Origin of the sequence: Sphingopyxis sp. BE235 (assembly GCF_031457175.1) — a bacterium.
Lineage (GTDB): Bacteria > Pseudomonadota > Alphaproteobacteria > Sphingomonadales > Sphingomonadaceae > Sphingopyxis.
In genome coordinates this window covers 338576-564008 of record NZ_JAVDWC010000002.1, presented here as the reverse complement: position 1 = coordinate 564008, position 225433 = coordinate 338576, and the positions used below count along the sequence as shown (strand labels likewise).

The following is a 225433-nucleotide window of genomic DNA, read 5'->3' as shown; positions in this document are numbered from 1 at the left end:
CGGATCGCGCGAGGCCGCCGAAAACGGCCGCATCGAATGCGCGCTCGAGGGCGCCAAATTGTTCGACCGCACCTGCACCGTCGAGGAGATGAGCGGCGAGGGCGGGGCGGTTCTCGTCGTCGGGCGCAGCAACGTCGGCTATCGCCGCCTGCAGATCACGACCGACGGACGCGGCGTCGTGTCCGCCGACGGCGCCGAGCCGGCGAAGGTGAGCATCGTCGGTGACAATGTCATCGAGGTCGCGATCGGCAACGACCGCTATCGCCTGCCTGCCAATACGGACGGCACGAAGTAGGCGCTTTCGCGCGATCGTGATAGGGCACGCCTCATGTCCGTTCCCGCCGATGCCCCGATCCTGACCGCCAAGGCGATGCGCGAGGCTGAGGCAGCGTGCGCGATCCAGGGCACATCGCTCTCCGAACTGATGGAGCTTGCGGGCGCGGCAGTCGCGGATACCGCATGGCGAATGGCGGCGGGGGCCCCTATCCTGATCCTGTGCGGCCCCGGCAATAATGGCGGCGACGGTTATGTCGCGGCGCGCCTGCTCGCGGCGCGCGGTGCCGCCGTGCGGGTCGCGGCGCTGGCCGAGCCGGCAACCGATCTGGCGAAGGCTGCGCGGGCAGGGTGGAGCGGGCCGGTCGAGCCGCTGAACGGCCGTCTTGCGTCTGCGCCTTTGATCGTCGACGCGCTGTTCGGCGTCGGGCTGTCGCGGCCGATCCCGGACGGGCTGGCCATAATCCTCCGTCATTTTTCCGACCGGCGCATATTGGCGGTCGACCTTCCGAGCGGGGTGGAGAGCGATGGCGCCGAAGACTGGACACCGCCGCTCGCCGCCGATGTGACGCTGGCGCTGGGCGCGCTCAAGCCCGCGCATGTCCTGCTGCCGACCGCGCCGGGGTGCGGACGCGTCTTGCTCGCACCCATCGGCATATCGGCGAGCAAGGCGATGCGCAGCTTGCCCGCGCCGCAGACGGCCAAGCCCGATGTGACGGCGCACAAATTCACGCGCGGCATGGTGCTTGTCTTCGCCGGGCCGATGCGCGGCGCCGCCGGACTGACCGCGGCGGCCGCGCTGCGCGCGGGCGCAGGCTATGTCGTGCTCGACGGCGCCCAGCGCGCGCCGTTGTCGGCGATCATTACCGAAAGCGATGAAAAATTCGGCGAGCGGCTCGACGATCCACGCGTCGGCGCGGTCGTGATCGGACCCGGCTTTCCGGCGGGCGACGAATTGCTGTTCGATGTCGAGGCGGCGCTCGATTCGGGCAAGCCGCTCGTGCTCGACGCGGCCGCGATCGATGCCGCACTGCCGCGCCTGTCCGAAACGCCGCGCAAGGCGATCCTGACTCCGCATGAGGGCGAGTTCACGCGCGCTTTTCCACAGCTCTACGGCAGCAAGATCGACCGCGCGAAGGCGGCCGCGGTGCGGACGCAGGCGGTGGTGATCTACAAGGGCGCCGACACCATCGTCGCCGCGCCCGATGGTCGCGTCGCCGCCGCCTGGCCGGGCAGCCCCTGGCTCGCGACGGCGGGGACGGGCGATGTGCTCGCGGGCGCGTGCGGCGCGATGCTCGCGCGCGGCGGCGATGCGTTCGATGCGGCGGTCGCGGCGGTGGGCTGGCATATCGCGCAGGCGGCGCGTATAGGCCCCGGCCTTGTCGCCGACGATCTGGTTAGGGAATGAAATGACTGAAGCTGCGCTGATCGAGCGCATTGCCGCGCGCGGCGATGGCGTGACGGGCGACGGCCGCCATGTGGCGGGCGGCGTGCCGGGCGACCGCGTTCGCGACGACGGGATCATCATTCCGGGACCGAACCGCACCGATCCCATGTGCCGTCATTTCGGCAAATGCGGCGGCTGCCAGTTGCAGCACGTGGCCGAACCCGCGCTCGCCGACTTCGTTCGCGACCGCGTGGTAGGCGGGCTGGAAGGGCAGGAAGTGATGGGCATTCAGGTCTTGCCCGCCGTGCTATCATCCGAGCAAAGCCGCCGCCGCGCTGTCCTGACTGCGCTTCGTACCGGCAAGCAGGTCGCGATCGGCTTCAACGCCGCGCAGAGCAACCAGATCGTCGATATGCGGATGTGCCCGCTGCTGCTCCCCGAACTCTTTGCGCTGATCGCGCCGGTGCGCGACCTGCTGGTGATGATCGCGCAGCCGCGGCGCCCGGTGAAGGTCAAGCTGCAGATGCTCGATCAGGGCGTCGAGCTGATACTCGAAGGCGTGAAAGCCGAAGGGCTCGATGCCGCGATGGCGCTGCAGGATTTTGCCGGCGCGCATAAATTGGCGCGCTTCGCGATCGATCAGGGCGACGGGCTAGAAATCCTGTGGCAGCCGGAGCCGCCGACGATGCGCTTTGGCGACATCCTCGTCGAAGTGCCGCCCTTTGCCTTTCTGCAGCCGACGAGCGCGGGACAGGCCGCCCTGATCGAAGCGGTGACCAAGGCAATCGGCGATGCCGGCGCGGTCGCCGACCTATTCGCCGGTGTCGGTACCTTTGCGCTGTCGGTGCAGGCGGGACGCAAAGTCTATGCCGCCGAAGGTGCGCGCGATGCGATCGCGGCGCTGACGGGCGCGGCGAACCGCGCGCGCGCGCTCGTCGCGACCGAGCATCGCGACCTGTTCCGCCGCCCGCTCGTCCCCGCCGAACTGAACCGCTTCGGCGCGATCATCCTCGACCCGCCGCGCGCCGGGGCGGAGGAGCAGGTGAAGCAATTGGCGGCGTCAGCGGCGCCCGTGATCGCCTATGTCAGTTGCAATCCCGCAAGCTTCGCACGCGACGCAAAGACGTTGATCGAGGGCGGCTACACGCTCGATTGGGTGCAGCCCGTCGGCCAGTTCCGTTGGTCAACCCATGTGGAACTGGCGGCAAAGTTTTCGAAATAATCGTCGTCCCCGCGAAGGCGGGGACCGCTATCGGCCTTGGGCCATGCTGCCAGCGGCCCCCGCCTTCGCGGGGGCGACGGATTTTTCAGTGCAGCACGAAGCCGATGAAGGCGTGCAGGCACAGCGCGAGCAGCGCAAGGCTCGCCAGCGCGAACACGCCAAAGCGCCACAGCACCCGATTGACCGTCACCTGGATCAGGCTATGCACGATGCGCAACGCCACATAGGCCCACGCGATCTGCGCGTTGATTCCACCGCCCATACCGCCGATCGCGAGTGCCAGCGCGACGGCGTAGAAGACCGTGGGCTGCTCCATCAGATGATTATAGTTGTGCGCCTTCCACTGCACTTCCTGCGGCAGCACATCGTCGAGCCCCTTGCCGGTGCCGCCGACCATCTTTGCGGCGTCGATCTTGGCGCGGCTCATCGCGGGGATGCGCGTCGCGTACATCCAAACCCACATCACCATCGACCAGAGTGCGAGCACCGCGACCGGCCCCAATATTGCGTTATTTTCCATCGTCTCTTCCCCTTCAACCCAAAGTGGCAATCACCGCCAGCAACGCCAGTGCGAGCAGGCAGAAAGTCGACAGTCCGAAGATCGCGAAGCGAATGGGTACACGGTTCACGCGCGCCTGCCACAGGCTGTGAACGATCCGCAGAACGACATAGGCCCATGCAAGGCCGCGCGTCAGATCGGTGCTTCCGCCCGACAGGTGCAGGAAGATGATCACCGCATAAAAGAGCGTCGGCTGTTCCAGCAGATGCGTGTAATTATGCGATTTCCAGTTCACCTGCGGCGGCAGGATATTCTCGAGGTCGGCCCCGCGGCCGCCCGGCGGCGCCGCTTTCAGATCGATGCCCGACTTGGCGAGCGCCGGAAACCGCGTCGCGGCGACCCAGCCGAGCATGATGAGCGTCCACAGCGCAAGGACCGCGCCGGGCGCGAGCAGGCTTTCAGGCATATATATATTCCCCCTTATTTTGTGGGCCGGGATGCTAGAGCGCATCGCCGACAATGCAACGGCAGACGTTCAGGCCTTGTCGCTCGCCAGTTCCGCCCGGATCGCCGTCCCGTCGCCGTCGACGCGCGGGGCGAAGCCCAGATCGTGCGGCGGCATCGCACCATATCGAACCGGCGGCTGCATTTCGTGGAAAGCGCCCACATCGGGATGCGTACGGTGGCGGAAGAAACCCGTCGCTGCGAAATGCGGATCCTCCCTGATGTCCTGAAGATCACGCGCGGCCATCGCCGGAATGTCGTTGGCGGCGAAGAGCGCCAGCCACTCGGTGCTGGACTTCGCCGGGGTCTTGCGCGCGATTTCGCTGTAGATGATCTGCATATGCCGTCCCTCCGCTTTCGCGGCCGCATATTCGGGCGTTTCGAGCAGGTCGGCGCTCCCGAGCAGCGCCATCAGCCGCGCCGTCGATTCGGGCGTATAGGGGACGATCGCGAGATGTCCGTCGCTGGTCGGGAAGGGCTGGCGCGTCGGGTCGAGCTGGCGCGGATAACCCGCGGGCCCGATCGGCGGGTCGAGCGCCGCGTCGCGCAGATGCTCGGTGAGCATGAACGATGCGAAGCATTCGAACATCGGCACCTCGACTTCCTGCCCCTCGCCGGTGCGCAATTTGTGGACGAGCGCGGCGAGGATCGCCTGCGCGCCGAACTGGCCGGCGATCTTGTCGGCGATCAGCGAGGGGAAATAACGCGGGCTGGGGTTCCCGTCGACGCGCGGGAGAAGGCTGGTCGTCCCGGTCGCGGCCTGGATGACGTCGTCATACGCCTGAAGATCGGCATACGGACCGTCCTGCCCGAAGCCGGTGCCATGGACATAGATGATATCGGGCTTGATCGCCCTGCAGCCCTCATAGTCGAAGCCGAGGCGCGCGATCGCTCGCCCACGGACATTATGAAAGAAAACATCGGCGGTCGCGATCAGTTCGCGCAGCGTGTCGGCATCCTCGGGCTTTTTGAGGTCGAGCGCGATCGAGCGTTTGCCGCGGTTCACCGTCAAGTGGATCGACCCCATCGTCGGGTCGGGAACCCCGCTGCCAAGGTAGCGCGAAATATCGCCCGTCCCCGGCGTTTCGACCTTGATCACCTCGGCGCCAAGGTCGGCGAGCATCTGCGTCGCATAGGGTCCGAAGATGACCGTGGTGAGGTCGATGATCCGGATCCCCGACAGCATAGGCATAACTCCTCCTCTTCCGGCGCGCAGGATAGAATGATTGCAAAGTAAAACGGAAGAGGCTTCCGCGATTTTCCTTACGCCGTAACCGGCGCCGTTTCGCTACTGCCATTTCCGGCAGCATAGGCTGCCGAAATCCGCCGATAGGATCGCGAAGCGAACGCGACCAGCGTCAGCGCTACCCCTAGGACGCCGGCGATCGTGAAAACGAGCGCGATCCCGCGTTCGGGGCCGCGGCCGTACCAGTCGCCGACCGCGTCGGCGCCCGCGCCGTCGGTCATGAACGGCACGAAGACGAATTGGGTGAGCGGCGCGATGAGGAAGGCGGTGAGCGGCGAGGCGGCCTGCTCGACCGACTGGGCAAAGCCGAACACACGCCCCTGCCGCTCGAAAGGCACGACCTTCTGCAGCGCCGTCTGTTCGGCCGCTTCGGCATAGGGGCCGAGGAACATCCAGATGAAACAGCCGACGGCGAGCAGCGGGATCGACGACTGGATTGTAAACACCGCGGCGACGATCCATTCGACGAGGCACACGAAGAGCAATGTGCGGATTGGGTTTGCGCCGAGGCCGGTGCGTGAAATCACGATACCGCTGAGGATGAAGGCGCAGGACAGGACCGCCCAGAGCAAACCCCACTGCTCGACCTTCATCAACGACAGGCCATAGGCGTCCATCAGCGCCATATACACGCCGCCAAGAAAATTGTTGAAGCAGGAGAAGAGGATCAGCGCAAACAGACCGGGGATGCCGAGCACGACGCGCAGCGTCCCCGCAAGGTCGATACGACGTGGCGCATCCTCGGCTTCGGAATCGCGGGGCTCGTCGACGCGAATGAACAGGAGGTGGACTATCGCAATCAGCGAAAGGCCGACCGCAAATCCGAGCGTCGCGACCATCCCGCCCCATGCGACGAGAAAGCCGCTGATCGCCGAGGTGGTGAGAAAGCCGATCCCGCTGACCATCCCCACCAGCCCGTTCGCCTTGTCGCGCCGGTCCTCGGGCACCAGCAGCGTCACCAGCGTCGGCAGCGCGATCATGCGGATATTGCCGGCGATCACGGCGAACATCGAGACGAGAATGAAGAGCCACAGAGAGACGCTCGCGACCTCAGCGCCGCGGATGTCGGGGTCGAGCATATAGCCCGCGAGCGCGAGCGCGTAGAGGGTCAGCGAGGCGAGGCTCGACACCAGCATCATGTTGCGCTTGCCATGATGGTCGACAAGGCTGCCGAACCAGATGCCGAGCGCGGATGTCAGGACGAGATAGATGCCCGCGATCATCCCCGTCGCGAACACCGACTGGGTTTCGAGGAAGGTCCAGAAGGTCAGCGCGAACCACACCGTGAAATTGGTGATGTTGGCGACCAGATTATTGGCGAGGAGGTGATGGAAGGGCTGCATGGGCCGCGCAATCTAGCGCCTTGGTCCAAAAGGAAAAGGGCCGGTCACATCGCTGCGCCGGCCCTCGGTTTTTTCGTGTGGCTGTCCGTCAGAACAGCTTGGTCACCGTCGCGCTGCGGCGTTCCTGCTCGACTTCGCCGGTGTAGAGGCTGACCATCGGTTCGTCGCTGACGACATGGGTTTCATCGGCGCCGAAGCCGTTGAACTTGGTCCGCATCGCGCAGCCATAGGCGCCGAGCATGCCGATCTCGATGAAATCGCCCGCCTTGATGTCGGCGGGCAGGAAGAACGGCCCAGCCATATGGTCGAGATCGTCGCACGTCGGGCCATAGAAGCTGAACGGCACCATCTCGGCGTCGCTCTCCGCGTCGCGCTGCAGCGTGACGGGAAAGCGCCAGCCGACATGCGCGGCGTCGAACAGCGCGCCATAGGCGCCATCGTTGATATATAGCTCGTCGCCGCGGCGCTTTTCGACGCGCACGATCAGCGAGCTGTACTCGGCCGACAGCGCACGGCCCGGTTCGCACCACAGTTCCGCCGAATAGCTGATCGGCAGGCTTTCGAAGCTGCGGTGGATCGTGTCGAAATAGGCGTCGAGCGGCGGGGGTTCCATGCCCGGATAAGACGACGGGAAACCGCCGCCGACATCGATGATGTCGACGGTAACCGACGCCGCGACGATCGCCGCGCGGACGCGTTCCATCGCCTGCGCATAAGCGTGCGGGGTCATCGCCTGGCTGCCGACATGGAAGCAGATGCCGAGCGCATCGGCCGCCTGGCGGGTCGCCATCAGCAGTTCGACGACCTCGTCGGCCTCGGCGCCGAACTTGGCGGCGAGGCTGAGCTTCGAATGGTCGGACGAAACGCGGAGGCGAACGAGCAGGTTCAGGTCGGCCGCGCCTTCGGTCGCACGGACGATCTTTTCGAGTTCGTCGAGCGTGTCGAGCGAAAAGGTGCGCACGCCATGCTTCCAATAGGCTTCGGAAATCGCTTCCTCGGCCTTCACCGGATGCATGAAGCAGAGCGTCGCTTGCGGCAGCGTACGCGCGACGAGCCGGACCTCGGCGATCGAGGCGACGTCATAATGCGTGACACCCGAATCCCACAGCACGCGCAGCAGGTCGGGCGACGGATTCGCCTTGACCGCATACATGGTCGTGCCGGGAAATCGCTCGATGAAGAAACGCGCTGCGCGCCGCGCGGCGTGCGGGCGGACAAGCGTAACAGGTTCGATCGGCGAAAGTGCCTGAATCAGCCCGTGGGCGCTATGATGCTGGTGCAACTCAAGGGACCCCCAAAAATAACGTTCAACACAAAGGCTGCCTTGCGGTTATTGGAAGTCCCCCTGGGGCAGCGGAGGGCGATATATGCAGGGGGGTCCCCCCTGTAAAGACCCTATCGCGCAATTTTGTAATAGCGCGGTAACATGAAGGGCGAACCGGGGCGGGCGTGCGCCAAACCGCGCGAATGCGAGACAAAGCCAAGCGACGCGGCTAAGGCTTTCCGTCATCCCGGCGAAGGCCGGGATCTCAACATCGCGTAATGTCGCATCGTCGAGACCCCGGCCTTCGCCGGGGTGACGGGTCAGAAAAGTAGAGGATTCGCTAGCATGGTCTCCCGCGCCGACGTCAATCATAACTTCACCGACGCGGAACTTGAGGAACTGGCGGCATTCGGCACGGTCGAATCGCACAAAGCGGGCGATCTGATTGTCGAGGAAGGCGCGATGGCGCCCGATTGCATCATCACCCTGTCGGGACACACCGACATCTTTGCGTCGACCGACGAAGGCCGCAAGCGTGTCGGCTGGATGGAGCATGGGCAATTCGCGGGCGACCTGTCGGTGCTGACCGGCCAGCGGCACCTATCGCGCGTCGAGATGGGCGCCGACGGCGAGATCATCCGCATCGCCCACGCCGATTTCCAGCGCCTGATCGGGGGCAACAGCCATTATTCGGACATTTTCGTTCGCGTCCTGTCGGCGCGGCGCGAGTTCAGCAAGCATCGCGGCTTTGCAGTGACGATTGTGATCGGCGCGGCGATGGACCGCAGCGTCTATGCGCTGCGCGACCTGCTGATGAAGCATGGCGTCGCGCATCGCTGGTTCGATCCCGCCGACGGCCCCGTCGCCGCGCATCTGCTGGCCGAGCGCGGGTTGAGCGAAGACCAGCTTCCGGTAGCGATCCTCGGCGCTGCCGACGTGCTGATCCAGCCGACACCCGAACAGCTCGCGGCGGGGCTCGGGCTCGACCTGCTGCCCGACGGCGCGACCGCCGATGTGCTCGTGGTGGGTAGCGGTCCCGGCGGGCTCGCGGCGGCGGTCTATGCCGCGTCCGAAGGGCTGACCGTGATCGCGCTCGATTCGCTCGCGCCCGGCGGACAGGCGGGAACCTCGTCGAAGATCGAGAATTATCTGGGTTTCCCGACCGGAATTTCGGGGAACGAGCTGGCGCGACGCGCGACCGTCCAGGCGCAGAAATTCGGTGCGCGGCTGGTGTCGCCGGTGCGCGCGGCATCGATCAATCGTGACGGCGACGCCTATTGCCTGCACCTCGCCGACGGGCGGAAGCTGCGCAGCCGCGCGGTGGTCGTCGCGAGCGGCGCGAAATATCAGAGCCTGCCGATCGACGGCATCGAATCTTATGAAGGCCGCGGCATCTATTACGGCGCGACGCCGATGGAAGCGCAGCTGTGCAGCGACGCCGAAGTGACGATCGTCGGGTCGGGCAATTCGGCGGGGCAGGGCGCGATCTATCTCGCGAGCGTCGCGAAGAAGGTCCATGTCATTTTCCGCCGCGGGAGCCTGCGCGAGACGATGTCCGAATATCTCGTCAAGCGGCTCGAAGAGCATCCGAATATCGAGATCATCCCGTCGACCGACGTCGTCGCGCTGCATGGCGAGGACCGGCTCGCCGGCCTGACCTATCGCTGCCGCGAAACGGGCGACGAGGGGCATTGCGATTGCGGCTTCCTGTTCCTCTTCCTCGGCGCGAGCCCGAACACGACCTGGCTGCCCAAGGAAATGGTGTGCGACGAGCGCGGCTTCGTAAAGACGGGCACCGACATCGCGCCGCTCGAACTCGTCAAGGCGGGCTGGTCGCTCGACCGCATGCCGAGCCGGTTCGAAACGAGCTGGCCGCGCATCTATGCCGTCGGCGACGTGCGCAAGGGATCGGTGAAGCGCGTCGCGTCATCGGTCGGCGAGGGGTCGGTGGTGGTCAGCGACATCCATCAGGCGCTGGCGGAGATCGACCCCGCCGGAACGTGAGAGTTCGTGCGGTCAGGCTTTCGGTTGTTGCTGCGTGGCGCAATGAATGCCGCCACCCGATTCGCCGATCGCATCGATTTCGATCATCTCGATCGTGCGCCCGGGATAGAGCGATTGCAGCATTTCGCGCGCGTGGCCGTCGGCGGCGGTGTCGCCGAACTGTGCCGCGATGACGGCGCCGTTGCAGACGTAATAATTGACATAGCTGGCGACAAAATCGGGCTCGGCCGACCGGATGTCGACCGGATCGGGCAGGCGAAGGATTTCGAGTCTTTTCCCTCGCGCGTCGGTTGACCGCCGCAGGATTTCCAGCGTTTCGTGCCCCGACACCGACCATGGGTCATCGGGGTCGATTTCGTCGCCGAGCTGGATCAGCAGCTTGCCTGGCCCGACGAACCGCGCCAGCGCGTCGATATGATAGTCGGTGATGTCCTTGCCCGCGATGCCGGGCGCCCAGATCATTTTCTCGCCGCCGAGCGCCTTGAGCAGCTTTTCGCCGACCTCATCCTGGCTCATCGGGTTGCGGTTGGGATTCACCCAGCAGCTTGCATGCGCGAGCAGCGTTCCCGCGCCATCATGTTCGACCCCGCCCTGCTCGCCGACAAGGCCCGTTTCGATCAGCGGCATTCCGAGCCGCTGGGCCACGCGCCCTGCTATCCGGGCATCATTGGCATGCGGCTGTTTGTTGCCCCAGCCATTGAACCGGATATGCGCGACCGCGAGCTTGCCGGAAGCGTCGCGAACAAAGGTCGGTCCCGAATCGCGGCACCAAAGGTCGTCGGTCGGGATGTCCCAAAGCTCGACCTCGCCGGCCAGCAGGGCGCGTGCGCTCGCCGCATCGGCGTTCGCCACCAGCATCGCGACGGGCTCATGGCGAACGATCGTGTTGGCGATCCGTGCGATGGCACGCTGTACGCGCCTTAACGACGCGCGGTCATAGACGTCCAGATTGACCGGCCATTGCATCAGCGTCCGCTCGTGCGGTTCCGCTTCCAGCGGCATTTCGTAACGGGTGCCGGCCTGGACCATATTGTCGTTCACCTCGCCGCAGGCCCATATCGCGGGTGCCAATGCCGCGCCCGCGCCGGCGCACAGAAAATGCCGTCGATCCAACGCTCCACTCCCGCCGTCGCGCGGCTCGTCGCTAACCCAGCCGCGTCTTGAAATCCTCGTAACCGAATTCGCGGATCAGCCGGAGCTTATCGCTTTCGCTGTCCCAAAGCCAGATCGACGGCAGCGGGACGCCATTGAAGGTGTTGGTCTTCACCATCGAATAATGCGCCTGGTCGAGGAAGGCGAAGCGCTGGCCGATGCGCGCGCCGCCGGGCAGACGATAGTCGCCGATGACGTCGCCCGCGAGGCACGACGGGCCGCCGATGCGTGTCGGCATGCCTTCGCTGCCTTCGCTCAGCATCGCGGGGCGATAGGGAGCCTCGATCACGTCGGGCATGTGACAGGTGGCAGAAATATCGGTGATGCCGATCGGCATGCCATTGTCGAACAGGTCGAGTATTTCGCCCACGAGAATGCCGGCGTCGAGCGCGATCGCCTCGCCGGGTTCGATCATCACGTCGCAGTCGGTCGATGCGCGAACCTGTTTCAGGAAGGCGATCAAATCGTCGACCTGATAGTCGGCGCGCGTGACATGGTGCCCGCCGCCGAAGTTGATCCATTTGAGCTGGTTGAAAAAGGGGCGCAGCATCGGCTGCACCGCTTCCCACGTCCGCTGGAGCGGCGGAAAATCCTGCTCGCACAGGCTGTGCATATGCACGCCGTCGATGCCCTCCATATGCTCGGGGAGCAGCTGGGTCACCGGGAAGCCGAGGCGGCTGCACGGCGCGGCGGGGTCGTATTTGGCAACCTCGCCCTCGCTGTGCATCGGATTGATGCGCAGGCCAATGTCGAAGGTCACACCCTTGGCGCGAAGCTCGTCGAGCAGCGGGCGGAAACGCGCGATCTGACCGGGCGAGTTGAAGATGAGGTGATCCGACAGCGCCGCGATCTCGGGCAGGTCGGCTTCCTTGTATCCGGCGCAATAAGTCGCGACTTCACCGCCATATTCGCCGCGGCCGAGCCGGGCTTCGTAGAGGCCCGACGCGCAGACGCCGTCGAGATATTCGGCGACCACCGGCCCAAGCGACCACATCGAAAACGCCTTGAGCGCCGCGAGCACGCGCGCGCCCGACGCATCGCCGATATGGCGGAGCACCGCCAGGTTCGCGCGCACTTTCGCGGCATCGACGACGAAGGCGGGAGAGGGCACGCTGGTCAGGTCGAAGCGGGCAAAGGCTCCGGAGTCGCCGGCACGGGTTTCCATGTCGCTGTATATTCCTGTCAGACCGCAATCGGTCCCTTGAAGATGAAGAACGCCCCCGCCGCAATCAAACCGAAGCCGACGAGGTGGTTCGAGGTCAGCTTCTCACCGAGCCAGAAGACCGCGAACCCGGCGAATATGACCAGTGTGATCACTTCCTGCAAGGTCTTGAGTTCGGCGGCCGTGTAAACGCCGTAACCGATGCGGTTCGCCGGCACGACGAGGCAATATTCGAAAAAGGCAATTCCCCATGCGATCAGCACCGCGAGCCAGATCGGCCGCGACACGGCGCCGAGCTGTCCATACCAGGCGAAGGTCATGAAGATGTTCGATACGAACAACAGGCCGATCGGCGCGAGATAGGCGGTCATTTCTTTTCTTTCGTCAGCGGCAGCACATCGCGAAGCAGCGCGGCGAAGAAATGCCCCGGCTCCTCGACCATCGGCATATGCGCCGAATGTTCGAGCCAGACGAGCTTCTTCGAGGGTGCCTTGACCTGTCCGAACCACTGGGCCGCCACCGGCGAAGGGACCGTATAGTCGTGCCGTCCGAGCAGGAAGACGAGCGGAACCTCGACCTTCTTCACCTTCGTGAAGCTGACATCGGCGAGGCGCGGCCAGAGCGTCGTCACCGAAAATTCGCTGCCCTTGCCCCACGCCTGCCGGTCGGCTTCGGTGTATTCGGGCGAGAGGCGCGGCGTCTGGAAATAATATTTGAGGTCGGGCTTGTTGTAGATCAGCGAGCCATAGGGGATCGCATATTTGCGCCAGCCATCGGCCTTGGCGATGGTGAACTCGCCCTGCGGATAGGGCGCGAGCGCGTCGATCGCCGTGACGGCTTCCTTGTCGCCCGCGGCAAGCGCCTTGGTGCGCGTCCACGCCATGCCGGCTTTCTCGCCTTCGCGAAAATCGATGCCCTGGCCGACGCCAACATAGGCGTGAAGCAGGTCGGGGCGTTTGACCGCGACCGACAGGCCAACGATCGAGCCCCAGCTGTGACCCATCAGCACGACCTTGCGCTTCGCGTAGCGCTTCTTGAGCAGTTCGATAAGCTCGATGGCATCGTCGCGATAACGCTCGACCGTCATCGTCGGCGCGAGCGTCGCGGGATCGTTGAGCGGATAGCTGCGCCCCGCACCGCGTTGGTCATATTGCACGACCGTGAAGACATCTTCCCACGGACGCTGAAACGCCCACGCAAAAGGCATTTCGACCGCGCCGGGGCCGCCATGGACGAAAATCAGGATCGGATTGTCGCGGTCCGATCCGCGCACGTTCACAACCTGCCGCGCGCCGCCCAGCGTGACCTCGAAGGTTTCCTGTACCCCGTTCGGCGTGACGATCTTGCCGATGTCGGCGACGATCGCGCGGGCGGGGGCATAGGCGTCGTCGGGTTGGGCCGCCGCAGGCGCGGCGAAAGCAGCAAGCAACGCGAACGCCGCAATTCGCAATTTCATATCAACCACCTCTCGTCATTCCCGCGAAAGCGGGAACCCAGTTCCGCCGTGGCTACTGGGTTCCCGCTTTCGCGGGAATGACGAAAATGGAAGATCGGTCAGAAATCCAGCGGGCCGTCGAGTTCCTTCACCTGCCACGGCAGGCCATGCTGGTTCAGCATCTCCATAAAGGGATCGGGATCCATCTGCTCCATGTTGAACACGCCGTCGCCGCTCCACGTCCCGGTGACCATCATCGCCGCCCCGATCATCGCGGGCACGCCGGTGGTATAGCTCACCGCCTGGTTGCCCGTTTCGGCATAGGCGTCCTCATGGTCGCAGATATTATAGAGATAGAGCGTCTTTTCCTTGCCGTCCTTGCCAATGCCGGTCGCGATGACGCCGATATTGGTCTTGCCCTTGGTTGTCTCACCGAGGCTCGACGGTTCGGGCAGGACGGCCTTCAGGAACTGCAGCGGGACGATCTCGCGGCCTTCGTAGATCACCGGATCGATGCGCGTCATGCCGACATTCTGCAGCACGGTGAGGTGGGTGATATACGCCTCGCCAAAGGTCATCCAGAACCGGATGCGCTTGATTTCGGGCAGGTGGGTTTTGAGGCTTTCGATCTCCTCATGATACATGAGGTACATCGTCTTTTCGCCCACGGCCTCGAAGTCGAATTTCTGCTTCACCGACATCGGCGGGGTTTCGACCCAGTCGCCATTTTCCCAGTGACGCGCGACCGCGGTGACTTCGCGGATATTGATCTCGGGATTGAAGTTGGTCGCGAAATGCTGGCCGTGATCGCCGCCGTTGCAGTCGAGGATGTCGAGCGTGTCGATGCGGTCGAAATGATGCTTCTTGAGCCAGGTCGTGAACACGCTCGTCACCCCGGGATCGAAGCCCGAGCCGAGCAGCGCCATCAGTCCCGCGTCCTTGAAGCGGTCCTGATACGCCCACTGCCAGTGATATTCGAACTTCGCCTCGTCGCGCGGCTCGTAGTTCGCGGTGTCCATATAATGCGCGCCGGTCGACAGGCACGCCTCCATGATCGTGAGGTCCTGATAGGGGAGCGCGAGGTTCACGACATGCGTCGCGCCGATCGAGCGGATCAGCGCCGCGGTCGCGTCGATATGGTCGGCGTCGACCTCGGCGGTCTTGATCGTGACGCCGGTGCGTTCCTTCACCGAGTCGGCGATCGCGTCGCACTTGAACTTGCGGCGGCTCGCCAGCGTGATGTCGGGAAAAATGTCGGGGTTCATCGCCATCTTGTGCACCGCGACCGAACCGACGCCGCCTGCGCCGATCACCAGAACCTTGCTCATCGAAAAATCTCCTGCGCCTAGCTATGTGGCTTGTCTTGTATGGCCGGCCCTATAGGACGAAGCCATGACACAGCAAAGCCCCGATCCCCTGCTCGATCCGAACCGCGCACCCACGCTTGCAGGGGTCGAACGCGCCGCGGCGAAAGTCGCTGCATTGCTCCCGCAAACGCCGCTGCTGCCGCTCGAAGTCGACGGCAAGACCATCTGGTGCAAGGCCGAATGCCTGCAGCCCGTCGGCGCGTTCAAGATCCGCGGCGCGTGGCACCGATTGTCCGACCTGACGCCCGAACAGGCGGCGGCGGGGGTCGTCGGCGTGTCGAGCGGCAATCACGCGCAGGGCGTCGCCTGGGCCGCCAAGCGGCTGGGGATCAAGGCGACGATCGTGATGCCGAGCAATGCGCCGGCAATGAAGCTCGCCGCGACGCGCCAATTGGGCGCCGAGGTCGTGCTTTACGACCGCGTCACCGAATCGCGCGATGCGGTCGCGGCGAAATTGCTCGAACAGCGCGGCGGGACGCTTGTCCATGCCTATGGCGACCCGTGGATCATCGAGGGGCAGGGCAGCACCGGGACCGAAGCGAAGGCGCAGATGGCCGCGCGCGGGATTGGCGGTCCCGACAAGGTCGTTGCGTGCTGCGGTGGCGGCGGCCTGTCGGCGGGGCTCGCGCTTGCGCTTCCCGATGCCGAGATCGTCGCGGTCGAGCCCGAGGGCTGGGACGATGTCACGCGCAGCCTTGCCGCCGGCGAAATCCTGTCGGTCGAGGATATGGCCTATCCGACCGAGTGCGACGCGCTCCAGACCCCCGAGACCTGGCCGATCAACTTCGCGGTGCTGCAGGCGCGCGGCGTGCGCGGTGTCGTCGTGACGCGGAGCGAAGTGCGCCATGCGATGCGGACGGTGTTCGAGAAACTGCACCTCGTCGTCGAGCCTGGCGGCGCCGCCGCGCTCGCCGCGGTACTCGCGGGCAAGGTGCCACTGACCGACGCGACGCTCGTCACGCTGTCGGGCGGCAATGTCGACCCGTTGAAGTTCGCGGAGATCATCACCGAATAGGCTCGCGGATACTTATCCGCGCCCGAGCGTTTGAACGGGGAAGGAGAAGCATGATGCAGAAGAGTGTAATTTTGGCGAGCGCCGCGGCGCTGGTCCTGTTGGCCGGTTGCGAAAAGGCCGAGGCGCCCGCGCCTGCGCCGACCGATGCCACGACCACCGAGGTTCCGGTCGAAACCATGCCGCCCGAAGGCGCCGAGGCGACCGATCCCGCGACCGCGCCGCATCGCTTCGCGAGCTGGGCGGGCAAATGGACCGGGGTCGAGGGCATGTACGCCACGATCACCCCCGCCGCACCGGGCAAGTATAAGCTGGAGATGCAGTCGGACCTCGACACAAAGGGGACCTATGACGGCGAGGACAGCGAGCATGGCATCAAGTTCAAGCGCGGCGCCGAGGAACTGAGTCTGCATCGCGGCAGCGGCGACGAAACCGGCCTCAAATATCTCGCTGGCAAGAAGGAATGCCTGATCGTGAAGTCGGGCGAGGGCTATTGCCGGGACTAGCAAATAACTTCGTCATTCCCGCGAAGGCGGGAATCCCGCTAATGCGGCAAAAGCGGGATTCCCGCCTTCGCGGGAATGACGAGGAAAGAATTTCACCCATGTCGCCGGATTGTCATCGAACCGGCACGGAAATCGCATGAAAGCCTGCCATGCGCGGCCCCGGATCAACATTGTCCGGGGAACCCATTCGAATGGCCAGCCAACCCAATCGCAAGATCGCCGCCGCCGTCGTTCGCGAGGATGGCGAACAGAAACAACGCCTGCTCGACCGCGCTTTTGCGCTGGCCTTCAAGGGTCTCGTCTATGCCCAGATCTGGGAAGACCCGGTCGTCGACATGGAGGCGCTGGCGATCGCGCCGGGCAACCGGATCGCGACGATCGCGAGCGGAGGCTGCAACGTCTTCTCCTATTTGACGGCCGACCCGGCGGAGATCGTCGCGGTCGACCTCAACACCGCGCATGTCGCTCTCAACAATCTGAAACGCGTGGCGATCCAGCGGCTTCCCGATCACGCCAGCCTTCGCCGCTTTTTCGCCGACGCCGATAGCAGCGGCAATATTGCCGATTATCGCGCTTTTGTCCGCCCGCACCTCGACGAGACGAGCCGGCGCTATTGGGAAGGCCGCGACCTCGTCGGGCGGCGCCGGATCAACGGCTTCGCGCACGGGCTCTACAAGCGTGGGCTGCTCGGCAGCTTTATCGGGCTGGCCCACCTTGTCGCGCGGATGCACCGCGTCGATCCGCGCCAGTTCCTCGAAGCCAGGACGATCGAAGAACAGCGCGCGATCTTCGAGACGAAATTCGCGCCCTTCTTCGACCGCAAGTTCATCCGCTGGGTCACCGACCAGCGATCGTCGCTGTTCGGGCTCGGCATCCCGCCGGCCCAATATGACACGCTGGCCGACGGAAAGCCGATGGCCGATGTTCTGCGCGGACGCCTCGAAAAACTAACCTGCGATTTCCCGCTCGAGGACAATTACTTCGCCTGGCAGGCCTTTGGCCGCAGCTATGGAAAGGGTGCGGGGGCGTCATTGCCGCCCTATTTGCAGGCAGTCCATTATGCCGCCGTCCGCGCGCGCGCCGAGCGGGTCACGATGCTGCACGCGAACATGACCGACATGCTGGCCGCCGCCGACGCCGCGAGCTTCGACCGCTATATCTTCCTCGACGCGCAGGACTGGATGAGCGACGCGCAATTGACCGCGCTGTGGAGCGAGGTCGCGCGCACCGCGCGTCCCGGCGCGCGCGTTCTCTTCCGTACCGCTGCCGAACCGACGTTGCTCCCCGGGCGGCTCCCCGACGACCTGCTGCGGCGGTGGGATTATCGCGCGGCTGAATCGCTTGCATTTACGCGGCGCGATCGTTCGGCCATTTATGGCGGGGTCCATCTCTATATCCTGAAAGACTGATGCCATGACCGGGGGGGAGGGGCACGCCGCGCGCATGGACGGCGTCTATCGCGGTCAGCGGCATATCTATGACCTGACGCGCAAATATTATCTGTTGGGGCGCGACCGGTTGATCGACGAGCTGACGCCGCCGGTCGGCGGGCATGTGCTGGAAATCGGCTGCGGCACCGGGCGCAACCTGATCGCGGCGGCGCGCTGCTGGCCCGGCTCGAAATTCCATGGCATCGATATTTCGGAAGAAATGCTGAAGACCGCGCGCGCCGCGATCGCCCACGCGGGGCTGACCCGAAGGGTGAGCGTAGCGCAGGCCGACGCGACGGGTTTCGATCCGAACGCGCTGTTCCGCACCGCCAGTTTCGACCGCATCTTTCAAAGCTATACCTTGTCGATGATCCCCGACTGGCAGGGCGCGATCCGCGAAGCGATGTGCCATCTGTCGACCTATGGATCGCTGCACATTGTCGATTTCGGGCAACAGGAGGAAATGCCCGACTGGTTCCGCGCTGCGCTGTTCGCCTGGCTCGCGCGCTTTCACGTCGAACCGCGCGCGCTGTTGATCGAAGCCGCGCGCGAGGCTGCGAACGACGCCGGCGCGCGGCTCGCGGTGACGCGCCTTTATCGCGGCTATGCGTGGGCGCTGCGGCTGGACAAACGCCCGCGCTAGTCTTGCCAAGCGGCGCAACAGCTGCTCCACTCATTTGGGGGAGGCGCAATGACCGATATGATCTTGCCGGCGGGGGTCGCCGAACTGCCGTCGATTGCCGAAACGCTGGCGCAGGCCTTTCAGACCGACCCCGCGCTATCGTGGATCTTGCCCGATCCCGATCATCGCGCCCGCGCGCTCCGCAGCCTGTTTCGGACCCTCGTTCCTGTCGACGCCCGTGCCGGGATCGCGCTGCGTTCGCCGGGCGACGAGGCGGCGGCGCTCTGGCGCACACCGGGACAGGCGCATAGCGGTCCAGTCGAATTCCTGCGCACCGTGATCCCGCTCGTTGCGACCTTCGGCACCGCTCTGCCGCGCGGGCTGAAGGTGCAGGGCAGCATCGATGCCCACCGGCCCAAGGGGCGCTTCTGGTATCTCCATTATGTCGGCGTCCGCCCCGGGCATCAGGGCAAGGGGCATGGCGGGCGGATCATCCGCGCGCAGACGGCCGTCGCGGATGCCGAAGGTCTGCCCTGTTGGCTGGAGACCGCGACGCCCGAAAATGTACCTCTCTACGAGCGGCTGGGCTTCATCACGCAAGTGGAGTGGGACGTCCCCGACGGCCCGCATTTCTGGGGCATGATGCGCCCGTCATCCTGATCGATCAGGACGCCGGGCGCGTCGCGTTGAAGAAAAAGGCGATATCCACCGCGGCGGCGATCGCGTCGGTTGCTGCCCATTCGCCCTGGCCGACACCAAAGGCGGTGCGATCGATCCGCGCGGTTCCGGAAACGCGCGCGCGGTCACCGTCGATACGCAGCGTGAAGCGCAGCGTCGCGGGCTTGCTGGCGCCGCGCAGGTCGAGCGTGCCGCGCGCTTCATATTTATCCCCGCCAAGGTGGCGGATGTCGCGCGCGGCAAAGACCGCGCTCGGGTGCGCGCCGACATCGAAGAAATCGCTGCTCTTCAGCGAATCGTCGCGCTGGCCGTCGCCGGTGTCGGCCGAAGCGAGGTCGACCGTGACGCGAATGGTCGATTTGGCGAGCTCGTCGGGGCTGAAACGGATCGCGGCGCGCCAGCGATCGAAACGGCCATCGACCGCCTCGCCGTTCCAACGCGCCGTAAAGCCGAGCCGTCCGCCGGGCGCGACTGTCCAGTCGGCGAGCGGCTGGGCTGTATCCTCCGGCACTTCCTCCGCCGCCTCGATCGCCGTCGTTTCGTCATCCTTCGCTACGGGAACGATAGCCGATGTGGTTGGCGTGGCGACCGGAGGCGGCGCCGCTTTTTCGGCAGCGGGCCGGGGCCGTTCGGGATAGACCGTCTGGCCCGCGACAAAAGCAGCACCGACGAGCGCCAGCGCGCCGATGGCGACCCCCGCGGCCTTGCCGCGCGCAAAGGGAAGCATTCGCTGGAGTTCGGGCTTGCCGAGCAGCCACTGGTGACGCAGCGCACCCGCGATATGGAGCGCGAACAGTCCGATCGCGAGCCAAGCCATCGCGCCGTGGATCGATTCCGCGGGCTCATGCCAGCTCCGGGCAACGGGCAGGTGGGGCCAGGGGATGAGGCCGTAGAGCAAGGTCGGCACCTGAACCCGCGCGGTTGAGACGAGCAGCCACCCCGTGAGGGGGCCGAGGATCATCACCAGGTAGAAAAGCCCGTGGACCGTGCTGGCGAGCGCGCGCGTCCATACCGGGCCGTCGGATGCGGGCGGGCGCGGTGTGAACAGGCGCGCCGCAAGGCGCGCAAGGCTGAGCAGCAGGATCGTGATGCCGATCGATTTGTGCAGCTGGTAGCGCGCGAACAATTCGGGGCTGTTATTCCCCTCGAGCGCCCAGCCGAGCGCGATCTGGAATGCCAGCAGCAATGCGATGAGCCAGTGAAGCGTGATGGCGGTATAGCTATAACGCTGTGTCGGCATGATAATCTTTCGCGAGCAGGGAGGGATTCGCCCCACACCCTATCGAGTCATGCCGATCTTGTCGAAGGGGCGCTAATCGTCGAAACCGACGAAGCGCACCGCGTCATCGACGCCCTTGCGGTTCGATACCACCGCATTGGCCGGGAAATCGGCATCGGGCCAACCCATTGCGACGCAGATCATGATGACCTGATCGTCGGGGATGCGCGCATGCTCGCGCACGACGGGGCTTTGCATGATGCCCTGGCTGTTGATCACGCAGCCGAGCCCGCGCGACCAGGCGGCGTTGACCAGCGCGTTGGTGACGGCACCGCAATCGAACGGTGCGATGTCGCTACCGAGCAGGACGCGGTCATAGGTCACGACGACGCTCACCGGCGCGTCGAACTGGCGGAAACCGCGGAGCACCCAGTCCTGCCGCCCATCCTTGTCGTCGCGCTGAATGCCCATGGCGCCGAAAAGCTGTTTGGCGATCTCGATCTGGCGGGCACGATGATCGTCGGCGATGCCGTCGAAGCGGCGGAATTCGCGGCTGTCGGGCTTGCCCGCGAGGATGCCGTCGGTGTTGCCCCGCCGGATCGCCGCGAGCGGTGCGCCGGTGACGACCGAGAAATTCCAGCACTGGTTGTTGAACGACGAGGGGGCGCGCATCGCGACCCCGAGGATTTCGGTAATCAATGCCTTCGGAACGGGCTTGTCGAGGAAGCCGCGGATCGAGCGGCGTCCGACGACGACGTCATCGAAACCGGGTGCCGTCGTCACGCGGCCTTCTGAAGCTGCAGTTCGAGCCGGTCCCAGATCTCGACCAGCGCGCTCGTCAGCTCGCGCATCATCGCCTCGTCATGCGCCGGACCCGGCGTGAAGCGCAGGCGTTCGGTGCCGCGCGGCACGGTCGGGAAATTGATCGGCTGCACATAGACGCCATATTCGGCGAGCAGGATGTCGCTGATCTTCTTCGCGCGCACCGGGTCGCCGACCATCAGCGGGACGATGTGCGTCGTCGAATCCATCACCGGCAGGCCCGCGTCGCGGAAGCATTGCTTGAGGTAAGCCGCGGCTTCCTGCTGCGCGTCGCGCTCGACGCTCGACGCCTTCAGGTGGCGCACGCTCGCGAGCACACCCGCGACGAGCACCGGCGACAGGCTGGTCGTGAAGATGAAGCCCGGCGCATAGCTGCGGATCACGTCGATGATATTCTTGTCGGCGGCGATATAGCCGCCCATCACGCCGAACGCCTTGCCGAGCGTGCCCTCGATGATGGTGATGCGATCGGCCGCTTCATCGCGGTCCGAAATGCCGCCGCCGCGCGGGCCGTACATGCCGACGGCATGGACTTCGTCGCAATAGGTCAGCGCATTATATTTGTCGGCGAGGTCACAGATTGCGTGGATCGGGGCGACGTCGCCGTCCATCGAATAGACGCTTTCGAACGCGATCAGCTTCGCCGCCTCGGGATCGTCGGACGCGAGCAGTTCTTCCAGATGCGCAAGGTCGTTGTGGCGCCACACGCGCTTTTCGCAGCCCGAGTTGCGGATGCCCGCGATCATCGACGCGTGGTTGAGCTCGTCCGAATAGATGATGCAGTTCGGGAGCAGCTTGCCGAGCGTACCGAGCGTCGCTTCGTTCGAGATATAGCCCGAGGTAAACAGCAACGCGCCGTCCTTGCCGTGCAGGTCGGCGAGTTCGTGCTCGAGATCGATATGATAATGCGTGTTGCCGCCAATATTGCGTGTTCCGCCCGAACCCGCGCCGACGTCGTGCAGCGCGCCTTCCATCGCTTCGATGACCTTGGGATGCTGGCCCATCGCGAGATAGTCGTTCGAGCACCACACGGTGATCGGCTTCGGCCCGTTGTGGCCGGCAAAGCAGCGTGCGTTCGGAAAAGCACCGCGATTGCGCAATATGTCGATAAAGACGCGGTAGCGTCCTTCTTCATGCAGCCGGTCGATGGCCCGAGCGAAGATGTCGTTATAGTTCACGTTTCAGCCCCGCAGTCAGGTGCCAATCAGGCTCTTGGGCCGCTCCCTCCGGCGGCGATTAACAGGCGGGCCAATAACGCCGAATCTGGCTGAAATCCAGTGCGAACGATTCGCAACTTATGGGACAAATTGTCCTATCAGATCGTCTCGATCGAGCCGATGCCATAGGGAGCCAGCGCGGCGAGCGGCGGTGGTGGACGGTCGTCGCTGCGCGTGAAGACCGCGACACCGGGGGCGGCCGCGGCGGGCCACGGCTGGCCTTCGGTCAGATAGGCGATGCGCCGTGCGATGCCCGCGGCGCCATCAATCAGGGTCACCCCGGGCCCCGCCGCAGCCTGCAATTCGTCCTGCAACAACGGAAAATGCGTGCAGGCAAGGACGATCACGTCGATCCGGTCGCCGCCGGGCTGGTCGCGCAGGCCCGCAATCGCGCGCGCGATCGTGTCGGGATCTACCGCCTCGCCACGCAGCTTCGCCTCGGCGCCGGTAACCAGACCCGGGCTGCCGTGGCGCAGCACGGTCTTGCCGGCGGCGAATTTTGCGCTGAGATCGTCGACATAGGGCTGGCGTACTGTCGCCTCGGTGCCGAGCACACCGATGACGCCGCTCTTGGTCAGCTCGGCGGCGGGCTTGATCGCGGGCACCGTACCGACGATCGGCAGGTCGAGTGCGGCGCGGACATGGGCGAGCGCGATCGTCGAGGCGGTGTTGCACGCGATGACCGCAAGCCGCGGTTGGTAGCGTTCGACGAGGCGGCCGAGCAGCGCGGGAACCCGTGCGGCGAGTTCGTCGTTGCTCTTCTTGCCATAGGGCAGCCCGGCATAATCGGCGGCGTAGACGAACGGCGCGGTCGGAAGCAGCGCGCGCGTCGGCCCCAGCACGGTGAGCCCGCCAAGGCCACTGTCGAAGAAGAGAATGGGCGCATCGGGCGCGGGAGCGTTCATGGGCTTTCGCCTAGCAGCGCAAAGAGCGGTGCTCAATTGCTTCCCGTCGCCCCCGCGAAGGCGGGGGCCGCTGGAGATGTTGAGCAAGGCCAACAGCGGCCCCCGCCTTCGCGGGGGCGACGGGTTAATCCGTTTTGGCGGCCAAGCCATCCTAATCCGTTGATTGCATCGTCCAACATCGCCACACTGGCGCCGAACGGAGCGGGGAGCGTCATGACTTTATATTTGCTGATTGCCGCGGGGTATCTGTTGGGGTCGATCCCGTTCGGCGTGATCCTGACGCGCCTGTTCGGTGCGGGCGACCTGCGCCAGATCGGGTCGGGCAATATCGGCGCGACCAATGTGCTGCGTACCGGACGCAAGGGGCTGGCGGCGGCGACGCTGATCCTCGACGGCGCAAAGGGCGCTGTCGCGGTGCTGCTCGCGCGCCATTTCGTCCCCGAACTCGGCGACCATGCCGCGATGATCGCGGGCGCCGCGGCGATGATCGGCCATTGCTATCCCGTGTGGCTGAAATTCCGCGGCGGAAAGGGTGTTGCGACATTGCTGGGCCTTGCGCTCGCGCTCGCCTGGCCGATCGGGCTGGTGTTCGCCATCGTGTGGCTCGGCACCGTCCTGTTGCTGCGTATCTCGTCGCTCGGCGGGATGCTCGGCGCGGTGTCGGCACCGCTCGCCGCGCTTGCCTTCGGCCATCAGATCTATGCCATCGGCCTTGCCGGCCTCGCAGTAATCGTGCTGTGGCGCCACCGCGAAAATATCGCACGGCTGCGCGCCGGGACCGAGCCGCGGGTTGGCGGAAAGAAGGACGCCCCCAAAGGAGCAGGCGGAGCGTGACCCACGCCGAGCGGCTGGCGCGGCTGCGGCTGACCCGCACGCCGCACGTCGGGCCGGTCAGCTGGCATCAGCTGATGCAGCGCTTCGGATCGGGCGAGGCCGCGCTCGATGCGCTGCCCGATCTCGTCCTGCGCGGCGGGGCAGGGAAGGCGCGCATCGCACCGGTCGAGGCCGCCGAGCGTGAGATCGAGCGCGTGGCGGCGCTCGGCGCACGCCATATTTTCAGCGACGAGGACGGCTATTCGCCGATGCTGCGCGAGGTCGAGGGCGCGCCGCCCGTCGTCGTCGTGCGCGGCGATACCGCGATGCTACGCCGCCCATGCGTCGCGATCGTCGGTGCGCGCAATGCGTCGGCGATCGCATGCCGCTTCGCGCGCCAGCTCGCGGCCGATCTGGCGGCGCGCGACGTGACGGTGATTAGCGGGCTGGCGCGCGGGGTCGACACCGCCGCGCATATCGGCGCGCTCGGCGGATCGACCGTTGGCGTCATCGCGAGCGGAATCGACATCGCCTTTCCGCCCGAAAACGCCGCGCTGCAGGAAAAGATCGCGAGCGACCAGTTGCTTATCGCCGAACAGCCGCCGGGCACCGAGCCGCTTGCACGTCACTTCCCGTCGCGCAACCGCATCATCGCCGGGATCGCGCACGGGACGGTGGTGATCGAGGCGGCGCCCAAATCGGGATCGCTGATCACCGCGCGCCGCGCCGGCGACTATGGACGCGAGGTGATGGCGGTGCCGGGCTCGCCGCTCGATCCGCGCGCGCAGGGCTGCAACCTGCTGATCCGCGAGGGCGCGACGCTGATCCAGACGGTCGACGATGTGCTCGAAGCGGTCGGGCCGATCGACGCGCGCATGGTCCGCGAACCGGTGCAGAGTTACGCCGCCGCGCCCGCGCCGGTCGATGCCGGCGAGGGCGAACGCCGGTCGCTGATCGACCTGCTCGGCCCGACGCCCGTCGCGGTCGATGAGCTGGTGCGGCAGTCGGGGCAGGCGGCGGCGACCGTCCAGCTCGTCCTGCTCGAACTCGAACTGGCGGGGCGCGTCGAGCGCCATGCCGGAGCGAAGATTTCGCTCGTATGACCCGACGGCCGGGAAATCATCCGCAGCGTCGGCAAATATGACGCGGGCAAATGCCTCCTGCCCACCGATTTCAAATAGCAGGCAGTTGATGCAAAATCCGGCTTGACGGAATCAAACGATCCCCGCCACCCTCGCGCGCAGTCGGGCGAAGGGGGAACGTCGGTAAATGCAATATGATGCGAGTTTGCTCGTCCCCACTTTGCGGCGGACATGGGATATGGCGGTCGCCATGCCGGGCACCGTTTTGGTTGCCTGGCTGGCAACCGCGACAGCGGGGGTTGCGTCGGATGTTGCCATCGAACGGACGGGCGGCTACGGCAGCGGAATCCTGATTGTCTATGGCATTGCCATCACCTTCGTTCAGGTCTGGATCACCCGCGAAGCCCTTGCGCAGGCTGGAATTGCCGCCGCCATGTCCGCCGCTAATTCGCTGAGCGTCTATTTGCAGGGCCTGTTGGTCGGGCTCGGCGTGTTGTTGGGGCTCGTCCTCCTGATATTGCCCGGGCTCTATGTCTTTGCGCGCTGGTATCTCGCCGGCGCGTTGCTCGTGCGCGACGAGGGCGGCCGCCGCGCGGCGATGCAGCGAAGCTGGGATATGCTTGCGGTGCATTGGCCCGCCGCGCTTGGCGTCGGGTTGATCCTGTTCGCGCTATCGGTGGCGCCGTTGGCGGTCGAGATCGCGGCGCCGGCTCTGGCGTTTGAATATGGGTTCGGGTGGCTGGTGGCGACGAACCTGGCCGCGGCGATCGGTGTTGTGGGGAGCTATCTGGCCGCGGTGGCGCTGCTCTTGAACATCGAGCAACCGGCATCGACGTTACAGGAAATTTTCGGTTGACGCGGCGCCCGTCGGCGCCACCCTCACGCGTACGTACGTAAGGGACAGCTAGGACTAAAGGTTTTTCATGCAATTGGTAATTGTGGAATCGCCCGCAAAGGCGAAGACGATCGAGAAATATCTGGGGCGCGATTTCAAAGTGCTGGCGTCCTACGGCCATGTTCGCGACCTGCCGCCCAAGGACGGATCGGTCGATCCCGACGACGGCTTCGCGATGCAGTGGCAGCTGTATCCCGACAAGACGAAGCGGATGAAGGAAATCCAGGACGCGGCAAAGACCGCTGATCGATTGATTCTCGCGACCGACCCTGATCGCGAGGGAGAGGCGATCAGCTGGCATGTGCAGGAATTGCTGCGCAGCAAAAAGGCGCTGCCCGCCGAGGTCGACCGCGTCACCTTCAACGCGATCACCAAGGATGCGGTGCTCACCGCGATGGCGCAGCCGCGTGCGCTCGACGACGACCTGATCGACGCCTATCGCGCCCGCCGCGCGCTCGATTATCTCGTCGGCTTTACGCTGTCGCCGGTGCTGTGGCGCAAGCTGCCCGGCGCCAAATCGGCGGGCCGCGTCCAGTCGGTTACGCTCCGCATGATCGTCGAACGCGAGCGCGAAATCGAAGCCTTTGTTGCGCAGCAATATTGGTCGATCACCGGCCTGTTCGAAATGTCGGGCACGCCGTTCAAGGCGCGCCTTGCGCAATGGCGCGGCGACAAGATCGAGCGGCTGTCGATCACCAGCGAAGCCGATGCGCGCGCTGCCGAAGCCGATGTGAAGGCGGGGCATTTCACCGTCGATGCGGTTGAAACCAAGCCGCTCACGCGCAACCCGCCGCCGCCCTTCACGACATCGACGCTGCAACAGGAGGCCGCGCGCAAGCTGGGTTTTTCCGCCAGCCACACGATGCGGGTCGCGCAAGGACTCTATGAGGACGGCGCGATCACTTACATGCGAACCGACGGCGTCCAGATGGACGGTGCCGCGATCAGCGCGGCGCGTGCCGCGATCGCGAACCGCTATGACGGCGGCTATGTCCCCGACAAGCCGCGTCTCTATCAGACCAAGGCAAAAAATGCCCAGGAGGCCCACGAAGCGATCCGTCCGACCGACTTTTCAAAAGACAAGGCGGGCAGCGGCGATCATGCGCGGCTGTACGAGCTGATCTGGAAGCGCGCGATGGCGAGCCAGATGGCCTCGGCGCGGTTGGAGCGGACCAGCATCGACCTGACCGACGGCACCGGAAAAACGATGATGCGCGCCACCGGACAGGTCATCAAATTTCCCGGCTTTCTGGCGCTGTATGACGAAGGCCGCGACGACAGCAATGACGATGACGACGCACGCCTGCTGCCCGCAATGGCCAAGGGCGATGCCCCCGCGAAGACGGGGGTCGAGGTCGAAAGCCACGAAACCCAGCCGCCGCCGCGCTATTCCGAAGCCAGCATGGTCAAGAAGATGGAAGAGCTGGGGATTGGGCGTCCATCGACCTGGGCGGCGATCCTGCAGGTTCTGAAGGATCGCGCCTATGTGACGGTCGAAAAGAATCGCTTCATTCCGGAAGAAAGCGGGCGGTTGCTGACGGCGTTCCTCGAACGCTTTTTTGCGCGCTATGTCGAATATGATTACACCGCCGGGCTCGAGGAAGAGCTCGACGACGTCTCGGGCGGCCGCGCGCAGTGGCAGGCGGTGCTCGAACGCTTCTGGCGCGACTTCAAGCCGCGCACCGGCGAGGTGATGGAGCAGAAGCCGTCGGAGATTACCGCGGCGCTCGACGAATTCCTCGGCCCCTATCTCTTCCCCGACAAGGGCGACGGCAGCGACCCGCGCATCTGCCCCAATTGCGGCACCGGCAAGCTGGCGCTGCGCGGCGGCAAGTTCGGGCCGTTCATCGCGTGCAGCAATTACCCCGACTGCAAATATACGCGGAAATTTGCGCAGCCGGGCGGCAGTGACGGTGCCGATACCGGCCCCGAGGCGATGGGCACCGACCCCGAGTCCGGGCTGGAGGTTACCAAGCGCAGCGGGCGCTTCGGTCCCTATATCCAGCTCGGCGACGGCAAGGAGGCAAAGCGCTCGTCGATCCCGAAGGATATCCCGGGCGAGGATTTCGATCTCGATTATGCGATCCGGCTCTTGAACCTGCCGCGCGAGGTCGGGGTGCACCCCGAAAGCGGCAAGCCGATCATGGCGGGGCTGGGGCGCTATGGCCCCTATCTGCTCCACGACGGCAAATATGCGAAGCTGACCGGCACCGCCGAAATCTTCGACATCGGCATGAACACCGCGGTCGTCCGCATCGCCGAAGCGGCAGCCGGCGGCGGGCGCGGGCGCACCAAGGCCGAACCGCTCAACACCTTCGGCCCGCATCCGACGAGCGGCGGCGAGATGAAGCTGATGGAAGGACGCTTCGGTCCCTATGTCACCGACGGCACGACCAACGCGACGCTGCCCAAGAGCGCCGACCCCGCGACGCTGACGCTCGAAGAGGCGATCGCGCTGATCGACGCACGCGCGGCAAAGGGGCCGGCGAAGGGCAAGAAGAAAGCAGCGCCAAAGAAGGCTGCGGCGAAGAAGGCCCCAGCCAAGAAAGCGCCTGCAAAGAAGGCTCCGGCGAAGAAGAAGGCGGCCGAATAACGCCGGCGGAAAGGCGTTCGCCCCTTTATCTCGTCATTCCCGCGAAAGCGGGAACCCAGCTGCATCGGTTGCTCGCTGGGTTCCCGCTTTCGCGGGAATGACGAATTTTTGGGGGACGTTACAGTCCGCGTTCCCGTCGCCGCCAAGCCGTGTTACGGTGATCATCCGGGAGACTGTCCATGCGCCACCTGCTTGCCGCCGCCCTGCTTACCATATTCTCGGTATTTTCGTTGCCCGCCGCGGCGCAGTCTTCCCGATATTTGATCTCCGCCCAGCCCATGACCGACGCGCCGCCGGGCGTGCAGGCGTGGCGCGTGCAATATTGGACCACCAACGGCAATGGCCAACGCTTCGCCGTCACCGGCATCGTTGCCGCCCCGATGGAGGCGATTCCGCCGCGTCCGCGCCGCGTGATCGCCTGGACCCACGGCGCCTGGGGCGTCGCCGAGAAATGCGCGCCCTCGCTCAGCCCGAATTTCTTCGCCGCCACCGCGGGGATCGATGCGGTGCGCAGCGGTTATGTCGTCGTCGCGCCCGATTATATCGGCCTTGCCAACCCGACGATGCATCCGTTCCTCGTCGGCCCGGACACAGCGCAGTCGGTCCTCGACGGCGTGCGTGCGGCGCGCGAAATCCCCGGCGCTGCTGCCGGCGCCGATTTTGCGGTCTGGGGTGAATCGCAGGGAGGCCATGCAGCGCTCTGGACCGCAATCGCCGCGCGTTCCTATGCCCCCGATTTGCGGCTCATCGCGACCGCAGCGGCCGCCCCGCCAACCGATCTCGCCGCCAATCTCCGCGAAGGCAGCGACAAGAATGCGCGTGCGCTGCTTTTGTCCTTCACGCTGCACAGCTGGTCGACGCTCTATGGCTTTTCGCTCGATTCCATCGCCAACCGCACGAACCAGGGCATCATTCATCGGCTCGCCGAGAATAATTGCGTGAGCTTCGACAAGAAGCCGAAGCTTGGCACCATCCTCGGCATCCTCACCATCGTCCGCGCAACGAAGAACAAGGATATCGCGCAGATCGAGCCCTTCGGCTCCTTCGCGCGCACCAACAGCGCCGATCCCGCGCGCGTGCCGGGACCGCTGCTGATCGCGCAGAGCCGCAACGACACGATCGTCGCGCCGGCGGTCACGCGCAAGTTCGCCAAATCGGTCTGCCGGCGCGGAACGCCGCTGCGCTGGATCGACATGACGGGCGATCACGGGGCCAGCGCGCGCGAAAGTTCGCAGGAAACGATCGGCTGGATCACCTCGCGCTTCGATGGCAACCCGCCGCCGAACGACTGCCGGCGGATTTAACTCCTCTGTCGTCATCCTCGCTGAGGCGGGGATCAAGTTTCGGCGACCGCGAGGAAAAAGCGGGATTCCCGCATTTGCGGGAATGACGAGAAAAGGGTCAATCGACCCAATCAAGCCCCATGTCGCGATAGACGCCGCGGTCCTCGTCCCAGTTCGCCTTGACCTTCACATGCAGGAACAGATGGACCTTGCGGCCGAGCAGCTCAGTCAGCTCGGCGCGCGACTTGCTGCCGATCTCCTTGATCCGCTCGCCCTTGTGGCCGAGGATGATCGCGCGCTGGTTGTCACGCGCGACCAGGATTTGCTGGTGGATTTCGGCGCTGCCGTCGGGGCGCGTCGTGAACTTCTCGGTCTCGACGGTCGACTGGTACGGCAGTTCCTCGTGGAGCTGGCGATAGAGCTGCTCGCGCGTGATTTCGGCCGCGAGCATACGCTCAGGCGCGTCGCTGACCTCGTCCTCGGGAAAATGCCAGTGGCCTTCGGGCATCAGCGCCGCCAGCGTCGCCTTGAGTTCGGGAACGCCGTCGCCGGTGCTCGCCGAGATGAAGAAGGTTTCGTCGAATTTGACGCGCTCGTTGAGCTGCGTCGCGATCGTCAGCAATTTGTCCTTCTTGGTCAGGTCGACCTTGTTGAGGACGAGGAACTTCTTCTCGGGCCGCCCCTCGATCCCCTGCAGCACGCGCTCGGCGCGCTCGCCGAGCTTTGCCGCGGCGTCGATCATCACGAGGATCGCTTCGGCCTGGTCGAGGCTGTTCCACGCCGCCGCGACCATCGCGCGGTCGAGCCGGCGCGTCGGGGCGAAGATGCCCGGCGTGTCGATCAGCACGATCTGCGTTTCGCCGTCCATCGCAACGCCCATCAACCGCGTGCGCGTCGTCTGCGCCTTCGGGCTGACGATCGCGACCTTCTGGCCGACGAGCGCGTTGACGATCGTCGATTTGCCCGCGTTGGGCGCGCCGACGACGGCGACAAATCCGCAACGGTGGGTCATAACTTCATTCCTTCGAGTTCGGCGAGCAGGGCCGCCGCTGCGGCTTTTTCGGCCGCCTGTTTTGATGCGCCTTCGGCTTCGGCGCGCGCGAGCTTGCCGATACTGACCGCGATGCGGAAGCGCGGGGCGTGGTCGGGGCCTTCGCGCGCGATGATTTCATATTCGGGCGGGCGGCGTTTGCGCGCCAGCGCCCATTCCTGCAGCGCGGCCTTGGGATGCTTGGGTGCTTCCTGCTGCCCGTCTATCATATCATCCCAGTGGGTGAGGATGAAGCGGCGCGCGGCATCGGCGCCTTGGTCGAGATAGATCGCGCCGATCAGCGCCTCGATCGCGTCAGCGGCGATATTGTCGCTATACCGCCCGCCATCGCTCCGCGCCTGCGCGCCGAAGCGAACGAGGTCGGTGAGCTTCAGCCGCTGCGCGATCGCGGCGCAGGTCGCGCCCGATGCCAGCACATGCAGGCGCGACGACATCTCGCCCTCGCTCGCCGAGGGAAAGCGCGTGTAGAGCTCGGAGGCGATGACGAGCCCGAGCACGCGGTCGCCGAGGAATTCGAGCCGCTGGTAATCGGCGCGCCCTGTGCTGCCGTGCGTCAGCGCCAGATCGTAGAGCGCCGGATCGTCCGGGGTGCAGCCGATGATCTCGGCGAGCGCCCCGGTGTTAAGCGGATCGTTCAAAAACCGTCCCCGATGCGGCCCCAGCGCGCGGCGGTGAACCAGCTGATCGGGTTGATCCAGCTCGCCGATCCGTCGGTCGAGAACATGCCGACCAGTGCGTGGCCGACCAGGTTTTCCTCGGGAACGAGGCCGATGCCCTGATTTTCCATCGCGGGGAAACGGCTGTCGGCGCTGCGGTCGCGGTTGTCGCCCATCAGGAACAGATGGCCCGCAGGCACGACGACAAGCGGGGTATTGTCCTCGGGGATCGTCGTGATGTCGAGGATGTTATAGCTTTTGCCGCTCGGCAGCGTTTCCTTGAACTGCTTGTAGCGGCACTGGCGCTGGCCGTCGGCGGCGACTTCCTCGAACTCGGGCGAATAGCAGGGCAGGGTGCCCGTCATGCGCGAGGCTTCGACCATGTTCGGCGTCACCGGAATGACGAAATCGGCGATGGCTTCGCGCTTCAGCGGCTTGCCGTTCAGCCAGACGATGCCTTCTTTCACCTGCACGCTGTCGCCGGGCAGGCCGATCACGCGCTTGATATAATCATTGTCGGCAACCGGCGGCGCCTTGAACACGACGACGTCGCCGCGTTCGGGCGTGCGCGCGAAAATTCGGCCCGGGATCAGCGGCGCGCTGAACGGCAGGCTGTATTTCGAATAGCCATAGGCCATCTTGTTGACGAGCAGATAGTCGCCGATCAGCAGCCGCGGCTGCATCGATTCCGACGGGATATTGAACGGCGACAGGAAAAAGCTACGGAAAATCAGCACCGCGATCGCGAGCAGCGCGAGGAAGCGGACGGTGTCGACCGCCTCTTCCTTGGCGGACACCGGTGCCGGGGTCGGGGACGACGGCGCGGGTCCGGTCGGGGGCGTGACATCGGCGGTAAAGCTGGCTTGGGTCATGCCGCGCATTGGCGATGAATAGGTTGCCACGTCAAGCAAATATCGGTGGACGACACTGGCGCGCGGGTGGCCGTGGGCTTAGAGAAAGTCCGCGATTCACTCCCCCTTCGAGGACAATAGACGATGACAACCGCATCCGACGCCTGGCAGGCCCTTTCGAACTGGCAGCCGCAGAAGCTGACCGATCTGGTCGCCACCGACCCCGAAACGCGCCTGCAGGCGCTGGTGCGGAGCGTCGCCGACATCCGTTTCGACTTTGCCAAGACGCATCTCGATGCGGCGGCTGTCGATATTCTCTCGGGCCTCGCCGACGCACAGGATTTCGGGGGCCGGCGCAAGACGCTCTTCTCGGGCGGCATCGCCAATCCGACCGAAGACCGCGCCGCCGAGCATAGCGCCGAACGCGGCGACGGTGCGCCGGAGTCGGTCCACGCCGCGCAGGCATTGCACCAGCGGATGCGGATGATGATCGACGCGATCGAGGCCGGCGCGTTCGGCGAGATCCGCCACCTGCTCCACATCGGCATCGGCGGATCGGCGCTCGGCCCCGATCTGCTCATCGACGCGCTCGGCCGCCACAGCGACCGTTATGACGTCGCGGTGGTGTCGAACGTCGACGGCGCTGCGCTCGACGAAGCCTTCGCCCGGTTCAGCCCCGAACATACTTTGGTCGCGGTCGCTTCGAAAACCTTCACGACGACCGAAACCCTGCTCAACGCGAATTCGGCGCTGCTCTGGCTCGAAGAAGCCGGGGTTACCGACCCCCTCGGCCGCTTCATCGCGCTGACCGCAAAGCCCGAACGCGCGATCGAGTGGGGCATCGACGAAACGCGCATCCTGCCGTTCAACGAAAGCGTCGGCGGGCGCTATTCGCTCTGGTCGTCGATCGGCTTTCCCGCCGCGCTCGCGCTCGGCTGGGACGCTTTTGCCGACCTGCTCGAGGGCGCTGCCGAGATGGACCGCCATTTCCGCCTTGCCGACGGCGCCGACAATATCTGCCTGCTCGCCGCCTTCGCCGACCAGATTTATGCGAACCGCCTCGGCTGCCAGACGCGCGCGGTCTTTGCCTATGACGAACGGCTGCGTCTGCTTCCCGACTATCTGCAACAGCTCGAAATGGAATCGAACGGCAAGTCGGTTACATTGGACGGCCAGCCCGTCGGCCGCGAAAGCGCGCCGATCACCTGGGGCGGGGTCGGCACCGACGCGCAGCATGCGGTGTTCCAGCTGCTGCATCAGGGCACGCACTTGACCCCGGTCGAGTTCGTCGTTGCGCGCGAGCCCGACCATCTGCTCGACGATGCGCATCACGAAACGCTCGTCGCGAACTGCATCGCACAGGGCGCGGCGTTGATGACGGGGCGCGCCAGCGAGGATGGCGCGCGCAACTATCCGGGCGACCGTCCGTCGACCACGATCCTGCTCGACCAGGTCACGCCGCGCAGCCTCGGCGCGCTGATCGCCTTCTACGAACATCGGGTGTTCGCCAATGCCGTGCTGCTCGGCATCAACCCGTTCGACCAGTTCGGGGTCGAACTGGGCAAGGAAATGGCCAAGGGTCTTGCCGAAGGAACGGTCGAATTCGACGCCGCGACTCAGGCACTGATGAAGGCCGCGCGCGGCGAATAGCCCTCCGCTCCATCACTGTGACCGCAAAATTCGATTGGCATCGCATGCCGGGGTAACCACATAGGCCGCCGACGCGAATTACACGCGACCATAAGGATCAGGGGTTTTGAATGAGCGAGTTTGATTTCGACCTGTTTGTCATCGGCGCCGGGTCGGGCGGGGTTCGCGCCTCGCGCATCGCCGCGTCGCACGGCGCGCGCGTCGCGCTGGCGGAGGAGTATCGCGTCGGCGGCACCTGCGTCATCCGCGGCTGCGTGCCGAAGAAGCTGCTCGTTTACGGCGCGCATTTCGCCGAGGATCTGAAGGACGCGCGCCAATTCGGCTGGGACGTCCCCGACTGCAAGTTCGACTGGAATCGCCTCCGCGACAATGTGCTCGCCGAGGTCGACCGGCTCGAAGGCCTCTACGGCCAGACGCTCGACAATCACAAGGTCACGCTGTTCAAGACGCGCGCGACCGTGATCGGCCCGCAGAAGGTCCGCCTCGCCGACGGGCAGGAAATCAGCGCCGAGCGGATATTGATCGCGACCGGCGGCTGGCCGCACGTCCCCGAATTCCCGGGCAGCGAACATGCGATCACCTCGAACGAGGTCTTCCACCTCGAAACGCTGCCGAAGCGCGTCGTGATCGCGGGCGGCGGCTATATCGCCAACGAATTCGCCGGCATCTTCAACGAATTCGGCAGCAAGGTGACGATCGTCAACCGCGGCGACACGATCCTGCGCGGCTATGACGAGCAGATCCGCGACCGCTTGCTTCAGATCTCGATGACCAAGGGCATCGAGTTCAAGTTCAACGCGCCCTTCCAGTCGATCGAAAAGAATGACGACGGTTCGCTGACCGTCCATCTGGGGAATAGCGATCCGATCCAGGCCGACGCGGTGCTTGTCGCCGCGGGGCGCGTTCCGAACAGCAAGGGGCTCGGCCTCGAAGACATCGGCGTCGAACTCGACAAGGATGGCGCGATCAAGGTCGACGAGACGAACCAGTCGTCGGTGCCAAGCATCTTCGCCGTCGGCGACGTCACCAACCGCATCCAGCTCACGCCCGTCGCGATCCGCGAGGGGCAGGCGTTTGCGGACTCGGTGTTCGGCGGCAAGCCCACCGTCGTCGACTATGCCAATGTCCCGAGCGCGGTGTTCAGCCATCCGCCGATCGGCGCGGTCGGGATGACCGAGGCCGAGGCGCGCAACAAGCTCGGCTCGATCCGCGTCTACACCAGCGATTTTCGCGCGATGAAGAATGTCCTCGCGGGCCGCAACGAGCGCGCGCTGTACAAGATGATCGTCAACGCCGCGACCGACCAGGTCGTCGGCCTGCACATGATCGGCCCCGACGCGCCGGAAATCCTGCAGGCGGCGGCAATCGCCGTGAAAGCAGGCCTGACCAAGGCCGATTTCGACGCGACGGTCGCGCTGCACCCGAGCATGGCCGAGGAACTGGTGCTGCTGAAATAAGGTTTCGGCCCGCAACCCGCATGCGCTATCTTCCCCGCATAAGGAGCGAGGGGAGGCGCGCATGACGGGCACGGCATTGGTCACCGGGGGCAGCGGCTATATCGCGGGCTTCCTGATCCGGCAGCTGATCGAAAACGGCTGGACCGTCCACACGACCGTCCGCAACCTGAAACGCGAAGCCGAGGTGCGCGGCTGGCTCGGCGTCGACAACGGGAGGCTACGCTTCTTCGCCGCCGATCTCGAAAACGACGCTGGCTGGGCCGAGGCGATGGCGGGGTGCAGCCATGTCGCGCATGTCGCATCGCCCTTTCCGCTCGACGTGCCGAAACATGCCGACGAGCTAATTGTTCCGGCGCGCGAGGGCGCGCTCCGCGCATTGCGCTTCGCCAAAGCGGCAGGGGTCAAGCGGTTCGTCCTGACCTCATCGATGGCGGCGATCGCTTATGGTCATGGCAAAGGCCGCGACATCTATAGCGAAGCCGACTGGACCAATCTCGATAATCCCGAGGTCATGCCCTATCCGCGCTCGAAGACCGTCGCCGAACGCGCGGCGCGCGACTGGGCGAGGGCGGAGGGCGGCGGCATGGAGTTCGCCTCGGTCAACCCCGCCGCGGTGTTCGGGCCGTTGCTGTCGGACGACCTTTCGACCTCGATCGAGCTGGTGAAGCAATTGCTCGAGGGCAAGGTGCCGATGTGCCCCGACATCGGCTTCGGGATCATCGACGTCCGCGACGTCGCCGACCTTCACTATCGCGCGCTGACCGCGCCCGATATGCGCGATGAACGCTACGTCTGCTCGGGTCCATTCCTGAAGATGATCGATGTCGCGAACCTGCTCCGCGCGAACCTGGGCGAACAGGCGCGAAAAGTGCCGAAGCGGAAGATGCCCGACTGGCTGCTCAAGCTGCTCGCGCTGGTGCGTCCCGAACTCAAGCAGCTCGTCGCCGAACTCGGCAACGTCCGCGGCGGCGACAGCAGCCATGCGATGAAGACATTGGGATGGACGATGCGCCCGAGGAGGCGATCCTCGCGACCGCGCATAGTCTGATCGAGCGCGGGATCGTGAAGGTCTGAGAATCCCGCTCCCATTTATGGGAGGGGCTAGGGGAGGGCATGTCTGCCTCGCGCGAACTGTAACAGGCCCTCCCCCGACCCCTCCCGCAAGCGGGAGGGGAGAAGATCACCCGATCCGGTACGGCACCACGTCCCTGCGATCCGGATCGACCAAAATCGGCCGGTCGCTCGGCGGGAACGCACGCTGGTCGCAATCGTCGCGCGGACAGATGCGGCACGACAGGCCGATGCGCGTTGCCGCCTGCGGCGCGGCGACATCGACCCCGTCGGCATAGACGAAATCGCCCGCATATTGCGCCTCGCAGCCGAGCGCGACGGCGTATCGGCGCGGGCTGCGCGCATAGCTGCCCGACGGCTTCACCAACCCCTTCGCCATCGACACATAGCGCAGCCCGTCGGGCGTCTCGGCGAGCTGGAAGAGGATGCGGTCGGGGATCGCGGCGGCTTCGTGGACGATCCACAGCGGGCAGGCGCCGCCGAAGCGCGCGAACTGTAGCCGCGTCGCCGAATGCCGCTTGGTGATATTGCCCGCCATGTCGACGCGGCAGAAGAACATCGGGATGCCGCGCGCGCCGGGGCGCTGAAGCGTCGAAAGGCGATGGCACGCCTGTTCGAAGCTGACACCATATTGCATCCGCAGCCGGTCGATATCGTGCCGCACCGCGCGCGCGCTGGCGCGAAAGGGGGCATAGGGCATCAGCACCGCACCCGCGGCGTAGTTGGCAAGACCGACATGCAGCAATTGCCGCGCCGCCGCCGTCCGCAGCGGCGAGGCTTCGACGACCGCCGCAATCTCGTTCGCGAGCGCAAGCGCGGCGAGTTGGTGCGCGAGCTGGAAGCGCCGGCTTTCGGCGGGCTGCGACGGGTCGATCACCAGATGCCGCATCGTCGCGTCGAAATCGCGCAGCGCCTGCGTCTGGCCGTAGACGATCGAAATGCCGAGCGCGTCGCGCAGCCTGCGCTCGATCGTTTCGACGGGCGGCGAGGGGTCTCGCCCGCGCAGCTGGCCCGCCAGCGCCTCCGCCGCGCGGTCGATGCTGTCGACATAATTGCCTGCGTCGTGGAACCAGTCGCGCACCTCTTCCCACGGCAGGCGGCTGCCCTCGGCGGTGCCGCCGGTCAGCGCCTCGTCGATGATCTGCAATCGCTGCCCCGCGCGGCGATAGGCGGCGTGGAGCGCGACGAACTGGTCGGCGAGCTGCGGCTGTTGCAGCGCGGCGCGTTCGAGCTGTTCGGGGGCGAGCGGGGACGACGCGAAAAGCGGATCGGCGGCGGCTTCGCGAAGCGCCCCCGCGCGGCGGTCGCCGGCGTCCGCCGCGACTTCCTCCCATTCCAGCGGAAACAGCTTTTGCAGCCGGTCGAGCAGCGCCGGCGTCAGCGGGCGGTCATCATGCTCGATCTGGCTGAGGTAGGAAATGGAAATGCCGAGCCCGCCCGCAAAATCGGCCTGTTTGGCTCCCCGCGCGATGCGGAGTTCGCGGAGCTTTGCTCCGGCAAAAATGCGCTGCCGTGCCATCGAAATGCGCTCCATTGCGATGGGTGTCGAGCCGCCGCGGGGGTTTAGGGAGGGGTATTGCGACGTCTCGACACCCTTAAAACGAATGAGCGGACAATATACGGCTCTTTGCAAAGTATCAATTTACAACTTTGCAAATTCACATTTGCGTGGGCGGCGCAATCGGAGCAGACGACGCTCTTCCAAATCCAGTGGAGAGTCGCCTTGTCCGCCAATATCGCCGAAATGGAACGCCGCCGCGCCGCCGCCGCTCTGGGTGGCGGGCAAAAACGCATCGATGCACAGCACAGCAAGGGCAAGCTGACCGCGCGCGAACGGCTCGACGTGCTGCTCGACGAAGGCTCGTTCGAAGAGCTCGACACTTATGTCGAACATAACTGCACCGATTTCGGCATGCAGGACCAGATCGTCCCCGGCGACGGCGTCGTCACGGGCAGCGGCACGATCAACGGCCGTCTCGTCTATGTCTTCAGCCAGGATTTCACCGTCTTCGGCGGCTCGCTTTCGGAGCGCCACGCCGAGAAGATCATGAAGGTGATGGACAATGCGATGAAGGTCGGCGCGCCCGTCATCGGCCTCAACGACAGCGGCGGCGCGCGCATCCAGGAGGGCGTCGCCTCGCTCGGCGGCTATGCCGAAGTGTTCCAGCGTAACGTACTCGCATCGGGCGTCGTGCCGCAGATCAGCCTGATCATGGGGCCGTGCGCGGGCGGCGCTGTCTATTCGCCCGCGATGACCGACTTCATCTTCATGGTGAAGGACAGCTCGTACATGTTCGTCACCGGCCCCGATGTGGTGAAGACCGTGACCAACGAGGTCGTGACGCAGGAAGAGCTCGGCGGCGCGATCACGCACACGACCAAAAGCTCGGTCGCCGACCTCGCGTTCGAGAACGACATCGAGGCGCTGCTCGCGGCGCGCGATTTCTTCGACTATCTGCCCGAGAACAACCGCAGCGGCGTGCCGGTGCGCCCGACGAGCGACCCCTATGACCGCGCCGAGGCGAGCCTCGACACGCTGATTCCGCCGAACGCGAACCAGCCGTACGATATGCACGAGCTGATCCGGAAGACCGTCGACGAGGGCGATTTCTTCGAGGTGCAGCCGGCGCACGCCGCGAACATCATCTGCGGCTTCGGACGCATCGAAGGGCGCACGATCGGCATCGTCGCGAACCAGCCGCTCGTGCTCGCGGGCGTGCTCGACATCAACTCGTCCAAGAAAGCCGCGCGTTTCGTTCGCTTCTGCGACGCGTTCGAAATCCCGATCATCACCTTCGTCGACGTCCCCGGCTTCCTGCCCGGGACCGCGCAGGAATATAATGGCATCATCAAGCATGGCGCGAAATTGCTCTTCGCCTATGCCGAGGCGACGGTGCCGAAGATCACGGTGATCACGCGCAAAGCCTATGGCGGTGCGTACGACGTGATGGCGTCGAAGCATCTGCGCGGCGATTTGAACTATGCCTGGCCGACCGCCGAGATCGCGGTGATGGGCGCCAAGGGCGCGGTCGAGATCATCTTCCGCAGCGACATCGGCGACCCCGAAAAGATCGCGCAGCGCACGAAGGAATATGAGGACCGTTTCGCGAACCCGTTTGTCGCGGCGTCGCGCGGCTATATCGACGAGGTCATTCACCCGCACAATACGCGCAAGCGGATCGCGCTGGGTCTGCGCAAGCTTCGGAACAAGCAACTCGAAAACCCGTGGAAGAAGCACGACAATATTCCGCTCTGATCGCGGGGCGCGGATATTATCCGTGTGTGTGATGCCCGGCACATGAGAAATACCGGACTGGAGGCAAGGACGGGAGGCGGTTAGAACATGGCCGCCATGTCCTTGATTCCGAAAGAGGTTTGAAGATGCGTAAATTCCTTCTTGGTGCTCTGATTGCTCCCGCCCTGCTGGCTTCGCCGGCGGCGTTTGCGTTCGACCCCGATACCCCTGTCGGCGAGCCGAAACCCGCTTTTCCGGTGACGCTGGACAGCGACGAGAATAGCACCATCGGCCTCGCGTTCCGGACGGCTTTCGGGCTTCCGAAAGGGGCCGAAGCGACGGCCGCGCGCGAGATCGACGGGCGCACTTACACATTCCGCCCCGCCGCAATCCATCTGCTGCCGAACCGGGTCGGCGTGCTGTTGAGCCTCGGCAGCCTCGACGAAGCCGGGCACAGCGAGGGCGGGATAAACGCGATCCATTATCTGCAGGGCGGCGCGTCGGGTTGGCAGCGCAAGGGCGAGTGGCTGAACCTCGGTGCGGTCGGCTCGGTCGGCAATGCGGCAACCGCGTGGGGCTTCAGCGACGCGCTCGGCAAAAATCCCTATCTCGTCACCTCGGGCGGCGGCGTGTGGCAGGGCTGCGCGATCAGCAGCGCGACGTTGACCGAGCTGGCACCCGATGCACCGGTCGATCGCGGCAGCTTCACCGACGGCATGAGCTCGGGGGCCGGTCTGAACCAGAAGGAGCAGAGCTTCGACGGGCAGATCACCGCGGCCGTTCCCGACAAGAGCTTTACCGTCACCTATACGGGGACACGCGCGATCAAGCAGCAATATGTGCTCAAGAACGGCAAGTACGAACTGGTCGGCAAGGACCAGATTCCGGGGTGTTAAAGCGGATCCGAGGATAGGAAAATGGCAAAATATCACGCATTGATCGAATGGGAAGCGTCGGCCACCGACGATGTTCCGGGCGGCAAATACGGCCGTGGCCATCGTTGGACGTTCGATGAGAATGTGAGCGTTCCGGCGTCGTCGTCGAAGCATGTCGTGCCGCTGCCCTGGTCGGTCGAAGCCGCGGTCGACCCCGAAGAGGCGCTGGTCGCCTCCGCGTCGAGCTGTCATATGCTGACCTTCCTCTATCTCGCGGCCAAGGCGGGCTATGCCGTTCAATCCTATCGCGATGCCGCGGTGGGCACGATGGCGAAAGGCGATGACGGGCGCGTCCAGATAACCGGGGTCGAGCTTTCCCCCGATATCGAATGGCAGGGCGCGGCGCCCGACGCCGCAACGCTCGAACGCCTGCACCACGACGCGCATGACCAATGCTTTATCGCCAACAGCGTCAAATTCCCGATCGAGGTGGTGACATGAAACTCGGACGCCTCAACCATGTCGGCGTCGCGACGCCGTCGATCGCCGACAGCATCGTCTTTTACCGCGACGTGATGGGCGCGACGCAGATCCATGAGCCGTTCGACCTGCCCGAGCAGGGCGTCAAAGTGTGCTTCGTCGATACGCCCACCGACAGCGGCCTCAACGGCACACAAATCGAGCTGATCGAACCATTGCCGGGCAATGCGTCGATCGCGGCTTTCCTGCAAAAGAACCCCGCAGGAGGCCAGCATCATCTGTGTTACGAAGTGCCCGATATCCACGCCGCCAAGGCCGAGTTCGAGGGACAAGGCAAGCGCGTCCTCGGCGAACCGCGGATAGGGGCGCATGGGACGCTGATCTTCTTCGTCCACCCCAAGGATATGGGCGGGGTGCTGACCGAGATTATGGAGACGCCGAAGGAAGCGCATTGAACATTCTCCTCTCCCCTTGCGGGAGAGGAAAGTGAAGGTTGGGGACGTGTCCCCTACCGGAACTTGGAGAGGGGCGGGTTGCGAGCCGGTGGCTCACGCCCCCTCTCCCAGCTTCGACTAGGCGGCTGGCCGCCAAGTCTTCGCAACCCTCTCCCGCAAGGGGAGAGGGGGTTAGGGACAAGAGACTGCATATGACCGACAAGCCAACGCTGGGCCAATGGACCGCCGCCGCCGACAAGGAAGTGAAGGGCAAGGATCTCACCTGGGCGACGCCCGAGGGCATCGACGTCAAGCCGCTTTACACCGCCGAGGACGTCCAGACCGATCCCGGCCTGCCCGGTTTCGCGCCCTTCACGCGCGGTGTGCGCGCGTCGATGTATGCGGGCCGCCCGTGGACGATCCGGCAGTACGCGGGCTTCTCGACCGCCGAGGAATCGAACGCCTTCTATCGCCGCAACCTCGCCGCGGGACAGAAGGGCCTGTCGGTCGCTTTCGACCTCGCGACGCACCGCGGCTATGACAGCGACCACCCGCGCGTCGTCGGCGACGTCGGCAAGGCGGGCGTCGCGATCGACAGCGTCGAGGATATGAAGATCCTCTTCGACGGCATTCCGCTCGACCAGATGTCGGTCAGCATGACGATGAACGGCGCGGTGATCCCGATCCTTGCCTTCTTCATCGTCGCGGGTGAGGAGCAAGGCGTCGATCGCAAGCTGCTCGACGGCACGATCCAGAACGACATCCTCAAGGAGTTCATGGTCCGCAACACCTATATCTACCCGCCCGAGCCGAGCATGCGGATCATCTCGGACATCTTCGGCTACACCAGCCGCGAGATGCCCAAGTTCAACAGCATCTCGATTTCGGGCTACCATATGCAGGAAGCCGGCGCGACGCAGGTGCAGGAGCTTGCCTTCACGATTGCCGACGGCGCTGAATATGTGCGCTACGGCGTCGCATCGGGCCTCGATATCGACAAGTTCGCGGGACGCCTGTCCTTCTTCTTCGCGATCGGCATGAACTTCTTCATGGAGATCGCCAAGCTGCGCGCTGCGCGCGTGCTCTGGCACCGCGTGATGACCAACCTCGGCGCCAAGGACGAGCGCTCGAAGATGCTGCGCACCCATTGCCAGACCTCGGGCGTCTCGCTCACCGAGCAGGACCCGTACAACAATGTCATGCGCACGACGATCGAAGCGATGGCGGCGATGCTCGGCGGCACGCAGTCGCTCCACACCAACGCGCTCGACGAGGCGATCGCGTTGCCGACCGATTTCTCCGCCCGCATCGCGCGCAACACGCAGATCGTCATCCAGGAAGAAACCGGGATGACCAAGGTCGTCGACCCGCTCGGCGGCTCTTACTATGTCGAGGCGCTGACGCAGGAACTCGTCGACAAGGCGTGGGAGATCATCGAGCGCGTCGAGAAGGAAGGCGGCATGGCGAAGGCCGTCGCCGCGGGCTGGCCGAAGGCGATGATCGAGACCGCCGCCGCCGCCCGGCAGGCGCGCGTCGACCGCGGCGACGATGTCATCGTCGGGGTAAACAAATATCGCCTGAAGGACGAGGATCTGCTCGAAACGCTCGAGGTCGATAATGCCAAGGTGCGCGAGGGGCAGATAGCGCGGATCAACCGCATCAAAGCAAGCCGCGACGAGGCGGCATGTGCTGCGGCGCTCAAGGCACTCCGCGACGGTGCGGCGCAGCCTTCGAGCATCGAGAACAACCTGCTCGCACTCGCCGTCGAAGCGGCGCGCGCCCGCGCGACGCTCGGCGAAATCTCATCTGCGATGGAAGAAAGCTTCGACCGGTACGGCACCCAGCCGACTCCGGTGAAGGGCGTCTATGCGGCGCCCTATGAAGGCGACGATCGCTGGCAGCAGGTGCTCGACGGGGTGAAAGCGGTCGAACGCCGGATGGGGCGCAAGCCGAAGCTGCTCGTCGCCAAGATGGGGCAGGATGGGCACGACCGCGGCGCCAATGTCATCGCGTCGGCGTTCGGCGACATGGGCTTCGACGTCGTCTCCGGCCCGCTGTTCCAGACCCCCGACGAAACCGTCGTGCTCGCGCTCGAAAGCGGCGTCGATGTCGTCGGCGCGTCGAGCCTCGCCGCGGGCCACAAGACCTTGATCCCCGAACTGATCGGCAAGCTCAAGGAAGCGGGCAGGGGCGACATCAAGGTGATCGCGGGCGGGGTCATCCCGCCGCAGGACTATCAATATCTCCGCGACGCGGGCGTGCAGGGGATCTATGGGCCCGGCAGCAATGTGGTCGAATGCGCCGCCGACGTGCTGCGCCTGCTCGGCCACAATATGCCGCCGCTGGAGGATGCCGCTTGAACCGATCGTTTCGCCTGATGATCGCCGGACTTGGCGCCGTCGCGGCGGTTGCTGCGCACGCCGAGCCCGCGAGCCGTCCAAGCGAATATCGCAAGGATGTCGCGGTCGAGTTCATCTATCGGCAGCAGATCGACGATGTCTATTTCACCGACTGGAACGGCCGCCTCGAAAAGAGCGACGGCCCTTGGCGCGACATCTATTTCGAGACGAGCGACAAATATGTGAACAAGGGGCTGATCCGCCTCAACTGCGACGATCCCGAAGCCGATATCGACTTCACCCTCTATGGCGTCGGCGAATATGGCGGCGCCGAAACCGGGCGGCAGGTGACGATCAGCTACGGCGACCGCCGGCCATGGGCCGACGGCAATTATCAGGACATGTCCGGCGAAACGCCGACGATCGAATTTTACGGCGCCGCGCTCGAGCGCTTCTGCAAATAACATCAAAGGGCCGATAATCCATGAACCTCTCCCAACCTGCAACGCAAGACGATCAGCCGCGGACCGACTGGACGCGCGAGGAAATCGCCGAACTGTTCGACCTGCCGTTCGACGAACTGATGTGGGAGGCGCAGGGCGTCCACCGCCGCCACCATGCGCGCGGCGAGGTGCAGCTTTGCACCTTGCTCAGCATCAAGACCGGCGGCTGCGTCGAGGATTGCGGCTATTGCTCGCAGTCGAAGAGCGCGGACAGCGGATTGAAGGCGACCAAGCTGATGGACGTCCGCGCGGTGCTGCAATCGGCGGCGCAGGCGAAGGATTCGGGCTCGAAACGCTTCTGCATGGGTGCCGCGTGGCGCAACCCCAAGGAGCGTGACATGCCCGCGATCGTCGAGATGATCGAGGGCGTGCGCCAGATGGGCATGGAAACCTGCATGACGCTGGGCATGCTGACCAAGGAACAGGCGCAGACGCTCGCGGTCGCGGGGCTAGACTATTACAACCATAATATCGACACGAGCCCCGAAAATTACGAGAATATCATTTCGACGCGGACGTTTCAGGACCGCCTCGATACGCTCGAGGAAGTCCGCAATGCGGGCATCAACGTCTGCTCGGGCGGCATCGTCGGGCTCGGTGAGACGCGCAGCGACCGCGTCGGCTTCATCCACGCGCTCGCGACGCTCGAACGCCACCCCGAAAGCGTGCCGGTCAACGCGCTGGTCCCGGTGAAGGGCACCGTGCTCGGCGACATGCTCGCCGACACCCCGCTCGCGAAGATCGACGATATCGAGTTCGTCCGCACGATCGCGGTCGCGCGCATCACCATGCCCAAATCGATGGTCCGCCTGTCGGCGGGGCGCGAGAGCATGTCGGAGGCGACGCAGGCGCTCTGCTTCATGGCGGGCGCGAACAGCATCTTCACCGGCGACAAGCTGCTCACCACCGGCAACCGCGGCGACAATGCCGACGCGGCGTTGTTCGCGAAGCTGGGGCTGCGCCCGATGGACAGCGAAGAGCCGATGCGGATGGAGGCGGCGGAGTGAGTGCGGTCGATTGGGAGACTTGGCTAGTTGAAGGCGAGGGTGATCGAGTGATCCTGAAGAAGGCTGCCGAAGGCACGCAATCGCTTACCCGACTTGAACAACTGACCTACGATCTTTGGGTTGCCGACTACGGTATGCGCAACGCAGGCGATCTTGAGACTGCGGCCGACTTGCATCCATCATTTCAGGAAGAGGCAGCTCGGATTGCGAGCGAATTGAACTTGGCCAAAACAGCCGAAGCCTTTGGGCTTCCGCGGAGCGACTTGGAAGCCTCCTACTTTGAGCGCTTCGACGCAATTTGCAGCGAAATTGCCGCAGCAGCGGAACAAGGACCGGAATAAAATGTTCAAGAAAATCCTGATCGCAAACCGCGGTGAAATCGCCTGCCGCGTCATCAAGACCGCGCGGCGCATGGGCATCGCGACCGTTGCCGTCTATTCGGACGCCGACGCGCGCGCGCCCTTCGTGCAGATGGCCGACGAAGCCGTCCATATCGGGCCATCGCCCGCGTCAGAATCCTATCTGATCGCCGACAAGATCATCGCCGCATGCAAGGCGACCGGCGCCGAGGCCGTGCATCCGGGCTATGGCTTTCTGTCCGAGCGCACCAGCTTTGCCGAGGCGCTGGCAAAGGAAAATATCGCCTTCATCGGCCCGCCGGTGAAGGCGATCGCCGCGATGGGCGACAAGATCGAGTCGAAGAAGCTCGCGAAGGAAGCGGGCGTCAACGTCGTCCCCGGCTTCGTCGGCGAGATCGACGATACCGAACATGCGGTGCGCATCTCGAACGAGATTGGCTATCCGGTGATGATGAAAGCGTCCGCCGGCGGCGGCGGCAAGGGCATGCGCCTCGCCTATGACGAAAAAGACGTCCGCGAAGGCTTCGAGGCGACCAAGCGCGAGGGGCTCAACAGCTTCGGCGACGAACGCGTCTTCATCGAGAAGTTCATTCTCAACCCGCGCCACATCGAGATCCAGATCCTCGGCGACCAGCACGGCAACGTCCTCTACCTCAACGAGCGCGAGTGCAGCATCCAGCGTCGCCACCAGAAGGTGGTCGAGGAAGCGCCATCGCCCTTCGTCACCGAAAAGATGCGCAAGGCGATGGGCGAGCAGTGCGTCGCGCTGTCGAAGGCGGTCGGCTACTATAGCGCGGGCACGGTCGAGCTGATCGTCTCGGGCGCCGATCCGACGGGCGAGAGCTTCTATTTTCTCGAAATGAACACGCGCCTGCAGGTCGAGCATCCGGTGACTGAAGCGATCACGGGCATCGACCTCGTCGAACAGATGATCCGCGTCGCGGCGGGCGAGAAGCTCGAGATGACGCAGGATGACATCAAGATCGACGGTTGGGCGATCGAAAACCGCGTCTATGCTGAAGACCCGTACCGCGGCTTCCTGCCCTCCACCGGGCGGCTCGTGCGCTACCGCACCCCCGTTCCGGCATGGGAAGGCGACGAGCGCGGCGTCGACGGCGTGCGCGTCGATGCCGGGGTCGAGGAGGGCGGCGAAGTGTCGATCTTCTACGACCCGATGATCGCCAAGCTGGTGACGTGGGGGAAGACGCGCGACGAGGCGGCCGACCTGCAGATCACGGCGCTCGACCGGTTCGAACTCGAAGGTCTCGGCCATAATATCGATTTCGTCTCGGCGATCATGCAGCACCCGCGCTTCCGCTCGGGCGAGCTGACGACGGGCTTCATCGCCGAGGAATATCCCGAAGGCTTCCATGGCGCGCCGACCGACGCCGATGTCACCCGCGCGCTTGCCGGGATCGCTGGCTTCATGGCAAGCGCCGAGGCCGATCGCGCGCGCCGCATCGACGGCCAGCTCGGCGACCGGCTCGAGCCGCCCGCCAAATGGCAGGTCACGATCGATGGCACGGCATACAAGGTCAAGGTCGGTGAGAAGCATATCAAGGTCGAAGGCGACCGGATCGACATCGCGCTCGAATATACGCCCGGCGATCGCCTCGTCGTCGCCGAGATCGACGAAACCGAGCTCGCGGTAAAGGTCGCGAAGACGCGCACCGGCTGGAAGATGACGACACGCGGGCATATCCACGACGTCCGCGTGTTGCCTTGGCATATCGCGCCGCTCACCGCGCATATGATCGAAAAGATCCCGCCCGATCTGTCGAAATTCCTCATCTGCCCGATGCCGGGGCTGCTCGTCACGCTGCACGTCGGCGAAGGCGACAAGGTCGAGGCGGGCCAGCCGCTCGCAACGGTCGAGGCGATGAAGATGGAAAATATCCTCCGCGCCGAAAAGGCGGGCGTCGTGAAGACGGTCAACGCCGCGCAGGGCGACAGCCTCGCGGTCGACGCGGTGATTTTGGAGATGGAATAACCACTTTCGTCATTCCCGCGAAGGCGGGAATCCAGCTAAAGCACGGATAAGCTGGATTCTCGCCTGCGCGGGAATGACGGAGGTTTGGAATGCACGTAAATCACAATGCGGGTGCGAGCGCCGCAAATGAAATCACCTTCAACGATTTCCTTCGCGTCGACATCCGCATCGGCACGATCGTCGAGGCCGAACCCTTCCCCGAGGCGCGCAAGCCCGCGTTCAAGCTGAAGATCGATTTCGGGCCCGCAATCGGAGTGAAGAAGAGCAGCGCGCAGATCGTCGACCGCTATGCGCTGGAAGAGCTTGCGGGGCGGCAGGTTGCCGCCGTCGTAAACTTCCCGCCGCGTCAGATCGGCAAGTTCATGTCCGAAGTACTGACGCTCGGCTTCGCCGATGAGGAAGGCGCGGTGATCCTGTTCGCGCCCGACCGCCCCGTTCCGAACGGGTCGCGCCTCTTCTGATCGTCTCGCCTGTTGCTCAGCCCCATTTCGCCGCTAGGCTGGTGCAAAGAAACAGGGGAGAGCGACGATGAACCCACTGAAAGCCGCCTTCTTTGCGGCTGCTTGCGCGACGCTGCTGCCCGTATCGGCCGCGGCCGAGGCCGAACCGCGGCGCGAATATGATGTCCAGCTGACCCGCGACCTCGTCTACGGCCGCGCCCCGATAGACGCCTCGAAGGCTCGGCCGCGCGACCGCGACCTGCTTGTCGATGTCTATCGCCCCGTCGCCGACGGCAAGCCGCTCACGAACCGCCCCGCGGTGATCATGGCGTTCGGCGGCGCTTTCCATCGCGGCGACAAGGGCGAGGAGCGCTTTACCGAGGATGGCGCGCAGGACAGTTCGATGGCCGATTATTGCCGCCGCTTCGCGCGCGATGGCTATGCCTGCTTTTCGATCGATTATCGGCTGACGCCGGAGGACCCCGGCCTCGCGAAACCCGTCGACGAAAAGAAGCTCGTCCCGAAGTCGGTGAACCTGTCACCCGCCGCCACCGCGCGCATCGAAATCGTGCGCCAAAGGATGGGCTTGCCGCCGCTCGACGATCAGGCGCGCGACCAATATTGGCGCAGCATCCTCGCCGCCGCCGAAGATATGGCGATGGCGACCGAATTTGTCCGCGGTCACGCTGGCAAGTACGGCGTCGATGCCGACCGCATCGCGCTTGGCGGCTTTTCGGCGGGCGCGATCACCGCGCTCAACACCGCTTATGGCATCGGCGTTCCGGTCAAGGCGGTGTTCGCGCTGTCGGGCGCCGTCGGCGGCTATAACCCGTCCCAAACCGTCCAGCCGGGCATGCCGCCGGCGCTCTTCTTTGTCGGTCAGAACGATCTGGAGGGCATCCAGGCGGGAACGCGCTTCGCGGTCAAGGCGCTGACCGACAAGGGCATCGCCGCCGAGACCGCGTGGGTGCCGGGCTTCGGCCATTTCTATCCGATGGGCGCGGTCAGCCTGGGCAGCGACGTCAGCCGCACGCCGGTGGAGACGCGCATCCTCGCATTTCTGGAGGCCAGGCTGGGCAACAAGCCACGCGAATAGCCAACCGGCGAACGACCGGCTAGGCTGGGCGCGGGAAACAGGGGAGAGGGACCATGACTTTACCGGTAACCGCGTTCGTGGCCGCCATTTGCGCGCTGCTGCTGCTTGCGACTGCGATCGATACGGTGCGCCAGCGGCTGCGCTTGAAGGCTGCGTTCGGCGATCACGGCGACGCGAAGCTCATCAGCGCCAGCCGCAGCCACGGCAATCTGGCCGAATATGCGCCGATCACCATCATCCTGCTCGGCTTGCTGGAGACGGCGCGCGCCAATCATATGGCGCTTATGGTCATCGGCGCGATTTTCCTCGTCGGCCGCGTAGCGCATGTGATCGGGCTCTATACGCCGTCCGAGCCGGGGAAGGCGCCGCTGGGGCGCCAGGTCGGCGTCGCTGCGACCTTTGGCACATTGCTCATACTCGGCCTCTGGACGTTGTGGATGCTGGCGACGACGAACCTTTAGTCGATCAGCGCCACCGCGCGGATCCATCCCGCGCTCGCGCGCTCGATCTTCACCGGAAAGCAGCTGAAGGTGAAACCCGTCGCCGGGATCGCGGCCAAATTGGTGAGCTTCTCGATCTGGTAATAGGGCCGGATGCGCCCCGCCTTATGGCCTTCCCAGATGATCGACGGGTCGCGCGTCTCGGCCCAGCGTTTCGCGGTGTGGCTGAACGGCGCGTCCCAGCTCCATGCATCGGTGCCGACGACCTGCACGCCGCGTGTCGTCAGGTACAGCGTCGCCTCGGCGCCCATGCCGCAACCCTGATCGGTGAAATTGTCGGTACCATAGACTGCCCCCGACTCGACGAGCACGATGTCGAACGGCTTGAGGTCGTGCCCGATCCGCGCCAGCTCGGCCTCGACCTCACCGCCGCTCACGACATGGCCGTGCGGCCGATCCGAAAAATCGAGTTTCACCCCGGGACGGAAGAAGAGGTCGAGCGGCGCTTCGTCAATCGACGGGGCGGGCGACGCGCCGCTGTCGGTCGTCGAATGATAATGCCAGGGCGCGTCCATATGCGTGCCGTTGTGCGTGCTCAGCGACAGCATCTCGACCGCCCAGCCTTCGCCGTCGGGCAAATCCTCTCGGGTCAGCCCGGGGAAGAACATCGCGATCTGCTCCCACGTGTTCTCATGGGTCATATAGGTGATGTTGGGGCGCATCACCGGCGGGTCGGACACGACGTCGTTGGTGATCGGTATCGAAAGGTCGATGAACTGCATCACCGCATCCTGCCACCGGAATGACGCTACGCCAAGAAGGCTTGCGCGGCGGCGCTTGCCCGGTAGAGAAGGGCGAAAGCCCCATGCAATACGGGGTGGGGGAGAGCCTGATGACCGAGAGTGCCGCCGCCGGACCCGGCGCCGTTTACGAACCGACCGCGAAGGACATCCGCATGGTCATCGCCGCCTCGTCGGCGGGCACGGTGTTCGAATGGTATGATTTCTTCATCTACGGCACGCTCGCGGCGATCATCGGCAAGGCTTTCTTTCCCAGCGACAATGCGACGCTTGAAACGCTGCTCGTCTGGGCGGGGTTCGCGGTCGGTTTCGGTTTCCGTCCGCTCGGCGCCGTCCTCTTCGGTTTCCTTGGCGACCGCCTCGGACGCAAATACACCTTCCTCGTCACCGTCACGCTGATGGGCATCGCGACCGCGGGCGTCGGGATGATCCCGTCGGCCGCCACCATCGGCATCGCCGCGCCGATCATCGTCATCCTGCTCCGCGTGCTGCAAGGGCTCGCGCTCGGCGGCGAATATGGCGGTGCGGCGGTCTATGTCGCCGAACATTCGCCGCCCGGAAAGCGCGGCTTCTACACCAGCTTCATCCAGGCAAGCGTCGTCGGCGGGTTCGTGCTCAGCTTGATCGTCGTGCTCGGCTGCAAGGCGCTGATGCCCGACGCCATCTGGCAAAGCTGGGGCTGGCGCGTGCCCTTCCTCCTCTCGATCATCCTGCTTGTCATTTCGCTCTGGATGCGCCTCAAACTGTCCGAAAGCCCGGTGTTCCAGGCGATGAAGGCGGAAGGCGAGCTTGCGAAGAATCCGCTCAAGGAAAGCTTCACCTACCCCGGCAACCCACGCCGCATCTTTATCGCGCTGTTCGGCATCGCCGCCGGCCTCACCGTCATCTGGTACACGGCGATGTTCTCGGGCCTGTCGTTCCTCAAAGGGCCGATGAAGGTCGAGGACACCGCCGCCGAAATCATCGTCGGCTGCGCCGCCGCGGTGGGTATGGGCTTCTTCATATGGGCGGGACGCCTCTCCGACCGCATCGGGCGCAAGAAGCCGATCGTCTGGGGTTATGGCGTTACGCTGGTACTGCTGTTCCCGCTCTTCTGGTGGATGGGCAGCGTCGCCAACCCCGCGCTGTCCGCCGCCGCCGAACGCGCACCGGTGACCGTCACCGGCTCGCAGTGCAGCTTCGACCCGTTCGCGCAGAAGCAGGAAACCGCATGCGGCCGGACGCTGGGCGAGCTGACGAAACTGGGCGTTCCCTATACCGTCGCCCAAACCGATAGCGGCTTCGACAGCGTCAAGATCCGCATCGGCGACCGCGAAGTCGCGAGCGAAGATCCCGCGCTTCTGCAGCCCGCGCTCGAGGCGATGGGTTATGACTTCGCCAAGCAGATCCCGAGCATCGCCAGCATCGCCGTGATCTTCCTCGCCTTGCTCGGCCTCAGCGCGCTGTCGGGTTTCACCTATGGCCCCGTCGCGGCGCTGCTGTCCGAAATGTTCCCGCCGCACGTCCGCTATTCGTCGCTGTCGATCCCATACCATCTCGGCACCGGATATTTCGGCGGCTTTCTGCCGCTGATCGCGAGCTTCATCATCGCGAAGACCGGCAATGCCTATTCAGGCCTGTGGTACACCTGGGGCGTCGTGCTCGTCGCTTTTCTCGTCACCGCCTTCATGCTCAAGGACCCGGTCGAGGGGCAGTGGGACAAGCCGGCGCCCCGCTGATCACCCCATTGGCGCAGCCCGCGAAGCTGTATAGGGGCGAGGCATGATCCACGTCCCATCGCCGCTCCGCCTCCGTCTCGACAGCAATGCCCTCATCGCCAACTGGCGCTGGCTGGCCGGCCAGAGCGGCGGTGCTGCGTGCGGCGCCGCGATCAAGGCCGACGGCTACAGCCTTGGCGCGCGGGCCGTAATGCAGCACCTCACCGCTGCGAGCTGCCGAGACTTTTTCGTCGCGACCTGGGCCGAGGCGGCGGCATTGATGCCCTTGCCCGAAGGCGTATCGCTGTCGGTGCTGCACGGCGTCGGGGCGAGCGACATGGTCGCGGCGCGCACCCTCCCGGTGCGCCCCGTGCTGAACAGCGTCGAACAGGTCGCGCGCTGGCGCGAAGCGGGCGAGGGACGTCCGTGCGATGTGATGGTCGATACCGGAATGAACCGCCTCGGCCTGCGCATCGACGAGGTGCTGGGCGGCGCGCTCGACGGGCTTGCCATCGAAACGCTGCTCAGCCATCTGGCGTCGGCCGACGAGGACAGCGATCAGAATGCGCGGCAACTCGCGGCATTCCAAGCCATTCGGGAAGCTGTTCCCGCGCGGCGATACAGTCTCGCCAACAGCGCGGGCATCTGCCTGGGCTCCGACTATGCGTTCGACCTGACGCGTCCCGGCATCGCGCTTTACGGCGGAACGCCGCGCGGCGAAGCGCAGGGTCATATTCGCCAGGTCGTTTATCCCGAGACGCGCGTGCTGCAGCTACGCACGGTGCGCAAGGGCGAAGCGGTGGGCTATGGCGCGACCTGGACCGCGCCGCGCGACAGCCGGGTCGCGGTCGCCAATATGGGCTACGCCGACGGCTATCTGCGTTGTCACGCCGGGGCGGGCGGCGGTGCGTCATGGCAAGGAAATGCGCTGCCGCTGATCGGCCGCGTTTCGATGGACCTCATCGCCTTTGATGCCAGCGACGCCGGCGCGATCGGCGAGGGCGATTGGCTTGCGCTCGATTACGACCTGCCATCGGCGGCCGCGCGCAGCGGCTTGTCGCAATATGAGTTGCTGACCGGACTTGGCATCCGGTTCGCGAGGCTGTGGAGCTAGCTCCCCCAACCGCGCGGCTCTTCGCGCCGCACAGCGATATCGTTAAGGCATAGCCGCATCGCGCAACGGACCGTTGGCGCGGCGCGCTGCATTCTCCGTCCTGCCTAAGAAATGGGGGACGAGAGCAAGCTCTCGTCCCCCGAATTCTGCGACAGGTTGAGCGATCAGAAGCGAGCGCGGGCACCTGCATAGAAGCTGCGGCCACGGAAGCCGTAGATCGCGCTACCCGCGCCCGTTGCGGTCGAACCGTACGGCGGCATCTTGTCGAGGACGTTGTCGACACCAGCATAGAAGTTGATGTTCGGACCGCCCGACGACTTGTTGACGTCCCATTCGAAACGCAGATCGTGGTAGAAGACGCGCGGGTATTTATCGACATCGGCATAGTCGATGTTCGCCGGCGGCAGACCGTTCAGTTCGTTCAGGTTCTCATAGGTGTCGAGGTACATCGGCCCGATGTAGCGCATCCGGTATCCGAAGGTGAACGGACCGACGCCCAGGTCGACGTCCCAGCGGAACTCGTCCTTCGGATCGCCCAGTTCGCCGAGAAGACGGTTCTCGAAGTCCGGGTTCACCGAGTCCTGAAAGTTGCTGATCGTCAGATTGTGCGTGTAGATCAGGTTCGTGTTCAGGCTGACATCGTCGGTCAGGGCTGTACGATAGGCAAGGTTGACGTCGATACCCTCGCGCTTGCGGCGGGCGAAGTTCAACGGCGCCACGATCAGCGAGTTGGTCACAATACGACCCGGCTGATCGCCATTGACCGGAGCATTGGTCAGGTTGCGGCTGAACTGACGGCAGAACACATTGTCGAGCGACGCCGAGTCATAGCAGCTGTTGAGGATCTGCTGCGCCGTCAGCGACGTGATGATGCCGTCCACCGTGATGTCGTAATAGTCGACCGACAGGTTCAGACCCGGGATGAAGCGCGGCTGGATGACCACGCCATAGGTGTAGGAATCCGAGGTTTCCGCGACCAGGTTCGGGTTGCTGCCGCTGACGATGCCGAGCGACTGGTTGACGTCGGTGAGCAGGCCGAGCTGCGCGCCCAAAGCGGCCGTGCAGTTGGTGTTACGGATGCCCGTACCGCGCTGCCCCGGGTTGCAGGGATCGGTGATCGTCTGGAAGTTCGGAACCAGCGGGAATGCCGTTTCCGAAACGTTCGGGGCGCGAACCGCGCGGCTGTAGTTGGCGCGGAAGCGGACATCCTCGATCGGCGCATAGTCGATGCCGGCGTTGTACGAATAGACCGTGCCGACATTGCCCTGATACTTCGCGACACGACCCGCGCCGCTGAGCGTCAGTTCATAGGCGAAAGGCACTTCCTTCAGCAGCGGAAGCTGGATTTCGCCATAGGCTTCCTTCACCTCGAAGGGCTTCGGACGGAATGACGGGATCGAAACGCCATTGGTGTAGCCACCGGTGACGAACGGATCCTGCTCGTAGAACGCCCGCTCGTTGCGGTATTCGGCGCCGATCGCGAAGCGGACCGGGCCGCCCGGCAGGTTGAAGAACCCGCTGGTGTCGCCCGCGACAAAGCCCGACGCGATGAACTGCGACAGCCCCGACGACGCGGTGAAGGTGCGGCTGAAATAGTCGATCGCACCGCTGTTATCGAGGCCGCCAAACGGATTGTAAGGCACGCAAGCCGCGATATCGGCAGCAAGGCGGTTCTGGTTGACGACCGGGTCACCGAAGCTGGCGTTCTGGAACCGGACGGCCGAAGCGGGGTCGAACTGCGCACGGCACTGGATCGCGCCGGTGACGGGGTTACGGCCCGCGTCCAGCGAAAGCATGAACCGCTGGCGGTCGATGAAGCCCGTGGTGGTCACGTCTTCGCGGAACTTGCCGTAGTTCATCGACAGTTCGTAGTTCCAGTCATCGTTGAACGTGCCGCGGAGGCCGCCAACAACGCGCCAGGTATCGCGCTGGAACTTTTCGTCACGAATGCCGACGTCGAGCAGCGAGCGCGCGAGGACGAAGCGGTACGACCCATCGGCGATCGCGGCGCGATCTGCTGCGCTGAGGTTGCCGCCGGCGGGACAGGTGACCAGAAGGTCGGTCCGGCAGCCCGAAGCCGAGATCAGATTGGCCAGGGTCGTGCGGTCCGCGGGGTTCAGGAACGGGTTATCGAGGCGCGTGCGCTCGCGATAATCGAACTGCTGCAGCGTGCCCTGGATGCCGGCCGGACCAGCGTTGTTGCCGAGTGCGTTGACGCGGTTCCACTTGGCTTCGAGGAACAGTTCCGACTGCTCATTGACCTCGAAACGCGCCAGCATGTTGAAGTTGTAGCGTTCGGTGAACGGAAGCACCGAAAGCAGCTTGCCTTCGCGGCCCGTCTGGCCGTTGCCGCCGGCAATGCCGCCGAGAATGCCCGCACCGTAACGCGACCCCGTCTGCGGGACCAGGCGGCCTTCGTTGGTGAAGATATAGGTGCAGTTGTACGGCGTGCCGAGGCTGTTCGGGCCGCCGTTGTTGGCCAGCGTGCCGTTACCGCAGGCTGCGCCCGGGGCGTTGCGCTGGTTGATCGGAACAAGCCCGTTGAAGTGGATGGTCGAGCTGCGGATGTCGCGGATGAAAACGCGATCCGGGAAGCCGTCACCGCCATTGACGATACCGGCGCCGGCGTCGCCGTCGATCACACCGAAGGCATCCTGACGCTGGAACGCCGGGATGTCCGATGCGAACACGCGATCCTGGCGCGAATATTCGCCATGCAGCGTCACGTTGCCGCGGCCTTCGGCGAAATTCTTGCCGTACATGGCCGAGAAATACTGGTTGCCGCCGAAGCCTTCTTCGGAAATGCCGCCCTGGGCGCGGAGCTGGAGACCGTCATAGTCGCGGCGCAGGATGAAGTTGACGACGCCCGCGATCGCGTCCGAGCCGTAAATCGCCGAATTGCCGCCCGTGACGATGTCGACGCGTTCGATCAGGTCGTTCGGGATGGTATTGACGTCGGGCGACACGGCATTGTTCAAAATGTCGGCGGGAACGTGGCGGCGGCCGTTGACCAGGACCAGCGTGCGCTGGGTGCCGAGGCCGCGAAGATCGAGCAGGTTAAGACCCGCGATACCGATGCCGAGGCCCGGGTTCTGCTGGGCGAACGTGCTGCGCAGCTGGGGCAGGTCGTTCAGGGTGTCGCCGATGTTGGTCTGACCCTGCTGGAAAAAGCTTTCACCGGTGATCGAGGTGATCGGCACGGTCGATTCGAGGTTCGGACGGCGGATGCGCGAGCCGGTGACGACAATCGTCCCTTCCGAAGCCGCTTCGGCGCTTTCGTCCGCAGCAACGGCCTCTTGTGCCATCGCGGGCATCGCGCTGAACAAAGCAAGAGTCAGGGCAGAGCCCCGCACCAGCAGGCTAGTCTTTTTCATGGTGTATTTCCCCGGTTGGCCGTTCAAAAAATTGGAGAGAACGGATTGCACGCTAGAAAGACGCAAATTTTCGGCGGCACAAGCTTTTGATGTAAATTTTCTGACAGTGGGGAGACTCCGATGCGGCGCTGTGCCATTTTTGCAACACGGCACGCAAGGGCGAGCGCCTGGCGTTTGGAATCAAAGTGCTAGTTCGAGAAACGAATGAGCCAAAACAGCGACTTGAAGCAAAAAAAATACCAGAGATTTGATTACGATTGAAACGAAATTGCGTAGAGGCGGGTCAGCCGTCACGAGATCGGTTAGCAAGCCAAAAAAATTCTAACCGACGGATCTGGAGCGCAGGGTTCGGAAGAAGAATCGGTTCTTTCACGCGAAAGGCTGCGAATCCGCGCATGTTGCGATGCATCATTATTTGATGCTAATGCGGGGGCTTCGAATGTCCGGGCGGCGCGGTCGCCATTGCACCGGAATATAGGGAGCGCAGGTCAAGATGGCGAAGTCCAGGGCGGGGGCGACGGAAGATGACGTCGTCACGATCAAGAAATACGCCAACCGGCGGCTCTACGACACCGAGCGCAGCTGCTACATCACGCTCGAGGATCTGGGCACGATGGTCCGCGACGGCCGCGATTTCCGCGTCGTCGATGCGAAGAGCGGCGACGACATCACGCACAATGTCCTGACGCAGATCATCATGGACGAGGAAACGCGCGGCGAAACGCTGCTGCCGGTCAATTTCCTGCGCCATCTGATCGGGATGTACGGCGACAAGATGCAGTCGATGGTGCCGCAATATCTCGAAGCCTCGATGACCGCCTTCCGCAAGAACCAGCAGGACGTCCGCTCGGCGCTCGAAGGCGCGCTGGGATCGAACCCGCTCGCCGAATTGACGCGCCGCAATATGGAGATGTTCCAGCAGGCCGCTGGAGCATTCATCCCGGGCGCCGGCGGCGGCGGCAAGGCCAAGGATGCCGAAATCGCCGCACTCAAGGCCGAAGTCGCCGAACTCAAGGCCGCGCTCGCCAAGAAGAATTAATCGGGCCGCCACGGCGCCCCAGCTACGGAAAATACGGAATATCATGGTCAAACATGCGCTCAGCGTAACCCGGCAGGCCGACTTCGCGGCCTGGTATCAGGATGTCATTGCCGAAGCCGATCTGGCCGAGGAATCGGGCGTGCGCGGCTGCATGGTCATCAAGCCGTGGGGCTATGGCATCTGGGAACGCATCCAGACGGTGATGGACGCAGCGATCAAGGATGCCGGGGTTCAGAATTGCTATTTCCCGCTCTTCATCCCGTTGAGCTTCTTTGAGAAGGAAGCCGACCATGTCGATGGTTTTGCTAAGGAAATGGCGGTCGTCACGCACCACCGCCTGATTCAAGACGGCAAGGGCAAGCTGATTCCCGATCCCGAAGCGAAGCTCGAGGAACCGCTGATCGTCCGCCCGACTTCGGAGACGGTGATCGGCGCCGCAATGAGCCGCTGGGTGCAGAGCTGGCGCGACCTGCCGCTCAAGGTCAATCAGTGGGCCAATGTCGTGCGCTGGGAAATGCGCACGCGCATGTTCCTGCGCACCAGCGAATTCCTGTGGCAGGAAGGCCATACCGCGCACGCCGACAAGGCCGACGCGATGGCCGAGACGCTGCGCGCGCTCGAAATGTATCGCGCCTTTGCCGAGGATGTGCTCGCGATGCCGGTGATCGCCGGCGAAAAGCCCGAGAATGAGCGCTTCCCGGGCGCCGTTGCGACCTATTCGATCGAGGCGATGATGCAGGACGGCAAGGCGCTGCAGGCCGGCACCTCGCACTATCTTGGCACCGGCTTCGCCGAAGCCGCGAACATCCGTTACCAGGACAAGGACGGCGGCCACAGCCTCTGCCATACAACGAGCTGGGGCACGTCGACGCGCATGATCGGCGGCGTCATCATGACGCATGGCGACGACGATGGCCTCCGCTGCCCGCCGCGCATCGCGCCGCACCAGATCGTGATCGTGCCGATGCTCCGCGACAATGAAGAGGACGCCGCGATCCTCGACTATTGCCGCGACCTCGAAAGCCAGCTGAAGGCGCTCAATGCGTTTCGCGAGCCCGTGCGTGTGCTGCTCGATGCGTCCGCGAACAAGGCGCAGACCAAGCGCTGGGGCTGGGTCAAGAAGGGCGCGCCGATCATCGTCGAAATTGGGCCGCGCGACGTCGCCGGCGGCAATGTCGCGGTGATCCGCCGCGACCGGCTGTACAAGGACGACGGCAAGCTCAATTCGGCGTTCGTCGCCAAGGGCGACTTCGTGGCCGAGGCGGTGGCGACGCTGGAAGATATCCAGTCGAGCCTCCACGCCGAGGCAAGGGACCGCCTGCATGCGAACATCCGCCGCGACGTCACCGACCTGAAGGCGCACTTCGCCGGCGACGACAAATTTGTCGGCTGGGTCGAGGTGCAGTGGTCGCGGCCGAGCGGCGCGGCGCTCGACGACATCGTTGCCCAGCTCAAGGCGCTCAAGCTGACGATGCGCAACACACCGCTCGAGGCCGCCCCCGCCGACGGCGCCTGCTTCTTCACGGGCGAGCCCGCAGTGGAGCGCGTGCTGATCGGGCGGACCTACTGAGCCCGGTCGCCCTTGCGCCAAGGGCGCCGCGCCTTTAGCCTTCGTGCCGAGGGGCTCGAAGGAGACTGTCGATGCGCTTTTCCCTGTTGATCGCGGCGGCGACGCTTGCCTTCGCCGCGCCTCCCGCCGCGGCCCACCATGGCTGGTCGTCCTATGACGAGACCAAACCGGTCACCCTGACCGCGTCTTTCACCGAATTGTCGTGGGGAAACCCGCATGGCAGCGCGAAGATGCGCTGGCAGGGCAAGGTCTGGGACGTCATATTGGCGCCGGTCGGCCGCATGGAAACGCGCGGACTGACGCGCGCGGAGATCGAGCCCGGCAAACGCCTTCGCCTGACCGGCTATCTTCGGCGCGACGGCACCGCCGAAATGCGGGTCGAGCGCGTGATGGTCGGCAAGAAGACAGTCGAGCTCCGCTGAGCGAGGCCGCATGGAGCCCGTCCTCACCGCCGCAGCGGCGTGGCTCGACACGACCGGCATCGGGCCGTGGTCGCGCGGATCGGCGCTAGTCTATCCCATTGCCAATACGCTGCATCTCCTGGGCCTTGTCATGCTGGTCGGTGGAATCGGCGTCGTCGACCTGCGGATCGTGGGTTTATGGCAGCGGCTGCCGGTGGCGGAGCTGTCGCGCGCGCTGACGCCGGTTGCCCTCGCCGGACTGATCCTGATGGTGGCCAGCGGCGTGATCCTGTTCGCCGCGGATGGCGCTGCGCTGGCACGGTCGGCTATTTTCGAACGAAAATTGATCATCGTCATCGCGGCGCTGGCGAACGCGGCCGCCTTTCGGCGGGTCTGGAACACGCACATCACCCGCTGGACCGATGGGGCGCCTCGCGCAGCACGGGTGATGGCGGGGACATCGCTGCTCCTGTGGCTCGCGGCGGGCGCGTCGGGCCGCTGGATCGCCTATGGCTGACATAGGGCGAACCTACTGAGCGATCGCGCGGCACGGCCGTGAAAACGGTTCGGCGCCTGTCATTAATCTGGTAGGATGCGGCGGCAAGGATCGGGCGATGAACCCGGCCTGCGTCGGGCGCATCCTATTAGATTTTTGACAGGGGAAAAGGTCATGAAACGACAGATTGCCGGATCGTCGATCATCGCAGCGATGTTGCTTGGCAGCATCGCGCCCGCCGCGGCCAAGCCGCCTTCGGACATATCCGACCTGCCCGGTTCGCGCGCCGCGGGCGCGGAAACCGCGATGGAATCGCGCGGATATGAAATGACGAAGACCAGCGGCGGCGCGCAATATTGGTGGAACAGCGGGACAAAGACCTGCGTCAGCGTCGTCGTCTCCAACGGACGCTACGCGAACGTCGACAAGACCGATTCCAGCAACTGCGGCCATGGCGGGGGCGGCAGTGCAGCGGCAGCCGTCGGCGCGATTGCAGCGGTCGGCCTGATCGCGGCGCTCGCCAGTCACAAGAAGAAGCATGGCGATGGCGACGCCAACCACGACAGCGAATATTCGCGCGGCTACAACGATGGTCTCTATGGCGGTCAATATGACCGCAGCGACAGCGAAGGCTATCACGACGGTTTCATGGCGGGTGAGGCGGAAGCGTCCAATCGCCGCGCCGCGAACCGCAGCTATGCCCGCGGTGGCCCCGACGCGGCCCGCGCCGCATGCGAACGCCGCGCCGATCAATATCAAAATGCCCCCGGCGGCAGCAGCGTCGCGGTCAGCCAGCGCAGCAGCGGCGGCGGCAATTATGTCTTCACGATGGCGACCGGCCATTATCGTTCGACCTGCACGGCTTCGTCGACCGGCCAGGTCATCGACATTTCGCCCTATTGATCGGTGCATGGGGGTGACGGACCGACCGTTACCCCCTATCCGCAGGCAATGGCCCGAAAACAATATCACGGACTGCCTAGTCCTGAGCAAATCCTTCGCTTCATCGAAGAGAGCAAGGAGGCGGTCGGCAAACGCGAGATCGCCAAGCATTTCGCGCTCCACGGCAACGACAAGATCGCGCTGAAGGCGCTGCTCAAGGACATGACCGACGAGGGGCTGGTCGACCTGGCGCCCGGACGCGCGTTCCACAAGCATGGCGGGCTGCCGCGCGTCACCGTGCTGCGCGTCGCGGCGATCGAGGGCAGCAATGTCTGGGCGGTGCCCGAGCGCTGGGAAGCCGCCACGCCCGCGCCGCGCCTGCGCGTGATCGAGCAGGGACGCAAAGGCGCGCTCGGCGTCGGCGACCGCATCCTCGCGCGTACCGAGGAACGCGGCAGCGGCCATGTCGCGCACCCGATGAAGCGGCTCGAAGCCGGCGGCGAGACGGTAATCGGCGTGCTCGTCGAGGATATGGGTCCGGGCGGCAAGCCGATCCTGTGGCTGCGCCCCGCCGACAAGCGCGCGCGCTACGACTTCGCCGTCGCCGACAAGGGCGATGCCAATGTCGGCGACCTCGTACGCGCCGAACTGACCGGGCGTGGCCCCGCGATCAAGGCGAAGGTCGTCGAGCGCCTTGGCGATCCCTTTGCGCCGCGTGCCCTCAGCATGATCGCGATCGCGCGGCATGAAATCCCGCATGTCTTCGGCGCCGAAACACTCGCCGAGGCCGAAAGGGCGGCGAAGCTGCCGCTCACCCCCGAAGGCCGCGAGGATTTGCGCGACCTGCCGATCGTCGCGATCGACCCGATCGACGCGCGCGACCATGACGACGCCGTCTGGGCGATCCCCGATGACGACAGCTCCAACAAGGGCGGCTTCCGCGCGATCGTCGCGATCGCCGATGTCAGCTATTATGTCCGCCCCGACGGCGATCTCGACCGCGAGGCGCGGCGGCGCGGCAACAGCGTCTATTTCCCCGACCAGGTCGTGCCGATGCTGCCCGAGACATTGTCCGCCGGCGTCTGCTCGCTGAAGGCGGGGCAGGACCGCGCGGCGATGGCGTGCCATCTCGTCATCGACAAGCATGGCAAGGTGACGTCATGGCGCTTCACCCGCGCGCTCGTGCGGCTGCGTGCGAACATCGCCTATGAGCACGCGCAGGCGGCTTATGACGCCGATGCGCCGCGTGCAGAATGGGACGCCGATGTGCTCCCGACGCTCAAGAATTTGTGGGCCTGCTGGGCGCTGCTCGCCAAGGCGCGCGCCGCCCGCGCACCGCTCGATCTCGACCTGCCCGAGCGCCAGGTCATCCTCGACGAGGCGGGCGGCATCGCCGAAATCCGCGTCCGCGACCGGCTCGATTCGATGCGGCTGATCGAGGATTATATGATCGCGGCGAACGTCGCGGCGGCGAAGGCGCTCGAGGCGAAGAAGTCGCCGGTGATGTACCGCATCCACGAGCCGCCGAGCCGCGAAAAGCTCGTCAGCCTCAAGGATTATCTTGAAACCTTCGAACGGAGCTTCGCGCTCGGGCAAGTGATCACCCCCGCGGTCTTCAACCGCCTGATCGACGGCTTTTCCGAAGACGACCGGTTGCCCGAAATCATGCAGGCGATCCTGCGCAGCCAGACGCAGGCTTATTACGGCCCCGCCAACGCCGGCCATTTCGGCCTCGCGCTCGGCAGCTACGCGCATTTCACGTCGCCGATCCGCCGCTACGCCGATCTCGTCGTCCACCGCGCGCTCGTCGACAGCTATAAACTCGAAGTGCCCGGCAAGCCCAAGGATCTGCCCACCCGCACCGGGCTGGGCGAGGCCGACGCCAAGGGGCTATCGCGCATCGGCGAGACGATCAGCGCGCTCGAACGCCGCGCGATGGAGGCCGAGCGCGAAACCGTCGACCGCTATGTCGCGGCCTATCTGTCGACCAAGAAGGGCGAGATCGTCGCGGCGCGCATCACCGGGGTGCAGCCCTTCGGCTTCTTCGCGACGGTCGACGGGCTCGGCGGCGACGGGCTGGTGCCGGTTTCGACACTCGGCAGCGAACGCTTCTTCTACGACGAAGCCGCGCGCAGCCTCGACAGCGAGCATGGCCGCGTCAGCTTCACGACCGGCCAGCGACTCGATCTGCGGCTGATGGACGCAAACCCGATCAGCGGCGCCTTGCGTTTCGAACTTCCCGATGCGCCCGAAGGCGGCTTCCGCAATCGCCCTCCGCGCCGCGACGGGGTGAAAGCGAAGGGCACCGGGAAAGACGGGGCCGGCAAGCATATGGTCGGCAAACGCGGGCGGCCCGCGAATATCAAGCACAAGGGGCGAAAACGCTAAACCCTTTCGCCATTCCCGCGAAAGCGGGAACCCGGCAGCAACGTCAGACTGGGTTCCCGCTTTCGCGGGAATGACGAAAATAGGTTATCGTGCAGCCAGCTTCCGCAACAACGCCGCGCTTTCCGCATCCGCCGGGAAAAACGCCTCGATCGCGAGCTCGGACAAGGTGATATCCACCGGCGTTCCGAAGATCGTCACGGTCGACACGAAAGAAATCCGCCCTGCGATCGTGTCGAGGATCAGCGGCACCGCGATGCCGTTCACATGCCCTCCGCCATTGTCGTTCGCCTCGACCGCATAACCTGCGAGTTCCTCGCGCAGCGCGATCAGCCCGGCATCGGCGCTCGCCTCGATCTGCAGGTCGAGCCGGTGGAGGATATGCGCGCGCCATTCGGCATGGTTGACGATCTGCGGCGCCAGCCCCTCGGGGTACAGCGCGATGCGCAGCACATTGACCGGCGGCGCGAGCAGGGCGGGGGAGACCTGTTCGATCAGGACCGCGATCGCCTCGTTCGCCGCAATCATGTTCCAGTGCCGGTCGACCGCGAGCGCAGGGTAGGGCTCGTGCCCCTTCAGCACATGCTCGACGATCGCCCGCATCCCGGCCATTTCGTCGCTGTCGAGCGGCCGCTCCTGATAGTCGGGGGCATAACCCGCCGCGAGCAGCATGGCATTACGCGCGCGGTGCGGCACGTCGAGGCAGTCGGCGATCCGCTGCAACATCTGTGCGCTCGGCTTCGACCGCCCCGTCTCGATAAAGCTCAGATGCCGCGTCGAAATCTCGGTATCGAGCGCGAGGTCCATCTGGCTCATCCGGCGGCGGGTGCGCCATTCGCGCAATTGCTCGCCCAGCGTCGCGACTTGCATGATCGTCTCCTTCGTCCGGAGAGCTATACCTCCGCCTTCCGCATTTCCATTACCTCCGGCGTAATCGACGCCATTCACTTTCGAGTCCAGTTTGAGGAGGTCGAAAGGAGAACCCATATGTCGATCCTCAACCTGAAGAATATCCTCGTCGCCGACGCCCTCACCTGCGGAGGCGTTTTTGCCATCGGCCTGTTCGCCGCCGCGCCGGTCGGTGCTCTGCTCGGGCTGCCCGCAAATATCGTCGCGATCGGCGGCTGGATCTGTCTCGCCGCCGCGCTGCTGATGATCGTCGCCGCGCGGCAGGCGGTGCCGAATCCGGCGCTGGTCAAGCTTATCGCGATCGGCAATCTCGGCTGGGTCGCGGCGAGTTTCGCGGTCGTCGCGACCTTTGCCGCGCAGATGACCGGCCTCGGCATCGCGGTCGTCGTGGCGCAAGCCTTTGGCGTGCTCGGCTTTGCTATCCTTGAATGGAAAGACGCGGGCGCGCCGCGCAGCCTTGTCGTCTAACTCAGCGCATCGAGCCGGGCGATATCGATCCCGCCCGGCACCAGCATCACCGGACAGGGAAGCGTCCCCGCATCCTGTCCGGTGAAATGCGCGACCAGCGGCCCCGGCGCGCCGCTCGCTGCCGTCGCCAGCACCAGCGCCGCGATCTCGTCGCTCGCGCCGATCACTTCGCGCACCACCTCGGCGGGTTTGCCCGACTTCACCATGATCTGCGGCGTGACGCCCGCTTCTTGCACCACCGCATCGGCGGCAGCGGCCACCAGTTCCTCGGCATGCTCGCGCGCCTCGGCCTCGATCGTCGCCTGGACGCCCCCGAACGCGACGAAATCCTGCGGCGGAATAATCGCCAGCACCATCACGCCGCCGCCCGTCCGCGCGGCGCGGCGCGCGGCAAAGCGCAGCGCCAGCGTCGCCTCCGGGCTGTTGTCGATCACCACCAGATATGTCCGCATCGCCCCGACCCCTCGTGTTTTTGCTTGGGGCAAAGAGTGCGTCACATTCGTATGAAACGCAAGTTGGCCCGCTAGACCTTGACCGACGCAGGGCTTATGGCGAGGAAGAATCCGTAGCGGCAGGCCCACGCCTGCAAGACTGACAGGGACAAGCCTGAATATGCCAATCGAACTCAAAATGCCCGCTCTCTCGCCGACGATGGAGGAGGGCACCCTTGCCAAATGGCTGGTCAAGGAAGGCGACACGGTCAAATCGGGCGACCTGCTCGCCGAGATCGAGACCGACAAGGCGACGATGGAGTTCGAAGCGATCGACGAAGGCGTCGTCAGCCAGATTCTCGTCGCCGAAGGCACCGACAATGTGAAGGTCGGCACCGTCATCGCTGTGATCGCGGGTGAGGGTGAAGACGCATCGAGCGCGAAGGCGGCTCCGGCGCCGGCACCAGCCGCGCCCGCGGCTCCCGCCGCTGAACCGAAGGCCGAAGCGCCAGCGCCCACCAAAGACGTCGCCCCCGCGCAGGCGGGGGCCGCTAGCCAAAGTGCGCCCACGCCAACGGCCCCCGCCTCCGCGGGGGCGACGGACAAGGGCGACCGCATCAAGGCAAGCCCGCTTGCGAAGCGCCTCGCTGCCGAACGCGGAATCGACCTCTCGACCGTCACGGGCACCGGCCCCGGCGGCCGCATCGTCAAGGATGATCTCGGCGGCGCATCGGTCGGTACGCCCACAGCACCTGCTGCGGCGCCGAGCGCGGCTGCTCCCGCCGCCGCTCCGGCAGCGGCTCCCGCAACCGCCGGCGCCATCCCCGATTTCGGCATCCCGCACGAGGATGAGAAGCTCAGCGGCATGCGCAAGACGATCGCGCGCCGTCTGACCGAGTCGATGCAGCAATCGCCGCACATCTACCTCACCGTCGACATCCGCCTCGACGCGCTGCTCAAGCTCCGCGGCGAGCTCAACGCCAGCCTCGAAAGCCGCGGCGTCAAGCTCAGCGTCAACGACATGCTGATCAAGGCGCTCGCGGTCGCGCTCGAACGCGTCCCCGCGTGCAACGTCTCGTTCGGCGGCGACGTGATGCGCCAGTATAAGCGCGCCGACATCTCGGTCGCGGTCAGCATTCCCGGCGGCCTGATCACCCCGATCATCGTCGATGCCGGCGGCAAGTCGATGTCGAAAATCTCGACCGAAATGTCCGAGCTCGCGGCAAAGGCGAAGGAAGGCAAGCTCCAGCCCAACGAATATCAAGGCGGCACCGCCTCGATCTCGAACATGGGCATGATGGGGATCAAGCAGTTCACCGCGGTGATCAACCCGCCGCAGGGCATGATCATGGCGATCGGCGCGGGCGAGAAGCGGCCTTATATCGTCGACGACGCGCTCGCGATCGCGACCGTGATGTCGGCCACCGGCAGCTTCGACCACCGCGCGATCGACGGCGCCGACGGCGCGCTCTTGATGAAGACCTTCAAGGAACTGGTGGAGAACCCGCTGGGGCTGGTGGCGTAAAATGCCCAACGCGGCCCATAGCCCCTCTCCCCTTGCGGGAGAGGGGTTGGGGAGAGGGGGGCGGCCTGTCGCACTCGCAAGAGCGAAGCGCATGCGATCCGAGCCGACAGATGCAGAGCGAGCATTGTGGCAGCTCCTGCGCGCCAAGCGGTTCTCGGGTTACAAGTTCAAACGCCAGGTTCCAATCGACCGCTATATCGTTGACTTCATTTGCTTCACTCATCGCCTGATTATCGAGGCGGATGGGTCACAACATGCAGAGAACACCTACGACGAAGCGCGCGATTCATATCTTTCTCGTCAGAATTTCCGTATTTTGCGCTTCTGGAACAACGACATTCTAACCAACACCGAGGGCGTAAGCGAAGCCATATGGGCGGCGCTGCAGGACGAAGCATCCACCCCCTCTCCCCAACCCCTCTCCCGCAAGGGGAGAGGGGCTTTAGAAGGAGCCCATAATGGCTGATACCAATTACGACCTCATCGTCCTCGGTTCGGGACCCGGCGGCTATGTCGCGGCGATCCGCGCGGCGCAATTGGGCCTGAAAACCGCGATCGTCGAGCGCGAGAATCTCGGCGGCATCTGCCTCAACTGGGGCTGCATCCCGACCAAGGCGCTGCTGCGCTCGGCAGAAATCTATCATTATATGCAGCATGCCGGCGACTATGGCCTCGTGGCGGCGCAGATCAGCGCCGACATCGACGCGGTCGTGAAGCGCAGCCGCGGCGTCGCGAAGCAGCTCAGCCAGGGCGTCGCCTTCCTGATGAAGAAGCACAAGATCACCGTCCATATGGGCGAGGGCAAGCTGACCGCGCCGGGCAAGCTCGAGGTGAAGGGCGAGAAGGGCACCGAAACCCTTTCCGCCAAGAATATCATCGTCGCGACCGGCGCCCGCGCCCGCGACCTGCCATTCGCGCCCGCCGACGGCAAACGCATCTGGACCTATCGCCACGCGCTCGTCCCGCCCGAAATGCCGAAGAAGCTGCTCGTCATCGGATCGGGTGCGATCGGGATCGAATTTGCGAGCTTCTACAGCGACATGGGCGTCGATGTGACCGTCGTCGAAATGCTCGACCGCCTCGTTCCCGTCGAGGACGCGGATGTCTCGGCCTTCCTCGAAAAATCGCTCAAGAAACAGGGCATGACGATCTTCACCGGCGCCGGCGTCGAGGAACTGAAGGCGACCGCAACCGGCGTCATCGCGAAGATCAAGACCAAGGACGGCAAGACCGAAAGCGCCGAGTTCACCCACGCGATCGTCGCGATCGGTATCGTCCCGAACACCGAGAATATCGGGCTCGAAGCTTTGGGCGTGAAGACGACCAAGGGCCATATCGACACCGACCCGATGTGCCGCACCAACGTCCCCGGCATCTGGGCGATCGGTGACGTCACCGCGCCGCCGTGGCTCGCGCACAAGGCGATGCACGAATCGGTGATTTCGGTCGAGGCGATCGCGGGCAATCACCCGCACGCGATGGACCCGCGCAACATCCCCGGCTGCACCTATTGCCGCCCGCAGATCGCCAGCGTCGGCCTGACCGAAGCGAAAGCCAAGGAACTCGGTTACGAGGTCAAGGCCGGCACCTTCCCCTTCATCGGCAACGGCAAGGCGATTGCCTTGGGAGAATCCGAGGGTTTCACCAAGACGGTGTTCGACGCGAAGACCGGCGAATTGCTCGGCGCGCATATGATCGGCGCCGAGGTCACCGAGCTGATCCAGGGCTATACGATCGGCAAGACCGCCGAGCTCGTCGAGGATGATTTCATCGGCACCGTCTTCCCGCATCCGACGCTCAGCGAAACGATGCACGAGGGCGTGCTCGCGGCGTTCGGACGGCCGCTGCATATTTGATCATTCTCGTCACCCCCGCGAAGGCGGGGGTCCCGCTTTACCAGCACAAGGAAGCGGGATTCCCGCCTTCGCGGGAATGACGAAGGAGGAATTGTGAGCGCCGAATCCTATCGCTTTCCCGCCATCGCAGCCGCGCTCCTCGCCGCCGTCATCCTGCTCGGCCTCGCAGTCGGTGCCGGTTGGACGCAGGGCATCGACTGGCAAATCTCGCACAGCCTCGCGATCCGCGTCGACGAACGCGACCCCGCCTTCATATCCTTCATGCAAGGCGCAAGCTGGATCGGCGGCGGCACGCCGCGCTGGGTTATCGTCATTCTGCTGTGCGGGCTCGTCTGGCACTGGTGCGGCCCGCGCTGCGCCGTCGCACTCGGCGGCGCGTCGCTGCTATCGAACCTTGCCTCCAGCCTGCTGAAGCTCGGCTTCGGCCGCGCGCGGCCCGACCTGATCGATCATCTCGACCATCAGACAAGCTATTCCTACCCCAGCGGCCACGCGACGAGCGCCGCGACCGTTTACCTGCTCCTCGCCTGGCTCGCGCCGCCGCGCTGGCGCCCCTATGCCTGGACGCTCGCGGCGGCGATGATCATCCTCAACGGCTTCTCGCGCATCATGCTCGGCGTCCATTGGGCGAGCGACATCGCCGGCGGCACGATGCTCGGCACCGCCTTCGCGCTGCTTGGCGCCTGGTGGGTGGCAAGGCACAGGGCGGCCGCCTGACGCATTTTCCGCTGTCCTATTTTGCGGCGGTTTGCCATCTAGTTTGCGGGCACCAACAACAGGCGGGGTAAACATGCAATCGCGAGTGAAGTTAGGCAGTTTTCTGCGAGGAATCGCTTTGGGCTCGACGGCGCTTTTTGCCGCGTCAATCGCCCCTGCAAAGGCACAGGACACGGCCGGACAGACCGTCATCACCGCCGCGCGATACCTCGACGTGCTGACCGGCAAGACGGTCGAATACCCCGCAATCTTCGTCGGCGCCGACGGCCGCATCACGAACATCGCCGACGCACGCACGGTGCGCTGGGGATCGAACGTCAAACATATCGACCTCGGCGACAAGACGCTCGTCCCGGGCCTGATCGACATGCACGTCCATCTCGACGGCCCCGCCGACATCGGCGGCTATCGCGGGCTCGAGTTCACCGACAGCTTCTGGGGCATGACCGCGGTCAAAAATGCGAACGACATGCTCGGCGCGGGCTTCACCACCGTGCGCAACGTCGGGTCGGACAATCGCAACGACATCGGGCTGAAGCAGGCGATCGACGCCGGTTATGCGACGGGCCCGCGCATCGTTCCTGCGGGCTATGCGCTCGGCGCGACCGGGGGGCATTGCGACAGCACCTTCCTGCCGCCCAGCCTCGAAAAGAAGGACGGCAAGGAAGAGGGGATCGGCGACACGCCCGAGGAACTGCGCTTTCAGGTTCGCCGCCAGCGCAAATATGGCGCCGAGGTGATCAAGGTTTGCGCCACCGGCGGGGTCTTTTCGCGCAACACCGAGCCCGGCCAGTTGCAGGTTTCCGAAAAGGAGCTCGCCGCGATCGCCGACGAAGCGCATCAATGGGGCCTTCGCGTCGCCGCGCACGCGCATGGTGCCTCGGGCATCCGCGCCGCGATCGCCGCGGGCATCGACACGATCGAGCATGTCAGCCTCGTCGACGACGAAGGCATCCGCATGGCGCTCGCGCGCAAGCAGCCGGTGTGGTTCTCGATGGACATCTACAACACCGAATATACGCAGGCCGAAGGCGCGAAGAATGGTGTGCTCGAGGATAATCTGCGCAAGGACCGCGAAGTTGCGCAGATCCAGCGCGACAATTTCCGCAAAGCGGTGAAGGCCGGCGTGCGCATGGTGTTCGGTTCCGATGCGGGCGTGATGCCGCACGGGCAGGTCGGCGGCCAGTTCCGCGTCATGGTCGAATATGGAATGACCCCGCTGCAGGCGATCCAGGCCGCAACGAAAAACGCCGCCGAGGCGCTGGGCCGCGAGAAGGACGTCGGCGCGATCGCGATCGGGCGCTACGCCGATATCGTCGCGGTCGATGGCAATCCGCTGACCGACGTGCGCCAGCTCGAAAGCGTCGACGCGGTGGTGAAGGGCGGGGTGCTCGTCAGGGGCAAATAGCCCCTACAGCACCAGCCGGTCGACGATCGCCTCGCGCATTTCGGGGGTGAAGTTCAGCACCGCCTCGGCATAGGTCGGGATATCGCCATGGTCGCGCCGCACCGTGGCGAGCGCGGCGTCGAGATAGGCTGGGTTGACCGACATCAGCGCGCGGATCGCATCGTCGTGGATTTCGGCGCCGTAACGCGAGCGGATATGCGCCGCGCCCTGCGCGATGCGTTCCTCGATCTTGCCCGCGGTGTTGGTGAGGAGATAATCCTGCATCAGGTCGTCTTCATGGACCCCGAGCAGCCGATGAACGATCGCGACGGCAAAGCCGGTGCGGTCCTTGCCCGCAACGCAGTGGACAAGGCTGGGCGCATCATATTCGGCGAGCGCCGCCAGATAGAGCCGGAGCGTCGCGACGAGCGCGGGGCGATAGGGCATGCCGGCATAGGTATCGATCATCCGCTCGCGCGCCGTCTCGACGTCGATCGTCCCGCCCGCCGCCTGCAGATGCGGTGCGAGGCCCGCGGTTACGCCGCCCGCGAACAGCACGCGCGCCGAGAAAGTCTCGGAGCGCCGGCACGGATGTAACTCGCGCTCGTCATCGCCGCGCAAGTCGATCACCGTCTCGAGCCCCAGCGCATCGAGTGCGTCCAGATCAGCGTCGGTCGCCGCTTCATGGTGCGCCGAGCGCCACAGCGTCCCGTCGCGCAGCCGCCCGCCGCCCTCGACGGCATAGCCGCCATAATCGCGGAAATTGTGGACGCCGGCCAGTGGCAGGACTCGCTCGGCAATCATCATCATTCTCCTGTAAACACCGGGGGACGCTTTTCGACGAAGGCATTGATCGCCTCGCGGTTATCCGCGGTTTCATGGACGATCGCCTGATAGGCTGCACTCAGTTCCAAAATATCGCTCATCCGGCTGTGCTGCGCCTCGCGCAGCAGGCGTTTCGTCAGACGCAGCGCGCGCGGCGGGTTGCAGACGATCCGCTCGGCAATGGCGATTGCACGGTCGAGCAGTTCCGCATCGGGCACGACGTCCGTGACCAGACCATATTCCTTTGCCTGCACCGCGTCAAAGCGGTCCCCGGTCAGGAACAGCTCAGCGGCGCGCGGATAGCCGAGTATCTTCTGGAGCAACCACGCCCCGCCGTCGCCGGGAACGATCCCGACCTTGATAAAGCTGCACGCGAATTTCGCGCTCTCGGCGGCGATGCGAATATCGCAGGTACAAGCAAGATCGCAGCCGAGACCGATCGCATGGCCGTTGACCGCGGCGATCATCGGCACCTCGCAATCCATCAGCGCGCGGATTACCGCCTGCACGCCCTTGCGGTAATTGGCACGCGTGGAATCGGGCTGGTCGAGCACGCCGATGCCGGTGCGGTCCTGCATGCCTTTCAAATTTCCGCCGGCGCTGAACGCCTTGCCGCTGCCGGTCAGGATGATCGCGCTGACGCTGCGGTCGTCGCCGAGGGTGCGCAGCGTGTCGATGATGTCCTGGCAATCTTCGTGGGTGCCGATCGCATTCATGCTCTCGGGCTTGATCATCGTCAGGATCGCGATCTTGCCCCGCCGCTCGACACTCAGAAATTCGCCCATCTTCAATTATCCTTTGCTGACTAACCAAAGCTATTGCATGGCTGGTGCGACATGCAAGGCTTTGCGCTCTATCCGTTCGATCCACCCGGCGACATTGCCGCACTGCGCGCCGATTTGCGGGCATGGCTTGCGGATAACCAACCGCAAGGCGATGTCGTTGCGCGGGCGAATTGCTGGGCAAGTTTCGATCCCGATTTCAGCCGCGCGTTGGGTGCGGCGGGGTACATCGGCATGACGCTGCCGGCGCAATACGGCGGCGGCGACCGCCATCCGCTCGAACGTTATGTGGTGATCGAGGAATTGCTCGCCGCCGGAGCGCCCGTCGGCGCGCACTGGATCGCCGATCGCCAGACCGGGCCGCTGATCCTGCGCTATGGCAGCGAGGAACAGCGGCAGCGCTACCTGCCGGGAATTGCGGCGGGCGAGCTTTATGCCTGCATCGGCCTGTCCGAACCCGGCGCGGGCTCGGACCTGGCCGCCGTACGAACGACTGCGCGCGAAACTGCCGAAGGCTGGCGCATCAACGGCCAGAAAATCTGGACCACCGGCGCGCATTTCTCGCACATCATGCTTGCGCTCGTCCGCACCGAAGAAGGGAGCGAGCGCAACGCCGGGCTCAGCCAGCTGCTGATCGACCTCAACACCCCCGGCATCACGATCCGCCCGATCATCGACATGGCGGGCCATCACGACTTCAACGAAGTCTTTTTCGACGACGCGCTGGTACCGCATGGCGCATTGGTCGGCGAGCGCGGGCAGGGGTGGAAACAGGTCACCGCCGAACTCGGCCTCGAGCGTTCGGGGCCCGAACGCTATCTGTCAAGCCACGCACTGCTCGTCGCGCTGATCGATGCGGCGGGCGCCGAACCTGATCCAGCGATTGCCGCGTTGATCGGCGAACTCACCGCCGAGATGTGGACGCTGCGCCAACTCTCGATGTCGACCGCGGCGAAGCTCGCGGCGGGCGAAGACCCGATGGTCGAAGCGTCGGTGGTCAAGGAACTCGGCAATGCCTTCGAACAGGACATGCCGCGCCGCGTGCAGGCGATCGTGACAAGCGGTTGGGACGATGAAGATGATCTTGCGAAGCTTCTTCGCGCGCTGCTCATCGCATCGCCCAGCTTCTCGCTGCGCGGCGGAACGCGCGAGGTGATCCGCGGGATCATCGCACGCGGATTGGGCCTGCGATGAGCGCGGCGCACGACATGCTGTGCAATACCGCGCGCGCGGTCTTCGCGGAGGCCGCGACGGCGGGGATCGCTCCGGTCGAGGAAGCGGGCTTTGGCCTGCTGCTTGTTCCCGAAGAGGATGGCGGTTTCGGCGGCGACTGGGGCGACGCGAATGCGGTGCTGCAAATCGCCGGTGTGGTCGTGCCCGATCTCCCGGTTGCCGAACTGATCGCCGGCGAAGCGTATCAGCCCGCGGCGACGGTGAGCCTGATGGCCGGTGCGATGGGGCAGGCGCTTGCGCTCTCGATCGAGCATGTGAACACACGCCAGCAGTTCGGCCGCCCGCTCGGCAAGTTCCAAGCGGTCCAGCAATCGCTCGCGGTGATGGCGTGCGAAGTGCGCGCGGTCGAAGCCGCCGCTGCGGCGCTGGCGACACGCCTCGATGCGATGAGCCTCGATCCGTCAGCCGCCGATTTCGAAATCGCGGCAGCGAAGCTCCGTGCCAATCGCGCCGTCGGCGTGGTCACCGCGATTGCGCATCAGGTGCACGGTGCGATCGGCTTTACCGAGGAATATGACCTGCACCGCGTGACGGTGCCGCTGATGCGCTGGCGCGGGGCGCACGGAAACGACGCCTATTGGGCGGCGCGGCTGGGCCGTCAGGTTGCCACCTTTGGCGGGCGCGGCCTCTGGGAAGCGATGACCGCGCGCGGCGCTTGAACAATCAGCGCAGCGCGCCACCTTCGCGGAGCGCGGCAATCCTGTCTGCATCATAACCCAGACCCGCCAGCACGGCGTCGCCATCAGCGCCGACTGCCGGTGCCGGCCGCGGCGTGTCGTTGACCGTTGCCGAATAGCGCGGGGCAGGGGCGGGCTGAACCGCGCCGCCGACGGTCAGGAAGGTTTCGCGCTCGACATTGTGCGGATGCTGCGGCGCTTCGCTCAGCGACAGGATCGGCGCGAAGCAGACATCGGTCATTTCCATAATTGCGCACCATTCGTCGCGCGTTTTGGTCTTGAACAGGGCGGTCAGCTTTTCCTTGAGTGGACCCCATTTCGACGGGTCGAGTTGGGCGTCGAAATCGGCATCGTCGGTCAGCCCGGTCTTCTCACGCAGCAGCGCATAGAATTGCGGCTCGATCGACCCGATCGAGATAAACTTGCCATCGGAACAGGCATAGCTGTCATAGAAATGCGCTGCGCCGTCGAGCATGTTGACGCCGGCTTCGTCCTTGAGCCGCCCAGCCGCGAGGAAGCCCCAGGTCATGCCTGCCAGCAACGCCGAACCGTCGGTCATCGCGCAGTCAATCACCTGACCCTCGCCGGTCTTCGCTGCATGAACGAGCGCGCTCGACATGCCGAACGCGAGCATCATCCCGCCGCCGCCGAAATCGCCAACATAATTGACCGGCGGGACCGGCTTCTCGCCCGCGCGCCCAATGCCGTGAAGCACACCCGACAGCGAGATGTAATTGATGTCATGCCCCGCCGCCTGCGCATAGGGGCCGAACTGGCCCCAGCCGGTCATGCGGCCGTAAACGAGCTTTGGATTGTCCGCGAGCAGCACATCGGGGCCGAGCCCAAGCCGCTCCATCACCCCTGGCCGATACCCCTCGATGATCCCGTCGGCGCTCTCGCACAGTTCACGCGCGATCTGCACCGCCGCGGGATTTTTCATGTCGAGCGCGATCGACGTGCGATTGCGGCTCAGTGGGTCGCGCGGGTCCATGAAACCGCCGGGGCGATCGATACGGATCACCTCGGCGCCATGGTCGGCGAGCATCATGCCGCAGAAGGGGCCGGGACCGATGCCGGCAAATTCGATGATCCTGATACCCTTCAGCGGCCCGGACATGATGCTCTCCTGTTCCTCAGATACGTTCGATGATGATCGCGGGTGCCATGCCGCCCGCGGCGCACATGGTGACGAGGCCATAGCGGCCGCCCGAGCGTTCGAGCTCGTCGAGCGCGGTGCCGATCAGGATCGAGCCGGTCGCGCCGATCGGATGGCCGAGCGCCATCGCGCCGCCGTTGATGTTCACCTTTTCACGGTCGAGAGCGAGGTCGCGGATGAACTTCTCGGCGACGACCGAGAAGGCTTCGTTGATTTCCCAGACGTCGATGTCGTCCTTGGTCAGCCCGGCCTTTTCGAGCACCTTCTTTGCGGCGGGAACGGGCGCGTTGAGCATCAGCGTCGGATCGTCGCCGATATTGGCATAGGCGACGACGCGCGCGCGCGGCTTTAACCCATGCTTGTCGGCATAATCCTTCGAGGTGAGGAGCAGCGCAGCGGCACCGTCGACAACACCCGAAGAGTTGCCGGCGTGATGGAAATGCTGGATTTCGACGTCGGGATAGCGGCGATTGACCTGCTTGCGGAAGGTGAAGCCGCCGCCGAGATCGAAATCAGCGAGGCCGGTGAAGGCAGGCTTCAACGATGCAAGGCCTTCGGCAGTCGTTTCGGGCCGCGGGAATTCCTCATGGTCGAGCGCGACGCTGCCGTCGGGGTTGAGAACGGGCACCACCGACTTGGCGAAGCGGCCTTCCTTAATCGCGCGGTCGGCGCGCTGCTGGCTGACGAGCGCGAGCGCGTCGAGCGCCTCACGGCTGATCCCTTCGATCGTCGCGATGGCATCGCCGCAGACGCCCTGGTGCGACTGCGGATGCAATTCGTCGAGCGCTTCGTGACCCGATCCCATCAGGCGCGGCGGCAGGCCGGCGTTCGCCTGTTCGGCAGCATAGGCGGTCGTATAGCTCATCATCTCGGTGCCGCCGGCGATGACGCAATCTTCCATGCCGCTCATCACGCTGGCCGCTGCGAAGTTCACCGAGCTGATGCCGCCGCCGCAGAAGCGGTCGAGCGTCGTGCCGCTGGCCTTGGTGTCATAACCCGCCGACAGCGCCGCCATACGGCCAAGGTCGCCGCCCTGTTTCCCGTTCTGGCTCGATGTCGACCAGACGATGTCGTCGACGGTCGCGGTGTCGAGATTGTTGCGGTCACGGATCGCAGCGAGCACCGTTGCGGCGAGATGCTGCGGGTGGAGGTGCGACAGCGCGCCTTTGCCGGGCTTGCCGATCCCGCGCGGGGTGCGGACGGCGTCGATGATATAGGCTTCGGCCATGAGAATATTCCTTTCGGTCGGGGAGTTAGCGGGGGGCCATGCGACCACCCCGAGTTTTAACGAGGGGCCATTCTGATCGCGCCGTCGAGACGCACCGCCTGGCCGTTGAAATAGGTGTTGCGAACCATCTCCATTGCGAGGCTCGCATATTCCTCGGCCTTGCCGAGGCGCTTGGGGAAGGGGACGGAGGCTTCGAGGCTCTCCTTCACCTTCGGGTTCATATTGCCGAGCAGCGGCGTTCCGAACACACCGGGCATGATCGAATTGACGCGGATGCCGAGGTCCATCAGGTCGCGCGCCATCGGCAGGACGAGGCCGTTCACCCCGGCCTTGGCCGAACCATAGATGACCTGCCCGATCTGCGCGTCCTGCGCGGCGACCGACGCGGTGAAGATGATCGCGCCACGCTCGCCGTCGTCCATCTCGGGAAGGTTCGCCATGCCCTCGGCGGCGATCGACCCGATGCGATAGCTCGCGGTCAATATGCCCGCGACGCCATAGGCATAATCCTCGGTCGGGGTGCGACGGAACGTGCCCGTTTCCTTGTCATAGGCGAGCGTCTTGCCGCGACGCGAGGTCATCGCGCAATGGACACAAACGCGCTCCTGGCCATGCGCGGCGCGCGCCTTGGCATAGCCATCGAGGACCGATTGCTCGTCGGTGATATCGACATGCACGAAGAGCCCGCCGATCGACGCCGCGACCTCTTCGCCAAGCGCGTCGTTGATGTCGAAAATAGCAACTTTCACGCCCGAAGCGGCAAGCGCTTCGGCGGTGGCGCGGCCGAGACCCGATGCGCCGCCCGTGACGACCGCTGCTAAGGTGGAATCGATTTTCATGGGCGCGCCCTCCTCAGGCCGGGATCTGGTTGAACGGGATGCCCTTGTCGGGGCGATGGTCTTGCGGCAGGCCGAGGACCTTCTCCGCAATCGTATTGAGCAAGGTCTCGTCCGATCCCCCCGCGATGCGTCCGGTGGGGGCGTTGATCCAGCTCGACGCCCAATCCTCCTTCTGCGACGCATGTTCGTCGAAAAGGAAGCCGTCGCTGCCCTGCAGGTCGAGCGCAAGCTCGGACAGCTTCTGGCGCGAGCGCACCGCGACCAGCTTGTTGAGCGAGCCTTCGGGCCCCGGCATCATCCCCGCCTGCATCATCAGCCGGGCGCGGACATTGATCGAATCGAGCCCGGCCCGCATCGCATAGTTGCGCGCGATCTGCTGCCGGATGCGGCCATCCTCGATCGCCGGGCGACCATTGAGTTGCACCGATTTCGCCAGATCGACGAACAGGTGAAGGTGCGGACCAAAGCCCGCGCTGTCGGTCGCGACATAGCGTTCGATCATCAGCGTCGCGATGGCGACCGCAAAGCCGCCGCCGACCGGTGACATGCGGTGATCGTCGGTGATCTTCACATCGTCGAAGAACACCTCGTTGACGTGGCTGTCGCCGCCCGCGAGCTTGATCGGGCGCACGGTCACGCCGGGCGCCTTCATGTCGACCCAGAAGTAAGTGAGGCCCTTGTGCTTCGGAACAGTCGGGTCGGTGCGCACGACGATGACCCCATAGTCGCTATAATGCGCCCAGCTCGTCCACACCTTCTGCCCGTTGATCTTCCACCCGTTGCCGTCGGGTTCGGCCTTGGTGCGCAGCCCCGCAAGGTCCGATCCGCCCGAGGGCTCGGAAAAGAGCTGGCACCAGATTTCCTCGCCCTGCAACGCTTTCAGCACACGTTCCTTGACGAACTCCCTGTCGCTGCCGAACTGCATCAACACGGGCACTGGCATGCCAAGCGAGATACCGAAATAGAAGCTCGGGAAGCCGTGCTTCATTTCCTCGGCGTCGAAGGTGACTTTTTCGAGATGACCGAGGCTCTGGCCGCCATATTCGACCGGCCAGTTAATCCCGGCATAACCCGCGTCGAACTTCGCCTTCTGATAGCGGCGGCCGAGCGCCAGATCATCGGCCTCGGACAGCCCTTTGCGCGCGTCGCGGCCAAAGGTCGGCGCCATCGAAGCAAGCCACGCCGCCGCCTTGGCGCGATAGGCTTCAAGATCGCTCATGCCGCTTCTCCTGCCAGCCGGTCGACGAGTATATCCTCCCAGAACAGGCTGCTGCCCTGTTCGATCGCGAGGCTGCGCGCGCGGCGCATTTGAAGGTGCAGCCCGATTTCCCAAGTGACGCCGATTCCGCCATGGATCTGGATGCAATCGCGCGCCGCCGTGTCATAGGCATCGGTCGCCGACAGGCGCGCCGCCGCCGCCGCTTTGATGATATCGGCGGCGCCTTCCCGCGCCGCGGCGTGGATGCAGTTTGCGCGCGCCAGTTCAACGAGCCCGTAGAGCTCGGCGATCCGATGCTTCACCGACTGGAAGGCGCCGATCGGCTGGCCGAACGCCTTGCGCGTCAGTGCGTAGTCGCGCGCAATTTCCATCAGCGCTTCGGCGCCACCGGTCTGTTCGTGCGCGGTCACCACGGCTTGCAACGCCAGGATATGGAGCGCCGCATTGCGCGCGGCGCCGCCGGCGGCGAGCTTTTCGGCCGGCGCTCCCGAAAAGCTGAGGTCCGCAATCAAACGGCTGTTATCGAAGCTTGCGACAGCCGAGCGCTGAACGCCGGCCAGATCGACGAGCGCGAGCACCGGCATATCCGAGCCATTCGCAAGGACGACCGCGACCTCGGCCGCCAACCCGGCCGAAACGCCGCGCGCCGTGCCTTCTAGCCGGTCACCGGCAAAGGTCACATCGGGCTGGCGGGGAAGGGCATCGGGGCCCGCCGCAAAAGCGATCGCACCGATCGTTTCGCCGCTCGCGAGCCCCGGAAGCCAACGCGCCTTCTGTGCGTCGGAGCCGAAAAGCTCGATCGCTTTCGCCGCGCCAAAGCTCGACGTCAGGAACGGCGCGCCGCTGATGCTGCGCCCCGCCTGGTGCGCGATCAGCCCCAGCTCGATCAAGCCAAGACCCAGTCCGCCATGCGCCTCGGGAAGCGCGAGCGCCGTCCAGCCCTGCTCCTTCGCGGTGTCCCAGAAGGGGCGATGATATTCGCCGACGGCTTCGAGCAGCGGCAGGAGCGCATCCTTGCTGACCCGTGCTTCCAGAACGCGCCGCGACTCGGTCGCGATCGCTTGCTGCCCTTCGTCGTAGAGGATGGTCATGCGCGCACCCTTCCTTCTCCCATTATCTCGTTGCGGCCAGTGAACCGGACGTTGACGTAAACGTCAAGCACTTTGACGCTACGCTTTCAGCCCCGCAACTGACGGCCGTGTCAGGCGAGCGCGGCCTTCCAGTCGCGGCGGATTTTCTTCGCGAGGCTCCATTTGTGGACCTCGGTCGGGCCGTCATAGATGCGGAACGCCCGGACTTCGCGGAATACCTGCTCAACGATCGTCTTGTCGGTGACACCGGTGCCGCCCATCACCTGGACGCAGCGGTCGGCGATGCGCATCAGCGCCTCCGACACGGCAACCTTCGCCATCGAGCTTTCGACGGTTCCGAGCGATCCGGTGTCGAGCACACCCGCGCACCAGTCGATCATCAATTCGGCCTGTTTCAGGTCGATCATATTCTCGGCAAGCATGAAACCGACGCCTTCATGGTCGATCAGCGGCTTGCCGAACGCCTCGCGACGGTTGGCATAGTCAGTCGCAATCTCATGCGCGCGGATGCACGCGCCGAGCCAGCGCATGCAATGCGACAGGCGGGCAGGGGACAAGCGCACCTGTGCGTAGCGAAAGCCTTCGCCGGCCTCGCCCAGCATCTGGTCGGCAGGGACGCGGAGGTTGTCGATCGTGAGCGTCGCGTGTCCTCCGGGCATCGAACTGTCGATCGTGTTGGGCACATGGTCGATGCGGATCGCTGGGTCGGGCAGGTCGACGAGGAACATGCACGCGCCTTGCTCGGACTTCGCCATCACGATGCCGACGCGCGCGCCCAGCGCGCCGGTGATAAAGGTCTTGCGGCCGTTCACCACCCAATGATTGCCGTCGAGGTGGCACTTCGTCTTCATCATCGACGGGTCGGACCCCGCGCCGCCGTCTTCGGCGGGCTCGGTCATGAAGAAGGCCGAGCGGACGCGCCCCTCGACCATCGGCTTCAGGAAACGCGCCTTGAGTTCGGCGCTCCCTTCCTTGCCGAGCAGATACATATTCCCCTCGTCGGGCGCCATCGTGTTGCAAGCGAGCGGGCCGAGCGGCGACAGGCCGCTCTTTATGAGCACCACTGCGGTTTCGCGCTGGTTGAGGTGGCTGCCATCGTCGAAGATATGCGGGGTCAGCACGCCCGCCGCACGCGCATGGTCGCGCATTTCCATCACCAATTCGTCGGTTGGTGCGCCATGATGGTCGCGGCGCGGATCACTTTCGTACGGGACCACGATTTCGCGCACGAAGGTTTCGACCTTTGCGGCGATGGCCAGCGCCCGATCCGATATGCCTTCGCCCGCCGTCATTCCGATTCCCTTCGCTATCTAACTATTACCTTTAGTCAACCCGACGTTGACGTAAGCGTCAAGTTATTTCATGGACCGGAGCGAAGATGCCGTAAGGGCAGTATCGCGCAGGAGATCGAAATGGCTTTCAAAACACGCATCACCGAAATGCTGGGCATCGAGCATCCGATCGTCCAGGGCGGGATGCAAAGCGTCGGCTACGCGGAACTGGCGAGCGCGGTGTCGAACGCGGGCGGCCTTGGCATCATCACCGCACTGACGCAGGCGAGCCCCGATGCGCTGCGCGAGGAAATCGAAAAGTGCCGGTCGATGACCGACAAACCTTTTGGCGTGAATATGACCGTCTTCCCGACGATCAACGCCCCCGATTACAAAGCCTATGCCCAAGCGATCATCGACGGCGGCGTCAAGATCGTCGAGACGGCGGGCACACAGGCGGTGCGCGAAATCTGGGAAATGCTGAAACCGCACGGCGTCACGATCCTCCACAAATGCACCGCGGTGCGCCACGCGCTGTCGGCCGAGCGCGCGGGCTGCGATATCATCTCTATCGACGGCTTCGAATGCGCGGGTCATCCGGGCGAGGACGATATCCCCGGCCTGATCCTGATCCCCGCCGCCGCCGACAAGGTGAAGATCCCGATGCTCGCGTCGGGCGGCTTCGGCGATGGTCGCGGCCTCGTCGCGGCGCTGTCGCTGGGCGCCGAGGGCATCAACATGGGCACGCGCTTCTGCGCGACGGTCGAGGCGCCCATCCACGACAATGTAAAGCAGGCCTATGTCGACAATGACGAGCGCGGCAGCTTCCTGATCTTCCGCAGCCTCAAGAACACTGCGCGCGTCGGCAAGAGCGACGTGAGCGAAGAAGTGGTGCGCCGCCTTGCGGTGCCCGACGCCACCTTCGCCGACGTCGCCGAACTGGTGAACGGCAAGGCAGGCCGCGAATTGCTCGAGACCGGCGACTTGACGAAAGGCGTGTTCTGGGCGGGCATGGTACAGGGACTGATCCACGATATTCCGACATGCCAGCAACTCATCGACCGCATCATCGCCGAGGCCGACGCGATTGTCGATCAGCGGCTCGCGTCGATGCGCGCGTAATTTGCCCGGCGTGCTGGCGTGGCGCGGCTGCTTTCGATATGATCCGATTCTTCGCAACTTGATCACATCGAAAGCCGCCGGCGCCCGCGCCCGCCGGCGCGGCAAGGGGGACGTTTGAGTCTCATCGAATATAAGGGTTTCGGCGGCGTCCCTCTGTCGGCCGACATGCTGGGCGACGAAAACGATCCCGCCGTGCTGCTCATTCCCGACGTCGGACAGGGCCGCGCCGCGTGGCGCGGCGTCGCCGACGCGCTGGTGCTTTCGGGGCGCCGCGTCGTCAATCTCGACCTGCGCGAAACGGGCGAAGCGGACGGACTGGCGCCGCATATCGAGGATCTGCGCGCGGTGCTCGCGCAAATGGGTTCACGTCCCGTCGTCATGACCGCCGGGCGCGGCGGATGGATCGCGACGCGCGCGCTGGCGCTCGATGGCGCCCTCCTCGCTGCCGGGTTGGTGCTGGTGGACATGCCGGTCGACGAGGATGCAAACGCAAACGACGTGCCCGCGCGGCTGGCGGTCCCGGCGCTCGTCGTCCGCGGCGGCTTTTCTCCCGCGCAGTGCAGCGCGGTCAGCGACACGTTCAACGCCGCGCTGCCCATGGGCGAGAGCGTCGACATCAACGAATGCGACCTCGAACTCGCGTCCGACCGCAAGGAAGCCTTGCTCGGCCAGCTGCTCGAATTCCTCGAACGGCGTCAGCCGCGCGAGGCAATGGAGTTCCAGGCCGGATCGGACCCGCGCACCCTGCGCGATGCGATGGGTTGCTTCGCTACCGGCATCACGATCGTCACCGCGCTCGACGCAGCGGGCACGCCGGTCGGCCTCACCGCGAACAGCTTCACCTCGGTCTCGCTCGACCCGCCGCTCTTGCTCGTGTGCATTGCCAACACGGCGGGAACCGCGCCCGCGCTCCGCGAGGCCGAACATTTCGGCGTGAATGTCCTGCAGATCGGCCAGCAGCCAACGTCGAACCGCTTTGCGGCAAAGGGCGAGGACCGTTTCGCCAACCAGCCGTGGGCGCCCGGCCAGACCGGCGTGCCGCTACTCGGCAGCTCGCTCGTCTCGTTCGAATGCCAGCACGAATCGCTGCACGAGGCGGGTGATCATTTCATTCTCGTCGGCCGGGTCGTGCGCGCGCAGTTCGAACCGCACCGCGATCCACTGCTCTATTTCCGCGGGAAGTACCGGCGACTGCATTTCGCCTGACTGGCGGACAGGGTGGGATTCGAACCCACGGTGAGCTTGCACCCACGGCGGTTTTCAAGACCGCTGCCTTAAACCACTCGGCCACCTGTCCGCACGGCGTCGCCATAGCGCGTGATGCCCTTGCGGCAAGCGAAACCTTGCCCGTTCGGCCCGCCCCGCGAATGACTCGCTTTGTCTCGCGGCAACCTAGTCAAGCCGCTCGCATCTGTGCGAGACACGTCTTATGGTGGGGACATGATGCACGCTATACGTTTCAGAATCGGACGCCTTTTTACATTTGTCACGGCGTTTCTGTCGGCATGGATGCTCACGGCGTCGGCGCCGCTCCTTGCACAGAGTAGCGAGTCGGGCTTCGACACCTATGTCCAGTCGCTTTGGCCGAAGGCGCAGGCGCGCGGCGTGTCGCGCACGACCTTCGACCGGGTGACCGCCGGGTTGACCTACAACCCGCGCGTTGTCGCGCTCGATCGCGACAACCTCGGCAGCCCGCCGAGCCCCAGCACGCCGATCCCGGCCTTTGCGCCGTACAGGACCAAGCATGTCGATGCGGCACGCATCGGCGGCGGGCGCCGCGTCCACGACCGGCTGCTCCCGCTCCTGTCGCGCATCGAGCAACGCACGGGCGTTCCGACCAGCATCATGATCGCCATTTACGGCCATGAAACCGCCTATGGTCAGGTCACCGGCAATTTCGATCTGCCCGAAGCGCTCGCAACGCTCGCCTATGAAGGGCGCCGCCGCAGCCTGTTCGAACCCGAACTGATCGCGACGATGGTGATGGTCGAACGCGGCGTCCCGCGCAGCGCCCTCAAGGGCAGCTGGGCCGGGGCGTTCGGTTATCCGCAATTCCTGCCGTCGGTCTATTTGCAGGTCGCCGAGGACGGCGATGGCGACGGCGTCGCGCGCATCTGGTCGAGCGAGGCCGATGCGATCGAATCGATCGGCTCCTACCTTCGCCGCGCCGGGTGGCGCGCCGGGCAGCCATGGGGCGTTGCGGTCACCGTTCCCCCGGGCTTCAACCGCGGCGCGGTCGCCAACCGCCTCGCACCCACGCGTTGCCCGCGCGTTTTCGATCGCCACAGCCGCTGGCGCTCGATGGCCGAATGGCGCGCCGACGGCATCGCGCCGCTCGGGGGCCGCTGGCCCGATGGCAATGTGCAGGCGACGCTTCTCGAACCCGATGGCCCCGGTCGAACCGCTTATTTGCTGACCGGTAACTATCGTGCGATATTGGACTATAATTGTTCCAACTTTTACGCACTGTCTGTGGGGTTGCTGGCGGATGAAATCGATCGTTAGGGGCGGGGGCCTGATGGCCGGAGCGATGCTGATGCTCGCCGGTTGTGGTAGTGTGGATGGCAAGCGCCAAGGTGGGCCGACGGCAAGCCCGACGCCTGCATCTTCAGTCGCGGGCGTGGCCGATGTGCCGGTCAAGGTCGGCGATCCCTATTCGGTCGGCGGCGTGACCTATACGCCCGCAGATATCCCCGACTATGACGATGTCGGCTATGCCAGCTGGTATGGCGAGGAACTCGCCGGGCAACCCACCGCGAATGGCGAGACTTTCGATCCCGCGGGCATATCGGCAGCGCACAAGACGCTGCCGCTGCCGAGCTATGTCGAGGTTACCGCGCTCGATACCGGGCGGACCATACTCGTGCGCGTCAACGACCGCGGACCGATGGTCGGCGACCGCCTGATCGACCTGTCGCGCGGTGCTGCCGAACAATTGGGCCTCTCCGACGGCGTCGCCGCGGTCCGCGTCCGCCGCACCAATCCGCCCGCGGCCGAACGCGCGCAGCTTCGTTCGGGCAAGCCCGTTCCCGAACGCATTGCGACGCCCGAATCGCTGCTGGCGATCCTGCGCAGCAAGGCTAAGGCGCTGCCGGTGCCCAAGACCGCGGTCGCTGCGGCAACGCCGGTCGCCGCTCAGCCCGCCGCGCCGATAGCATCGGGCAAGGCCAAGCCCGGTGACGACCGCTTCGTCGTCGAAGGTCCGGGGACGACAAAACCCGCACCCAAGCCCGCGCCGGCGGCAATGGCCGCCAAGCCCGCTGCCGCGGTCGCGGGAAAATACGCGATCCAGGTCGGAGCGTTCAGCAGCGAGACCCGTGCCAATGCGGCCGCCAAGTCGGTCGGCGGCCATGTCACCAAGGCAGGCAATCTGTGGCGCGTGCGCGTCGGCCCCTTCGCAAGCGACGCCGAAGCGCGAGGCGCCCTCGGCAAAGTCAAAGCCAGAGGCTTCCGCGACGCGGTGGTCCAGCGCGACCGCTGACGGCCTGCGCGTGGGGAGGCCAGGCATTATCGTGAGGGGCGCGGCGGCGGGCCTGACCGCGCTCGCGCTGACGCTGGCTTTTCCCGCAGCATCGGCAGGCGATACCCGCCCCAAAAGCGCGCCGGTCAGCCGCCCGCTCTACGTCACGCAGGCGCCGATCGTGATGCTCAAGGATCTCGATTCGGGCGCGATCCTCTTTTCGCGCGGTGCCGACAAGCGCTTCGCGCCGGCGTCGATGGCGAAGGTGATGACCGCCTATGTCGTGCTCGACCTGATCAAAAAGGGCGAACTTGCGCGCGACAAGCAATTCACCGTCAGCGAGGCGACATGGAAGAAGTGGAACGGCAGCACCGGCGGGTCGACGATGTTCCTGCGCCCGAACGAAAAAGTCTCGGTCGACGAATTGCTCAAAGGATTGATCACCGTCTCGGGCAATGACGCCGCCGCGGTCCTTGCGGTCGGCATCGACGGAAGCGAGGATGCATTCGCCAAAAGAATGAACGTCGTAGCGGCCAAAATTGGGATGGCATCGAGTCGCTTCGGAACGCCGAGCGGCTGGCCCGACGGCGGCATCACCAAAGTCAGCGCGGCTGATCTCATCACGCTTGCCGACCGGCTGATCCGCGACCATCCGGATGGTTATAGTCGATATTTCTCGCTGCCGAAGCTTCAGCATGGCAAGTCGCCCGAGGGCAAGCCGATCATCCAGCCCAACCGCAACCCCATTCTCGGGCGTTTCGAGGGGGCCGACGGCCTGAAAACCGGCCACACCGCCGAAGCCGGCTATTGCTTCCTCGGTTCGGCGAAGCGGAACGGCCGCCGCCTGGTCATGGTGGTCGCCGGCATGAGCAGCGAAAAAGCGCGGCGCGACGAGGCCGAACGGCTTATGAAATGGGGCTTCGAGGAATGGGAGGGGCGGGAACTTGTCCCCGCAGGCGCCAGCCTCGGCCGGATCGATGTCCGAAAGGGAGCGATTCCCGCGGTCGCCACCCAGGCCGGGATCGCGGTGCGGATGACGGTTCCCAAGGGCTATGAGGGCAGCTATCGCGCGGTGATGCGCACACGAGCCCCCATTGCCGCGCCGCTCATTCGCGGGACGCCGGTCGCCGACCTCGTCGTCACGCCCGACGGCCTGCCGCCACAAACGACGCCGCTAATCGCCGCCACCGATGTCGCCGAGGGCGGCGTGTGGGCGCGCGCACGAACAGGGTTTTACCGGCTGACCGGGCTGTGACTGGGCGGTTCATCACGCTCGAGGGCGGCGAAGGGGTCGGTAAATCCACCCAGATTCGCGCGCTCACGGCCGCGCTCGAGGCGCGCGGCATCGAAACCGTCGCGACCCGCGAACCCGGCGGCAGCGCGGGCGCGGAGGCGATCCGCGCACTGCTGATGGAAGGAAGCGACGACCGCTGGGATGCGCGCAGCGAGGCCCTGCTCTTCGCCGCTGCGCGCGCCGACCATGTCGCGCGGACGATCCGTCCTGCGCTTGAAAGCGGCGCGTGGGTGCTCTGCGACCGTTTCGTCGATTCGAGCCGCGCCTATCAGGGCGGCGGTGGCGGAATCACCGACGCCGACCTCCTGAGGCTGCACGGATTCGGTTCGATGGGCTTGATGCCCGACCGTACCTTCCTGCTCACCGTCAGCGCCGACGAGGCGGCACGGCGGTTGACCGAACGCGGCGGGAGCGACCGCATGGGTAACAAGCCCGCCGACTATCAGACGCGGCTCGCGGCGCGCTTTGTCGAAATGGCGAAAGCCGAACCCGCGCGATGGCGGATCGTCGATGCAGATGCGGCGGCATCGGACGTCACCGCCGCGATCCTCGCCGAACTCGCCGAATGGCTGTTATGATCGGTCATCAGGACGCCGAAAAGGCTTTTCTCGAAGCGTGGCAAGGCGGTCGCCTCCATCACGCATGGCTCCTCGCCGGACCGCTGGGAATGGGAAAGGGCCTATTTGCCGAACGCGTCGCGCGCTTTCTCGTGACCCATGGGCGCGGCGGTGACGGGCAATCGGTGACGCTCGACGACCGCGGAGACGACGCCGCGGCCCGGCTGGTCGACGCCGGAAACCATCCCGAGATCCTCCGCCTCGCGCGCCAGCCGAAGGACAAAGCGAAAGAACTCGCCCGCAACATCACGATCGAACAGATCCGGCAGATGATCCGCCGTCTGCACCTCTCGCTGTCGCTCGGCGAGTGGCGCGTGATCATTGTCGACGCGGTCGACGATCTCGAAACCGATGGCGCCAACGCGCTGCTCAAGACGCTCGAAGAACCGCCGGCGAAAACGCTGTTCCTGCTCGTCAGCCATTCGCCGGGGCGCTTGCTCCCGACGATCAGGTCGCGTTGCCGAACGCTTCGTTTTCAGCCGGTTGAGCGTGACGTCATGACCCCGTGGCTGCACGAACTGCGGCCCATGCTGGAGATGGCCGAGGTACGCGCGATCGTCGCCGCATCGGGCGGCGTACCGGGCAAGGCGCTCGCGCTGATCGACAGCGATGTCGCGGTGATGGAAAAGAAGCTGCTCGCCATTGCGACGAGCGGCGATCCCGAAAACCGGCTGCGCGAGGCGCTTGCGCGCGAGGTCGGCGGGACCAGCAATCGCGCCCGTCTTGAACTGGTGATCGACATTGTTCCCGGGCTGCTTGCTCGCCTGGCGCGCGAACGGCCGGTGGCCGAGATCGCACCGATCCTCGCGCAGTGGGACCGCGTCCAGCGCACCGTCCGCGATGCGATCCGGGGTTCCTACGACGGCGCGATGGTCGGCTTCGAAATCGGCAATTGCCTCGCCGAATTGGCGCCGAGGACGGGTCAGGCAGCACGCTGACGCTTTCCCTCGCGCGCGCCAGCGGCTAAGGCGCGCGCATGTCCGAAAACACCGAACCTTTCTACATCACCACGGCGATCAGCTACCCCAATGGCCGTCCGCATATCGGCCACGCGTACGAGGCGATCGCGACCGACGTTATGGCGCGTTTCCAGCGCGCGCGCGGCCGCGACGTGCGGCTGATCACCGGCACCGACGAACATGGGCTGAAGATGTTCCAGACCGCGCGCGACCAGGGCCGCGCGACGATCGATCTCGCCGACGAAATGTCCGGATATTTCCGTGAGATGTACGCCAGGCTGAATATCAGCTATGATAATTTCATGCGCACGTCCGACGCCGCGCATCACGCCGCGTCGCAGGCGATCTGGCGCGCCATGGAAGCGAATGACGACCTTTATCTCGACCGCTACGAGGGCTGGTATTCGGTTCGCGACGAAGCCTTCTATGACGAAAGCGAGCTGACCGACGGGGAAGGGGGCGTCCGCCTCTCGCCGCAGGGTACGCCGGTCGAATGGACCGTCGAGGAAAGCTGGTTCTTCCGCCTGTCCAAATATCAGGACAAGCTGCTCGCGCTCTACAACGACCAGCCCGATTTCATCCGCCCCGAAAGCCGCCGCAATGAGGTGATGCGCTTCGTCGAGGGCGGCCTCAAGGACCTCAGCGTCTCGCGCACCAGCTTCGACTGGGGCGTGCCGGTGCCGGGCTCGCCCGGGCATGTGATGTATGTGTGGGTCGACGCCCTCACCACCTATCTGTCAGGACTGGGTTACCCCGATCCGGAAAGCGATTATGGCAAATTCTGGCCGGCGAATATCCACATGATCGGCAAGGATATCGTGCGCTTTCATACAGTTTACTGGCCGGCTTTCCTGATGAGCGCAAAGCTGCCCTTGCCCAAGCAGGTGTTCGGCCACGGCTTCCTGCTCAACCGCGGCGAGAAAATGTCGAAGTCGCTCGGCAACGTTGTCGACCCGATGGCGCTCGCCGATCAGTTCGGGGTCGACGCGCTGCGCTATTATCTCCTTCGCGAAGTCAGCTTTGGCCAGGACGGCACCTATTCGGCCGAGGCGATCGTGCGCACCGCGAACGCCGACCTCGCGAACAGCTTCGGCAATTTGGCCCAACGTAGCTTGTCGATGATTTTCAAGAATTTGGACGGTAAACTTTCCGCCGACTATATGCCTGCGCAGGACGACAACGACCTGCTCGCAGATCTCGGCGACATGGCAGCAATCCGGTTGCCGCGCGAGTTCGAACATCTCGCCTTCTCGATCGGCATCGAAGACTGGATCCGGGCAGTCTTCGCCTGCAATCAATATGTCGACACGCAAGCGCCTTGGGCGCTGCGCAAGACCGATCCCGAACGCATGCGCGCGGTGCTGATGACCTTGTTCCAAGCCGTGCGTACGCTGGCGATCGCGATCCGGCCCGTCGTCCCGGCGGCGGCGGACAAATTGCTCGACCAGATGGGCATCGCCGCCGACGCGCGCGACTTCTCCGCATTGGACGATCGGGACTGGCTGATGAAACTCGCCGCCAGCGGCTTCACCGTCGGACAGCCCGTGCCGATCTTCCCGCGTCTCGAACTGCCCGAGGGTGAAGGGGAAGGGGAGGCGTAATGCTCGTCGATTCGCACTGCCACCTCAACTACAAGGGCTTGGCCGAGCAGCAGGGCGAGGTGCTGGAGCGCGCCCGCGCGAAGGGCGTGACCGCGATGCTCAATATCGCGACGCGCGAAAGCGAGTGGGACGATGTGCTCGCCGCCGCTGAAGCGAATGGCGATGTGTGGGCGAGCGTCGGCATCCACCCGCACGACGCCGACCATCATCCCGACGTCGACACCACCAAACTGGTCGAACGCGCGGCGCACCCGCGCGTGATCGGGATCGGCGAAACCGGGCTCGACTATTATTATGACAAGAGCGACCGCGCGCGGCAGCAGGACAGCTTTCGCCGTCATATTCACGCATCGCAGCAAACCGGCCTGCCGATCATCGTTCACACGCGCGATGCCGAAGCCGACACGCTGGCGCTGCTCGGCGAAGAAATGGGCAGGGCGGCTTTTCCCGGCGTGATCCACTGCTTTACCGCGAGCGACGATTTTGCCCATAAGGCGCTCGACCTTGGGCTCTTCATCTCGATCTCGGGCATCGTGACGTTCAAGAACGCCGCCGATCTCCAGGCCACGGCCAAGTGGTTGCCGCAGGACCGACTGCTGATCGAAACCGATTCCCCCTTCCTCGCCCCCGTCCCGCATCGCGGCAAAACCGGCGAGCCCGCCTTTGTTGCCGATACGCTCGCGTTCCTCGCCAAGCTGCGCGGCGACGACGAAGACGCGCTCGCCGCCGCGACGAGCGCCAATTTTTACGCGCTTTTCAACAAGGCGCGGCCATGACGTTCCACGCATCATGAGGTTGCGAATCCTCGGCTGCGGGACGTCTTCGGGTGTTCCGCGGATCGGCAACGACTGGGGGCAGTGCGATCCCGACAATCCACGCAACCTGCGCAGCCGGGCGTCGATCATGGTGTCGCTCGGCGGCTTTCGTATCCTCGTCGACACCAGCCCCGATATGCGGTTGCAGCTGCTCGACGCAGGCGTGGGCGAAATCGATGCGGTCATCTGGACCCACGAGCACGCCGACCATACGCACGGCCTCGACGATCTGCGCCAGGTCATGCACCTGCGCAGGTCCGCCGTTCCCGTCTATGCACGCGACCATGTGCTCGATATCCTCAAATGGCGCTTCACCTACGCCTTCGCGGGCAATGCCGGCTATCCGGCGTCGGTCGATCCAATCGACCTCCACGATCATCAGTCGATCGGCCCTATTGAAGTGTCGGCGATCGAAATGCCGCACGGGCCGATCAAGGCTAGCGGCCTGATCTTCAGCGATGGCGCCCATAAGATCGCCTATGCGACTGATTTTTCGAAATTTACTGACGAAATGGTCGACTTCTTCCAAGGCGTCGACCTGTTCGTCATCGACGCGCTGCGCCGCTATCCGCATCCGACGCATCCGCATCTGGCCATGACGCTCGAAGGTCTTGCCAAGGTCGGCAATCCGCGTGCAATCATCACGCATATGGACAACACGATGGATTATGACGACCTTGCGGCCGAATTGCCGCCGGGTGTCGAACCGGGATATGACGGGCTGGAGGTGCAGCTATGAGTGGTGACACGACGGTTCAGATCCTGTGGTTCGCGGGCGCGTTCGCATTGGTCCTGAGTTCTTTGCTGGCACGGCGCTTGCCGATGGCCGACTGGCTCAAAATGGCGCTGGCGTGGGTTGCGATCTTTGGGCTCGTATTCCTCGTCATCCGCACATGGCAGGCGGTGACGTAGCGAGAAGCCTTTCCTCTTCTGAATTCCAGAACATTTAACATAATATATATTATCGGATAACTCTATGGCCGAGACGGCAGCCCAATCCCCCATCGACCGCCTGCTCGCCATCATGCGCCAGTTGCGCAATCCCGATGGCGGCTGCGAATGGGATCTGGCGCAGGATTTCTCGACCATCGCGCCCTACACGATCGAAGAAGCCTATGAGGTCGCCGATGCCATTGCCGGCGGCGATCCTGCCGAGATTTGCGACGAGCTTGGCGACCTTCTGCTCCAGGTCGTCTTTCACAGCCAGATTGCGGCCGACGACGGCCTGTTCGGTTTCGACGATGTCGCCAATGCCATCAGCAACAAGATGGAGCGGCGCCATCCGCATATTTTCGGCGGCGGCAAGACGACCGACCTCCGGTTGCAGTGGGAGCAGATCAAGGCGGCCGAACGCGCGTCGGACGGGCCAACGAGTGCGCTCTCCGGCGTCGCGCTATCGCTTCCCGCGCTGCTGCGTGCGCAAAAGCTGCAAGGACGCGCCGCGCGTGTCGGCTTCGACTGGCCCGACACAGAGGGCCCCCTCGACAAGATCGCCGAAGAGCTTGTCGAGGTTGCGGGCGCAGCCAATGATGCCGAACGACACGAAGAGGTCGGCGACCTCCTGTTCGCGGTGGTCAATTACGCGCGCCACCTTGGCGTCGATGCCGAAGGCGCGCTGCGCGACGCCAACGTGAAATTCGCGCGCCGCTTTGCGGCGATGGAAGCGCGTGCCGGCGGCAGCCTGTCGGGGCTTTCGCTCGACGTGCAGGAAAGCCATTGGCGGGCAGTCAAGGTGTCGGAACGTCCGTAGAGGGCCATAACCGCTCGAAACGCGCGCTATCGGCAGGATCGAGCCGGACGGTCAACACATGCCCCTCGGCTTCGGGCTCGTCCGCCAGCACTTCGCCGCGCGCGTGAAGCCACGCCGCCGCTTCGCCCTGGCTATAGGTCAGATAGATGCGCTGCACCTTGTGCAGCGCGGTCAATTGTGACGCCATAAGGGTACGCGCGGCTTCGACGCCCTCGCCCGTTACGGCCGATATGATTGCAACGTCGGGGCGCCGCGCTGCCATTTCTTCAATGTCCGCCCGGCGGCCGCTATCGGCGGTGTCGATCTTGTTCCAGATTTCAATTTGCTGGATCACCGGCGGCGCATCGCCCTCCTCCCCATCCTGCGGCCCGTTGACACCGAGCGAGTTCAGAATGGCGCGCACGTCATCATATTGCGCTTCGCTGTCGGGATGGACGATGTCGCGGACATGGACGATGAGGTCGGCGGTGGTGACTTCCTCCAGCGTCGCGCGGAACGCCGCGACCAGTTCGGTCGGCAGGTCAGAGACAAAGCCCACCGTGTCGGACAGGATCGCCTTGTCAATGCCGGGCAGCCGGATTTCGCGCATCGTCGGGTCGAGCGTCGCGAAAAGCATATCTTCCGCCATGACGTCACTTCCGGTCAACCGATTGAAGAACGTCGATTTTCCGGCATTGGTATAGCCGACGAGCGCGACCACGGGCCAAGGTGCGCGCTGCCGTTTCGATCGCTGCAGTTGGCGCGTTCTCCGGGCATCCTCGAGGCTGCGCCGGATGCGTGCCATGCGGTTGCGGATCATCCGCCGGTCGGCCTCGATCTGCGTTTCGCCGGGTCCCCCAAGGAAGCCGAAACCGCCGCGCTGGCGTTCAAGGTGGGTCCAGCTACGCACCAGCCGCCCTGCCTGATAATCGAGATGCGCGAGCTCGACCTGCAGCCGCCCCTCGGCGGTCGCGGCGCGCTCGCCGAAGATTTCGAGGATCAGGCCCGTGCGGTCGATCACCTTCGTCCCGAACGCAGTCTCGAGATTGCGCTGCTGGATCGGGCTGAGCGCCGCATCGACGACGACCAGCTGCACATTCTTTGCCGCGATATCGGGCGTGATCGCGTCGATCTGTCCGACGCCGAGTAAAGTCGCGGCACGCGTCTGACGAAGTCGAAGTGTATGCACCGCGACGACGTCGAGCCCGATCGCGAGCGCGAGCCCCCTCGCCTCCTCGGCGCGCGCGTCGAGGTCGCGCGCGAGGCGCTGGCTATGCCATTCGGGCACCACGATAAGCGCGGCGGCGCCGCGCGTTACCTCGTCTTCATTGTCGATTATCGGGTCGATCAGGCGTTGTCCGCTTCTGCGTCCGGCTCGCTGTCGGTCAGGTTGATCGGGCCGTTCGGCTGAACGGTCGAAATCGCATGTTTGTAGACGAGCTGAACCTGGCGCTCGCGCTCGAGCAGCATGCAGAACAGGTCGAACGCAACGATATCGCCCTGCAACATTACGCCATTGACGAGGAACATCGTCACCGACTCGTCCGACTTGCGCACCGCATTGAGGAACACGTCCTGCAATGCCTTGCCCTTGCTCGCCGGCGCATCGCGCAGATTGTCGCCGAGCAGCGACAGGTCGAAATCGTGCGACGGCATCACCGTCGAGATCGCGTGCTTGTAGACAAGCTGCGACTGTCCGTCACGGCGGAGCAGAAGCGAGAAGTTGTCGAACCAGGTGATGATGCCCTGCAGTTTCACACCCTTGACCAGAAACATGGTCACCGGGGTCTTGCTCTTACGGAGGGCGTTGAGGAAAATATCCTGGAGATTCTGATTTTTATCGGACACATTTGCCTCCTGTTTTTGGCGGTTAAACCGCGGGTACGGCGCCGGTTTTCCGGCTTTCAAGACCTTCTTTGCGAACGCAATATGCGGCAAAGGGCGCGCAAGGTCTAGCGCAAAGCCGCTATCCCTCGCCGTCCGAACTCTCGGTAAGCCCCAAAAGTTTCAGTTTGCGGTGCAAGGCCGAGCGCTCCATGCCGATGAAGGTCGCGGTGCGCGAGATATTGCCCGAAAAGCGGTTGATCTGGATGCGCAGATATTCGCGCTCGAAATTCTCGCGCGCTTCCTTCAGCGGAATCGCGGTGATCGATTCCGAATGGGGCAAGATGTCGGTTCCGCCGCGCACCAGTTCGGACGGCAGCATGTCGGCGTCGATCCGCGCCAGGCGGTCGCTCGGCGCCAAAATCATCACGCGTTCGATCACGTTGCGCAGTTCGCGAACATTGCCCGGCCACTCATGTGCCTGGAGCGCGGCCATGGCCTCGGAACTGATTTCGGGCGGCGCGACGCGGCGGTCGGCGGCATAACGACGGATATAATGATCGCAGAGGCTGGCGATATCGTCGCGCCGCTCACGCAGCGGCGGGATGTGGACGGGCACGACGTTCAGCCGGTAATAAAGGTCTTCGCGAAAACGGTTTTCGGCAATTTCGGTCATCAGGTCGCGGGCCGATCCCGAAATGATGCGGACATCGACGCGGATCATCGTGCGACCGCCCACGCGTGTGAAGCTCTGGTCGGTCAGGACGCGCAAGATCTTGCCCTGCGTCGTCAGCGGCATGTCGGCGACCTCGTCGAGGAACAGGGTGCCGCCATGCGCCTGTTCGAGCAGCCCGACGCGGATCGAGCCGTCCTCGGCTTCGGACCCGAACAATTCGGTCTCGACCGTCTCGGGGTCCATTCGCGCCGACGAAATGACGCGGAACGGCGCGTTCTGCCGCCCGCTCCATCCGTGCAGCACGCGCGCGGCGACCTCCTTGCCGACGCCGGGCGCACCCGTGATCAGCACGCGGCTCCCCGTCCCCGCCACGCGCTTCAGCGTCGCGCGGACATTGTTGATCGCGGCGCTGGTGCCGGTCAGTTCGTCCGACGGGCCTGCCTTCTCGCGCAATTGCTCATATTCGAACTTCAGCCGCTCATTCTCGGTCGCGCGCGCGACGAGGTGGAGCAGGCGCGAGGCTTCGAACGGCTTTTCGATGAAATCGAACGCGCCCCGGCGGATTGCTGCGACTGCGGTGTCGAGACCGCCATGGCCAGAGATGACGATGATCGGCAGCGTCGGATCGAACGCCTTGATCGCTTCGACCAGCCCCAGCCCGTCGAGCCGCGATCCTTGCAGCCATACGTCGATCAGCGCCAGCGACGGCCGCCGCTGGCGGATCGCTTCCAGCGCGGAATCGCTGTCCGACGCGGTGCGCGCCTCATAACCTTCGTCTTCCATGACGCCGGCGACGAGGTCGCAAATGTCGCGTTCGTCGTCGACGATCAGAATATCAAGCGCCATGATCTTCTCTATCCTGCCGGTTCCGGATGCGTCCGGGAACCGATTCACTATGCCCCATGCCTTGTTCCCCGCCCTTGCCGGCCAACGGCCGCAGCCGGTCGGGGTGGAGCGTCAGCGTGACGCACGTCCCCTGCCCCGCCGGATTGTCCGAAAATTCAAGTTCGCCATAATGTTGCTCGACGATCTTCTTGACGATCGCGAGCCCGAGGCCCGTCCCGCCCTGGCGCGTCGTCATATAGGGCTCGGCGATGGCGTCGCGCGCTTCCGGCAGCCCGATGCCGTCGTCGGAGACGCGAATGACGATCTCGCCATCCGCACCGGAAAAAAGTTCGGCAGCCACATGCCCGGTGACAGGCGCATCTGAATTTTTGTATTTTTCTTCAATTGCTTCTACGGCGTTTTTGACAATGTTCGTCATGGCCTGCGACAACAGACGACGATCGCAGACAAGCGGTTCGATCTCGGCCGGCGTTTTGACGGCGAACGCGATGTCGGGCTTTGCGACTTCGAACAGGAACACCGTCTGACGCAGGATATCGCGGACATCCTCGACCCCGAAGGTCGGTTTCGGCATCCGGGCAAAGCTGGAAAATTCATCGACCATGCGCCGCATGTCGTGCACCTGCCGGATCACCGTGTCGGTGAGCTTGCGGAAGGTGGCAGCATCGCCCTCGACCTTGTCGCCAAACCGCCGCTGGAGGCGCTCGGCCGCGAGCTGGATCGGGGTGAGCGGGTTCTTGATCTCGTGCGCGATGCGCCGCGCCACGTCGGACCAGGCCGCGCGGCGCTGATCGAGCAATTGCTGCGTAATGTCCTCGAAACTCAGGACAAAGCCATCGCCCTGCGCCACCGCTTTCGCCGCGAGCGTCGCGGGTTCGGCATCCTTGCGCGATAGCTGAACGATCGCCTCGCGCTCGTCGCTGATCAGGAGGCGCGCCAGTTCGGGCGCGACATCGTCGAGAGGTTGGCCCGTCAGGCATTCTGCCGACTGGCAAATCAAGCGTTCGGCGGCCGCATTGGCGAGCAGGATGCGGTGATCGGCATCGACCGAGACCACCGCCGACGACACGCCGCTCAGCACCGCCTCGATAAAGCTGCGCCGGGCTTCGAGCTGCTCGTTCACGCTGACGAGCGCGCCGGTCTGGCCCTGCAGCTGCTCGGTCATCCGATTGAAAGCACGCGTCAGGACCGCGATTTCGTCGTCGCGTGCCGGCGGAGTAACTCGGACCGACAGATCGCCGCCCGCCGCGGTTCGCGTCGCTCCGATCAATGTGCCGAGGGGACGAACGATACGGTCCGCAACCACGATCGCCGCTATGACGGCAAGCGCGAGAAGCAGCAATGAACCAAGATAGAGGGCGCCGTTGAATTGCAGCTGGAGCTGCTGCGAGCGGTCGAACAGGCTGTTATAGTCCGCCAGCACGGCGCTCGCGCGCGCCGACTGTTGGAATCCCGGGACGTTGGTGTCGCGCGAGGCATAGACATAGGCGCGATCGGTGCCGGGCAGCCGCGCCGCAGCTTCGATTCGGGTAGGCTGGCGAACAACGACGACATCCTCGCCCGCATCGAGGCGGCCGACCATCGCCGAACCAAGGCGGGCTTCGGCCGCCCTGTCGTCAGGGTTGATCGCCGTCGCGGTGCGCGCGACGCCATCCCTGCCGATTTCGATGATCGCCGATTCATTGAGGCTGCGCACCACGACCTGCTGCAAATAATAATTGCTGAAGGCCGGGCTATCGATCGGAACCAGGCTCAATTGTTTGCCAAGGTCGGTTGCCATCGCATAGGTGTTCGCGCCGACCTGGCGCTGGTTTTCCTGATAATATCCCTCGGCAAGGTTGGCGGCATTTTCGAACATGCCGCGCGACCGGTCCGAAAACCAGAAATCGACGCCGAACTGAAACAGCAGCGAGGCGAAAATCACGACGAGCAAGGTCGGTGCCGCGGCAATCAACGAAAAGAGCGCGACGAGCCGGACATGGAGGCGGCCGTTGCCGCCCGCCATCGACCGCACGGCCCGCGCGCGCGCAACGCGGCTGCCGATGAGCACGATCAATGCCATCGCCGGCACGAGATTGACGACCATGATCGCGGCCACCAGCGCAGGGGTCAGCAGCCGCTCGCTCTGCGCATCACCCGTCACAAAGATGTAGGTTGCGATGGCAACGCTGATGATGATGGCGAGCGTATAATATTCCGGGGCCGCGAAGCGCCAGAAACCCGAACGCACTTCTTGGCCGTCCGAATCCATGTCGAGAGCCAGAGTGGGGGATTGCGTCATTGTTGCCACGCTACGACAATCCTGTTGCATAGAAAACACACAATCTACGCAAGTGTCGCCCAATTGCCCCGATTCCGGGTTTGTCTTTGTCAATCAAGGGTGAGCGGGATCGATATCGAGCTGCCCGAGGCGCTTGCGGAGCGTGTTACGGTTGATGCCAAGGCGCCGTGCCGCCTCCAATTGGTTACCACGGACGTCACGCAGGACGCGCCGAAAAAGCGCTGCCTCGACGATCGCCTCGAGCTGTTCGTGAATATCGCCTTCGCTTGCCGTATCCGCCATCTGCTCGCGCGCCCAATCGTCGACAGCGCGGGCGATCAGCGCAGCGGGCTCGACCGCGCCGCCGCCCTCGCCGCTTTCGTGCAGCACCGTCTCGACATCGCGGACGGTCACGACGACGTCGCGCGACAAGACGGCAAGGCGCTGAACGACATTGCCGAGTTCGCGGACATTGCCCGGCCAGTCGTAGCGCTCGAGCCATTGCATCGCAGCGGGCGCGAACTGGCGATCGGGCAACCCCGAACTGCGCCCGGCCTCGACAAAGTGGCGCACGAGCGCGGCGATGTCGCTGCGTCGGTCGCGCAGCGGTGGCAGCGTCACGGGAATGACGTTGAGACGATAGAAGAGATCCTCGCGGAAGCGGCCATCGGCGACGAGGGTGCGCATATCGCGGTGCGTCGCGGCGATGACGCGCACATCGGCGCGCAGCGCCTGACTGCCGCCGACCGTCGAATATTCGTTGCTCTGCAGGACGCGCAGCAGGCGCGTCTGCGCCTCGAGCGGCATGTCGCCGATTTCGTCGAGGAAGAGTGTGCCGCCCGCAGCCTGTTCGAAGCGTCCGGCATTGCGGCTGTGCGCGCCGGTAAAGGCACCCTTTTCGTGACCGAACAATTCGGCTTCGATCAGTTCGCGCGGGATTGCGGCCATGTTGATCGCCACGAAAGGTCCGTTGCGACGCAGGCCGGTTGCGTGGATCGCACGCGCCACGACCTCCTTGCCCGTCCCCGATTCACCAAGGATCAGCACCGCCAGGTCGTTCGAGGCGAGCCGCGCGATCGTGCGATAGACCGCCTGCATCGCCGGCGCGCGGCCGACGAGGCCATGGCTGTCAGCCGGCGCCGCGGTGTCCCTTGCCGCGGGTTCCGCCTTTCGCTGCAACGCGGCGCGGACACTCGCGGTCAGTTCGTCGAGATCGAACGGCTTGGGCAGATAATCATAACTCCCGATCCCCGTTGCACGCACTGCGGTATCGAGCGTGTTCTGCGCCGACAGCACGATCACCGGGGTCAGGGCGTCGATGCGCAGCGAATCGATGCCGTCGCCGTCGGGCAGGACGACATCGGTGATAACGAGATCTGGACGGTTGTCGGCGAGCCAGGCATTGCGTTCGGCGATGCTGGCGACCGATGCGAAGCGGCCACATTCGCCGACGAGCGTTTCGCGAATGATCATCGCGATCGCCGGATCATCCTCCACCAGCAGGATCGTCTTCGCCTTGCTCATGCCGGCCGTCCCTTTTGCGCGACGGGCAGATGGACCCGAAAGCGCGTCCATTCGTCATCACGGATATGCTGGACGGTGCCGCCCATATCGCGCGCCAGTTTGGCGACGAGCGCGAGGCCGAGCCCCCTTCCCTCGCGCTTCGTCGTCACGAACGGCGCGAACAGGTCGCCGCGAATGTCGGCGGGAACGCCGGGGCCATTATCGCTGACGCTGACCTCGATTGGTAGCGCGATGCGTCCGCGCCCGTCGCCATTGTCGATCGACAGGCCGTGCCGGTAAGCGGTCGTCAACCGGACGACCCCGTCGTCGCGCCCACCCAGCGCCTCGCAGCCATTGGTCACGAGATTGAGCAATATCTGCACCATGGCGTCGTGGTTCCCATGGACCAGCGGCAATGACGGATCGAAATCCTCCGCAAAACGGATTCCCGGAAACTGGCGTGCGCGAGCGGTTTCCATTGCCTGATGGATCGGCTGGTAGAGGTTGATTGGGCCGCAGGCCATCGGTTGCCCGCGCGAGAAATGTTCCATCTGGTCGATCAGCGTCGCGATCCGGTCGACCTCGGCGCAGATCAGCGTCGTAAAGCGCTCGCCCCCCGCGTCGGTCTTGCGCGCCAGCAACTGCGCGGCGCCCTTGATCCCTGCGAGCGGGTTCTTGATCTCGTGCGCCAGCATCGATGCCGCCGCGCCCGCCGCGCGGCCCGAGCGGCCGATCGCGCCGCCCATCAGCTCGGCGTCGCTTTGCGACGGCACGAGCGCGAGGATGCGGTGACCGCTTTGGCCATAGGGCACCATCTGCATATCGACGAAGAAGGACCGGCGGCCACCCGCCGAAATCTCGGTGCGATGCGCGAAAAGCGCCGACGTCGAAGCGTCACTCATCCGCTGGCGATAGCTGCGATCCATCTCGATGACGTCATAGACAACGCGGCCGACCATCGCCGAGCGGCTGACATTGCAGAGTTGCTCGGCGGCGGCATTGACGAACAGCACCACCCCGCCGCCGTCGATGAGCAGCGTTGGGACGGGATGCGACTGGATCAGCTCGTCATGGTCGAAGCTCGGGATGCTCGACGTGAGCGTGGTCACGCCGCCGCCTTACTCAGGAACGGCGTGTAGAACTGCTCGAGCGCGTCGAGCACATCGCGGCTGCTCGGAATCTGGTTGACCTTATTGCGGAATTCGGCCGAGCCATGGAGGCTCTTGACGTACCAGCCGAGATGCTTGCGCGCCATATTGACCCCGGTCACTTCACCATAATGGTCGATCATCGCGCGATAATGCGATGTAATGACGTCATATTGCTCATCGATGCCCGGATCGGGCCGCGCGTTTTCGCCGCGCAGCGCCGCCATCACCTGTCCGAGCAGCCAGGGACGGCCATAAGCGCCGCGGCCGATCATCACGCCGTCGGCGCCGCTCCGCGCCAGCGCGGTGCGCGCATCGTCCGCCGAGCAGATGTCGCCATTGACGATAACCGGGATCGACACGGCATCCTTGACGCTGCGGACAAAGCCCCAGTCGGCCTCGCCGCGGTACATCTGGTTGCGCGTGCGGCCGTGGACGGTGACGAGCTTTGCGCCCAGATCCTCGGCGATATGTGCGAGTTCGGGCGCGTTGAGGCTGTCGTGGCACCAGCCCATGCGCATTTTGACCGTCACGGGCACTGACACGGCCTTGACGCAGGATTCGATCAGCGACGCAGCGAGCTTGAGGTCGCGCATCAGCGCCGAGCCTGCATCGCCGTTGGTCACCTTGCGCACCGGGCAGCCCATGTTGATGTCGATGATCGACGCACCGCGATCTTCGTTAAGCTTTGCCGCTTCGCCCATTTCATAAGGCGTGCAACCGACAAGCTGCATCGACACGGGTTCCTCAACCGGATCCCACGCCGCTTTCTGGATCGACTGGCGCGTTTCGCGGATCGCGGCCTGGCTCGCGATCATTTCGGTGACGTTGAGGCCCGAGCCATAATAGCGGACGAGCTTGCGGAACGGCAGATCGGTGACGCCCGTCATCGGCGCGAGGATCACAGGATCCGCGATGGTGATGTTGCCGATCTGGATGGGCCGCAGCGGCACCATGGCGGGGAGCTTTCGTTTACATTGCCTAAAATTTGAGCAGCCCGTACACGCTAAGCCGCTTTCCCGCAAGGCGCGGCTGCGCTAACCGGCGCGCACGATGATCGAGTCCGCCTTCCTCCCTGCCCCGCCCGTCGCGGTAATCCTGCTTGCCGGGGGCCAGGGAACGCGTGCGGGCTTCAGGCAGCCGAAGCAGCTCGAAGCGCTGGGCGGAAAGCCGGTCCTCCGGTGGAGCCTCGACGCCTTTGCAGCGCATCCCGCAATTTCGGGCGGCGTGCTGGTTGCGAATGATGACGTCGTGGCGGCCATCGGCGACCTTCCGAACACCTGGATCTCCGCCAATCCCGGCGTCGAGCGGCAGCAATCGGTCGGCAATGCGCTCGCGTCGATGGCAGGCTGGGACGACGAGGCGCTTGTTCTGGTCCATGACGCGGCGAGGCCGGGCGTGACCGCGGAGGTGATCGATCGCCTGCTGGCGGCGCTGGGGAACGCCGAAGCGGCGATCCCGACGCTTCCAGTTCCCGATACGCTGGTCGAACAAGCCGCCCATCTCGCCGGTGACGTTGTCGACCGCAGCGCGCTGGCGCGCGTCCAGACGCCGCAGGCGTTCCATCTTGGCACATTGCGCCGCGCGCATGCCGAAGCCGTCGAGGCGGCCGCGACCGATGACGCGCAACTCGTCCGGCGGCTTGGCCTGCCGGTCGTTGCGGTGCCCGGCGACGCCCGCCTTCATAAACTGACATATGCCGAGGATATGGCGATCCTGAACGGCTTGCTGGGGATCGATCGAATGACGCGCACTGCCGTTGGCATGGGATATGACGTCCATCGCCTGGTGGCGGACAAGCCGTTATGGATCGGGGGAATAGAAATCGCTCATAGTCATGGACTTGAAGGGCATAGCGATGCCGACGTCGCGCTTCACGCGCTGACCGATGCGATCCTCGGCGCGCTCGGCGACGGCGATATCGGCGATCATTTTCCGCCCAGCGACCCGAAATGGCGCGGCGCGGCGTCGCACCGCTTCCTTGGCTTTGCAGCCGAGCGGGCGGCGACGCGCGGCGGGCGCATCGACCATGTCGACGTGACGATCATCGCCGAAGCGCCGAAGATCGGCCCGCACCGCGCCGCGATGCGGGCACGGATTGCCGAAATCCTTGCGATTCCGCTCGAACGGGTTAGTGTCAAAGCAACTACGACAGAGCGGCTGGGCTTCACCGGTCGCCGCGAGGGGATCGCGGCCCAGGCCGTCGCGACCCTGCAACTTCCGGAGAATTGAACCCGTGCTGTCCGATGCTGAAACGCGCCTTGCCGCGCGCGACGACCTTGCCACAACCGTCCTTGCAAACAACCGCGCCGCGGGGCGGAAAGTCGCCGTGGCCGAAAGCTGCACGGGCGGCATGGTCTCGGTCGCGCTGACCGATATCGCCGGGAGCTCGGACGTATTCAGCGCCGGCTTCGTCACCTATTCGGGCCATGCCAAGCAGAGCCAGCTCGACGTCAGCAGCGAGATACTGGAAACCTTTGGCGAAGTCTCGCTCGCGACCGCGTGGGCGATGGCGGCGGGTGCGCTCGCCAACAGCGACGCCGATGTCGCGGTCGCGATCACCGGGATCGCCGGCCCCGGCGGCGGGTCGGAAAAGAAGCCCGTCGGCCTGATCGTGTTCGCGCGCGCGCTCCGCGGGCAGGATCCCGACGATTATTTCACCCAGCGGGTGCAGTTCGAATCGACCGATCGCGCGGCGATCCGCCATGCGGCCACGCTGTTCGCGCTCGACCTGCTTCAACCCGACAAGGACGAGTTGCGGCCGTCGGAAGATATTGCCCTGCCGGCTTGAGAGCGCAGGAGCGGCGCCTTTGGCTTCGGTCGTTCCGCGTTCACGCTGCCGGTGAAATCAAATGGCGTTGTTTGATAGATTTCGTTGACCCAGTTCGCGAACAGCAAGTGAGCATGACCGCGCCAACGGTTTTCCGGGGGGCGTGCAGGATCGTCGGCAGGAAAATAGCTTTTCGGAAGCTGGCCGGGTCCGTCACGGTGGTACTCGGACGCGAGCGTGCCGGTATCATATTCAAGATGGTTGAACATGTGCAGCATTCCGTTGACGCGGTCGTCGACGAAGCCGGCACCCACTTCGTCACTGCCTGCAAGAACATGCAGCTCTTTCGCGCCGGCCAAAGCGGAAGGGCAAACCTCTGTCCAGCGCGAGACGGGTACGTCGAATGTGTCTGAAAAACCCCGAAGATAAGGCGACGTGGGGGCCAGATTTTGATGCCTGAACACGCCGAAGGCTTTGCGCGACAGGTTGCGCTTTGGAACGCCGTGAAAGTGAAAAAGGGCGGCTTGCGCAGCCCAGCAGATCGTGAAGCAGCGATGGACATGCGTCTGTGTCCAATCAAGGATCGACCGCAGTTCGGGCCAATAGCGAACGTCCTCATAAGGTAGCCGTTCGACGGGTGCGCCCGTGATGATGAAACCGTCGAATCGCTCGGCGCTGACGTCGGTCCACGGCCGATAGAAGGCCGCCATGTGATCGGCCGGCGTGTTGCGGGAAACATGATCCGTGATCCGCACCAGCGTCAATTCGATTTGAAGCGGGTTCGCCCCAAGCAGTCGGGCCAGCTGGGTTTCGGTGTCGATCTTGTTCGGCATGAGGTTTAGCAAGCCTATCCGCAGCGGCCTGATGTCTTGGCGCACTGCATCGGCTTCCCCCATCACCATGACCCCCTCGGCTTCGAGAGTATGTCGAGCGGGGAGTTGATCGGGTATTGTTATGGGCACGGCGCGTCGCTTCCTCTTTACAGGTTCGACGCTTGGTGGCTTGATCCGCTTTAGTTGCCGGCCCGGCCACATCCTCCTTGCGGAGTGCCACCTTGCCCGGATCGGCAGGTTGGCGTTGGGCGTCGCCCCAACTCTTGATGCTGGGCTCGTCTTACGTCGCCGGAGCTGATTTCGCAAAAAGAAAACGCCGTGGGGGCAAGTCAGGCCACAATCCCGTAAAGTTCGTCGGCGCGGGTTTCGAACGCCGCGATCATCTTGCGCAGCGCCTTGTCAAACATCTGCCCGGCGAGCGCCTCAAACATCCGGCTGCGGAACGAAAAATCGACGAGGAAGTCGACACGGCATCCGCCACCCTCGGCGGGCTGGAAATGCCATTCGTTGTTCAGATGCTTCATCGGGCCGTCGATGTAGCTCACGCAAACCTCGCTCGGCCGCTGCTTGTGGACGCGGCACGAAAAGCTTTCGCGCAGCCCCTTGAAACCGACGATCATGTCGGCGACCGCCTCATGTTCGCTGTCGCTGCGGATGCGCAGCGCGATTACCCAGGGCAGGAACTCGGGATAGCGCGCAATATCAGTGACGAGCGCAAACATCTGCTCGTCGCTGTACGGCAGGACGCGGGTTTCGTGGTGCCGCGGCAAAGGTTCGTCAGTCCGCCTTGACGCGTGCCAGCTGCGCTTCGCGGGCCGCGCGCATGCGTTCGAAATCGTCGCCCGCATGATAGCTCGAACGCGTCAGCGGCGACGAAGCGACCTGCAGGAAGCCCTTCGCGCGCGCAATCTGCGCATAAGCGTCGAACGCCTGCGGCGTCACGAAGTCGATCACCTTGGCGTGCTTGGGCGTCGGCTGGAGATACTGGCCCATCGTCATGAAATCGATGTCGGCACTGCGCATGTCGTCCATCACCTGATGCACCTCCATCCGCTCCTCGCCGAGCCCGAGCATCACGCCCGACTTGGTGAAGATCGACGGATCGCGGCGCTTGACGCTTTCGAGCAGGCGCAGCGACGCATAATAGCGCGCGCCCGGGCGGATCGTCGGATAGAGCCGCGGCACGGTTTCGAGATTGTGGTTATAGACGTCGGGGCGCGCATCGACGATCGCCGCAACCGCGCTTTCGGGCTTGTTGCGAAAGTCAGGAGTCAGGATTTCGATCGTCGTCTGCGGCGTTTCGCGGCGCAGCGCGTTGATCACCTTCACGAACTGGCTCGCGCCGCCGTCGGGCAAATCGTCGCGGTCGACCGAGGTGATGACGATGTGGCTGAGCCCCATCTTCGCCGCGGCGATTGCGGTATGCTCGGGCTCGAGCAGGTCGACGGGGCGCGGCATGCCGGTCTTGACGTTGCAGAAGGCGCAGGCGCGGGTGCAGGTGTCGCCGAGGATCATCACCGTCGCGTGCTTTTTCGTCCAGCATTCGCCGATGTTCGGGCACGCAGCCTCCTCGCACACCGTATGCAGGTTGAGCTCGCGCATCAGCTTGCGCGTTTCGGCATAACCGGGGCTGGTCGGCGCCTTGACGCGAATCCAGTCGGGCTTGCGCTGGCGCTGGCTGGGAGTGGCGGCGGGTGATGCGGGAGCGTTCATTTGGCCCACATAGTCGCGCACGCGCCTCTTCTCAACCTCTCTACCTATGCTAAGGGCGGCACATGACTCACTTTGCAGATATGATCGATGGCTACCGGCGTTTCCGTAACGGCGGCTGGCAGCAACAGCGCGAACGCTGGAACGAACTGGCCGAGGGGCAATCGCCCAAGGTGATGATCATCGCCTGCTCGGACAGCCGATCCGAACCGTCGCAGATTTTCGACACCAATCCCGGCGAAATCTTTGTCGTTCGCAATGTCGCGGCGCTGGTGCCGCCGTTCGAGACAACGCCCGGACGTCACGGCGTCTCGGCGGCGCTCGAATTCGCGGTGCAGTTTCTGAAGGTCGAGGAAATCGTCGTGATGGGTCACGGCATGTGCGGCGGGTGCCACGCCGCACTGCATCGGTCGATGGCAGGCGCCGAACCAGGACGCGGCGGTTTCATCGCCGACTGGATCGCAATGCTCGACGAGGCGAGCGAGGAGATTCGCGCGCAATATCCCGATTTCGACAATCGCGATGCGGGCCGCGCCATGGAGATGGAAGCTGTGCGCGTGAGCATAGCGAATCTCAGGACTTTCCCCTGTATCCAGGAAAAGGAAAATCGCGGCACGCTGAAGCTGCGCGGCGCCTTTTTCGCGATCAGCGACGGCGTGCTGCACGTGATGGACGAAACGTCGGGAGAATTTTCTCCCGCCTGACAGGGGAGGTCGGGATGAGCGGCAAAAATGCCATGTGGCTGACGATCATTGCGATCGCGGCCGTTTTCGGAGCTTTCATTGGCCCGCCAGTCTTTGAGGCGATTGGCGACGAGACGATGATGATCGTCGCGCCCATCCTGCTTATCCTGTTCATCGGCGTTATCGTTTGGGCTCTGTCGAGCAACAAGCGCGGCATAAAAGCGGATGGCGGCCTTGTCGCCGATGCCCGGAAGATGGAGCCCCCGACAGGCAAGGCCCGCATCTATGTCTGTCGCCGCGGCTTCGTCGCCGCACTCCAGGGCATGAACGTCACGCTCGACGGCACGGCCAGCGGCCAGATCAAATCGGGCCAGATGCTGATGGCCGACGTCGACCCCGGCAAGCATCATCTCCACGTCGCGACCGCGAAAGCGAGCCTCGCGCGGCCCGCCGAGTTCGAGATCGATCTCGGCGCGGGCGGGGTCGTGGTGATCCACGCGATGATCGAGATGGGTGCGCTCAAGGGCGATGTGAAACTGACCCGACTCGACGCCAAAAGCGCGCGCGACAATGTCCATGCGACCAAGCTGATGCTGTGGGAGGCCGCGCCCGCATGACGGCGCCGCGGCGCGCGACGAAGCGACGCAGGGCTGCGGGCAACCGTGAAACTCCGCCGCAACAATGACGTTGATGACACGTTCTCCAAAAAAGGAGAACTTGATGGCCCTTCGCCAAACCCTGTCGGCTGCGCCGGCGCTTGCTTCGCGTAGACATGCCTTTCCCGGCGAAGATGAAGCCTATACCAAAGCCCGAAAATCACTGCTCGCCGAAGAAATCGACCTGCGCCGAAAGATGACGCGGCTGGCCGAACAGCGCCGTGCGCTGCCGCCCGGGCCACTGATGAAGGATTACCGGTTCAAGGATGCAAACGGCGCCGAGCTCGGGCTGGCCGAGCTGTTCGGCGAGCATGACACATTGGTCGCGTATTTCTGGATGTACGGCCCCGAACGCGAGCGCCCCTGCCCGATGTGCACCAACTGGCTGGGCGCGGTAAACGGCAATGGAAACGACATCAAGCAGCGCATCGCGCTCAAGATCATCGGGCGCAGCCCGGTCGAACGGCAAAAGGCGTTCGCACAGGAGCGCGGCTGGCAGGCGCTCGATTTCGTGCAGACCGTCGGCGACGATTATGCGCGGGATTTCAGGCTGCTCAACGCCGACGGCGGTGAAAACCCGGCGCTCGCGGTGTTCAAGCGTAACGGCAGCGGCATCCGGCTGTTCTGGAAGAGCGAAATGACTGCAGCCATGGCCGACCCGGGGCAGGATCCGCGCGACGCGCCCGACATCGCGAGTCTGTGGAATATCCTCGATCTGACGCCGTCGGGCCGCGGCACCGACTGGTATCCGTCGCTGGAATATTGAGGCTTAAAGCCACAAAAGCCCCGCATGCGCGTATCGAAACTGTGTCCTTTGTGGCTTTAAGGCGACAAAGGATACGGATGTGCGCGCCGGAAATGTCTCCTTTGTCGCTTTAGGCGGAGGAGCGGAATTTTGACGAATTCAAAGAGCCGAAACCGACGCTGGCATACCGGAACAATGTAGGAAAGCCGTGTTTTGAGCGGTTACCGGTCGCGTCGGAAGCAGACTCCTCCTCCTTTCGTCATCCCGGACTTGATCCGGGATCCATTAGCGCGACGGTAGCTGTGGACCCCGGATCAAGTCTAACGAGCCACGTGTCTCGTTAGAGGGTGACGATGATAAAGAAAGTCGGCTATCGATCGCCAGCGGAGGCTCGGAATCCCCTCAGGGAATAGCGTAAGTCACATTCGCCTGCCCGACTGGCTTGTCGGCGTCGTCGGTCCAGATGCGGATATCCATCACCGCCAGCCTTTTGCCGAGGCGCAGCATATGCGCGTCGGCAAACAGCGGCCCGGGGCGGCAGGGGCGCAGGAACTGGTAGTTGAGCGCGCTCGTCACCGCCATCGCGACCGGGCCAATATGCGCGAGGACGAGCGCATAGGCCGCCATATCGGCGAACCCCATCTGCGTCGGGCCCGAGATCAGCCCGCCGGGGCGGAGCGCCTTGTCGGTCGGGTCCATTCGCGCCTGAATGAAACCCGGCGCGGCAGACACGACGTGACCGCGCGATCCGGGTTCGGAGTGCGGAAAGGCCGCCTTCAGAAATTCGTTGAGCGCGTCCGCATCCATGCGGATCGCGCCCGACGAAATCGGTGACTGCCCCTCCCCGCTCATCCCGGTCAGCGCGTCAGCTTCTTGTACGACGTCGCATGCGGGCGCGTCGCGTCGTCGCCGAGGCGGCGGATCTTGTCCTCTTCATAGGATTCGAAATTGCCTTCGAACCATTCGACATGGCTGTCGCCCTCGAACGCGAGGATATGCGTCGCGAGGCGATCGAGGAAGAAGCGGTCGTGGCTGATGACCACCGCACAGCCCGCGAAATTCTCGAGCGCTTCTTCGAGCGCGGCGAGCGTTTCGGTGTCGAGATCGTTGGTCGGTTCGTCGAGCAGCAGAACGTTGCCGCCCTGTTTCAGCATCTTCGCCATATGGACGCGGTTGCGTTCGCCGCCCGAGAGCTGGCCGACCTTTTTCTGCTGGTCGACGCCCTTGAAGTTGAACGCGCCCACGTAAGCGCGCGTCTGCATCTCGTGCTTGCCGATGTTCATCATTTCGGCGCCGCCCGAGATTTCCTGCCAGACATTATTGTCGGGTTTCAGGTCGTCGCGGCTCTGGTCGACGAAGCCGAGATGGACGGTGTCGCCGATCGTCACCTTGCCGCTGTCGGGCGTTTCCTGCCCCGTGATCAGCTTGAACAGGGTCGACTTACCCGCGCCGTTCGGACCGATCACGCCGACGATGCCGCCGGGCGGAAGCGAGAAAGACAGATTTTCAAAGAGCAATTTGTCGCCAAAGGCTTTCGAGATATTCTCGACCTCGATCACCTTGCCGCCGAGGCGCTGGGGAACCTGGATGACGATCTGCGCCTTGCCGGGGATGCGCTTTTCCTGCGCTTCGACCAGCTGGTCGAAGCTTTTGATACGCGCCTTCGATTTGGCCTGGCGGGCTTTGGGCGACTGGCGGATCCATTCGAGCTCGTCCTTGATCGCTTTCTGGCGACCGGCGTCCTCGCGCGATTCCTGCTCGAGGCGCTTGCCCTTCTTTTCAAGGTAGGTGGAGTAGTTACCCTCGTAGACGAAATAGCGACCGCGATCGAGTTCGAGGATCCAGTTCACGACATTGTCGAGGAAGTAGCGATCGTGGGTGACGAGAATGACGTTGCCCGGATAGTCGACGAGATGCTTTTCGAGCCACGCCACGCTTTCGGCGTCGAGGTGGTTGGTCGGTTCGTCGAGCAGCAGGATCGAGGGCTTTTCGAGCAGCAGGCGGGTGAGCGCGATGCGGCGCTTTTCACCGCCCGACAGGCTTTCGACGCTCGAATCGCCGGGCGGGCAGCGGAGCGCCTCCATCGCGATTTCGAGCTGGTTATCGAGCGTCCAGCCGTCGACCGCGTCGATCTTTTCCTGAAGCGTGCCCATTTCCTCCATGAGCGCGTCGAAATCGGCGTCGGCGGGCGGATCGGCCATCAGCGTGCTGATCTCGTTGAAGCGGTCCATCATGTCGGCGACGCCGCGGACGCCGTCCATGACATTTTCCTTGACCGTCTTGGTCGGGTCGAGCTGCGGTTCCTGTGCCAGATAGCCGACGGTGATCCCCTCGCCTGCCCACGCCTCGCCGGTGAACTCCTTGTCGATGCCGGCCATAATCTTCATCAACGTCGATTTACCGGTGCCGTTCGGGCCGACGATGCCGATCTTGGCATCGGGATAAAATTGCAGGCTCAAATCCTTAAGCGTCGGCTTTTGCGCGCCGGGATAAGTCTTGTTCAGACTTTTCATCACGAAACTATATTGGGCGGCCATGGATATGCTCCGGTATGGGCTGGGCCGCGCGCGCGGCCGGGAGAGTTATGAGTTGCGCGCCGGTTAGCGAATGGGCGCGCGATTGGCAATCGGCGCTTGCGCGCGCGAGGCGCGCCGTTACGAAAGCGGCATGAAAATCCCCCATCGCTCCACCCGCTTAGCCGGAATCGCCGCCCTTCTCCTTATCACCGCCAGTTCCGCCGCATCGGCGCAACCGGCGCAGAGCGCTGCTGAACTGGCGCAGCGCGGCGATGATCCCGCATGGGCGATCGCGCGCGACCTGACGACAGACGTCGGTCAGCGCATGGCCGGGACCGACGCCGAAGCCGTCGCGCGCCGCTGGGCCGTGCGGCGGCTGCAGGCAATGGGCTTTGCTCATGTCCGCGAGGAAGCGTTCGACATGCCCGTGTGGGTACGCGGCGCCGAAGAGGCCTGGTTGACCAGCAGTCTCGTGCCGCAGAAGCTCGCGATTACCGCGCTCGGGAACAGCGCCTCGACCGGACCCAAGGGGATCGAGGGCGAAATTGCCTATTTCGAGAGCTTCGATGCGCTGGCCGCGGCGCCCGATGCGGCGGTGAAGGGCAAGATCGTCTTCATCGACCATGACATGAAGCCGACGCAAGACGGAAGCGGCTATGGCTATTATGGACGCGGCCGGTTCACCGGCCCCAATGTCGCGGCGAAAAAGGGCGCGATCGCGATCGTGATCCGCTCTATCGGCACCGACAACCACCGGAACCCGCACACCGGCGTTACCAATTTCGACGCCGAAGTGAAGCCGATCCCGGCAGGCGCGATCTCGAACCCCGATGCCGATCAACTTGCCCGGCAGTGGCAACGCCCGCAGCCGGTGCGCACCGACACGGCGCCGCACCTCAAGATCAAGCTGATCCTGACTCCGCAGAACCTGGGCACCCGCAAGTCGGGCAATGTCATCGCCGAAGTGCCGGGCAGCGACCCCGCCGCAAGCCCCGTGATCGTGGCGTGCCACCTCGACAGCTGGGATCTCGGCACAGGAGCGATCGACGACGCCGCGGGCTGCGGGATCATCACCGCCGCCGCCAAGCATGTGATGACGGCCGGCCAGCCGCGCCGCACGATCCGCATATTGTGGGCGGGCGCCGAAGAAGTCGGCGTGTTCGGCGGCAAGGCTTATTTCGACGCACATGGGAAAGAGAAGCACGCCGTCGCGCTTGAGTCGGACTTTGGTGCCGACCGCGTATGGCGGGTCGATTTCAAACTGCCCGACAGCGCCAAGGCGCTTTCGGACCGGATTTCCGCCGCGGTGATGCCGTTCGGGGTCGTGCGCGGGAAGCAATCGGCGAACGGCGGCGCGGACATCGGCGCGCTCGTGCAGGCCGGGGTTCCGGCGATCGATCTGGCACAGGATGGGACACGCTATTTCGATATCCACCACACGCCCGACGATACGCTCGACAAGATCGACCCCGCGCAATTGCGGCAAAATGTGACAGTTTGGGCCGCGACTCTGGCGATTCTGGCGAACAGCTCGAACGACGAGCTTCCCTAGTGTGACGGAGAAATGACAGAATCCCGCCGCCGCCGACCATCTCAATTATTTTTGTTGACGATTCATGCGGAACGGCTAAATCCCGCGGCTCGCGGTACGGGAAGTTTTCCCGGACGCGTTAAGGCATTTTAGGGAGCCCACACATCATGAAGAAGTTTGCTGCTATCGCCGTTGCTGCCAGCATGTTCGCCCTCGCCGCTTGCGGTGAAAAGGCTGCTGAAGAAGCCACCACCGAAGCTCCTGCCGCTGAAGCGGTTGCTGAAGAAGGCGCCGACGCCGCTGCTGCTGGCGCTGAAGCCGCTGCCGCTGGTGCCGACGCTGCTGCTGCTGGTGCAGAAGCTGCTGCTCCGGCCGCTGACGCTGCTGCAACCGCTGCTGCTCCGGCTGACGCCGCTGCTGCTCCGGCCGCTGCTGCTCCGGCTGAAGAAAAGAAGTAAGTCGCAGCCCTTCGGGGCGTTGACTGAAACGAGATTGGGGCGGTCTTCCTTCGGGAAGGCCGCCTTTTTCTTTGCCTGCACGGCGAGATGAAACCCGGTGGGCGGTCAGGCGTCATTCGGGTTGGAAAGGAAAATCCGATGCCGACGCCCACCCCGCCCTTCGATCTCAGGGGGCTCGATCATATCGTTTTGCGGGTCACGAACCTCGACCGGATGCTCGCCTTCTATCGCGAGGTTGTCGGCTGTATCGACGAACGCGAGCAGGCGGAAATCGGCCTGTTTCAGCTGCGCGCCGGGCAATCGCTGATCGATCTCGTGACGATCGACGGCCGCCTTGGCGCGACCGGTGGCGCGGCTCCAGGCAGCGAGGGGCGGAATGTCGACCATTTCGCACTCGCCATCGCTCCGTTCGACGAGGCCGCGATCCGCGCACATCTTGATCGCCACGACGTCGCTATCGAACAATCGGGACCCCGATACGGCGCAGAGGGCGAAGGCCCGTCGATCTATTTCCGCGATCCCGAAGGAAATCTGATCGAACTCAAGGGTCCCGCGACAAGCAACGTATAGACTTGCGGCCCGGCGCTGTCTAAGGCGCGGGGCAGTAGTCGGGGAGTAGCGCAGCCTGGTAGCGCATCTGCTTTGGGAGCAGAGGGTCGTAGGTTCGAATCCTATCTCCCCGACCACATTAGCTTTCAAAGTAGGTCGTGATAGAATCAGGTGGCCCTGTCGAGCTAAAATTTCTCGCTGCTCGCTGGCGTGTTAGAAATTTCGGACGCATCCCGCTCAACCTTTTTTACTGCGTCCATAATAGTCGCGGCTTTCTTCAATGCTTCGCCGTCTGCGCGCTCACCATCGAGCTCTCGTTTGATTTCGACTAGAATGTTTTGCTTAATCTCATCAAGAAAATGATAGTGAGATGTGACATCTCCTTCATCAATCACTTTAGCGCGATGTGGCAAAGCAGCCTTTAGCACATTTTTCATGTGATCTAGTTTAACAAATTGATTTGCGTCCTTGATGCCTATTGTTAGCATTTTCATAATAGCCCAAGATCCAATTATGACAGACGAATAGGCGGAGTAGGCAGACCACAATGGTTCTTCTACGTATGGCCGCTCCACTTCTGCTCGCAGACCGGAAATAGTCTCCTCGAAATCTTTAACGAGCATCATCATTTCGAGCATCTCTCGAAGGTTCTCGTTTTCGGGCACCTCTTTCGCGACTGCGTCCAGCTTCAACATAGACAACGTCAAAGCGGGGCCTTGTAGACTACTCAGTTTCAGAACGGCGTCCCAAAGATGATCGACAGCTTCAAGTCGTCTCTTATCAATCTGAGCCGCGCGACTTGCTCGACCACTTAGAGCGCCATCACGAAGTACAGAGATTTCCGCCTCTCGATTTCGAAGATTGCTTTTAAGACGCTCTTCGGAGTTCCGCAGTTGGCTACGAATTTCTTCAGTTTGAATATCGACGGTCACCTTCACTCGACTCTCGATGAAAGTTTTTAGCCAGACACGAACACCAAATGCGAAGATGCCACATAGAGCCAATGCGATTGCCAAGACCGAGGCCGGAAGCTGTATCAAATGCATCCCAATCTTACCCGGCCGACGTCGCGATCAGCCGCGCATAGAAATCGATCATCCGCTTGAAACTGTCGATCGTCATATGTTCGTTGGTGCCGTGGATCATCGCGGTTTCCTTGAGCGTGAAGTGCATCGGCATGAAGCGGTACACATCCTCGGAAATCGGCCCCATGCTGCGGCTGTCGGTCGCGCCGACGACCAGGAATGGGGCGACGATGGCATCGGGCGCATCGGCGCGCGCCGCCGCGACGACATATTTCCAGCCTTGCGAGCTGGTCGACGACACGCGCGACGGCTCGTTCGGCGGTTTCACCCAGCTGAGACTGACCGGCGCATCGCCGACCGCCGCCTTCGCGCGCGCCATCACGTCGGCCGAGCTGTTCCACGGCGCGATACGATAATTGATCAACGCCGTGGCCGATTGCGGCAGCACATTTTCCTTGGGGCTTCCCTGAAGCATCGTCGGCGCGATCGTCGTGTGGAACGCCGCAGCCGACGAAGGCGAAGCCGAAAGCTGCTTTTTCAGCACCGGGCCGAGCAGCCACTGGTTCGCGACCGCCAGCTTCGTCGTGCCGCCCTTGTGCGCAGCCAGCGCCTCGACCATCGCCGCACCGGGGCCGCGCATTTCGATCGGGAACGGGCTTTCGGTGATCGCGAGCACGGCGCGCGCCAGCGTCGTCACGCCGGTTTCGGCGGGCGGCATCGAACTGTGCCCGCCGGGTGCGTTGGCGGTGACCTTGAGCGTCGCATAGCCCTTTTCGGCGACGCCGATCAGGATGGCGGGCCCGTCGATCACCGGGGTGTCGCGCAGCACGACGCTGCCCTCGTCGAGCGTGTAGAGCGCACGCACGCCCTCGGCCTTCAGCTTGGCGGCAGCCGCGACAGCGCCCGATCCGCCGGCTTCCTCGTCGTGCCCCGACACGAGGTAGATGCCGCGCTTGGGCTGGAAGCCTTGCGCCGCCAGCGCCTCGATCGCTTCGAACAGCCCGATGAGCGAGCCCTTGTCGTCGACCGTGCCGCGGCCCCACACCGCCTTTTCGGCGATCGTTCCCGCAAAGGGGGGATATTTCCAGTCCTTTTCGGTGCCCTCGGTAACGGGCACGACATCCTGATGCGCCATGACGATGATCGGTGCGAGCGACGCGTCGCTGCCCGGCCAGTGATAGACGAGCGTCCGGTTCGGCAGGATCGTGCGCGCCATGACGCGGTGCGTCGCCGGATAGGTCGCCGCGAGCCAGCTATGCAGCCGGTCCCATTCGGCGACGTCATTCTCGGCCGGGTCTTGGTGCGAGATCGTCTTGATCTGCGCCGCGGCGCTCAGATGGCCGACGGCGGCATCGAGATCATAGGCCGGCACGGCGGCGAGCCGGATGGCGCTGCCGTCGGCGATGTCCTTGGGCGCGAAGGTCGCGGTCCGTACCGCCACCGTCCCAGCAACCACAGCAACGATCGCAAGACCGCCGAGCAAAATCATTCGCCGCTTCCCCATGTCCCTCTCCTTCTGCCCGCGCAATGGAGAGGTATCGGTTTCGATTTGCAAGGGAAAATGGTGGAGGAAATGGTGGGCCCGGCAGGACTCGAACCCGCAACCTAGCCGTTATGAGCGGCCAGCTCTAACCGTTGAGCTACAGGCCCCCTTTTTGAAACCCGGTGGGGGTGTGCGGGCGATAGCGGAGGCCGCGCCGCATTGGCAAGCGCCAACGATCAGGATGCCGGCTTTGAAGGAACCCTTCGTTCGGCCATCGCCAATATTCCCGCGGCGGTAGTCGCCTCAACGCCGCGGCGCGCGAGGTGGTCGAGCACAATGTCCCACCAGCGATAGAAGAGGTAGAGATCCGCAACACTGCGGACATAAGGCGTATTTCCCGGCTGCAGCGACGGCGAGTGGAACGAGAAGTTGAGCACCGGAAGGCGCGCCGCGATCGCGATATCGATCGCCTTGCACGCGCGTTCGGCGGGGATCCCCTCGGGCGTCAGCGCGATCCGCTCGACAAGCCCCAGACGCGCGAGCGCGGCGCCGGCGTGGGTGCCGTTTCGCGCGACGCGGTGATAGATGCGGCGTCCCGCTCCCCCGAGCAAGCCGCCGAAGACGGTGGTGACCGGCATCTCGAGCACGGCGCCCTGCCCCGTCCGAACCCACCAGGGATGCAGCGGCGCGTCGCGATAGTCGGGGCCGTGCCCGGCGCGATAATCGAACCCGCTGCGCACCGATGTGTCGCAGCGGAAGCCCAGTTCGGCGAGCATCGCGGCGGTGTCGGAGCCGAGGCCGTAACGGCCGGCGCGGTAGACGACCGGCGCGATGCCGAAGCGATCGCGGATCGCATCACGCAGCGCCGTCATCTTCGCGCGCTGCAACGCGGCGGGCAGGCTTCCGGTATAGCTGTTGCGCTCGTTCACATCCTCATCGTGCGGCGGGGTTACCCAGGGATGGAGCTGCGCGCCGATTTCGCAGCGGCCGCCATCCTGCGCCGCACCCAGGATGCCTACCGCGCGGTCGTCGGCGACGATCGGCCAATCGACCAGATAGATGGGGCGAACCGCGGCACGCTCGAAATAGCTCTGGCATTCGGCGAGCGCGGGAACCGACGCGAGACGATAGCCGGTGCGCGCGAAGGGCGCGGCCCAGTCGAAATCCTCTTCGGTGTCGATCGTGACCCAGAATCGGGGGCGCTCACCGGCGTCCAGTTCGATCAGGTCCGATGCGGCCGGATACGCAAAGAAATTGCCCGCAGGCTGCACCATGCTCCCCTTTGCCCCGAAAGGCTGGCCGACAGACCTACTCGCCTTGCTGGGCTTCCAGCTCGACTTCGGCCTTTGAGTTGGCGGAGGGCAGGTGCAAGGTCAAGGCGTTATGCCCGATATCGAGGCGTCCCCCGCTACCGCGCGCGAGGCTGTCGACGAGGCGAAGCGAGAAACCGAGGCTGAGCACCGCGGCGCCGGGCGCTTCGCCTTCGGGGCTGAACCCCGGGTCGAGCAGGTCCGCCGCCGTGGCAAAGCGGATCGTCGCGGGGCGGACGACCCGCAGCTGGAGCATGTCGTCGTGCCGCGATTCGGTCACCAATTGCCCAACCAATATTGCCCCCGGTTCGGATACATCGACCAGCGCCGTCAGCAGGCGGCCAACCATCCGCCGGACATCCGCGTCGCCGGCAAGCCCGAGGAACGGTCCCCCGACGCGCGAGATGCTGAGATCGACGCGCTGGTCAGCGAGGAGCGCGGCAAGTTCGCTTTCGACTTGCGTCACCACCACGCCGATATCGACGACCTCGTCCGACGGGGCGCCGGTGCCCGCCGAGCCGCTGCGCGCCGCGGTCTCCAGATCGTCGATGATCGATTGTACCGACGCGGCATCGGCGACGATCGTTTCGGCCATCCCACGATAGCCGTGACTGACCGGCCCGAACATCTGTCCCGAAATAATCTGCGCAAAACCCGAAATGGCATTCAGCGGGCTGCGAAGCTCGTGGATGAGCTGACGGATCGAATCGCCCGAATCCTCCGACGCCGGCCGCCCAAAGGGCATTTCATTGCGGTGCGGGCGGCGCGCGCTCGCGCGGTAACCGCGGAACTGCCCTGTCGCCGGGTCGAACCAGGGCAGCGCCGAAAACCGCCATTCGCCCGCCTCCGCCGGCGTCCCTTCCAGCAGCATGCGCGCGTTGATGATTTCGGCGCGCTGGCGAAAGGCGCCCGCGGCAACGCCGTCGGTGCCCGGCTCGCCGCCATAGGCCGCCTCGGCGATCGACAGGCCGATCACCGCGCCACGCGTCACGCCCTCGACCCAGTGGACGACGCCATCGGGGCCGGTTTCGAACAGGAATGCCGCGCGCGGCGCCCGCGATTGGGCGGGCTGAGTGCGCGTCGACTGATATTTGTCGATCCGACGAACGAGTTCGCTGATCTGGCTCGGATGCCCCTCGCTCGCGGGTTCGGGCGTCGCTTCGGCTGTGGGAGCCGGTTCCTCGTGCGCGGCGGCTTCGGGTTGCGGCAGCGCGACCGACGCGCTGCCCAGGCTGGCGAGCGCGCGATAAACACCGTGCGGCAAGTCGGAGCGTCCCGCCAGCACCGACCGTGCCATCGCGCTCGTCGCCGGCAGCAGCGCCAGCCAGTCGGCTTCGGCGAGCCGCGCATCGCGCAGCATGATCGCCGACACCGCCGGCACATCATTGGCATAGAGCGCGACGAGCGGTGCAAAACGGCCATGGCGCGCGACGGCGCGCGCGCAGTCGCGCCGTACCGATTCGGGCACACGCTGCCTGAGTACGGCAAGCGCGTGCAGGCTGCGGCGAATATCGTCATCGGACAGTTGATTGCCGCGCTGCGCCAGAATATCGGTAAGTTGTCGCCAGGCAGTGATGCTCGCACGGCGATCCGCAGGCGCCTGGCGCAAGATGGTCGCAATCATCGAGTCAGCAGTCACGCGAAATCAGCCCCACAGCCTTGGTCGTTGGTTAGCATATGCTTACCGGCTAGCGTGAATCATCCGGTCATGAAAGTGCCTTAACCCTCCACGTCGCATTGTGGGACAATTGCAATCGCCTGAAATAATATTATGGTCACCGCAGTTTTGGAAAGCGGATGTTTCAATGATGGCTAGTCAGAAATTCGATCAGATTGATTTGCAGATACTGGGCGAGCTGCAAAAAAACGGGCGGATGACGAATGTCGAACTGGCACAAATGGTGGGGCTGACGGCTCCGCCATGTCTCCGACGTGTCCGGGCGCTCGAGGAATCGGGGGTCATCCGGTCCTATCACGCCGACCTCGACGCATCGAAGCTCGGCTATGGAATCACCGTCTTTGCGATGGTCAGCCTGCGCAGCCAGGCCGAATCCGACCTGAAAGCGTTCGAGGACTATGTCGGCGGGCTCGCCGAGGTGCGCGAATGCTATATGCTGAACGGCGAGATCGACTTTTTGCTGAAGGTCGTCGCGCGCGACCTGCAGAGCTTCCAGTCGTTCCTGACCGCGCACCTGACGTCGGCGCCCAACGTCACCAGCGTCAAAACCTCGCTGACGATTCGCACCGCGAAACAGCTGGCGGGAATTCCCGTCGAACCCTGAGATTGCAGGTCGGCCATAAGAAAAGGGCGCCATCCTGACCGGACGGCGCCCTTTTTCTTTTGTGCGGAGCGCGCGATCAGTTCGTCGCGGGAGCCGCCGGGGTAGCCGCCGCAGCGGGAGCCGCCGCGGGTGCATCCAGCTTGACCACCCAAAGGTCGGCCAACCGCTTGCGGGGGCCGGCCACCTGGCCGAAGCTGGCCTTGGCGGCCGCCTTGTCGCCCGAAAGTGCCTGGGCAACGCCGAGGCGATACGTCCACATGTCCTTGTCCGCTGCGCCCTTTGCCGCCGCCTGATAGAGCGGAATCGCATCGGCATAATGACCATAGCCGACCAGCGCGTCGGCGGTGGCACCCGCCGTCTTGGGGTTGGTCAGCGTCGAAGGCTGCTTGGAATAGGCCACGATGGTCGATGCCTCGTTGCCGGCGCGCGCCTTCTGGTCATCGCGCCGGGCCGCCAGCTTCGCGTCGGTGCCCGGGAAAACCTTCTTCTGCTCGCCTTCCTGGATAACGGCGACGGCTTCGCCCGGCAGGCCGTCGCTGGCCGCAAGCGCGCTATACTCGTCATATTCGAGGCGTTCGGTCATCGCGCCCGCCGCGCGCATCAGGCGCATAACGTCGAGCGTAACGGATTCCTGTTCCTTCGGCGTCCCGGCAGCCGGCCCGGCCTGCAGCACCGAAAACAAGGTCTGACGCCAGACTTGCGGCTGACTATAGTCGCGCAGGCGCAAGGTCATCAGGCCTAGCATCTCGTCGTTGCGCTTTGCCGCCTGCAAAGCCTTGATCGGCCGGACATACAGTTCGTCCGACGGACGCTGACCCGCGGCGCGGCTTGCCTCGATCGCGGCCTTGGCGATCGTGATGCCCTGATCGACCTGACCCGAGCTGAGATAGCTGTCCATCAACAGAATGGGCACATTGGCTTCGGTCGAACCCGCGGCTCGCGCGGCTTCGAGCCGCTTGATCGCCTTCGGATAGTCCTTCGCCGCATAAGCGAAATTGCCCGAGAAGAAGCTGTAGACCGCGAGATTTTCCGGCGGGGTCAGACCCGAATCGAGCATCGCATCGAGCGCCTGTCCCTGAACCGCCTGGTCCTTGTTCAGGATGCCGAGCTGGAGCTGGTAGAAGCCGAGGAGATATTTATCGTCGGGCGCGGTGGCGGTCCCCTGCCCTTCGGTCAGCGCCGCCTGCAACGCCGCGGCGTCCTTTGCGGTGGTCGCGTCGGTCATTTTCTTGAGCGCGGGGCCGAACCCCTTGCTTGCCGACAGACCCTTGCCCTTCGCCTCTTCTTCCTTCTTCGGCTTCTCTTTCTTCTGAGCGGTAGCCGGGGTCGCAGTCGCCATCAGCGCGCAGCCCAGCACGGCGGCCATCGCCGTTGCGGGCATCGAGCGGAAACGGTTAAACATCGAAATCTCTCCTTTTACTCGGCCGCCTTCGCCCAGGCATGCGCTTTGGCGCACACAGGTTCGGCCGCGCGTCGTAAACGCGGCTAAACCCGTCGCGTTGCCAAGGCAAGACAGGCGGTATCGATATTTCAATGGAGAAAAGCGGCTGAACCGAAATTGAACCCGGTCTGCCGGTCCGGGCCGCACAGCGTCAGGGCCGGCGGTCAGGCGATCGCGTCGATTGCCAGGTTGATCCGGCGCAGCACGGCGGGGTCCCCCGGCGCGCCCTCGATCGCCGCTTCGGCGAGTTGGATCAGCGGGATGATGCCAAAGGTCGCGGCGAGCCCTTTCAGGCGGGTTGCCGCCATTTCCCAGTTCGCATCGCAGCGCGATCGGCGCATCAGGTCGGACAGGTCGCGCGCGCTGCCGGTGAAGGCGGTGCGCAGATCCATCGCCATCGCCGGATCGTCGCCGAACGCCGCGCTGAGATATCGGTCGAGGGGGCCGCTGTCGAAAGACATTCCACAGGATTGGCAGCTTGTAGTTAAGTTTCCGTTTCATGGCGGCCATTTGATGCTAAGATGGCAGGATGACGGGGGAAAAGAAAATCGTTGGATTGTGGCGGAATTCCGCGACAAACCAGGAAGCGGACAGCGCGGAACCGGCAGAAGTGGCGGCGCCCGAACCCGCGCTCGCGCCCGAAACCGAGGCGCCCACCGAACGGAATTGGCTCGACATGTCCTCGCTCGATGACGCCGGGGATATCGACGAAGCGCCACGCGCTGCGCCGGCCTGGCGCGAACGCGGTGCCCCGGCACTGCTTATCCTTCTGGCGGTCGGCTGGACGGGGTTCGCGCTTTCCGTCGCAACAGGCGGCTTTGCACGCAGCCCGGCCCTCTCCGTCTGGCCCACACTGGTCGCTACGATCGCGATGCCGCTGACGCTGCTTGCGGTGCTGTGGATGGCCTTGCTCCGATCGGGCCGGTCCGAACAGGCGCGTTTCGCCCGGGTCGCGGCCGCGCTTCGCGAAGAGAATATGGCGCTGAACCAGTCGATGCATTCGCTCGGCTTGCATCTGGCCGATGCGCAGAAGCAGCTCGGCGAGCAGGCGAAGATCGTCCAGCAGCTCGGCCTCGACACCGTATTGCGGCTGGGTGAAAGCAGCGACAAGCTCGCCAGCAATGCCTCGGTCATCGCCAATGCGCACGACCAGCTCGCACGCTCGGGCGATGTCGCGCTGCAGCGGATGGATGGGCTGCTCGCCGGCCTGCCCCGGATCGACGACGTCGCGCAGCGGCTCGCGGTCAATTTCCGCGAAGCCGGTCTCGTCGCGCACCAGCAGGGCGCCAATCTCGAAGCCCGGCTCGCGGCGCTTGGCGAGGAAGCGGCCAAGGCGGCGCAGACCGGAACCGAAACGACTGCGACCATGCTCGAGGCGATCGTCGCGCTGCAGGAACAGACGAAGGAAACCGAAGCGGAACTGCTCGCCGCGTCGGCGCAGGTTGCCAACGAGCAAGGCGCCGTGCTTGCGCAAATGACAAAGGTAGCGGCCACCGCACGCGATGACATGACCTCGACCGTCGCCGCGATGACGGGCCAGATGGATCAAAGCTGGCGGCAGTTCCGCGAAGGCGTCGACGACGCCGGCGCGCTGATGGATGCGAAGCTCGGCCTCGCCCGCGATGCCGGAAATGCGATGGGCGTGCAGCTCGCGGCGCACGCCGACGCCAGCGACGCGCTCGCCTCGCGCATCACCGCGCATGTCGCCGAAGTCGGCAAGCAGCTCGAAATCCTTGATGTCAGCGTCAGCGCCAGCACGGGGGTCATCGGCCGCTCGATCGACGATACCAAAGCGCAGCTCGGCGCCTTCATGCAGGAAGTGCAGAGCGGCAACGCCTCGGCGCATCAGCTTATCACCCATGCCGAATCGCTGCTCCTCGCGCTCGATGCCGTGACGCGCGAACTCGACGAAACGCTGCCGCACGCGCTCGACCGTATCACCTCGCACGGCAAGACGACGCAGACGGCGCTGTCGCAGCTCCGCCCGATCCTCGATGCGTCGGAACTCGTCGCGCAATCGACGGCGTCGCACGTCAACGCCGTCCAAGCGACGCTGAAGGCGAACGAGGAACAGATGGCGGGTCATGCGACCAGCCAGCAGGCGCTTGTCGACCGCATCAACGGCTCGCTCGCCGACGCCGAGACGGCGCTCGCCAAGCTGCGCGAAGGTGCCGACGAATTCGCAGAACAGGGCGGCGCGCGCATGATCGCGACGCTGGGCGAAGTTCGCGCCACCGCCGATTCGGCGGCCGACGAAGCGCGACTGACGCTCGAAAAGCTGGTGACGAGCGCGCGCGAGACGATGCAGGCGACCGCGACCGATGCGATCGACGCCGCGTTCAAGAACGAGATCATGGCACAACTCAGCGCGATCGAGGAAGCCTCGGCGCGCGCCGTCGCCGCCGCCAACGGCGCCGCCGACCGCTTGATGCGCCAGCTGATCACGATCATGGACACCAGCGCGAGCGTCGAACAGCGCGTGAGCGAAGCCGAACAGGCGATCGCCGCGTCGGACCGCGACTCGCTCGCGAAACAGGTCGGCTTGCTGACCGAATCGCTGAAATCGACCGCGATCGACGTCACCAAGATATTGTCGAGCGAAGTCAGCGACATCGCATGGGACGCGTACCTCAAGGGCGACCGCGGCGTGTTCGCGCGGCGTGCGGTCAAGCTGATCGACAATAGCGAGGCCAAGGAAATCCTGCGCATCTATCAGGCCGACGATGGCTTCCACGCCGCGGTGAACCAGTTCATCCACGATTTCGAAGCGATGCTGCGCGTGCTCATCGGCGCACGCGACGGGTCGGCAATCAGCGTGACCCTGCTCTCGTCGGATATCGGCAAGCTCTATGTCGCGCTCGCGCAGGCGATCGACCGCCTGCGGAACTGAGCGGGCTGAAATAAACGGATCGGCGTAGCGGCTTTCGTCCGGAAGCGGACATTCTGAAGTTGCGCGAATGCGTTGACGACGATTCCGGAATTCTTCCCGTCAGCAGACAGTTGTTGAATTCCTCGCGAATCTGTCAGTTCGGCGCGCGCTTCTTGAAATGTGGAGGGTTGATGTTGTCCTCGGCCGCCAGTTTGCGCCAGCGATCGAAGCGCGCAGACGTCAATTTTCCCTCGGCAATCGCTGCCCGGACGGCACAGCCTGGCTCGACGCCATGCGCACAGTCGGAAAAGCGGCAATGCTGCGCCACAATGATGAAATCGTCGAAAACTTCCGATATTCCGGTGGCCGCATCGGACAGTTGCAGCTCGCGCATACCGGGTGTGTCGAGCAGCCAGCCCCCTCCATCGAGTCGATGCATTTCGCGCACGGTGGTGGTGTGGCGGCCCGTACCGTCCCCTGCGCGGATCGCTTGGGTGGCGATGCTATCCGATCCTCGCAAAGTGTTTACGAGCGTCGATTTTCCGACGCCCGAGGATCCAAGAAGCGCAACGGTTTCGCCCTTACCGCACCATGCGGCGAGGCGAGCGACACTGGCAGGGTCGCGGCCATTGACCGATTCGACGCGCAATCCCGGTTCGATCGCGCGTGCGGCCGCCGCAAAAGCCTCCGGGTCGTCCGCCAGGTCGGTCTTGGTGAGAACCACGACGGGATTCACCCCAACCTCGCGTGCCAGCACCAAATAGCGCTCCAGCCGGGCGACGCTAAAATCCTGGTTGCACGAGGCGACAATGAACAGCGTGTCCACGTTGGCGGCGATCATCTGCTCTTTGCGGGGATCGCCCGGTGCACGCCGCTTGAACAGGTTCATTCGCTGCAGGACGCGTACGGGCTCAAATGTATCGCGGTCGATAAGCAGCCAGTCCCCGACTGTCGGATGATCGTCCGACGGCCCCGCGCCCGGAATATAGGGCGAGATGAAACGCTGAAATCCGGCGCCCGTAACGTCGATCTTGCCGCGGTGGACGGCCATCACCCGGACGGGATGGCATTGCCGGGCTTCCTCGCTAGTGACCTGTTCGCGGAAATGGGCCTTCCAGCCTAGAACTTCTAAAGTCTTATCGGGCGATTTCATACAGCCGCAGACGGCCTCTCATTAAGCCCAATGCGCGGGTTCTGGCCGTCGGTTACGGTCCACAAAAGCGCGCACTGAAATGTGGGCACCTGCATTGGCAGGGCAACCTCTGGGCGCGGTATACGGCCGCATTCCTCTGGTGGCCAGCTTGTAGCGAATATTAGCGGGGCACCCATTGTCCGACTTTCGTCCCAAAGCAGGCATGTCGGATCGGCAATCGGGCTGCCGCTATTTAGGTCCGCCCGCTGAGCACGTCGGGGTCGGCCCAGCCGTTCACATAGGCGACGTAATAAAGGACGAAGGCGACCGTCGCGGCGATCGTCATCTGGAGCAGGATGCGTCCGGGGCGGAAGGCCGCTGGCGCGCCCGGTTCCTGCCCGCGCACCAGCGGCGTCGCGTCATCGCTTGCGCGGCGGCCGTGGAAGGGCAGCACGAAGAAGGCGCTGAACGCCCAGAACAGCAGGTAGATGGCGAGCGCCGAGGTCCATTTCATCGTCGTGGGTCCGTTCAGATGGTGACGAGCATCACGTCGACGACGGGCTTTTTGCCCGTCCAGTCGGTCGCGACGCGGCGCACGCCGAGGCGGATCGCCTCGCGGAGCTTTTCCTCGTCGCGCGCCGGGCCGGTGGCGGCCTGTTCGGCGGCTTCGCGCATCTCGTCGATAAAGGCTTCGCGCTCGTCCTCGACGGGCACGCCGCGATAGCTGATCGCGCTTTCGACGAAACGCTTTGCGGAGAAGATCGCCGCGACGGTGATATGGCCGTGGAGCGAGAGTTTGCGCCGTTCGTTGATCGTCTCGCCGTCGGCGGGCAGGATCACGTCGCCGTCGAGGATCAGACGTCCTGCATGAACGCGTTCGACGATCTTCGCCGGACCGGGCGCCAGTCGTACCAGATCGCCATTTTCCTGCACCAGCGCATCGGGAACGCCGCGTTCGAGCGCGAAGCGTGCCTGTTCGTGCATGTGACGGATTTCGCCATGCACCGGCAGGACGAGCTTGGGCCGCAGCCAGCCATAAAGCGCGGCGAGTTCGGGCTGCCCCGGGTGGCCGCTGACGTGGATATGCGCCTGTTTTTCGGTGACGGTGAGGATGTCTTTCGCAGCAAGCTGGTTCATGATCCGACCGATCGCGACCTCGTTGCCGGGGATCTGCTTCGACGAGAAAACGACCGTGTCGCCCGCCTCGAGCTTGATCTGGTGAATGTCGGCCGCCATGCGCGCGAGCGCTGCGCGCGGTTCGCCCTGGCCTCCGGTGGCGATCACCATCACCTTATCGCGCGGCAGGCGCATCGCTTCGTCGAAATCGACCGTCGGCGGGAAATCCTTGAGGTAACCGACCGAGCGCGCAACGCCGAGGATGCGGTCGAGCGAGCGGCCCGCGACGCACAAGGTACGCCCGGTGGCTTTGGCTACGGCGCCCAGCGTCGCAAGCCGCGCGGCGTTCGATGCGAAGGTGGTGACGACCACGCGGCCCTTTGCCGCGCCGACCGCCTGCTCCAGCCCAGCCCGCAGGCCGCCTTCGCTGCCCGATGCCTCGGGGTTGAAGGCATTGGTCGAATCGCAGACGAGAACGTCGATGCCTTCGTCGCCGACCGCGGTCAGCGCCGCGGCGGTGGCAGGAACCCCGAGGATCGGTTCCTCGTCGAGTTTCCAGTCGCCGGTATGGAAGACGCGGCCATAAGGCGTGTCGATCACCACCGCGCTCATTTCGAGGATCGAGTGCGCGAGCGGGATCAGCCGGATGCCGAACGGGCCGAGCTGGAAATTATCGTCGATGTCGACGGTCTTGAGCGTGACCGCTTTCTCCAGCCCCTCTTCGGCGAGCTTGTGCGCGATCAGCCCCGCAGTGAAGCGGTTGGCATAGAGCGGCACGCCAAGGTCGGCGGCGAGATAGGGCAGCGCCCCGATATGATCCTCGTGCCCGTGCGTCAGCACGATGCCGAGCAGATCCTTCTTGCGGTCCTCGATGAATTCGAGGTCGGGCATCACGATGTCGATGCCCGGATAATCGTGGCTGCCGAAGGTCACGCCGAGGTCGAGCATGATCCATTTGCCGTCGCAGCCATAGAGATTGGCGTTCATGCCGATCTCGCCCGATCCGCCCAATGCGAGAAAAAGCAGCTCCTTGCCCGGAGTCGTCATATTGTTGGCTTCCATTGATGATAGAGGTACATCAGCCCGTTCAGCGTCAGGTCGGGCTCGATACGATCGAACAGGTGCGCCTGTTCCTGAAAAAGTGTCGCCAGGCCCCCCGTCGCGATGACGGTGAGCGGTTTGCCGATTTCGGCTTTCATGCGCGCGATAAGCCCTTCCATCATCGAGACATAGCCCCAATAGACGCCGATCAGCATCTGGCTTTCGGTAGTGCGCCCGATAACGCTGCTCGTTGCCGGTGCTTCGATCGCGATGCGCGGCAGTTTCGCCGCCGCCGCGACGAGCGCCTCGAGCGAGAGATTGACGCCCGGCGCGATGATCCCGCCGAGATAGGCGCCGTCGGGGCCGATATGGTCGAGCGTCGTCGCGGTGCCGAAGCTGATGACGAGCTTGTCCTTGCCGGGCTCGACCGCCTGCGCCGAGATCGCGTTGACCGCGCGGTCGGCGCCGACCGACTGCGGCTCGTCGACCTTGAGCGCGATCCCCCAGGTCACGGGCTCGCGGCCCGCGACCAACGCATCGACGCCGAAATATTTATGCGCGAGCAGCTGGAGATTGTGGAGCGCGCGCGGCACGACGGTCGAGATGATGACCGCTTCGACGTCGGCGCGGTCGTGCCCCTCGATCCGCATCAGCTGATCGAGCCACACCATATATTCGTCAGCCGTGCGCCGGTCGTCGGTCGCGATGCGCCAGCGCGCGAGCAGTTCGGTGCCGCGGAACAGTGCGAATTTGGCGTTGGTGTTGCCGACATCGATCGCGAGCAGCATCTCAATTCCCCTCCACGGGCCGGCGTAGTTCGACGTCGCCCGCATGGACCAGCATGGTCTCGCCGCCCTCGCGGCGCAAGCGCAGCGCGCCATCGTCGGCAAGGCCGTCGAAGAAACCGTCGATCCCCTGTTCGGAGACGCGGAGCGGCGTGCCGACCGGATGCGCCTGCGGTAGCCAGGCGCGAACGATGCTTGCCACACCTTCCTGTCGCCACGTCCAGAGCGCGTCGATCATTGCGATACCGAGCGCATTGGCGAAATGATCGCGGTCGAGTTCGACGCCCTTGGCCGCCAGCGTCGCGGTCGGACGGTCGGGCAGTTCGGGCGCGGCGGTCAGATTGACGCCGATACCGATCACCACCGAATTGCCCGTGCGTTCCATCAATATGCCCGCGCATTTGGCGCCATCGATCAGCAGGTCGTTCGGCCATTTGAGCTGCGCGTCGACGCCGGGCGCCAGCGCGGCAACGGTCTTGGCGAGCGCCACTCCGGCGACGAGCGCGAGCGTCGCCGCCGACGGATCGCCTATCGTCAGGTGGACGACGGTCGAGCCCATGAAATTGCCCTGCCCGTCGTTCCAGCCACGCCCGAGGCGCCCGCGCCCGGCGGTCTGGCGATCGGCAACGAGCCAATGGCCTTCACCGACATGCTCGCCGCCTGCCAGCCGCGCCAGCAGGTCGGCGTTGGTTGAGCCAGTCTGCTGGATCCGCTCTATCGGCGGTATCAGAACAGCACCGCGGCGGCGCTGGCCGAAAGGACCGCCAGCACGGGAATGAAGAGATAGCCGATGACCGAGAGCCACAGGGCGCTCGCGGTGATCACCGCATCCTCGACGATCGCGCCGCCGCCCGCGGGGAATTCGGTGTCCGACTTGTCGTCGAAGTACATCGTCTTGATGATCGCGATATAATAGAAAGCACCGATCACCGAGGCGACGATACCCGCAACCGCCAGCGGCACGAGGTTCGCGTTCACCGCGGCCTCGAACACCAGATACTTCGGCCAGAAACCGAAGAGCGGCGGGATGCCGGCGAGGCTGAACAGGAACACCGCCATCGCCGCGGCAAGCCCCGGACGGCGCTGTGACAGGCCGGCGAGCGCCGGGATGCTCTCGACATGATTGCCGTCGGCATCGCGCAGCTGGAGCACGACGAGGAAGGCGCCGAGCGTCGTCAGCATATAGACGAGCAGATAGGTCAGCACGCCCTCGACCCCCTGCTGCGTTCCGGCAGCAAGACCAACGAGCATGAAGCCGACATTGTTGATCGACGAATAGGCAAGCAGGCGCTTGATATTCTTCTGTCCGATCGCGCCGACCGCGCCGAGGATGATCGAGGCGAGCGACAGGAAGATGATGATCTGCTGCCACGCGCCGACCGCGGGGCCCATAGCGTCGATCACGACGCGCGTCATCAGCGCCATTGCCGCGACTTTCGGTGCGGTGGCGAAGAAGGTCGTCACCGGGGTCGGCGCGCCTTCATAGACGTCGGGGGTCCACATGTGGAACGGTACGGCGCTGATCTTGAAGCCGAGGCCCGCGAGCACGAACACGATGCCGAAGATGAGGCCGATGTTGAGTTCGCCGCCCAGCACCTTCGCGATCCCGGCGAAATCGGTCGTCCCGGTGAAGCCATAGAGCAGCGAAATGCCATAGAGCAGCATGCCCGACGCAAGCGCGCCGAGGACGAAATATTTGAGCCCGGCTTCGGTCGACCGCTCGTCGGTGCGCATGAAGCTGGCGAGCACATAGGCCGCGAGGCTGTTGAGCTCGAGCCCGACATACAGCGTCATCAGGTCGCGCGACGAGGCCATGATGCCCATGCCGAGCGCCGCGAACAGGATGAGCGTCGGATATTCGGCGCGCATCCCGCCATTGAAGAAGCGCGGCGCGATGACGATGCAGACGAAGCTCGCGGCATAGATCAAGAGCTTGGCGAAGCCGCCGAAGCTGTCGACCGACAGCGTGCCCGAGAAAACCGTCGCATCGACGCCGAACAGCGCAACGACCGCGGCCGCGGCCGCAGCGAGCGTCAGCAGCGAGCTCAGCTGGTAGAGGCCGACGTTGCGGTCACCGAAGAAGGTGCCGAGCATCAGCGTGATGAGCCCGCCGATCGTCAGGATCAGTTCGGGCCAGATGAGCATCAGGTCGGCGGTCATTGGACGCCTCCTGCGTGGCTCGATCCGTGGGCGGTGTCACCATGCGCCTTGGCGGGCTTCGGCTTGCCGGCGGCAAGGTGCGCGTCGCCCGCGGGCTTCGCCTGAGCAAGGCGCGCGACGACGGTCGTCACGTCGCCGCGCATCGGCGCGAGGAAGCTTTCGGGATAGACGCCCATCCACAGCGCCACGGCGGCCAGCGGCGCCATGATCGTCCATTCGCGTGCGGTCAGGTCGGCCATCGCCTTCACATCGTCCTTGGTCAGTTCGCCGAACACGACGCGGCGGTAGAGATAGAGCATATAAGCGGCACCGAGGATGATGCCGGTGGTGCACACAAAGGCGACCCAGCTCGACGCTTCGTAAATGCCGGCGAGGCTCAGGAATTCGCCTACGAAGCCGCTGGTTCCCGGCAGGCCGATCGACGCCATCGTGAACAGCATGAAGAACAGCGCATAGGCCGGCATGTTCACGGCGAGGCCGCCGTAACGGTCGATCTCGCGCGTGTGGAGCCGGTCATAGATCACGCCGACGCAGAAGAAGAGCGCGGCCGAGACGACACCATGGCTGAGCATGATGATCAGCGCGCCTTCGATGCCCTGCTGGTTGAAGGCAAAGAGACCCGCAGTGACGATCGCCATATGCGCCACCGACGAATAGGCGATCAGCTTCTTCATGTCGCTCTGCGCCAGCGCGACGAGGCTGGTGTAGACCACCGCGATCATCGACAGGCCAAAGACGATCCACATCAGCTGCCCCGACGCGTCGGGGAACATCGGCATCATGAAGCGGATGAAGCCGTACGCACCGAGCTTCAGCAGCACGCCCGCCAGGATCATCGAGCCCGCGGTCGGCGCCTGGACGTGCGCGTCGGGAAGCCAGGTGTGGACGGGCCACATCGGCATCTTGACCGCAAGGCTGGCGAAGAAGGCCAGCCACAGCCACGTCTGCATCTGAACCGGGAAGTCATAGTTCAAGAGCGTCGGGATGTCGGTCGTGCCCGCTTCGTGGATCATCGCGATGATCGCGATCAGCATCAGCACCGATCCGAGCAGCGTGTAGAGGAAGAATTTGAACGCCGCATAGATGCGGTTCGCGCCGCCCCAGATGCCGATGATGAAATACATCGGGATAAGGCCAGCCTCGAAGAAAATGTAAAAGAGCAGCAGATCCTGCGCGCAGAACACGCCGATCATGATCGTTTCCATGACGAGGAACATCGCCATGTAGAGGCCGACGCGCTGCTTGATCGCGTCCCAGCTCGCGAGGATGCAGAGCGGCATCAGGAAGACACTGAGCATGATGAGCATCAGCGCCATGCCGTCGATACCGAGGGCGTATTGGAAACGGCCGAACAGGTCGGCGCGCTCGGTAAACTGCCACTGCGCGCCGCCGATATCGAACTGCGCCCACATCACGCAACCGAGAACGAAGGTCGCCAGCGTCGCGCCCAGCGCGACGAAGCGCGACATCTTGTCGCCGACGAACAGGCAAAGGATGGCGGCGACCGCGGGGACCGCCAGCATCAGCGAAAGGATCGGAAAGCCGCTCACAGGAAATTCACCATGGCCCAGCTGGCGAGGCCGACAAGACCGAGCAGCATCACAAACGCATATCCATAAACATAACCCGATTGCAGCCGGACCGCGAGACGGGTCCCCCCAGCGACGAGCGCTGCGGCGCCATCGGGACCGAAGCGGTCGATGGTGCCTTCATCCCCGCGCTTCCAAAAGAAGCGTCCGATCGCGAAGGCGGGCTTCACGAAGAGGATGTTGTAGAGCTCGTCGAAATACCATTTGTTGTACAGGAACTGGTGGAGCAGCTTGAACTGCGCCACGAAGCGCGCCGGCAGGCTGGTGTTGCGGATATAGCTGTTCCACGCGAGGAACAGGCCGATCGCCATCACCGTGAACGGCGTCCACTTCACCCAGGTCGGCACTTCATGCGCATGGTGCATCAGCTCGGCGTCGAACGCGAGGCTGCCCTTCCAGAACGCCAAGCCCTCTTCGGGGTAGATGAACTGGTGGTGGAACGCCATGCCCGCGAACACCGCGCCGATCGACAGCACGACCAGCGGGATGAGCATCGAAAGCGGGCTTTCGTGGGGGTGATAGCCCGCGGTGCCGTCGCCGTGCGCTTCATGATGGTGCGCGTGCGCATGATCGTCGGCCGAATGTTCTTCGGAGGGATCCTCATGCTCGCCATGAACCGCGTGCTGGATATGCTCGCTCTGTTCCCAGCGCGCCTTGCCATAGAATGTCAGGAAGACGAGGCGCCACGAATAGAAGCTGGTGAGGAAGGCGACGAAGACGCCGACCCAGAAGGCGATGACGCCGCCGCCGCCGCTCGCATAAGCGGCCTCGAGGATGCCGTCCTTCGAATAGAAGCCGGCAAAACCCGCAACCCCGGCGATACCGACGCCGGTGATCGCCAGCGTGCCGAGCATCATCGCCCAATAGGTGATCGGGATCTGTTTCCGCAGTGCGCCATAGTAACGCATGTCCTGTTCATGGTGCATCGCATGGATGACCGAACCGGCACCGAGGAACAGCAAAGCCTTGAAGAAGGCGTGCGTGAACAGGTGGAACATCGCGGCGCCATAAGCGCCCGCGCCCGCGGCGAAGAACATATAGCCGAGCTGCGAACAGGTCGAGTAAGCGATGACGCGCTTGATGTCCCACTGCGTCGTCGCGACGGTCGCGGCGAAGAAGCAGGTCGCGGCGCCGACGAACATCACGACGCCCTGCGCGACGTCCGAGGTTTCGAACATCGGCGACAGGCGGCAGACCATGAAAACGCCCGCGGTGACCATCGTCGCGGCGTGGATCAGCGCCGACACCGGGGTCGGGCCTTCCATCGCGTCGGGAAGCCAGGTGTGGAGGCCGAGCTGCGCCGACTTGCCCATCGCGCCGATGAACAGCAGCAGGCAGAGGATCGTCATCGTGTCGAGACGCATCCCCAGGAAGCTGATCGTCGAACCCGCCATGCCCGGTGCTGCGGCGAGGATCTCGGGGATCGAGACGGTGCCGAACACAAGGAAGGTGCCGAAGATGCCGAGCATGAAGCCAAGGTCGCCGACGCGATTGACGACGAACGCCTTGATCGCCGCGGCATTGGCGCTCGGTTTCTTGTACCAGAAACCGATGAGCAGATAGGATGCGAGACCGACGCCTTCCCAGCCGAAGAACATCTGGACGAGATTGTTCGCGGTCACGAGCATCAGCATCGCGAAGGTGAACAGCGAGAGATAGGCAAAGAACCGCGGCTGGTCCGGGTCTTCCTCCATATAGCCCCAGCTATAGAGGTGGACGAGCGCCGACACCGTCGTGATCACGACGAGCATCACCGCGGTCAGCGTGTCGACGCGAAGTTCCCAATTGAACTGAAGCGCGCCCGACGAAACCCAGTGCAGCACGGTGACAACTTCCGGCGTCCCCGTGTTCCATACGAACGACAGGAAGATCGGCCAGCTCAAGGCACAGCTGGTGAACAGCGCGCCCGTCGTCAAGATTTTCGACGGCACATTGCCGATCACGCGCTGGCCGAGACCTGCGATGATTGCCGCGAGCAGCGGCAGGAAAACGATCGCCTGGATCACCGGTTTACCCCTTCATCCGGTTGGCATCGTCGACGGCAATCGTGCCGCGGCCGCGGAAGTAAATAACGAGAATGGCAAGACCGATCGCGGCTTCACCCGCAGCGACGGTCAGCACGAACATCGAGAAGACCTGCCCGACGAGATCGCCGAGCGCCGCGCTGAATGCGACAAGGTTGATGTTCACCGCGAGCAGGATGAGCTCGATCGCCATCAGGATGACGATGATATTCTTGCGGTTGATGAAGATGCCGAGCACGCCGAGCGTGAAGAGCACCGCCGAAACGGCGAGATAATGGCCGACCGAAATCACAGTTCCATCCCCTGCCCGACGCCCGGATCGACCAGCCGCGTCGCATCCTGCGGACGGCGCTGGTTCTGCTTCGAGATATTCTGGGTGCGCACGCCGCCGCGCTTGCGGTGCGTCAGCACGATCGCGCCGATCATCGCGACGAGGAGGACGATGCCCGCCGCCTCGAACAGGAAGATGTAGCGCGTGTAGAGCAGTTCACCGATCTGCTGGATATTGCTCTTGTCGCTGACGACCGGCGCAGCGCGCGCCGCGAGGTCGACCCCGCCCGCACTCCATGCGCCGACCGCGAAGATCAACTCAGCAGCAAGGATGATCGCGACGAGCGCCCCGAGCGGCAGATAGCGCACGAAACCAGCGCGCAGCTCGGCGAAATCGATGTCGAGCATCATCACGACGAAGAGGAACAGCACCGCGACCGCGCCGACATAGACGATGACAAGCAGCATCGCGATGAATTCGGCGCCCGCGAGCAGCATCAGACCCGCCGCGTTGAAGAAGGCGAGGATCAGCCACATGACGCTGTGGACCGGATTGCGTGCGAAAATGACCATCGCGGCCGACGCAATGACGATCGTCGCGAACAGGTAAAAGGCGAAGAGTTGGATCATGTGCGCGCGCCCTTATCGATAGGGCGCGTCGGCGGCAAGATTCGCCGCGATCGCGCGTTCCCATTTGTCGCCGTTGGCGAGCAGCTTGGCCTTGTCATAGAGCAGTTCTTCGCGCGTTTCGGTCGCGAATTCGAAGTTCGGCCCCTCGACCACCGCATCGACCGGGCATGCTTCCTGACAGAAGCCGCAATAGATGCACTTGGTCATGTCGATGTCGTAACGCGTCGTGCGGCGCGAACCGTCTTCGCGCGGCTCGGCCTCGATCGTGATCGCCTGCGCCGGGCACACCGCTTCGCACAGCTTGCACGCGATGCAGCGTTCCTCACCGTTCGGGTAACGGCGCAACGCATGCTCGCCGCGAAAACGGGGCGACAGCGGGTTCTTCTCGAACGGATAGTTGATCGTCGCCTTCGGCTTGAAGAAATATTTCAGCGTGAGGGCGTGCGCCTTCACAAACTCCCACAGCGTGAAGCTTTTGATGAGGTGGGCAATGGTACTCATGAATACCTCGTCAGCATCAGATAGCCGGAGATCAGGAAGATCCAGAGAAGCGAGATCGGCAGGAAGATTTTCCAACCCAGCCGCATCAGCTGGTCATAGCGGTAGCGCGGGACGGTCGCCTTGACCCAGCTGAAGACGAAGAAGAAGAACAGGATCTTCGCGAACAGCCAGATGATGCCGGGGACGGCATAAAGCGGCGCCCAGTCGATCGGGGGCAGCCAGCCGCCCCAGAAGAGCACCGCGTTGAGCGTGCACATCAACAGGACGTTGGCGTACTCGCCGAGCCAGAAGAGCGCGAAGCTCATCGACGAATATTCGGTCTGGTAACCGGCGACGAGTTCGCTTTCGGCTTCGGTCAGGTCGAACGGCGCGCGCGCGGTTTCGGCGAGCGACGAGATGAGGAACATCACCGCGAGCGGGAAGAGCAGCAGGTTGAAGCCGAAGGCATTGACGATGCCAAGCCCGTGGCCCTGCTGCGCTTTCACGATCTCGTTCATGTTGAAGCTGTCGGCGAAAAGCACGACGCCGATCAGGATGAAGCCGATCGACACTTCATAGGAGATCATCTGCGCCGAGGCACGCATCGCCGAAAAGAAGGGATATTTCGAGTTCGACGCCCAGCCCGACAGGATCACGCCGTAGACGCCAAGCGACGAGATCGCGAGGATGTAGAGCAATCCGACGTTGATGTCGGCGAGCACCGCGCCCGAATTGAACGGGATCACCGCCCAGGCGAGCAGCGCCACCGTGAAGGTGATGATCGGCGCGATCAGGAACAGGCCCCTATTGGCGCCGCTCGGGACGATCGTTTCCTGCAGGAACACTTTCAGGCCATCGGCGAAGCTTTGCAGCAGGCCGAAGGGACCGACGACGTTCGGACCGCGGCGCAGCGCGATCGCCGCCCAGATCTTGCGGTCGGCGTAAATGATCATCGCAACCGCAAGCATCAGCGGGAGGGCGATGAGCAGGATGCCCGCGATCGTCGCGACGCCCCACGCCCAATTCGGGTCCATGCCCCAGGAGATGAAGGTCTCGGTCATTTCCGGGTCCCGTCCTGGTTGCGCCAGCCGTTATGCGGGCCGGGCTTTTCCGACTTGCGCGGATTGAACCCGCGCCAGACCGAATAGCCCATCCCGACCAGCAGGATGCTGGCAATCGCATGCACCGGGGTCATTCCGCGGCCTCCGCAAAGTCTGCGCCATGGATCAGCTCTTCCGAGCAGCGCTGCATCGTCGGCGACGCGCGGCAGATGGCGTTGGTGAGATAGAAATCCTTGATTGGCGACGGGATCGCGCGCGCCTCGGGCTTCGCGGGCAGCTTCGGCACCGTCCAGCCATAGTCGGCGAGGCCTTCGGCGCCGAGGGCGGGCACCGCGGCGATCATCGCCTCGCGGCACTGCGCGAAGCTGTCGAAACCGAGCGAGACGCCGAGCGCATCGGCCAAAGCACGAAAAATGCTCCAGTCCTCACGCGCATCGCCCGGTGCGAACACCGCCTTTTCGCTGCGCTGGACGCGACCCTCGGTGTTGACCGTGGTGAAGTCCTTTTCGGTCCATGCGGCGGCGGGCAGGATGACATCGGCGGCATGCGCGCCCTTGTCGCCATGATGGCCGACATAGACCTTGAACGTATCGGGAAGCGCCGCGAAATCGACCTCGTCGGCGCCGAGGAAGAAGGCGAGCTTCGGCTTTGCCGCGATCACATCCTTGATCCCGCCGGGCAGGCCGTAGCCGAGCATCAGCGAACCCATGCGCGCGGCCGAGAAATGGACGACGTTATAGCCGTTCCAGCCGTCCTTGACCGCATTCACCGACTTGGCGAGCGCGAGACCCGCACCGTGGACGCCAGGGACCGACAAAGCGCCGCCGCCGAAGATCAGCATCGGCCGCTCGGCGCCATTCAGCGCGTCGAGCACCGCCGCGGGCAGCTTCGCAACGAGCGAAGCGTCGTCGCCCAGCCACTCAGCCTTGTACGTCAGGTCGGTTTCGGGGCCGATCGCAAAGACCTTCGCGCCCTTCTTCCACACCGCCTTGCGGATGCGCGTGTTGATCAGCGGCGCTTCCCAGCGAAGGTTCGTGCCGACGAGCAGGATCACGTCGGCATTCTCGGCCTCAGCAATCCCGGTGTTGAAATTGACCGCCGACAGGCTGGTGACGTCATAGTCGAGGCCGGTCTGGCGCCCTTCGAGCAGGGTGCCGCCGAGCGCGTTCACGAGCGACTTCGCGGCGAACATCGTCTCGCAATCGGCGAGGTCGCCCGCGATCGCCGCGACCGACGAGCCGGCATTGACCGCCGCGATGGCCGCAAAGGCTTCGGCCCAGCTTGCGGGCTGAAGCGCGCCGTTCACGCGAACATAGGGCTGATCGAGGCGGCGGCGGGTCAGGCCGTCGACATGGTGGCGCGTCTTGTCGCTCGCCCATTCCTCGTTCACATCGTCGTTGACGCGTGGCAGCACGCGCAGGACCTGACGCCCGCGCGCGTCGATGCGCACATTGGTGCCGACCGCGTCCATCATGTCGATACCGAGCGTCTTGCTGAGTTCCCACGGACGCGCTTCGAACGCATAGGGCTTGCTGGTCAGCGCGCCGACCGGGCAAAGGTCGACGATATTGCCTGACAGTTCGCTGCCGACCGCGCGTTCGAGGTACGAGGTGATCTGCATATTCTCGCCGCGATAAATCGCGCCGACATCTTCCACGCCCGCGACTTCCTCCGCAAAGCGGACGCAGCGCGTGCACTGGATGCAGCGGGTCATCACCGTCTTGACGATGGGGCCCATATATTTCTCGGTGACCGCGCGCTTGTTCTCGTCATAGCGCGTCGCGCCGCGGCCATAGGCGACCGACTGGTCCTGCAGATCGCACTCGCCGCCCTGGTCGCAGATCGGGCAGTCGAGCGGGTGGTTGATGAGCAGAAACTCCATCACCCCTTCGCGTGCCTTCTTCACCATCGGGCTGTCGGTCTTGATCACCTGCCCCTCGGCGGTCGGCAGCGCGCACGACGCCTGCGGCTTCGGCGGACCCGGCGACACTTCGACGAGGCACATGCGGCAATTGCCGGCGATCGACAGGCGTTCGTGGTAGCAAAAGCGCGGGATTTCCTTCCCCGCCAGCTCGCACGCCTGCAAGACGGTCGCGCCCTGAGGGACGTCGAGTTCTACGCCATCTACGGTAACTTTAGGCATTATTTCGCAGCCTCTTTGAACTCGTCCGCTTCCGCGACGCTGCTAGCTAGATGATAATAGGCCCGGAGAGTCGGACCGCGAAAATTACTGATATTCATGCGAACCGTCTGTCCCGAAGGCCAGCAAGCTGCGATTTGCGGTTGAAGCTTTCCAATCGCGGCCTTTTCTTCGGCGCTCCCAATGTCCGTCAACGCCAGCGACCGAACGGATTCCGAATCGCGCCGCGATACGCAATCGCCGAGCGTCATCAGCATGTACCAATTCTGGGACGCACTAAACTTGGCGCCATACGCCTCGCGTTCCTTGTCCGACATTTTGGCCAGAACTTCGGGCGCTTTCGGTCGGGGAGCAGGAATGCCCATCGAACTCAACGCCGAAAGGTCGGGACCCGATGACGAATATTCCAATCGGATCAGCGCATTTGCCAACAATTGGTGCAGCGTATCGCCCGGGAAGCGCAACAGGCTGGTGTAATAGCCGTTGGACTTGTCTGGTAGACATTCCTTGTCCAGCAATTTGGGAAAACGTTTTTCGACGTCCAGATAGCTCCGGAACACGACCTCGCGCGCCTGGTCGGGCCGCTTCTTCACGATGCAGTCCGCAAATTCCTTGGCCGACTGCAACGCCTCCTTGTCGGAGACATTCTTGCCGCTAGCGACGTTCGAAAAGCCACCCGTCGCCGCGAGAGCCGCACATGCGATCGCCGCAAACCGGCGATGCCGTGCACGTTCAAGGCTGGCGAGCCTATTCACTCCGCCGCCTCCACCATGCCGCCATTCTCGCGGATGCGGCGTTCGATTTCGGGGCGGAAATGCTTGATCAGGCCCTGGATCGGCCACGCCGCGGCGTCGCCGAGTGCGCAGATGGTGTGGCCTTCGACCTGCTTGGTCACGTCGAACAACGTGTCGATCTCGCTGATGTCGGCGTCGCCGGTGCGCAGCCGCTCCATCACGCGCCACATCCAGCCGGTGCCTTCGCGGCACGGCGTGCACTGGCCGCAGCTTTCATGCTTGTAGAAATAGCTGATCCGGCTGATCGCCTGAACGACGTCGGTCGACTTGTCCATCACGATCGCGGCCGCGGTGCCGAGGCCCGATCCGACGGCTTTCAGCCCGTCGAAGTCCATCGGCGCGTCCATGATCTCGGCCGCGGGGACGAGCGGAACCGACGAGCCGCCCGGGATCACCGCGAGCAGATTGTCCCAGCCGCCGCGGATGCCGCCGCAATGCTTGTCGATCAGCTCGCGGAAGGTGATGCCCATCTCTTCCTCGACGACGCACGGGCGCTCGACATGGCCCGAGATCTGGAAGAGCTTGGTGCCCTTGTTATTCTCGCGCCCGAAGCTTGCGAACCACGGCGCGCCGCGGCGCAGAATCGTCGGGACGACCGCGATCGATTCGACATTGTTCACCGTCGTCGGGCAGCCATAAAGGCCGGCGCCCGCCGGGAACGGCGGCTTCAGGCGCGGCTGGCCCTTCTTGCCCTCGAGGCTTTCGATCATCGCGGTTTCTTCGCCGCAGATGTATGCGCCGGCGCCGCGGTGGACGAAGACGTCGAAATCATAGCCCGACTTCGCAGCGTTCTTGCCGAGCAGGCCGGCGTCATACGCCTCCTGCACCGCGGCGAAGAGCGTCTCGGCCTCGCGGATGAATTCGCCGCGGATGTAGATATAGGCCGCGCGGGCGCGCATCGCGAAGCCCGCGATTAGCGCGCCTTCGATCAGCTTGTGCGGATCGTGGCGGATGATTTCGCGGTCCTTGCACGAGCCCGGCTCGGATTCATCGGCGTTGATGACGAGGAAGCTCGGGCGGTCGGCGCGCGGTTCCTTCGGCATGAACGACCATTTGAGTCCCGTGGGAAAGCCCGCGCCGCCGCGGCCGCGCAGGCCCGACGCCTTGATCTCTTCGATGATCGCGTCCTGGCCGCGCTTCATCAGATCCTTGGTATTGTCCCAATCGCCGCGCGCCTGCGCGCTTTTGAGGTTCCACGGCTGGAAGCCGTAGAGATTGGTGAAGATGCGATCCTTATCGGCCAGCATGGCTTACCATTCCTTCCGATAGTCGTGGTTGGCCTTGACCATTTCCTTCAGCGTCGTCGGGCCGCCGTCGGGCTCGCTCGTGTGGCGGTTCGCAAGCTGCGTTCCCGCCTTCGGCTGTTCGCCCGCAGCGAGCGCATCGAGGATGCGGACGGTGCTGTCGTAATCGAGGTCTTCGTAATTATCGTCGTTGATCTGGACCATCGGCGCGTTGGTGCAGGTGCCCATGCACTCGACCTCGGTCAGCGTGAACAGGCCGTCGGGGGTCGTCTTGCCCTTCACCATGCCGCGGTTCTTGCACGCGGCCATGACATCGTCCGACCCGCGCAGCAGGCACGGCGTCGTGCCGCAGACCTGCACATGATAGCGGCCGACGGGCACGAGATTATACATCGTGTAGAAGGTCGCGACCTCGTAGGCGCGGATGAACGGCATATCGAGATGTGCCGCGACATATTCGATCACCGGCACGGGCAGCCACCCCTGCGTCTGCGTCTCGGCGCCGACCTGGCGCTGCGCGAGGTCGAGCAGCGGCATCACCGCCGAACGCTGGCGCCCCGCGGGATAGCGTGCGATGATCGCCTTCGCCTTCTCGGCATTTTCCGCCGTCCACGCAAAAGCGCCCCAGCGCGCGCGGGTTTCGGCTTCGTCGGGGATTTGGGGTGCGTCAGCCATTGTGCTTACCATTTGTCGGCGCGATGAAAAGTCGGGTGATTCCGTACAAAACTGTCAACAGAAGGGTCCCAAACGCAGCGAATACCGCCTGAACCGATCCGTATCCGGGTTGCGTCGAGCCGCTGATGAATGCCCATGCCCAAAGCACCGCAACCAGAATTGCCCATGAAAGAGTCGACCAGCGCTGCGCGGCTCGAGGGCCGTCGCCTCGCAACCAGTCGCGATAGGATTGGAGGGCACTCACCGATCACACTCCCCGAACACGACGTCGATCGCGCCGATGATCGCGGTGGTGTCGGCGAGCATGTGGCCCTTCGACATCATGTCCATCGCCTGAAGATGGCTGAACGCCGTCGGACGGATCTTGCAGCGATACGGCTTGTTGCTGCCGTCGCTGACCAGATAGACGCCGAATTCGCCCTTGGGGCTTTCGGTCGCCACATAGACTTCGCCCGCGGGGACGTGGAAGCCCTCGGTGTAGAGCTTGAAGTGGTGGATCAGCGATTCCATCGACTGCTTCATCTCGCCGCGTTTCGGCGGGACGACCTTGCGGTCGAGGCTGGCGATCGGGCCCGTCGGCATGTCGCGCAGGCACTGCTTGATGATCTTCGCCGACTGATAGACTTCCTCGACGCGCACCATGAAGCGGTCGTAGCAGTCGCCGCGGGTGCCGACGGGAATGTCGAATTCCATCGACGCATAGGCGTCATAGGGCTGCGACTTGCGCAGATCCCACGCGATGCCGCTGCCGCGGATCATCGGGCCCGAGAAGCCCCACGCCAGCGCGTCTTCCTTCGACACCGTCGCGATGTCGACGTTCCGCTGCTTGAAGATGCGGTTGTCGATGACGAGGCTCATCGCGTCGCCGAACAGTTTCGGCAGGCGTTTTTCGCACCATTCGCCGATGTCGTAGAGCAGTCGTTCGGGCACATCCTGGTGGACGCCGCCCGGACGAAAATAGGCGCTGTGCATGCGTGCGCCGCTCGCGCGCTCGAAGAAGTTGAGGCAATCCTCGCGCAGCTCGAACACCCAGAGATTCGGGGTCATCGCGCCGACGTCCATGACGTGCGACCCGATGTTGAGCATGTGATTGCAGATGCGCGTCAGCTCGGCGAACAGCGTACGCAGATATTGCGCGCGCGCCGGAACTTCGAGATCGAGCAGCTTCTCGATCGCGAGAACATAGCTGTGCTCCATCCCGAGCGGCGAGCAATAGTCGAGCCGGTCGAAATAGGGCAAAGCCTGCAGATAGGTCTTATACTCGATCAGCTTTTCGGTGCCGCGGTGGAGCAGCCCGACGTGCGGATCGACGCGCTCGATGATCTCACCGTCGAGCTCGAGCACGAGGCGCAAAACGCCGTGCGCCGCGGGGTGCTGCGGACCGAAGTTGATCGTGTAGTTGGTGACGGCCTGATCGCCCACCGTATTGGCGGTGTCGACCGGATAGCCTTCGAACAGGTCGCCACCATAATGATGGACGTTCGGAGAGTCGGTCATGCGTCACCTCCAGTTTTAGGCTTGCGCGGTGCGCGCGGCTTCGGCGGGGCCTTTTCGGCCTTCGCGGTCGCCGGCGTTTTCGCGGCCTTGGTCGAAGGCTTCGCGCTCGCGCCATCGCGGCTCGTCTTTGCGGCCTTGATGTTGGCCTTCGCCCCTGCCCCGGTCTGCTCGGGCTTTTCGGTGGTCTTCGGAGTCGGCGGCGGCGGCGCCTTCGCCTGGTCGTCGGCCTTCTTGACCTCGGCCGCGGTCAGCGGCGTCGGCGCGCCCTTGCCCGGCGCTTCGCCGGTGCCGCCGGCCTTTTCATCGCCGGGCAGCACATAATCGGCGCCTTCCCATGGGCTGAGGAAGTCGAAATTGCGGAAATCCTGCGCGAGCTTCACCGGCTCGTAGACGACGCGCTTGTCCTCTTCGCTGTACCGCAGCTCGGTATAGCCGGTCAGCGGGAAATCCTTGCGCTGCGGGTGCCCCTGGAAACCATAGTCGGTCAGGATGCGGCGGAGGTCCGGATTGCCCGCGAACAGCACGCCATACATGTCGAACACTTCGCGTTCGAGCCAGCCGGCAACCGGCCAGACGGGCACGATGCTTGGCACCGGCGTCGCTTCGTCGGTGCAGACGCGAACGCGCAGGCGATGATTCTTGGTCACGCTGAGCAGGTGATAGACGACCTCGAACCGCTCGGCGCGGTCGGGATAGTCCACCCCGGCGATTTCCATCAGCTGCTGATATTCCATCTTGTCGCGCAGCGCGATCATCACGCCCGCGATCGCTTCGCGATCGACGGTGATGCTGTCTTCATCGGCGGCATGGACATGCATGAGCAGGTCTTTGCCGAGCAGCGCCTTCAGTTCCGCGTCGATATGGGCGCGGCGGGCGACGAGGGGTGCGGCATGGGTCATCAGCGTTCGATCGTCCCGGTGCGGCGAATCTTCCGCTGCAACTGCATCACGCCGTAAAGCAGGGCTTCAGCAGTCGGCGGGCAGCCGGGGACATAGATGTCCACGGGCACGATGCGGTCGCAGCCGCGCACCACCGAATAGCTGTAGTGATAATAGCCGCCGCCGTTGGCGCAGCTGCCCATCGAGATCACGTACTTCGGGTTCGACATCTGGTCGTAGACGCGGCGGAGCGCCGGGGCCATCTTGTTGCAGAGCGTACCCGCGACGATCATCACGTCGGACTGGCGCGGCGATGCGCGCGGCGCGGCACCGAAACGCTCCATGTCATAGCGCGGCATGTTGACGTGGATCATCTCGACCGCGCAGCATGCAAGGCCAAAGGTCATCCACCAGAGCGAGCCGGTGCGCGCCCAGTTGAACAGATCCTCGGTCGAGGTGACGAGAAAGCCCTTGTCGCCGACTTCGCTGTTGAGGTCGTCAAAGAACGCCATGTCGGGGTTCGTCCCCGGGGCAACCGGCATCTGGCCGGGCGGCAGGATGATCGAGCTGCTCATTCCCAGTCCAACGCCCCTTTCTTCCACGCATACACAAGGCCGAGCGTCAGTTCGGCGAGGAAAATCATCATCGTGGCCCAACCGGCCCAGCCAATTTCCTCAAGGCTCACTGCCCAGGGAAAGAGGAAGGCGGCTTCGAGGTCGAAGATGATGAAAAGAATGGCGACGAGGTAGAAACGCACGTCGAACTGGCTGCGCGCGTCTTCAAAAGCGGGGAAACCGCATTCATATTCGGTCAGCTTCGCCGGATCGGGCTTGTGCGCCCCGGTCAGCCGCGCGACGCCCATCGGAAGAAACACGAAGGCGGAGGACAGGCCGACGGCGACGACCAGAAAGATCAGGATCGGCAAATATTGCGTCAGATCGACCATGGGAGCTCGCAGTTCTGTTGTTCATATTTTGGGGTGTCTGGCACCCGTTTATCGGGGGCGCTTTAGGCCACGAAGCCGCGTGTCGCAAGCGCTGCGGGCAGGAATTTCGTATCGCGTGTGACCAAAAGCACAAAGGCCGCTGGTGACAGCCCCTATCGCTGTGATACCCCACCCGAAAAGGGTCGGAGTACCGCGCTTTCAGGGCGCAACTTGGATAAAGGGAGCTTCCATGGGACCAACTACCACTCGCGCCGCGCTCGCCTTGGGCGTCGCTGCACTTTTTGCGGCGACTCCGGCCAAGGCCGAGCTGATCAACGCGTCGAATCCCGCAACGATCAAGGCGATCCTCGAGTCGCAGGGCTGGCCCGCGACGCTGATCAGCAAGCCCGGCGACGATCCCTATCTCGAAAGCAATCGCAACGGCCTGAAATTCCTCGTTCTCTTCATGAACTGCGAAGAAAGCAAGAAGTGCAAGACGCTGCAATATTATATGGGCTTCAGCGACGCGAAGGACGTCTCGCTCGACAAGCTCAACAAGTGGAACAAGGACAAGCGCTTCGCCCGCGCCTATAAGGATGACGAGGGCGATCCGGTGCTCGAAATGGACGTCGACCTCGATTTCGCAGGTATCCCGCGCGAGAATGTCGGCGAGACCTTCAACACCTGGGCGTCGCTGATGGACAGCTTTCGCGAATATGTTTTCGAGAAGTGACCTGACCAATCATTCGTCACCCCGGACTTGATCCGGGGTCCCGCTTTTCAGCGTCGCCGAGCGGGATGCCGGATCAAGTCCGGCATGACGAAAAGAAGGTCAGGCGTTGCGGAGTGCGCCCGCCACCAGCTTCTGCAGCTTCGAATGGACCGCGGCGCTGCCGGCGATAAATTCGCTGCGCTCGATCGCGCGGTCGCCGCCGCGGAAATCGCTCACGAAGCCGCCAGCCTCGCGCACGAGCAACATGCCCGCTGCAACGTCCCAGACCTTGAGGTCGCTTTCCCAGAAACCGTCGTAACGCCCAGCCGCGACCCATGCGAGGTCGAGGCTGGCGGCACCGAAGCGGCGGATGCCGGCGACTTCGGGCGCGACCGCACCGAAAATGCGGCTCCACTGCGCCATATTGCCATGGCCCATGTACGGAATGCCGGTCGAGATCAGGCACTCGTTGAGGTGGCGGCGCGATGCGACGCGCAGGCGGCGATCATGCAGCCAGGCGCCGCGGCCGCGTTCGGCCCAATAGCTTTCGTCGGTGACGGGCTGATAGACCAGCGCCGCGGTGACGTCGCCCCAGCCGCCGCCCGGTTTCGGTTCCTGTACCGCGATCGAGATCGCGAAATGCGGGATCGCGTGGAGGAAGTTCGACGTGCCGTCGAGCGGATCGATGATGAAGCGGGGCTTGCCGGGCTCGCCCTCGATGATGCCGCCTTCTTCGAGCACAAAGCCCCAGCCCGGACGATCGCGGCCGAGTTCGTCGTACAGCGTGCGCTCGGCGGCCTGGTCGGCTTTCGACACGAAGTCGGCCGGCCCCTTCTGCGAGACCTGCAGGTGCTCGATTTCGCCAAAGTCGCGGCGCAGCTTCGTGCCGGCCTTGCGCGCGGCGCGTTCCATGACGGTGATGATGCCCGATACGGCCACTATACGGATCCCTTACGTTCTACGACCAAAATGCGGGCCTCGCCCACCGGATGCGCCACATGTTCGTCGCCGACATCGGCTACAAACATGTCGCCGGCGGCAAGGCGCGCAACATGCTCCTCGCCCGCCTCTCGATAATGCATGTCGACGGTCCCGGCGATGACGCAAAACAGTTCGGCGCCGTCGTTGACATGCCATTTATAAGGCTGGTCCGTCCAATGCAGGCGGACGCTGGCGCCTTCGATCTCGACGAGATCGCGCGCCCCCCACGCGCGGTCGGCCCGAAAGCTCCGCGCGTCGGTGACGATCTTAGCCATCAGTCGGCGCGGCGGACATATTCGCGGTCGTACACATGCACAACGATCTTGGTTCCGCTGGTGATGTGCGGCGGCACCATCACGCGCACGCCATTGTCGAGGATCGCGGGCTTGTACGACGACGAGGCGGTCTGCCCCTTCACCACGGCGTCGGCCTCGACGATCGTCGCTTCGATCGTTTCGGGCAGTTCGACCGAGATCGGGCGCTCTTCCCAAAGTTCGAGAACGACGTCCATGCCGTCCTGCAGGAATTCATGCGCTTCGCCGACGACGTCCTTGGAGATGTTGATCTGTTCGAACGTGTCCTTGTCCATGAACACCAGATCGTCGCCCTCGGCATAGAGGAACTGGAAATCCTTGGTGTCGAGGCGGACCTTTTCGACCGTGTCGGCGCTGCGGAAACGGTTGTTGAGCTTGCGCCCGTCGATCAGATTCTTGGCTTCCACCTGCATATAGGCGCCGCCCTTGCCCGGCTGGGTGTGCTGGATCTTGGTGACCTTCCAGATCCCCTTTTCAAATTCGATAATATTGCCGGGACGGATTTCAACGCCGGTGATTTTCATCGCGCACACTCACTAGACAAGGATGGAAAGAGCAAAGCAGCGCCCGCCGGGCACAGCTATCAGGTGCGCGCCTTTAGCCGCGCCAGCGCCGAAGGGCAAGCCGCAGCGTCAGGGCGTGGCGACGACCAGCCGGCGCGTGCGCCGATAGCTGGCCCAGACGAGCACGACAAAGAGGATCAGCCCGATCCACGGCGCATAGGGCGCATAGCCGTCGCCGGTCACCGCAAGCGGCGCGTCATTGTCGGTCACATAGACGGTGCCGGCGTAGAACACGCCCAGAAGACTCTCGCCGACGATCATGCCCGTCGCGGTCAAAACGCCCATGCGATGCGCAAAGCTGGCGTTCGGACGTTTCGCCGCCCAGCGGTCATAGAACCAGCCACCGACCGCACCGATCACGACGGGCAGGATGACCGCCATCGGCAGGTAGATACCGATGCCGATCGCGAGCGGCGGGAGCCGGAGCTTGCCCGCGCGGCCGAGCAGCGCGTCGACGATGATGAAGCCGATCCCTGCGAGCACGCCATAGCCGAGCATCGTCCAGTTAAGATCGCCGCCGAGCACGCCCTTTGCGAGCGACGAGATCAGCCCCGCCTGCGGTGCCGCCAAGGCCTCAGGCCCCGCACCCGGAACACCGACGAAGCCGACGGTCTCGTTGAGCACATTGAGTACCGGCGGGACAACGAGCGAACCGAAGATCACGCCGATGATCAGCGCGACCTGCTGTTTCCACGGCGTCGCGCCCACGAGCTGGCCGGTCTTGAGATCCTGGAGGTTATCGTTCGAGATCGTCGCGATGCCGAAGACAAGGCCGGTGACGATCAGCGCATAGGCGACCATCGCGGCGATTTCTTCCTCACCACCCCCGCGGCCAAGCAGGCCGAGCAGCAGCAGCGACGATGCGATGATCGCAAGGATGCCGATCCCCGACACCGGCGAGTTCGACGCGCCGATCAGACCCGCCATATAGCCGGTGACCGACGCGATCATCAGCCCGACGATGATGATGAACAGGATCGCGCCGGCAATTAGGATCATCGACGATCCCGCAAGCGGCCCGCCCGCGAGCACCGTCCAGAGCAGCCAGCCGATCGGCAGCATCAGCGCCAGCGAGCCGCCGAACACCCATTTGATAGACATATCCTGTTCTTCGATCGCGAGCGCCTGCCCGCCTTCGCGCGCGCGGCTCGCCGCCATCGCCGAGCGAATGCCGCCGAGCACCGGCCCCGCGATCTTGATCAGCGTCCAGATCGCGGCGACCGCGATGACGCCGGCGCCAAAGAAGCGCACGTCGGCGCGGAACACCGTGTTCGCCAGCGTTTCGGCATCGCCCGCTCCGCCCTGCGTCAGGATCGGCAGCAGCACCCACCAGCCGGTGACCATTCCGACGAGCTGCGCCATGCCGACCGAAAGGCCGACGAGATGGCCGACGCCGAACAGCGCAAAGGCGAGGCCGCCTGCGATGCCCGTCGCGCCGGTGCCGACCGCGAACCAGCGCGCGACCTCTGCGCCCGCGAGTTTCATCTGGGTCATCAGGGTAAAGACCGCGGCGACGATGCTGTTCCACAGCAAGGCCGAGAGCCCGGCGCGATTTTCCTCGGCGCCCTCGGCGCTCGCGGCGCCGACCTGCAGCACCTCGGCGGCGGCGCGCCCTTCGGGATAGGGAAGGTCCGAATCGACGACGAGCGCGCGGCGCAGCGGCACCGAAAACAGCACGCCCAATATGCCGCCGAGCATCGTGATCGCGGTGGTCTCCAGCAGCGGGAAGCCCTGCCAGTAACCGACCATGACCAGGCCCGGGAGCACGAAGATGATCGCGGCCAGCGTGCCCGCGGCGCTCGCGATCGTCTGGACGATATTATTCTCAAGGATCGTCGACCCGGCCATATAACGCAGCAACGCCATCGAAATCACCGCCGCGGGAATCGAGGTCGCAAAGGTCAGCCCGACCTTCAGCCCCAGATAGACATTCGCTGCGGTGAACATCAGCGTGAGCAGCCCGCCGAGCAGGATTGCGCGGATCGTGAGTTCGCGGCCGCGCGACGTCGGCGCCACGGTAGTTTCGGTCATAATATTCTCCCCAACCGCTGTGTTGCGACACGCCCACCCTTGCGCAAGCGAAAAGGCGACGAACCGAAGTCGATTTGACGCATCGATCCAATAGAACGCGCGACATCAATGCCATATCCGCCGCCATGATGAGTATCGATCTTTCGGACCCTACCCCGCCGCCCCCACGCGGCAACGCAGCAACTTCGTCGCGCGGGGCACCTTGCGCCGGCCTTTTTGGCTGGCGCAAGGATGCGCCGCCGCGTGCGTCCAAAGATCGTCCGAACACGCCCGGACGCGATTACCCGGCGGGCTGATCTTCGAGGAGCACGCTGAACGCGCGCACAGCTGCCGCAGGGCCCTCAGGGTACGCCCAAATGCCACCCGATACGGCAAGAAAGTCAGCGCCCGCGTCGATCAGCGCCGGCGCATTGTCGACAGTGATTCCGCCGATCGCGACGCAGGGCAGTTCGAACATGCCCTGCCACCATTCGAGAATCTCAGGCTCCGCATGATGCTCGACCGCCTTGGTCGTCGTCGGGAAAAAGGCGCCGAAGGCGACATAATCGGCGCCCGCTTCACCCGCTTCCATCGCCATATGGCGGCTTGCATGACAGGTCACGCCGATCTGGGCCTGCGGGCCGAGGAGCTGGCGCGCCTCGCGCGGGTCGCCGTCATCCTGCCCCAGATGCACGCCATCGGCACCCAGCCGCTTCGCTAGCGCGACATCGTCATTGACGATGAACGCCACGTCGTGCGCGGCGCAGATCGCCTGCAGCGGTTCGGCGAGCCGCGCGGCCTCGTGCTGGTCGATCTCCTTGACGCGAAACTGGAACGCGGCGACCGGGCCGGCGCCGAGTGCTTCGGCGAGCCGATCGGGAAAATCGCCGCCGACATCGAGCGGCGAAATCAGGTAAAGTTGGCAGGTTGGTGCTTTCATGGCGCGTTCATAGCGGCGAGGTCACAGACGGGCAAATGCAGAACTTCCACCGCCTCGCGATCCTCGCCCTCCCCGCCGCGCTTGCCATGTCCGCCTGCGCCACGACGCGCGCCGCGCCGCTGCCCGACGGCAGCGACGTCGCGCTCGGCCAGAAAGCCTATGTCGATGGTCCGATCGTCCAGCCCGTCGAGGTGCTGGAAGACAGCCGCTGCCCGATGAACGCACGCTGCGTGTGGGCGGGACGCGTGCGGGTGAAGATGGTCTGGATCCGCGGCAATGGCGAGAAACAGCCATTCGAGGCGACGCTGGGCGAACCGACTCAGCTTGCCGATGGGCAGTTCACGCTCGAATCGGTGCGGCCGGAAAAGATGACCAATGTGGCGATCAAGCCGGCGGACTATCGCTTCTCGTTCCGCTTCGCGGGCGGGCTCTAAAGCACCCGCGCCAGTACGAATCCGTCCCATTTTTTCGCGCCGACGGTCTGGATCGCGGTCGCATCGAGGCGGGAATCGGCGGCGAGCATGTCAAACAGCGCGCGGGTGCCGATGATCCGCTCGTCGTCGCTGTCCGCCTCCAGCACCCCGCCTTCGCGGACGACATTATCGACGATGATCATGGTGCCGGGGCGCCCGAGCCGGATCGCTTCGGCGACATAAAGCGCGTTGCTCTGCTTATCGGCATCGATGAAGACGAAATCGAACGGCTCTTCGCCGGTCATCGCCGCAAGGCTCCCAGCCGCGGGGCCGACGCGGATATCGACCTTGTCCGATACCCCGGCGCGTTCCAGATTCTGGTGAGCGACCTTCGCGTGATGGTCTTCGAGTTCCAGCGTCACCAGCTCGCCGCCATCGGGCAGCGCGCGGGCTAGCCAGATCGTCGAGTAACCGCCGAGCGTCCCGATTTCGAGTATCCGCTTCGCGCCCGCCATCTGCGCGAGCAGGAAGAGCATCTTGCCCTGCGCCGCCGACACGTCGATCGGCGGCAGGCCTTGTTCAGCATTGTTGGCGAGGGTGGTGGCAAGCGCGTCATCGGCGCCAAGCAATTTGGCGGCGATATAGTTGTCGACGGCTTGCCACCGCTCTCCCATCACCTAGGCCACGGAGGCCGCGTGAATTTCCTCGATCGCGCCGCCGAGCGACGCGTTGAATTCGTCGTCGCTCATCTGATGGCGCAGATCCTCGAGCAAAGCGCGGCTGAAGCTCGCGATGATGCCCGGGTTCTTCGCCAGTTCGACGCACGCTTCGGGGCGGGCAAAACCGCCCGACAGCGCGACGACGCGCAGCACCTTCGGATGATCGACCAGCGGCTGGAACAGGCCGGCCTCGGTCGGCAGCGACAGCTTCAGCATCACCGGCGCGCCGGTCCAGGCGTCGAGCGCCGCGAGCGTTTCTTTGAGCAGCAGGCGATCCGCCGCATCGCGCTCGGCGCTCTTGATGTTCACTTCGGGTTCGATGATCGGGACGAGGCCGTGCGCGGCGATGCGCGCGGCTTCGGCGAACTGCTGTTCGACGATCGCCTTGATCCCGACCGGGTTGGCGAGGTTGACGACGCTGCGCATCTTGGTGCCGAATACGCCCTTGGCGACCGCGCGCTCGCACAGCGCATCGAGACCCGGATTGGCCTTCATCAATTGAACGCCGTCGGCTTCGTCTTCGAGCCCCTTGTCGACCTTCAGAAACGGAACGACGCCGCGCTCCCAGAGTAGTGCGGGAACGGACTTGCCGCCGGCTTCGCCGTCCATCGTGCGCTCGAACAGAATCGCACCGATTACCTTCTCGCCGTTGAAGCAGGGCGCGGTGACGATGCGGCTGCGCATGTCGTGGATCAGGCCGAACATTTCCTCGTCGTTCGAGAAGGCGTCGGCTTCGATGCCATAGCCCTTCAACGCCTTGGGCGTCGAACCGCCGCTCTGGTCGAGTGCGGCGATGAAGCCCTGCCCCGATTTGATCTGGTCGAGCATGGCGGCATTGGCGGTGGTCATAGGATCTCCGGTTGTTTGCATACGTATGTGGCGCTGCGCATAGCGACCCCTTGGGCGCGATGCAATGCGACGGGGAAGTCTATGCCTTCAGTGCGTCGACGCCCGGCAACGGCTTGCCTTCCATCCATTCGAGGAAGGCGCCGCCGGCGGTCGAAACAAAGGTGAAATCCTTGGCCACGCCGGCATGGTTGAGCGCGGCGACGGTATCGCCCCCGCCCGCGACCGAGATCAGCGAGCCCTCGCGGGTCAGCGCCGCAGCTGTCTTGGCGAGCGCGACGGTCGCGGTGTCGAACGGCGGGGTCTCGAACGCGCCGAGCGGGCCGTTCCAGACGAGCGTGCGGCAATTCTTCAGCACATCGGCGAGCGCTTCGACCGCTGCGGGGCCGACGTCGAGGATCATCTCGTCGGCGGCGACTTCGTGCACGTTGACGGTGCGCGTCGGCGGGTTCGGGGCGAACTCCTTCGACACCACGACGTCATAGGGCAGATGGATCGTGCAACCCGCGGCGTCGGCCGCGTCGAAGATCGCATTGGCGGTATCGACGAGATCATGCTCGCACAGCGACTTGCCGACATCGACCCCGCGCGCGGCGAGGAAGGTGTTCGCCATACCGCCGCCGATGATCAGATGATCGACCTTGCTGACGAGGTTGCGCAGCACGTCGATCTTAGACGACACCTTCGCGCCGCCGACGACCGCGGCGACCGGATGCTCGGGATTGCCGAGCGCGGCGTCGAGTGCCTTGAGTTCTGCCTCCATTGCGCGGCCGGCGTAGGCGGGCAAGCGGCGGGCGATGCCCTCGGTCGAGCCATGCGCGCGGTGTGCCGCCGAAAAGGCATCGTTGACGTAGAGATCGCCAACCTCGGCGAGCGCGTCGGCAAAGGCCGGGTCGTTCTTTTCCTCGCCGGGATAGAAGCGCGTGTTTTCGAGCACCGCGACGTCGCCCGCGGCGAGCACCGCGATGCCCGCCTTGGCGCCCTCGCCCACGGCTTCGGGGATGAACATCACCGAATGGCCGAGGACGTCTTCGACGCCGCCCATGACGAGGCTGAGCGATTGAGTGGGGTTTTTCGCGCCCTTCGGCCGCCCGAAGTGCGCGAGAAGCAGGACGATCGCGCCCTTGTCCGACAATTCGCGGATCGTCGGCATCGCTGCCTGGATCCGGGTCGCGTCGCTGACCGCGCCTTCGAACAGCGGGACGTTGAGGTCGACGCGCACGAGCACGCGCTTGCCGGTGACGTCACCGATATCGTCGAGGGTCTTGAACGCGGTCATCGACGTTTCCTTTTGGATCAGAGGAACTTGGCGATCACGCCCGCGGTGTCGATCATGCGGTTCGAGAAGCCCCATTCATTGTCGTACCAGCTGAGCACGCGCACCAGCTTACCGTCGATCACCGAGGTTTCGAGGCTGTCGATCGTCGAGCTCGCCGCATTGTGATTGAAGTCGATCGAAACCAGCGGCTCCTCGGTGAAGCCGAGCACGCCCTTCAGCGGGCCTTCGGCCGCAGCCTTGAGCACCGCGTTGACCTCTTCCTTGGTGGTGTCGCGGAGCGGCGTAAAGGTCAGGTCGACCACCGACACATTCGGGGTCGGAACGCGGATCGACGAACCGTCGAGCTTGCCCTTGAGTTCGGGCAGGACCAGACCGACGGCAACCGCCGCACCGGTCGAGGTCGGGATCATCGACATCGCGGCGGCGCGGGCACGGCGCGGATCGTCGTGGATCTGGTCGAGGATCTTCTGGTCGTTGGTGTAAGCATGGATCGTGGTCATCAGGCCGCGCTCGATACCGATCGCTTCATGCAGCACCTTGGCAAAGGGCGCGAGGCAGTTGGTGGTGCACGACGCGTTCGAGATGATCAGGTGATCGGCGGTGATCTTGTCGTCGTTGACGCCATAGACGACGGTCAGGTCGACTTCCTTGGCGGGGGCCGAGATCAGCACGCGCTTGGCGCCGGCGTCGAGATGCTTCTGGCCGCCGGCCTTGTTGGTGAAGAAGCCCGTGCACTCCATCACGATGTCGATGCCGTTCGCGGCGTGCGGCAGCGCGGCGGGATCGCGCTCGGCGGTCACCTGGATGCGCTTGCCGTTGATGATCAGGTCGCTGCCGTCGATTTCGACGGTCCCGTTGAAGGCGCCATGCACCGAGTCATGGCGGAGCAGGCGGGCGTTCGCCTTGGCATCACCCAGATCGTTGATCGACACCAGCTCGAGATCGTGATCGCTACGCTCCAGAATCGCGCGCGCCACATTGCGGCCGATGCGTCCGAAACCGTTGATTGCAACCTTTACTGCCATGTCGAAAAATCCTTTCTGCGTGGGATAAGCCGGTGCTTAGTTGCCGAGCTTTGCCAGTATCTGGGGGGTGATAGCATCGGCGGTAAGGCCGAAATGCTTGAATAGGTCTTCAATCGGTGCCGAGGCGCCGAAGCTGTCGATGCCGAAGCGCAGGCCGTGGCGGCCGGTGTAGCGTTCCCAGCCAAAGGTCGTGCCCGCCTCGATCGACACGATCAGCGCGTCGTCGGGCAGGATATCGGCCTGATAGGCCGCGGTCTGTTCGTCGAACAGTTCGGTCGAGACCATCGAGACGACGTCGACGCCGTGACCCGCGGCTTCTAGCTTGTCGGCGACTTCGATCGCGAGCGACACTTCGGAGCCGGTCGCAACGAGCACGACCTCGCGCGCCGCGGAGGCGTCGCGAAGGCGGTAACCGCCTTTCAGACAAAGATTTTCGGTGACGTCATGACGCAGCGGCGGGAGGTTCTGACGCGTCAGCGCGAGCAACGAAGGCCGGCTTTCCTGCGCGAGCGCCAGCGCCCAGCATTCGGCGGTTTCGACCGCATCGGCGGGGCGCAGCACGAGCAGGTTCGGCATCGCGCGGAGCGACTGGAGATGCTCGATCGGCTGGTGCGTCGGACCGTCTTCGCCGAGCCCGATGCTGTCGTGCGTCATCACATAGACGACGCGCTGCTGCTGAAGCGCCGACAGGCGGATCGCAGCGCGGCAATAGTCGGCGAAGACAAGGAAGGTGCCGCCATAGGGCACAACGCCGCCGTGCAACGCCATGCCGTTCATCGCGGCCGCCATGCCGAATTCGCGGATGCCGTAATAGATATAGCGGCCGGAATAATCGTCCTTGGTCAGCGGCTTGGTCGACGATGTTTTGGTGTTGTTCGAACCCGTCAGGTCGGCGCTGCCGCCGACGAGCGCCGCGATATCGGCGGTCAGCGCGCCGAGCGTGTTTTCCGAAGCCTTGCGCGTCGCGACCTTCGGCGGTTCGGCAACCAGACCGTCGAGATAGGTTTTGAAGGCGTCACCCGGAACGATCTGGCCGGCGATGCGATCAGAAAATTCCGTTTTCTTATCGCTATTTGCGAGTCGATCATTCCATTCTGCGTGAAGTTTTTTGCCCTTCTCGCCGAACGCCGCCCACGCCGAAGCGATGTCGGCGGGAATGACGAACGGTTCGGCAGTCCAACCCAGTTCCATACGCGCGGCGGCAATCTCGTCGGCACCGAGCGGGGCGCCGTGCGTCGCCGAGGTGCCCTGCTTGTTGGGGGCGCCGAAACCGATGATCGTGCGGCACGCGATCAGCGACGGGCGCGGATCGGCGAGCGCGGCGTCGATCGCGCGGCGGATGTCGGCAGGATCATGGCCGTCGCAGCTTTCGACATGCCAGCCGGTCGCCGCATAGCGCGCCGGAATGTCTTCGCTGGTCGACAGGTCGGTCGATCCGTCGATAGTGATCTTGTTGTCGTCCCACAATACGGTCAGGCGGCCGAGGCCGAGATGTCCGGCGAGCCCGATCGCTTCGTGATTGATGCCTTCCATCAAGCAGCCGTCGCCCGCGATCACCCAGGTGCGATGGTCGACAAGGTCGTCGCCATAGATGGCATTGAGATGCCGCTCGGCGATCGCCATGCCGACCGAGGTGGCAAGCCCCTGCCCCAGCGGCCCGGTCGTCGTTTCGACGCCTTCGAGCTCGAAATTCTCGGGGTGGCCTGCACACGGGCTGTGGAGCTGGCGAAAATTGCGAATGTCGCCGATCGTCGGCCGCGCATAGCCGGCGAGATGCAGCGTCGCATAAGCGAGCATCGAGCCGTGCCCTGCCGACAAAACGAATCGGTCGCGATCGGCCCATTTGGGGTCGACGGGATCGAACTTCAGATAATCCGAATAAAGGACCGTGGCGACGTCGGCCATGCCCATCGGCATCCCCGGATGGCCGCTGTTTGCGGCCTGTACAGCATCCATCGCAAGCGCGCGGATTGCGTTGGCGAGCTGGCGTTCAGGCAATGTCATTGGTCCCCCGGAAATGGCTGGGTAGACGCCGGACGTAGCGTCTGGATCGGATGCGGACAGCCCTTTGCGGCGGCGGGGGCAGGAGTCAACCGCCCGTGACGGAAAATCGGCGCATTTTCGACCGACAGGGCAATTGCACGCCCTCCCCGGCGCTGCTAACCCTTCGTCATGGAACTCGATCTCGACGAATCCAGCCTGGCCATCGGCCGTATCGAACGCGCATTGAGCCGCATCGAAAAGGCGCTCGCCGACCGCGCAAACCGGCCCGAATCGGCCGGCGCAGCCCCCGCCGCCGACCAGTCGGCATTGAAGGCAGAGGTTGCCGCTGTCATCGGCGAACTCGATCGGCTGATCGCGGAGGCCGACCGTGGCTGACGTGAAACTCACGATCGCGGGACGCCCCTACGACCTCCATTGCGAGGATGGACAGGAATCGCAGCTTCTTCAGCTTGCCGCCGTCGTCGACGAAAAGGCGCGCGAAATGCCGGGCGGGACCGAGGTTCGTCAGCTGCTTTTCGCCGCGCTGATGCTCGCCGACGATGCGCAGGACGCGAAGGGCAAGATCGAAAAGTCCGAACCGCAATCCGATTCGCTTCGCGCCGCGGTGGCGCTTGCCGAAAGCCGCGAGGCGACGGCGCGTGACGAGCTGCGCGCGGCGGTGACGCGCGAACAGGCCGCGCTCAAGGAGCTGGAGGCTGTGCTTCAGGCCGGGCCAGCCGCTGCGCCATCCACGAAACCCGCGCATGATCGCGCACTGCTGCAAATCGCCGACCGGATCGAGGCACTAGCTGCGAAAGTCGAGCAACTCCCTTGAGCAAGCGGGCCCGCGCCCCTACATAGGGAATGGCGGGTACTGCCCGGCACGAGCTTTTGCGAAAATCCCTGAGGCGATACATCATCCTAGGGGGCTGTCCCTGCCCGGACCCTGGTCCGACGTACATGGTCCCCACCTGACGTTACTGGCGTCAGAGGACTTTCCAGCAAACGACCTCGGCGGTCCCGCCAACCACCCAGCAAGTCCCAGAGGAGGCGATGACCGACTTGTCCGCCGATCTGGTCCAGCAAAAACAGAAATTGCGCGAAAAATTGCGCTTTCGCCGCAAGCATTTCGCCGACAACCTCGACGGCATGGCGCAGTTGGCGGCCTTTCGCGCGCTGCCCGCACCGCTTTCCGAGCTTCTCGCCAATCACGCCGTCGTTGGCGCCTATGTCGCGTGGGGCGACGAACCCGATATCCTGCCGATGTTTGCGGGCCTCGCCGATGCCGGAGCGCTCGCCCTGCCCCATCACGCTGCGCGCGTCGACACGATGGGCTTTCGTCGCTGGCGACCGGGCGAATCCCTGGTGAAAGGGCCGTGGGGCACCCAGCAGCCGGCCGATGATTCGCCTTTGGCGAATCCCAACCTGATATTTTGCCCGCTCGTCGGTTTCGACCGTCAGGGCGGCCGGATCGGTCAGGGTGGCGGGCATTATGATTGCTATTTCGCTGCGCACCCCGATGCGTTGCGGATCGGAATCGGCTGGTCAGTTCAGGAAATCGATGCGACGCCGCGCGAATCGACCGACATCGCGCTCGACGCGATCCTGACCGAACAAGAATTCATCGTCTGTGGAGACCGTTTGTGAGCCAAATACCCCCCGGCCCCCAGCCGAGCTGGCGTAAGCCTGCGGGCATGTTCCTGATTCTCGCGTTGATCGCGGTGTGGACGGGCATTGTCGTCAGCGTGTCACCATGGGTCGGTACATGGCCGGTACTGGTGCAGGCGGTCTTCTATCTTGCGGCAGGGATTGTCTGGATCCTGCCGCTGAAGCCGCTGCTGCGCTGGATGGAATTGGGGAAATGGCGCGGCTGAAACGCCGCGCCATTTTTCCCGATTTCCAGTGATGGAATGGTCCCAAGACGCGGTGGCCATTCCGTCCGAAAATGGAAGGAATGGCGCGAGTGACGGGGCTCGAACCCGCGACCTCCGGCGTGACAGGCCGGCACTCTAACCAACTGAGCTACACCCGCGTGTGCTTGGGAGCCGCGCCAATATGGCGCTCGCCCCGACCTGTCAACCGTCGCTTTCCTCATGCGTGCGATTTAATCGATCGCGCACGTCGTCGGTCGTCGTCAAAGTACCATGTTCGAACAGGAAACCCGCCAGATCGGGGGTGCCGGTCGATGCGAGCACCGTTTGCAGGATGAGCAGCAGCGGCACGGCGAGCAACGCGCCCGGTGTCCCCCACACCCACCCCCAGAAACTGAGCGACACGAGAATCAGCAGCGGATTGATCGTCAGGCGCTTGCCGAGCACCAGCGGGGTGATCAAATTCGCCTCGACCAGATGGACGCCGATGAAGATCAGCGCGGGCAGCAGCGCGAGTCCGACGGCATCGAAGGTCATCAGTCCGCCGAGCCCGAGCAGCACCGCGGCGACGATCGGCCCCAGATAGGGCACAAAATTGCAGATGCTGACGATCCCGCCCCACATGAAGGGCGACGGCATTCCGAGCGCCCAGAGCAGGAGCGAGACGGTCAGGCCGAGAATCGCGTTGATCATCGTGATCGTCGCCAGATAGTCGGCGGTCGCATCGACGACATTCTGGATCACCCGCGCGGTCTGCATCGCGCCGTCGAAGCTGCCGCGACGCCGGATCGTGCCCTTGCGCAGCCGCGTCCAGCCCGACAGGAAGAAGAAGATCACGAGCACGGCAAAAAAGAGCTGGATCGCGGCGGCGGGCGCCGACGAGATGAAATAGTCGACGACCGATGTCGGCGCGGTCGCCGCCACGGCCTGCGCCGTTGCCTCGGTCCCGCTGGCCACCGACATCAGCGTGCGATCGACGAAGCGTTGCAGCGTCGAATAAAAATCGATCAGCGGCGCCAGGTTGCTCTGGATGCGCGGGATCGAATCGGGAAGCCGCGCGAACCAGCCTGTGGCGGGCACGACGATGATCGCGAGCGCCGCATTGATAATCGCCAAAAAGGCCGCAAGCGCAAGGAAAGCCGCGAGTGCCGACGGCAGTCCGCGCCGTTCGAGCCATTCGAGCAAGGGGACGAGTGCGATCGCAATGACGATCGCCGCGGTCAGCGGCAGGAAGAATTCGGCGCCCGCCTGCAGCGCGAAGGGCAGTATGAGACAGAAGCTGGCGCCAAAAAGCAGTGCCAGCGCCGCGAGAAGCCGGTCGCGACGGAAATCGTCGATCTCGATCTGGTGCAGCGGATTGATGCGCGGCGGACGCCCATCCTTGCTGCCCCGCTCCTCCGCCACCCCTGCTCTCCTCGTTAACTGCCTCGTCTTACGCGACCTTTGGTTTCCGCGCCAGTCGGCCCGTTTTGCTACAAACCTGACACAATCCCTGTCCCTATCTGGGTCAAAAGGCGTCTTCCTTCCTGCTTTTTAACCAGAAATTACCCTTTATCGGCGACTGAAGGCTCCAAGGACCAACCTATTCGGAGTCAAAGTGATGATGATAGCGCCTGTGGGGGGCGCGAAGCATCGGCTTCTTCCCTCTTGTTCAATCATTGCCGTGCTGGCCGCGCTCGCGCTGCCGGCACCGGCTGAGGCCGCCGGCACACGCGCCGGCTCCACCATCAGCAATACCGCGAGCGCGAGCTTCGATACGGGCGGCGGCACGACGACGGTCGATTCGAACCGCGTCGACCTGCTCGTCGACGAACTGCTCGACGTCACGGTCGATTCAAGCAATCCCGCCGACGTTCCGACGACGCCCGGCGCGACGGGACAGCTGCTGACCTTTTCGGTCACCAACAACGGCAACGGTGTCGAAGCGTTCGGACTGACGACGATCGCGGACGCGGGCGGCGATAATTACGACCCCGCGGTCACACAAATCTATCTCGATAACGGTGACGGCCTTTTCGACGCCGGCACCGACACACTCTATACGCCGGGCGCGAACGATCCGTCGCTGAGTCCCGACCAGAGCGTCACCGTCTTCGTCCTCGCGACGACGCCGGGCACCGTGGTCGACGGCAATCGCGGCATCGTCAGCCTCGTCGCGGCGGCCAAGACAGGCACCGGCGATCCCGGTGACAGCTTTGCCGGCCAGGGCGAAGGCGGCGGCGATGCCGTCGTCGGCTCGACCGGCGCCGATGGGCAGGATGCGGGAGCGTTTGTCGTTTCGGCCGCGACCGTCACGCTTGTCAAATCGGCGGTGGTTACCAATTCGCTGAGCACAACCGATCCGGTGCCGGGCGCGACGATCACCTATACGATCGTTGCCACCGTCGCGGGCAGCGGTTCGGTCATCGGCCTTGCGATCACCGACAATATTCCCGCGGACACCAGCTATGTGCCCGGCTCGATCACACTCGGCGGCAGCGGATTGTCCGATGCGGCCGACGCCGATGCGGGCGATTACAACGGCACGCGAGTCAATGTCGCGCTCGGCACCGTTGCCGGCGGTCAAACCCGCACCGTCACCTTCCAGACCAAGATCGATTGATGGAGATGCGTATGCGCACCGCCCTTTTCCTTTTGCTCGTCATGCTCGCACCCGGCCAGGCGTTCGCCGCGAACCAGGTTGCGCTCGACAACGCCGTGTTCGTCGAATGCGTATCGACCGATGCCCAAGGCAAGCAGCGGATATTGCTCGAAGAACCGAAAGTCGTCGTTCCCGGCGACCGGCTCGTTTTCGTGCTCAATTATCGCAACGCCAGCGCGCAGCCGGCGGACAAGTTCGTGATCACCAACCCGATGCCATCGGCGGTCCGCTTTGCTGACGCCGGCGACACGCGCCCGTTCGTTTCCGTGGATGGCGGCAAGCAGTGGGGACTGCTTGCCGACCTTTCGGTTCCGATGGAGGGCGGCACGCGCCGCGCGGCGCAGCCCGCCGATGTCACGCATGTCCGTTGGGCTTTCCAGAAACCGATCCCGGTCGGTGCCACGGGCAAGCTCATGTTTCGGGGAGTTGTCAAATAGCGAAGGAATAAAACCGCTTAACGGTTGCCAGCGGTGGGGAAACGGCAACCAACATAAAGCCCAGGAGCTCAGCTATGACCAGCAAGCTGACTTATACGGGTGTCATCGGTCTGGCGGCGCTTTCGAGCGTCGTCGCCACGCCGGCTTTTGCCGCCGGGACGACCGCGGGCACCACGATCACGAATACCGCCACCGTCGACTATCAGGTCGGTGGCGTCGCACAGGGACAGCAGTCGGCGTCGAACAATTTCACCGTCGACCGCAAGATCAACCTGCTCGTCGAAGAAGTCGGCACGGTCACGACCAATGTCGTGCCCGGACAGACGAATGCCGTCACGACGTTCCAGCTGACCAACAGCTCGAACGAAGTGCTCGACTTCGCGCTCGTCGCGTCGCAGATCGTGGGGGGGACCGCCTCGCACGGCGGCACCGACACGTTCAACGCCAATAACGTCCGGATCTATCGCGACAATAGCGTGACCGGCACCGTGGGAAGCTGGGATGTGGGCGACACGCTCATCACGGCTTATGTCGACGAGCTCGTCGTCGACACGGCGATTCGCCTGTTCGTCGTCTCCGATATCCCGGCTGGCCTCGCCAACAATGCGGTTGCCGGCGTGACGCTGCGTGCCACCGCGCGCGAAGGCGGGCTTGTCGGCACCCAGGGTGCCGCAATCACCGAGACCACGGGTGCGAACACCGCAGGCAAGGATACAGTCTTTGCCGATATCGCGGGCGTGGCTGGCGATGTCGCACGCGACGGCTCGCATAGCGACAACGACGACTATACGGTGCAGACGGCGACATTGACGGTCACCAAGACCAGCCGCGTCATTTCGGATCCGTTCAACAATACGACGAATCCGAAGCTGATCCCGGGTGCCGTGGTCGAATATTGCATCGCCGTCGCCAACAGTGGTGGCGCTGCCGCGACCTCGGTGGTGATCAACGACCCGGTTCCGGGCCAGCTGACGTTCAATGCGGGCACGATCCTGCTGGGCGGCACGGTGACTAGCGGGACGTGTGACTTCAACGGCACCGCGGGCGGCAGTTACACGGCGCCGAACGTGTCGGGCACGATCGCGTCGATCGCCGCGGGCGCCGCAAGCACGCTCGTTTTCCGCGCAACGGTCAACTGATCGGATAACCGGTGGAGCAGCGGGTGCGGCCCAAAAACCGCCTCCCGCTGCTCCCTTCGGGGCTGTTATGGCACTCCGCACGAAATTTTCCGGCCTTGTGACCGCCCTGGTCGCGGCAGCGATGCTGCCTGCGATATCCACGGCGAACGCACAGGTGATCACGAACACGGCTTCGGCGCAGTGGACGCACGACGGGCAGCCCGGTCAGGCGCTGTCGAACCGCGTCGACGTGACGGTAACGGCGCGTCCGCCCGAGCCGCCGACGATCACCACCTATCGCCTGACAAATGGCAGCGGCAACAAATCGGTGGCACTCGCGCCGACGCAGTGTAGCCGCCCCGCGGCGCGCAGCGCGACGAGTTCCATCGACCTCGGCGGCGTCTATGAGGGTATCTCGACCGCCCCCGCGTCGCTCCAAAGCACCAATAATTTCCGCGCCGGCGAAGTGCTGGTCGTCGGGGTCACGCTCGCATCGGCCAATGCCGATCCGCAGGCGCGTGACACCCTGCCCGTCGTCCTCGAGCTCGAAAATGGCGACCGCGAAGCAGTCATCCTGACCGAGACCGCCAACAGCAGCGGCGAGTTCGTCGGCATCATCAACACGATCGGTGTTCCGCCCGCCGTGGTCGCGGGCGACTGTCGCCTGTCGGTCAATCCGGGCGCTCCCCTGGCACTGCGCGTCACCGATCAGGCGAACGCCAGCCTCGTCGCACTCGCGACGATCGACTTCCTCGTCGATCCGTTTGGCATCGTCTTCGACAGCGGCGACGGCGCGCCCGTTGCAGGCAGCCGCGTGACGATCGTCGACACCGCGACCGGCCTGCCTGCACAGGTGTTCGGCGACGACGGCGTCTCGGCCTATCCGTCGAGCGTCGTCACCGGCCAGAGCGTCACCGATGCGGGCGGAACGACGTACGACTTCCCGCCGGGCGACTATCGCTTTCCCTTTGTCGCGCCGGGCACCTATCGCCTGATCGTCTCGCCGCCCGCGCCTTATACCGCGCCGTCGAAATCGAGCGCCGCCGATCTCGCCGGCCTGCGCCGTCCCGACGACGGCCAGCCGTTCACGATCACCGGCGCGAGCTATAGCAATGCCTTCACACTGAACAGTCCCGCGCCCGTTCGCGTCGACATTCCGGTTGATCAGCCGGGGCTGCCGCTGGTTCTGCGCAAGACGACCTCGACGCAGGTCGCGGTGCCCGGCGATGTAATCCAATATCGGATCGAGGTTGCCAACCGCGACACGCGCCGCAACACCGGCGCCGTAACCGTCCGCGATGTGCTGCCCGCGGGTATGCGCCTGCGCGCCGATACGGTGCGCGTCGATGGCGTGCGCGTGACCGCCGACGTCGCCGCCAACGGCCGCGAGTTCGCCGTCACCCTGCCCACTATCGCGGCATCGCGCTCGGTCCTTCTCACCTATCTGGCCGAAGTCATCGTGTCGGCGCAGCCGGGCAATGCGCTCAACCGCGCCGCCGCCACCGACAACCGCGGATCGACGAGCAATATCGCCGAAGCGACGATCTCGATAAAACGCGACCAGCTCGGCGACCGGATGACGATCATCGGCCGCATCACCGACGGCGGCTGCAGCGTCGATCCGAGCAAGGCCGATGGCGTCATGGGCGTGCGCGTAATGCTGCAGGACGGCAGCTACACCGTCACCGACGAGGATGGCCGTTATCATTTCGAAGGCGTGCGTCCCGGCCTGCATGTCGTGCAGATCGACCCGTCGACGCTGCCGCTCGACCGCGCGGCGATCGACTGCGCGCGGTCGACGCAGAGCGCCGACAGCCCGATCTCGCGCTTCGTCGAAGGCCGTGGCGGTGCGCTTAAGCGCGCCGATTTCCGCGCCGTCGCGAGTGCCCCCCGCGCCGCGCCGGCCAAGGCAACCATCGAAGCGCGCAAGGTGCTGAGCGACCCCGACGCTGCCGGCGCCAACCGCGATTGGCTCGCGGGTCAGGCGCCCGGCATCGGCTGGCTCTTCCCCGAAACCGATCACAACCCGCGCGCCAAGGCGATCCGCGCCGCGATCAAGCACGCGCCGGGACAGACGGTGTCGCTCCGCGTCAACGGCAAGCCCGCCGACGCGCTGACGTTCGAAGGCGTAAGCAAGTCGGCCGACGGCAGTGTCGCGGTCAGCCTGTGGCGCGGGCTCGAAATCCGCGAAGGCGAAAACCGTCTCGTCGCCGAAGTGAAGGACGCGAACGGCGTCACGATCGAAACGCTCGAACGAGGTGTCCATTATTCGATCACCCCGATGCGCGCGTCGCTTATCCGCGAAAAGTCGGTACTGGTCGCCGATGGCGTGACGCGCCCGGTGATCGCGGTACGGCTGACCGATCGCGACGGCAAGCCGATCCGCGCCGGGCTAACAGGCGATTTCAGCGTCCCCGCGCCATACTATCCCGCGGTCGAAGCCGATGCGCAGCAGGCGCGCCAGCTCGCGGGCCTCGAACGCGCGCAGCCGGTGTGGAAGATCGATGGCGACGACGGCATCGCCACTATCGAGCTCGAACCGACGACCGCGTCGGGCACGCTCGCGATGGATTTCACCTTCCGCGACGACAAGGTGACGCGCAAGCAGACGATCGAAACCTGGCTCGATCCGGGCAATCGCCCGTGGACCGTCGTCGGCTTTGCTGCGGGCACGGTTGGCTACAACACGCTGGGAGATCGGATGGAGCCGGTGGCCGAGACGCTCGACGATCTGAACGCCGATGCGCGCCTCGCGCTCTATGCCAAGGGCCGCGTGCGCGGAAAATGGCTGATGACGCTGGCGTACGACAGCGACAAGGACAAGGATGACACGCGGTTCGGCGGCGTGATCGATCCGCGTGCCTATTACACGATCTACGCCGACCGCAACGAGACACGCTATGACGCCGCCTCGGTCCGCAAGCTCTATCTCCGCCTCGAACGACCGCAATTCTACGCGATGTTCGGCGATATCGAGACGGGGATTTCGGAACCGCAGCTCGCCCGCTACCAGCGCGCGCTCAACGGCGGCAAAGCCGAATATCGCGGCCGCAACGTAGCGGCGACCGCTTTCATCGCCGACACCCCCTATCGCTTCCGCCGCGACGAGATCCAGGGCAATGGCCTGACCGGGCCGTACCAGCTCGGTGCGAAAGATATCCTGCCGAACAGCGAGCGGATCGTCATCGAGACGCGCGACCGGCTGCACAGCGAACGCATCGTCGACAGCGTCAGCCTGTCGCGCCACGTCGATTACGATATCGACTATCTGTCGGGCACGATCCGTTTCCGCGAGCCAGTGCTCAGCCGCTCGTCGAACCTCGATCCGCAATTCATCGTTGCCGAATATGAGGTCGACGGGGTCGGCCAGCGCGTCCTCAACGCTGGCGGCCGCGTCAGCTATCAGTCGAATGACGAGAAACTGCGCGTCGGCGCGACGTTCATCCACGACGAGGATGGCAACGCCAAGACCAACCTCGGCGGTATCGATGCACGCTATCGCCCCACCATCGCAACCGAAGTCCGCGCCGAACTCGCGGTCAGCGACGCCAAGGCGACCAATGGCAGCACCGCGGCAGGCGGGACCGCGAAGGCATGGCTGATCGAGGCCGAGCATCACAGCAGCAACGCCGATTTCCTCGCCTATGTGCGCGAGCGCGAGGCGGGTTTCGGCACCGGCCAGCTCAACAGCAGCGAGAATGGCACGCGCAAATTCGGTTTCGATGCGCGGCTGAAAGCCGGACGCAACCTGTCGGTGACCGGCAGCGCGTGGCAGGAAGATTATCTCGACACCAATGCGCGGCGCCGCGCGGCGCGCGCGCTCGTCGAATATGACAACGGCACCAGCGTCGCGCGCGCCGGGCTGACCCACGCCGACGATCGCCTGACCGACGGCAGCCGCAATCGCTCGAACATCGTCCAGCTGGGCGCAACGCAGCGGCTGATGGGCAAGCGCCTCGAAATCGACGCGCAGACCGAATTCGCACTGGGCGGCAAGGATGCGAGCATCGATTTCCCGACGCGGCATCGCCTAGGCGCGCGCTACGCGATCAATCGCGACGTCAATCTGGTCGGCAGCTACGAGATCGCCGACGGCGATACGATCAAGGCGCGCACCGCGCGGCTGGGTTTCGACCTGACGCCTTGGTCGGGGGCGCGGCTGCTCGCGACCGCGAACCAGCAGGAAATCGGTGAGTATGGCCCGCGCAGCTTTGCCGCTTATGGCCTGTCGCAGTCGCTGAAGCTCGGCGAACGCTGGTCGGTCGATCTCTCGGTCGGCGGCAATCGTACGATTGGCGGGATCAGCGCGCGCGACGTGCTCAACGTCGATCAGCCGGTCGCCTCGGGCGGTTTCCTGGGCGGCAATGGCACACTGACCGAAGATTTCCTCGCGATCAGCACCGGCGCCACATACCGCGCCGACCGCTGGACGCTCACTGGCCGCGCCGAGTATCGCGATGGCGAACTCGCCAATCGCTATGGCTTGACGCTCGGCGGGCTCCGCCAGCTCGGCGAGGGCCGCGCACTCGGCGCGCTCTTCACCTATGCAAAGGCGAGCGGCAGCGGCACGATGCCGACGACCGAGGTCATCAATTTCGAAATGAGCTGGGCGCATCGCCCCGCGGCTTCGCGGATTTCGTGGCTCAGCAAGAGCGAGTTCCGTTCGGACAAGGTTCGCGATGCGGTCGCGGGTCAGGCCGGCCCGATCGGCGGCACGCTGACGATCGACGGCGACGCGACAAGCCGCCGCCTCCTCAACAGCCTGTCGATGAACTGGACTCCGCTCGGCGACCGCGGGTTCGGCGACGGCTGGTACGAGCGCGCCGAAATCGGCTTCTTCTGGGGCACGCGCTATAATTTCGACCGCTTCGGCGCGGACGATGTGAAGGGATGGTCGAACCTGATCGGCGCCGACTTCCGCTTCAACCTTGGCGAACATGTCGATGCCGGTGTGTCGGGCACCGTGCGCGTCGGCACCGACGCCGATACCGTCAGCTGGGCGGGCGGCCCGACACTGACGCTGGCGCCGATGAAGAATGCAAACATCACCTTTGGCTATAATTTCGCGGGTTTCCACGACCGCGATTTCGAGGACGCGCGCTTCTCGCGCTCGGGCGCTTACGTGACTTTCAAGCTGAAGTTCGACCAGACGAGTTTTCAAGGGCTGGGGCTGTAACCCCGTCCCGCGGGGCGAAGCAATCCGGGGCGCGCGTCCACCGCCTCGGATTGCTTCGTCGCTATCTTAGTCCGCAAACAGCAGGACCGGCGTTTCGACCAGCTTCTTGAGCGCTTGCACATAGCTCGCCGCGTCCCAGCCATCGACGACGCGGTGGTCGCAGCTGATGGACAGGTTCATGAGCTTTGCTCTGCGGATTTCGTCGCCGTCGAAGACGGGGCGCTCGACGATCTTGTTCGGGCCGATGATCGCGACTTCGGGGCGGTTGATCACCGGGGTGGTTGCGATGCCGCCGAGCGGGCCCAAGGAGGTGACGGTCAGCGTGCCGCCGGTCAGTTCCTCGACTTTCGCCTTGCCGGTGCGCGCGGCTTCGGCGAGGCGGGTGATCTCGCTCGCGAGCTGCCAGACATTCTTGTCCTGCGCGTCGCGGATGACGGGGACCATCAGCCCGGCGTCGGTCTGCGTCGCCATGCCGAGATGTACCGCGCCGTAGCGCGTTACCACGCCGCCTTCGTCGTCGTAACGCGCGTTGATCATCGGGAATTGCGGGATCGTGCGGCAGATCGCGACGATCAGGAAGGGCAGCATCGTCAGCTTCGGGCGGCCGCCGCGATTGGCGTTGAGGTCGGCGCGCATCTCTTCGAGCGCGGTGACGTCCATTTCCTCGACATAAGTGAAATGTGGGATCGCGCGCTTCGACGCCGCCATATTTTCGGCGATCTTGCGGCGCATGCCGATGACCTTGATCGGCTCGTCGGCGCGCGCGCGGCTGGCGCCGGGAGCGTGATAGCCCTGCCCGCCGCTGTAGCGCAGGAAAGCGTCGAGATCGGAATGGCGGACGCGGTCGCCCTCGGCCTGGACTTGACCGAGGTCGACGCCGAGATCCTTGGCGCGGGCGCGAACGGCGGGCGATGCGAGCACGGCGCGGCTGTGGTCTGCGGTCACGACCGGCGCAGGTGCCGGGGCCGGGGCCGGGGCCGGGGCGGGAGCTGCGACGGGCGCAGGTGTAGCAACCTCGGCGACCGAAACCTCTTCGGCCCCCGGCGTCTCGGCTTCGATCTGCTTCTCGACAGGCGTGTCCGCAGGCGGCGCCTCGACGTCACCCTCCCCGTCGCCATCGGTCTCGATCACCGCGAGCGTCGAGCCGATCGGGATCAGGTCGCCGACCTCGCCCGCGAGTTCGACGACGATCCCCGAAACGGGCGATTCCATTTCGACAGTCGCCTTGTCGGTCATCATGTCGGCAAGCTGCGCGTCTTCCTCGACGCGCTCGCCGATCTTGACGTGCCAGGCGACGATTTCGGCCTCGGCGATGCCTTCGCCGATGTCGGGCAGACGGAATGAATAACGGGCCATGGCGTCAGTCCTTCAAAATCTTGGTCAGCGCGGTCGCAATGCGCACCGGGCCGGGGAAATAGGCCCATTCAAGGCTATGCGGATAAGGCGTGTCGAAGCCGGTGACGCGTTCGACCGGCGCCTCAAGATGATAGAAGCAGCGTTCCTGCACCAGTGCGGCAAGTTCGGCGCCGAAGCCCGAGGTACGCGTCGCTTCGTGGATGATCAGGCAGCGGCCGGTTTTCTTCACCGAGGTTTCGATCGCGTCGATATCGAGCGGCAGCAAGGTGCGCAGGTCGATGATCTCGGCATCGATGCCCATTTCCTCGACGATCGTCTTGGTCACATGGACCATCGTGCCATAGACGAGGATAGTAAGCGCCTCGCCAGCGCGCACCGTCGCGGCCTTGCCGAGTTCAATACGATAATAATCTTCGGGCACCGCGCTCGCGTCATGCTTCGACCAGGGTTCGACCGGGCGGTCATAATAGCCGCTGAACGGGCCGTTGTAGATACGCTTGGGTTCGAGGAAAACGACGGGGTCGTTGTCCTCGATCGCCGCGATCAGCAGACCCTTGGCGTCATAGGGGTTCGACGGGATCACCGTCTTCACACCGCAGATGTGCGTCATGATGCTTTCGGGCGACTGGCTGTGCGTCTGGCCGCCGAAGATGCCCCCCCCAAAAGGAGTACGCACCGTCATCGGACAGATGAAGTCGGCCGCCGAACGATAACGCAAGCGCGCCGCTTCGCTGACGAGCTGGTCGAGCCCCGGGTAGATATAGTCGGCGAACTGGATTTCGGGGACCGGGCGCAGGCCATAAGCGCCCATGCCGACCGCGACGCCGATGATGCCGCATTCGTTGATCGGCGTGTCGAACACGCGGGTCTTGCCATGTTTCTTCTGCAGCCCCGCGGTCGCGCGGAACACACCGCCGAAGAAGCCGACGTCCTCGCCCATCACGACCATGTTCGGGTCGCGTTCGAGCATGACGTCCATGGCGCTGTTGATCGCCTCGATCATGTTCATGGTCTTGGTGGCGGTTTGGGTCTCGGCGCTCATCATTCGGGCTTCCAATTGGGGCCGAACTTGGCCTCTTGCTCGGCGAGCATCTGTGCGCATTGTTCCTTGAGGTGCCAGGGCAGCTCCTCGAACACATCGTCGAACATCGTCTCGAACGGCTGGTGCATCCCGTGGCCGAGGATGCCGAGCTTTTCCGACTGTTTCTGCGTCGTCTTGACCAGCTCGTCGAGTTCCCTCGCCTGCGCCTCGTGGCGTTCGGCATCCCATTCGCCGAGCGTTTCGAGATGCTGGCGCAGCCGTGCGATCGGGTCGCCGAGCGGCCAGGCGGTCGCCTCGTCGGCGGGGCGATAGGCGCTCGGATCGTCCGAGGTGCTGTGGCCTTCGCTGCGATAGGTGAAATGCTCGATCAAAGTCGGGCCGTTGTTCGTCCGCGCACGATCCGCGGCCCACTGCGTCGCGGCATAAACCGCGAGCGGATCATTGCCGTCGATGCGCAGCCCCGCGATACCATAACCCACCGCGCGTGCCGCGAAGGTCGTGCGCTCGCCGCCGGCGAAGCCCGAGAAGCTGGAGATCGCCCACTGATTGTTCACGACGTTGAAGATGACGGGCGCATTGTAAACGGTCGCAAAGGTCAGCGCCGAGTGGAAGTCGCCCTCGGCCGACGAGCCCTCGCCGCACCAGACGGTCGCGATACGGCTGTCGCCCTTCGACGCCGAGGCCATCGCCCAGCCCACCGCCTGCGGATATTGCGTCGCGAGATTGCCCGACACGCTGAAGAACCCATGCTCGGGCGCCGAATACATGATCGGCAGCTGGCGCCCCATCAGGTGATCGCCGCGGTTCGAGTAGATCTGGTTCATCATCTGGATCAGCGGGTAGTCGCGCGCGATCAATATGCCTTGCTGGCGATAGCTGGGGAAGCACATGTCGCCGCGATCGATCGCCATCGTCGAGGCGACCGAGGTCGCTTCTTCGCCGGTACACTTCATATAGAAGCTGGTCTTACCCTGCCGCTGCGCACGGAACATGCGGTCGTCGAAAGCGCGGGTGAGCATCATGTAGCGCAGCATCGTGCGCAGCCGCTCGGGCGACAGCTTCGGATCCCACTGCCCCTTCGCCTGCCCGTCGAAATCGAGGACGCGGACGAGGCCATAGCTGAGCTCGCGCATCGCATCGGGCCTGGTCGCTTCGCTCGGGCGCGGGGTCGCTTCGACCGCGGGAACTTCGATATCGCCAAAGTCCGGGGTATCGCCGGGGCGATAGCGCGGTTCGGGGATATGAAGCGACAGCGGCGGCAAATTGCTCGCCGGGCGCTGAGGCGTCTCAGGCATATCTTCTTCCCTTTGAAGGCGCGAATCGGCGCCTAGTTATATTTCAACGTGGCGACATATTATTACGGTAGCCATACGAATGCAACGGCGGCCATCAGACCGCGACAGGCGCGGAAATATGCGCTTGCGGCGCATAATCCTCGACCGCGAAATCCTCGAACCGATAGTCGAAAATGCTCGAAGGGCGGCGAAGGATGCGGAGCTTCGGCGCGCCATCCGGAACGCGCGACAGCTGCTGTTCGACCAGCTCGGCGTGGTTCAGGTAGAGATGCACGTCGCCGCCGGTCCAGACGAGTTCATGGGCGTGAAGGCCCGCTTGATCGGCAACCATCCGCGTGAGGAGCGCCGCTTCGAAGACATTGAAGGCAAAGCCCAGGCCAAGATCGCACGAGCGCTGAAACAGCAGGCACGACAGGCCGCCGTCGCTGCGGACGTGGAATTGATAGGTCATGTGGCACGGCGGCAGCGCCATGCGATCGAGATCGGCGACGTTCCAGCCGGTAAAGATGTGCCGCCGCGAGCCCGGATTATTCTTCAGCGAATCGATCAGCGCCGCAATCTGATTGTGACCTTGCTTCGCGCGCCGGAAGAGTCCCTCGCCCGCCGGCTCGTAGCGCGGCCAGTTCACCCATTGATGGCCGTAAACTGGCCCGAGATCGCCCCACTTCGCAGCGAAATCATCATCCGCGATGATCCGCGCCTCGAAATCCTCGGCGCTAATCTGGTCGCCCGTCGCGCGGCGATATTTGTCGAGCGGCCAGTCGGTCCATATCTTCACGCCTTGCGAAACGAGCGACCGGATATTGGTGTCACCGGTCAGGAACCACAGCAGTTCGCGCAGCCCCGTCTTCCAATAGACGCGCTTGGTCGTGAGCAACGGAATCGCATCGTCCTTCAGCGAGAATCGCATCGTCTCGCCAAATAGCGAGCGCGTGCCGACGCCGGTGCGGTCGACGCGCTCGTCGCCCTCGACCCAGATGCGGCGCATCAGGTCCAGATATTGCAGTTCATAATGGATGGAATCAGGCAAGACTCGGCTCCCGGTTTTGTCTCTCGGTGCTAGGCTTCGTGCCGCGAGGGGACAAGGGAGCAACATGGGGAGCAATATCGCCGGCGGCACAAAGCCTCCGATGCGGGGCAGTCGCCCGTTGGGAATCGCGCAGCCTGAGCGCATGGGAACGGCGATGACCCTGTTCGAACCCCTCGGCAAAGCGCCGGATCCGTCGGCGCTGGCCGGCTTTGTGCCGTGCCCGCTTGAGGATGATTTCGCGCGCCTGTTGCTGCGCCCGATGTTCGATGACGAGCGCGAAACCCTGCTCCTTGCCGCATTCGACGCCTTCGAACGCCTTGTTCGGCTCGAACGCGTCGACGGGGATAGCTCGGGCCGCTGCGTCATCCCGCCGCGCGCTTGGCGCACGCTTTTGGACGGCGGCGTTGCGACAGTCGTCCTGGCGCACAACCATCCGTCCGGCACGCCCTGGCCGAGCGATGCCGACATCGGCGCAACGCACGATGCCGCGCTTTTCCTGCGGACCATGGGCATCGATCTGGTCGATCATCTGATTTTCGTTGCGGATGGTCATTTCAGCTTTCGAACTGCCGAAATGATGTAATCGCGGCAATCGCATTGAATGTGCCGATTGGCGCTTGAAGTTCGCAAATTGCGCGTCTAGAGGACCGCCCTGCCTTCGCGGCGACCCCGGTCGGCGCGCAGATCGGTCGGGGAGTAGCTCAGCCTGGTAGAGCACTGTCTTCGGGAGGCAGGGGCCGGAGGTTCGAATCCTCTCTCCCCGACCAATTTCTTGCATATTGCAGATTCTGCACCGTCTCTTCTTGTAAGTCGGCGCGCAACATCCTAAATCTCTTCTACGCCGCCGTGGTTTTCCCCCTTTCCATCGCGGCGAGTGTCCCGTCATCACTGACGCGGACGCGTCCTCCCTGGACCCTGGCCACCTCGTACTTCGGTACGAGGTGGTTTTTTATTCAGCGGCTTGCGCGAATATTTCAGCGCCCTGTCGGGCATATCCCGCTTCAGCGACAAGATTCGCGAACCAGCGTGCCAGCCGCGCGATACGAGCCGTGTCGGGCAAGCGCTCCGCCGTCAGATAGAGGCTGCGGTCGATTTCGATCTGCACCGCGTGGACGGCGTCCGCCGGGCGGCCGTGCGTTCGGATGATATGACCGCCGGCATAGGGCTGATTGCGCGCGACGGGCTCGTTCAATCGTTCGGCCGATGCCACCGCGAGGTCGATCAGCCAATCGCCCGCGGTTTCGCCAAAACGATCGCCGATGATGATTCGCGCGCCGTGCCCCGGCTGGCCGGCCGGAATCGGCGGCATCGAATGGAGATCGATCAATATCGCATGGCCATGTTCATCGCGCGCCGCGGTCAATGCGTCGGCGAGGGCGGCGTGGTACGGCCGGTGGAAGGATTCGAGGCGCCATTCCAGCGCCGCGCCGTCGATCGGCCGCTTCCATAGCGGACCGCAATCGGCGAGTCGCGTCGGCACGACGCCAAGCCCTGCCCGCTCCTTGCGCCCCGGCGCCGAAAATTGCGCGCGCAGCGGCATGGCAACCTCGCCGGGCGCCATCTGCCCTTCGCCGCGATTGAGGTCGGCGACGGCGCGCGCCCACAGGGCGTGAACAACCGTCGCGCCGGCGTCGGCGGCGCCGGCCGCGATCAGGTCGCACCAGCTATCCTCGAGTCGTTCGAGGTGCGGCCGGTCGACCCGCGCCGCGCTCAATATCTCGGGCGGATAGATGCGTCCCGCGTGCGGCACCGACACGACGACGGGGCCACTCGCCGCGGGCCGGTTGACAGCGATGGCGGCGGGCGAGATGGTGCGGGACGGCATAAGCGATGGGTGGCAAAAAAAGCGGGACGAATCCAGCGCCGCGCGTCAATTTGTTAAATCTCTGACGCTATGCAGGGCGTGACAGAGGGGGCAGCCGACCGGAACCGGCTGCGCCGAAGGACCAGGGAACAGATTTCAACATGATTCGCATTTTGCTGGCCGAAGATGACGACGTGATGCGCGAGTATCTCGCGCGCGCGCTGACCAGCGCCGGCTATCACGTCACCGCGGTCGACCGCGGCACCGCCGCCGTCCCCTATATCGATTCGGGAACGTTCGATCTTTTGCTGTCGGACATCGTGATGCCCGAGATGGACGGGATCGAACTCGCCCAGCATACCGCGAAGGCCGCGCCGCAGACGCAGGTGATGTTCATCACGGGCTTTGCCGCGGTTTCGCTGCGTGCCGAGGAAAATGTGCCGCAGGCAAAGCTGCTGTCGAAGCCCTTCCACCTCAAGGATCTGGTGCGCGAGGTCGACAATATGTTCGGTCGCAGCGACCGCTCCAGCCAACAATAACGACGCCGCCGCACGCGAAGGGCTTGCCAAGTCGCGCGGAGGCATTTAGGGGGCGCGTCACCCCAAGGGATGGGCGTGTAGCTCAGTGGTAGAGCACTGTGTTGACATCGCAGGGGTCGCAAGTTCAATCCTTGCCACGCCCACCATTAAAAACGCCGCCACCCCGATGGGTTGGCGGCGTTTTTGCTTTCAGGCCATGCCGCGCGCGAGATCCCCGCGTGACGCGTCGCCGATCTGGCTGCCGCCGTCGCAGTCGAGGATCGTGCCGGTGATATATCCCGCCGCGGGCGAGCAGAGGAATACCGCCGATTCGGCGACCTCCTCGACCTCGCCCCAGCGCTTCATCGCGATGCGGTCGAAATGCGACTGGCGCGTCGCGGCGTCGGGCGCCAAGCGCGCCATGCCCTCGGTCCCCGCAATCGGCCCCGGCGAGATGCCGTTCACCCGCACCTCGGGTCCCCATTCGAGCGCCAGCACGCGAATCAACTGGTTGATCCCCGCCTTTGCGGCGCAGGCGTGCGCTTGCAGCGCTGAAGCATTGACCGCCTGCCCCGCGGTGATCGCGATCAGCGACGCGCCGGGCCGGTTGAGCAAATCGTGGCAGCCGCGGAACACGTTGAACGTCCCGTTAAGGTCGATGTCGACCACCGTACGAAACGCATTCGCCGACATGCCAAGCGCCGGCGCGAGAAAATTGCCCGCCGCGCCCGAAATGACGATGTCCATCGGCCCAAGTTCGCCTGCGACGCGTTCCATCACGCCGCGGATCGCCGCATAGTCGCGCACGTCGCCCGACAGGCCGAGCGCGCCCTCGCCGATGTCCGCCGCCGCGCGCGCCGCCTTGTCGGGGTCGCGGCCGGCAACGGCGACCTTGGCGCCGAGTTCGGCGAAGCGCTTGGCGATACCCAAGTTGATGCCGCTCGTCCCGCCGGCGACAAAGGCCGTCTTACCGGCCAGCAGATTATCGCGGAATGTCGTCATGTCTCTCTCCCTTGCTCGATACTGAAAGCGATCCGGGGTTGACGGATCGAAACCAGTCGCCTTTTGAAACTGGAACAGACAGCAAGGATGATCCGATGGCAAGTGCCGGCCCGACCTCGAACAGCTTCATCTCGCAGCGGCTGAAGCTGCATTATGTCGACTGGGGCAATCGCGGCGCCCCGCCGCTGCTGCTCGTCCACGGCGGACGCGACCATTGCCGCAATTGGGACTGGGTCGCCGAGAAATTGCGCGATCGCTATCATATCATTGCCCCCGATCTGCGTGGTCATGGTGACAGCGCATGGTCGCCCGACGGCAATTACGCGATGGATACTTTTGTCTATGACCTCGCGCAGTTGGTCCACCAGCTCGACCTCGGCCCGCTCTCGATCGTCGCGCATTCGATGGGGGGCAATATCGCGCTGCGCTATACGGGCCTTTACCCCGAGAATGTCCGCAAGCTCGTCGCGATCGAGGGGCTCGGTCCCTCTCCGAAGGTGATCGCCGAGCGCGCGAAGACGGGCTATGCCGAACGCTTCCGCAAATGGATCGAGGACAAGCGCCAGGCCGCCGGGCGCACCCCGCGCCGCTATGCGACGCTCGAAGACGCGCTCGCGCGCATGATGGGCGAGAACAGCTATCTGACCGAGGTGCAGGCGCGCCACCTGACCATCCACGGCATCAGCCGCAACGAGGACGGCACCTGGAGCTGGAAGTTCGACAATTACCTTAATGTCTGGCCCGCCTTCGACATGCCGCAGGACGACATCGCCGCGCTGTGGGGCGCGATCACCTGCCCCACCCTTTTGCTCTATGGCGCGAACAGCTGGGCTTCGAATCCCGAAAAGGACGGGCGCCTCGTCCATTTCAACACCGCCAAGGTGATCGAGTTCGAAAATGCGGGCCACTGGCTGCACCACGACCAGTTCGACCGGTTCATATCCACGCTAGACGAATTCCTCTAAACGGGTCGCCGGTTGCGCGCGGCGATGCGCGATGAGAGGCGGCGCGATGGCCTATACGGGGCAGGTTTCGAGGCAGCAGAAGCTCGTATCGGGCGGCGGCGCGCTGCTCGCGGTCGGTGCGGTCGGACTCGGCCTCGGGAGCGGCCTCGATCTCGATGTCGTCCGCAAGGCCAGCGACGCGATCGCGGCGATCGCCCTCCCCGCGCCCCCACCACCACGCGAGGAGGCCCAGCCGGCAAAGGCGCCGAGCGAGAAGGCCAGCGGCAAGGCGTCGGCTGCAAACAAGCATGCCAAAGCCGCCGCGGTCGCAGCACCGCCGCCCAAGCTGCCCCCCATCGCGCCGCCGATTGCCGCCGCGCCGCGCCCGGGCGCCGGGAACGACGCGTCGGCGGGGGCGACGCCGAATCCCGGCACCGGATCGGGCGCAGGCGGGCGCGGCGACGGCACCGGCGCGGGTGGTGCGGGCACCGGAACCGGCGGCGGGACCAAGGCCGTCTGGCGCAGCGGTACGATCCGCGACCGCGACTATCCGCGCGAAGCCAGCCGCGCGAAAACGGGCGGCGAGGTCGAAGTGCGCTTCACCATCGAAGCCAGCGGCCGCGTCCGCGGATGCCGCGTGACACGGCCCAGCGGCGATACCTCGCTCGACCGGACGACGTGCGAGCTGATCGAGGAACGTTTCCGCTTCAAGCCCGCGACCAACGCCGCCGGCGAACCCGTCGCGAGCCAATATGGCTGGCGGCAGAGCTGGTGGCTCGAACGCCGACACTAGGCGGCCTTCTCTCAACTGGTATCGATTGCGACGATGTCGCGAATGATTCGCATTAGAGTTGACTTTGCAATCGACTCTCAATAGCGGCGCCCCCAACCAATCACAAAATAGGGGTTTACCGTGAAGCCATCGACATCTGCCTCATTCCTCGCGCTCTCCTGCGTCGGCAGCCTGATCAGCGCACCGGCTTTCGCCGCCGACGCCGCGGAGGCGCAGGATGCGCCCGGTGGCCGCAGCGAGATCATCGTCAACGGCTCACTCGCCAATGAGGTGGAATCGCCGAAGTCGACCGCGCCGCTTGTCGACACGCCGCAGACGATCACGGTCGTGTCGCAAGAGCAGATCCGCCAGCAGAACCTGCTGACGCTGCGCGACGCCTTGGCGACGATCCCCGGCATCACCTTTGGCGCCGGCGAAGGCGGCGGCGGTTATGGCGACTCGATCAACCTGCGCGGCTATTCGGCGAACAACGACCTGACGGTCGACGGTGTGCGCGACAGCGCGCAGTACAGCCGCACCGACCCCTTCAACCTGCAGCAGATCGAAGTCTATAACGGCGCGAACTCGGTCTTTAACGGATCGGGCAGCGTCGGCGGCACGATCAACCTCGTCAGCAAGATCCCCTTTGCGCGGAGCGCCACGACGGTGCAGGCGGCGGTCGGCACCGACAATTATTATCGCGCGGCCGTCGACAGCAACTGGCGCGTCAGCGACCTGATCGCCGTCCGCCTGAACGCCATGTATCACGAGAATGACGTACCGGGCCGCGACGTCGAATCCTACAAGCGCTGGGGCGTGGCGCCGTCGATCACGATCGGGGTCGACAGCGATACCAGCCTGACGCTCGCCTATATCCATCAGGACGACGACAATACGCCGATCTATGGCGTTCCGTTCATTCTCGGCGCCGTCAACAACGGTCCGCTGCCCGGTGTCGATGACAGCGACTATTTCGGGATCGTCAACCTCGACAAGCAGAAGACCAAGGTCGATCGCCTGACCGCGACCTTCCGCCACGCGTTCAGCGACAATGTTTCGATCCGCAACCTGACCCGCTGGCAGCGCGTCCACCAGTACAGCCAGACGAGCGCGCCGCAGGGCGTCTTCTGTCTTGCGAACGGCCTCCAGCCGATCGGCGCGAACGCGGCCGCCACGGTCGGCATCCCCTGCCCCGCCGGCCAGAATACGCCGGGCACCTATTATCCTTCGGGACCGCGCGGCCTCGTGCGCGATCAGGTCAACGATCTGTTGCACAACCAGACCGACCTCACCGTCGTCAGCGGCGCGAAGGGCGGCCTGTTCAATACGCTGGTGATCGGCGCGTCTTACAGCCAGGAAGATTATTCGATCGAGAATGCACAGTTGCTGCGCAATCCCGGCGGCGCGCTGCCGAACCCGGTGTTGCCGCCGATCAGCCTGTCGAACCCGAACACTGTCTGGACCGGCCCGGTCAATTATGTCCGCACGGGCAACAGCTATGGCGACACGCGCAACTGGGCGATCTATGCGTTCGACACGCTCGAAATCTCGCCGATGTTCGAGATCAACGCGGGTGTCCGCTATGAAAATGCGCGCAACATCTTCCACGCCGACACGGTGACGACGCCGGCGACCGGCGCGGTCTACACGCGCGGCCCCAACCAGATCAGCGACGAGAATCTCTTCTCGTACCGCGCCGGCGCGGTGTTCCACCCGATGGAGAATGTCAGCCTCTACGCCGCCTATGGCAACGCCAAGACGCCGACTTCGGCCAGCGTCCGCGCGGGCTGCGGCCTGCCGGCGAGCCCGACCGCGGCAGACCCCTGTGCGACGGCGCCCGAAAGGGCGCGCAACATCGAATTCGGCGCCAAGGCCGAACTGATGGATAAGAAGCTGCTGCTGACTGCGGCTGTGTTCCGTAACGAGCGCACCAATTATCGCGTGCCTTCGAACGACCCGGCGCAACCCGCTTCGCTTCAGATCCTCGATGGCCGCTCGCGCGTCGACGGTTTCGCGCTCGGCGCGAGCGGCAATGTCACTCCGGAATGGGCGATCTTTGCGAACTACACTTACCTCGACGGCAAGGTGAAGCAGAGCGTTTCGGATTTCTGCCTTGCCAACCCGGGAAGCACCGGCTGCGGCAATAGCGCCGCCATTCCCGATCCGCAGCGCGGCGATCGGCTGTTCCAGACGCCCAAGCATTCGGGCAGCCTGTTCACCACCTATGTCTTTCCGTTCGGGCTGCAGGTCGGTTACGGCCTGACCTATCAGGGCAAGTTCACGACGCACCAGCGCAACCTGGCGCAGCGCGCGCCGCTGTCGGTCGACGATTATCTGATCCACCGCGCGTTCGTGTCGTACGACTTCAAGAACGGCCTGGTGGCGCAGGTCAACGTCCAGAACTTCACGAATGAGGATTATTACACCGGCGTCCGCAACAATGTGAACGCGACGACGGGCGCCGTGACGGGCGGTTGGGCGGTCCCCGGCGAATCGCGCTCGGCGGTGTTCAGCCTCTTCTACAACTTCTGATCCCGGTGGGGCGGGCACGGCGATTGCCGTTCCCGCCCCTTTCGCTCTAGAAGCGGCGCCATGATCCGCATCATTCCCGACGTGCTCGATGCCGACGGCGTCGCAAAGCTCCGATCGATTCTCGACGCCGCCGACTGGGTCGACGGCAACGAGACATCGGGTCCGCAGGCTGCGCTCGCCAAACGCAACCAGCAGCTCCCCGAATTCGGTGAGGCGGCCGGCGAAGCGGGGCGCCTCGTGCTCGACGCGCTGGGCCGCAGCCCGCTGTTCATCGCCGCTGCGTTGCCGCTCAAAATCTATCCGCCCTATTTCAACCGCTATGCCGGCGGCGAGAATTTTGGCGATCATATCGACAATGCGATCCGCATCCGTCGCGGCAGCGATTTCCGGATGCGCAGCGACCTGTCGGCGACCCTCTTCCTTGCCGATCCCGACAGCTATGACGGCGGCGGGCTGGTCGTCGAAGGCTTTGCGCAAGAACCGGGGATCAAATTGCCCGCCGGGCATCTGGTCCTCTACCCCTCGACCACCGTCCACCGCGTCGAGCCGGTGACCGCAGGCGCGCGCGTCGCGAGCTTCATGTGGATTCAGTCGATGGTGCGCGATCAGGGGCAGCGCAACCTGTTGTTCGATCTCGATATGGGGGTGCAGGGTGCCGCGGCGGCACTGGGCCAGGGCGACGCAACGGTCGTCCGCCTGACCGGCGTATATCACAATCTTCTGCGACGCTGGGCCGACAGCTAATCCAGCATAGCGCGCCAGGCGCGCGACAGATGTTCGCGGTCGCCCACAACGACGCATACCGCGAGGTCCTGCTCATCGGCGAGCGCGACCGCGGCCTCGGAGCCCAGAACCGTCAGTGTGGTCGCCCAGCCGTCGGCGCTGATGCAGTCGCGATGGAGCACGGTGACCGACGATATGCCGTTGACGATCGGGCGCCCGGTCGCCGGATCGAAGCTGTGCGAATAATGCTGGCCGCCCGCGCTAAAGCCGCGGCGATAATTGCCCGAGGTCGCCACCGACAGGTCGTGCAGCGCAATGCGCCATGGTGGAATGGACGAGGTGGGCGGCATCTCGACATCGACCCACCAGGGCTGTCCGTCGGGGCGGATCCCCTCGCCGCGTAGCTCGCCGCCGACTTCAAGCAAGAAATGACGGACGCCGATGTCGAGCAGCCATGCGGCGGCGAGGTCGACGCCATAGCCCTTGGCGATACCCGACAGGTCAAGCGCCGCCGCCTCGCCGCGCCGGATGCGCCGCGCCCCCGGGTCGAAATCGATCGTGCGGTCCGTGTCGGACTGGACCGCCTGCGGCATCCGCCCGGTACGCCGGGCACTGCCGAAACCCCAGGCGTCGGTGATGCGGCCGAGACCGGGGTCGAAGGCGCCGCCGCTGGCGCGCGCGATGTCGAGCGCGACCTCCACGACATGGGCGAATTCGGCTGGAATTTCGCGCCATGTCCCGGGCATCGCGCGGTTGAAGCGCGAGAGGTCGGATTCGGGCTCCCACTGGCTCATCTGTTCGACGACGAGGTCGAGTGCGGCCTGAACGCCGTGCTGCGTCGCGGCGGGCGGCGAGACCGCTTGCAGCGACCAGCCTGTCCCCATCGTTTCACCAGCGAAGCGTTCGATGGCCGCCCCCGCCCCGCGCCTGGCGAAAGCCGCGGGCGTCAGGGCGCGGGGGATGAGGATGCGGTCGGTCAGGGCGCGAGCACTTCCAGCGTCGTGACATAGCTCGCGCGGCGCTGCGGGGTGGCGGGTTCGGGTGCGCCTTCGGCACGCTCGGCCTGCGGCGTCGTGACGTTCAGCCAGTATAGGCCGGGCTCGGTCCAGTTTACCGCAACCTTGCCGTCGGCGCCGGTCCTGAGGTCCATCTGGCCAAGCTGGTCGCGATAGCGGATGCCGCCGGGGATCACCGTGACGGGCAGACCCGCGGCGGGCTTGCCGTCGAGCAGGAACTGGAAGGTCGCCGCCTCGCCCGCGATCAGGTCGTTTGGGTGCGTCACGGGAACCAGCTCGATGCCCTTGCCAGTCGGCTTGAACAAGGTGGTCGTCGGTTCGCCAACCGTCACGAAAATCTCGTTGCGGTTGTTCGATTCGGCGGTCTTCACATTGGTCGCACCCGCGGGGATGCGCTCGGCGAGGTTCGTCGTGGTGGTGCCGCGCGGCAGGCGCTCGGTCTTGCCGTTCAGGTCATAGCTGCCCATCACGCCATCGGCGACCGAGGCGATGCGCCATGTGCCCTTTTGCGTCAGGTGGACGTCGAAGGTGCTGCGATAGCGGCCGGTCGCCTTATTCTCGATCGCCGCTTCGCTGCCGTCGGGCGCCCACGCCTTCAGCGCGTCGAGGCGCATCGGCTGATGCTCGAAATAGAAGAGATCGTTCGACACCGCGGCGTCAACGGTGACCCATACGTCGTCGCCCGACAGCACGGTCGACGACGGTAGCATCCACTGGCGGTGCGCGGAGGCCGGAACGGCGGCCAGTGCCGCCAGCGCGGCGGTCGCGGCGAAACCCCAAATTCGCTTCTTCATATCCCTGTCCTTTCAAGCGTTAGCGGAAGGCGACCGAGACGGCCCCCAGTTCAGTCGTTCCGGCGGCGCGCCCGCCCGCCCCGGCCTTTGCGGGCCAGGTGAAGGGAATGCGCAGAAGTTCGCGGCCGCCAACCTCGCGCGCCGCCTCGATCACCAGCGTGTATTGGCCGGGTGCGGCGGCACCGAGCTGCGCGCGCGAGAAGGAGACTTTATGCGCGCCGGGGGCACGCGTCGCGCCGGTGATGCCGTTCGCGGGGAAGGTCATCGAGCGACCCGCGGCGCGCCACCACTGGCGCACGTCGCGCAGCCATTTGGTGCCCTCGTTCGCCTTCATGTCATAATCGTACCAGACCGCGACGGTCTTCGCCGACGCGCCGGCTTTCTCGACCCAGATCGCGACATAGGGCTTGTGATATTCGGCGACCTTCAGCCGCGGAATGTTGATCGTCACGTCCATCGTGCCCGGATCGGCGGCGAAGGCGGGCGCGCCGAGCACAGCGCCGAGGCCGATCGTCCCGCCGAGGATGCGTGCAGGGGTGGAAAGCTGCATATGGGTCTCCCTAATGAATGAAGATGACGGCGATGGCGGCCGGGATCGCGAGGCCGAGGCCGACGAGCGGCCAGGTGCTCTTGCGCTTCGCCGAATGCAGCCAGAGAAGAACAAGGCCGGTGATTGCGAAGATGAGGCAGGCGAAAGCGAAGATGTCGATGAACAGGCTCCACTCGCCGCCCGAATTGCGGCCTTTGTGGAGGTCGTTGAGATAGGAGATCCAGCCGCGGCTGGTGACCTCGCTCGACGCCGCGCCGGTCGCGAGATCGATCGCGACCCACGCGTCGCCGCCCGGACGCGGTGCGGGGAGATAGACTTCGCCCTCTGACCATTCGGCCTCGCTCGCTGCTTTTACCGGAAAGCTCTGCTCGACCCATTCGGCGACGGCGGGGGGCAGCGGCGCCTTTTCGGCGTCGGGGACCGCCGCCTTCAGGCGCGCAAGCAAGGCCGGCGGCATCTGCGCCGATTTCTGGATGACGACCGGCGATCCTTCGATATCGGCGGCGTGATTAAGCGTGAACCCGGTGATCGCGAACAGCAGCAGGCCGATCAGGCTGACGGCCGAACTCATCCAGTGCCACATGTGCAGCTGTTTCAGCCAAAAGGCTTTCCGGCTTTTCTTCGTCGCCGGTCGCGGGGTTGTCGGTGCATGCATCCGGAAGTTCCAGCAAAAGGATGCATGGCCATTATCGAGAACGATTCGCAATTACAATATGATTCCGGATCGTCGGCCGTATGAAGAATTATGCCGCCGATTTCCGGCCGATGGGCCGGCGCCTAATTCTCGCGCCCGGCCATCCAAAGCGTCTGGGTGAGCGGTTCGATGAGATAGGAGAGCGCCGTCCGCTTGCGCAGCGGGATCATGATGTCGACGGGCAGGCCGGCACGAAGCCCGCCATCCTCGCGAACACGCCGGAGTTTCGCGAGTTCGCTGGGCGGCACGACCAGCTCGATCTTGAAATAGCGCATGCCCGAACGCTCGTCCTCGAAGCTGTCGGCCGAAATCTTGGAAATTTGACCGACGAGGATCGGCAGATTGCGTTCCTGCAACGCGGTAAAGCGGATCTGCGTCTCCATCCCCGGCGCAAGATCGTCGGCATCGGTCGGCGAAGCCTTGCCATCGATGACGAGGGCGCGGTCTTGCGGAACGATCTCCATCAATGTGTCGCCCGCCGAAACGACGCCGCCGACGGTGAAGACCTTGAGCCCCACGACCCGGCCGCTGGCAGGAGCACGCACCGTCGACCGGGCCAGCTGTTCGCGCACCGCGATCAGCTTGGGCTGAAGTTCGTCGAGGCGAACCTGCCCCGCCTGCTTCTGTGTCGCCACCTCTTCGAGCATCTGCTTGTCGATGCCGACCATCTGCATCTGCGCCTCGCCGATCGCTTCGGAGGAGCGGGCGATGTCGGCACGATACGCGCCGTAGGAGCCGTCGAGTTCAGCCGCCGATCGTTCCATGCCGCGAACCCGGTTGATCGATACAAAGCCTTTCGGAAGCAGGGTGCGCAGCCCGTCCAGCTCTTCGCCGATCAGCTGTTGCTGCACCTTGTTGGAATTCATCTGGTAGCTGTAGCCGTTGATCTGTTCCGAATGCTGGCGCATCCGCTGGCGCAACACGTTGCGCTGTGTATGCACCGAATTGCGCCGCGCTTCGAACAGCTGGCGCTGACCGCGCAAGGCTTCGGCCGCCAACTCCCGGTTTTCGGGCGCCAGCGAGGCAAATTCCGCCGGTTCGGCGACGCTTCGCAGGCCGCCGAGTTCGGCAACCAGACGCGCGCGTTGCGCCAGCAGGGCGATTACTTCGCCGGTCAGTCCGCGTTCGGCCGCGACCAGTTCGGATGCCGAGATCGTGAGGAGCGGCTCGCCCTTTTTGACCGTTTGCCCCTCGACAACATGGAGTTCGGTAACGATGCCGCCTTCGCGGTGCTGCACCGCCTGACGACTGCCCGACACCGCGATCACGCCGGGCGCATAGGCGCCCGCATCGAGCGGGGTCAGCGACGCCCAGCCGAGCATGCCGACAAAGAAGAAGGCCACGATCAGGCCGCCGATGCGCAGTTCGCGATGCGGGCGATCGGCGGAATCATGCCCCGAGGGGCGATCGCCACCCGTCGGGGGCTTCCAGGTCATGTCGGTCATGGCCGCGCTCCTTCATGGATTGGAACAACATTCTGCTTTGCCGCGGAATTCTGCAGCGCCTGGAGGATTTCGTCGCGTGGCCCCACCCCCACGACCGCACCGTCGGCGAGGATCGCCAGCCGGTCGGCGCTGGCCAGAACGGCCGCGCGATGGGCAACGATCATGATCGCCGCGCCATGCAGCTTTGCCGCACCGATCGCCCGCGACAGCGCTTCCTCGCCATCGCTGTCGAGCGCCGAGTTCGGCTCGTCGAGAACGAGGATGCGCGGGCTGCCATAGAGCGCGCGCGCCAGCGCGACGCGTTGCGCCTGTCCCGCCGACAGCCTGTGGCCATTGCCTTCGATACAGGTGTCGTAACCGCCTGGCAGATGCAGGATCATCTCGTGGACGCCGGCCATGCGCGCGGCCCTTACGACCTCCTCGTCAACCTCCGCCTGCGGAACACCGCGCGCGGCACCGAAGCGCGAGACGTTCTCGCTGATCGTTCCGGGGAGAAGGCCGCAATCCTGCGGAAGATAACCGATATGTTGCGCAAGCTCTTCGGGATCCCAATCGGCCATGCTGGCGCCATCGATCCTGATTTCGCCGAGGTCGGGCGGCAGCGCGCCGGCGACGACACGCGCGAGGGTCGTCTTGCCCGCCCCGGACGGGCCGACAATACCCAGCACCTCGCCGGGGGCGAGTTTCAGGAAAATATTCTTGAGCAGGATCGCACTGCCGTCGGCATTACGGACGACAACGCCCTGAAGCTCCACCTGCCCCTCTGGATCGGGCAAGGTGGTGCGTACCACCGGACCGGTCGCTTGATCGAACAGCCTGTCGAGCGTCTGAATCGCCTGGCGCGACTGGACGATGTTCGGCCAGAGGCCAACAAGCTGCTCGATCGGCTGCAGCGCGCGGCTGAGCAGCACCGAGGCGGCGATGATTGCGCCGACCGAAATCTGCCCGTTGATGGCGAGCCATGCGCCAACGCCCAGCGCGAAGGATTGCATGAACATCCGCACGAATTTGACGAGCGAATTGTAGCGGCTGCCCGAAAACTGGAGATCGGCGACGGCATTCAGGCCGACGCTGCGCTGCTGGATATGGCGCGAGACCAGCGCGCGCCGCATCCCGAGCGCGCGTACGATCTCGGCCCTGCGCAGCATCGCTTCGTGCGATTCATAGGCCGCCGCATTGGCGTGATGCGCCTCTTCGGCCTTTGCCTTGCTGCGCCTTTCATTGGCGATCGCAAGCGTGACCAGCACGCATCCGGCACCGAGCACCAGCACTCCCAAAATCGGGTGAATGAGAAAGGCCACCAAGAGATACAGCGGCGTCCACGGGACGTCGAACAAGGCGGTCGCCGCCGGTCCCGCAAGCGATTGACGCAAGAGGTCGAATTCGCGCATCGCCTGATGGGTCGAAGGGTCGCCGGGCCGCGCGCGCGACCGCGCGAGCAGCCGATCCAATATCTCGCCCGAGAGCAATCGGTCGAGGCGCAGCGACGCACGGGCCATCAACCGCACCCGGATCGCATCGAGCGCCGACAGCGTGGCGATCGCAACGCCGACGACGACGGTGATGAAGACCAGCGTCAATACGCCATTGGTCGGCACAACCCGGTCATAGACCTGCATCATGTAGATGGTCGGTGCGAGATAGAGGATGTTGATCAGCGCACTGAATGTTGCTGCAAGGATGAAGTGAGTCCGACAGGCGCGGACGGCTTCTGACAATGCCGGTGGAACGGGCATCCAGAACAGGCGCATGCAATCCTCCCTTATTATCGGAAAAAAATGGCGCCGGGAGGGGGGGAGGTCCCGACGCCAAGCTGGTTATGAAAAGAGATAATCCGTGTCGAAATAGTGCCGGACATCGCGGAGGCTGGAGCGCCCGTTCGCTTCCATCCAGTCGTCCATCAGTGCCCGGATCATCTGCAAGGGGTTGTCCTGCTGATGGACGGAACCGCCACCGTGGCCATTTCCGGAACTGCCGGAATTGACGACGTCCTGGGCCCGGGCGTCACCGATAAACTGATCGGCGCCGCCGCCGGTATTGAATACCAGCCGATGCGCGGAGGTCAGTCCGGATATATCGACGGTATCGGCGCCCCGGCCACCGTTGACGGTGATCGTATTGAAGTTGAGGCTGGTCGGGTTGAAATCGCCGATGACGAGGATCGTGTCGCCACCGTTCCCTCCCGTACCGCCCGGCGGGACGCCTCCGGGCGACGTCACATTCAGGGCGTTGACGTTGATCTCCTCGATATTGTCGAGTTCGGCCACGATCTGCGCGTTCCCGGTGCCGTTGCGCGTGACGACGATTTCGGTGTTGGCATTCAGTCCGGTCATGCCCGCAGCTTCGGCTGCGGCCCGGGCATAGATACGGAAGGTTTCCGCTCCCGCCACGCCGTTGAGCACGAATGTATCCGTGCCCGCGCCGCCATCGACCAGATCCCTGCCACCGGTGGATCCGGTCTGCGTTATGGTATCGGTCCCGTCGCCGCCATTGACGATGTCGTTGCCGGCACCACCGTTGAGCGTATCGGTGCCCGCAAATCCGAACACCGCCTGCGAGCCCGCGGCACCGCCAGCGCCATTGAGGTTGTTGTTGTTGCCAGCGGTGCCGGCGACAACCGCATAGTTGACGCCATTGAACCGCAGCGTTTCGACATTGCTCACCGTATCGACACCCTCGGCGCCGGTGTTGTCGGTGACGACAAGTGATGTTCCGGTGGTCGTGACGCTATAGTTTCCGACCGGTCCGGCGAACACCGCCACGTCGTTGTCGCCATTGCCGTTGATGCTGTCGTTGCCCGCGCCGCCGGTCAGTGTGTCATTCCCTGCCCCGCCGGTCAGCGCGTCGTTGCCAAGACCGCCGGAGACGGTGTCGTTGCCGCCATCACCGTTCAGCGTATCATTGCCGTCGTTGCCCGACAGTACATCATTGCCGCCGCCACCGTCGCCGGTGTCGTCGCCGGCCGTACCGACCAGGCTGTTGTTGGCGCCATTGCCGTCCCAGTTGACCCCGGTCGGCCCGGTCGCGGCGGATATGACCTGTTCGGCCGTGCCACCGCCATCGGTGAAGCTCACCGCGACGCGCAGCCGAAGCCCGGCCTGGTCGCCGAACACCTGGCCGGCATTGTCGTCGGGCGTGAACGTCGCAGCGGTGGCCCCGGCAATATTGTTCCAGGTCACGCCGTCGATCGACTGCTGCCATTGGTAGCTGAAGGCGCCGAGCCCGTTCGGGTCAGCAATCGCCGCGTTATTGACGGTCAGCTGCAGCCCTTCTCTCGGCGTCAGGTCGCTGATGACGGGCTGGCCCGTCGCCGGCGCGTTGACCGCGATCTCGACGTCGGAGAACCGCATGCGTTCGATGTTGCGCAAATTGTCGGTGCCGTCGAGCTGCGTGCCGCGCGCATGCGCCACGCTGATCGTGCCATTGGCATTATAGGTGATGTCGTAATTAGCCCTGAGGTCGGAGAACACAGCGATGTCCGTGTCGCCCGCGGTCGTGTCGGTCAGGATTTCGCGGACGATCACAAGCTGTCCCGGATTGAATGTCCGGTTGAACATCCGCGTCACCAGCTCGCTCATGCTGTTGGCCGTGGCGATTTCCGCACCGGTGCCGCCATCGGGACCGACATTCTGGCGAACGCTGATCCGCACGTTCAGCCATTTATCGCCATCGATGATATCATCGCCGGCATTACCGCGGATGAGGTCGCTGCCGTCGCCGCCGAGGATGATATCGCCGGCGTTATACGACGTGACGCCCGCTCCGACCACGGCCTGCAGCCCGGCGATCCGGGCGATGCCCGCGGCGTCGAGATTGCTTCCCGTATAGCCTTCCGATCCGCTGATCGCCGGATCGGGATCGAACGGCGCGCGTTCTGCCGCGGTGATGTTGGAGCCCGACAGGACATCGTTGAACCGCGACCCCGACAGCCCTTCGACGCTTTCATAGGCGTCCTGCGTCGCATTTGGCGGCGGCGTCGGATTCTCGTCGAACACGATCCCGCGCGTCAGGTCGGCATCGGTGCCGGCGCTGTTATCCTTATAAATCGCCCAGTCCCAACCCGACATGCCGGCCATCTTGGCGCGACCCGGGCTGCCGACCATGATGTCGTCGCCGCCTTCGGCGATGAACTCGTCGAAGCCGCCAAGCCCGAAGAACACGTCATGGCCCACGACCCCGTCCTGCGCGAAAATTTCGTCGAAATTGTCGCCGGGCGCGCCGTCGAAGGTGCCATGCTCGATCCAGTCGTCGCCCTCGTTGCCGAGGATGCGTTCGGCGGTGATATTGCCAAGGATGAAGTCATTGCCTTCACCGGCGAAGACTTCCGACCCGGCGTCGCTGCCGAGAACGATGAAGTCCTGCCCGCGCCCACCGAGCACCAGGTCGAGGCCCGGTCCGGTGTTGATCACGTCATGCCCGTCGCCAAGCTTGACATTGTCGTCACCGCCGATGTCGCGGACGACGTCGTCCCCCGCACCGGCATTGATGATGTCGTTGCCGGCGCCGCCTTCGAGCGTATCGTTACCGCCATCGCCGAAGATCGTGTCGTCGCCTTCGCTGGCAATGATGATGTCGGCGCCCTCGGTGCCGCCCAGCACCACATGCTGATCGCCCGTATAGCGCAGATAGTTGGTGTCGGGACCGACGGTTCCGGGGTTATTGCGGACGACAAGCGGGGTCAGGATGCCGCCGCCGGTCGGGTCGGTGCTCTCCAGCACACCGTCGCCATTGAGATCGTTGAACTGCCGCGTCCGGTCGACCTCCAGGATCAGTCCGGGCGTCGAGAAGACGTCGGAGGGAAGATGCGTCGCATTGGTGTTGCGCATGATCATCCCGGCGAAGCTGTTGCCTTCCATCTCGCTGAACAGGTGCAGGCCGTCGAGACGCTGGAGATAATAGAAGCGGTCGGCATTCTGCAGCTGTTCCATCTGCACTTCGAAGACGAAGTTGAAGGTGGAGCCGAGCATGCCGCCAAAGGGCAGGATCTTTTCGGCAAGGCCGCCGATCCACAGGTCGACATTGTCGAGGCCGGTGATCGTGACCCCGTTCGGACCGCTGGTCCAGGCGCCTTCGCCGTTGAGGAAGTCGAACGCATCGGGCGCATCGGCCGCCAGGATGACGCGATCGTCCAGCGGATCGTCGGGATCGCCCAGCACCGTCTGATCGGTACCGAAGATGATCGCCATCGCCGCAGCGCGCTTGCCCTCTACCGTCGTTTCGCCGGTGATCAGCGAATGCGTGCCATAAGCCGCGACGAAGTTGATGATCGACGCCTCATTCTTGAGATTGCCGGCGAAGTCGACCCAGCTTTCATAGGGTTTCAGCCGCGCGTCGTTGTTCGTCACCTCATAGAATTCGCGGCGCGCGGCGTTCAGCGAGGGGACGCCGGTGTCGCGGCCGCGGGCAAGGTTGATCGTCGCCAGATCGAGCGGCAGGCCCAGCAGGTTGTTGCGCAGCGCGCTGGTGACGAATTCGTCGATCTCGTTGCCGACCTGACGAGTCATGCCGCGGATGATGTCGCCCGCTGCCAACCCGTCCGCGATGACACCGTTAACCCCGTTGAACGCCGTGGGATTGAGGAAGCCATCGATCAGGCTGATGTCGTCGGGCGTGAAGGTCGGGCCGAACCGGGATATATCTTCGGTCAGCATCGAGTGGCCGAAGCGATAGACGACGTGCGCGAATTCGGCGACGATGTCGGGGTTGATCGTGGTGTCGAACCCGTCGGGCACGATGAAGAAGTCGACCTGAGGCTGGATCTTGCGCGCGAATTCCTCGAACACGAGGTGCTGATATTGCATCTCGGTGCCGAATTTCGCGGCCTGGAACAGGCGTTCGCCGTCCCACACCAGCGCAGCGACCTGCCCCGGCGTCGTTGGGAGGGCCGCGACGTCATCCGCCAGCCATTCGTTGAGGAACGCAAGGTCGCCGGTTGCCAGGACGACCTCCTTGGTGTGCTCGACCAGGCGGTTATGTTCGGCATGGAAGACATGGTGGACCGCGGTCAGGCCGATATTCTCGTTCACCCGGCCGTCGCCCGCCATGAAGTGGGCGTCGAGCAGTTCATCGTCATAAACCGCCGGGTTGTTGCCGGGGTTCAGCAGGCCGATCGTGATGTCGCCGTCTTCGATGCCGTTCGGCACCGCGGTGTGGGCGATATCGGCGAGGAAGGCGCTGTTGGTGCGAATCGCGGTGGCAAGACCCACCGGCGCCAACGGCGTACCCGAAATCACGACGTCGTCGGCCGTGTTCGGAATCCCGTCGCCGCCGACACCCGTGATCACCTGCGCATAGCCCGCAGCGTTGGGGATGAAATTGCCGTAGGCGTCGGTGCGCAGCAGGGGCACCTTGCCCACGTCCTGATCGGTGAGCAGGATGCCGAGCATCAGCGCCTGTTCCTTGACCTCGGCCCATGTCGCCATGCCGCCGGGGGAGCCGCCGGCGCCCTCGATCAGCTTGCCGGTCGCAACCGGATGGCCCGCCGCGTTCACTTCATATTGGCGCAGGAACACCTGATGCGACGCGTGCGAAGCATAGGTCTGGTTCTGATCGACATAGGAGGTCGTCGTGTTGACCGGCCGCACATCGTCGGCGGTTCCCATGATGTTGTCGGCGCCCGCCGAAACCGTGGCGCGCGTCAGCACCATGAAGTTGGTGGGGCTGCCCGGGACATAAAGCGGATCGTCGGGCTGGAGCGGAATGAAGACGGTGCCGCTGCCCCCCTTGTTGACCAGATCGAGACCATGATCGAAGAATTGGCCGAACAGGGTGAACCACGAGTTGAACGAGGCCGACAGGCCCACGTCGGGCGAAACATTCGGAAGATGGACGTTGTCGCCGTCCATCGCGAGACCATAGGGCACAAGCGCGGCGTCGCGAACGACGCGCGCGGCCTCCAGATCGGCGACGGTCACGTCATGCGCGGCGGTCGCGGCGGCCAGCGCATCCAGCGCAGCCTGTTCCGCCGCACTCGGCGGCGTAAGGGGGTCGCCATCGTCCAGCTCATTGGCTGCGACCCGTGCGTTCTCCTTGACCACGCGCGCCTGATATTCGGCGTCGGACGCCGGTTTGAAGGTCTGATAGATCGCCGTAATCGCCGCCAGATCTGTCAGCGGATCAGCACTACCCGCCCGGTCCAGCCCCTCGAGGATCGCGGCGGGATTGCCCAGCGTCTGATCGACGAGCAGGTTGGAGATTGTCCGCAGGCTGCTGTCGAAGACGAGCGAGTTCGGATTGTTGGACGGATTGTAGTTGGGCGCCGTCGGCATCGGCGGCGCGCCGCCAGGCCCGTCGGGATCGAACACGGTGCCGTCCGCCGGCCGGTAAACCGGATCGAGCAATGACGGGAACTGCACGTTGGACGCGCCCCATTGTTCCTGGCCCGGGAGCAGATGGTTGTTGCTGCCGTCGACCGCACGCAATCCGAAGGAAAGATTATACGCGGGGATAAGCCCACCCGGCCCGTAAAGCGGCTGCCCAGCGGCATGCGCTTCGGCAATCTTGATCTGATCGAGAATGAATTCGAGATCGCTGCGGATGTACGTAACCATGCTTACCTCCCTGCAGTAAACCCGCACACGCCGCCCACCAACCGGCTCGGCTTCGACTCGCAATACGCGGTCGATCTGCGGATTTTGTAGTTGCAAGCTAAGTCTTAAGGAGCGCCGCCGTCGAGTTGGACTGGCGACCTATTACGTTCCCGCCGTTCTATATTCACGCGCTCTATTACGATGTCACAATCTATATAGTACTTTTTATATAGGTGACGATCGGGCAAGGCGCAGGCCAAGGGGCCCTTGGCAGGCTGGCAAGGCAAAAGACGGAAGGGAAGCTGGTTTGGGGCGGGCGCGAAAATGGCCCGCGAATGGCGATGAAACGCCGCTTAGCGCCTGTACGAGATTTGGGAAACCCCGTTAAAATTGCGCTGCAACATCGGCCTTCCGCGTTTCTCTTCGAGAAGGCCGGGCAGATATGTCTCATCCGCGCTGTCATTGAATGCCCGCGCCTGCATCACGGCGACCGCGCTGACCCGGTTGTGTACACCCAGCATACGAAATGCGGCGGCGATATGAACCTTCACCGTTCCCTCGGCGATGCACAGAAGCCGCGCGATTTCCTTGTTCGAGCGCCCGGCGGCGAGGAGGTTCAGAACCTCGAATTGACGCCCGGTCAGCGCCGTCTCGTGCGCGGCGCCATCCTCATCGGCGAGGCTCGCCTTCCGGGCATTCAAATCGGACAGGAAAGGCGGAACATATATCTGCCCCGCCAGCACCTTTCTTAATGCGTCCGCCATCTCGTGGACCGGAAAATCCTTTGGGATATAGCCGTGGACGCCGGCCGCCAGCGCGTCGAGCACCATCTCGCGGTCGCGGGACGCAGTCACGACGACGACGCGGACATTGGGATATTTAACGCGCAGATCGCGCAAGCCTTCGCGCTTGTGCATCCCCGGCAGGCCGAGATCGATCGTCACAAGATCGATCGATCGCCGCGCCGCCATTCGTGTGATGACAGACGGAAAGTCCCAGGCTTCGATCAGATTGGGCAGGCCGAGATTTCGCGCGAAAAGTGTAGTCAATCCTTCGCGGCAAAGCGGATGACTATCCGCAACCAAAATCTCACCTGTTGCATTCGTCACGGATTTGCCCCCCACGGGTACTTGCCTAGGCACGCGCCGACAAACATACGCCCGCTTGACCATTTCCCGCCGCCGCGACCCGAGCGAGAAGGCACTCTTTTTGTTATGAAACGAATCGGTCCTGTTAAGATTATGCGCCTAAGCTGACGCCAACCTGACGGTTAACTTAGCTGACGATCAGATTGTTCACCAATTTGGTGGGCGCCTTGAAATAACAGGCCAATTTCTTTTCGGTGAGGATTGGTAGTCAGCCTGGCATGGTGGATTTCGGCAATTCGCGCCACGATCGCGAGGCCCAGGCCCGCCCCGCCAGCGTTCGCATGATCGGCGCGAGCGAAGCGCGGGCTGAGCGCGGCAAGGTCCGCAGCCGACAAGCCAGCCCCCTCGTCCCTGACACAAATGCGGGCATCCGGGCCGACCGCGATCACGACCGTTCCGCCCTCGGGGGTCACGCGCAGCGCATTCTCCACCAGGTTCGACACCGCCGCCGCGAGCGTTTCCCTGATTCCGGAAACCATGGGTTCGCCCTCGACCGCCAACGCGACGTGCCTGCCCTGCTCGGCCGCCAGCGGGGCAAAGCGGTTGGTCACGTCCATCGCCACATCGGAAAGCGAAACGACATCGTGGGAGACGGGGCGCGCCACATGCGCTTCCACCTGCGCCATCATCATGATCTGACCGACAAGCCGCTTCATCGCGGCAACGTCCTTCTTGAGCCTGAGCGCGTCGGGCGAACCCAGCCGGTCCAGCTCGATCATCAGGATCGCCAGCGGCGTCCGCAGTTCGTGGGCGACATTGGCGGCAAAGGCCTCGCGCTGCTCCGCAACATCGTCCAGGCGTGCCAGCAGATCGTTCAGCGCGCGCGCAAAGGGCTGTGTTTCGAGCGGAAATTCCTCAAGATTGACACGGAAGCCGCGGTCGGTGCCCACCACCGAATCCATGCGGGCAGCCGCCGTGCCCAGCGGGGCGAGCGATGTCCGGATGACCCATCGGACCGCGAAAAACATCGGCACCATAAGCAGGAGGAGCGGCAGGACGACATGTTCAGCGATTTCAAGCCATTCGCCGCGCCAGCCATCCGACGCCGACTTTTGCTCGAGCATGACCTCGACATCGAAACTGACGAAAATGATCAGCGCCAGACCGCCAAACGCGCCCGTCCATGCCAGGCCGCGCGTCAGGCGGCGCGATACGGAATGCGGCGCTTTAATCCCCGTAGTCCCGGAGCAGATAGCCCATTCCGCGGACGGTCACGAGCCGGTCGGGATGATCGGCATCGCTGAGCTTATGGCGAAGCCGGGACACAATGGCCTCGACCGCATTGGGCGTCACCGGTTCGTCGAACCGGTACAGCGCTTCCTCGATGGTCGATCGGCGCACAACCGCCCCGGCCCGCCGGATCAGCAGTTCCAGCAAATCGGCTTCGCGGCGGGTCAGTTCGATGGCGTTGTCGCCGCTCCGCGCCGTCCGCGCCGCCACGTCGAATGCCAGCTTCCCAGCCCTGATGATCGGCAGGCTGCGCGTTCCCGGCCGGCGCAGGAGCGCACGAAGGCGGGCGGCCAGTTCCTCGATTTCGACGGGTTTGACCAGATAGTCATCCGCCCCGCCATCAAGACCGGCGACCCGATCCCCCATTCCGTCGCGCGCTGTCAGGATCAGGACGGGCGGCAGGGGATGACCCGGCCGGTCGCGGCGCAACCATTCGAGCCCGTCACCATCGGGTAGCCCGAGGTCCAGAATGATCGCATCATATGTCACGCTGGCAAGAGCGACCTCGGCTTCGTCGAGATTCCCGACGCCGTCCCCGCTGAATCCATGCTGAGCCAGGCCATGCGAAACGAGCCCCGCCAGGCGATCGTTGTCCTCTATGATCAGGACGCGCATGTCGCACCAATTGGCAGCGGAGCCCCCCACGGTCATCGCCAGGCACGCCCCCAAAACAAACCCCCGCATCAAGGGAAGCTGTTGCCGGTCCGGTGAGTATGAACTCATTATTCACGAAATCAAGAAGGCCGGGATTCGCATCCTCGGTGCAGTTGGCAGGAACCCCGCCGATCAAACCGCGAACGCCGCGCCTTCCGCGAACCGGAATTATCCGATTACCGGAACTAACCGTAACAAGTTGGCACGGAGGCCCCCAATTAATCGGATTATAATTAGGAAAATAGTGGCGGAGACGGAGGGATTCGAACCCTCGGTACCGGATTTACCAGTACGACGGTTTAGCAAACCGTTGGTTTCAGCCACTCACCCACGTCTCCGCATGGCCTGTCGCGCTAACGACAGTCTGGCCTAGGCGGGTCGCTATAGCCATGCACTTCGCACCCCGCAACGGCAAAGATTGTGCAATTTTGGGGTCGAAGCAGGCATTTCGTCGCCCGGATGATTCGGTCCGGCGTAAATTCGACTCAAGTCATCGCCGGTTCATTGCCCGCAGCCGAAAGCGAGTCATGATTAACGCAGATTTCGGCGCGCGTGCGTCACTCGATCTTTGGGGGTCCAATATGCGGAAAACGTTCACCAGCCTTGCCTTGGCAGCAATGGCATCGCTCGGCCTCGCGCTGACGCCGCTTCCGGCAGCCGCGCAGATGCGCGAAGTCGATCCCAACAACACGGCGATCGATTCCGATCTCGACAACCCGGCGCCGCCACCGGTATCGAGCGATTCGACGGCCGGCACATCGTACGACAGCGACCTTGCCACCGGCGACCAGCAGACCAGCGAGACGCCGCCCGTGGACGGCGCCGCAGCCAGCGCCGACGTTTCGGCGGCGACCGTCGTGGCGGCACCCGGCTCGACCTACAAGAAGGACGATCTGATCGGCGCCGCCGAAGGCGTGTTCGGCAAGGGCGCGCAAGGCCTTGCCGGGCTGATCGAGGATATTTTGAAGAAGCAGGGCGAACCCAACGCCTATATCGTCGGGCGCGAAGCCGGCGGCGCGCTCGTGCTCGGCGTGCGCTATGGCTCGGGCACGCTGCATCACAAGGTCGAGGGCGAGCTGCCCGCTTACTGGACCGGCCCGTCGATCGGGTTCGACGCCGGCGCCAATGCCGGCAACACCTTTGTCCTCGTCTATAACCTGTTCGACAGCGAGGATCTGTACAAGCGCTATCCCGCGGGTGAAGGCGCCGCCTATCTGGTCGGCGGCTTCAACGCGAGCTATATGCGCCGCGGCGACGTCGTCCTGATCCCGATCCGCGTCGGCGTCGGCGCGCGACTTGGCGTGAACGCCGGCTATATGAAGTTCCGCAAAAAACAGAACTGGGTGCCCTTTTAAGAACAACCCGCTTGCCACGGGGGCGACAGCCCGCGCTTCGGCGCGGGCTTTTTCTTTGCGCCGATGATAGGGCGTGGTCGCAGCTGATCGGGAGGATCGACGACATGACAACGCAACCTGCTGGCGGCCCGCATTATTCACCCTTCGCGGTCGGTGGCGGCCTCATTTTCGTGTCCGGGCAGCTGCCGCTGCTGCCGGGCCGCGATACGTCGCTGGCCGATGCCCCCTTCAGAGCGCAGGCGGAACAGACGCTCCAAAACCTGAAATCCGTCCTTCAGGACGCTGGCACGGATCTGACGCGGGTGATCAAGACGACCGTTTATCTCGGCGACATGGCCGACTGGGACGAACTGGATGCGGTTTATGGCCAGTTTTTCGGGGCGACGCGCCCCGCGCGAAGCGTGGTCCCCACCGGCCCTCTGCATTTCGGCTTTCGAATCGAAATCGAAGCTATCGCCCTGGCGGCAAAGGGCGCCGCTTAGTCGCCGTCGAACGCGATCAGCGTCTCACAGGTCAGACCCGCAGCCTCGAGCCGCCGTGATCCGCCCAGATCGGGCAGATCGATCACGAATAGTGCCGCCGCAACCTCGGCGCCGACGCTCCGCATCAACGCGGCGGTCGCGAGGATCGTGCCGCCGGTCGCCAGCAGGTCGTCGACAAGGACGACGCGGTGGCCGGGCAGCACCGCACCTTCGTGCAGTTCGAGGCGATCGACGCCATATTCGAGTGCATAGTCGACGCCGATGGTGACGCCGGGGAGCTTGCCAGCCTTGCGCACGGGAACGACGCCAAGCCCCATCGCGGTCGCCATAGCCGCGCCGAACAGGAACCCGCGCGCCTCGACCGCGGCGATGAAATCGGGCCGATGGATGGTGGCGAGCGCGCTCAGTCGGCGCACGCTTTCGGCGAAACCAGCGGCGTCGCCGATCAGCGTCGTGATATCGTGGAATTGAATGCCCGGCTTTGGAAAGTCCGGGATGGTGCGGACGAGCGACGCGAGGTCGAGGTCCGGCTGGGGCGGGAGGGCGATCATGTTGGCCGCCCTCCCCTATGCCCTCAATGTTTCTTGTCGGCCCAGATGTTCCGGTACGACAGGTACGTCAGCACGGTGAAGATCAGCAGGAAGAAGAAGACTGCATAACCCACCTGGATGCGCTTGATCAGCTTCGGCTCGGCGGTCCAGACGAGGAACGCCGTGACGTCCTTCGACATCTGGTCGACGGTCGCCTTGGTGCCATCGGCATATGTGACCTGGTTCGGAGCCAGCGGCGGGGCCATCGCGAGGTTGAGGTTCGCGAAATAGGGGTTGTAGTGCAGCCCCGTGCCCGGCTTCAGTTCTGCCGGCAGATTCTTCGGCGGGTTCTGGAAGCCCGTCAGCAGCGAATAGACATAATCCTTGCCGCCTTCGCGCGCCTTGGTGATCAGCGAAAGATCTGGCGGCAGCGCGTTGTTGTTCGCGGCGCGCGCGGCGACTTCGTTCGCATAGGGCGACGGAAAATAATCCGACGGCAGGCCATCGCGCGTCGCCGGTTCACCCGTGTCGGGGTTGACCGACGGAACCTGGAAGCCCTTGGCGAAGGTCTTGATCTGGCCTTCGGTGTAGCCGAGGTCCGCAATGTCGCGGAAGGCGACAAGATGCAGGCTGTGGCAGGCCGAGCAGACCTCCTTGTACACCTGCATCCCGCGCTGCAGCTGGGCCTTGTCCCAATGCGGCAGGACGATGCCATCGCTGGCCAGCTTCAGATGCCGGGGGCGTTTGTGAAACTCGTGCGCGACATTGGCTTCATTGCTGAGCGGCGTCGTGAAGATCGCGAGCACCAGCGCGGTGATGAAACCGAGGCCGACGAGAAAACCGAGCGGACGAACCATGGCTGTATCAGCTCCTATTAAAGTCCGGCGCTCAGGCCGTTGCCGAAGCCGACGAGGTGTCGGTGGCGTGTTTGGCGAGGACCGCTTCGGTGATCGAATTCGGCATCGGAAGCGGGCGTTCGATCCGCGACACGATCGGCAGGATCACCAGGAAGTGCGCGAAATAATAGATTGCGCCGATTTGGCTTGCGATCACATAGGGCTGTTCAGCCGGCTGCATGCCGCAGAAGCCGAGGATGAACACGTCCAGGACGAGGATCCAGAAGAACCAGCGGTACAGCGGACGATAGTTCGACGACTTGATCGGCGAGCTGTCGAGCCAGGGCAGGAAGAACAGCAAAGCGATCGAGCCGAACATCGCGATGACGCCCCACAGCTTTGCGTCGATCCACAGGAAGTTGAAGGTGAAGGCCTTCAGGATCGCGTAGAAGGGCAGGAAATACCATTCGGGAACGATATGCGCCGGGGTCGAAAGCGAGTTCGCCGGGATATAGTTGTCGGCATGGCCGAGCGCATTCGGGCTGAAGAAGGTCAGCGCCACGAAGATCAGCAGGAAGATGCCGACGCCGAAGCCGTCCTTTGCGGTGTAATAGGGGTGGAACGGGACGGTGTCCTGTTCGTCCTTCACCTCGATGCCCGTCGGGTTCGACGAACCCGGGATGTGCAGCGCCCAGATGTGCAGGATGATGACACCCAGGATCACGAACGGCAGCAGATAGTGCAGCGAGAAGAAGCGGTTGAGCGTCGCGTTATCGGGGACGAAGCCGCCGAGCAGCCATTCGCGCACCGGTTCGCCGACGATCGGTATCGCCGAGAAGAAGCCGGTGATCACCTGCGCGCCCCAGAAGCTCATCTGGCCCCACGGAAGCACATAGCCCATGAAGGCGGTTGCCATCATGAGGAGGAAGATCACGACGCCGAGCAGCCACACCATTTCGCGCGGCGCCTTGTACGAACCGTAATAGAGGCCGCGGAAGATGTGCAGATAGACGACGATGAAGAACATGCTCGCGCCGTTCATATGAGCGTAGCGGATGAACCAGCCGGCATTCACGTCGCGCATGATATGCTCGACCGAGTTGAACGCGACGCTCGCGTTCGCGGCATAGTGCATCGCCAGAACGATACCGGTGATGATCTGGATCATCAGCGCGGCGCCGGCGAGGACGCCGAAGTTCCAGAAATAGTTGAGGTTGCGCGGGACCGGATAGCCGGGGCCCGTGGCATTGTAGACGAGGCGCGGAATCGGCAGCTTCTCGTCCATCCACTTCATCAGCGGATGCGTCGGCTCATAGGGTTTGGCCCAGGGAAAGCTCATCTTATCTCGCTCCTCAGCCGATCGTCACGACGGTGTCGCTGTTGAATTCATAGGGCGGCACAACCAGATTCTTGGGTGCCGGACCCTTACGGATGCGCGCCGCGGTGTCATAATGCGAACCGTGGCACGGGCAGAAATAACCGCCGAAATCGCCTTTGTTCTCGCCTTCGGCCGCACCGAGCGGCACGCAACCGAGGTGCGTGCAGACGCCCAGCGTGATCAGCCAGTTTTCCTTGCCGGGCTTGGTGCGCTGGTCGATCGTTTCGGGATCGCGCAGGTCGCCCAGCGGAACCGCCTTGGCTTCGGCGATTTCCTTGGCGACGAGGTTGCGCACGAACACCGGCTGCTTGCGCCAGCTGGTCTTGATCGCCTGGCCAGGCTGGATCGCCGAAATGTCGATTTCGGTCGTCGACAGCGCGAGCACGTCGGCCGACGGGTTCATCTGGTTGAGCAGCGGCAGCACCACGGCGACCGCACCGACACCAGCGAAACTCACCGCCGCAATATTGATGAAATCCCGGCGGCGTACGCCATCCTCGATACCGGCGTTGAGTTCAGATTCACTGGCCATTCGACTGCCCTTGCATGGGTGAACTAACAAAAGTTCTCGAAGTTATGGCCGCCCTGTTGCACGCGCACGAAAGCGCACAACCCGGCGGCCCCTCCGGGAATTGCGGGCCTGATAGCCGCACTGTCCGGGCTTGCCAACAGGCAATTTCCGCATAACGCACTGTACCAAGCGACGGCCGCCAAGCCTCTCGATTCCCGGCGCCTTCGCCTTTATGGGGGCACCATGGAAATCGCCCTGTTTCAGCCGGACATCGCCGGTAATGTCGGCACCATATTGCGCACCGCCGCCTGCTTCGGCGCGCCCGCGCATATCATCGAGCCATGCGGATTCCCGTTTGGCGACGCCGCGCTGAAGCGCGCGGGAATGGATTATGCGGTGCGCGCCAATGTGCGCCGGCACGCCGATTGGAATGACTTCATGCACTGGCGCGCCGAGGCGGCTCGGAGGCTCGTACTGTTGACCACCGCGGGGGCGACGCCCCTGCCCGCCTTTACGTTCGAGCCCGGCGACCTGCTGTTGCTCGGCGCCGAATCCTCGGGCGTGCCGCCTTATGTCCATGATGCGGCCACGGCACGGGTCGCAATTCCCATGCGTGAGGGCTTTCGCTCCTTGAATGTCGCGGTCGCGGCTGGCATCGCGCTCGCCGAAGCGCTCAGGCAAACGAAAGGCTTTCCGGCATGATCTCGCTCGACCCGCAGCAACAGACGGCACGTAACTGGTTCGAATCGCTCCGCGACCGAATCTGTGCCGAATTCGAGAAGATCGAGGCCGAGGCCGGCAGCGACGCGCGCTTTGCCTATACGCCGTGGGACCGCGAGGCCGATGGGCTGGCGCCGGGCGAAGGCGGCGGCGGCGTGCGCGGCGTGATGACCGGCAAAGTGTTCGAAAAGGTCGGCGTCAACGTATCGACCGTCGCGGGCGAGTTTGCCCCCGACTTTGCCGGGTCGATCCATGGCGCGGGCGAAGACCCGAGCTTCTTCGCGACCGGAATCAGCCTTGTCGCGCATATGGCGAACCCGCACGTTCCCGCGGTGCATATGAATACGCGCTTCCTTGCGACGACAAAGCGCTGGTTCGGCGGCGGCGCCGATCTCAACCCGCCGATTCCCTATGCCGAGGACACCGACGCCTTTCACGCGCGGCTGCGCGCCGCCTGCGCGCCCTTTGGCCCCGACGTTTACGAACGTTACGCCAAATGGGCCGAGGATTATTTCTATATCCCGCATCGCGGCGTCCATCGCGGCGTCGGCGGGATTTTCTACGACCATCTCGAATGCGGCGACGATGCCGAGTTCGACCGAAACTTCCAGCTGACGCAGGCGGTCGGTGAAGCCTTTCTCGACATCTTCCCGCAGATCGTGCGGCGCCGAATGGGCCTGCCCTTTACCGAGGCCGAACGCGAGGAACAGCTCATCTGGCGCGGGCGTTATGCCGAGTTCAACCTCGTCTATGACCGCGGCACGTTGTTCGGCCTGAAGACCGGGGGCAATATCGACGCGATTCTGATGAGCCTGCCGCCGCTCGCCAAATGGAACTGACATAGAAAAGGGCGCCCCGTTGCCGGAGGCGCCCTTTCTAATTTCCGTTGGCGCAGATCAGGCGAAAACATCCCCCGATGCGCGCGGTGCGAGGGCGCGATAAACGCCGACCGGCATCGAGAAGGAAATCATGATGACCGGCAGGTAGACGACGGCGGCCATGACGATCATCGTCAAAATCGCGCCCACCGCCGAACCGCCGAGAATCGCGCCCAGAACGCCGCCGAAGATCAGGCCCGCGATCATTGCATAGATGAATATGCCGATCGTGAAGAGCAGATAGAAGCCGACGATCGTCCACTGCGAGGGACCCGTCAGCCGCCACGATTCACCGAGGCCCGTCACCGGATTGCGCGTCAGCTGATTGGCCATGACAGGACCGGCAACCAGGAAACGCCCCTGCACCCACAGCAGGAAAACGATCATCGCGACGTAGAGGATGATCATCAGGAAGATCGCGCCGCCGCCGATCGCGCCCGCCCCGCCCGATTCCAGCGCCGCCGGGGAGAAAGCCCCCATGCCGCCGAGTGCCGCGCCGAAAATCAGCGTCAGGACGAACATGATGATGAAGATGACGATATAGGCGGCGATCATCACCACGAACATGCCAAAGGCCAGCGCCGGCCCGGCCTGAAACGCCCAGGCGAAATTCGGCGCCTCTCCGGGATACATGCCGCCGCGCCAGATGAGCATCGAAACGCCGTAAAAAATCACAGCCGCGATCAGCGCGAAAAGAGCAATCTTGCCGAACGCGCCCATCACGAGCGACGGGTCGTTGGGCGCCAGCGCCATTGCCGAGAAAGTCGATCCAAGGAGCAGATAACCGAGCAGACCGACGACGAGCAGCGCCCCGCCCATCCAGATCAGCATCTGCATCCAATTCGCCTTTAGAAACGCGAAGGTTTCCGAGAAGGCTGCTCCGATACTCATTTTCGTCATGTCACTTCCCCCTGTTTTTAAACCAGACACTCACTCCATCCAAGGCGGGCAAAAGCCTGACCGGCTTCGCCCATTTGCGACACATCATTCTTATTGGCGGTGACCCGCATCACTTGAACACATCGGACGATGCAAGCTGGCGATAGGCAGCCGCCGAAACGGCAATCGACGCCAGGCTGCCGACGGCGCTGAAAACAGCTTCGATGAAGCCGCCCAGCATCCGCCCGAACCCCGGTTCGCTTCCCGCGATGACCGAGACGATGCCCCCGATGATCAACGCCGCGATCACGATCACCAGCGCGACGAGGAACAGGAAAAAGAAGATCGCCCAACCATTGCCTCGCGTGAGGTCCCAGCTCGTCCGGATCGCTTCGAAGGGGTTGTAGAGGCTGCGGTCGGCGACGGCCGGCGCGACCAGAGCGAGACGCCCGACCAGATAGAGGCCCGGGACGAGCAGCAGGAGAAAGCCGAGACCGATCGCGACACCGCACAATATCTGGATCGCGATCATCGTCGGGAAGAGCATGAGCGCGAAGGTCAGCGCCTCGCCGACGCTGGTCCCGGTCCGCGACAGCCACAGCCGCAGGATTCCCGCCGTGCCGATGAGCGCGGATAGCGCGATCGCCAGTTGTCCCGGAATCATCTGGCGAAAGCTTTCGCGAAAACTCTCCATGACCTGATTGAAATCGGCGCCCGCCGCGGGCTCGATCGGCACCGGGCCGAACCATGCGACCGCGAGCGCCGGCAGGAACAGGAAAACGCCAGCGATCGTGCCGACCAGCGCCGTGTGCGACTTCAGAAGTTGCAGCGTGTCGTCCCACGCGGCGCCCATGTCGAATTTTACCATTGATACCCCGTCATTTTTTCGATTTCCCAGTTGCGGCGAAGGTGACGATCTTCGGCGCTCCTGTCCACCCCTGTCGGCAAGCGCTACGGAGGGTCTTGCGCGAGGCGCCGCGGCGCGCCAGATAGCCCGCGCAATGCCCCCCCTTTCCCCGCCCGAATGGACCATCAGTCCCGGCCTGACCGATTATGATGCGGCGCTCGCCGATATGGAGACGCGCGCCGCCGCGATCCATGCCGGCGAGGCGGGCGAGCGCATCTGGCTGATCGAGCATCCGCCGCTTTATACCGCGGGAACGAGCGCCGATCCCGCCGAGCTGCTCAATCCGCAATTTCCGGTTTATGATGCCGGGCGTGGCGGCCGCTACACCTATCATGGCCCGGGCCAGCGCGTCGGCTATGTCCAGCTCGACCTGACGAAACGCGGGCGCGACGTGCGCGCCTATGTCTCCGCGCTCGAAGGCTGGGTGATCGACGCGCTCGCGCTGCTCGGCGTCGAGGCGCGGCGCGCCGAGGGGCGCATCGGCATCTGGACCGACGATGCCGACGGCCGCGAGGCCAAGATCGGGGCGATCGGGGTGCGCGTGAAGCGCTGGGTGACGATGCACGGCTTTTCGCTCAACGTCGCGCCCGATCTTGCGCATTTCGGCGGCATCGTGCCGTGCGGCATTGCCGAATTTCCGGTGACGAGCCTCGCCGCGCTGGGCCGGGCCGCATCCTTTGCCGAGGTCGACGCGGCGCTTGTGCAAACGTTTCCCGCCTTTCTCGACAAGCTTTCGCCGAAGGACTAGGAACGCCGCATGAACCGCACCCTTCTCGCATCGCTCTCCCTGCTCGCGCTCGCTGCCTGTGGCGGCGGCGACACCGCCGGCAAGTCGACGACCAAGCTCGACGCGGTCGAGGTCCAGCCGGGATCGGTGAGCGATTCGATGATCATCCTCGACGACGCGGTCAGCGATGGCACGGCGGTCGACTACAGCGTTCCCGACGACGGCACGAAAAAGGATGCGGCGAAGACCGACGAAGCGGATACTGCAGATGAGGCGGCGCCCGCAAGCGAAGCCGACGACGATCCCGATGCGGTCGACATGCCCGTCGCGAAAAAGGCGATCACCGCCGATCCCGCCGCGAAAAAGGGCGAATAAACCCTAACGCAGCCCCAGATTTTTGTGCGTCTGCAGCGACAGGCGCCAGCGCGGATCGTCCATCACCAGATCGATGCACGCCTGCACATTGGCGGCGGCGTGCGGATCGTCGAGCGGCTGGACAAGCAGATGCTTGAAATCGAGCGTCGCAAGCCGCGCGACATCGCTGCCCGGTTGCGGCCAGACGAGCTTCAATTCGTCGCCGCTCGTCTGCACCAGTTCGCTCCCTGCCTTCGGGCTGACGCAAATCCAGTCAATGCTGCGCGGGACCGGGAAGGTGCCGTTGCTTTCGATCGCGATCGTGAAGCCGCGCTCGTGCAGCGCGTCGATCAGCGCCGCGTCGACCTGCAGCATCGGCTCGCCGCCGGTGAGCACGACATAGCGGTCATCGCGGCCCTGCCCCCAGCTTTCGGCGATGACATCGGCCAGCGCGCCCGCCGTTTTATATTTTCCGCCCAACGTCCCGTCGGTGCCAACGAAATCGGTGTCGCAGAACTGGCAGACCGCCTTGGCGCGATCCTTCTCGCGCCCCGTCCACAGATTGCAGCCGGCAAAGCGGCAGAAGACGGCACGGCGCCCTGCCTGCGCACCCTCACCCTGCAGGGTAAGGAAAATCTCTTTGACGGCGTAGGTCATCGGCTCAGGCGTAGCGCGTCGGGTCGGCTAGACCCGCGTCGGCGAAGCCCTTGGACCGCAAGCGGCAACTGTCGCACGAGCCGCAATGCAGCCCCGCGGGCGTCGGGTCGTAGCACGACCAGCTCATCCCCGCGTCCATGCCCAGCCGCGCCGCTTCGGCGGCGATATCGGCCTTGGTCATATGCTGAAGCGGCGCGTGGATATGGAAATCGACGCCCTTGTCGCCGTCGCGCGTCGCGAGCGCCGCGAGCTTTTCGAAACCCTGGATGAATTCGGGGCGGCAGTCGGGATAGCCCGAATAATCGAGCGCATTGACCCCGATGACGATATCCTGCGCCTGCCGCGCTTCGGCGAGCCCGAGCGTCAGCGACAGGAAGATGAGGTTGCGCGCCGGGACATAGGTGATCGGGACATCGCCGCCGCCCTCGACCTCGGGGACGCCATCCTTCGGCACGTCGATATCGGCGGTGAGCGCCGAGCCGCCGAACCGGCGAAGGTCGAGCGGCAGCACGATATGTTCGGCCGCGCCGATATAGTTCGCGATGCGCGTCGCCGATTCCAGTTCGACGCGGTGGCGCTGGTTATAATCGATCGTGAGCGCGACGATCCGCGCGCCCGCTTCGCGCGCGAGGCCCGCGCAGACCATCGAGTCGAGGCCGCCCGACAGGAGGACGATCACCGTTTTTCCGGAAACTTGCTGCATCGGCGCCAGATAGGCCCGCGCCGCGGGGCGCGCAAGTGCTGCGCCGCATCAAAGAAAATGGGCCGCATGGCACTTGCCGCACGGCCCAGTTCGGCATGACAGCCGTTAGGGAGAAGGGCACTCATGAAGAAGCCCTGCACCTCGTTTAACGCCGCATGGTTAATATTTCGTTCGCTCAGCAGCCGCCGGTGCGGCGCGCCTCGATCGCCTGCGAAAACGGCCTGCCCTCGGCAATGCCCTGCGTGTCGATCTGGACCAGCCGGTTCGTCTCGCTGCGGATGCTCGTGCGGCCATGCCCTGCGCCGGGGCAGGTATAATGGACGGTCACCGAATTCGGCGTGTCTTCGATGACATAGCGCGAACAGGTCGAGCGTGGATGCTGGATCTGGATCATCCGCCGCGCGTCGCCGACGCAAATCGTCTGCAACACGTCGTCCTTGCCGCGTTCGCGAAGCTGCCAGCTGCCTTTTTCGAGGCGGTCGAGCATCGCCAGCGAAGGCGCCTGCGCCGGCACAGCGCTCGCGGCGGCGCAGCCGAGCGCAAGGAGAGACATTCGCAATGTGGGAGAGAAGATCGCCATTCCACCTGTTCCATTGGCCGCCCGCGAGCGAGCGAATATGCGACCCTGTTCCCTTATAGCTAGCAAGCCGGGGATGCGTTTTCAACCACTTGGCGCCGAATTACCTCGCTTCGTCGCCAAAATTCGCGGAAATTCCATCGCTATTCCGCGCGATTGTGAGCCGAGATTTCATCGAGCGGGATCGGAAAGAAGCGCGAACAAAAGGCGCAGTCGACGACGATCCGGCCATTTTCATCGGCCATGTCGGCACGCTCGGCCTCCGGAAACTGCGCGAGCACCCCGGCGAAATAACCGGGGCTGCACCGGCATCCGCGCGACACCCCGATGCCCGGCTCGACGCGCACCTCATCCTCGTGGAACAGCCGCCAAGCGAGCGTCTCGAGCGACGTCGCCGGATCGGTGAGTTCCTCGTCCTTCAGCGTCGCCGCGATGGTCTTGGCATGCTCCCATTCGGCATTGTCGTGGCGCACGTGCAACCGGTCGCGGCCGACTTCGCCCTCGGGCAGATGCTGCAAGAGCAGTCCGCCAGCGAGGCAGCCCGCCTCGGGATCGTGGCGCGCGGCGAGCTTGATCAGGCTCGGGATCTGCTCGGACTGCTCGAAATAATGCTCGGCCGCCTCGCCGATCGACGCGCCTTCAAGCGGGACGATGCCCTGATAGCGCTCGGCCGTCGTCGCCTGGTCGAAGGTGATCGCAAGAAAGCCTTCGCCGAACAGCGCGAACAAGGTCGGGTCGGAGCCGACCTCGGCGAGCCGCTCGGCATCGAATTTCAGGTAACCGCGCAGTTCGCCGCCGCGATAGTCGCAGACGAGCAGCTCAATGGGGCCGCCGCCGGTCTGCGCCTGCAGCGTCATCTGGCCATTTTCGTCCTTGAGCGTCGAGCCGAGCAGCACGGTGAGCACCAGCGCCTCCGCGAGCAGCTTTTCGGCCACCGGCGGGTAATTATGCGCGCCCATGATCGCCTGGAGCGTCGGCCCGAGCCGCACCAGTCGCCCGCGCACATGGCGCTCGGCGATCGTGAACAGCAGGGGCTGGTCGAACCAGGTTTCGATGATGTCACTCACGTCTTCGAACTCACAATTTTTCGAGCGCCCAGAGCAGGATCGACTTCTGCGCATGGACGCGATTTTCGGCTTCGTCCCAGACGCGCGACTGCGGGCCGTCGATCACCGCATCGACGACCTCGTCGCCGCGATGCGCGGGAAGGCAGTGGAGGAAGATCGCGTCGTCCTTCGCACCCGTCATCAGCCGTTCGTCGACCTGATAGGGCGCCATCGCGGCGATCTTGTTGTGCGCGTGATCCTGCCCCATCGACACCCAGGTGTCGGTGACGACCAGATCGGCGCCCGCCACCGCCTCGCGCGCGTCGCGCACGATGTCGATACGCGAACCCTTGGCGCGCGCGGCTTCGACAAAGTCCGGATCGGGATCATAGCCCTGCGGAACGCCGGCGCGGACGTGGAAACCGAACAGTCCCGCCGCCTCGATCAGCGAGGAGAGGACATTGTTGCCGTCGCCAAGCCATGCGAGTTCGAGCCCCGGCAACGCCTTGCCGCTTTCGACGACCGTCAGCAGGTCGGCGACGATCTGGCACGGATGCGACAGGTCGGTCAGGCCGTTGATCACCGGCACGCTCGCATATTCGGCAAGCTCTTCGACTTTCGCATGATCGTCGGTGCGGATCATGATCGCGTCGGCATAGCGCGACAGTACGCGCGCGGTGTCGGCGATCGTCTCGCCGCGCCCGAGCTGCGTTACGCCCGCGTCCATGATCATCGGCGTGCCGCCGAGCTGGCGGATCGCGATGTCGAACGAGGCGCGGGTGCGCGTCGAATTCTTCTCGAACACCATCGCGAGCACATGATCCGCGAGCGGCGCATCGGCATCGACCTTGCCCTTTGGCCAGCCGGCGCGCGCCGCTTTGCGGTCGATCGCGTCGGCGAGCATCGCGGCGACCGCGTCCCCGCCCGCGTCGGACAGGTTCAGGAAGTGCCGCATTATGCCCTCCGTTCTACAGGAACGGAAAACATCAGGACTCGGGCGGCGTGTAGCTCGCCGCGCCCGCTGACAGTTTCTCGATGAATTCGGCGATATGGCTGTCGTCGATGTTGAGTGGCGGCAGCACGCGGACGACATTCTCGCCCGCCGCAACGGTCAGCAGCCCGTGATTGTCGCGCAGGTGCGCCACGAACGCGCGGCTGTCCGAGCTGAGTTTCAGCCCGAGCATCAGGCCGACGCCGCGGACGCTGTCGAACAGCTGGTCGTGGTTGGGGATGAGCTGCTCGAGCGCCCCGCGCAGACGTTCGCCGGTCGCCTTGACCTGATCGAGAAAGCCCTCCTCGAGCACGACGTCGAGCACCGCTTGCCCCGCCGCGCAAGCGAGCGGGTTGCCGCCGTAGGTCGAACCGTGGGTGCCGATCACCATACCGCGCGCGGCTTTTTCGGTCGCGAGACAGGCGCCCATCGGGAAGCCGCCGCCGATGCCCTTGGCGGTCGCCATGATATCGGGCGTCACGCCGAAATGTTCATAGGCATAAAGATGGCCGGTGCGCGCGACGCCGCACTGGACTTCGTCGAACACGAGCATCAGATCGCGCTTGTCGCAGATGTCGCGCAGCGCCTGCAGGAAGGGCTGCGACGCCGGGCGGATGCCGCCCTCGCCCTGGATCGGCTCGACGAGGAAGCCCGCGGTGTTGTCGTCGACCAGATCGAGCGCGGCGTTGATGTCGTCGAACGGCGCATAGGCGAAGCCCGGCAGCAGCGGATCGAAACCCTTGCGCAGCTTTTCCTGATTGGTCGCCGAGATCGTGCCGAGCGTGCGGCCGTGGAAGGCGTTGTTGAAGGTGATCAGATTATGCTTTTCGGCGTTCCCCGCGCTCGAATGATAGGCGCGCGCAGTCTTGATCGCACATTCGACCGCCTCGGCGCCCGAATTGGTCAGGAAGACCGTGTCGGCGAAGGTGTTCTCGACGAGGCGCGCGGCATAGGCTTCGCCCTGCGGGCTACCGTAGAGGTTCGACACATGCATCAGCGTCGCGGCCTGATCCTGAATTGCCTTCGTCAGATGCGGGTGGCCATGACCGAGCAGGTTGACCGCGATGCCGCTCGCGAAGTCGAGATAGCGCTCGCCTCGCTCGCCGATCAGATAGGCGCCCTCGCCGCGAACCGGACGCACACCGCAGCGGGGGTATACGGGCATCAGCGGCGTGATCGTCATGGCAGGCACCTTTCAGTCAAAAGTAAAAAGGCGACCCTTCTGCGGGCCGCCCTTGGTCGGGCCGCTCCTATACTGCCGCAGTCCGAGGCACGTCAACATTGGGGGTCGCACTTGCTCCTCCCTGTCGCGCAGCGATGGGGAGGATCTATCAGAGCGACTTGCCCGCCTCCATCGTCAGCGCGAGCGAATGTTTGCGCGCATCATGGTCGTACATCGACGACGCGATGATCACCTCGTAGACGCCGGTGCGCGCGACGAAAGTTTTCAGCCCTGCCGCGATATCGTCGGCGGTGCCGACCGCCGAACATTGCAGCACATGATCGAGGATCGCGCGCGCATTCGGCGGCAGGCTGTCCTTATAGCCCTCCAATGGCGGCTGCATCTTGCCCGGATTGCCGGTGCGCAGCGCAACGAACGCCTGCTGCTGCGACGAGGCGAGCAGTTCGGCTTCCTCGCGCGTATCGGCTGCGAAGGCGTTGAACGCCGCGGCGGCGTAAGGTTCGGCGAGCTGTGCGGAAGGCTTGAACTGGCGGCGATAGATGTCGAGCGCCTCGTCGAGCGCGTCGGGCGCGAAATGGCTGGCGAAGGCATAGGGAAGCCCGAGCATCGCCGCGAGCTGCGCGCCGAAGGTGCTGGATCCGAGGATCCACAGCGGGATATGTGTGCCCGCACCCGGAACCGCGGTGATACCCAGTTGCTCGTCACCGGCGAGGAAAGCCTGCAATTCCAGCACATCCTGCGGGAACTGGCGCTCGTCGCTGGCGAGCGTCCGGCGCAGGGCGCGCGCGACGCGCTGATCCGATCCCGGCGCGCGCCCCAGACCCAGGTCGATCCGGCCGGGGAACAAGGCTTCGAGCGTCCCGAACTGCTCGGCGATCACCATCGGGGCATGGTTGGGTAGCATGATGCCCGCCGAACCAATGCGAATGCTGTGGGTCGCGTGCCCGATATGCGCGAGCACGACCGAAGTCGCGGCGCTCGCGATCCCCGTCATGCCATGATGCTCGGCGACCCAATAGCGTCCGTACCCGAGCGCCTCGGCGTGGCGGGCGAGATCGGCGGCGTTGGCGAGCGATTGGGCAATCGTGCCGGCGTCGGTCACGGGCACGAGGTCGAGGAAAGAGAGTTTCGTCATGAAACCGATATGCGGTCGCGGGCACCGCGGTTCAAGCTCACCGCTTCGCGGGCATGGCGAAGAAAAACTATGCCCGCTCGTCCTTTGGCGAGTCCATCAGCACATAGGTGGTGATCGAGTGCACCTGCGGCAGCACGCCCAGCACCTCGGTGTGGAAATGCTTGTACGCCGCCAGATCCTCGGTCTCGACGCGCAGCAGATATTCGATCGTGCCGGTGATGTTGTGGCATTCGCGGACTTCGGGCGCGCCCGCCATCGCCGCCTCGAAATCGACCTGCGACTTTTTCGTGTGCGACGACAGGCCTACGGTCACATAGGCAAGGAAGGTCAATCCAAGCTTCGCCGGGTCGATCACCGCGCGATAGCCTTTGATCACCCCGCTGCGTTCAAGCTCCTGCACGCGGCGCAGGCAGGCCGACGGCGAAAGCCCGACGCGCTCGGCGAGCTCGAGGTTCGAGATTCGCCCGTCACGCGACAGTTCATGCAATATCCTGCGGCCAATGGCGTCGATCTTGATCATAGATTGCATAATCTAGCTCGCAGCGGGCCACCTTTGCAATCCATCGCGCATCAAAACGCATTATGTTGCGCGCATGAACCAGACCACTCTCCTCGCGCTCTCCGCCTTCGCGCTCGTCTCGTCGATCACGCCGGGGCCGAACAATATGATGCTGATGGCGTCGGGCGCCAATTTTGGGCTACGCCGGACGGTGCCGCACGCGCTGGGGGTGGGCATCGGCTTCACGCTGATGATCATACTGGTCGGGGTCGGGCTGATGGGTCTGTTCGACCTGTTCCCGATACTGGGCACGGTGCTGAAGGTGGTGAGCGTCGCCTATCTGCTCTGGCTCGCATGGAAGATCGCCAACGCCGCCGCGCCCGACACCGAAAGCGGCGCGCGCGGCAAGCCGATGACCTTCGTGCAGGCGATGCTGTTCCAGTGGGTGAACCCCAAGGCCTGGTCGATGGCGCTGACTGCGATCGCGCTTTACGCCCCCGACCGCAATCTCGGCGCGGTGCTGCTCGTCGCGGTCGTGTTCGGGATCATCAACCTGCCCTCGACCAGCCTGTGGGCGGTGATGGGCCAGGTGATGCGCAGCTGGCTGTCGAGCCCGGCGCGGCTCAAGGCGTTCAACTGGACGATGGCGGCGTTGCTCGTCGGATCGCTCGCGCTGCTGATCTGATTGCAAGGTTGCATCCCGCAACCTATGGACGGCGCTCCCCTCTTCTGACCGGAGAACAAGAGCATGCAGAGTCGTCGCCTCGGCAAGAGCGCCATCCATGTGTCCGACATCTGCATGGGGACGATGACCTTCGGCAGCCAGGCCGACGAGGCCGAGGCGTTCCGCGTGCTCGATCGCTGCTTCGACGCGGGGATCAACTTCTACGACACGGCCGAAGGCTATCCGGTGCCCCCCGACGTCAAATGGGTCGGGCGGACCGAGGAGATCGTCGGGCGCTGGTTGAAGACCAAGCCGCGCGACGCGATCATTCTGGCGACCAAGGTTTCAGGGCCGAGCCATGTGTGGTTCCAGTCGCCATGCCGCAGCGGGATGACCGCGCTCGACCGCAAGAATATCATGCAGGCGGTCGACGACAGCCTGACGCGGCTCCAGACCGACTATATCGACCTCTACCAGACGCACTGGCCCGACCATGACGCGCCCTATGACGAGATGATGGACGCGCTCGACGAACTCGTTCGCGCCGGCAAGGTCCGCATCCTCGGCTGTTCGAACGAGACGAGCTGGGGGCTGATGAAATCGCTCGCGGCGTCGGATCGGCTCGGCGGCGCGCGTTACCACACGATCCAGAATAATTTCAGCCTCAACAACCGCCGCTTCGAGGACGAGCTGGCGCAAGTGTGCCGGCAGGAAGGCGTCAGCCTGATCCCTTACTCGCCGCTCGCGGGCGGGGTTCTGTCAGGCAAATATCAGGGTGGCGCGACGCCCGAGGGCGCGCGTTTCTCGCGCTATCTGAAGATGGAGGGCCGACAGGCTGCGATGGGTCGCCGCTTCGTCAACGACAAGAGCCTTGCTGCGACCGAGCGCTATCTGAAGATTGCGGAAGAAGCCGGGCTGCACCCGGTGACGATGGCGACCGCCTGGTCGAAGCAGCACGACTTCGTCGCCTCGACGATCGTCGGGGTCAGCGCTTATGATCAGGTCGATCGGATCCTCGACGCGATGGAACTGGTGCTAGGCGACGATGTGATGAAGGCGCTGTACAAGGTCAGCAAGGACATCCTCTACCCGATGGGCTGAACGGACGGCCATTCGAGGATCAGCGCCCCGCCGACGGGCAGCGCGCGCCATGCCTTCGAAAGCCGCTCGAACGTCTCGAATATTTGCGGCCGCGCGGTATCGATCCGCGCGCGCTCCTCGGGACTGAGGCCCGCCCGCGTCCGATCCGCCTCGCCGAGCGCCGCGCGCTGCGCCGCGCTGTCGGGGCGCAATTGGCTCCGCCACGCGACATCGAACAGGAACGCCGCGATTTCGGACAGCTCGCCATCGCGCCCCTGCCCCTCGATCAACTTCCTTCCCTTCGCCGCCTGCTTGCGCGCCGCACGGCGATGCTCGCGGGCGTCGCCGCCCTCGGGGCCGCCGATGTGGAAGGATCCGGCGTTGCCCCCTGCGGCAATCTGGCCGAACACGCCGGCCTTGAGTCCCAGCGCCGCCTCGACGACGAAATGCACCATGTCGTGTGGCAGGTCGGGATCGAAACCCGGCGCCGGGTCCATCACCAGCACCGGCGCACCGGCACGCTCGATGCGCATGCTGTAACGGCGCTCGCCCGACCGGATGAAATGGACTTTCATGGGGTCAGCCTATAGGTTCGCGGCAACCTCTTCAAAAAGGATTTGCGATGATACCTGCCCGCCGCGCGTTTTTTGCCCTCGCCGCTTTCTCCGCCGTGATCGGCACCGCGCACGCCGCGAACCCGACGATGTTTCGCGACGCGGGCTGCGGCTGCTGCCTCAAATGGCTCGATCAGGTGAAAGCCTCGTTCGGGCAGAAGGCGGTCGTGGTGAATTCGCCCGACATGAATTCGGTCAAGGACAAGCAGGGCGTGCCGCAGGCGCTGCGCAGCTGCCATACCGTGCTCGTCGGCGGCTATGTGATCGAAGGCCATGTGCCCGCGAAGGAAATCAGCCGGTTGCTCCGTGAGAAGCCGAAAGGCGTGAAAGGCCTCGCGGTCGCGGGCATGCCGACGGGATCGCCCGGCATGGAGCATGGCGACCACCGCGAAGCCTATAAGGTCATGACCTTCGGCCCCGGCGGCCAGCGCGTCTATGCGAGCTATGCCGCGAGCGGCGGCGCGCACGCGCACTGAGGCGCCGGCGGATCGATGCTGTTCCGCGCCGTCCTTCTCGAACGCATCAGGACCGGCGAGGTGACGCTTGCCTTTCGGCGCTGGCGGCGCCCGACGGTCAAGGCCGGCGGGCGGCTGCGTACCGCGATCGGCGAGCTGGCGATCGAAAGCGTGACGCCCTGTGCGTCCGCCGCGATTACCGAAGCCGATGCACGCTCTGCCGGTTTCGCGTCGTGCGCCGAATTGCTGGCCGAGCTCGACGCGCGACCCGACGGCGACATCTATCGCATCGCCTTCCGTTTCGATCGGCCCGATCCGCGCATCGCGCTTCGCGAGGTCGGCGATCTTTCGGCGGACGAGGCGGCGTCGCTCGCGCAGCGGCTCGACCGGTTCGACCGGGGGGCCAGCCCGTGGACGCGGCCGGTCCTGCACCATATCGCCGCGCACGAAGGACAAGCGGCAGCCGACATCGCAAAGTCGCTCCGTGTCGAAAAGATGTGGCTCAAGCAGAATATCCGCAAGCTCAAGGAGCTTGGCCTGACCGAAAGTCTCGAGACCGGATATCGGCTGTCGCCGCGCGGCAGGGCGCTGCTCGACACCCTGCCCCGCTAGCGGCGTCAGGCGAGCTCGGCTTTGAACAACGCCAGCATCCGCGCCCACGCCTTTTCGGCCGCCGCTTCATTGTAGGCGCGGCCGTCGGGCGGGCACCAGCCGTGCATCGCGCCTTCGTAAACCTCGACCTCGTGCCACTGCTTGCGAGGTTCGAGAACGGCCTTGAGCAGTATCTTCTCGTTCGGCGTTTCCTTGTCGTCGTTATCGGCGATCGCGAACAGGTAACCGGCGTTGGTTTTCGGAATCAGCAGGTGCGGGCTGTCGGGCTTGTCGGTGCCGACCCCGCCGCCATGGAAGCTGCCCGCCGCGCCGACGCGATCGGGCTTCAGCGCCGCGGTATAGATCGTCATCGCCCCGCCCATGCAGTAACCGGTCGTGCCGATCTTGCGCTTGGTATCGACCTCCTTCTGCGCATCGAGGAAAGCCAGATGCGCCTTGGCATCGGTCTCGACGATCGGGCGCGTCAGCAGCTTCAGGTAACCGAACAATTTTTCGCGGATCGCCGGATCGTTGAAATCGCTCGTCGCGGTCACGACGGGCGACTTCTGCCAGCGGTAGAAGGGATTGACGCAGAGCACCGCATAACCCTCGCCCGCCAGCCGGTCAGCCATCTGGCGGAAGGCGGGACGCAGCCCGCGAATGTCGGGCCAGATGAGCACGCCGGGATGCTTGCCGCTCGCGGGCGCGACGAAATAGGCGTCGCAGGTGCCATCGGCGGTCTTGATCTCGACATCGCGGCCCTTCACCGGCTTGCCCGCGATCGCACGCGCGGGCAGCGCCGCGATCAGCGCACCGGCACTAGCAAGCGCGGCAAAACTACGCCGCCCGACGGGCAATCCCGCGCGGTCGAGATCGGCTTCGGTGTTTTCGGTGCACATATCTCTCTCCTCGAAAGGCGTTTTGAAAAATCGCGGAAAACTGCGTAACTTCACTCGCGATTGCATATTTCCTCCCGCGATCGGGATCGAACCGGGCGCGAAGCTAATCCAGCGATCCAAAGTAGGACAGAGATTTTTGCAGCTTCAATCCTCCCTGCGGCGAAGCCATGGGGAGGGGGACCATCCAAAGGATGGTGGAGGGGCAGCGACGTCGCGCCATTGGCCCCTCCGTCAGCGCTTTGCGCTGCCACCTCCCCATGGCTTCGCCGCAGGGAGGATCATTTGAGGTTGAGCGTCAGCGCTGCAACCTCGTCGAACGTCAGCGCCACATGATGCACGCCAACCTCTTGCAGCATCGCGCCATGGCCCGCGCGGTCGACGATATGCCCCGCGCCGCAAAAGCCGACGACGGTCATCCCCGCCGCAATCGCCGCCTGCGCGCCGGTCGGCGAATCCTCGATCGCAAGGCACGCGGCCGGATCGACGCCCAGCCCCTTCGCGGCGGCGAGATAGATGTCGGGATGTGGCTTGCCGCGGTCCCAGCCGTCGGCGCTGTAGACATGTTCGCCGAAATGATGGCCGAGCCCGAACAGGCCGAGCGCCCAGCCGATATATTCGGCGCGGCTCGACGAGGCGATCGCGCGCGGCAGGGAACCCACGCTGCCGAGGAAATCCGCGACGCCCGGGACGGCATCGAACCCTTCCATATAACGCGCCCGTGCCCGCGCGCGGTGCGTCTCACGAAAGTCGACCGGCAGCGGACGCCCGTAACGCGCGACGATGCGCCGCTCGGTTTCCTGCCAGTTGTGGCCATAATAGTCGCGCAGGCATTCGTCATAGGTCGCGGGCATGCCGGCGGCGGTCAGGCTCTCCGCCAGCGACAGGTTGGCGCGCACCTCGCTGTCGGCGACGACGCCGTCGAAATCGAAGATGATCGCGGCGGGAGGAGTCGATCTGATATTCTTCATATTTCCCGCCTAGAGCATCGGGGATCAGGAGACACCCCAATGAAATTCATTTCGCTCAAGTCGCGCGGCGGCAATTACCTCGTCGTCGCCGAAAATGTCGCCTGGCTCCGCGACTATGAAAACGGCCAGACGCAGGTCGGCATGGTCGGCGGCGCGCCCTTGCTCGTCGCCGGCAAGATCGACGAAATCGCCGCGTCGATTCTCGAGCAGGCTAATGCGGCGGAGTGATGGGCGGGCGCCCTACTCCACTGTAACCGACTTGGCCAGATTGCGCGGCTGATCGACATCGGTCCCCTTCGCCACGGCGACATGATAGGCCAGCAACTGCACCGGCACCGCATAGACGAGCGGCGCGATCAGCGGGTGGACCTTGGGCATTTCGATCGTCGCCATGCAGCCGTCGCCGGCTTCGGCGAGGCCTTCGGCGTCCGAAATCAGCACGACTTTGCCGCCGCGCGCCATGACTTCCTGCATGTTGCTGACGGTCTTTTCGAACAGCGGGCCCGACGGGGCGAGGACGATCACCGGCACCGCCTCGTCGATCAGTGCGATCGGCCCGTGCTTCATCTCGCCCGAGGCGTAACCCTCCGCGTGGATGTACGAAATTTCCTTGAGCTTGAGCGCGCCTTCGAGCGCGAGCGGATAGTCGGGGCCGCGGCCGAGGTAGAGGACGTCGCGCGCGGGAGCGACGAGGTGCGCCATCTTCGAGATTTCCTCGTCGTGGGCGAGCGCCGCGTTCAAGGCGGCGGGCGCCTCGATCAGATGCTTGACGATCTCGCGCTCTTCAGCGGCGCTGAGCTTGCCCTTCTTGAGCGCGAGGTGCGCGGCGAGCGCGGCGAGCACCGCGAGCTGGCAGGTGAACGCCTTGGTCGAGGCGACGCCGATTTCGGGCCCCGCGTGGGTTGGAAGCAGCAGATCGGCCTCGCGCGCCATGCTGCTCGTCGGCACGTTGACGACGACCGCAATCGTCTGCCCGTTCGCTTTGCAGTGACGGAGCGCCGCGAGCGTGTCGGCGGTCTCGCCCGACTGCGAGATGAAGAGCGCGAGCCCGCCGGGCTGGAGCACCGGATCGCGGTAGCGGAATTCGGAGGCGACATCGATGTCGACGGGGACGCGTGCGAAGGTCTCGAACCAATATTTCGCGACCATGCCGGCGTAAAAGCTGGTCCCGCACGCGACGATGGTGATGCGCTCGACCTTGGACAAGTCGAAGTCCATCTGCGGCAGCGCGACAGTCTGTTCGAGCGGGCGGATGTAGGAGGAGAGCGTCTGCGCGACCACCGTCGGCTGCTCGAAAATCTCCTTCTGCATGAAGTGGCGGTAGTTGCCCTTCTCGACCGCCGCGGCGGTGACCCCCGAGGTGGTGATTTCGCGCGTCACCGGGTTGTTTGCGGCGTCGAAGATCTGCGCGCCGTCGCGGGTGATGACGACCCAGTCGCCTTCGTCGAGATAGGCGATCTTTTGCGTCAGCGGCGCGAGCGCGAGCGCGTCCGAGCCGAGATAGGTTTCGCCCTCGCCGTAACCGACGACGAGCGGCGAGCCGAGGCGTGCGCCGATGAGCAGATCGGGATGCTGGCGGAAGGCGATCGCGAGCGCGAAGGCGCCGCGGAGCTGTGGGAGCACCGCTTTCACCGCGTCCTGCGGCGACAGGCCGGCTTCGATCTGTTCGCTGACGAGATGCGCAACAACCTCGGTATCGGTCTCGCTTTCGAACTTGCGGCCGCGCGCCTGCAAGGCTTCGCGCAGCGGCTTGAAATTCTCGATGATCCCGTTGTGGACGAGCGCGACTTCGCCCGTCGCGTGCGGGTGCGCGTTGCTCGTGGTCGGCGCGCCGTGCGTCGCCCAGCGCGTGTGCGCGATGCCGACGGTGCCCGGCGCGGGATTGCCGGCGAGTTCCTTGACGAGATTGCCGAGCTTGCCCTCAGCGCGGCGGCGGATCAGCTGGCCGCCCTCGACCGTGCACACGCCCGCCGAGTCATAGCCGCGATATTCCATGCGCTTCAGCCCGTCGACCAGGCGGTCCGCCACCTGGGCCGTGCCGATGATTCCGATAATTCCGCACATGGGTAATTGCTTTCGTTAGAGCGTATAAGGAACGCGAATGCCCGGCATGTTGGCCGGAAAATCCTTGGTATTTCGTGTCACCAGCACCCGGCCGCGCGACTGCGCTGTCGCCAGAATGATGGCGTCGGGCGATTTCAGCCGCGGCCGATCGCGGCGAAGGTTGGCGGCGCGCCCTGCGATCTCTTCATCGACCTCGTCGACGCCGAAACCCGAAAGCAGCGTCTCGGCCCGGCGCAGCCCTTCGCCCTCGCCCTTCGACATCACCTCGATCCACACCATCCGGCTTACCCAGAGGCGGTCGCGCTGAAGCGCACGCTCGATCTCGCGGCGGGCTTGGGGAAAACCGCGCAGCGCGTCGATCAATATATTGCTGTCGAAAGTAAAGCCGCTCACGTTCGGCCTTGCTTCTTCTTTTTCTTCGGCTTGGCATCTGCCGCTTCGAGAGTGCCCAACGCGACACCGTTTTCGGCCGCCCATGCCTTGTGAATTTCATGCTCGCGGTCATCGTCTTCGTCGAACAGGTCAGGAAATTCGGCGCGAACCTCCGCATAGTCGGCATCCCAAGGCCGCGTCCACGACGCGCGTTCGCGCCGCTGCCATTCGACGGCATCGCCTATATCGGTGCGATCTTTCCACGCTCCGAATCCGACATCGAGCCAGTCTTTTGGCGTTTCGGCCCTATAGGCCGCCACCGCCTCGCGGAGAACCGATGCGCGCGACTTCCCCTGCTCGGCCGCGAGCTGGTCGAGCCATTTGATGTCGTCGTCAGGCAGATCGGCAAGGATGCGGGTCATTGATATACTGATATCATATCATGATATCATGTCAACCGATCGACTTGCGATAGACGAGAAAACCCGATTTTTCGGCAATCCGATCATAGAGTATCATCGCCGCGTCGTTCGTTTCGTGCGTCAGCCAATAGACACGCGGCAGCGAACGCTCCTTTGCCGCGTCATAGACGCCCTCGATCAGCGCACGGCCAATGCCCTTTCCGCGCGCTTCGGCGGTGGTGAAAAGGTCCTGCAGATAAAGCGACGGCAGCAACGACGTCGTGCTGCGATGCAGGAGATAATGGGTGAGGCCGAGAAGCGCGCCGTCCTGTTCGGCGACAAGCGCGAACATCGGCTCATAGGGATCGAAGAAGCGCTCCCACGTCGCCGCGGTGATCTCCGGCGCCAGCGCCGTATCGCCGCTACGGCCGTAGAATGCGTTGTAGCCGTCCCATAAAGGCAGCCAGCGATCATAGTCGGCGCGCGCCGCCGGACGGACGATCGGGCCGCTCATGCCCGCCCGAAATTCCGGTCGACGAAGATCATCGCGAACTGCACCGGATCGGGCGCCTCGCCATTGCCCGCGGCGAAGCGTGCCTTGCCGTCGGTCCAGATTTTCAGGATCTGCGCCTTCAGCTCGGGTCCGAACTTCATCTGCTGCTCGACGATCTGTTCCCAGCTGCCCGTCACACCGAAGCTCTGTTCGAGCTGCGGCACCATCGCCTTGCAATAAGTCTCGGTCGCGGCGTCGAGATGGCCGATCGCCTTCAGCACCCAGGCGTCGACAAAGCGCAGGAAGGGCTTGTCGGTATAGCGGTCACTCATTGCGTCTTCTCCATCATCCATTCGTCCCGCAGCAGGCCGTAGATCAGCGAATCGCGCACGCCGATATGCGTCTCCCACTCGCCGCGCAGCCGGCCTTCGCGCTGGAACCCCAGCCGTTCGAGCAGCCCGATCGAGCCGGGGTTTTCGGGGTCGGTGTCGGCAAAGATCCGGCGCAGCCCCATCTCGCCGAAGCCATGGTCGATCACCCGCGTCACCGCTTCGCGCGCGATACCGCTGCCCCAACGGTCACGGCGCAGGATATAGCCGATCTCTTTCACGTCGGGCTTGCCGTCGATCAGGATCACCCAGCCGAGCGCGGCATCATCGCCCGCGGTGATCGCCCAGCACAGATAGCCCTGCCCTTCGCTGGCATTGCCTTTGACATAGGCCTCGGTCTCGGCGGGCGATATATGCGGCCCGCTCGACCACCAGGTCATCACCTCGGGATCGGACAGCACCGGAAACAGCGCGGCGGCATCGTCGTCGCGCAGCTGGCGCAGCACGAGGCGCGCGGTCGTCAGCGTCGGTGCAGACATCGGGCTATTTCTTTTCCGCCGCTTTTTTCTTGCGCATCGCGTCGTGGAAGCGATCGGCCCAGCCGGGCTTGACCAGCTGCTCGGCGCGAACGAGGCGGAGTTCGCCGTCGGCGACGTCGAGCGTCACCGCGCTGCCCGCGGCGACGATCGCGTCGCGGCCGATCCTGACCGGCGCAATCAGTGCGCTGTTCGATCCGATGAAGGCATTCTCGCCGATCTCGGTCTTATATTTGAAATAGCCGTCATAGTTGCAGGTGATCGTGCCCGCGCCGATGTTCGCGCCGGCCCCCACGGTGACGTCGCCGAGGTAGGTCAGATGGTTCGCTTTCGCGCCCTTGCCGAGCACCGCTTTCTTGGTTTCGACGAAATTGCCGATCTTCGCCTTCTCGCCGAGGATGGTGCCGGGGCGCAGCCGCGCGAACGGGCCGACCTCGCAGCCGGTGCCGACGATGGCGCCTTCGATATGGCAGTTCGCGCGGATCTTCACATTGTCTGCGATCTTCGCGCCGGGGCCGAAGAAGACATTGGGTTCGATCGTCACGTCGCGGCCAAGCTCGGTATCCCACGCGAACCAGACGGTGTCGGGGGCGATCAGCGTAACGCCGTTGGCCATCGCGTCGCGACGGCGAAGCGCCTGCCAGTCGGCCTCCATCGAGGCGAGTTCACCGCGGCTGTTGATGCCGGCGACATCATAGGGGTCAGTCTTAATCACGACGCAGCGCCGCTTGTCGGCAATCGCAAGGTTGACGATATCGACAAGATAATATTCGCCCGCCGCATTCTCGTTGGTGACCCGGGCAAGCAATGCGAACAGATCCTTTGCGCGCACCGCCATCAGGCCGCTGTTGCAGACGCGAAAGTCGCGTTCGACCTGCGTCGCGTCCTTATATTCGACCATCTTGGTGATGGTGCCATCGTCCCAGCTGATGACCCGGCCATATTGCAATCCGTCCCACGGCTCGAAACCGAGCACGACGACCGCGGGCGCATCTTCCGCGTTCAGCCGGTCGATCATCGCCTGCATCGTCGCCGCGGGAACGAAGGGCACATCGCCGTAGAGGATCAGCACATCGCCGTCGAAACCCGCGAGCGCGGCTTCGGCCTGCTGAACCGCATGCCCTGTGCCGAGCTGCGGATCCTGCACCGCGAGGTCGGCGCTGCCCGCAAGCGCGGCTTCGAGCTGGTCGGCCTTGTCGCCGACGATCACGACCTTCTTCGCGGGGCTGAGTTCGTCGACGCTCGCCATCAGGTGCAGCAGCATCGGCCGGCCGGCGATCGGGTGCAGAACCTTGTGCAAGTCGGACTTCATGCGGGTGCCCTTGCCCGCGGCAAGGACGATAGCGGCGATTTTATTGCTCATGCGCGCTGCCATGCCAGCAAATCATTGCGGTTTCCAGAGCATCGCGCCATGCGCGGCGGATGAACGGATTTCCTTTTGCGATCGTCGGCTTCGACCTCGACGGCACGCTCCTCGATACGCTCGGCGACCTTGCGGCGGCGGTCAATCATACGCTGGGGCTGATGGACCGCGCCCCGCTGGCCGAGGCGGCGGTGCGGCCGATGATCGGACGCGGCGCGAAGCATATGCTCGAGGAAGGGCTGCGCGCGTCGGGCGGCGTCCCCGATGGCGCGGTCGAGCGGCTTTATCCCGAACTGCTCGATTTCTACGAAGCGCATATCGCGGTCCACAGCCGCCCCTTTCCAGGTGTGCTCGCCGCACTCGACCGGCTGGGCGCGCTGGGCGTGCGCACCGCGGTCGTCACCAACAAGGTCGAGCATCTGGCGCGCGTCTTGCTCGGCGAATATGATCTGGCCGACCGCATGGCGACGATCATCGGCGGCGACACGCTGGGTGTCCGCAAGCCGTCGCCCGAACCGATCCATGCGATGATCGAGCGATGCGGCGGCGGGCGCGCGGCCTTCGTTGGCGACAGCATCTATGATGTGATGGCGGCGAAGAATGCGGGCGTGCCGAGCGTCGCGGTCAGCTTCGGCTTTCTCGACCGGCCCGCCAGCGAGCTCGGCGCCGACCATGTGATCGATCATTTCGACGAACTGGTGCCGCTGCTCGAAACGCTTTAGCGCTTCCGCCACTTCGTCCAGAGATGCCTGGCGAGCATCGCAGGCGGCATGCGCAGCCAGTGTGAGCGGATGTAGAAAGCCTGCTCCAGCATCGGCTCCGTCACGCGCCCCCAATCGTTGCGCGCGAAGAGGCGGCGGCGGAACCACGCGTCGGCCGGATCCTGCCGATCCCACCCGCTCGGCAGCGCCACCCCATAAAGATCGCGCGACAGCCGCGCGGCGCGGTGAACGGCGCCTTGCAACCCATGCAGCGCTGCCCGCCCGTCGAGCTGCCCCCAATAGCCCGGATCGGCCGCGGCGAAATCGCGCGTCATCGTGCGGAAATCCCACAGATTGCGCAGCCCGCCCTGCAAATCGCCGTCGGCGAGCATATGCGCGGCGCAGTGGCACGCCATGTCGGCAGGGTTCAGCACCGCGAACCCCGCGCCGCTCGTCACCGCATCGCCGACCAGCGCCAGCGCGTCGGGCGTGATCCGGTGGGTGCGCGGCAGGATGGTGTGGTGGACGTCGATCATCCGGTCGCGCGCCTTGTGGATCATCGGCGGCAGCTCGTGCATATGCTGGCGGTAATAGGCGTCGTCATAGGGATCGGACTTCACCCATTCCCACCCCGCCTTGAGCAGCAGATTTTCGGCGCGGCGGATGTCGGGCGCGAGGACCAATATGTCGAGGTCGCCGATCTGGCGTCCAGCGGCGCACGACATGTCCGCAGCGGCATAGGCCGCGCCTTTCAGCAGCACGAACTCGATCCCCGCGGGGGCGAGCGCGCGCCGCGCCATCTCGGCCTCCCACAAGGCCTGCGCCTGCGCGACTTGCGCGGCGGCGCGCTGATCGGCAAAGAGCGCGGCGACGGCCGGCGGCAGGCCGGCATCGGCGAGCCGGTGTGCGAGCGTCGCGAGCATCGCCTCGCTGCGCGCGACGCCGATCACGCCGTCCCAGTCGCGCGGGCCAAGTGCGGCGGGGTCGCGGCGGCCGGCGAGCAGGTCGACGAAGGTTCGTACCGCGCTCACTTCGCCGCCTCCGCCCAGAGCTGCTCGACCAGCGCAATACCGGCAGCGCTGTCGGGATAGGAAATGGCGAACGCCGGGGTTTCGCGAACGAGCCGCGTCAGCGCCGCAAAACCCGCCTCGCCGAGCGCGACATAATTGGTCGACGCCTCGGTCAACCGGACGAACGCCTCGCCCTCGCCCATCGGCTCGACACTTGCCTCGCCGCCGAAGCGCGGGAACAGCAGCAGCGCCGGGCGCGCGGGCTCGTGCATCGCCGCGATCGCATCGGCGCGCGGGATCAGATGACGGATATCGCCCTTCGGCGTCGCGGCGAGCAACGGGCCGAGCCGCGACGGGTCGACGCGGGCCGCGACCTCGGCGATCGCTTCATTCTTCAGGCTGACCGCGCGCGGGAAAGCGAAGGCATTGCCGCCGGCGGGGTCGATCAGCGTGAACTCGTCGCCCATCAGCCGCCAGTCGCCCCCACCCTCCTTCTCGCCGAGCAGCGCCGCGAGCGTCGATTTGCCCGACCCCGATTCGCCCGACATGATCAGCGCGCGGCCATCCTTCGCCACCGCGCTCGCATGCAGCAGCATGTGCCGCCGCCAGCCAAGCGCGACTTGCAGGTTCATCCCCATCTCGGCGGCGAGCAATCCCATCGAGAGCGGCAGCGGCAGCGCGTCGGGAACGACGAAATCGCCGCCGATGTGGACCGACGGCCGAAGCCAGCGCCGCCACGGCCGCGCCGCGAACAGCCGCACCGTCGCCTCGGCGGGGCGCGTATCGTCCTGGGGATATCCCGCGTACAGATGTTCGAGCGCCGCGATCGGCTCGGCCCAGTCGCTTCCGATCCGGAACTGTACCGGGCCGACGGCAATGCGCGTGCTGTGCCTCACGCGCGCTCCACCAACCCCATCGCCGCGAGCTCGCGCAGCCGTTCGGCCAGGATGGGCTGCGCATCCTCCGTCGCGTCGAGATCGAACGCGGCGGCAAGGCGCGCGGCGAGACCGGCGACATTGCAGGCATCGGCGCCCATCGCGTC

The 225433-nt window shown here is 64.5% G+C and carries 218 protein-coding genes, 7 tRNA genes and 1 riboswitch (2 of these 226 cut by a window edge); of the genes, 98 read left to right on the top strand and 127 right to left on the bottom strand.

Features of this window, described 5'->3' with window-relative positions; genetic code table 11:
• The 3 genes in view from J2X38_RS09925 to J2X38_RS09915 are tightly spaced (at most 33 nt apart) and all read left to right on the top strand, a layout consistent with a single transcriptional unit that may run on beyond the window.
• Positions 1-295 carry the 3' portion of a hypothetical protein gene (locus J2X38_RS09925; protein ID WP_310253625.1) on the top strand. The gene continues 95 nt to the left of window position 1, outside the view, so only the last 295 of its 390 coding nucleotides appear in the window; its start codon lies beyond the left edge, outside the window; the stop codon is at positions 293-295.
• Between the two features lie 33 nt (positions 296-328).
• On the top strand, positions 329-1681 hold the full coding sequence (locus J2X38_RS09920) for an NAD(P)H-hydrate dehydratase (RefSeq protein WP_310253623.1): 1353 nt from the start codon (positions 329-331) through the stop codon (positions 1679-1681).
• Between the two features lies 1 nt (position 1682).
• Positions 1683-2882, top strand: coding sequence for a class I SAM-dependent RNA methyltransferase (locus tag J2X38_RS09915; protein ID WP_310253621.1), 1200 nt, complete (start codon positions 1683-1685; stop codon positions 2880-2882).
• 85 nt (positions 2883-2967) lie between these two features.
• On the opposite strand, the gene J2X38_RS09910 is transcribed toward J2X38_RS09915, so the two are convergent.
• The 5 genes from J2X38_RS09910 to J2X38_RS09890 form a co-directional block, all read right to left on the bottom strand.
• Positions 2968-3402, bottom strand: a complete 435-nt coding sequence (locus tag J2X38_RS09910; RefSeq protein ID WP_310253619.1) for an MAPEG family protein — start codon at positions 3400-3402, stop codon at positions 2968-2970.
• A 13-nt stretch (positions 3403-3415) separates the two neighbouring features.
• A complete protein-coding gene (locus J2X38_RS09905) occupies positions 3416-3847 on the bottom strand; it encodes an MAPEG family protein (RefSeq protein ID WP_310253617.1) in 432 nt (143 codons plus the stop codon).
• 69 nt (positions 3848-3916) lie between these two features.
• Complete coding sequence (locus tag J2X38_RS09900; protein ID WP_310253615.1) at positions 3917-5071, bottom strand: CoA transferase; 1155 nt, start codon at positions 5069-5071, stop codon at positions 3917-3919.
• A 77-nt stretch (positions 5072-5148) separates the two neighbouring features.
• A complete protein-coding gene (locus tag J2X38_RS09895) occupies positions 5149-6474 on the bottom strand; it encodes an MFS transporter (RefSeq protein WP_310253613.1) in 1326 nt (441 codons plus the stop codon).
• A gap of 88 nt (positions 6475-6562) precedes the next feature.
• Entirely contained in the window at positions 6563-7756 is a 1194-nt protein-coding gene (locus J2X38_RS09890; RefSeq protein ID WP_310253611.1) for a type III PLP-dependent enzyme, read from the bottom strand.
• Between the two features lie 327 nt (positions 7757-8083).
• On the opposite strand from J2X38_RS09890, the gene J2X38_RS09885 reads away from it, so the two are divergent.
• On the top strand, positions 8084-9742 hold the full coding sequence (locus J2X38_RS09885; protein ID WP_310253609.1) for an FAD-dependent oxidoreductase: 1659 nt from the start codon (positions 8084-8086) through the stop codon (positions 9740-9742).
• Positions 9743-9754: 12 nt separating this feature from the next.
• Here the strand turns inward: J2X38_RS09885 and J2X38_RS09880 are convergent, their stop codons facing one another.
• From J2X38_RS09880 to J2X38_RS09860, 5 genes are all read right to left on the bottom strand, one after another.
• Positions 9755-10855 carry an agmatine deiminase family protein gene (locus J2X38_RS09880; protein WP_310253607.1) on the bottom strand — a complete coding sequence of 367 codons (1101 nt, stop codon included), beginning with the start codon at positions 10853-10855 and terminating at the stop codon, positions 9755-9757.
• Positions 10856-10886: 31 nt separating this feature from the next.
• Positions 10887-12059 (bottom strand): carboxynorspermidine decarboxylase, encoded by a 1173-nt coding sequence (locus J2X38_RS09875; protein ID WP_310253605.1) that lies wholly within the window; start codon positions 12057-12059, stop codon positions 10887-10889.
• A gap of 17 nt (positions 12060-12076) precedes the next feature.
• Complete coding sequence (locus J2X38_RS09870; protein ID WP_310253603.1) at positions 12077-12427, bottom strand: DMT family protein; 351 nt, start codon at positions 12425-12427, stop codon at positions 12077-12079.
• Positions 12424-13512: an alpha/beta hydrolase gene (locus J2X38_RS09865; RefSeq protein WP_310253601.1), complete on the bottom strand. Its 1089-nt coding sequence runs from the start codon at positions 13510-13512 to the stop codon at positions 12424-12426. The genes J2X38_RS09870 and J2X38_RS09865 overlap by 4 nt, the downstream gene beginning before the upstream one ends.
• A gap of 98 nt (positions 13513-13610) precedes the next feature.
• Positions 13611-14819 (bottom strand): saccharopine dehydrogenase family protein, encoded by a 1209-nt coding sequence (locus J2X38_RS09860; protein ID WP_310253599.1) that lies wholly within the window; start codon positions 14817-14819, stop codon positions 13611-13613.
• A 64-nt stretch (positions 14820-14883) separates the two neighbouring features.
• Between J2X38_RS09860 and J2X38_RS09855 the strand changes: the two genes are divergently transcribed.
• The 5 genes from J2X38_RS09855 to J2X38_RS09835 all read left to right on the top strand — a co-directional run bounded on the left by J2X38_RS09855 (position 14884) and on the right by J2X38_RS09835 (position 19088).
• Complete coding sequence (locus J2X38_RS09855) at positions 14884-15873, top strand: threonine/serine dehydratase (protein ID WP_058538526.1); 990 nt, start codon at positions 14884-14886, stop codon at positions 15871-15873.
• Between the two features lie 50 nt (positions 15874-15923).
• Positions 15924-16376: a hypothetical protein gene (locus J2X38_RS09850; protein ID WP_310253595.1), complete on the top strand. Its 453-nt coding sequence runs from the start codon at positions 15924-15926 to the stop codon at positions 16374-16376.
• A 191-nt stretch (positions 16377-16567) separates the two neighbouring features.
• Positions 16568-17785, top strand: a complete 1218-nt coding sequence (locus J2X38_RS09845; protein ID WP_310253592.1) for a DUF3419 family protein — start codon at positions 16568-16570, stop codon at positions 17783-17785.
• Positions 17786-17789: 4 nt separating this feature from the next.
• On the top strand, positions 17790-18449 hold the full coding sequence (locus J2X38_RS09840; RefSeq protein WP_310253590.1) for a class I SAM-dependent methyltransferase: 660 nt from the start codon (positions 17790-17792) through the stop codon (positions 18447-18449).
• A 48-nt stretch (positions 18450-18497) separates the two neighbouring features.
• Complete coding sequence (locus J2X38_RS09835; protein ID WP_310253588.1) at positions 18498-19088, top strand: GNAT family N-acetyltransferase; 591 nt, start codon at positions 18498-18500, stop codon at positions 19086-19088.
• Positions 19089-19092: 4 nt separating this feature from the next.
• On the opposite strand, the gene J2X38_RS09830 is transcribed toward J2X38_RS09835, so the two are convergent.
• From J2X38_RS09830 to murI, 4 genes are all read right to left on the bottom strand, one after another.
• Entirely contained in the window at positions 19093-20346 is a 1254-nt protein-coding gene (locus tag J2X38_RS09830; protein WP_310253587.1) for a YceI family protein, read from the bottom strand.
• 72 nt (positions 20347-20418) lie between these two features.
• Complete coding sequence (locus tag J2X38_RS09825; protein WP_310253585.1) at positions 20419-21108, bottom strand: nitroreductase family protein; 690 nt, start codon at positions 21106-21108, stop codon at positions 20419-20421.
• Positions 21105-22325 (bottom strand): 5-aminolevulinate synthase, encoded by a 1221-nt coding sequence (gene hemA / locus J2X38_RS09820; RefSeq protein WP_310253583.1) that lies wholly within the window; start codon positions 22323-22325, stop codon positions 21105-21107. The genes J2X38_RS09825 and hemA overlap by 4 nt, the downstream gene beginning before the upstream one ends.
• Positions 22326-22462: 137 nt before the next feature.
• On the bottom strand, positions 22463-23269 hold the full coding sequence (gene murI / locus J2X38_RS09815; protein ID WP_310253580.1) for a glutamate racemase: 807 nt from the start codon (positions 23267-23269) through the stop codon (positions 22463-22465).
• A gap of 213 nt (positions 23270-23482) precedes the next feature.
• On the opposite strand from murI, the gene plsY reads away from it, so the two are divergent.
• From plsY to J2X38_RS09790, 5 genes are all read left to right on the top strand, one after another.
• Positions 23483-24103, top strand: coding sequence for a glycerol-3-phosphate 1-O-acyltransferase PlsY (plsY, locus tag J2X38_RS09810; RefSeq protein ID WP_310253578.1), 621 nt, complete (start codon positions 23483-23485; stop codon positions 24101-24103).
• The gene (gene dprA / locus J2X38_RS09805; protein WP_310253576.1) at positions 24100-25185 is read left to right on the top strand and encodes a DNA-processing protein DprA; all 1086 of its coding nucleotides are present in this window, start codon (positions 24100-24102) and stop codon (positions 25183-25185) included. Before plsY ends, dprA begins: the two co-directional genes overlap by 4 nt.
• A 217-nt stretch (positions 25186-25402) precedes the next feature.
• A complete protein-coding gene (locus tag J2X38_RS09800; RefSeq protein ID WP_310253574.1) occupies positions 25403-26020 on the top strand; it encodes a hypothetical protein in 618 nt (205 codons plus the stop codon).
• A gap of 67 nt (positions 26021-26087) precedes the next feature.
• Entirely contained in the window at positions 26088-28652 is a 2565-nt protein-coding gene (topA, locus tag J2X38_RS09795; RefSeq protein ID WP_310253572.1) for a type I DNA topoisomerase, read from the top strand.
• Positions 28653-28831: 179 nt separating this feature from the next.
• The gene (locus J2X38_RS09790; protein WP_310253570.1) at positions 28832-29956 is read left to right on the top strand and encodes a lipase family protein; all 1125 of its coding nucleotides are present in this window, start codon (positions 28832-28834) and stop codon (positions 29954-29956) included.
• Positions 29957-30053: 97 nt separating this feature from the next.
• On the opposite strand, the gene era is transcribed toward J2X38_RS09790, so the two are convergent.
• From era to lepB, 3 genes are read right to left on the bottom strand one after another with little or no spacing between them, the layout of a single operon-like run.
• Positions 30054-30947 (bottom strand): GTPase Era, encoded by an 894-nt coding sequence (gene era, locus J2X38_RS09785; RefSeq protein ID WP_056374665.1) that lies wholly within the window; start codon positions 30945-30947, stop codon positions 30054-30056.
• Complete coding sequence (gene rnc, locus J2X38_RS09780) at positions 30944-31624, bottom strand: ribonuclease III (RefSeq protein ID WP_310253567.1); 681 nt, start codon at positions 31622-31624, stop codon at positions 30944-30946. Before rnc ends, era begins: the two co-directional genes overlap by 4 nt.
• Positions 31621-32439 carry a signal peptidase I gene (gene lepB / locus J2X38_RS09775; RefSeq protein WP_058538624.1) on the bottom strand — a complete coding sequence of 273 codons (819 nt, stop codon included), beginning with the start codon at positions 32437-32439 and terminating at the stop codon, positions 31621-31623. Before lepB ends, rnc begins: the two co-directional genes overlap by 4 nt.
• Before the next feature lie 198 nt (positions 32440-32637).
• Here lepB and pgi point away from each other — a divergent pair, with 198 nt between their 5' ends.
• From pgi to J2X38_RS09760, 3 genes are all read left to right on the top strand, one after another.
• Positions 32638-34143 (top strand): glucose-6-phosphate isomerase, encoded by a 1506-nt coding sequence (pgi, locus tag J2X38_RS09770; RefSeq protein ID WP_058538540.1) that lies wholly within the window; start codon positions 32638-32640, stop codon positions 34141-34143.
• 110 nt (positions 34144-34253) lie between these two features.
• Complete coding sequence (gene gor, locus J2X38_RS09765) at positions 34254-35600, top strand: glutathione-disulfide reductase (protein WP_310253564.1); 1347 nt, start codon at positions 34254-34256, stop codon at positions 35598-35600.
• 61 nt (positions 35601-35661) lie between these two features.
• Complete coding sequence (locus tag J2X38_RS09760; protein WP_310253562.1) at positions 35662-36648, top strand: aldehyde reductase; 987 nt, start codon at positions 35662-35664, stop codon at positions 36646-36648.
• 132 nt (positions 36649-36780) lie between these two features.
• Here J2X38_RS09760 and J2X38_RS09755 read toward each other — a convergent pair whose 3' ends face one another.
• Positions 36781-38190: a short-chain fatty acyl-CoA regulator family protein gene (locus tag J2X38_RS09755; protein WP_310253560.1), complete on the bottom strand. Its 1410-nt coding sequence runs from the start codon at positions 38188-38190 to the stop codon at positions 36781-36783.
• Positions 38191-38394: 204 nt separating this feature from the next.
• Between J2X38_RS09755 and J2X38_RS09750 the strand changes: the two genes are divergently transcribed.
• The 12 genes from J2X38_RS09750 (at position 38395) to J2X38_RS09695 (ending at position 49890) form a co-directional block, all read left to right on the top strand.
• Positions 38395-39927 (top strand): acyl-CoA carboxylase subunit beta, encoded by a 1533-nt coding sequence (locus J2X38_RS09750; RefSeq protein ID WP_058538543.1) that lies wholly within the window; start codon positions 38395-38397, stop codon positions 39925-39927.
• Between the two features lie 125 nt (positions 39928-40052).
• Entirely contained in the window at positions 40053-40802 is a 750-nt protein-coding gene (locus J2X38_RS09745; protein ID WP_310253557.1) for a hypothetical protein, read from the top strand.
• Between the two features lie 21 nt (positions 40803-40823).
• Entirely contained in the window at positions 40824-41282 is a 459-nt protein-coding gene (locus tag J2X38_RS09740; protein WP_310253555.1) for an OsmC family protein, read from the top strand.
• Complete coding sequence (gene mce, locus J2X38_RS09735; RefSeq protein ID WP_310253553.1) at positions 41279-41716, top strand: methylmalonyl-CoA epimerase; 438 nt, start codon at positions 41279-41281, stop codon at positions 41714-41716. Before J2X38_RS09740 ends, mce begins: the two co-directional genes overlap by 4 nt.
• A gap of 191 nt (positions 41717-41907) precedes the next feature.
• Positions 41908-44055 carry a methylmalonyl-CoA mutase gene (gene scpA / locus J2X38_RS09730; RefSeq protein ID WP_058538547.1) on the top strand — a complete coding sequence of 716 codons (2148 nt, stop codon included), beginning with the start codon at positions 41908-41910 and terminating at the stop codon, positions 44053-44055.
• Positions 44052-44498 (top strand): hypothetical protein, encoded by a 447-nt coding sequence (locus tag J2X38_RS09725; RefSeq protein WP_310253550.1) that lies wholly within the window; start codon positions 44052-44054, stop codon positions 44496-44498. The genes scpA and J2X38_RS09725 overlap by 4 nt, the downstream gene beginning before the upstream one ends.
• A 20-nt stretch (positions 44499-44518) precedes the next feature.
• Complete coding sequence (gene bioB, locus J2X38_RS09720) at positions 44519-45544, top strand: biotin synthase BioB (protein WP_310253548.1); 1026 nt, start codon at positions 44519-44521, stop codon at positions 45542-45544.
• Entirely contained in the window at positions 45541-45885 is a 345-nt protein-coding gene (locus J2X38_RS09715; protein WP_310253546.1) for a hypothetical protein, read from the top strand. Before bioB ends, J2X38_RS09715 begins: the two co-directional genes overlap by 4 nt.
• Before the next feature lies 1 nt (position 45886).
• A complete protein-coding gene (locus J2X38_RS09710; RefSeq protein WP_310253544.1) occupies positions 45887-47893 on the top strand; it encodes an acetyl/propionyl/methylcrotonyl-CoA carboxylase subunit alpha in 2007 nt (668 codons plus the stop codon).
• 89 nt (positions 47894-47982) lie between these two features.
• Positions 47983-48354, top strand: a complete 372-nt coding sequence (locus tag J2X38_RS09705) for a tRNA-binding protein (RefSeq protein ID WP_310253542.1) — start codon at positions 47983-47985, stop codon at positions 48352-48354.
• A gap of 67 nt (positions 48355-48421) precedes the next feature.
• A complete protein-coding gene (locus J2X38_RS09700) occupies positions 48422-49429 on the top strand; it encodes a hypothetical protein (protein ID WP_310253540.1) in 1008 nt (335 codons plus the stop codon).
• A gap of 53 nt (positions 49430-49482) precedes the next feature.
• On the top strand, positions 49483-49890 hold the full coding sequence (locus J2X38_RS09695; RefSeq protein WP_310253538.1) for an MAPEG family protein: 408 nt from the start codon (positions 49483-49485) through the stop codon (positions 49888-49890).
• On the opposite strand, the gene J2X38_RS09690 is transcribed toward J2X38_RS09695, so the two are convergent.
• Positions 49887-50651, bottom strand: coding sequence for a cyclase family protein (locus tag J2X38_RS09690; RefSeq protein WP_310253536.1), 765 nt, complete (start codon positions 50649-50651; stop codon positions 49887-49889). The two genes, J2X38_RS09695 and J2X38_RS09690, sit on opposite strands and share 4 nt — an antisense overlap.
• A gap of 110 nt (positions 50652-50761) precedes the next feature.
• On the opposite strand from J2X38_RS09690, the gene J2X38_RS09685 reads away from it, so the two are divergent.
• On the top strand, positions 50762-52387 hold the full coding sequence (locus J2X38_RS09685) for an MFS transporter (RefSeq protein WP_310253534.1): 1626 nt from the start codon (positions 50762-50764) through the stop codon (positions 52385-52387).
• Positions 52388-52430: 43 nt separating this feature from the next.
• Positions 52431-53480, top strand: a complete 1050-nt coding sequence (gene alr / locus J2X38_RS09680; RefSeq protein ID WP_310253532.1) for an alanine racemase — start codon at positions 52431-52433, stop codon at positions 53478-53480.
• A gap of 164 nt (positions 53481-53644) precedes the next feature.
• Here the strand turns inward: alr and J2X38_RS09675 are convergent, their stop codons facing one another.
• Positions 53645-56854, bottom strand: coding sequence for a TonB-dependent receptor domain-containing protein (locus tag J2X38_RS09675; RefSeq protein ID WP_310253530.1), 3210 nt, complete (start codon positions 56852-56854; stop codon positions 53645-53647).
• 493 nt (positions 56855-57347) lie between these two features.
• Here J2X38_RS09675 and phaR point away from each other — a divergent pair, with 493 nt between their 5' ends.
• The 6 genes from phaR (at position 57348) to J2X38_RS09645 (ending at position 63630) form a co-directional block, all read left to right on the top strand.
• A complete protein-coding gene (gene phaR, locus J2X38_RS09670) occupies positions 57348-57893 on the top strand; it encodes a polyhydroxyalkanoate synthesis repressor PhaR (RefSeq protein WP_058538559.1) in 546 nt (181 codons plus the stop codon).
• A gap of 43 nt (positions 57894-57936) precedes the next feature.
• Positions 57937-59463, top strand: a complete 1527-nt coding sequence (gene proS / locus J2X38_RS09665; protein WP_310253527.1) for a proline--tRNA ligase — start codon at positions 57937-57939, stop codon at positions 59461-59463.
• 71 nt (positions 59464-59534) lie between these two features.
• Positions 59535-59885: a DUF6152 family protein gene (locus tag J2X38_RS09660; protein ID WP_310253526.1), complete on the top strand. Its 351-nt coding sequence runs from the start codon at positions 59535-59537 to the stop codon at positions 59883-59885.
• A 10-nt stretch (positions 59886-59895) separates the two neighbouring features.
• Positions 59896-60381 (top strand): DUF6644 family protein, encoded by a 486-nt coding sequence (locus J2X38_RS09655; RefSeq protein WP_310253524.1) that lies wholly within the window; start codon positions 59896-59898, stop codon positions 60379-60381.
• 153 nt (positions 60382-60534) lie between these two features.
• On the top strand, positions 60535-61263 hold the full coding sequence (locus J2X38_RS09650) for a hypothetical protein (protein ID WP_310253522.1): 729 nt from the start codon (positions 60535-60537) through the stop codon (positions 61261-61263).
• A gap of 48 nt (positions 61264-61311) precedes the next feature.
• Positions 61312-63630 (top strand): VacB/RNase II family 3'-5' exoribonuclease, encoded by a 2319-nt coding sequence (locus tag J2X38_RS09645; protein ID WP_310253520.1) that lies wholly within the window; start codon positions 61312-61314, stop codon positions 63628-63630.
• Positions 63631-63714: 84 nt separating this feature from the next.
• Here J2X38_RS09645 and J2X38_RS09640 read toward each other — a convergent pair whose 3' ends face one another.
• Positions 63715-64497 carry a helix-turn-helix transcriptional regulator gene (locus J2X38_RS09640; protein ID WP_310253518.1) on the bottom strand — a complete coding sequence of 261 codons (783 nt, stop codon included), beginning with the start codon at positions 64495-64497 and terminating at the stop codon, positions 63715-63717.
• 117 nt (positions 64498-64614) lie between these two features.
• Here J2X38_RS09640 and J2X38_RS09635 point away from each other — a divergent pair, with 117 nt between their 5' ends.
• On the top strand, positions 64615-65004 hold the full coding sequence (locus J2X38_RS09635; RefSeq protein ID WP_310253517.1) for a hypothetical protein: 390 nt from the start codon (positions 64615-64617) through the stop codon (positions 65002-65004).
• Here the strand turns inward: J2X38_RS09635 and J2X38_RS09630 are convergent.
• Positions 65001-65456: a universal stress protein gene (locus tag J2X38_RS09630; protein WP_058538564.1), complete on the bottom strand. Its 456-nt coding sequence runs from the start codon at positions 65454-65456 to the stop codon at positions 65001-65003. The two genes, J2X38_RS09635 and J2X38_RS09630, sit on opposite strands and share 4 nt — an antisense overlap.
• 160 nt (positions 65457-65616) lie before the next feature.
• Here J2X38_RS09630 and J2X38_RS09625 point away from each other — a divergent pair, with 160 nt between their 5' ends.
• The 5 genes from J2X38_RS09625 (at position 65617) to J2X38_RS09605 (ending at position 70941) form a co-directional block, all read left to right on the top strand.
• A complete protein-coding gene (locus tag J2X38_RS09625) occupies positions 65617-66960 on the top strand; it encodes a pyruvate dehydrogenase complex dihydrolipoamide acetyltransferase (RefSeq protein WP_310253510.1) in 1344 nt (447 codons plus the stop codon).
• Between the two features lie 91 nt (positions 66961-67051).
• Positions 67052-67426 (top strand): endonuclease domain-containing protein, encoded by a 375-nt coding sequence (locus J2X38_RS09620; RefSeq protein WP_310253509.1) that lies wholly within the window; start codon positions 67052-67054, stop codon positions 67424-67426.
• A complete protein-coding gene (gene lpdA, locus J2X38_RS09615; RefSeq protein ID WP_310253507.1) occupies positions 67419-68816 on the top strand; it encodes a dihydrolipoyl dehydrogenase in 1398 nt (465 codons plus the stop codon). Before J2X38_RS09620 ends, lpdA begins: the two co-directional genes overlap by 8 nt.
• A 93-nt stretch (positions 68817-68909) precedes the next feature.
• Positions 68910-69533, top strand: a complete 624-nt coding sequence (locus tag J2X38_RS09610; RefSeq protein ID WP_310253505.1) for a phosphatase PAP2 family protein — start codon at positions 68910-68912, stop codon at positions 69531-69533.
• 73 nt (positions 69534-69606) lie between these two features.
• The gene (locus J2X38_RS09605; RefSeq protein WP_310253503.1) at positions 69607-70941 is read left to right on the top strand and encodes an amidohydrolase family protein; all 1335 of its coding nucleotides are present in this window, start codon (positions 69607-69609) and stop codon (positions 70939-70941) included.
• 3 nt (positions 70942-70944) lie between these two features.
• Here J2X38_RS09605 and J2X38_RS09600 read toward each other — a convergent pair whose 3' ends face one another.
• Positions 70945-71724 (bottom strand): tyrosine-protein phosphatase, encoded by a 780-nt coding sequence (locus J2X38_RS09600; protein ID WP_310253501.1) that lies wholly within the window; start codon positions 71722-71724, stop codon positions 70945-70947.
• A gap of 2 nt (positions 71725-71726) precedes the next feature.
• Positions 71727-72530, bottom strand: a complete 804-nt coding sequence (locus J2X38_RS09595; RefSeq protein ID WP_310253499.1) for a crotonase/enoyl-CoA hydratase family protein — start codon at positions 72528-72530, stop codon at positions 71727-71729.
• A gap of 51 nt (positions 72531-72581) precedes the next feature.
• On the opposite strand from J2X38_RS09595, the gene J2X38_RS09590 reads away from it, so the two are divergent.
• Together J2X38_RS09590 and J2X38_RS09585 are read left to right on the top strand one after the other, a co-directional pair.
• A complete protein-coding gene (locus tag J2X38_RS09590; protein ID WP_310253497.1) occupies positions 72582-73721 on the top strand; it encodes an acyl-CoA dehydrogenase family protein in 1140 nt (379 codons plus the stop codon).
• A complete protein-coding gene (locus J2X38_RS09585) occupies positions 73718-74419 on the top strand; it encodes an acyl-CoA dehydrogenase family protein (protein ID WP_310253495.1) in 702 nt (233 codons plus the stop codon). Before J2X38_RS09590 ends, J2X38_RS09585 begins: the two co-directional genes overlap by 4 nt.
• Before the next feature lie 4 nt (positions 74420-74423).
• On the opposite strand, the gene J2X38_RS09580 is transcribed toward J2X38_RS09585, so the two are convergent.
• From J2X38_RS09580 to J2X38_RS09555, 6 genes are all read right to left on the bottom strand, one after another.
• Positions 74424-75554 carry a CaiB/BaiF CoA-transferase family protein gene (locus tag J2X38_RS09580; protein ID WP_310253493.1) on the bottom strand — a complete coding sequence of 377 codons (1131 nt, stop codon included), beginning with the start codon at positions 75552-75554 and terminating at the stop codon, positions 74424-74426.
• Positions 75555-75570: 16 nt separating this feature from the next.
• Positions 75571-76821: an acetyl-CoA C-acetyltransferase gene (locus tag J2X38_RS09575; protein WP_310253491.1), complete on the bottom strand. Its 1251-nt coding sequence runs from the start codon at positions 76819-76821 to the stop codon at positions 75571-75573.
• A gap of 56 nt (positions 76822-76877) precedes the next feature.
• Positions 76878-77660, bottom strand: coding sequence for an SDR family NAD(P)-dependent oxidoreductase (locus J2X38_RS09570; RefSeq protein WP_310253489.1), 783 nt, complete (start codon positions 77658-77660; stop codon positions 76878-76880).
• 13 nt (positions 77661-77673) lie between these two features.
• On the bottom strand, positions 77674-78879 hold the full coding sequence (locus J2X38_RS09565) for an acyl-CoA dehydrogenase family protein (RefSeq protein ID WP_310253487.1): 1206 nt from the start codon (positions 78877-78879) through the stop codon (positions 77674-77676).
• The gene (locus tag J2X38_RS09560) at positions 78876-79970 is read right to left on the bottom strand and encodes an acyl-CoA dehydrogenase family protein (protein WP_310253485.1); all 1095 of its coding nucleotides are present in this window, start codon (positions 79968-79970) and stop codon (positions 78876-78878) included. The genes J2X38_RS09565 and J2X38_RS09560 overlap by 4 nt, the downstream gene beginning before the upstream one ends.
• Positions 79971-80080: 110 nt before the next feature.
• Complete coding sequence (locus J2X38_RS09555) at positions 80081-81262, bottom strand: acyl-CoA dehydrogenase family protein (protein WP_310253483.1); 1182 nt, start codon at positions 81260-81262, stop codon at positions 80081-80083.
• 120 nt (positions 81263-81382) lie between these two features.
• Here J2X38_RS09555 and J2X38_RS09550 point away from each other — a divergent pair, with 120 nt between their 5' ends.
• Positions 81383-82363, top strand: a complete 981-nt coding sequence (locus J2X38_RS09550; protein WP_310253481.1) for a nitronate monooxygenase family protein — start codon at positions 81383-81385, stop codon at positions 82361-82363.
• Positions 82364-82477: 114 nt separating this feature from the next.
• Positions 82478-83569 carry a flavin reductase gene (locus J2X38_RS09545; protein ID WP_310253479.1) on the top strand — a complete coding sequence of 364 codons (1092 nt, stop codon included), beginning with the start codon at positions 82478-82480 and terminating at the stop codon, positions 83567-83569.
• Position 83570: 1 nt separating this feature from the next.
• Here the strand turns inward: J2X38_RS09545 and J2X38_RS09540 are convergent.
• Positions 83571-83660 (bottom strand) — tRNA-Ser (locus tag J2X38_RS09540).
• 212 nt (positions 83661-83872) lie between these two features.
• Between J2X38_RS09540 and J2X38_RS09535 the strand changes: the two genes are divergently transcribed.
• The 10 genes from J2X38_RS09535 (at position 83873) to mazG (ending at position 92859) form a co-directional block, all read left to right on the top strand.
• Positions 83873-84868, top strand: coding sequence for a lytic murein transglycosylase (locus J2X38_RS09535; RefSeq protein ID WP_310253477.1), 996 nt, complete (start codon positions 83873-83875; stop codon positions 84866-84868).
• 13 nt (positions 84869-84881) lie between these two features.
• A complete protein-coding gene (locus J2X38_RS09530; RefSeq protein ID WP_310253475.1) occupies positions 84882-85844 on the top strand; it encodes a septal ring lytic transglycosylase RlpA family protein in 963 nt (320 codons plus the stop codon).
• 31 nt (positions 85845-85875) lie between these two features.
• On the top strand, positions 85876-87078 hold the full coding sequence (locus J2X38_RS09525) for a D-alanyl-D-alanine carboxypeptidase family protein (RefSeq protein ID WP_310253473.1): 1203 nt from the start codon (positions 85876-85878) through the stop codon (positions 87076-87078).
• A complete protein-coding gene (gene tmk, locus J2X38_RS09520) occupies positions 87075-87695 on the top strand; it encodes a dTMP kinase (protein ID WP_310253472.1) in 621 nt (206 codons plus the stop codon). The genes J2X38_RS09525 and tmk overlap by 4 nt, the downstream gene beginning before the upstream one ends.
• A complete protein-coding gene (locus J2X38_RS09515) occupies positions 87683-88672 on the top strand; it encodes a DNA polymerase III subunit delta' (protein ID WP_310253470.1) in 990 nt (329 codons plus the stop codon). Before tmk ends, J2X38_RS09515 begins: the two co-directional genes overlap by 13 nt.
• A 38-nt stretch (positions 88673-88710) precedes the next feature.
• Positions 88711-90294, top strand: coding sequence for a methionine--tRNA ligase (gene metG, locus J2X38_RS09510; RefSeq protein ID WP_310253467.1), 1584 nt, complete (start codon positions 88711-88713; stop codon positions 90292-90294).
• Positions 90294-91070, top strand: coding sequence for a TatD family hydrolase (locus J2X38_RS09505; RefSeq protein ID WP_310253465.1), 777 nt, complete (start codon positions 90294-90296; stop codon positions 91068-91070). Before metG ends, J2X38_RS09505 begins: the two co-directional genes overlap by 1 nt.
• Before the next feature lie 13 nt (positions 91071-91083).
• A complete protein-coding gene (locus J2X38_RS09500; protein ID WP_037510910.1) occupies positions 91084-91848 on the top strand; it encodes an MBL fold metallo-hydrolase in 765 nt (254 codons plus the stop codon).
• Positions 91845-92021, top strand: a complete 177-nt coding sequence (locus J2X38_RS09495; protein WP_310253462.1) for a hypothetical protein — start codon at positions 91845-91847, stop codon at positions 92019-92021. Before J2X38_RS09500 ends, J2X38_RS09495 begins: the two co-directional genes overlap by 4 nt.
• Before the next feature lie 64 nt (positions 92022-92085).
• Complete coding sequence (gene mazG, locus J2X38_RS09490) at positions 92086-92859, top strand: nucleoside triphosphate pyrophosphohydrolase (RefSeq protein WP_310253460.1); 774 nt, start codon at positions 92086-92088, stop codon at positions 92857-92859.
• Here mazG and hflX read toward each other — a convergent pair.
• The 7 genes from hflX to dusB all read right to left on the bottom strand — a co-directional run bounded on the left by hflX (position 92837) and on the right by dusB (position 102051).
• A complete protein-coding gene (gene hflX, locus J2X38_RS09485; RefSeq protein ID WP_405053449.1) occupies positions 92837-94126 on the bottom strand; it encodes a GTPase HflX in 1290 nt (429 codons plus the stop codon). The two genes, mazG and hflX, sit on opposite strands and share 23 nt — an antisense overlap.
• A gap of 59 nt (positions 94127-94185) precedes the next feature.
• The gene (hfq, locus tag J2X38_RS09480; protein ID WP_056375239.1) at positions 94186-94686 is read right to left on the bottom strand and encodes an RNA chaperone Hfq; all 501 of its coding nucleotides are present in this window, start codon (positions 94684-94686) and stop codon (positions 94186-94188) included.
• Positions 94687-94804: 118 nt separating this feature from the next.
• Complete coding sequence (locus J2X38_RS09475; RefSeq protein ID WP_058537938.1) at positions 94805-96184, bottom strand: sigma-54 dependent transcriptional regulator; 1380 nt, start codon at positions 96182-96184, stop codon at positions 94805-94807.
• Positions 96174-98465, bottom strand: coding sequence for an ATP-binding protein (locus J2X38_RS09470; RefSeq protein WP_310253456.1), 2292 nt, complete (start codon positions 98463-98465; stop codon positions 96174-96176). The genes J2X38_RS09475 and J2X38_RS09470 overlap by 11 nt, the downstream gene beginning before the upstream one ends.
• A gap of 93 nt (positions 98466-98558) precedes the next feature.
• The gene (locus J2X38_RS09465) at positions 98559-99968 is read right to left on the bottom strand and encodes a sigma-54 dependent transcriptional regulator (protein WP_310253454.1); all 1410 of its coding nucleotides are present in this window, start codon (positions 99966-99968) and stop codon (positions 98559-98561) included.
• Positions 99965-101056: an ATP-binding protein gene (locus J2X38_RS09460; protein ID WP_310253453.1), complete on the bottom strand. Its 1092-nt coding sequence runs from the start codon at positions 101054-101056 to the stop codon at positions 99965-99967. The genes J2X38_RS09465 and J2X38_RS09460 overlap by 4 nt, the downstream gene beginning before the upstream one ends.
• On the bottom strand, positions 101053-102051 hold the full coding sequence (dusB, locus tag J2X38_RS09455) for a tRNA dihydrouridine synthase DusB (protein WP_310253451.1): 999 nt from the start codon (positions 102049-102051) through the stop codon (positions 101053-101055). The genes J2X38_RS09460 and dusB overlap by 4 nt, the downstream gene beginning before the upstream one ends.
• A 97-nt stretch (positions 102052-102148) precedes the next feature.
• Between dusB and J2X38_RS09450 the strand changes: the two genes are divergently transcribed.
• Entirely contained in the window at positions 102149-103327 is a 1179-nt protein-coding gene (locus J2X38_RS09450; protein ID WP_310253449.1) for a bifunctional 2-C-methyl-D-erythritol 4-phosphate cytidylyltransferase/2-C-methyl-D-erythritol 2,4-cyclodiphosphate synthase, read from the top strand.
• Between the two features lie 4 nt (positions 103328-103331).
• A complete protein-coding gene (locus tag J2X38_RS09445; RefSeq protein ID WP_310253447.1) occupies positions 103332-103886 on the top strand; it encodes a CinA family protein in 555 nt (184 codons plus the stop codon).
• On the opposite strand, the gene metA is transcribed toward J2X38_RS09445, so the two are convergent.
• From metA to lipA, 3 genes are all read right to left on the bottom strand, one after another.
• The gene (gene metA, locus J2X38_RS09440) at positions 103832-104827 is read right to left on the bottom strand and encodes a homoserine O-succinyltransferase (RefSeq protein WP_310253445.1); all 996 of its coding nucleotides are present in this window, start codon (positions 104825-104827) and stop codon (positions 103832-103834) included. The genes J2X38_RS09445 and metA overlap by 55 nt on opposite strands.
• Before the next feature lie 40 nt (positions 104828-104867).
• Positions 104868-104973, bottom strand: a riboswitch (SAM-I-IV-variant riboswitch).
• Between the two features lie 54 nt (positions 104974-105027).
• A complete protein-coding gene (locus tag J2X38_RS09435; RefSeq protein WP_310253443.1) occupies positions 105028-105468 on the bottom strand; it encodes a type II toxin-antitoxin system RatA family toxin in 441 nt (146 codons plus the stop codon).
• 7 nt (positions 105469-105475) lie between these two features.
• Positions 105476-106411, bottom strand: coding sequence for a lipoyl synthase (gene lipA, locus J2X38_RS09430; RefSeq protein ID WP_058538212.1), 936 nt, complete (start codon positions 106409-106411; stop codon positions 105476-105478).
• A gap of 62 nt (positions 106412-106473) precedes the next feature.
• On the opposite strand from lipA, the gene J2X38_RS09425 reads away from it, so the two are divergent.
• From J2X38_RS09425 to J2X38_RS09415, 3 genes are all read left to right on the top strand, one after another.
• Positions 106474-107112 carry a carbonic anhydrase gene (locus tag J2X38_RS09425; RefSeq protein WP_058537945.1) on the top strand — a complete coding sequence of 213 codons (639 nt, stop codon included), beginning with the start codon at positions 106474-106476 and terminating at the stop codon, positions 107110-107112.
• Positions 107113-107126: 14 nt separating this feature from the next.
• Entirely contained in the window at positions 107127-107708 is a 582-nt protein-coding gene (locus tag J2X38_RS09420; protein WP_058537946.1) for a hypothetical protein, read from the top strand.
• Between the two features lie 103 nt (positions 107709-107811).
• Positions 107812-108513: a DUF899 family protein gene (locus tag J2X38_RS09415; RefSeq protein WP_058537947.1), complete on the top strand. Its 702-nt coding sequence runs from the start codon at positions 107812-107814 to the stop codon at positions 108511-108513.
• A gap of 381 nt (positions 108514-108894) precedes the next feature.
• Here the strand turns inward: J2X38_RS09415 and J2X38_RS09410 are convergent, their stop codons facing one another.
• Together J2X38_RS09410 and ettA are read right to left on the bottom strand one after the other, a co-directional pair.
• Positions 108895-109299 carry a PaaI family thioesterase gene (locus J2X38_RS09410; RefSeq protein WP_310253439.1) on the bottom strand — a complete coding sequence of 135 codons (405 nt, stop codon included), beginning with the start codon at positions 109297-109299 and terminating at the stop codon, positions 108895-108897.
• 50 nt (positions 109300-109349) lie between these two features.
• Entirely contained in the window at positions 109350-111029 is a 1680-nt protein-coding gene (ettA, locus tag J2X38_RS09405) for an energy-dependent translational throttle protein EttA (RefSeq protein WP_058537949.1), read from the bottom strand.
• A 130-nt stretch (positions 111030-111159) separates the two neighbouring features.
• Here ettA and J2X38_RS09400 point away from each other — a divergent pair, with 130 nt between their 5' ends.
• From J2X38_RS09400 to J2X38_RS09385, 4 genes are all read left to right on the top strand, one after another.
• Positions 111160-112560 carry a M28 family peptidase gene (locus tag J2X38_RS09400; RefSeq protein WP_405053448.1) on the top strand — a complete coding sequence of 467 codons (1401 nt, stop codon included), beginning with the start codon at positions 111160-111162 and terminating at the stop codon, positions 112558-112560.
• A 204-nt stretch (positions 112561-112764) separates the two neighbouring features.
• Positions 112765-113088 (top strand): hypothetical protein, encoded by a 324-nt coding sequence (locus J2X38_RS09395; RefSeq protein ID WP_156419659.1) that lies wholly within the window; start codon positions 112765-112767, stop codon positions 113086-113088.
• Positions 113089-113135: 47 nt separating this feature from the next.
• On the top strand, positions 113136-113567 hold the full coding sequence (locus J2X38_RS09390; protein ID WP_310253435.1) for a VOC family protein: 432 nt from the start codon (positions 113136-113138) through the stop codon (positions 113565-113567).
• A 39-nt stretch (positions 113568-113606) separates the two neighbouring features.
• Positions 113607-113683 (top strand) — tRNA-Pro (locus J2X38_RS09385).
• A 48-nt stretch (positions 113684-113731) separates the two neighbouring features.
• Here J2X38_RS09385 and J2X38_RS09380 read toward each other — a convergent pair.
• The 5 genes from J2X38_RS09380 to J2X38_RS09360 form a co-directional block, all read right to left on the bottom strand.
• Positions 113732-114592, bottom strand: coding sequence for a hypothetical protein (locus J2X38_RS09380; protein WP_310253433.1), 861 nt, complete (start codon positions 114590-114592; stop codon positions 113732-113734).
• 7 nt (positions 114593-114599) lie between these two features.
• A complete protein-coding gene (locus tag J2X38_RS09375; RefSeq protein WP_310253431.1) occupies positions 114600-116075 on the bottom strand; it encodes a M20 family peptidase in 1476 nt (491 codons plus the stop codon).
• Between the two features lie 70 nt (positions 116076-116145).
• A tRNA-Ile gene (locus J2X38_RS09370) sits at positions 116146-116221 on the bottom strand.
• Between the two features lie 69 nt (positions 116222-116290).
• Positions 116291-117328, bottom strand: a complete 1038-nt coding sequence (locus J2X38_RS09365; protein ID WP_310253429.1) for a polysaccharide deacetylase family protein — start codon at positions 117326-117328, stop codon at positions 116291-116293.
• Between the two features lie 34 nt (positions 117329-117362).
• On the bottom strand, positions 117363-119003 hold the full coding sequence (locus J2X38_RS09360) for a histidine kinase dimerization/phospho-acceptor domain-containing protein (RefSeq protein ID WP_310253426.1): 1641 nt from the start codon (positions 119001-119003) through the stop codon (positions 117363-117365).
• A 169-nt stretch (positions 119004-119172) separates the two neighbouring features.
• Here J2X38_RS09360 and J2X38_RS09355 point away from each other — a divergent pair, with 169 nt between their 5' ends.
• Positions 119173-119646 carry an Lrp/AsnC family transcriptional regulator gene (locus J2X38_RS09355; protein ID WP_037510868.1) on the top strand — a complete coding sequence of 158 codons (474 nt, stop codon included), beginning with the start codon at positions 119173-119175 and terminating at the stop codon, positions 119644-119646.
• A 76-nt stretch (positions 119647-119722) separates the two neighbouring features.
• On the opposite strand, the gene J2X38_RS09350 is transcribed toward J2X38_RS09355, so the two are convergent.
• Positions 119723-121048 carry a hypothetical protein gene (locus J2X38_RS09350; protein WP_058537955.1) on the bottom strand — a complete coding sequence of 442 codons (1326 nt, stop codon included), beginning with the start codon at positions 121046-121048 and terminating at the stop codon, positions 119723-119725.
• A gap of 203 nt (positions 121049-121251) precedes the next feature.
• On the bottom strand, positions 121252-121548 hold the full coding sequence (locus J2X38_RS09345) for a hypothetical protein (RefSeq protein WP_058537956.1): 297 nt from the start codon (positions 121546-121548) through the stop codon (positions 121252-121254).
• A 149-nt stretch (positions 121549-121697) separates the two neighbouring features.
• Between J2X38_RS09345 and J2X38_RS09340 the strand changes: the two genes are divergently transcribed.
• The gene (locus tag J2X38_RS09340; RefSeq protein WP_231732649.1) at positions 121698-123977 is read left to right on the top strand and encodes a DUF5312 domain-containing protein; all 2280 of its coding nucleotides are present in this window, start codon (positions 121698-121700) and stop codon (positions 123975-123977) included.
• Between the two features lie 133 nt (positions 123978-124110).
• Here the strand turns inward: J2X38_RS09340 and rsgA are convergent, their stop codons facing one another.
• The 21 genes from rsgA to J2X38_RS09235 form a co-directional block, all read right to left on the bottom strand.
• On the bottom strand, positions 124111-125109 hold the full coding sequence (gene rsgA / locus J2X38_RS09335; protein ID WP_310253423.1) for a ribosome small subunit-dependent GTPase A: 999 nt from the start codon (positions 125107-125109) through the stop codon (positions 124111-124113).
• Between the two features lie 232 nt (positions 125110-125341).
• Positions 125342-125602, bottom strand: coding sequence for a DUF1467 family protein (locus tag J2X38_RS09330; protein WP_058537958.1), 261 nt, complete (start codon positions 125600-125602; stop codon positions 125342-125344).
• Between the two features lie 14 nt (positions 125603-125616).
• Positions 125617-127251: a ribonuclease J gene (locus J2X38_RS09325; RefSeq protein ID WP_310253421.1), complete on the bottom strand. Its 1635-nt coding sequence runs from the start codon at positions 127249-127251 to the stop codon at positions 125617-125619.
• Positions 127248-128033, bottom strand: coding sequence for a type III pantothenate kinase (locus J2X38_RS09320; RefSeq protein ID WP_310253419.1), 786 nt, complete (start codon positions 128031-128033; stop codon positions 127248-127250). Before J2X38_RS09320 ends, J2X38_RS09325 begins: the two co-directional genes overlap by 4 nt.
• Position 128034: 1 nt before the next feature.
• Positions 128035-128835, bottom strand: a complete 801-nt coding sequence (locus J2X38_RS09315) for a biotin--[acetyl-CoA-carboxylase] ligase (RefSeq protein ID WP_310253417.1) — start codon at positions 128833-128835, stop codon at positions 128035-128037.
• A complete protein-coding gene (gene nuoN / locus J2X38_RS09310; RefSeq protein ID WP_058537961.1) occupies positions 128757-130190 on the bottom strand; it encodes an NADH-quinone oxidoreductase subunit NuoN in 1434 nt (477 codons plus the stop codon). Before nuoN ends, J2X38_RS09315 begins: the two co-directional genes overlap by 79 nt.
• Positions 130187-131740, bottom strand: a complete 1554-nt coding sequence (locus tag J2X38_RS09305; RefSeq protein WP_310253414.1) for an NADH-quinone oxidoreductase subunit M — start codon at positions 131738-131740, stop codon at positions 130187-130189. Before J2X38_RS09305 ends, nuoN begins: the two co-directional genes overlap by 4 nt.
• Positions 131737-133785 carry an NADH-quinone oxidoreductase subunit L gene (nuoL, locus tag J2X38_RS09300; protein ID WP_310253412.1) on the bottom strand — a complete coding sequence of 683 codons (2049 nt, stop codon included), beginning with the start codon at positions 133783-133785 and terminating at the stop codon, positions 131737-131739. The genes J2X38_RS09305 and nuoL overlap by 4 nt, the downstream gene beginning before the upstream one ends.
• 4 nt (positions 133786-133789) lie before the next feature.
• Positions 133790-134095 carry an NADH-quinone oxidoreductase subunit NuoK gene (gene nuoK / locus J2X38_RS09295; protein ID WP_003051614.1) on the bottom strand — a complete coding sequence of 102 codons (306 nt, stop codon included), beginning with the start codon at positions 134093-134095 and terminating at the stop codon, positions 133790-133792.
• Positions 134092-134703 (bottom strand): NADH-quinone oxidoreductase subunit J, encoded by a 612-nt coding sequence (locus J2X38_RS09290; protein ID WP_058537964.1) that lies wholly within the window; start codon positions 134701-134703, stop codon positions 134092-134094. The genes nuoK and J2X38_RS09290 overlap by 4 nt, the downstream gene beginning before the upstream one ends.
• 12 nt (positions 134704-134715) lie before the next feature.
• Complete coding sequence (gene nuoI / locus J2X38_RS09285; RefSeq protein WP_037510831.1) at positions 134716-135204, bottom strand: NADH-quinone oxidoreductase subunit NuoI; 489 nt, start codon at positions 135202-135204, stop codon at positions 134716-134718.
• Positions 135201-136244: an NADH-quinone oxidoreductase subunit NuoH gene (gene nuoH, locus J2X38_RS09280; RefSeq protein ID WP_310253404.1), complete on the bottom strand. Its 1044-nt coding sequence runs from the start codon at positions 136242-136244 to the stop codon at positions 135201-135203. Before nuoH ends, nuoI begins: the two co-directional genes overlap by 4 nt.
• Positions 136241-136378 carry a hypothetical protein gene (locus J2X38_RS09275; RefSeq protein ID WP_156419661.1) on the bottom strand — a complete coding sequence of 46 codons (138 nt, stop codon included), beginning with the start codon at positions 136376-136378 and terminating at the stop codon, positions 136241-136243. Before J2X38_RS09275 ends, nuoH begins: the two co-directional genes overlap by 4 nt.
• Complete coding sequence (nuoG, locus tag J2X38_RS09270) at positions 136375-138387, bottom strand: NADH-quinone oxidoreductase subunit NuoG (protein WP_310253402.1); 2013 nt, start codon at positions 138385-138387, stop codon at positions 136375-136377. Before nuoG ends, J2X38_RS09275 begins: the two co-directional genes overlap by 4 nt.
• Positions 138387-139139 carry a hypothetical protein gene (locus J2X38_RS09265; RefSeq protein WP_310253399.1) on the bottom strand — a complete coding sequence of 251 codons (753 nt, stop codon included), beginning with the start codon at positions 139137-139139 and terminating at the stop codon, positions 138387-138389. Before J2X38_RS09265 ends, nuoG begins: the two co-directional genes overlap by 1 nt.
• Complete coding sequence (gene nuoF, locus J2X38_RS09260; protein ID WP_310253397.1) at positions 139136-140425, bottom strand: NADH-quinone oxidoreductase subunit NuoF; 1290 nt, start codon at positions 140423-140425, stop codon at positions 139136-139138. The genes J2X38_RS09265 and nuoF overlap by 4 nt, the downstream gene beginning before the upstream one ends.
• A 3-nt stretch (positions 140426-140428) precedes the next feature.
• On the bottom strand, positions 140429-141097 hold the full coding sequence (locus J2X38_RS09255; protein ID WP_310253395.1) for an NAD(P)H-dependent oxidoreductase subunit E: 669 nt from the start codon (positions 141095-141097) through the stop codon (positions 140429-140431).
• A gap of 240 nt (positions 141098-141337) precedes the next feature.
• Entirely contained in the window at positions 141338-142594 is a 1257-nt protein-coding gene (locus tag J2X38_RS09250) for an NADH-quinone oxidoreductase subunit D (protein WP_310253393.1), read from the bottom strand.
• Positions 142591-143493: an NADH-quinone oxidoreductase subunit C gene (locus tag J2X38_RS09245; RefSeq protein WP_310253391.1), complete on the bottom strand. Its 903-nt coding sequence runs from the start codon at positions 143491-143493 to the stop codon at positions 142591-142593. Before J2X38_RS09245 ends, J2X38_RS09250 begins: the two co-directional genes overlap by 4 nt.
• A complete protein-coding gene (locus tag J2X38_RS09240) occupies positions 143493-144047 on the bottom strand; it encodes an NADH-quinone oxidoreductase subunit B family protein (RefSeq protein ID WP_058537972.1) in 555 nt (184 codons plus the stop codon). The genes J2X38_RS09245 and J2X38_RS09240 overlap by 1 nt, the downstream gene beginning before the upstream one ends.
• A complete protein-coding gene (locus J2X38_RS09235; RefSeq protein ID WP_037510808.1) occupies positions 144044-144418 on the bottom strand; it encodes an NADH-quinone oxidoreductase subunit A in 375 nt (124 codons plus the stop codon). The genes J2X38_RS09240 and J2X38_RS09235 overlap by 4 nt, the downstream gene beginning before the upstream one ends.
• Positions 144419-144647: 229 nt before the next feature.
• Here J2X38_RS09235 and J2X38_RS09230 point away from each other — a divergent pair, with 229 nt between their 5' ends.
• Positions 144648-145130: a YbjN domain-containing protein gene (locus J2X38_RS09230; RefSeq protein WP_058537973.1), complete on the top strand. Its 483-nt coding sequence runs from the start codon at positions 144648-144650 to the stop codon at positions 145128-145130.
• A gap of 99 nt (positions 145131-145229) precedes the next feature.
• On the opposite strand, the gene J2X38_RS09225 is transcribed toward J2X38_RS09230, so the two are convergent.
• The 5 genes from J2X38_RS09225 to thiE form a co-directional block, all read right to left on the bottom strand.
• Positions 145230-146051 carry an inositol monophosphatase family protein gene (locus J2X38_RS09225; protein WP_037510802.1) on the bottom strand — a complete coding sequence of 274 codons (822 nt, stop codon included), beginning with the start codon at positions 146049-146051 and terminating at the stop codon, positions 145230-145232.
• On the bottom strand, positions 146048-146365 hold the full coding sequence (locus J2X38_RS09220) for a cupin (protein WP_058537974.1): 318 nt from the start codon (positions 146363-146365) through the stop codon (positions 146048-146050). Before J2X38_RS09220 ends, J2X38_RS09225 begins: the two co-directional genes overlap by 4 nt.
• On the bottom strand, positions 146365-146928 hold the full coding sequence (gene efp, locus J2X38_RS09215) for an elongation factor P (protein ID WP_039573784.1): 564 nt from the start codon (positions 146926-146928) through the stop codon (positions 146365-146367). The genes J2X38_RS09220 and efp overlap by 1 nt, the downstream gene beginning before the upstream one ends.
• Positions 146929-147036: 108 nt before the next feature.
• Positions 147037-148998, bottom strand: a complete 1962-nt coding sequence (locus J2X38_RS09210; RefSeq protein WP_310253386.1) for an OPT family oligopeptide transporter — start codon at positions 148996-148998, stop codon at positions 147037-147039.
• A gap of 280 nt (positions 148999-149278) precedes the next feature.
• Positions 149279-149917, bottom strand: coding sequence for a thiamine phosphate synthase (gene thiE / locus J2X38_RS09205; protein ID WP_310253384.1), 639 nt, complete (start codon positions 149915-149917; stop codon positions 149279-149281).
• A gap of 35 nt (positions 149918-149952) precedes the next feature.
• Here thiE and J2X38_RS09200 point away from each other — a divergent pair, with 35 nt between their 5' ends.
• Positions 149953-150351 carry a hypothetical protein gene (locus J2X38_RS09200; RefSeq protein WP_310253382.1) on the top strand — a complete coding sequence of 133 codons (399 nt, stop codon included), beginning with the start codon at positions 149953-149955 and terminating at the stop codon, positions 150349-150351.
• Here the strand turns inward: J2X38_RS09200 and J2X38_RS09195 are convergent.
• The 5 genes from J2X38_RS09195 to tkt all read right to left on the bottom strand — a co-directional run bounded on the left by J2X38_RS09195 (position 150348) and on the right by tkt (position 156203).
• Entirely contained in the window at positions 150348-151004 is a 657-nt protein-coding gene (locus J2X38_RS09195; RefSeq protein WP_310253380.1) for an O-methyltransferase, read from the bottom strand. The two genes, J2X38_RS09200 and J2X38_RS09195, sit on opposite strands and share 4 nt — an antisense overlap.
• Before the next feature lie 3 nt (positions 151005-151007).
• Entirely contained in the window at positions 151008-151877 is an 870-nt protein-coding gene (locus J2X38_RS09190) for a fructose bisphosphate aldolase (protein WP_405053456.1), read from the bottom strand.
• 100 nt (positions 151878-151977) lie between these two features.
• Complete coding sequence (locus tag J2X38_RS09185) at positions 151978-153174, bottom strand: phosphoglycerate kinase (RefSeq protein WP_310253375.1); 1197 nt, start codon at positions 153172-153174, stop codon at positions 151978-151980.
• Positions 153175-153191: 17 nt separating this feature from the next.
• Entirely contained in the window at positions 153192-154199 is a 1008-nt protein-coding gene (gene gap / locus J2X38_RS09180; RefSeq protein ID WP_310253373.1) for a type I glyceraldehyde-3-phosphate dehydrogenase, read from the bottom strand.
• A 36-nt stretch (positions 154200-154235) separates the two neighbouring features.
• A complete protein-coding gene (tkt, locus tag J2X38_RS09175; RefSeq protein WP_310253371.1) occupies positions 154236-156203 on the bottom strand; it encodes a transketolase in 1968 nt (655 codons plus the stop codon).
• A 168-nt stretch (positions 156204-156371) separates the two neighbouring features.
• Here tkt and J2X38_RS09170 point away from each other — a divergent pair, with 168 nt between their 5' ends.
• The 4 genes from J2X38_RS09170 to J2X38_RS09155 all read left to right on the top strand — a co-directional run bounded on the left by J2X38_RS09170 (position 156372) and on the right by J2X38_RS09155 (position 158056).
• Positions 156372-156578: a hypothetical protein gene (locus J2X38_RS09170; protein WP_058537981.1), complete on the top strand. Its 207-nt coding sequence runs from the start codon at positions 156372-156374 to the stop codon at positions 156576-156578.
• Positions 156571-157017: a cell division protein ZapA gene (locus J2X38_RS09165; protein WP_058537982.1), complete on the top strand. Its 447-nt coding sequence runs from the start codon at positions 156571-156573 to the stop codon at positions 157015-157017. Before J2X38_RS09170 ends, J2X38_RS09165 begins: the two co-directional genes overlap by 8 nt.
• Positions 157018-157235: 218 nt before the next feature.
• Entirely contained in the window at positions 157236-157829 is a 594-nt protein-coding gene (locus tag J2X38_RS09160; RefSeq protein ID WP_310253369.1) for a 5-formyltetrahydrofolate cyclo-ligase, read from the top strand.
• Positions 157826-158056 (top strand): DUF2842 domain-containing protein, encoded by a 231-nt coding sequence (locus J2X38_RS09155; RefSeq protein WP_082639402.1) that lies wholly within the window; start codon positions 157826-157828, stop codon positions 158054-158056. Before J2X38_RS09160 ends, J2X38_RS09155 begins: the two co-directional genes overlap by 4 nt.
• An 81-nt stretch (positions 158057-158137) precedes the next feature.
• Here J2X38_RS09155 and J2X38_RS09150 read toward each other — a convergent pair.
• Together J2X38_RS09150 and J2X38_RS09145 are read right to left on the bottom strand one after the other, a co-directional pair.
• Positions 158138-158214, bottom strand: a tRNA-Asp gene (locus J2X38_RS09150).
• A gap of 43 nt (positions 158215-158257) precedes the next feature.
• Complete coding sequence (locus J2X38_RS09145) at positions 158258-159415, bottom strand: AI-2E family transporter (RefSeq protein WP_058538218.1); 1158 nt, start codon at positions 159413-159415, stop codon at positions 158258-158260.
• Between the two features lie 238 nt (positions 159416-159653).
• On the opposite strand from J2X38_RS09145, the gene J2X38_RS09140 reads away from it, so the two are divergent.
• The 4 genes from J2X38_RS09140 to J2X38_RS09125 all read left to right on the top strand — a co-directional run bounded on the left by J2X38_RS09140 (position 159654) and on the right by J2X38_RS09125 (position 167425).
• Positions 159654-160655 (top strand): hypothetical protein, encoded by a 1002-nt coding sequence (locus J2X38_RS09140; RefSeq protein WP_310253362.1) that lies wholly within the window; start codon positions 159654-159656, stop codon positions 160653-160655.
• A gap of 11 nt (positions 160656-160666) precedes the next feature.
• Positions 160667-161131 (top strand): hypothetical protein, encoded by a 465-nt coding sequence (locus tag J2X38_RS09135; RefSeq protein ID WP_310253359.1) that lies wholly within the window; start codon positions 160667-160669, stop codon positions 161129-161131.
• Positions 161132-161205: 74 nt separating this feature from the next.
• Positions 161206-162270, top strand: a complete 1065-nt coding sequence (locus J2X38_RS09130; protein WP_310253357.1) for a hypothetical protein — start codon at positions 161206-161208, stop codon at positions 162268-162270.
• A 67-nt stretch (positions 162271-162337) separates the two neighbouring features.
• The gene (locus J2X38_RS09125; RefSeq protein ID WP_310253355.1) at positions 162338-167425 is read left to right on the top strand and encodes a hypothetical protein; all 5088 of its coding nucleotides are present in this window, start codon (positions 162338-162340) and stop codon (positions 167423-167425) included.
• A 66-nt stretch (positions 167426-167491) separates the two neighbouring features.
• Here the strand turns inward: J2X38_RS09125 and J2X38_RS09120 are convergent, their stop codons facing one another.
• The 4 genes from J2X38_RS09120 to thyA all read right to left on the bottom strand — a co-directional run bounded on the left by J2X38_RS09120 (position 167492) and on the right by thyA (position 172148).
• Positions 167492-168781 (bottom strand): dihydrolipoamide acetyltransferase family protein, encoded by a 1290-nt coding sequence (locus J2X38_RS09120; RefSeq protein WP_310253353.1) that lies wholly within the window; start codon positions 168779-168781, stop codon positions 167492-167494.
• A gap of 4 nt (positions 168782-168785) precedes the next feature.
• Positions 168786-169790 (bottom strand): alpha-ketoacid dehydrogenase subunit beta, encoded by a 1005-nt coding sequence (locus J2X38_RS09115; protein WP_058538219.1) that lies wholly within the window; start codon positions 169788-169790, stop codon positions 168786-168788.
• 32 nt (positions 169791-169822) lie between these two features.
• A complete protein-coding gene (locus tag J2X38_RS09110; RefSeq protein WP_310253351.1) occupies positions 169823-171118 on the bottom strand; it encodes a 3-methyl-2-oxobutanoate dehydrogenase (2-methylpropanoyl-transferring) subunit alpha in 1296 nt (431 codons plus the stop codon).
• 94 nt (positions 171119-171212) lie between these two features.
• Positions 171213-172148 (bottom strand): thymidylate synthase, encoded by a 936-nt coding sequence (gene thyA / locus J2X38_RS09105; protein ID WP_310253349.1) that lies wholly within the window; start codon positions 172146-172148, stop codon positions 171213-171215.
• On the opposite strand from thyA, the gene J2X38_RS09100 reads away from it, so the two are divergent.
• Positions 172135-172731: a JAB domain-containing protein gene (locus tag J2X38_RS09100; protein ID WP_231732880.1), complete on the top strand. Its 597-nt coding sequence runs from the start codon at positions 172135-172137 to the stop codon at positions 172729-172731. The genes thyA and J2X38_RS09100 overlap by 14 nt on opposite strands.
• A 107-nt stretch (positions 172732-172838) precedes the next feature.
• Positions 172839-172915, top strand: a tRNA-Pro gene (locus J2X38_RS09095).
• Between the two features lie 182 nt (positions 172916-173097).
• On the opposite strand, the gene J2X38_RS09090 is transcribed toward J2X38_RS09095, so the two are convergent.
• The gene (locus J2X38_RS09090; RefSeq protein WP_310253347.1) at positions 173098-173973 is read right to left on the bottom strand and encodes an N-formylglutamate amidohydrolase; all 876 of its coding nucleotides are present in this window, start codon (positions 173971-173973) and stop codon (positions 173098-173100) included.
• A gap of 140 nt (positions 173974-174113) precedes the next feature.
• On the opposite strand from J2X38_RS09090, the gene cpdR reads away from it, so the two are divergent.
• Both cpdR and J2X38_RS09080 read left to right on the top strand, forming a co-directional pair.
• On the top strand, positions 174114-174491 hold the full coding sequence (cpdR, locus tag J2X38_RS09085) for a cell cycle two-component system response regulator CpdR (RefSeq protein WP_037510756.1): 378 nt from the start codon (positions 174114-174116) through the stop codon (positions 174489-174491).
• A gap of 71 nt (positions 174492-174562) precedes the next feature.
• Positions 174563-174637: transfer RNA gene (locus J2X38_RS09080), tRNA-Val, on the top strand.
• A 43-nt stretch (positions 174638-174680) separates the two neighbouring features.
• On the opposite strand, the gene J2X38_RS09075 is transcribed toward J2X38_RS09080, so the two are convergent.
• Positions 174681-175472, bottom strand: a complete 792-nt coding sequence (locus tag J2X38_RS09075; RefSeq protein WP_058537991.1) for an SDR family oxidoreductase — start codon at positions 175470-175472, stop codon at positions 174681-174683.
• A 95-nt stretch (positions 175473-175567) separates the two neighbouring features.
• On the opposite strand from J2X38_RS09075, the gene J2X38_RS09070 reads away from it, so the two are divergent.
• From J2X38_RS09070 to J2X38_RS09055, 4 genes are all read left to right on the top strand, one after another.
• Positions 175568-176437, top strand: coding sequence for an alpha/beta hydrolase (locus J2X38_RS09070; RefSeq protein ID WP_310253343.1), 870 nt, complete (start codon positions 175568-175570; stop codon positions 176435-176437).
• A gap of 31 nt (positions 176438-176468) precedes the next feature.
• Complete coding sequence (locus J2X38_RS09065; RefSeq protein ID WP_310253341.1) at positions 176469-177209, top strand: energy transducer TonB; 741 nt, start codon at positions 176469-176471, stop codon at positions 177207-177209.
• Positions 177210-177329: 120 nt separating this feature from the next.
• Entirely contained in the window at positions 177330-179720 is a 2391-nt protein-coding gene (locus J2X38_RS09060) for a TonB-dependent receptor domain-containing protein (RefSeq protein ID WP_310253339.1), read from the top strand.
• Between the two features lie 60 nt (positions 179721-179780).
• Complete coding sequence (locus tag J2X38_RS09055) at positions 179781-180464, top strand: Fe2+-dependent dioxygenase (RefSeq protein WP_310253337.1); 684 nt, start codon at positions 179781-179783, stop codon at positions 180462-180464.
• Here the strand turns inward: J2X38_RS09055 and J2X38_RS09050 are convergent.
• From J2X38_RS09050 to J2X38_RS09000, 11 genes are all read right to left on the bottom strand, one after another.
• Positions 180461-181327, bottom strand: coding sequence for an FAD:protein FMN transferase (locus tag J2X38_RS09050; RefSeq protein ID WP_310253335.1), 867 nt, complete (start codon positions 181325-181327; stop codon positions 180461-180463). The genes J2X38_RS09055 and J2X38_RS09050 overlap by 4 nt on opposite strands.
• A 92-nt stretch (positions 181328-181419) precedes the next feature.
• On the bottom strand, positions 181420-182253 hold the full coding sequence (locus tag J2X38_RS09045; protein ID WP_310253333.1) for a DUF4198 domain-containing protein: 834 nt from the start codon (positions 182251-182253) through the stop codon (positions 181420-181422).
• Between the two features lie 19 nt (positions 182254-182272).
• Complete coding sequence (locus J2X38_RS09040) at positions 182273-182803, bottom strand: DUF2271 domain-containing protein (protein ID WP_248453460.1); 531 nt, start codon at positions 182801-182803, stop codon at positions 182273-182275.
• Between the two features lie 10 nt (positions 182804-182813).
• On the bottom strand, positions 182814-183458 hold the full coding sequence (locus tag J2X38_RS09035; RefSeq protein ID WP_310253330.1) for a PepSY-associated TM helix domain-containing protein: 645 nt from the start codon (positions 183456-183458) through the stop codon (positions 182814-182816).
• Between the two features lie 122 nt (positions 183459-183580).
• Complete coding sequence (locus J2X38_RS09030) at positions 183581-184942, bottom strand: HlyD family type I secretion periplasmic adaptor subunit (protein WP_058538000.1); 1362 nt, start codon at positions 184940-184942, stop codon at positions 183581-183583.
• Positions 184939-186693 (bottom strand): type I secretion system permease/ATPase, encoded by a 1755-nt coding sequence (locus tag J2X38_RS09025; RefSeq protein ID WP_310253328.1) that lies wholly within the window; start codon positions 186691-186693, stop codon positions 184939-184941. Before J2X38_RS09025 ends, J2X38_RS09030 begins: the two co-directional genes overlap by 4 nt.
• Positions 186694-186759: 66 nt before the next feature.
• Complete coding sequence (locus tag J2X38_RS09020; RefSeq protein WP_310253327.1) at positions 186760-192492, bottom strand: peroxidase family protein; 5733 nt, start codon at positions 192490-192492, stop codon at positions 186760-186762.
• Between the two features lie 332 nt (positions 192493-192824).
• Positions 192825-193643, bottom strand: a complete 819-nt coding sequence (locus tag J2X38_RS09015; RefSeq protein WP_082639405.1) for a response regulator transcription factor — start codon at positions 193641-193643, stop codon at positions 192825-192827.
• A gap of 98 nt (positions 193644-193741) precedes the next feature.
• On the bottom strand, positions 193742-194683 hold the full coding sequence (locus J2X38_RS09010) for an ATP-binding protein (RefSeq protein ID WP_310253324.1): 942 nt from the start codon (positions 194681-194683) through the stop codon (positions 193742-193744).
• A gap of 103 nt (positions 194684-194786) precedes the next feature.
• Positions 194787-195464: a response regulator transcription factor gene (locus J2X38_RS09005; protein ID WP_310253322.1), complete on the bottom strand. Its 678-nt coding sequence runs from the start codon at positions 195462-195464 to the stop codon at positions 194787-194789.
• Between the two features lie 284 nt (positions 195465-195748).
• Positions 195749-195841, bottom strand: a tRNA-Ser gene (locus J2X38_RS09000).
• Between the two features lie 243 nt (positions 195842-196084).
• On the opposite strand from J2X38_RS09000, the gene J2X38_RS08995 reads away from it, so the two are divergent.
• Both J2X38_RS08995 and J2X38_RS08990 read left to right on the top strand, forming a co-directional pair.
• On the top strand, positions 196085-196858 hold the full coding sequence (locus J2X38_RS08995) for a DUF1134 domain-containing protein (RefSeq protein ID WP_310253318.1): 774 nt from the start codon (positions 196085-196087) through the stop codon (positions 196856-196858).
• 104 nt (positions 196859-196962) lie between these two features.
• The gene (locus J2X38_RS08990) at positions 196963-197340 is read left to right on the top strand and encodes a RidA family protein (protein WP_058538006.1); all 378 of its coding nucleotides are present in this window, start codon (positions 196963-196965) and stop codon (positions 197338-197340) included.
• Here the strand turns inward: J2X38_RS08990 and J2X38_RS08985 are convergent.
• Genes J2X38_RS08985 through petA form a run of 4 tightly spaced genes read right to left on the bottom strand, consistent with a single transcriptional unit; the run spans position 197337 to position 200616 of the window.
• The gene (locus J2X38_RS08985) at positions 197337-197891 is read right to left on the bottom strand and encodes an adenine phosphoribosyltransferase (RefSeq protein WP_310253315.1); all 555 of its coding nucleotides are present in this window, start codon (positions 197889-197891) and stop codon (positions 197337-197339) included. The two genes, J2X38_RS08990 and J2X38_RS08985, sit on opposite strands and share 4 nt — an antisense overlap.
• Before the next feature lie 23 nt (positions 197892-197914).
• On the bottom strand, positions 197915-198727 hold the full coding sequence (locus J2X38_RS08980; protein WP_310253313.1) for a cytochrome c1: 813 nt from the start codon (positions 198725-198727) through the stop codon (positions 197915-197917).
• A gap of 31 nt (positions 198728-198758) precedes the next feature.
• Positions 198759-200045, bottom strand: coding sequence for a cytochrome b/b6 (locus tag J2X38_RS08975; protein WP_310253311.1), 1287 nt, complete (start codon positions 200043-200045; stop codon positions 198759-198761).
• A gap of 13 nt (positions 200046-200058) precedes the next feature.
• The gene (petA, locus tag J2X38_RS08970; protein WP_056374353.1) at positions 200059-200616 is read right to left on the bottom strand and encodes a ubiquinol-cytochrome c reductase iron-sulfur subunit; all 558 of its coding nucleotides are present in this window, start codon (positions 200614-200616) and stop codon (positions 200059-200061) included.
• A 222-nt stretch (positions 200617-200838) separates the two neighbouring features.
• Here petA and J2X38_RS08965 point away from each other — a divergent pair, with 222 nt between their 5' ends.
• Positions 200839-201297 (top strand): tRNA (cytidine(34)-2'-O)-methyltransferase, encoded by a 459-nt coding sequence (locus J2X38_RS08965; protein WP_056374350.1) that lies wholly within the window; start codon positions 200839-200841, stop codon positions 201295-201297.
• Positions 201294-202154, top strand: coding sequence for an oxygen-dependent coproporphyrinogen oxidase (gene hemF, locus J2X38_RS08960; protein WP_058538010.1), 861 nt, complete (start codon positions 201294-201296; stop codon positions 202152-202154). Before J2X38_RS08965 ends, hemF begins: the two co-directional genes overlap by 4 nt.
• Positions 202155-202211: 57 nt before the next feature.
• On the opposite strand, the gene J2X38_RS08955 is transcribed toward hemF, so the two are convergent.
• Complete coding sequence (locus tag J2X38_RS08955) at positions 202212-203093, bottom strand: hypothetical protein (protein WP_310253308.1); 882 nt, start codon at positions 203091-203093, stop codon at positions 202212-202214.
• Positions 203094-203202: 109 nt separating this feature from the next.
• Positions 203203-203940 (bottom strand): glycerophosphoryl diester phosphodiesterase membrane domain-containing protein, encoded by a 738-nt coding sequence (locus tag J2X38_RS08950; protein WP_310253306.1) that lies wholly within the window; start codon positions 203938-203940, stop codon positions 203203-203205.
• A gap of 133 nt (positions 203941-204073) precedes the next feature.
• Here J2X38_RS08950 and lipB point away from each other — a divergent pair, with 133 nt between their 5' ends.
• On the top strand, positions 204074-204727 hold the full coding sequence (lipB, locus tag J2X38_RS08945) for a lipoyl(octanoyl) transferase LipB (protein WP_058538013.1): 654 nt from the start codon (positions 204074-204076) through the stop codon (positions 204725-204727).
• Between the two features lie 9 nt (positions 204728-204736).
• The gene (locus J2X38_RS08940; protein WP_310253304.1) at positions 204737-205081 is read left to right on the top strand and encodes a hypothetical protein; all 345 of its coding nucleotides are present in this window, start codon (positions 204737-204739) and stop codon (positions 205079-205081) included.
• Positions 205082-205084: 3 nt separating this feature from the next.
• On the opposite strand, the gene queE is transcribed toward J2X38_RS08940, so the two are convergent.
• From queE to J2X38_RS08900, 8 genes are all read right to left on the bottom strand, one after another.
• A complete protein-coding gene (gene queE, locus J2X38_RS08935; RefSeq protein ID WP_310253303.1) occupies positions 205085-205717 on the bottom strand; it encodes a 7-carboxy-7-deazaguanine synthase in 633 nt (210 codons plus the stop codon).
• A 4-nt stretch (positions 205718-205721) separates the two neighbouring features.
• Positions 205722-206420, bottom strand: coding sequence for a 7-cyano-7-deazaguanine synthase QueC (gene queC, locus J2X38_RS08930; protein WP_310253301.1), 699 nt, complete (start codon positions 206418-206420; stop codon positions 205722-205724).
• Positions 206421-206595: 175 nt separating this feature from the next.
• The gene (locus J2X38_RS08925; RefSeq protein ID WP_137887887.1) at positions 206596-207000 is read right to left on the bottom strand and encodes a hypothetical protein; all 405 of its coding nucleotides are present in this window, start codon (positions 206998-207000) and stop codon (positions 206596-206598) included.
• 140 nt (positions 207001-207140) lie between these two features.
• Positions 207141-208064, bottom strand: a complete 924-nt coding sequence (locus tag J2X38_RS08920) for an Hsp33 family molecular chaperone HslO (protein ID WP_231732644.1) — start codon at positions 208062-208064, stop codon at positions 207141-207143.
• Positions 208065-208074: 10 nt separating this feature from the next.
• Entirely contained in the window at positions 208075-209001 is a 927-nt protein-coding gene (gene argF / locus J2X38_RS08915) for an ornithine carbamoyltransferase (protein WP_058538224.1), read from the bottom strand.
• Between the two features lie 28 nt (positions 209002-209029).
• Positions 209030-210217 carry an aspartate aminotransferase family protein gene (locus tag J2X38_RS08910; RefSeq protein ID WP_310253297.1) on the bottom strand — a complete coding sequence of 396 codons (1188 nt, stop codon included), beginning with the start codon at positions 210215-210217 and terminating at the stop codon, positions 209030-209032.
• A 148-nt stretch (positions 210218-210365) separates the two neighbouring features.
• Positions 210366-211352 (bottom strand): LLM class flavin-dependent oxidoreductase, encoded by a 987-nt coding sequence (locus tag J2X38_RS08905; protein ID WP_310253295.1) that lies wholly within the window; start codon positions 211350-211352, stop codon positions 210366-210368.
• Between the two features lie 67 nt (positions 211353-211419).
• Positions 211420-211881 carry an Lrp/AsnC family transcriptional regulator gene (locus tag J2X38_RS08900; RefSeq protein ID WP_310253293.1) on the bottom strand — a complete coding sequence of 154 codons (462 nt, stop codon included), beginning with the start codon at positions 211879-211881 and terminating at the stop codon, positions 211420-211422.
• Between the two features lie 64 nt (positions 211882-211945).
• Here J2X38_RS08900 and J2X38_RS08895 point away from each other — a divergent pair, with 64 nt between their 5' ends.
• A complete protein-coding gene (locus J2X38_RS08895) occupies positions 211946-212536 on the top strand; it encodes a LysE family translocator (protein WP_058538020.1) in 591 nt (196 codons plus the stop codon).
• A gap of 63 nt (positions 212537-212599) precedes the next feature.
• A complete protein-coding gene (locus J2X38_RS08890; RefSeq protein WP_310253291.1) occupies positions 212600-213616 on the top strand; it encodes an aldo/keto reductase in 1017 nt (338 codons plus the stop codon).
• Here J2X38_RS08890 and J2X38_RS08885 read toward each other — a convergent pair.
• A complete protein-coding gene (locus J2X38_RS08885; protein WP_058538022.1) occupies positions 213601-214170 on the bottom strand; it encodes a hypothetical protein in 570 nt (189 codons plus the stop codon). The genes J2X38_RS08890 and J2X38_RS08885 overlap by 16 nt on opposite strands.
• A 47-nt stretch (positions 214171-214217) precedes the next feature.
• Here J2X38_RS08885 and J2X38_RS08880 point away from each other — a divergent pair, with 47 nt between their 5' ends.
• On the top strand, positions 214218-214685 hold the full coding sequence (locus J2X38_RS08880; protein ID WP_310253289.1) for a DUF411 domain-containing protein: 468 nt from the start codon (positions 214218-214220) through the stop codon (positions 214683-214685).
• A 15-nt stretch (positions 214686-214700) separates the two neighbouring features.
• Positions 214701-215276: a winged helix DNA-binding protein gene (locus tag J2X38_RS08875; protein ID WP_310253286.1), complete on the top strand. Its 576-nt coding sequence runs from the start codon at positions 214701-214703 to the stop codon at positions 215274-215276.
• 5 nt (positions 215277-215281) lie between these two features.
• Here J2X38_RS08875 and J2X38_RS08870 read toward each other — a convergent pair whose 3' ends face one another.
• Positions 215282-216154 carry a dienelactone hydrolase family protein gene (locus J2X38_RS08870; RefSeq protein ID WP_058538025.1) on the bottom strand — a complete coding sequence of 291 codons (873 nt, stop codon included), beginning with the start codon at positions 216152-216154 and terminating at the stop codon, positions 215282-215284.
• Between the two features lie 278 nt (positions 216155-216432).
• Positions 216433-217122 carry an HAD family phosphatase gene (locus J2X38_RS08865; protein ID WP_310253283.1) on the bottom strand — a complete coding sequence of 230 codons (690 nt, stop codon included), beginning with the start codon at positions 217120-217122 and terminating at the stop codon, positions 216433-216435.
• A gap of 39 nt (positions 217123-217161) precedes the next feature.
• Between J2X38_RS08865 and J2X38_RS08860 the strand changes: the two genes are divergently transcribed.
• Entirely contained in the window at positions 217162-217350 is a 189-nt protein-coding gene (locus J2X38_RS08860; protein ID WP_058538027.1) for a hypothetical protein, read from the top strand.
• A gap of 12 nt (positions 217351-217362) precedes the next feature.
• On the opposite strand, the gene glmS is transcribed toward J2X38_RS08860, so the two are convergent.
• Genes glmS through glmU form a run of 7 tightly spaced genes read right to left on the bottom strand, consistent with a single transcriptional unit; the run spans position 217363 to position 222680 of the window.
• A complete protein-coding gene (gene glmS / locus J2X38_RS08855) occupies positions 217363-219186 on the bottom strand; it encodes a glutamine--fructose-6-phosphate transaminase (isomerizing) (RefSeq protein ID WP_310253281.1) in 1824 nt (607 codons plus the stop codon).
• A gap of 15 nt (positions 219187-219201) precedes the next feature.
• Entirely contained in the window at positions 219202-219579 is a 378-nt protein-coding gene (locus tag J2X38_RS08850) for a type II toxin-antitoxin system VapC family toxin (RefSeq protein WP_136174773.1), read from the bottom strand.
• Complete coding sequence (locus J2X38_RS08845; RefSeq protein ID WP_310253276.1) at positions 219576-219980, bottom strand: ribbon-helix-helix domain-containing protein; 405 nt, start codon at positions 219978-219980, stop codon at positions 219576-219578. The genes J2X38_RS08850 and J2X38_RS08845 overlap by 4 nt, the downstream gene beginning before the upstream one ends.
• A 31-nt stretch (positions 219981-220011) precedes the next feature.
• Positions 220012-220473, bottom strand: coding sequence for a GNAT family N-acetyltransferase (locus J2X38_RS08840; RefSeq protein WP_310253274.1), 462 nt, complete (start codon positions 220471-220473; stop codon positions 220012-220014).
• Positions 220470-220784 carry a hypothetical protein gene (locus tag J2X38_RS08835; protein WP_310253272.1) on the bottom strand — a complete coding sequence of 105 codons (315 nt, stop codon included), beginning with the start codon at positions 220782-220784 and terminating at the stop codon, positions 220470-220472. Before J2X38_RS08835 ends, J2X38_RS08840 begins: the two co-directional genes overlap by 4 nt.
• Positions 220781-221320, bottom strand: coding sequence for a GNAT family N-acetyltransferase (locus J2X38_RS08830; protein ID WP_310253270.1), 540 nt, complete (start codon positions 221318-221320; stop codon positions 220781-220783). The genes J2X38_RS08835 and J2X38_RS08830 overlap by 4 nt, the downstream gene beginning before the upstream one ends.
• Positions 221321-221324: 4 nt before the next feature.
• Complete coding sequence (gene glmU, locus J2X38_RS08825) at positions 221325-222680, bottom strand: bifunctional UDP-N-acetylglucosamine diphosphorylase/glucosamine-1-phosphate N-acetyltransferase GlmU (protein ID WP_310253268.1); 1356 nt, start codon at positions 222678-222680, stop codon at positions 221325-221327.
• A 59-nt stretch (positions 222681-222739) separates the two neighbouring features.
• Between glmU and J2X38_RS08820 the strand changes: the two genes are divergently transcribed.
• Entirely contained in the window at positions 222740-223402 is a 663-nt protein-coding gene (locus J2X38_RS08820) for an HAD-IA family hydrolase (RefSeq protein WP_310253263.1), read from the top strand.
• On the opposite strand, the gene J2X38_RS08815 is transcribed toward J2X38_RS08820, so the two are convergent.
• The 3 genes in view from J2X38_RS08815 to J2X38_RS08805 are tightly spaced (each overlapping or abutting the next) and all read right to left on the bottom strand, a layout consistent with a single transcriptional unit that may run on beyond the window.
• Positions 223399-224412: a nucleotidyltransferase family protein gene (locus tag J2X38_RS08815; protein ID WP_310253262.1), complete on the bottom strand. Its 1014-nt coding sequence runs from the start codon at positions 224410-224412 to the stop codon at positions 223399-223401. The genes J2X38_RS08820 and J2X38_RS08815 overlap by 4 nt on opposite strands.
• The gene (locus J2X38_RS08810; RefSeq protein ID WP_310253261.1) at positions 224409-225287 is read right to left on the bottom strand and encodes an HprK-related kinase A; all 879 of its coding nucleotides are present in this window, start codon (positions 225285-225287) and stop codon (positions 224409-224411) included. The genes J2X38_RS08815 and J2X38_RS08810 overlap by 4 nt, the downstream gene beginning before the upstream one ends.
• Positions 225284-225433 carry the 3' portion of an HPr-rel-A system PqqD family peptide chaperone gene (locus J2X38_RS08805; protein ID WP_310253260.1) on the bottom strand. The gene runs 132 nt beyond the window's last position, so 150 of the gene's 282 nt are visible here — the last part of the coding sequence; its start codon lies beyond the right edge, outside the window; its stop codon occupies positions 225284-225286. The genes J2X38_RS08810 and J2X38_RS08805 overlap by 4 nt, the downstream gene beginning before the upstream one ends.

What these genes read in the sequence shown, in the direction of transcription:
- J2X38_RS09920 (WP_310253623.1), top strand. Translation starts at nt 329, where the DNA reads ATGTCCGTTCCCGCCGATGCCCCGATCCTGACCGCCAAGGCGATGCGC.
- J2X38_RS09915 (WP_310253621.1), top strand. Translation starts at nt 1,683, where the DNA reads ATGACTGAAGCTGCGCTGATCGAGCGCATTGCCGCGCGCGGCGATGGC.
- J2X38_RS09910 (WP_310253619.1), bottom strand. Translation starts at nt 3,402, where the DNA reads ATGGAAAATAACGCAATATTGGGGCCGGTCGCGGTGCTCGCACTCTGG.
- J2X38_RS09905 (WP_310253617.1), bottom strand. Translation starts at nt 3,847, where the DNA reads ATGCCTGAAAGCCTGCTCGCGCCCGGCGCGGTCCTTGCGCTGTGGACG.
- J2X38_RS09900 (WP_310253615.1), bottom strand. Translation starts at nt 5,071, where the DNA reads ATGCTGTCGGGGATCCGGATCATCGACCTCACCACGGTCATCTTCGGA.
- J2X38_RS09895 (WP_310253613.1), bottom strand. Translation starts at nt 6,474, where the DNA reads ATGCAGCCCTTCCATCACCTCCTCGCCAATAATCTGGTCGCCAACATC.
- J2X38_RS09885 (WP_310253609.1), top strand. Translation starts at nt 8,084, where the DNA reads ATGGTCTCCCGCGCCGACGTCAATCATAACTTCACCGACGCGGAACTT.
- J2X38_RS09875 (WP_310253605.1), bottom strand. Translation starts at nt 12,059, where the DNA reads ATGGAAACCCGTGCCGGCGACTCCGGAGCCTTTGCCCGCTTCGACCTG.
- J2X38_RS09870 (WP_310253603.1), bottom strand. Translation starts at nt 12,427, where the DNA reads ATGACCGCCTATCTCGCGCCGATCGGCCTGTTGTTCGTATCGAACATC.
- J2X38_RS09865 (WP_310253601.1), bottom strand. Translation starts at nt 13,512, where the DNA reads ATGAAATTGCGAATTGCGGCGTTCGCGTTGCTTGCTGCTTTCGCCGCG.
- J2X38_RS09860 (WP_310253599.1), bottom strand. Translation starts at nt 14,819, where the DNA reads ATGAGCAAGGTTCTGGTGATCGGCGCAGGCGGCGTCGGTTCGGTCGCG.
- J2X38_RS09855 (WP_058538526.1), top strand. Translation starts at nt 14,884, where the DNA reads ATGACACAGCAAAGCCCCGATCCCCTGCTCGATCCGAACCGCGCACCC.
- J2X38_RS09850 (WP_310253595.1), top strand. Translation starts at nt 15,924, where the DNA reads ATGATGCAGAAGAGTGTAATTTTGGCGAGCGCCGCGGCGCTGGTCCTG.
- J2X38_RS09845 (WP_310253592.1), top strand. Translation starts at nt 16,568, where the DNA reads ATGGCCAGCCAACCCAATCGCAAGATCGCCGCCGCCGTCGTTCGCGAG.
- J2X38_RS09840 (WP_310253590.1), top strand. Translation starts at nt 17,790, where the DNA reads ATGACCGGGGGGGAGGGGCACGCCGCGCGCATGGACGGCGTCTATCGC.
- J2X38_RS09835 (WP_310253588.1), top strand. Translation starts at nt 18,498, where the DNA reads ATGACCGATATGATCTTGCCGGCGGGGGTCGCCGAACTGCCGTCGATT.
- J2X38_RS09830 (WP_310253587.1), bottom strand. Translation starts at nt 20,346, where the DNA reads ATGCCGACACAGCGTTATAGCTATACCGCCATCACGCTTCACTGGCTC.
- murI (WP_310253580.1), bottom strand. Translation starts at nt 23,269, where the DNA reads ATGAACGCTCCCGCGCCCGATGCGCCCATTCTCTTCTTCGACAGTGGC.
- plsY (WP_310253578.1), top strand. Translation starts at nt 23,483, where the DNA reads ATGACTTTATATTTGCTGATTGCCGCGGGGTATCTGTTGGGGTCGATC.
- J2X38_RS09800 (WP_310253574.1), top strand. Translation starts at nt 25,403, where the DNA reads ATGGCGGTCGCCATGCCGGGCACCGTTTTGGTTGCCTGGCTGGCAACC.
- topA (WP_310253572.1), top strand. Translation starts at nt 26,088, where the DNA reads ATGCAATTGGTAATTGTGGAATCGCCCGCAAAGGCGAAGACGATCGAG.
- J2X38_RS09790 (WP_310253570.1), top strand. Translation starts at nt 28,832, where the DNA reads ATGCGCCACCTGCTTGCCGCCGCCCTGCTTACCATATTCTCGGTATTT.
- era (WP_056374665.1), bottom strand. Translation starts at nt 30,947, where the DNA reads ATGACCCACCGTTGCGGATTTGTCGCCGTCGTCGGCGCGCCCAACGCG.
- pgi (WP_058538540.1), top strand. Translation starts at nt 32,638, where the DNA reads ATGACAACCGCATCCGACGCCTGGCAGGCCCTTTCGAACTGGCAGCCG.
- gor (WP_310253564.1), top strand. Translation starts at nt 34,254, where the DNA reads ATGAGCGAGTTTGATTTCGACCTGTTTGTCATCGGCGCCGGGTCGGGC.
- J2X38_RS09760 (WP_310253562.1), top strand. Translation starts at nt 35,662, where the DNA reads ATGACGGGCACGGCATTGGTCACCGGGGGCAGCGGCTATATCGCGGGC.
- J2X38_RS09755 (WP_310253560.1), bottom strand. Translation starts at nt 38,190, where the DNA reads ATGGCACGGCAGCGCATTTTTGCCGGAGCAAAGCTCCGCGAACTCCGC.
- J2X38_RS09745 (WP_310253557.1), top strand. Translation starts at nt 40,053, where the DNA reads ATGCGTAAATTCCTTCTTGGTGCTCTGATTGCTCCCGCCCTGCTGGCT.
- J2X38_RS09740 (WP_310253555.1), top strand. Translation starts at nt 40,824, where the DNA reads ATGGCAAAATATCACGCATTGATCGAATGGGAAGCGTCGGCCACCGAC.
- mce (WP_310253553.1), top strand. Translation starts at nt 41,279, where the DNA reads ATGAAACTCGGACGCCTCAACCATGTCGGCGTCGCGACGCCGTCGATC.
- scpA (WP_058538547.1), top strand. Translation starts at nt 41,908, where the DNA reads ATGACCGACAAGCCAACGCTGGGCCAATGGACCGCCGCCGCCGACAAG.
- bioB (WP_310253548.1), top strand. Translation starts at nt 44,519, where the DNA reads ATGAACCTCTCCCAACCTGCAACGCAAGACGATCAGCCGCGGACCGAC.
- J2X38_RS09710 (WP_310253544.1), top strand. Translation starts at nt 45,887, where the DNA reads ATGTTCAAGAAAATCCTGATCGCAAACCGCGGTGAAATCGCCTGCCGC.
- J2X38_RS09705 (WP_310253542.1), top strand. Translation starts at nt 47,983, where the DNA reads ATGCACGTAAATCACAATGCGGGTGCGAGCGCCGCAAATGAAATCACC.
- J2X38_RS09700 (WP_310253540.1), top strand. Translation starts at nt 48,422, where the DNA reads ATGAACCCACTGAAAGCCGCCTTCTTTGCGGCTGCTTGCGCGACGCTG.
- J2X38_RS09695 (WP_310253538.1), top strand. Translation starts at nt 49,483, where the DNA reads ATGACTTTACCGGTAACCGCGTTCGTGGCCGCCATTTGCGCGCTGCTG.
- J2X38_RS09690 (WP_310253536.1), bottom strand. Translation starts at nt 50,651, where the DNA reads ATGCAGTTCATCGACCTTTCGATACCGATCACCAACGACGTCGTGTCC.
- J2X38_RS09685 (WP_310253534.1), top strand. Translation starts at nt 50,762, where the DNA reads ATGACCGAGAGTGCCGCCGCCGGACCCGGCGCCGTTTACGAACCGACC.
- alr (WP_310253532.1), top strand. Translation starts at nt 52,431, where the DNA reads ATGATCCACGTCCCATCGCCGCTCCGCCTCCGTCTCGACAGCAATGCC.
- J2X38_RS09675 (WP_310253530.1), bottom strand. Translation starts at nt 56,854, where the DNA reads ATGAAAAAGACTAGCCTGCTGGTGCGGGGCTCTGCCCTGACTCTTGCT.
- phaR (WP_058538559.1), top strand. Translation starts at nt 57,348, where the DNA reads ATGGCGAAGTCCAGGGCGGGGGCGACGGAAGATGACGTCGTCACGATC.
- proS (WP_310253527.1), top strand. Translation starts at nt 57,937, where the DNA reads ATGGTCAAACATGCGCTCAGCGTAACCCGGCAGGCCGACTTCGCGGCC.
- J2X38_RS09660 (WP_310253526.1), top strand. Translation starts at nt 59,535, where the DNA reads ATGCGCTTTTCCCTGTTGATCGCGGCGGCGACGCTTGCCTTCGCCGCG.
- J2X38_RS09655 (WP_310253524.1), top strand. Translation starts at nt 59,896, where the DNA reads ATGGAGCCCGTCCTCACCGCCGCAGCGGCGTGGCTCGACACGACCGGC.
- J2X38_RS09650 (WP_310253522.1), top strand. Translation starts at nt 60,535, where the DNA reads ATGAAACGACAGATTGCCGGATCGTCGATCATCGCAGCGATGTTGCTT.
- J2X38_RS09645 (WP_310253520.1), top strand. Translation starts at nt 61,312, where the DNA reads ATGGCCCGAAAACAATATCACGGACTGCCTAGTCCTGAGCAAATCCTT.
- J2X38_RS09640 (WP_310253518.1), bottom strand. Translation starts at nt 64,497, where the DNA reads ATGCAAGTCGCGACGCTGGGCGAGCAATTGCGCGAATGGCGCACCCGC.
- J2X38_RS09635 (WP_310253517.1), top strand. Translation starts at nt 64,615, where the DNA reads ATGTCGATCCTCAACCTGAAGAATATCCTCGTCGCCGACGCCCTCACC.
- J2X38_RS09630 (WP_058538564.1), bottom strand. Translation starts at nt 65,456, where the DNA reads ATGCGGACATATCTGGTGGTGATCGACAACAGCCCGGAGGCGACGCTG.
- J2X38_RS09625 (WP_310253510.1), top strand. Translation starts at nt 65,617, where the DNA reads ATGCCAATCGAACTCAAAATGCCCGCTCTCTCGCCGACGATGGAGGAG.
- J2X38_RS09620 (WP_310253509.1), top strand. Translation starts at nt 67,052, where the DNA reads ATGCGATCCGAGCCGACAGATGCAGAGCGAGCATTGTGGCAGCTCCTG.
- lpdA (WP_310253507.1), top strand. Translation starts at nt 67,419, where the DNA reads ATGGCTGATACCAATTACGACCTCATCGTCCTCGGTTCGGGACCCGGC.
- J2X38_RS09605 (WP_310253503.1), top strand. Translation starts at nt 69,607, where the DNA reads ATGCAATCGCGAGTGAAGTTAGGCAGTTTTCTGCGAGGAATCGCTTTG.
- J2X38_RS09600 (WP_310253501.1), bottom strand. Translation starts at nt 71,724, where the DNA reads ATGATTGCCGAGCGAGTCCTGCCACTGGCCGGCGTCCACAATTTCCGC.
- J2X38_RS09595 (WP_310253499.1), bottom strand. Translation starts at nt 72,530, where the DNA reads ATGGGCGAATTTCTGAGTGTCGAGCGGCGGGGCAAGATCGCGATCCTG.
- J2X38_RS09590 (WP_310253497.1), top strand. Translation starts at nt 72,582, where the DNA reads ATGCAAGGCTTTGCGCTCTATCCGTTCGATCCACCCGGCGACATTGCC.
- J2X38_RS09585 (WP_310253495.1), top strand. Translation starts at nt 73,718, where the DNA reads ATGAGCGCGGCGCACGACATGCTGTGCAATACCGCGCGCGCGGTCTTC.
- J2X38_RS09580 (WP_310253493.1), bottom strand. Translation starts at nt 75,554, where the DNA reads ATGTCCGGGCCGCTGAAGGGTATCAGGATCATCGAATTTGCCGGCATC.
- J2X38_RS09575 (WP_310253491.1), bottom strand. Translation starts at nt 76,821, where the DNA reads ATGGCCGAAGCCTATATCATCGACGCCGTCCGCACCCCGCGCGGGATC.
- J2X38_RS09570 (WP_310253489.1), bottom strand. Translation starts at nt 77,660, where the DNA reads ATGAAAATCGATTCCACCTTAGCAGCGGTCGTCACGGGCGGCGCATCG.
- J2X38_RS09565 (WP_310253487.1), bottom strand. Translation starts at nt 78,879, where the DNA reads ATGAGCGATCTTGAAGCCTATCGCGCCAAGGCGGCGGCGTGGCTTGCT.
- J2X38_RS09560 (WP_310253485.1), bottom strand. Translation starts at nt 79,970, where the DNA reads ATGACCATCCTCTACGACGAAGGGCAGCAAGCGATCGCGACCGAGTCG.
- J2X38_RS09555 (WP_310253483.1), bottom strand. Translation starts at nt 81,262, where the DNA reads ATGACGGCGGGCGAAGGCATATCGGATCGGGCGCTGGCCATCGCCGCA.
- J2X38_RS09550 (WP_310253481.1), top strand. Translation starts at nt 81,383, where the DNA reads ATGGCTTTCAAAACACGCATCACCGAAATGCTGGGCATCGAGCATCCG.
- J2X38_RS09535 (WP_310253477.1), top strand. Translation starts at nt 83,873, where the DNA reads ATGCTCACGGCGTCGGCGCCGCTCCTTGCACAGAGTAGCGAGTCGGGC.
- J2X38_RS09530 (WP_310253475.1), top strand. Translation starts at nt 84,882, where the DNA reads ATGGCCGGAGCGATGCTGATGCTCGCCGGTTGTGGTAGTGTGGATGGC.
- J2X38_RS09515 (WP_310253470.1), top strand. Translation starts at nt 87,683, where the DNA reads ATGGCTGTTATGATCGGTCATCAGGACGCCGAAAAGGCTTTTCTCGAA.
- metG (WP_310253467.1), top strand. Translation starts at nt 88,711, where the DNA reads ATGTCCGAAAACACCGAACCTTTCTACATCACCACGGCGATCAGCTAC.
- J2X38_RS09505 (WP_310253465.1), top strand. Translation starts at nt 90,294, where the DNA reads ATGCTCGTCGATTCGCACTGCCACCTCAACTACAAGGGCTTGGCCGAG.
- J2X38_RS09500 (WP_037510910.1), top strand. Translation starts at nt 91,084, where the DNA reads ATGAGGTTGCGAATCCTCGGCTGCGGGACGTCTTCGGGTGTTCCGCGG.
- J2X38_RS09495 (WP_310253462.1), top strand. Translation starts at nt 91,845, where the DNA reads ATGAGTGGTGACACGACGGTTCAGATCCTGTGGTTCGCGGGCGCGTTC.
- mazG (WP_310253460.1), top strand. Translation starts at nt 92,086, where the DNA reads ATGGCCGAGACGGCAGCCCAATCCCCCATCGACCGCCTGCTCGCCATC.
- J2X38_RS09475 (WP_058537938.1), bottom strand. Translation starts at nt 96,184, where the DNA reads ATGGCGCTTGATATTCTGATCGTCGACGACGAACGCGACATTTGCGAC.
- J2X38_RS09470 (WP_310253456.1), bottom strand. Translation starts at nt 98,465, where the DNA reads ATGACGCAATCCCCCACTCTGGCTCTCGACATGGATTCGGACGGCCAA.
- J2X38_RS09465 (WP_310253454.1), bottom strand. Translation starts at nt 99,968, where the DNA reads ATGAGCAAGGCGAAGACGATCCTGCTGGTGGAGGATGATCCGGCGATC.
- dusB (WP_310253451.1), bottom strand. Translation starts at nt 102,051, where the DNA reads ATGGTGCCGCTGCGGCCCATCCAGATCGGCAACATCACCATCGCGGAT.
- J2X38_RS09450 (WP_310253449.1), top strand. Translation starts at nt 102,149, where the DNA reads ATGATCGAGTCCGCCTTCCTCCCTGCCCCGCCCGTCGCGGTAATCCTG.
- lipA (WP_058538212.1), bottom strand. Translation starts at nt 106,411, where the DNA reads ATGAACGCTCCCGCATCACCCGCCGCCACTCCCAGCCAGCGCCAGCGC.
- J2X38_RS09425 (WP_058537945.1), top strand. Translation starts at nt 106,474, where the DNA reads ATGACTCACTTTGCAGATATGATCGATGGCTACCGGCGTTTCCGTAAC.
- J2X38_RS09420 (WP_058537946.1), top strand. Translation starts at nt 107,127, where the DNA reads ATGAGCGGCAAAAATGCCATGTGGCTGACGATCATTGCGATCGCGGCC.
- J2X38_RS09415 (WP_058537947.1), top strand. Translation starts at nt 107,812, where the DNA reads ATGGCCCTTCGCCAAACCCTGTCGGCTGCGCCGGCGCTTGCTTCGCGT.
- J2X38_RS09410 (WP_310253439.1), bottom strand. Translation starts at nt 109,299, where the DNA reads ATGGATGCGGACGCGCTCAACGAATTTCTGAAGGCGGCCTTTCCGCAC.
- ettA (WP_058537949.1), bottom strand. Translation starts at nt 111,029, where the DNA reads ATGGCCGCCCAATATAGTTTCGTGATGAAAAGTCTGAACAAGACTTAT.
- J2X38_RS09400 (WP_405053448.1), top strand. Translation starts at nt 111,160, where the DNA reads ATGAAAATCCCCCATCGCTCCACCCGCTTAGCCGGAATCGCCGCCCTT.
- J2X38_RS09390 (WP_310253435.1), top strand. Translation starts at nt 113,136, where the DNA reads ATGCCGACGCCCACCCCGCCCTTCGATCTCAGGGGGCTCGATCATATC.
- J2X38_RS09380 (WP_310253433.1), bottom strand. Translation starts at nt 114,592, where the DNA reads ATGCATTTGATACAGCTTCCGGCCTCGGTCTTGGCAATCGCATTGGCT.
- J2X38_RS09375 (WP_310253431.1), bottom strand. Translation starts at nt 116,075, where the DNA reads ATGGGGAAGCGGCGAATGATTTTGCTCGGCGGTCTTGCGATCGTTGCT.
- J2X38_RS09365 (WP_310253429.1), bottom strand. Translation starts at nt 117,328, where the DNA reads ATGGTGCAGCCTGCGGGCAATTTCTTTGCGTATCCGGCCGCATCGGAC.
- J2X38_RS09355 (WP_037510868.1), top strand. Translation starts at nt 119,173, where the DNA reads ATGGCTAGTCAGAAATTCGATCAGATTGATTTGCAGATACTGGGCGAG.
- J2X38_RS09350 (WP_058537955.1), bottom strand. Translation starts at nt 121,048, where the DNA reads ATGTTTAACCGTTTCCGCTCGATGCCCGCAACGGCGATGGCCGCCGTG.
- J2X38_RS09345 (WP_058537956.1), bottom strand. Translation starts at nt 121,548, where the DNA reads ATGTCTTTCGACAGCGGCCCCCTCGACCGATATCTCAGCGCGGCGTTC.
- rsgA (WP_310253423.1), bottom strand. Translation starts at nt 125,109, where the DNA reads ATGAAATCGCCCGATAAGACTTTAGAAGTTCTAGGCTGGAAGGCCCAT.
- J2X38_RS09330 (WP_058537958.1), bottom strand. Translation starts at nt 125,602, where the DNA reads ATGAAATGGACCTCGGCGCTCGCCATCTACCTGCTGTTCTGGGCGTTC.
- J2X38_RS09325 (WP_310253421.1), bottom strand. Translation starts at nt 127,251, where the DNA reads ATGACGACTCCGGGCAAGGAGCTGCTTTTTCTCGCATTGGGCGGATCG.
- J2X38_RS09320 (WP_310253419.1), bottom strand. Translation starts at nt 128,033, where the DNA reads ATGCTGCTCGCGATCGATGTCGGCAACACCAACGCCAAATTCGCACTG.
- nuoN (WP_058537961.1), bottom strand. Translation starts at nt 130,190, where the DNA reads ATGACCGCCGACCTGATGCTCATCTGGCCCGAACTGATCCTGACGATC.
- J2X38_RS09290 (WP_058537964.1), bottom strand. Translation starts at nt 134,703, where the DNA reads ATGATCCAACTCTTCGCCTTTTACCTGTTCGCGACGATCGTCATTGCG.
- nuoI (WP_037510831.1), bottom strand. Translation starts at nt 135,204, where the DNA reads ATGAGTACCATTGCCCACCTCATCAAAAGCTTCACGCTGTGGGAGTTT.
- nuoH (WP_310253404.1), bottom strand. Translation starts at nt 136,244, where the DNA reads ATGACCGAGACCTTCATCTCCTGGGGCATGGACCCGAATTGGGCGTGG.
- J2X38_RS09275 (WP_156419661.1), bottom strand. Translation starts at nt 136,378, where the DNA reads ATGACCCCGGTGCATGCGATTGCCAGCATCCTGCTGGTCGGGATGGGC.
- nuoG (WP_310253402.1), bottom strand. Translation starts at nt 138,387, where the DNA reads ATGCCTAAAGTTACCGTAGATGGCGTAGAACTCGACGTCCCTCAGGGC.
- nuoF (WP_310253397.1), bottom strand. Translation starts at nt 140,425, where the DNA reads ATGCTGGCCGATAAGGATCGCATCTTCACCAATCTCTACGGCTTCCAG.
- J2X38_RS09255 (WP_310253395.1), bottom strand. Translation starts at nt 141,097, where the DNA reads ATGGCTGACGCACCCCAAATCCCCGACGAAGCCGAAACCCGCGCGCGC.
- J2X38_RS09250 (WP_310253393.1), bottom strand. Translation starts at nt 142,594, where the DNA reads ATGACCGACTCTCCGAACGTCCATCATTATGGTGGCGACCTGTTCGAA.
- J2X38_RS09245 (WP_310253391.1), bottom strand. Translation starts at nt 143,493, where the DNA reads ATGACCCATGCCGCACCCCTCGTCGCCCGCCGCGCCCATATCGACGCG.
- J2X38_RS09240 (WP_058537972.1), bottom strand. Translation starts at nt 144,047, where the DNA reads ATGAGCAGCTCGATCATCCTGCCGCCCGGCCAGATGCCGGTTGCCCCG.
- J2X38_RS09235 (WP_037510808.1), bottom strand. Translation starts at nt 144,418, where the DNA reads ATGGTCGATCTGACGCAATATTTGCCGATCCTGATCTTTCTGGTCGTC.
- J2X38_RS09230 (WP_058537973.1), top strand. Translation starts at nt 144,648, where the DNA reads ATGGGACCAACTACCACTCGCGCCGCGCTCGCCTTGGGCGTCGCTGCA.
- J2X38_RS09220 (WP_058537974.1), bottom strand. Translation starts at nt 146,365, where the DNA reads ATGGCTAAGATCGTCACCGACGCGCGGAGCTTTCGGGCCGACCGCGCG.
- efp (WP_039573784.1), bottom strand. Translation starts at nt 146,928, where the DNA reads ATGAAAATCACCGGCGTTGAAATCCGTCCCGGCAATATTATCGAATTT.
- J2X38_RS09210 (WP_310253386.1), bottom strand. Translation starts at nt 148,998, where the DNA reads ATGACCGAAACTACCGTGGCGCCGACGTCGCGCGGCCGCGAACTCACG.
- thiE (WP_310253384.1), bottom strand. Translation starts at nt 149,917, where the DNA reads ATGAAAGCACCAACCTGCCAACTTTACCTGATTTCGCCGCTCGATGTC.
- J2X38_RS09200 (WP_310253382.1), top strand. Translation starts at nt 149,953, where the DNA reads ATGCAGAACTTCCACCGCCTCGCGATCCTCGCCCTCCCCGCCGCGCTT.
- J2X38_RS09195 (WP_310253380.1), bottom strand. Translation starts at nt 151,004, where the DNA reads ATGGGAGAGCGGTGGCAAGCCGTCGACAACTATATCGCCGCCAAATTG.
- J2X38_RS09190 (WP_405053456.1), bottom strand. Translation starts at nt 151,877, where the DNA reads ATGCTCGACCAGATCAAATCGGGGCAGGGCTTCATCGCCGCACTCGAC.
- J2X38_RS09185 (WP_310253375.1), bottom strand. Translation starts at nt 153,174, where the DNA reads ATGACCGCGTTCAAGACCCTCGACGATATCGGTGACGTCACCGGCAAG.
- gap (WP_310253373.1), bottom strand. Translation starts at nt 154,199, where the DNA reads ATGGCAGTAAAGGTTGCAATCAACGGTTTCGGACGCATCGGCCGCAAT.
- tkt (WP_310253371.1), bottom strand. Translation starts at nt 156,203, where the DNA reads ATGACATTGCCTGAACGCCAGCTCGCCAACGCAATCCGCGCGCTTGCG.
- J2X38_RS09170 (WP_058537981.1), top strand. Translation starts at nt 156,372, where the DNA reads ATGGAACTCGATCTCGACGAATCCAGCCTGGCCATCGGCCGTATCGAA.
- J2X38_RS09160 (WP_310253369.1), top strand. Translation starts at nt 157,236, where the DNA reads ATGACCGACTTGTCCGCCGATCTGGTCCAGCAAAAACAGAAATTGCGC.
- J2X38_RS09140 (WP_310253362.1), top strand. Translation starts at nt 159,654, where the DNA reads ATGATGATAGCGCCTGTGGGGGGCGCGAAGCATCGGCTTCTTCCCTCT.
- J2X38_RS09135 (WP_310253359.1), top strand. Translation starts at nt 160,667, where the DNA reads ATGCGCACCGCCCTTTTCCTTTTGCTCGTCATGCTCGCACCCGGCCAG.
- J2X38_RS09130 (WP_310253357.1), top strand. Translation starts at nt 161,206, where the DNA reads ATGACCAGCAAGCTGACTTATACGGGTGTCATCGGTCTGGCGGCGCTT.
- J2X38_RS09125 (WP_310253355.1), top strand. Translation starts at nt 162,338, where the DNA reads ATGGCACTCCGCACGAAATTTTCCGGCCTTGTGACCGCCCTGGTCGCG.
- J2X38_RS09120 (WP_310253353.1), bottom strand. Translation starts at nt 168,781, where the DNA reads ATGGCCCGTTATTCATTCCGTCTGCCCGACATCGGCGAAGGCATCGCC.
- J2X38_RS09115 (WP_058538219.1), bottom strand. Translation starts at nt 169,790, where the DNA reads ATGAACATGATCGAGGCGATCAACAGCGCCATGGACGTCATGCTCGAA.
- J2X38_RS09110 (WP_310253351.1), bottom strand. Translation starts at nt 171,118, where the DNA reads ATGCCTGAGACGCCTCAGCGCCCGGCGAGCAATTTGCCGCCGCTGTCG.
- J2X38_RS09100 (WP_231732880.1), top strand. Translation starts at nt 172,135, where the DNA reads ATGGAATCAGGCAAGACTCGGCTCCCGGTTTTGTCTCTCGGTGCTAGG.
- J2X38_RS09090 (WP_310253347.1), bottom strand. Translation starts at nt 173,973, where the DNA reads ATGCCGTCCCGCACCATCTCGCCCGCCGCCATCGCTGTCAACCGGCCC.
- cpdR (WP_037510756.1), top strand. Translation starts at nt 174,114, where the DNA reads ATGATTCGCATTTTGCTGGCCGAAGATGACGACGTGATGCGCGAGTAT.
- J2X38_RS09075 (WP_058537991.1), bottom strand. Translation starts at nt 175,472, where the DNA reads ATGACGACATTCCGCGATAATCTGCTGGCCGGTAAGACGGCCTTTGTC.
- J2X38_RS09070 (WP_310253343.1), top strand. Translation starts at nt 175,568, where the DNA reads ATGGCAAGTGCCGGCCCGACCTCGAACAGCTTCATCTCGCAGCGGCTG.
- J2X38_RS09065 (WP_310253341.1), top strand. Translation starts at nt 176,469, where the DNA reads ATGAGAGGCGGCGCGATGGCCTATACGGGGCAGGTTTCGAGGCAGCAG.
- J2X38_RS09055 (WP_310253337.1), top strand. Translation starts at nt 179,781, where the DNA reads ATGATCCGCATCATTCCCGACGTGCTCGATGCCGACGGCGTCGCAAAG.
- J2X38_RS09050 (WP_310253335.1), bottom strand. Translation starts at nt 181,327, where the DNA reads ATGGGGACAGGCTGGTCGCTGCAAGCGGTCTCGCCGCCCGCCGCGACG.
- J2X38_RS09045 (WP_310253333.1), bottom strand. Translation starts at nt 182,253, where the DNA reads ATGAAGAAGCGAATTTGGGGTTTCGCCGCGACCGCCGCGCTGGCGGCA.
- J2X38_RS09040 (WP_248453460.1), bottom strand. Translation starts at nt 182,803, where the DNA reads ATGCAGCTTTCCACCCCTGCACGCATCCTCGGCGGGACGATCGGCCTC.
- J2X38_RS09035 (WP_310253330.1), bottom strand. Translation starts at nt 183,458, where the DNA reads ATGCATGCACCGACAACCCCGCGACCGGCGACGAAGAAAAGCCGGAAA.
- J2X38_RS09030 (WP_058538000.1), bottom strand. Translation starts at nt 184,942, where the DNA reads ATGACCGACATGACCTGGAAGCCCCCGACGGGTGGCGATCGCCCCTCG.
- J2X38_RS09025 (WP_310253328.1), bottom strand. Translation starts at nt 186,693, where the DNA reads ATGCGCCTGTTCTGGATGCCCGTTCCACCGGCATTGTCAGAAGCCGTC.
- J2X38_RS09020 (WP_310253327.1), bottom strand. Translation starts at nt 192,492, where the DNA reads ATGGTTACGTACATCCGCAGCGATCTCGAATTCATTCTCGATCAGATC.
- J2X38_RS09015 (WP_082639405.1), bottom strand. Translation starts at nt 193,643, where the DNA reads ATGGTCAAGCGGGCGTATGTTTGTCGGCGCGTGCCTAGGCAAGTACCC.
- J2X38_RS09010 (WP_310253324.1), bottom strand. Translation starts at nt 194,683, where the DNA reads ATGCTCGAGCAAAAGTCGGCGTCGGATGGCTGGCGCGGCGAATGGCTT.
- J2X38_RS09005 (WP_310253322.1), bottom strand. Translation starts at nt 195,464, where the DNA reads ATGCGCGTCCTGATCATAGAGGACAACGATCGCCTGGCGGGGCTCGTT.
- J2X38_RS08995 (WP_310253318.1), top strand. Translation starts at nt 196,085, where the DNA reads ATGCGGAAAACGTTCACCAGCCTTGCCTTGGCAGCAATGGCATCGCTC.
- J2X38_RS08990 (WP_058538006.1), top strand. Translation starts at nt 196,963, where the DNA reads ATGACAACGCAACCTGCTGGCGGCCCGCATTATTCACCCTTCGCGGTC.
- J2X38_RS08985 (WP_310253315.1), bottom strand. Translation starts at nt 197,891, where the DNA reads ATGATCGCCCTCCCGCCCCAGCCGGACCTCGACCTCGCGTCGCTCGTC.
- J2X38_RS08980 (WP_310253313.1), bottom strand. Translation starts at nt 198,727, where the DNA reads ATGGTTCGTCCGCTCGGTTTTCTCGTCGGCCTCGGTTTCATCACCGCG.
- J2X38_RS08975 (WP_310253311.1), bottom strand. Translation starts at nt 200,045, where the DNA reads ATGAGCTTTCCCTGGGCCAAACCCTATGAGCCGACGCATCCGCTGATG.
- petA (WP_056374353.1), bottom strand. Translation starts at nt 200,616, where the DNA reads ATGGCCAGTGAATCTGAACTCAACGCCGGTATCGAGGATGGCGTACGC.
- J2X38_RS08965 (WP_056374350.1), top strand. Translation starts at nt 200,839, where the DNA reads ATGGAAATCGCCCTGTTTCAGCCGGACATCGCCGGTAATGTCGGCACC.
- hemF (WP_058538010.1), top strand. Translation starts at nt 201,294, where the DNA reads ATGATCTCGCTCGACCCGCAGCAACAGACGGCACGTAACTGGTTCGAA.
- J2X38_RS08955 (WP_310253308.1), bottom strand. Translation starts at nt 203,093, where the DNA reads ATGACGAAAATGAGTATCGGAGCAGCCTTCTCGGAAACCTTCGCGTTT.
- J2X38_RS08950 (WP_310253306.1), bottom strand. Translation starts at nt 203,940, where the DNA reads ATGGTAAAATTCGACATGGGCGCCGCGTGGGACGACACGCTGCAACTT.
- lipB (WP_058538013.1), top strand. Translation starts at nt 204,074, where the DNA reads ATGCCCCCCCTTTCCCCGCCCGAATGGACCATCAGTCCCGGCCTGACC.
- J2X38_RS08940 (WP_310253304.1), top strand. Translation starts at nt 204,737, where the DNA reads ATGAACCGCACCCTTCTCGCATCGCTCTCCCTGCTCGCGCTCGCTGCC.
- queE (WP_310253303.1), bottom strand. Translation starts at nt 205,717, where the DNA reads ATGACCTACGCCGTCAAAGAGATTTTCCTTACCCTGCAGGGTGAGGGT.
- queC (WP_310253301.1), bottom strand. Translation starts at nt 206,420, where the DNA reads ATGCAGCAAGTTTCCGGAAAAACGGTGATCGTCCTCCTGTCGGGCGGC.
- J2X38_RS08925 (WP_137887887.1), bottom strand. Translation starts at nt 207,000, where the DNA reads ATGGCGATCTTCTCTCCCACATTGCGAATGTCTCTCCTTGCGCTCGGC.
- J2X38_RS08910 (WP_310253297.1), bottom strand. Translation starts at nt 210,217, where the DNA reads ATGACGATCACGCCGCTGATGCCCGTATACCCCCGCTGCGGTGTGCGT.
- J2X38_RS08905 (WP_310253295.1), bottom strand. Translation starts at nt 211,352, where the DNA reads ATGACGAAACTCTCTTTCCTCGACCTCGTGCCCGTGACCGACGCCGGC.
- J2X38_RS08900 (WP_310253293.1), bottom strand. Translation starts at nt 211,881, where the DNA reads ATGCAATCTATGATCAAGATCGACGCCATTGGCCGCAGGATATTGCAT.
- J2X38_RS08895 (WP_058538020.1), top strand. Translation starts at nt 211,946, where the DNA reads ATGAACCAGACCACTCTCCTCGCGCTCTCCGCCTTCGCGCTCGTCTCG.
- J2X38_RS08890 (WP_310253291.1), top strand. Translation starts at nt 212,600, where the DNA reads ATGCAGAGTCGTCGCCTCGGCAAGAGCGCCATCCATGTGTCCGACATC.
- J2X38_RS08885 (WP_058538022.1), bottom strand. Translation starts at nt 214,170, where the DNA reads ATGAAAGTCCATTTCATCCGGTCGGGCGAGCGCCGTTACAGCATGCGC.
- J2X38_RS08880 (WP_310253289.1), top strand. Translation starts at nt 214,218, where the DNA reads ATGATACCTGCCCGCCGCGCGTTTTTTGCCCTCGCCGCTTTCTCCGCC.
- J2X38_RS08875 (WP_310253286.1), top strand. Translation starts at nt 214,701, where the DNA reads ATGCTGTTCCGCGCCGTCCTTCTCGAACGCATCAGGACCGGCGAGGTG.
- J2X38_RS08870 (WP_058538025.1), bottom strand. Translation starts at nt 216,154, where the DNA reads ATGTGCACCGAAAACACCGAAGCCGATCTCGACCGCGCGGGATTGCCC.
- J2X38_RS08865 (WP_310253283.1), bottom strand. Translation starts at nt 217,122, where the DNA reads ATGAAGAATATCAGATCGACTCCTCCCGCCGCGATCATCTTCGATTTC.
- J2X38_RS08860 (WP_058538027.1), top strand. Translation starts at nt 217,162, where the DNA reads ATGAAATTCATTTCGCTCAAGTCGCGCGGCGGCAATTACCTCGTCGTC.
- glmS (WP_310253281.1), bottom strand. Translation starts at nt 219,186, where the DNA reads ATGTGCGGAATTATCGGAATCATCGGCACGGCCCAGGTGGCGGACCGC.
- J2X38_RS08845 (WP_310253276.1), bottom strand. Translation starts at nt 219,980, where the DNA reads ATGACCCGCATCCTTGCCGATCTGCCTGACGACGACATCAAATGGCTC.
- J2X38_RS08840 (WP_310253274.1), bottom strand. Translation starts at nt 220,473, where the DNA reads ATGAGCGGCCCGATCGTCCGTCCGGCGGCGCGCGCCGACTATGATCGC.
- J2X38_RS08835 (WP_310253272.1), bottom strand. Translation starts at nt 220,784, where the DNA reads ATGAGTGACCGCTATACCGACAAGCCCTTCCTGCGCTTTGTCGACGCC.
- J2X38_RS08830 (WP_310253270.1), bottom strand. Translation starts at nt 221,320, where the DNA reads ATGTCTGCACCGACGCTGACGACCGCGCGCCTCGTGCTGCGCCAGCTG.
- glmU (WP_310253268.1), bottom strand. Translation starts at nt 222,680, where the DNA reads ATGAGCAATAAAATCGCCGCTATCGTCCTTGCCGCGGGCAAGGGCACC.
- J2X38_RS08820 (WP_310253263.1), top strand. Translation starts at nt 222,740, where the DNA reads ATGAACGGATTTCCTTTTGCGATCGTCGGCTTCGACCTCGACGGCACG.